Annotated in this window: 215 protein-coding genes, 1 tRNA gene and 1 pseudogene (1 of these 217 cut by a window edge); 138 read left to right on the forward strand and 79 right to left on the reverse strand. The window is 61.8% G+C overall.

Translation table 11 applies throughout. The features are described from left to right. The 5 genes from dnaA (at position 1) to ahpF (ending at position 7,903) form a co-directional block, all read left to right on the forward strand. Complete coding sequence (gene dnaA, locus K4O48_RS00005) at positions 1–1,449, forward strand: chromosomal replication initiator protein DnaA (RefSeq protein ID WP_222910173.1); 1,449 nt, start codon at positions 1–3, stop codon at positions 1,447–1,449. A 37-nt stretch (positions 1,450–1,486) separates the two neighbouring features. Then, positions 1,487–2,590 (forward strand): DNA polymerase III subunit beta, encoded by a 1,104-nt coding sequence (gene dnaN / locus K4O48_RS00010; protein WP_222910174.1) that lies wholly within the window; start codon positions 1,487–1,489, stop codon positions 2,588–2,590. An 11-nt stretch (positions 2,591–2,601) separates the two neighbouring features. Then, positions 2,602–3,714 (forward strand): DNA replication/repair protein RecF, encoded by a 1,113-nt coding sequence (gene recF / locus K4O48_RS00015; protein ID WP_222910175.1) that lies wholly within the window; start codon positions 2,602–2,604, stop codon positions 3,712–3,714. Next, positions 3,711–6,125, forward strand: coding sequence for a DNA topoisomerase (ATP-hydrolyzing) subunit B (gene gyrB / locus K4O48_RS00020; protein WP_222910176.1), 2,415 nt, complete (start codon positions 3,711–3,713; stop codon positions 6,123–6,125). Before recF ends, gyrB begins: the two co-directional genes overlap by 4 nt. A gap of 215 nt (positions 6,126–6,340) precedes the next feature. Then, entirely contained in the window at positions 6,341–7,903 is a 1,563-nt protein-coding gene (gene ahpF, locus K4O48_RS00025; protein WP_222910177.1) for an alkyl hydroperoxide reductase subunit F, read from the forward strand. A 91-nt stretch (positions 7,904–7,994) separates the two neighbouring features. Here the strand turns inward: ahpF and K4O48_RS00030 are convergent, their stop codons facing one another. The 4 genes from K4O48_RS00030 to glyQ are packed head-to-tail and all read right to left on the reverse strand — an operon-like array spanning position 7,995 to position 12,277. Further along, on the reverse strand, positions 7,995–8,735 hold the full coding sequence (locus K4O48_RS00030) for a lysophospholipid acyltransferase family protein (RefSeq protein ID WP_222910178.1): 741 nt from the start codon (positions 8,733–8,735) through the stop codon (positions 7,995–7,997). Continuing rightward, entirely contained in the window at positions 8,732–9,274 is a 543-nt protein-coding gene (gene gmhB, locus K4O48_RS00035; protein ID WP_222910179.1) for a D-glycero-beta-D-manno-heptose 1,7-bisphosphate 7-phosphatase, read from the reverse strand. The genes K4O48_RS00030 and gmhB overlap by 4 nt, the downstream gene beginning before the upstream one ends. Positions 9,275–9,278: 4 nt before the next feature. Continuing rightward, a complete protein-coding gene (glyS, locus tag K4O48_RS00040) occupies positions 9,279–11,333 on the reverse strand; it encodes a glycine--tRNA ligase subunit beta (protein WP_222910180.1) in 2,055 nt (684 codons plus the stop codon). After that, positions 11,330–12,277: a glycine--tRNA ligase subunit alpha gene (gene glyQ / locus K4O48_RS00045; protein ID WP_222910181.1), complete on the reverse strand. Its 948-nt coding sequence runs from the start codon at positions 12,275–12,277 to the stop codon at positions 11,330–11,332. The genes glyS and glyQ overlap by 4 nt, the downstream gene beginning before the upstream one ends. A 144-nt stretch (positions 12,278–12,421) precedes the next feature. Between glyQ and K4O48_RS00050 the strand changes: the two genes are divergently transcribed. The 3 genes from K4O48_RS00050 (at position 12,422) to K4O48_RS00060 (ending at position 14,247) form a co-directional block, all read left to right on the forward strand. Next, the gene (locus K4O48_RS00050; RefSeq protein ID WP_222910182.1) at positions 12,422–12,994 is read left to right on the forward strand and encodes a DNA-3-methyladenine glycosylase I; all 573 of its coding nucleotides are present in this window, start codon (positions 12,422–12,424) and stop codon (positions 12,992–12,994) included. 67 nt (positions 12,995–13,061) lie between these two features. Continuing rightward, a complete protein-coding gene (locus K4O48_RS00055; protein ID WP_222910183.1) occupies positions 13,062–13,949 on the forward strand; it encodes a lysophospholipid acyltransferase in 888 nt (295 codons plus the stop codon). Positions 13,950–13,980: 31 nt separating this feature from the next. After that, complete coding sequence (locus K4O48_RS00060; RefSeq protein ID WP_222910184.1) at positions 13,981–14,247, forward strand: PilZ domain-containing protein; 267 nt, start codon at positions 13,981–13,983, stop codon at positions 14,245–14,247. Between the two features lie 31 nt (positions 14,248–14,278). Here the strand turns inward: K4O48_RS00060 and K4O48_RS00065 are convergent, their stop codons facing one another. The 5 genes from K4O48_RS00065 to ehuB form a co-directional block, all read right to left on the reverse strand. After that, positions 14,279–14,596 carry a tetratricopeptide repeat protein gene (locus K4O48_RS00065; protein ID WP_222910185.1) on the reverse strand — a complete coding sequence of 106 codons (318 nt, stop codon included), beginning with the start codon at positions 14,594–14,596 and terminating at the stop codon, positions 14,279–14,281. 61 nt (positions 14,597–14,657) lie between these two features. Then, positions 14,658–15,491, reverse strand: a complete 834-nt coding sequence (gene ehuA, locus K4O48_RS00070) for an ectoine/hydroxyectoine ABC transporter ATP-binding protein EhuA (RefSeq protein ID WP_404439104.1) — start codon at positions 15,489–15,491, stop codon at positions 14,658–14,660. Continuing rightward, positions 15,488–16,147 carry an ectoine/hydroxyectoine ABC transporter permease subunit EhuD gene (gene ehuD, locus K4O48_RS00075; protein ID WP_222910186.1) on the reverse strand — a complete coding sequence of 220 codons (660 nt, stop codon included), beginning with the start codon at positions 16,145–16,147 and terminating at the stop codon, positions 15,488–15,490. The genes ehuA and ehuD overlap by 4 nt, the downstream gene beginning before the upstream one ends. After that, entirely contained in the window at positions 16,144–16,803 is a 660-nt protein-coding gene (gene ehuC, locus K4O48_RS00080; protein ID WP_222910187.1) for an ectoine/hydroxyectoine ABC transporter permease subunit EhuC, read from the reverse strand. The genes ehuD and ehuC overlap by 4 nt, the downstream gene beginning before the upstream one ends. 209 nt (positions 16,804–17,012) lie before the next feature. Further along, positions 17,013–17,867 carry an ectoine/hydroxyectoine ABC transporter substrate-binding protein EhuB gene (ehuB, locus tag K4O48_RS00085; RefSeq protein ID WP_392570310.1) on the reverse strand — a complete coding sequence of 285 codons (855 nt, stop codon included), beginning with the start codon at positions 17,865–17,867 and terminating at the stop codon, positions 17,013–17,015. A gap of 245 nt (positions 17,868–18,112) precedes the next feature. On the opposite strand from ehuB, the gene K4O48_RS00090 reads away from it, so the two are divergent. From K4O48_RS00090 to K4O48_RS00130, 9 genes are all read left to right on the forward strand, one after another. Next, positions 18,113–19,522: a PLP-dependent aminotransferase family protein gene (locus K4O48_RS00090; RefSeq protein WP_222910189.1), complete on the forward strand. Its 1,410-nt coding sequence runs from the start codon at positions 18,113–18,115 to the stop codon at positions 19,520–19,522. Positions 19,523–19,697: 175 nt separating this feature from the next. After that, complete coding sequence (gene eutB / locus K4O48_RS00095) at positions 19,698–20,669, forward strand: hydroxyectoine utilization dehydratase EutB (RefSeq protein ID WP_222910190.1); 972 nt, start codon at positions 19,698–19,700, stop codon at positions 20,667–20,669. A 59-nt stretch (positions 20,670–20,728) separates the two neighbouring features. Then, positions 20,729–21,712 carry a cyclodeaminase gene (locus K4O48_RS00100; protein ID WP_222910191.1) on the forward strand — a complete coding sequence of 328 codons (984 nt, stop codon included), beginning with the start codon at positions 20,729–20,731 and terminating at the stop codon, positions 21,710–21,712. Between the two features lie 105 nt (positions 21,713–21,817). Further along, entirely contained in the window at positions 21,818–23,008 is a 1,191-nt protein-coding gene (gene doeA / locus K4O48_RS00105; RefSeq protein WP_222910192.1) for an ectoine hydrolase DoeA, read from the forward strand. Positions 23,009–23,011: 3 nt separating this feature from the next. Then, positions 23,012–24,016: a N(2)-acetyl-L-2,4-diaminobutanoate deacetylase DoeB gene (doeB, locus tag K4O48_RS00110; protein ID WP_222910193.1), complete on the forward strand. Its 1,005-nt coding sequence runs from the start codon at positions 23,012–23,014 to the stop codon at positions 24,014–24,016. Between the two features lie 105 nt (positions 24,017–24,121). Then, entirely contained in the window at positions 24,122–24,628 is a 507-nt protein-coding gene (locus tag K4O48_RS00115; protein WP_222910194.1) for an Lrp/AsnC family transcriptional regulator, read from the forward strand. Positions 24,629–24,737: 109 nt separating this feature from the next. Further along, positions 24,738–25,391, forward strand: a complete 654-nt coding sequence (locus K4O48_RS00120) for a 7-cyano-7-deazaguanine/7-aminomethyl-7-deazaguanine transporter (RefSeq protein ID WP_222910195.1) — start codon at positions 24,738–24,740, stop codon at positions 25,389–25,391. A gap of 188 nt (positions 25,392–25,579) precedes the next feature. Then, positions 25,580–27,043: an NAD-dependent succinate-semialdehyde dehydrogenase gene (locus K4O48_RS00125; RefSeq protein ID WP_222910196.1), complete on the forward strand. Its 1,464-nt coding sequence runs from the start codon at positions 25,580–25,582 to the stop codon at positions 27,041–27,043. A 78-nt stretch (positions 27,044–27,121) separates the two neighbouring features. Next, complete coding sequence (locus tag K4O48_RS00130; RefSeq protein ID WP_222910197.1) at positions 27,122–28,501, forward strand: aspartate aminotransferase family protein; 1,380 nt, start codon at positions 27,122–27,124, stop codon at positions 28,499–28,501. A 5-nt stretch (positions 28,502–28,506) separates the two neighbouring features. Here the strand turns inward: K4O48_RS00130 and trkA are convergent, their stop codons facing one another. The 4 genes from trkA to def all read right to left on the reverse strand — a co-directional run bounded on the left by trkA (position 28,507) and on the right by def (position 32,943). Next, positions 28,507–29,880, reverse strand: a complete 1,374-nt coding sequence (trkA, locus tag K4O48_RS00135; protein WP_222910198.1) for a Trk system potassium transporter TrkA — start codon at positions 29,878–29,880, stop codon at positions 28,507–28,509. Positions 29,881–30,122: 242 nt separating this feature from the next. After that, positions 30,123–31,448, reverse strand: coding sequence for a 16S rRNA (cytosine(967)-C(5))-methyltransferase RsmB (gene rsmB, locus K4O48_RS00140; protein ID WP_222911899.1), 1,326 nt, complete (start codon positions 31,446–31,448; stop codon positions 30,123–30,125). A 5-nt stretch (positions 31,449–31,453) separates the two neighbouring features. Then, a complete protein-coding gene (gene fmt, locus K4O48_RS00145; RefSeq protein ID WP_222910199.1) occupies positions 31,454–32,395 on the reverse strand; it encodes a methionyl-tRNA formyltransferase in 942 nt (313 codons plus the stop codon). Between the two features lie 41 nt (positions 32,396–32,436). Then, positions 32,437–32,943 carry a peptide deformylase gene (gene def / locus K4O48_RS00150; protein WP_073303780.1) on the reverse strand — a complete coding sequence of 169 codons (507 nt, stop codon included), beginning with the start codon at positions 32,941–32,943 and terminating at the stop codon, positions 32,437–32,439. Between the two features lie 148 nt (positions 32,944–33,091). Here def and K4O48_RS00155 point away from each other — a divergent pair, with 148 nt between their 5' ends. The 3 genes from K4O48_RS00155 (at position 33,092) to K4O48_RS00165 (ending at position 35,915) form a co-directional block, all read left to right on the forward strand. After that, positions 33,092–34,117, forward strand: coding sequence for a LysM peptidoglycan-binding domain-containing protein (locus tag K4O48_RS00155; protein ID WP_222910200.1), 1,026 nt, complete (start codon positions 33,092–33,094; stop codon positions 34,115–34,117). 86 nt (positions 34,118–34,203) lie between these two features. Beyond that, positions 34,204–35,295: a DNA-processing protein DprA gene (gene dprA / locus K4O48_RS00160; protein ID WP_222910201.1), complete on the forward strand. Its 1,092-nt coding sequence runs from the start codon at positions 34,204–34,206 to the stop codon at positions 35,293–35,295. 62 nt (positions 35,296–35,357) lie between these two features. After that, positions 35,358–35,915 (forward strand): L-threonylcarbamoyladenylate synthase, encoded by a 558-nt coding sequence (locus K4O48_RS00165; RefSeq protein ID WP_222910202.1) that lies wholly within the window; start codon positions 35,358–35,360, stop codon positions 35,913–35,915. Positions 35,916–35,952: 37 nt separating this feature from the next. On the opposite strand, the gene K4O48_RS00170 is transcribed toward K4O48_RS00165, so the two are convergent. Continuing rightward, positions 35,953–36,930: a quinone oxidoreductase family protein gene (locus K4O48_RS00170; RefSeq protein ID WP_222910203.1), complete on the reverse strand. Its 978-nt coding sequence runs from the start codon at positions 36,928–36,930 to the stop codon at positions 35,953–35,955. Positions 36,931–37,082: 152 nt separating this feature from the next. Here K4O48_RS00170 and hemF point away from each other — a divergent pair, with 152 nt between their 5' ends. Both hemF and aroE read left to right on the forward strand, forming a co-directional pair. Continuing rightward, on the forward strand, positions 37,083–38,000 hold the full coding sequence (gene hemF, locus K4O48_RS00175; RefSeq protein ID WP_222910204.1) for an oxygen-dependent coproporphyrinogen oxidase: 918 nt from the start codon (positions 37,083–37,085) through the stop codon (positions 37,998–38,000). Between the two features lie 43 nt (positions 38,001–38,043). Further along, complete coding sequence (aroE, locus tag K4O48_RS00180; RefSeq protein WP_222910205.1) at positions 38,044–38,862, forward strand: shikimate dehydrogenase; 819 nt, start codon at positions 38,044–38,046, stop codon at positions 38,860–38,862. A gap of 7 nt (positions 38,863–38,869) precedes the next feature. Here aroE and K4O48_RS00185 read toward each other — a convergent pair whose 3' ends face one another. Both K4O48_RS00185 and K4O48_RS00190 read right to left on the reverse strand, forming a co-directional pair. Beyond that, complete coding sequence (locus tag K4O48_RS00185) at positions 38,870–39,481, reverse strand: NAD(P)-dependent oxidoreductase (RefSeq protein WP_222910206.1); 612 nt, start codon at positions 39,479–39,481, stop codon at positions 38,870–38,872. A gap of 12 nt (positions 39,482–39,493) precedes the next feature. Beyond that, entirely contained in the window at positions 39,494–39,805 is a 312-nt protein-coding gene (locus K4O48_RS00190) for a glycine zipper domain-containing protein (RefSeq protein ID WP_222910207.1), read from the reverse strand. A 430-nt stretch (positions 39,806–40,235) separates the two neighbouring features. On the opposite strand from K4O48_RS00190, the gene pbpG reads away from it, so the two are divergent. From pbpG to K4O48_RS00300, 22 genes are all read left to right on the forward strand, one after another. Beyond that, positions 40,236–41,180 (forward strand): D-alanyl-D-alanine endopeptidase, encoded by a 945-nt coding sequence (gene pbpG, locus K4O48_RS00195; protein WP_222910208.1) that lies wholly within the window; start codon positions 40,236–40,238, stop codon positions 41,178–41,180. 281 nt (positions 41,181–41,461) lie between these two features. Beyond that, entirely contained in the window at positions 41,462–43,531 is a 2,070-nt protein-coding gene (gene treS / locus K4O48_RS00200) for a maltose alpha-D-glucosyltransferase (protein WP_222910209.1), read from the forward strand. A gap of 207 nt (positions 43,532–43,738) precedes the next feature. Next, the gene (locus tag K4O48_RS00205; protein ID WP_222910210.1) at positions 43,739–43,951 is read left to right on the forward strand and encodes a DUF2934 domain-containing protein; all 213 of its coding nucleotides are present in this window, start codon (positions 43,739–43,741) and stop codon (positions 43,949–43,951) included. 189 nt (positions 43,952–44,140) lie between these two features. Further along, positions 44,141–45,142 carry an NAD(P)H-quinone oxidoreductase gene (locus K4O48_RS00210; RefSeq protein WP_222910211.1) on the forward strand — a complete coding sequence of 334 codons (1,002 nt, stop codon included), beginning with the start codon at positions 44,141–44,143 and terminating at the stop codon, positions 45,140–45,142. 339 nt (positions 45,143–45,481) lie between these two features. Further along, positions 45,482–47,545 (forward strand): PAS domain-containing sensor histidine kinase, encoded by a 2,064-nt coding sequence (locus K4O48_RS00215; RefSeq protein ID WP_260523677.1) that lies wholly within the window; start codon positions 45,482–45,484, stop codon positions 47,543–47,545. Between the two features lie 187 nt (positions 47,546–47,732). Continuing rightward, entirely contained in the window at positions 47,733–47,930 is a 198-nt protein-coding gene (locus K4O48_RS00220; protein ID WP_222910212.1) for a DUF2934 domain-containing protein, read from the forward strand. 166 nt (positions 47,931–48,096) lie between these two features. Continuing rightward, a complete protein-coding gene (locus K4O48_RS00225) occupies positions 48,097–50,145 on the forward strand; it encodes a PAS domain-containing sensor histidine kinase (protein ID WP_222910213.1) in 2,049 nt (682 codons plus the stop codon). Positions 50,146–50,963: 818 nt separating this feature from the next. Next, positions 50,964–51,284 (forward strand): hypothetical protein, encoded by a 321-nt coding sequence (locus K4O48_RS00230; protein WP_222910214.1) that lies wholly within the window; start codon positions 50,964–50,966, stop codon positions 51,282–51,284. 89 nt (positions 51,285–51,373) lie between these two features. Then, positions 51,374–51,943, forward strand: coding sequence for a potassium channel family protein (locus K4O48_RS00235; RefSeq protein ID WP_222910215.1), 570 nt, complete (start codon positions 51,374–51,376; stop codon positions 51,941–51,943). 131 nt (positions 51,944–52,074) lie between these two features. Continuing rightward, entirely contained in the window at positions 52,075–52,380 is a 306-nt protein-coding gene (locus K4O48_RS00240) for a hypothetical protein (RefSeq protein WP_222910216.1), read from the forward strand. Beyond that, a complete protein-coding gene (locus tag K4O48_RS00245; RefSeq protein ID WP_222910217.1) occupies positions 52,370–52,708 on the forward strand; it encodes a hypothetical protein in 339 nt (112 codons plus the stop codon). Before K4O48_RS00240 ends, K4O48_RS00245 begins: the two co-directional genes overlap by 11 nt. 154 nt (positions 52,709–52,862) lie before the next feature. Beyond that, positions 52,863–53,540: a potassium channel family protein gene (locus K4O48_RS00250; protein ID WP_260523753.1), complete on the forward strand. Its 678-nt coding sequence runs from the start codon at positions 52,863–52,865 to the stop codon at positions 53,538–53,540. 97 nt (positions 53,541–53,637) lie between these two features. After that, positions 53,638–54,576, forward strand: a complete 939-nt coding sequence (locus K4O48_RS00255; protein ID WP_222910219.1) for a toll/interleukin-1 receptor domain-containing protein — start codon at positions 53,638–53,640, stop codon at positions 54,574–54,576. A gap of 95 nt (positions 54,577–54,671) precedes the next feature. After that, positions 54,672–54,959 (forward strand): hypothetical protein, encoded by a 288-nt coding sequence (locus K4O48_RS00260; RefSeq protein WP_222910220.1) that lies wholly within the window; start codon positions 54,672–54,674, stop codon positions 54,957–54,959. A gap of 84 nt (positions 54,960–55,043) precedes the next feature. Next, on the forward strand, positions 55,044–55,460 hold the full coding sequence (locus tag K4O48_RS20610; RefSeq protein WP_222910221.1) for a DUF4279 domain-containing protein: 417 nt from the start codon (positions 55,044–55,046) through the stop codon (positions 55,458–55,460). A gap of 85 nt (positions 55,461–55,545) precedes the next feature. Then, positions 55,546–55,968, forward strand: coding sequence for a hypothetical protein (locus K4O48_RS00270; protein WP_222910222.1), 423 nt, complete (start codon positions 55,546–55,548; stop codon positions 55,966–55,968). A 98-nt stretch (positions 55,969–56,066) separates the two neighbouring features. Further along, entirely contained in the window at positions 56,067–56,582 is a 516-nt protein-coding gene (locus K4O48_RS00275; RefSeq protein WP_222910223.1) for a DUF2059 domain-containing protein, read from the forward strand. 96 nt (positions 56,583–56,678) lie between these two features. Further along, positions 56,679–57,146, forward strand: a complete 468-nt coding sequence (locus K4O48_RS00280; RefSeq protein WP_222910224.1) for a hypothetical protein — start codon at positions 56,679–56,681, stop codon at positions 57,144–57,146. A 445-nt stretch (positions 57,147–57,591) separates the two neighbouring features. Further along, positions 57,592–58,155 (forward strand): nicotinamide riboside transporter PnuC, encoded by a 564-nt coding sequence (gene pnuC, locus K4O48_RS00285; RefSeq protein ID WP_222910225.1) that lies wholly within the window; start codon positions 57,592–57,594, stop codon positions 58,153–58,155. Continuing rightward, on the forward strand, positions 58,152–58,676 hold the full coding sequence (locus K4O48_RS00290) for an AAA family ATPase (protein ID WP_222910226.1): 525 nt from the start codon (positions 58,152–58,154) through the stop codon (positions 58,674–58,676). The genes pnuC and K4O48_RS00290 overlap by 4 nt, the downstream gene beginning before the upstream one ends. An 896-nt stretch (positions 58,677–59,572) precedes the next feature. After that, a complete protein-coding gene (locus K4O48_RS00295; RefSeq protein WP_222910227.1) occupies positions 59,573–59,977 on the forward strand; it encodes a hypothetical protein in 405 nt (134 codons plus the stop codon). A gap of 147 nt (positions 59,978–60,124) precedes the next feature. Beyond that, positions 60,125–61,606 (forward strand): YdgA family protein, encoded by a 1,482-nt coding sequence (locus K4O48_RS00300; RefSeq protein WP_222910228.1) that lies wholly within the window; start codon positions 60,125–60,127, stop codon positions 61,604–61,606. Positions 61,607–61,744: 138 nt separating this feature from the next. On the opposite strand, the gene K4O48_RS00305 is transcribed toward K4O48_RS00300, so the two are convergent. Beyond that, positions 61,745–63,562: a bifunctional metallophosphatase/5'-nucleotidase gene (locus K4O48_RS00305; protein ID WP_222910229.1), complete on the reverse strand. Its 1,818-nt coding sequence runs from the start codon at positions 63,560–63,562 to the stop codon at positions 61,745–61,747. Positions 63,563–63,812: 250 nt separating this feature from the next. Between K4O48_RS00305 and K4O48_RS00310 the strand changes: the two genes are divergently transcribed. After that, positions 63,813–64,301 (forward strand): DUF4126 family protein, encoded by a 489-nt coding sequence (locus K4O48_RS00310; RefSeq protein WP_222910230.1) that lies wholly within the window; start codon positions 63,813–63,815, stop codon positions 64,299–64,301. A gap of 272 nt (positions 64,302–64,573) precedes the next feature. Here the strand turns inward: K4O48_RS00310 and K4O48_RS00315 are convergent, their stop codons facing one another. The 5 genes from K4O48_RS00315 to trpB all read right to left on the reverse strand — a co-directional run bounded on the left by K4O48_RS00315 (position 64,574) and on the right by trpB (position 70,226). Then, complete coding sequence (locus K4O48_RS00315; protein WP_222910231.1) at positions 64,574–65,359, reverse strand: hypothetical protein; 786 nt, start codon at positions 65,357–65,359, stop codon at positions 64,574–64,576. Between the two features lie 451 nt (positions 65,360–65,810). Beyond that, entirely contained in the window at positions 65,811–66,653 is an 843-nt protein-coding gene (gene yghU, locus K4O48_RS00320; RefSeq protein WP_222910232.1) for a glutathione-dependent disulfide-bond oxidoreductase, read from the reverse strand. 838 nt (positions 66,654–67,491) lie between these two features. Then, positions 67,492–68,016 (reverse strand): REP-associated tyrosine transposase, encoded by a 525-nt coding sequence (locus K4O48_RS00325; RefSeq protein ID WP_222910233.1) that lies wholly within the window; start codon positions 68,014–68,016, stop codon positions 67,492–67,494. Between the two features lie 180 nt (positions 68,017–68,196). Next, complete coding sequence (gene trpA, locus K4O48_RS00330) at positions 68,197–69,018, reverse strand: tryptophan synthase subunit alpha (RefSeq protein WP_222910234.1); 822 nt, start codon at positions 69,016–69,018, stop codon at positions 68,197–68,199. Further along, positions 69,015–70,226 carry a tryptophan synthase subunit beta gene (gene trpB / locus K4O48_RS00335; RefSeq protein WP_222910235.1) on the reverse strand — a complete coding sequence of 404 codons (1,212 nt, stop codon included), beginning with the start codon at positions 70,224–70,226 and terminating at the stop codon, positions 69,015–69,017. Before trpB ends, trpA begins: the two co-directional genes overlap by 4 nt. Positions 70,227–70,357: 131 nt before the next feature. Here trpB and K4O48_RS00340 point away from each other — a divergent pair, with 131 nt between their 5' ends. Further along, positions 70,358–71,248, forward strand: a complete 891-nt coding sequence (locus K4O48_RS00340) for a LysR family transcriptional regulator (protein WP_222910236.1) — start codon at positions 70,358–70,360, stop codon at positions 71,246–71,248. 384 nt (positions 71,249–71,632) lie between these two features. Continuing rightward, on the forward strand, positions 71,633–73,024 hold the full coding sequence (locus K4O48_RS00345; protein WP_222910237.1) for a S8 family peptidase: 1,392 nt from the start codon (positions 71,633–71,635) through the stop codon (positions 73,022–73,024). Between the two features lie 34 nt (positions 73,025–73,058). Here the strand turns inward: K4O48_RS00345 and galE are convergent, their stop codons facing one another. Next, the gene (gene galE / locus K4O48_RS00350) at positions 73,059–74,129 is read right to left on the reverse strand and encodes a UDP-glucose 4-epimerase GalE (protein WP_222910238.1); all 1,071 of its coding nucleotides are present in this window, start codon (positions 74,127–74,129) and stop codon (positions 73,059–73,061) included. A 409-nt stretch (positions 74,130–74,538) separates the two neighbouring features. On the opposite strand from galE, the gene K4O48_RS00355 reads away from it, so the two are divergent. The 6 genes from K4O48_RS00355 (at position 74,539) to K4O48_RS00380 (ending at position 81,071) form a co-directional block, all read left to right on the forward strand. Next, on the forward strand, positions 74,539–75,723 hold the full coding sequence (locus tag K4O48_RS00355; protein ID WP_222910239.1) for a glycosyltransferase family 1 protein: 1,185 nt from the start codon (positions 74,539–74,541) through the stop codon (positions 75,721–75,723). Continuing rightward, positions 75,711–76,952 carry a UDP-galactopyranose mutase gene (gene glf / locus K4O48_RS00360; RefSeq protein ID WP_222910240.1) on the forward strand — a complete coding sequence of 414 codons (1,242 nt, stop codon included), beginning with the start codon at positions 75,711–75,713 and terminating at the stop codon, positions 76,950–76,952. The genes K4O48_RS00355 and glf overlap by 13 nt, the downstream gene beginning before the upstream one ends. Before the next feature lie 13 nt (positions 76,953–76,965). Next, positions 76,966–78,120 (forward strand): beta-glucosidase, encoded by a 1,155-nt coding sequence (locus K4O48_RS00365; protein ID WP_222910241.1) that lies wholly within the window; start codon positions 76,966–76,968, stop codon positions 78,118–78,120. Continuing rightward, a complete protein-coding gene (locus K4O48_RS00370) occupies positions 78,117–79,922 on the forward strand; it encodes an ABC transporter ATP-binding protein (RefSeq protein ID WP_222910242.1) in 1,806 nt (601 codons plus the stop codon). The genes K4O48_RS00365 and K4O48_RS00370 overlap by 4 nt, the downstream gene beginning before the upstream one ends. After that, entirely contained in the window at positions 79,919–80,134 is a 216-nt protein-coding gene (locus tag K4O48_RS00375) for a KTSC domain-containing protein (RefSeq protein ID WP_222910243.1), read from the forward strand. Before K4O48_RS00370 ends, K4O48_RS00375 begins: the two co-directional genes overlap by 4 nt. Positions 80,135–80,855: 721 nt before the next feature. Then, complete coding sequence (locus tag K4O48_RS00380) at positions 80,856–81,071, forward strand: dodecin (RefSeq protein ID WP_019341430.1); 216 nt, start codon at positions 80,856–80,858, stop codon at positions 81,069–81,071. 59 nt (positions 81,072–81,130) lie between these two features. Here the strand turns inward: K4O48_RS00380 and K4O48_RS00385 are convergent, their stop codons facing one another. The 4 genes from K4O48_RS00385 to K4O48_RS00400 all read right to left on the reverse strand — a co-directional run bounded on the left by K4O48_RS00385 (position 81,131) and on the right by K4O48_RS00400 (position 84,634). Next, a complete protein-coding gene (locus K4O48_RS00385; RefSeq protein WP_222910244.1) occupies positions 81,131–82,486 on the reverse strand; it encodes a cation:proton antiporter in 1,356 nt (451 codons plus the stop codon). 156 nt (positions 82,487–82,642) lie between these two features. Then, complete coding sequence (locus K4O48_RS00390) at positions 82,643–83,638, reverse strand: LLM class flavin-dependent oxidoreductase (RefSeq protein WP_222910245.1); 996 nt, start codon at positions 83,636–83,638, stop codon at positions 82,643–82,645. Between the two features lie 41 nt (positions 83,639–83,679). Continuing rightward, a complete protein-coding gene (locus K4O48_RS00395; RefSeq protein ID WP_222910246.1) occupies positions 83,680–84,090 on the reverse strand; it encodes a hypothetical protein in 411 nt (136 codons plus the stop codon). Between the two features lie 118 nt (positions 84,091–84,208). Further along, entirely contained in the window at positions 84,209–84,634 is a 426-nt protein-coding gene (locus tag K4O48_RS00400; RefSeq protein WP_222910247.1) for a hypothetical protein, read from the reverse strand. A gap of 132 nt (positions 84,635–84,766) precedes the next feature. On the opposite strand from K4O48_RS00400, the gene K4O48_RS00405 reads away from it, so the two are divergent. From K4O48_RS00405 to K4O48_RS00420, 4 genes are all read left to right on the forward strand, one after another. Beyond that, a complete protein-coding gene (locus K4O48_RS00405; RefSeq protein ID WP_222910248.1) occupies positions 84,767–85,825 on the forward strand; it encodes an aminopeptidase in 1,059 nt (352 codons plus the stop codon). A 251-nt stretch (positions 85,826–86,076) separates the two neighbouring features. Further along, positions 86,077–87,252 (forward strand): hypothetical protein, encoded by a 1,176-nt coding sequence (locus K4O48_RS00410; RefSeq protein ID WP_222910249.1) that lies wholly within the window; start codon positions 86,077–86,079, stop codon positions 87,250–87,252. Between the two features lie 11 nt (positions 87,253–87,263). Beyond that, positions 87,264–87,986 carry a ferritin-like domain-containing protein gene (locus tag K4O48_RS00415; RefSeq protein ID WP_222910250.1) on the forward strand — a complete coding sequence of 241 codons (723 nt, stop codon included), beginning with the start codon at positions 87,264–87,266 and terminating at the stop codon, positions 87,984–87,986. A 167-nt stretch (positions 87,987–88,153) separates the two neighbouring features. Further along, the gene (locus tag K4O48_RS00420; RefSeq protein ID WP_222910251.1) at positions 88,154–90,088 is read left to right on the forward strand and encodes an alkaline phosphatase D family protein; all 1,935 of its coding nucleotides are present in this window, start codon (positions 88,154–88,156) and stop codon (positions 90,086–90,088) included. 6 nt (positions 90,089–90,094) lie between these two features. On the opposite strand, the gene K4O48_RS00425 is transcribed toward K4O48_RS00420, so the two are convergent. The 3 genes from K4O48_RS00425 to K4O48_RS00435 all read right to left on the reverse strand — a co-directional run bounded on the left by K4O48_RS00425 (position 90,095) and on the right by K4O48_RS00435 (position 92,213). Next, positions 90,095–90,739, reverse strand: a complete 645-nt coding sequence (locus K4O48_RS00425) for an HAD family hydrolase (protein WP_222910252.1) — start codon at positions 90,737–90,739, stop codon at positions 90,095–90,097. 75 nt (positions 90,740–90,814) lie between these two features. Continuing rightward, positions 90,815–91,357, reverse strand: a complete 543-nt coding sequence (locus tag K4O48_RS00430) for a gamma carbonic anhydrase family protein (RefSeq protein WP_222910253.1) — start codon at positions 91,355–91,357, stop codon at positions 90,815–90,817. 34 nt (positions 91,358–91,391) lie between these two features. Further along, complete coding sequence (locus K4O48_RS00435) at positions 91,392–92,213, reverse strand: AraC family transcriptional regulator (RefSeq protein ID WP_222910254.1); 822 nt, start codon at positions 92,211–92,213, stop codon at positions 91,392–91,394. 84 nt (positions 92,214–92,297) lie between these two features. Here K4O48_RS00435 and K4O48_RS00440 point away from each other — a divergent pair, with 84 nt between their 5' ends. From K4O48_RS00440 to K4O48_RS00490, 12 genes are all read left to right on the forward strand, one after another. Then, positions 92,298–93,290, forward strand: coding sequence for a bile acid:sodium symporter family protein (locus K4O48_RS00440; RefSeq protein WP_222910255.1), 993 nt, complete (start codon positions 92,298–92,300; stop codon positions 93,288–93,290). Positions 93,291–93,657: 367 nt separating this feature from the next. Further along, on the forward strand, positions 93,658–95,706 hold the full coding sequence (gene prlC, locus K4O48_RS00445) for an oligopeptidase A (RefSeq protein WP_222910256.1): 2,049 nt from the start codon (positions 93,658–93,660) through the stop codon (positions 95,704–95,706). Beyond that, positions 95,703–95,981: a YheV family putative zinc ribbon protein gene (locus K4O48_RS00450; RefSeq protein ID WP_222910257.1), complete on the forward strand. Its 279-nt coding sequence runs from the start codon at positions 95,703–95,705 to the stop codon at positions 95,979–95,981. The genes prlC and K4O48_RS00450 overlap by 4 nt, the downstream gene beginning before the upstream one ends. A gap of 17 nt (positions 95,982–95,998) precedes the next feature. Continuing rightward, positions 95,999–96,766: a DUF1835 domain-containing protein gene (locus K4O48_RS00455; protein WP_222910258.1), complete on the forward strand. Its 768-nt coding sequence runs from the start codon at positions 95,999–96,001 to the stop codon at positions 96,764–96,766. Positions 96,767–96,899: 133 nt separating this feature from the next. Next, the gene (locus K4O48_RS00460) at positions 96,900–97,976 is read left to right on the forward strand and encodes a hypothetical protein (protein WP_222910259.1); all 1,077 of its coding nucleotides are present in this window, start codon (positions 96,900–96,902) and stop codon (positions 97,974–97,976) included. A 115-nt stretch (positions 97,977–98,091) separates the two neighbouring features. After that, the gene (locus tag K4O48_RS00465; protein WP_222910260.1) at positions 98,092–99,162 is read left to right on the forward strand and encodes a PA0069 family radical SAM protein; all 1,071 of its coding nucleotides are present in this window, start codon (positions 98,092–98,094) and stop codon (positions 99,160–99,162) included. A gap of 100 nt (positions 99,163–99,262) precedes the next feature. Then, a complete protein-coding gene (locus K4O48_RS20420) occupies positions 99,263–99,385 on the forward strand; it encodes a hypothetical protein (protein ID WP_260523678.1) in 123 nt (40 codons plus the stop codon). A gap of 245 nt (positions 99,386–99,630) precedes the next feature. Next, positions 99,631–99,894 (forward strand): hypothetical protein, encoded by a 264-nt coding sequence (locus K4O48_RS00470; protein ID WP_222910261.1) that lies wholly within the window; start codon positions 99,631–99,633, stop codon positions 99,892–99,894. A gap of 209 nt (positions 99,895–100,103) precedes the next feature. Further along, on the forward strand, positions 100,104–101,237 hold the full coding sequence (gene coxB, locus K4O48_RS00475; RefSeq protein WP_222910262.1) for a cytochrome c oxidase subunit II: 1,134 nt from the start codon (positions 100,104–100,106) through the stop codon (positions 101,235–101,237). 12 nt (positions 101,238–101,249) lie between these two features. Then, positions 101,250–102,878 (forward strand): cytochrome c oxidase subunit I, encoded by a 1,629-nt coding sequence (gene ctaD / locus K4O48_RS00480; RefSeq protein WP_222910263.1) that lies wholly within the window; start codon positions 101,250–101,252, stop codon positions 102,876–102,878. A 204-nt stretch (positions 102,879–103,082) separates the two neighbouring features. Beyond that, positions 103,083–103,664, forward strand: a complete 582-nt coding sequence (locus K4O48_RS00485) for a cytochrome c oxidase assembly protein (RefSeq protein ID WP_222910264.1) — start codon at positions 103,083–103,085, stop codon at positions 103,662–103,664. Then, on the forward strand, positions 103,661–104,560 hold the full coding sequence (locus K4O48_RS00490; protein ID WP_222910265.1) for a cytochrome c oxidase subunit 3: 900 nt from the start codon (positions 103,661–103,663) through the stop codon (positions 104,558–104,560). The genes K4O48_RS00485 and K4O48_RS00490 overlap by 4 nt, the downstream gene beginning before the upstream one ends. A gap of 8 nt (positions 104,561–104,568) precedes the next feature. Here the strand turns inward: K4O48_RS00490 and K4O48_RS00495 are convergent, their stop codons facing one another. After that, entirely contained in the window at positions 104,569–104,772 is a 204-nt protein-coding gene (locus K4O48_RS00495; protein WP_222910266.1) for a twin transmembrane helix small protein, read from the reverse strand. 70 nt (positions 104,773–104,842) lie between these two features. Here K4O48_RS00495 and K4O48_RS00500 point away from each other — a divergent pair. The 5 genes and pseudogenes from K4O48_RS00500 to K4O48_RS00520 all read left to right on the forward strand — a co-directional run. After that, positions 104,843–105,569: pseudogene (locus K4O48_RS00500) on the forward strand (SURF1 family protein); the annotation flags it as partial. Next, on the forward strand, positions 105,556–106,137 hold the full coding sequence (locus tag K4O48_RS00505) for a hypothetical protein (RefSeq protein WP_222911901.1): 582 nt from the start codon (positions 105,556–105,558) through the stop codon (positions 106,135–106,137). The pseudogene K4O48_RS00500 and the gene K4O48_RS00505, both read left to right, overlap by 14 nt. Positions 106,138–106,194: 57 nt before the next feature. Next, entirely contained in the window at positions 106,195–107,265 is a 1,071-nt protein-coding gene (locus K4O48_RS00510) for a heme A synthase (protein ID WP_222910268.1), read from the forward strand. A 16-nt stretch (positions 107,266–107,281) separates the two neighbouring features. After that, positions 107,282–108,181, forward strand: a complete 900-nt coding sequence (gene cyoE, locus K4O48_RS00515; protein WP_222910269.1) for a heme o synthase — start codon at positions 107,282–107,284, stop codon at positions 108,179–108,181. A gap of 49 nt (positions 108,182–108,230) precedes the next feature. Beyond that, complete coding sequence (locus K4O48_RS00520) at positions 108,231–108,863, forward strand: SCO family protein (protein WP_222910270.1); 633 nt, start codon at positions 108,231–108,233, stop codon at positions 108,861–108,863. Between the two features lie 73 nt (positions 108,864–108,936). On the opposite strand, the gene K4O48_RS00525 is transcribed toward K4O48_RS00520, so the two are convergent. From K4O48_RS00525 to K4O48_RS00535, 3 genes are all read right to left on the reverse strand, one after another. After that, complete coding sequence (locus tag K4O48_RS00525; protein WP_222910271.1) at positions 108,937–109,710, reverse strand: MetQ/NlpA family ABC transporter substrate-binding protein; 774 nt, start codon at positions 109,708–109,710, stop codon at positions 108,937–108,939. Positions 109,711–109,780: 70 nt separating this feature from the next. Beyond that, positions 109,781–110,446, reverse strand: coding sequence for a methionine ABC transporter permease (locus tag K4O48_RS00530; protein ID WP_222910272.1), 666 nt, complete (start codon positions 110,444–110,446; stop codon positions 109,781–109,783). Continuing rightward, complete coding sequence (locus K4O48_RS00535; RefSeq protein WP_222910273.1) at positions 110,446–111,465, reverse strand: methionine ABC transporter ATP-binding protein; 1,020 nt, start codon at positions 111,463–111,465, stop codon at positions 110,446–110,448. The genes K4O48_RS00530 and K4O48_RS00535 overlap by 1 nt, the downstream gene beginning before the upstream one ends. A 267-nt stretch (positions 111,466–111,732) precedes the next feature. Here K4O48_RS00535 and katE point away from each other — a divergent pair, with 267 nt between their 5' ends. After that, positions 111,733–113,877: a catalase HPII gene (katE, locus tag K4O48_RS00540; RefSeq protein WP_222910274.1), complete on the forward strand. Its 2,145-nt coding sequence runs from the start codon at positions 111,733–111,735 to the stop codon at positions 113,875–113,877. Positions 113,878–113,947: 70 nt separating this feature from the next. Here katE and K4O48_RS00545 read toward each other — a convergent pair whose 3' ends face one another. Genes K4O48_RS00545 through K4O48_RS00560 form a run of 4 tightly spaced genes read right to left on the reverse strand, consistent with a single transcriptional unit; the run spans position 113,948 to position 116,487 of the window. Next, the gene (locus K4O48_RS00545) at positions 113,948–114,439 is read right to left on the reverse strand and encodes a M48 family metallopeptidase (protein ID WP_222910275.1); all 492 of its coding nucleotides are present in this window, start codon (positions 114,437–114,439) and stop codon (positions 113,948–113,950) included. A gap of 4 nt (positions 114,440–114,443) precedes the next feature. Then, complete coding sequence (gene znuB, locus K4O48_RS00550) at positions 114,444–115,229, reverse strand: zinc ABC transporter permease subunit ZnuB (RefSeq protein ID WP_222910276.1); 786 nt, start codon at positions 115,227–115,229, stop codon at positions 114,444–114,446. Between the two features lie 5 nt (positions 115,230–115,234). After that, entirely contained in the window at positions 115,235–116,005 is a 771-nt protein-coding gene (gene znuC / locus K4O48_RS00555) for a zinc ABC transporter ATP-binding protein ZnuC (RefSeq protein ID WP_222910277.1), read from the reverse strand. Next, on the reverse strand, positions 116,002–116,487 hold the full coding sequence (locus K4O48_RS00560) for a Fur family transcriptional regulator (RefSeq protein WP_222911903.1): 486 nt from the start codon (positions 116,485–116,487) through the stop codon (positions 116,002–116,004). The genes znuC and K4O48_RS00560 overlap by 4 nt, the downstream gene beginning before the upstream one ends. A gap of 32 nt (positions 116,488–116,519) precedes the next feature. Here K4O48_RS00560 and K4O48_RS00565 point away from each other — a divergent pair, with 32 nt between their 5' ends. From K4O48_RS00565 to K4O48_RS00575, 3 genes are all read left to right on the forward strand, one after another. Then, positions 116,520–117,560 (forward strand): zinc ABC transporter substrate-binding protein, encoded by a 1,041-nt coding sequence (locus K4O48_RS00565; RefSeq protein ID WP_260523679.1) that lies wholly within the window; start codon positions 116,520–116,522, stop codon positions 117,558–117,560. A 200-nt stretch (positions 117,561–117,760) separates the two neighbouring features. Further along, a complete protein-coding gene (locus K4O48_RS00570) occupies positions 117,761–119,911 on the forward strand; it encodes an adenosylcobalamin-dependent ribonucleoside-diphosphate reductase (RefSeq protein ID WP_222910278.1) in 2,151 nt (716 codons plus the stop codon). 63 nt (positions 119,912–119,974) lie between these two features. Further along, positions 119,975–120,682, forward strand: coding sequence for an NrdJb (locus tag K4O48_RS00575; RefSeq protein ID WP_222910279.1), 708 nt, complete (start codon positions 119,975–119,977; stop codon positions 120,680–120,682). 379 nt (positions 120,683–121,061) lie between these two features. On the opposite strand, the gene ppnN is transcribed toward K4O48_RS00575, so the two are convergent. The 3 genes from ppnN to K4O48_RS00590 form a co-directional block, all read right to left on the reverse strand. Next, positions 121,062–122,435, reverse strand: a complete 1,374-nt coding sequence (gene ppnN, locus K4O48_RS00580) for a nucleotide 5'-monophosphate nucleosidase PpnN (RefSeq protein ID WP_222910280.1) — start codon at positions 122,433–122,435, stop codon at positions 121,062–121,064. Positions 122,436–122,782: 347 nt separating this feature from the next. Further along, positions 122,783–123,733: a homoserine kinase gene (locus tag K4O48_RS00585; RefSeq protein ID WP_222910281.1), complete on the reverse strand. Its 951-nt coding sequence runs from the start codon at positions 123,731–123,733 to the stop codon at positions 122,783–122,785. A gap of 29 nt (positions 123,734–123,762) precedes the next feature. After that, positions 123,763–124,044, reverse strand: coding sequence for a DUF2782 domain-containing protein (locus K4O48_RS00590; protein ID WP_222910282.1), 282 nt, complete (start codon positions 124,042–124,044; stop codon positions 123,763–123,765). Between the two features lie 75 nt (positions 124,045–124,119). Here K4O48_RS00590 and polA point away from each other — a divergent pair, with 75 nt between their 5' ends. Beyond that, positions 124,120–126,864, forward strand: a complete 2,745-nt coding sequence (gene polA / locus K4O48_RS00595; protein WP_222910283.1) for a DNA polymerase I — start codon at positions 124,120–124,122, stop codon at positions 126,862–126,864. A 495-nt stretch (positions 126,865–127,359) separates the two neighbouring features. Here the strand turns inward: polA and K4O48_RS00600 are convergent, their stop codons facing one another. From K4O48_RS00600 to K4O48_RS00635, 8 genes are all read right to left on the reverse strand, one after another. After that, complete coding sequence (locus tag K4O48_RS00600) at positions 127,360–129,303, reverse strand: DUF4105 domain-containing protein (RefSeq protein WP_222910284.1); 1,944 nt, start codon at positions 129,301–129,303, stop codon at positions 127,360–127,362. A 20-nt stretch (positions 129,304–129,323) separates the two neighbouring features. Further along, positions 129,324–129,644, reverse strand: a complete 321-nt coding sequence (locus K4O48_RS00605) for a DUF2388 domain-containing protein (RefSeq protein WP_222910285.1) — start codon at positions 129,642–129,644, stop codon at positions 129,324–129,326. A 25-nt stretch (positions 129,645–129,669) separates the two neighbouring features. Continuing rightward, positions 129,670–129,963 (reverse strand): DUF2388 domain-containing protein, encoded by a 294-nt coding sequence (locus K4O48_RS00610; protein ID WP_222910286.1) that lies wholly within the window; start codon positions 129,961–129,963, stop codon positions 129,670–129,672. 93 nt (positions 129,964–130,056) lie between these two features. Continuing rightward, the gene (locus K4O48_RS00615) at positions 130,057–130,374 is read right to left on the reverse strand and encodes a DUF2388 domain-containing protein (RefSeq protein ID WP_222910287.1); all 318 of its coding nucleotides are present in this window, start codon (positions 130,372–130,374) and stop codon (positions 130,057–130,059) included. Between the two features lie 106 nt (positions 130,375–130,480). Next, positions 130,481–130,681, reverse strand: a complete 201-nt coding sequence (locus K4O48_RS00620) for a DUF1127 domain-containing protein (RefSeq protein ID WP_222910288.1) — start codon at positions 130,679–130,681, stop codon at positions 130,481–130,483. A 218-nt stretch (positions 130,682–130,899) separates the two neighbouring features. Then, positions 130,900–132,351: an NAD(P)(+) transhydrogenase (Re/Si-specific) subunit beta gene (locus K4O48_RS00625; protein ID WP_168422587.1), complete on the reverse strand. Its 1,452-nt coding sequence runs from the start codon at positions 132,349–132,351 to the stop codon at positions 130,900–130,902. Then, the gene (locus K4O48_RS00630; protein WP_021209089.1) at positions 132,348–132,668 is read right to left on the reverse strand and encodes an NAD(P) transhydrogenase subunit alpha; all 321 of its coding nucleotides are present in this window, start codon (positions 132,666–132,668) and stop codon (positions 132,348–132,350) included. The genes K4O48_RS00625 and K4O48_RS00630 overlap by 4 nt, the downstream gene beginning before the upstream one ends. 13 nt (positions 132,669–132,681) lie before the next feature. Next, positions 132,682–133,803: a Re/Si-specific NAD(P)(+) transhydrogenase subunit alpha gene (locus K4O48_RS00635; RefSeq protein ID WP_222910289.1), complete on the reverse strand. Its 1,122-nt coding sequence runs from the start codon at positions 133,801–133,803 to the stop codon at positions 132,682–132,684. A gap of 527 nt (positions 133,804–134,330) precedes the next feature. On the opposite strand from K4O48_RS00635, the gene gspE reads away from it, so the two are divergent. From gspE to K4O48_RS00685, 10 genes are read left to right on the forward strand one after another with little or no spacing between them, the layout of a single operon-like run. Further along, on the forward strand, positions 134,331–135,845 hold the full coding sequence (gspE, locus tag K4O48_RS00640; RefSeq protein ID WP_222910290.1) for a type II secretion system ATPase GspE: 1,515 nt from the start codon (positions 134,331–134,333) through the stop codon (positions 135,843–135,845). Between the two features lie 3 nt (positions 135,846–135,848). After that, complete coding sequence (locus tag K4O48_RS00645; protein WP_222910291.1) at positions 135,849–136,016, forward strand: hypothetical protein; 168 nt, start codon at positions 135,849–135,851, stop codon at positions 136,014–136,016. Further along, complete coding sequence (gene xcpS / locus K4O48_RS00650) at positions 136,016–137,230, forward strand: GspF family T2SS innner membrane protein variant XcpS (RefSeq protein WP_222910292.1); 1,215 nt, start codon at positions 136,016–136,018, stop codon at positions 137,228–137,230. The genes K4O48_RS00645 and xcpS overlap by 1 nt, the downstream gene beginning before the upstream one ends. A gap of 5 nt (positions 137,231–137,235) precedes the next feature. Then, on the forward strand, positions 137,236–137,670 hold the full coding sequence (gene gspG, locus K4O48_RS00655; protein WP_222910293.1) for a type II secretion system major pseudopilin GspG: 435 nt from the start codon (positions 137,236–137,238) through the stop codon (positions 137,668–137,670). 3 nt (positions 137,671–137,673) lie between these two features. Then, positions 137,674–138,249: a type II secretion system minor pseudopilin GspH gene (gspH, locus tag K4O48_RS00660; RefSeq protein WP_222910294.1), complete on the forward strand. Its 576-nt coding sequence runs from the start codon at positions 137,674–137,676 to the stop codon at positions 138,247–138,249. Continuing rightward, positions 138,246–138,653 (forward strand): type II secretion system minor pseudopilin GspI, encoded by a 408-nt coding sequence (gene gspI, locus K4O48_RS00665; protein WP_222910295.1) that lies wholly within the window; start codon positions 138,246–138,248, stop codon positions 138,651–138,653. The genes gspH and gspI overlap by 4 nt, the downstream gene beginning before the upstream one ends. Continuing rightward, positions 138,650–139,372 (forward strand): type II secretion system minor pseudopilin GspJ, encoded by a 723-nt coding sequence (gene gspJ, locus K4O48_RS00670; protein ID WP_222910296.1) that lies wholly within the window; start codon positions 138,650–138,652, stop codon positions 139,370–139,372. Before gspI ends, gspJ begins: the two co-directional genes overlap by 4 nt. Beyond that, positions 139,369–140,352 carry a type II secretion system minor pseudopilin GspK gene (gene gspK / locus K4O48_RS00675; RefSeq protein WP_222910297.1) on the forward strand — a complete coding sequence of 328 codons (984 nt, stop codon included), beginning with the start codon at positions 139,369–139,371 and terminating at the stop codon, positions 140,350–140,352. Before gspJ ends, gspK begins: the two co-directional genes overlap by 4 nt. Positions 140,353–140,355: 3 nt before the next feature. Continuing rightward, positions 140,356–141,498: a type II secretion system protein GspL gene (gene gspL, locus K4O48_RS00680; RefSeq protein ID WP_222910298.1), complete on the forward strand. Its 1,143-nt coding sequence runs from the start codon at positions 140,356–140,358 to the stop codon at positions 141,496–141,498. Continuing rightward, positions 141,495–142,007, forward strand: coding sequence for a type II secretion system protein M (locus K4O48_RS00685; protein ID WP_222910299.1), 513 nt, complete (start codon positions 141,495–141,497; stop codon positions 142,005–142,007). Before gspL ends, K4O48_RS00685 begins: the two co-directional genes overlap by 4 nt. A gap of 51 nt (positions 142,008–142,058) precedes the next feature. On the opposite strand, the gene K4O48_RS00690 is transcribed toward K4O48_RS00685, so the two are convergent. From K4O48_RS00690 to K4O48_RS00700, 3 genes are all read right to left on the reverse strand, one after another. Next, entirely contained in the window at positions 142,059–143,462 is a 1,404-nt protein-coding gene (locus K4O48_RS00690) for an aminoacyl-tRNA deacylase and HDOD domain-containing protein (protein ID WP_222910300.1), read from the reverse strand. 74 nt (positions 143,463–143,536) lie between these two features. Further along, positions 143,537–145,612 carry an ATP-dependent DNA helicase RecG gene (gene recG, locus K4O48_RS00695; RefSeq protein ID WP_222910301.1) on the reverse strand — a complete coding sequence of 692 codons (2,076 nt, stop codon included), beginning with the start codon at positions 145,610–145,612 and terminating at the stop codon, positions 143,537–143,539. Positions 145,613–145,616: 4 nt separating this feature from the next. Beyond that, the gene (locus tag K4O48_RS00700; RefSeq protein ID WP_025239895.1) at positions 145,617–146,537 is read right to left on the reverse strand and encodes a hydrogen peroxide-inducible genes activator; all 921 of its coding nucleotides are present in this window, start codon (positions 146,535–146,537) and stop codon (positions 145,617–145,619) included. Positions 146,538–146,702: 165 nt separating this feature from the next. Between K4O48_RS00700 and K4O48_RS00705 the strand changes: the two genes are divergently transcribed. The 4 genes from K4O48_RS00705 (at position 146,703) to K4O48_RS00720 (ending at position 151,815) form a co-directional block, all read left to right on the forward strand. Continuing rightward, positions 146,703–147,563 carry an NAD(P)H-binding protein gene (locus K4O48_RS00705; RefSeq protein WP_222910302.1) on the forward strand — a complete coding sequence of 287 codons (861 nt, stop codon included), beginning with the start codon at positions 146,703–146,705 and terminating at the stop codon, positions 147,561–147,563. Positions 147,564–148,199: 636 nt separating this feature from the next. Further along, positions 148,200–149,372 (forward strand): zinc-dependent alcohol dehydrogenase, encoded by a 1,173-nt coding sequence (locus K4O48_RS00710; protein WP_222910303.1) that lies wholly within the window; start codon positions 148,200–148,202, stop codon positions 149,370–149,372. Between the two features lie 94 nt (positions 149,373–149,466). Then, on the forward strand, positions 149,467–149,991 hold the full coding sequence (locus tag K4O48_RS00715) for a transcriptional regulator (RefSeq protein ID WP_222910304.1): 525 nt from the start codon (positions 149,467–149,469) through the stop codon (positions 149,989–149,991). 891 nt (positions 149,992–150,882) lie between these two features. After that, complete coding sequence (locus K4O48_RS00720; RefSeq protein ID WP_222910305.1) at positions 150,883–151,815, forward strand: AEC family transporter; 933 nt, start codon at positions 150,883–150,885, stop codon at positions 151,813–151,815. 56 nt (positions 151,816–151,871) lie between these two features. On the opposite strand, the gene K4O48_RS00725 is transcribed toward K4O48_RS00720, so the two are convergent. Together K4O48_RS00725 and K4O48_RS00730 are read right to left on the reverse strand one after the other, a co-directional pair. Continuing rightward, complete coding sequence (locus tag K4O48_RS00725) at positions 151,872–152,819, reverse strand: methyltransferase (RefSeq protein WP_222910306.1); 948 nt, start codon at positions 152,817–152,819, stop codon at positions 151,872–151,874. Between the two features lie 32 nt (positions 152,820–152,851). After that, a complete protein-coding gene (locus tag K4O48_RS00730) occupies positions 152,852–154,303 on the reverse strand; it encodes an iron-containing redox enzyme family protein (protein ID WP_222910307.1) in 1,452 nt (483 codons plus the stop codon). A 192-nt stretch (positions 154,304–154,495) separates the two neighbouring features. On the opposite strand from K4O48_RS00730, the gene K4O48_RS00735 reads away from it, so the two are divergent. Together K4O48_RS00735 and K4O48_RS00740 are read left to right on the forward strand one after the other, a co-directional pair. Then, the gene (locus K4O48_RS00735; RefSeq protein ID WP_222910308.1) at positions 154,496–154,714 is read left to right on the forward strand and encodes a hypothetical protein; all 219 of its coding nucleotides are present in this window, start codon (positions 154,496–154,498) and stop codon (positions 154,712–154,714) included. 162 nt (positions 154,715–154,876) lie between these two features. Further along, positions 154,877–155,209, forward strand: a complete 333-nt coding sequence (locus K4O48_RS00740) for a PilZ domain-containing protein (protein ID WP_222910309.1) — start codon at positions 154,877–154,879, stop codon at positions 155,207–155,209. 1 nt (position 155,210) lies between these two features. Here K4O48_RS00740 and K4O48_RS00745 read toward each other — a convergent pair whose 3' ends face one another. Beyond that, a complete protein-coding gene (locus tag K4O48_RS00745; protein ID WP_222910310.1) occupies positions 155,211–156,527 on the reverse strand; it encodes an MFS transporter in 1,317 nt (438 codons plus the stop codon). Between the two features lie 259 nt (positions 156,528–156,786). Here K4O48_RS00745 and K4O48_RS00750 point away from each other — a divergent pair, with 259 nt between their 5' ends. Next, a complete protein-coding gene (locus K4O48_RS00750; protein WP_222910311.1) occupies positions 156,787–157,482 on the forward strand; it encodes a dienelactone hydrolase family protein in 696 nt (231 codons plus the stop codon). Between the two features lie 354 nt (positions 157,483–157,836). Here K4O48_RS00750 and K4O48_RS00755 read toward each other — a convergent pair whose 3' ends face one another. From K4O48_RS00755 to K4O48_RS00785, 7 genes are all read right to left on the reverse strand, one after another. Next, complete coding sequence (locus tag K4O48_RS00755; protein ID WP_222910312.1) at positions 157,837–159,933, reverse strand: flagellar biosynthesis protein FlhA; 2,097 nt, start codon at positions 159,931–159,933, stop codon at positions 157,837–157,839. Continuing rightward, positions 159,930–161,069: a flagellar biosynthesis protein FlhB gene (gene flhB / locus K4O48_RS00760; protein WP_222910313.1), complete on the reverse strand. Its 1,140-nt coding sequence runs from the start codon at positions 161,067–161,069 to the stop codon at positions 159,930–159,932. Before flhB ends, K4O48_RS00755 begins: the two co-directional genes overlap by 4 nt. Then, complete coding sequence (gene fliR, locus K4O48_RS00765; protein ID WP_222910314.1) at positions 161,062–161,841, reverse strand: flagellar biosynthetic protein FliR; 780 nt, start codon at positions 161,839–161,841, stop codon at positions 161,062–161,064. Before fliR ends, flhB begins: the two co-directional genes overlap by 8 nt. A 20-nt stretch (positions 161,842–161,861) precedes the next feature. Beyond that, positions 161,862–162,134, reverse strand: a complete 273-nt coding sequence (locus K4O48_RS00770) for a flagellar biosynthetic protein FliQ (protein WP_222910315.1) — start codon at positions 162,132–162,134, stop codon at positions 161,862–161,864. 931 nt (positions 162,135–163,065) lie between these two features. Beyond that, a complete protein-coding gene (fliP, locus tag K4O48_RS00775; RefSeq protein ID WP_222910316.1) occupies positions 163,066–163,821 on the reverse strand; it encodes a flagellar type III secretion system pore protein FliP in 756 nt (251 codons plus the stop codon). Beyond that, positions 163,818–164,189, reverse strand: a complete 372-nt coding sequence (gene fliN / locus K4O48_RS00780; RefSeq protein ID WP_045422688.1) for a flagellar motor switch protein FliN — start codon at positions 164,187–164,189, stop codon at positions 163,818–163,820. The genes fliP and fliN overlap by 4 nt, the downstream gene beginning before the upstream one ends. Further along, positions 164,186–165,025, reverse strand: a complete 840-nt coding sequence (locus tag K4O48_RS00785) for a FliM/FliN family flagellar motor C-terminal domain-containing protein (protein WP_222910317.1) — start codon at positions 165,023–165,025, stop codon at positions 164,186–164,188. Before K4O48_RS00785 ends, fliN begins: the two co-directional genes overlap by 4 nt. A 435-nt stretch (positions 165,026–165,460) precedes the next feature. Here K4O48_RS00785 and K4O48_RS00790 point away from each other — a divergent pair, with 435 nt between their 5' ends. From K4O48_RS00790 to K4O48_RS00870, 17 genes are all read left to right on the forward strand, one after another. Further along, positions 165,461–166,846: a sigma-54 interaction domain-containing protein gene (locus K4O48_RS00790; protein ID WP_222911906.1), complete on the forward strand. Its 1,386-nt coding sequence runs from the start codon at positions 165,461–165,463 to the stop codon at positions 166,844–166,846. A gap of 26 nt (positions 166,847–166,872) precedes the next feature. Then, a complete protein-coding gene (gene fliE, locus K4O48_RS00795) occupies positions 166,873–167,193 on the forward strand; it encodes a flagellar hook-basal body complex protein FliE (protein ID WP_222910318.1) in 321 nt (106 codons plus the stop codon). A gap of 20 nt (positions 167,194–167,213) precedes the next feature. Continuing rightward, entirely contained in the window at positions 167,214–168,893 is a 1,680-nt protein-coding gene (fliF, locus tag K4O48_RS00800; RefSeq protein ID WP_222910319.1) for a flagellar basal-body MS-ring/collar protein FliF, read from the forward strand. Next, positions 168,865–169,932 (forward strand): FliG C-terminal domain-containing protein, encoded by a 1,068-nt coding sequence (locus K4O48_RS00805; RefSeq protein ID WP_222910320.1) that lies wholly within the window; start codon positions 168,865–168,867, stop codon positions 169,930–169,932. Before fliF ends, K4O48_RS00805 begins: the two co-directional genes overlap by 29 nt. Positions 169,933–169,938: 6 nt before the next feature. Then, complete coding sequence (gene fliH / locus K4O48_RS00810) at positions 169,939–170,637, forward strand: flagellar assembly protein FliH (RefSeq protein WP_222910321.1); 699 nt, start codon at positions 169,939–169,941, stop codon at positions 170,635–170,637. A 1-nt stretch (position 170,638) separates the two neighbouring features. Beyond that, complete coding sequence (gene fliI, locus K4O48_RS00815) at positions 170,639–171,970, forward strand: flagellar protein export ATPase FliI (RefSeq protein ID WP_019341999.1); 1,332 nt, start codon at positions 170,639–170,641, stop codon at positions 171,968–171,970. Further along, positions 171,967–172,392 carry a flagellar export protein FliJ gene (locus K4O48_RS00820; RefSeq protein ID WP_222910322.1) on the forward strand — a complete coding sequence of 142 codons (426 nt, stop codon included), beginning with the start codon at positions 171,967–171,969 and terminating at the stop codon, positions 172,390–172,392. Before fliI ends, K4O48_RS00820 begins: the two co-directional genes overlap by 4 nt. Positions 172,393–172,917: 525 nt before the next feature. Further along, the gene (gene flgM / locus K4O48_RS00825; protein ID WP_222910323.1) at positions 172,918–173,193 is read left to right on the forward strand and encodes a flagellar biosynthesis anti-sigma factor FlgM; all 276 of its coding nucleotides are present in this window, start codon (positions 172,918–172,920) and stop codon (positions 173,191–173,193) included. Then, entirely contained in the window at positions 173,190–173,630 is a 441-nt protein-coding gene (flgN, locus tag K4O48_RS00830) for a flagellar protein FlgN (RefSeq protein ID WP_222910324.1), read from the forward strand. The genes flgM and flgN overlap by 4 nt, the downstream gene beginning before the upstream one ends. A 487-nt stretch (positions 173,631–174,117) precedes the next feature. After that, positions 174,118–175,476: a flagellar filament capping protein FliD gene (gene fliD / locus K4O48_RS00835; RefSeq protein WP_222910325.1), complete on the forward strand. Its 1,359-nt coding sequence runs from the start codon at positions 174,118–174,120 to the stop codon at positions 175,474–175,476. Beyond that, positions 175,473–175,871, forward strand: coding sequence for a flagellar export chaperone FliS (gene fliS, locus K4O48_RS00840; protein ID WP_222910326.1), 399 nt, complete (start codon positions 175,473–175,475; stop codon positions 175,869–175,871). Before fliD ends, fliS begins: the two co-directional genes overlap by 4 nt. Further along, complete coding sequence (locus K4O48_RS00845; RefSeq protein WP_222910327.1) at positions 175,855–176,178, forward strand: hypothetical protein; 324 nt, start codon at positions 175,855–175,857, stop codon at positions 176,176–176,178. The genes fliS and K4O48_RS00845 overlap by 17 nt, the downstream gene beginning before the upstream one ends. Beyond that, positions 176,175–177,359 carry a flagellar hook-length control protein FliK gene (locus K4O48_RS00850; RefSeq protein WP_222910328.1) on the forward strand — a complete coding sequence of 395 codons (1,185 nt, stop codon included), beginning with the start codon at positions 176,175–176,177 and terminating at the stop codon, positions 177,357–177,359. Before K4O48_RS00845 ends, K4O48_RS00850 begins: the two co-directional genes overlap by 4 nt. A 36-nt stretch (positions 177,360–177,395) precedes the next feature. Next, positions 177,396–177,857 carry a flagellar basal body-associated protein FliL gene (gene fliL, locus K4O48_RS00855; protein WP_222910329.1) on the forward strand — a complete coding sequence of 154 codons (462 nt, stop codon included), beginning with the start codon at positions 177,396–177,398 and terminating at the stop codon, positions 177,855–177,857. Positions 177,858–177,867: 10 nt separating this feature from the next. Next, a complete protein-coding gene (locus K4O48_RS00860) occupies positions 177,868–178,602 on the forward strand; it encodes a FliA/WhiG family RNA polymerase sigma factor (RefSeq protein ID WP_222910330.1) in 735 nt (244 codons plus the stop codon). 2 nt (positions 178,603–178,604) lie between these two features. Beyond that, positions 178,605–179,477: a flagellar motor stator protein MotA gene (gene motA, locus K4O48_RS00865; protein WP_222910331.1), complete on the forward strand. Its 873-nt coding sequence runs from the start codon at positions 178,605–178,607 to the stop codon at positions 179,475–179,477. Then, positions 179,474–180,388: an OmpA family protein gene (locus tag K4O48_RS00870; protein WP_222910332.1), complete on the forward strand. Its 915-nt coding sequence runs from the start codon at positions 179,474–179,476 to the stop codon at positions 180,386–180,388. The genes motA and K4O48_RS00870 overlap by 4 nt, the downstream gene beginning before the upstream one ends. Before the next feature lie 940 nt (positions 180,389–181,328). Here K4O48_RS00870 and K4O48_RS00875 read toward each other — a convergent pair. The 4 genes from K4O48_RS00875 to flgA all read right to left on the reverse strand — a co-directional run bounded on the left by K4O48_RS00875 (position 181,329) and on the right by flgA (position 185,008). Beyond that, positions 181,329–181,811, reverse strand: a complete 483-nt coding sequence (locus K4O48_RS00875; protein ID WP_222910333.1) for a hypothetical protein — start codon at positions 181,809–181,811, stop codon at positions 181,329–181,331. Further along, positions 181,808–182,848, reverse strand: coding sequence for a transcriptional regulator (locus tag K4O48_RS00880; protein WP_260523680.1), 1,041 nt, complete (start codon positions 182,846–182,848; stop codon positions 181,808–181,810). The genes K4O48_RS00875 and K4O48_RS00880 overlap by 4 nt, the downstream gene beginning before the upstream one ends. A gap of 182 nt (positions 182,849–183,030) precedes the next feature. Next, positions 183,031–183,870, reverse strand: coding sequence for a lateral flagellin LafA (gene lafA / locus K4O48_RS00885; protein ID WP_222910334.1), 840 nt, complete (start codon positions 183,868–183,870; stop codon positions 183,031–183,033). Positions 183,871–184,213: 343 nt separating this feature from the next. After that, positions 184,214–185,008: a flagellar basal body P-ring formation chaperone FlgA gene (gene flgA / locus K4O48_RS00890; RefSeq protein ID WP_222910335.1), complete on the reverse strand. Its 795-nt coding sequence runs from the start codon at positions 185,006–185,008 to the stop codon at positions 184,214–184,216. A gap of 109 nt (positions 185,009–185,117) precedes the next feature. Between flgA and flgB the strand changes: the two genes are divergently transcribed. From flgB to K4O48_RS00950, 12 genes are all read left to right on the forward strand, one after another. Next, positions 185,118–185,483, forward strand: coding sequence for a flagellar basal body rod protein FlgB (flgB, locus tag K4O48_RS00895; RefSeq protein WP_222910336.1), 366 nt, complete (start codon positions 185,118–185,120; stop codon positions 185,481–185,483). Between the two features lie 3 nt (positions 185,484–185,486). After that, positions 185,487–185,915 carry a flagellar basal body rod protein FlgC gene (flgC, locus tag K4O48_RS00900; RefSeq protein WP_021209033.1) on the forward strand — a complete coding sequence of 143 codons (429 nt, stop codon included), beginning with the start codon at positions 185,487–185,489 and terminating at the stop codon, positions 185,913–185,915. Continuing rightward, positions 185,915–186,598, forward strand: a complete 684-nt coding sequence (locus K4O48_RS00905; RefSeq protein ID WP_260523681.1) for a flagellar hook capping FlgD N-terminal domain-containing protein — start codon at positions 185,915–185,917, stop codon at positions 186,596–186,598. Before flgC ends, K4O48_RS00905 begins: the two co-directional genes overlap by 1 nt. 50 nt (positions 186,599–186,648) lie before the next feature. Beyond that, entirely contained in the window at positions 186,649–187,839 is a 1,191-nt protein-coding gene (gene flgE / locus K4O48_RS00910) for a flagellar hook protein FlgE (RefSeq protein ID WP_222910337.1), read from the forward strand. Between the two features lie 9 nt (positions 187,840–187,848). Continuing rightward, positions 187,849–188,577, forward strand: a complete 729-nt coding sequence (flgF, locus tag K4O48_RS00915) for a flagellar basal-body rod protein FlgF (RefSeq protein ID WP_222910338.1) — start codon at positions 187,849–187,851, stop codon at positions 188,575–188,577. 14 nt (positions 188,578–188,591) lie between these two features. Continuing rightward, positions 188,592–189,377: a flagellar basal-body rod protein FlgG gene (flgG, locus tag K4O48_RS00920; protein WP_019340569.1), complete on the forward strand. Its 786-nt coding sequence runs from the start codon at positions 188,592–188,594 to the stop codon at positions 189,375–189,377. A gap of 5 nt (positions 189,378–189,382) precedes the next feature. Further along, positions 189,383–190,048: a flagellar basal body L-ring protein FlgH gene (gene flgH, locus K4O48_RS00925; protein ID WP_222910339.1), complete on the forward strand. Its 666-nt coding sequence runs from the start codon at positions 189,383–189,385 to the stop codon at positions 190,046–190,048. A gap of 25 nt (positions 190,049–190,073) precedes the next feature. Beyond that, positions 190,074–191,171 (forward strand): flagellar basal body P-ring protein FlgI, encoded by a 1,098-nt coding sequence (locus K4O48_RS00930; protein WP_222910340.1) that lies wholly within the window; start codon positions 190,074–190,076, stop codon positions 191,169–191,171. A gap of 61 nt (positions 191,172–191,232) precedes the next feature. Beyond that, entirely contained in the window at positions 191,233–192,261 is a 1,029-nt protein-coding gene (locus tag K4O48_RS00935; protein WP_222910341.1) for a transglycosylase SLT domain-containing protein, read from the forward strand. Next, entirely contained in the window at positions 192,258–193,634 is a 1,377-nt protein-coding gene (gene flgK / locus K4O48_RS00940; RefSeq protein ID WP_222910342.1) for a flagellar hook-associated protein FlgK, read from the forward strand. The genes K4O48_RS00935 and flgK overlap by 4 nt, the downstream gene beginning before the upstream one ends. Before the next feature lie 35 nt (positions 193,635–193,669). After that, entirely contained in the window at positions 193,670–194,578 is a 909-nt protein-coding gene (gene flgL / locus K4O48_RS00945; RefSeq protein WP_222910343.1) for a flagellar hook-associated protein FlgL, read from the forward strand. 14 nt (positions 194,579–194,592) lie between these two features. Next, positions 194,593–195,624: a hypothetical protein gene (locus K4O48_RS00950; RefSeq protein WP_222910344.1), complete on the forward strand. Its 1,032-nt coding sequence runs from the start codon at positions 194,593–194,595 to the stop codon at positions 195,622–195,624. Positions 195,625–195,648: 24 nt separating this feature from the next. On the opposite strand, the gene K4O48_RS00955 is transcribed toward K4O48_RS00950, so the two are convergent. Continuing rightward, a complete protein-coding gene (locus K4O48_RS00955; RefSeq protein ID WP_222911911.1) occupies positions 195,649–196,839 on the reverse strand; it encodes a lactonase family protein in 1,191 nt (396 codons plus the stop codon). Positions 196,840–197,101: 262 nt separating this feature from the next. Here K4O48_RS00955 and K4O48_RS00960 point away from each other — a divergent pair, with 262 nt between their 5' ends. Further along, on the forward strand, positions 197,102–198,265 hold the full coding sequence (locus tag K4O48_RS00960) for an acyl-CoA dehydrogenase family protein (protein ID WP_222910345.1): 1,164 nt from the start codon (positions 197,102–197,104) through the stop codon (positions 198,263–198,265). 8 nt (positions 198,266–198,273) lie between these two features. After that, positions 198,274–201,117 (forward strand): response regulator, encoded by a 2,844-nt coding sequence (locus K4O48_RS00965; RefSeq protein WP_260523682.1) that lies wholly within the window; start codon positions 198,274–198,276, stop codon positions 201,115–201,117. A gap of 62 nt (positions 201,118–201,179) precedes the next feature. Here the strand turns inward: K4O48_RS00965 and K4O48_RS00970 are convergent, their stop codons facing one another. Genes K4O48_RS00970 through K4O48_RS00980 form a run of 3 tightly spaced genes read right to left on the reverse strand, consistent with a single transcriptional unit; the run spans position 201,180 to position 204,759 of the window. Beyond that, positions 201,180–201,377, reverse strand: coding sequence for a hypothetical protein (locus K4O48_RS00970; RefSeq protein ID WP_222910347.1), 198 nt, complete (start codon positions 201,375–201,377; stop codon positions 201,180–201,182). Further along, positions 201,374–202,501 carry a PepSY-associated TM helix domain-containing protein gene (locus K4O48_RS00975; RefSeq protein WP_222910348.1) on the reverse strand — a complete coding sequence of 376 codons (1,128 nt, stop codon included), beginning with the start codon at positions 202,499–202,501 and terminating at the stop codon, positions 201,374–201,376. The genes K4O48_RS00970 and K4O48_RS00975 overlap by 4 nt, the downstream gene beginning before the upstream one ends. Beyond that, complete coding sequence (locus K4O48_RS00980) at positions 202,501–204,759, reverse strand: TonB-dependent siderophore receptor (RefSeq protein ID WP_222910349.1); 2,259 nt, start codon at positions 204,757–204,759, stop codon at positions 202,501–202,503. The genes K4O48_RS00975 and K4O48_RS00980 overlap by 1 nt, the downstream gene beginning before the upstream one ends. A gap of 251 nt (positions 204,760–205,010) precedes the next feature. Here K4O48_RS00980 and K4O48_RS00985 point away from each other — a divergent pair, with 251 nt between their 5' ends. From K4O48_RS00985 to K4O48_RS00995, 3 genes are all read left to right on the forward strand, one after another. After that, positions 205,011–205,472 (forward strand): nuclear transport factor 2 family protein, encoded by a 462-nt coding sequence (locus K4O48_RS00985; protein WP_222910350.1) that lies wholly within the window; start codon positions 205,011–205,013, stop codon positions 205,470–205,472. 84 nt (positions 205,473–205,556) lie between these two features. Then, complete coding sequence (locus K4O48_RS00990; RefSeq protein ID WP_222910351.1) at positions 205,557–205,913, forward strand: YciI family protein; 357 nt, start codon at positions 205,557–205,559, stop codon at positions 205,911–205,913. A 22-nt stretch (positions 205,914–205,935) separates the two neighbouring features. Continuing rightward, positions 205,936–207,168: an RNA polymerase sigma factor gene (locus K4O48_RS00995; protein ID WP_222911912.1), complete on the forward strand. Its 1,233-nt coding sequence runs from the start codon at positions 205,936–205,938 to the stop codon at positions 207,166–207,168. Between the two features lie 480 nt (positions 207,169–207,648). On the opposite strand, the gene K4O48_RS01000 is transcribed toward K4O48_RS00995, so the two are convergent. Next, positions 207,649–209,013, reverse strand: coding sequence for a sigma-54-dependent transcriptional regulator (locus tag K4O48_RS01000; RefSeq protein ID WP_222910352.1), 1,365 nt, complete (start codon positions 209,011–209,013; stop codon positions 207,649–207,651). Between the two features lie 27 nt (positions 209,014–209,040). Further along, entirely contained in the window at positions 209,041–210,804 is a 1,764-nt protein-coding gene (locus tag K4O48_RS01005) for an ATP-binding protein (protein ID WP_222910353.1), read from the reverse strand. Positions 210,805–211,013: 209 nt separating this feature from the next. On the opposite strand from K4O48_RS01005, the gene K4O48_RS01010 reads away from it, so the two are divergent. The 3 genes from K4O48_RS01010 to K4O48_RS01020 all read left to right on the forward strand — a co-directional run bounded on the left by K4O48_RS01010 (position 211,014) and on the right by K4O48_RS01020 (position 214,874). After that, on the forward strand, positions 211,014–212,177 hold the full coding sequence (locus K4O48_RS01010) for an HD-GYP domain-containing protein (RefSeq protein ID WP_312846491.1): 1,164 nt from the start codon (positions 211,014–211,016) through the stop codon (positions 212,175–212,177). Between the two features lie 343 nt (positions 212,178–212,520). After that, on the forward strand, positions 212,521–214,008 hold the full coding sequence (locus K4O48_RS01015; RefSeq protein ID WP_222910355.1) for a SulP family inorganic anion transporter: 1,488 nt from the start codon (positions 212,521–212,523) through the stop codon (positions 214,006–214,008). Between the two features lie 14 nt (positions 214,009–214,022). Further along, positions 214,023–214,874 (forward strand): universal stress protein, encoded by an 852-nt coding sequence (locus K4O48_RS01020; protein WP_222910356.1) that lies wholly within the window; start codon positions 214,023–214,025, stop codon positions 214,872–214,874. A gap of 53 nt (positions 214,875–214,927) precedes the next feature. Here the strand turns inward: K4O48_RS01020 and cfaB are convergent, their stop codons facing one another. Next, a complete protein-coding gene (cfaB, locus tag K4O48_RS01025; protein WP_222910357.1) occupies positions 214,928–216,109 on the reverse strand; it encodes a C17 cyclopropane fatty acid synthase CfaB in 1,182 nt (393 codons plus the stop codon). Between the two features lie 265 nt (positions 216,110–216,374). On the opposite strand from cfaB, the gene K4O48_RS01030 reads away from it, so the two are divergent. Further along, positions 216,375–216,587 carry a DUF6434 domain-containing protein gene (locus K4O48_RS01030; RefSeq protein WP_222910358.1) on the forward strand — a complete coding sequence of 71 codons (213 nt, stop codon included), beginning with the start codon at positions 216,375–216,377 and terminating at the stop codon, positions 216,585–216,587. A 34-nt stretch (positions 216,588–216,621) separates the two neighbouring features. On the opposite strand, the gene K4O48_RS01035 is transcribed toward K4O48_RS01030, so the two are convergent. After that, positions 216,622–216,717 (reverse strand) — tRNA-Sec (locus K4O48_RS01035). Between the two features lie 338 nt (positions 216,718–217,055). On the opposite strand from K4O48_RS01035, the gene K4O48_RS01040 reads away from it, so the two are divergent. From K4O48_RS01040 to K4O48_RS01050, 3 genes are read left to right on the forward strand one after another with little or no spacing between them, the layout of a single operon-like run. Continuing rightward, positions 217,056–217,622, forward strand: a complete 567-nt coding sequence (locus K4O48_RS01040) for a hypothetical protein (protein WP_222910359.1) — start codon at positions 217,056–217,058, stop codon at positions 217,620–217,622. A gap of 51 nt (positions 217,623–217,673) precedes the next feature. Continuing rightward, positions 217,674–219,665 carry an AAA family ATPase gene (locus K4O48_RS01045; protein WP_222910360.1) on the forward strand — a complete coding sequence of 664 codons (1,992 nt, stop codon included), beginning with the start codon at positions 217,674–217,676 and terminating at the stop codon, positions 219,663–219,665. Positions 219,666–219,670: 5 nt separating this feature from the next. Then, complete coding sequence (locus tag K4O48_RS01050; protein WP_260523683.1) at positions 219,671–220,093, forward strand: AAA family ATPase; 423 nt, start codon at positions 219,671–219,673, stop codon at positions 220,091–220,093. 223 nt (positions 220,094–220,316) lie between these two features. Here the strand turns inward: K4O48_RS01050 and selB are convergent, their stop codons facing one another. The 3 genes from selB to K4O48_RS01065 form a co-directional block, all read right to left on the reverse strand. After that, positions 220,317–222,233 carry a selenocysteine-specific translation elongation factor gene (selB, locus tag K4O48_RS01055; protein ID WP_222910361.1) on the reverse strand — a complete coding sequence of 639 codons (1,917 nt, stop codon included), beginning with the start codon at positions 222,231–222,233 and terminating at the stop codon, positions 220,317–220,319. Continuing rightward, a complete protein-coding gene (gene selA, locus K4O48_RS01060) occupies positions 222,230–223,639 on the reverse strand; it encodes an L-seryl-tRNA(Sec) selenium transferase (protein WP_222910362.1) in 1,410 nt (469 codons plus the stop codon). The genes selB and selA overlap by 4 nt, the downstream gene beginning before the upstream one ends. 236 nt (positions 223,640–223,875) lie before the next feature. Continuing rightward, positions 223,876–224,718 carry a Tim44 domain-containing protein gene (locus K4O48_RS01065; RefSeq protein WP_222910363.1) on the reverse strand — a complete coding sequence of 281 codons (843 nt, stop codon included), beginning with the start codon at positions 224,716–224,718 and terminating at the stop codon, positions 223,876–223,878. A 134-nt stretch (positions 224,719–224,852) separates the two neighbouring features. Between K4O48_RS01065 and K4O48_RS01070 the strand changes: the two genes are divergently transcribed. Beyond that, positions 224,853–225,485, forward strand: coding sequence for an FMN-binding negative transcriptional regulator (locus tag K4O48_RS01070; protein WP_222910364.1), 633 nt, complete (start codon positions 224,853–224,855; stop codon positions 225,483–225,485). 51 nt (positions 225,486–225,536) lie between these two features. Here the strand turns inward: K4O48_RS01070 and K4O48_RS01075 are convergent, their stop codons facing one another. Together K4O48_RS01075 and uvrD are read right to left on the reverse strand one after the other, a co-directional pair. After that, positions 225,537–226,646, reverse strand: a complete 1,110-nt coding sequence (locus K4O48_RS01075) for a TRAP transporter substrate-binding protein (protein WP_222910365.1) — start codon at positions 226,644–226,646, stop codon at positions 225,537–225,539. 55 nt (positions 226,647–226,701) lie between these two features. After that, positions 226,702–227,578, reverse strand: the 3' portion of a protein-coding gene (uvrD, locus tag K4O48_RS01080) for a DNA helicase II (protein WP_222910366.1). It continues 1,316 nt past the right edge of the window; 877 of the gene's 2,193 nt are visible here — the last part of the coding sequence; the start codon falls outside the window, past its right edge; the stop codon is at positions 226,702–226,704.

The raw sequence follows: 227,578 nt of genomic DNA on the forward strand, positions 1-227,578 counted from the left end.
GTGTCTGTGGAACTATGGCAGCAATGCATTGACCTCTTGAGAGATGAGCTGCCTGCCCAACAATTCAACACCTGGATCCGTCCGCTTCAGGTCGAAACCGAAGGGGATGAACTTCGCGTCTACGCGCCCAATCGGTTCGTGCTCGACTGGGTGAATGAAAAGTACCTGTCTCGGTTACTCGAGCTGTTGTCGGAACGCTCAACCGGCATCACGCCCTCGTTGTCCTTATTGATCGGCAGCAGACGGACCGCAGCAGCTCGTGCATCCGTCGCTGTCGCTCGTGCGCAACAGCCAACTGGATCGCCGGCTGCCTCTGCGCCGCCCCAGGCTTCACGATCCGAATCTCCTGTTGCTGTAGCCGAACCTGCTGTGACACAGCCCACCCCGCGGGCGGAACGCAACGTGCAAGTTGAGGGCGGGCTGAAGCACACCAGTTATCTTAATCGCACCTTCACGTTCGAGAACTTCGTCGAGGGCAAGTCCAACCAGTTGGCGCGTGCCGCGGCTTGGCAAGTCGCAGACAACCCGAAACATGGCTATAACCCGCTGTTCCTCTATGGTGGTGTTGGTCTCGGTAAAACGCACCTGATGCATGCTGTCGGCAATCATCTGCTAAAGAAGAATCCCAACGCGAAGGTGGTTTATCTCCATTCAGAGCGTTTCGTTGCTGACATGGTCAAGGCGTTGCAGCTCAACGCCATCAACGAGTTCAAGCGGTTCTACCGCTCTGTGGACGCGCTGCTGATCGACGATATACAGTTTTTCGCTAAAAAAGAGCGATCACAGGAAGAGTTCTTTCACACCTTTAACGCGTTGCTCGAAGGTGGCCAGCAGGTCATCCTGACCAGTGATCGTTATCCGAAGGAGATTGATGGGCTGGAGGAGAGGCTGAAGTCTCGCTTTGGTTGGGGCTTGACTGTTGCTGTCGAGCCGCCGGAGCTGGAGACGCGCGTGGCGATTCTGATGAAAAAGGCCGACCAGGCAAACGTCGACCTGCCGCACGATGCTGCGTTCTTCATCGCTCAGCGCATCCGCTCCAACGTCCGTGAGCTTGAAGGTGCGTTGAAGCGAGTGATCGCTCATGCTCACTTTATGGGACGTGATATCACGATCGAGCTCATTCGCGAATCGCTCAAGGACCTGCTAGCGCTACAGGACAAGCTGGTAAGCGTTGATAATATCCAGCGTACTGTTGCCGAATACTACAAGATCAAGATTTCTGACTTGCTTTCGAAGAGGCGTTCACGCTCAGTCGCGCGGCCTCGCCAGGTTGCGATGGCGCTGTCTAAAGAGTTGACTAACCATAGCTTACCGGAAATTGGCGATGCGTTTGGTGGGCGCGATCACACGACAGTTCTCCACGCCTGTCGTAAAATCGCCGAACTTCGTGAGTTAGATGCCGATATTCGCGAAGATTACAAGAATCTGCTGCGCACTTTGACAACCTGAAAAGACTGCGGCCAATCATTAGGCAAGGGACCAGATCATGCATTTCACTATCCAGCGCGAAGCCCTGTTAAAACCACTGCAGTTGGTTGCTGGCGTCGTTGAGCGCCGCCAGACCTTGCCAGTGTTATCTAATGTGCTACTGGTCGTTCAAGACAATCAATTGTCACTCACCGGTACCGATCTTGAGGTCGAGCTGGTTGGCCGAGTCGCGCTGGAAGATGCCTCCGAGCCGGGCGAGATCACAGTGCCGGCGCGTAAGTTGATGGATATCTGCAAGAGCCTTCAGCCTGACGCGTTAATCGACATACGTTTGGACGACCAGAAGGTCGTCATCAAATCTGGACGCAGCCGCTTTTCCCTGTCGACGCTGCCGGCCAACGATTTCCCGTCCGTTGAGGAGGGCCCTGGTTCGCTGAACTTCAGCGTCAACCAGGGCAAGATGCGTCGCCTTATTGAACGAAGCAGCTTTGCTATGGCGCAGCAGGACGTTCGTTACTACCTGAACGGTATGCTGATTGAGGTTTCCAGCGGCATGCTGCGAGCGGTCGCTACTGATGGCCACCGTTTGGCTATGTGTTCCATGCAAGCCGGCATCGACCAACCGGATCGCCATCAGGTTATCGTGCCACGCAAGGGTATTCTAGAACTGGCGCGGCTGCTGACCGATCAGGACGGCGAGGTCAGTATCGTACTCGGTCAACACCATATTCGCGCGACCACTGGTGAGTTCACTTTCACCTCTAAGTTGGTCGATGGGAAGTTTCCGGATTATGAGCGTGTTCTGCCTCGTGGCGGTGACAAGCTTGTAGTCGGGGAGCGTCAGACGCTTCGTGAAGCGTTTAGTCGAACAGCGATTCTGTCCAACGAAAAGTACCGTGGCATTCGTCTTCAGTTGGAAAGCGGCCTGCTGAAAATCCAGGCTAATAATCCAGAGCAGGAAGAAGCGGAAGAAGAGGTAGCCGTCGATTACAACGGTGGGTCGCTGGAGATCGGATTCAATGTCAGCTACCTGCTGGACGTCCTGGGTGTCATGACCACTGATCAGGTTCGTCTGATACTGTCAGACGCCAATAGCAGCGCGCTTGTTCAGGAATTTGATAATGATGACTCTGCTTACGTCGTCATGCCGATGCGTCTGTAATCTCCTTCTGAATGTCCCTTAGCCGTCTCTCTGTCACCGGCGTTCGCAATCTGCAGCCGGTGACGTTAACTCCCTCCCCTCGTATCAACATTCTTCATGGCGACAACGGTAGCGGGAAGACGAGTCTTCTCGAGGCCATCCATCTACTTGGAATGGCACGCTCGTTTCGGAGCAGCCGTTTGAACCCCGTCATAACGCATGAACAAGCTAGTTGTACGGTATTCGGCCAGGTTGAGCTGGGCGACGATCAATCGAGTGCGCTTGGGGTCTCGAGGGATCGTAGAGGAGAACTCCGGATTCGAATCAATGGCCAGAGTGTCCGTAGCGCGGCGGAGCTAGCTGAAGCGTTGCCCTTGCAGCTGATCAATCCCGATAGCTTTCGGTTACTGGAGGGTGCGCCGAAATTGCGTCGTCAATTTCTTGATTGGGGTGTGTTCCACGTGGAACCTCGTTTTTTGAAGGCTTGGCAGCGCTTGCAGCTGGCGTTGCGGCAACGAAACTCGTGGCTACGACATGGTACACTTGACACCGCTTCGCAGGCCGCTTGGAGCCGCGAACTCAGCGCAGCGAGCGATGAGATTGATGGCTACAGACGGGCTTATATCCAGACATTGAAACCTGTTTTTGAGCAGACGTTAGCCTCGCTTTTAGCACTCGATGGTTTTCAGTTGAGCTACTACCGAGGCTGGGATAAAGACCGATCCTTAGCTGACGTGCTTGAGGGTTCAATCGATCGTGACCGGGCCATGGGGCATACCCAGGCGGGACCGCAAAGAGCAGATCTCAGGTTGCGCGTAGCCAACCATAATGCCGCCGAAACCCTGTCTCGAGGTCAGCAAAAACTGGTGGTCTGTGCGCTCAGAATCGCGCAAGGACATCTGGTCAGTGAAGCGAAGCGAGGCCAGTGCATCTATCTAGTCGATGACCTGCCATCCGAACTGGATGATCAGCACCGCCTTGCATTGTGTCGGTTGTTGGAACAATTGAACTGCCAGGTCTTTATTACCTGCGTGGATTCGAATGTATTGCAAGAAGGCTGGCGTGACGATACGCCGGTCTCAATGTTTCACGTGGAACATGGTGCGATTGCCCAGGTCCACGGCCCCTCGGGAGTGAAGGCATGAGCGAAAACCACACGTACGATTCGTCGAGTATCAAAGTTCTAAAAGGGCTTGATGCCGTACGTAAGCGTCCCGGCATGTATATCGGCGACACCGACGACGGCACCGGTTTGCATCACATGGTCTTTGAAGTGGTCGACAACTCGATCGACGAAGCACTTGCAGGCCACTGCAGCGATATCAGCATCACCATCCACGTAGATGAGTCGATTAGTGTCCGCGATAACGGCCGTGGGATCCCGGTCGACATCCACGAAGAGGGCGTCTCAGCTGCTGAAGTCATCATGACCGTGCTGCATGCGGGCGGTAAGTTCGACGATAACTCCTACAAGGTATCCGGCGGGCTGCATGGCGTGGGTGTTTCGGTGGTTAACGCGCTTTCCAGGGAACTGATACTGACTATCCGTCGTGATGGCAGAGTATGGGAGCAGATCTATCACCACGGTGTGCCGCAGGCACCCCTAACCGCTGTCGGCGAAACCGAAGATTCGGGGACACAGATTCACTTCAAGCCATCAGCCGAGACCTTCCAGAATATCCACTTCAGCTGGGATATCTTGGCCAAACGATTACGGGAACTTTCGTTTCTGAACTCGGGGGTTGGGATCGTGTTGCGCGATGAGCGCAACGCCAAGGAAGAGCTGTTCAAGTACGAGGGTGGTCTCAGCGCGTTTGTCGCTTACCTCAATACGAATAAAACGCCGGTTAACGAGGTGTTTCACTTTAATGTTCAGCGGGATGACGGCGTCGGCGTAGAAGTTGCGCTGCAGTGGAATGATAGCTTCAACGAGAACCTGCTGTGCTTCACGAACAACATCCCCCAGCGTGACGGTGGTACCCACCTGGCGGGCTTCCGGTCTGCGCTAACGCGCAACCTGAACAACTATATCGAGCAGGAAGGCCTGGCGAAAAAGCACAAGGTCTCAACCACAGGCGATGATGCGCGGGAAGGCCTGACAGCCATCATTTCTGTGAAGGTTCCCGATCCTAAATTCAGCTCGCAAACAAAGGACAAGCTCGTCTCGTCCGAAGTTAAGACGGCTGTCGAGCAGGAGATGGGTAAACACTTCGCAGACTTCCTGTTGGAACACCCCAACGAGGCGAAGGCTGTTGTCGGCAAAATGATCGATGCGGCGCGTGCCCGAGAGGCAGCACGCAAGGCGCGTGAAATGACGCGTCGCAAGGGCGCTTTGGATATTGCGGGTTTGCCCGGAAAACTCGCCGATTGCCAGGAAAAAGATCCTGCGCTCTCAGAACTCTACATCGTGGAGGGTGACTCCGCGGGTGGCTCTGCAAAACAGGGCCGTAACCGCAGGACCCAGGCCATCCTGCCGTTGAAGGGCAAGATCCTCAACGTCGAGAAGGCTCGATTCGACAAGATGATTTCTTCTCAAGAGGTCGGTACGTTGATTACGGCGCTCGGCTGCGGTATCGGTCGGGATGAGTACAACATTGACAAGTTGCGTTATCACAACATCATCATCATGACGGATGCTGACGTTGACGGATCGCACATCCGTACGTTGCTGTTAACGTTCTTCTTCCGCCAGCTTCCGGAGTTAATCGAGCGAGGCTACGTCTACATCGCGCAGCCACCGCTCTACAAGGTCAAGCGTGGCAAGCAGGAGCAGTACATTAAGGACGACGAGGCGATGGACGAATACCTCACGCAATCTGCTCTTGAAGATGCCAGCCTGCACGTTAATGAGCACGCACCGGGTCTCTCAGGCGAGGCGTTGGAACGTCTCGTTAATGATTACCGTACGGTCATCAAGACCTTGCAGCGCCTGTCGCGCCTCTACCCACAAGAGCTTACCGAGCACTTTATTTATCTACCACGTGTGAGCGTCGAGCAGTTGGGCGATCACGCGGCTATGCAGGCCTGGCTGGAGCCTTACGCGGCGCTGCTCAAAGGCGTTGAGCGCTCCGGGCTGGCTTATAAAGTCAGCTTGCGTGAGGATAAAGAGCGCCATCTGTGGCTGCCGGAGGTTGAGATTCTTTCTCATGGATTGGCGAGTTACATCACCTTCAACCGCGACTTCTTTGGCAGTAATGATTACAAGACCGTCACGGTTCTAGGCGAACAACTCAACAGTCTTCTTGAGGATGGCGCTTATGTGAAGCGTGGTGAACGCAAGAAGGCGGTTACGACCTTCAAGGAGGCACTTGATTGGTTGATGACTGAAGGGACCCGTCGTCATAGCGTTCAGCGCTATAAAGGGCTCGGAGAAATGAACCCAGACCAGCTGTGGGAAACAACGATGGATCCAGCGGTTCGTCGTATGCTCAGGGTGACTATTGAGGACGCGATTGCTGCCGATCAGATCTTCAACACACTCATGGGCGATGCGGTTGAACCACGTCGCGATTTCATCGAGTCCAACGCTTTGGCGGTATCCAATCTGGACTTCTGAAACAACAATCCCACCACCCTCACCTAAACCAAGCTGTAAAACTCGAGACCCGGCGTAAGCCGGGTTTTTTGTTCCACGTGGAACACGATAGTGTGACTGCATTGCCTTGCTTGGTTTAATCAATTTTTGAATAGTGCTCGCGACTCGTATGATCTCGTCATCGACTTATAGCTTGCCGCTGCCATAGCGGCCCATCGATTAACGGAGTTTCAAACATGCTCGATAACAACCTCAAAACGCAACTGAAAACCTACCTGGAGAAGGTCACCCAGCCGTTCGAGATCGTTGCGTCCCTCGGTGACGGCGCCAAGTCCCAGGAAATGCTCAGCCTGCTGGAAGACATCACCAGCCTGAGCGACAAGATCACCCTACGCACCGACGGCGATGACGTGCGCAAACCGTCGTTTGCACTCAACCGTATCGGTGGCGACATCAGCCTGCGTTTCGCTGGCATCCCGATGGGCCACGAATTCACCTCGCTGGTGCTGGCCCTGCTGCAGGTCGGCGGGCATCCGTCCAAGACCGCACCTGAGGTCATCGAGCAGATCAAGAATCTGGACGGTGAGTACAACTTCGAAACCTACTTTTCGTTGTCCTGCCAGAACTGCCCGGACGTGGTCCAGGCGTTGAACTTGATGGCCGTGCTCAATCCGAACATCCGCCACGTCGCCATCGACGGTGCACTGTTCCAGGAAGAAGTCACCGTTCGCCAAGTCATGTCCGTACCGAGCATCTACCTCAACGGTGAACTGTTCGGTCAGGGCCGCATGGGCGAAGAAGAAATCCTCGCTAAGCTCGATACCGGCGCGTCAGCGCGCGACGCCGAGAAGCTCAGTGCGAAGGACGCCTTCGATGTGCTCGTCGTCGGTGGTGGCCCCGCCGGCGCCGCAGCGGCCATCTATGCCGCGCGCAAGGGCATCCGGACCGGTGTCGCGGCCGAACGTTTCGGCGGTCAAGTGCTCGACACCATGGCCATCGAGAACTTCATCTCGGTCAGCGAGACCGAAGGCCCGAAACTGGCCCGCGCGCTGGAGAACCATGTGCGCGAATACGACGTCGACATCATGAACCTGCAGCGCGCCGCCCAGCTGATCCCTGGCTCCGATGGCAGCCTGCACGAGATCAAACTGGAGAACGGTGGCTCGCTGAAGGCCAAAACACTGATCCTCGCCACCGGCGCCCGTTGGCGCGAAATGAACGTGCCGGGTGAGCAGGAATACCGCGGTCGTGGCGTCGCCTACTGCCCACACTGTGACGGCCCGCTGTTCAAGGGTAAGCGCGTCGCGGTCATCGGCGGCGGCAATTCGGGTGTGGAAGCGGCCATCGACCTGGCCGGAATCGTTGCCCAGGTCACGTTGCTCGAGTTCGACAGCCAGCTGCGTGCCGACGCCGTGCTGCAGAAGAAGCTGCACAGCCTGCCCAACGTCACCGTAATCACCAGTGCGCTGACCAGCGAAGTCACTGGCGACGGCAAGAAGGTGACCGGGCTGATCTACAAGGACCGCAACTCCAGCGAATTCCACGAGCTGGAACTGGAAGGCATCTTTGTGCAGATCGGCCTGCTGCCTAACTCCGATTGGCTGAAAGGCACCGTGGAGCTGACGTCGCGCGGCGAGATCATTGTCGATGCGCGTGGCGAGACCTCGCTGCCGGGTATCTTCGCCGCCGGCGACGTGACGACTGTGCCGTACAAGCAGATCGTTATCGCCGTCGGTGAAGGCGCCAAGGCCTCGCTGAGCGCCTTCGATCACCTGATCCGTAGCTCTGTCGATGACTGAGCCTGACGCTCACAACTGGCCGTAACAAAAGGGGGAGCAGATTTCGATCTGCTCCCCCTTTTGCATTGCTGGCCATGTCCCGCGGCTTCGTTTATTGGACGCTCGATTCGAGCTGGCTGACCTGCAGGTTGACCCAATCTTCAGCGCGCTGATTGAGCTCGGCGACCGCACGAGGTCCCTCGCTCTCGGCACTCATGGGAGGTCCGATCACGACACGAATGGTCCCAGGCCGCTTTCCCCATCCCGATTTCGGCCAGAACATGCCAGCGTTGTGTGCGATCGGAAGCACGGGCAGCTTGGCGTTCACCGCCAGTGCCGCCCCACTTCGTGAGAACTTGCCGGTTTGCCCAACCGGCACGCGTGTCCCCTCAGGAAAAATCAGCACCCAGGCCCCCTGATCCAGCCGCTCCTGGCCCTGTTTGGCCACTTGGCGCAACGCCGCCTTCGGATTGTTTCGGTCGATGGCGATGGGTTTCAAGAGCATGATCGCCCAGCCGAAGAATGGCACGTGGAGCAGTTCCCGCTTGAGCACCTGACTCAGCGGCTCGAAATACGCCGAGAGAAAGAAGGTCTCCCATGTACTCTGATGCTTGGACAGGATGACACAAGGCTTATCAGGGATGTTCTCCTGACCAATGACTTCATAACGCAAGCCAACAATCACTTTCGCCAGCCATACCGCGCTGCGACACCACGTCTGAACGACAAACCGGTAACGTTTGCGAAACGGCATGAAGGGGGCAAAGACGAGGCTGACCAGGCACCAGGCGAATGCCGTAAAGCCCAGCAACAGGTAGAACAGTGCGATGCGAATCGGCAGCAACGCACTCATTCTTTTGCCCCCAACAAATGATCGGTTACCGCCGCCAAGTCATCGAACACCTGCGTACCTGGTGGCAGCGTACCTTCCAAGGTCTTCATACCTTTGCCGGTGCGGACCAGATATGGCACGCCGCCTAGCCGCATTCCAGCGTGCAGATCGCGATGGCTGTCCCCGACAACCGGAACACCCTTGAGATTTTCCAGATGGAAATGCTCGGCGATTTGCTGAAACAAGCCAGGTAAGGGTTTACGGCAATCACAGCCATCGTCCGGGCCATGTGGGCAATGGACAATGAGGTCGATGCGCCCCCCCTGCTCCATCACCAAACGCTGCATCTTAAAGTGCATGTCGCCAAGGGCGATCGCGTCGAAGAGGCCGCGGGCCAGGCCAGACTGGTTAGTCGCGACCGCCACCGTCCAACCTGCTTCGCACAGGCGAGCAATGGCCTCCAGCGACCCCGGAATGGGGATCCACTCGTCCAGCGTCTTCACATAGGCGTCGGAGTCCTCATTGATGACGCCGTCGCGGTCTAGCACTATCAATTTCACTGGCTTAGCCAAGTGCGGAAATATCGGCGACGCCAAGGAACAATCCCCTCAACCGGGCAAGCAAGGCATAGCGGTTAGCGCGAACCGAAGCGTCTTCGGCATTGACCAGTACCGCCTCGAAGAAAGCATCCACCGGGCCGCGCAGATGGGCGAGACGTTCGAGCGCCTCGCGGTACTGGCGGTCCGCTGCGAGTGGCTGCACAGCCTGTTCAGCCTGTTGCAGCGCGGAATAGAGCGAGAATTCCGTGGCGTTGTCGAAATACCGAGGCTCGACCGTCTCCGGTAGTTTCGCCTCGAACTTGCTCAGCAGGTTCCAGACGCGCTTGTTTGCCGCCGCTAACGCTTCGGCTTCCGGCAAGGTACGGAATGCCTGTACGGCCTGCACGCGCTGGTCGAAGTCCAACGCAGAGCCCGGCTGGACCGCCCGTACCGACAGATAAGCCGCAACGTCCACACCTTCATCTTCATAACGCGCGCGGAGGCGATCGAAGATGAAGTCCAGCACTTGATCATCCAGGCCTTGAGCCTTGATCTGGCTGCCGAACTGGCTGATCGAGAAGCGCACCGCCTCGACAAGATCAAGATCCAGCTGCTTTTCGATCAGGATGCGCAGGATACCCAACGCTGCGCGACGAAGTGCGTACGGGTCCTTGCTGCCCGTGGGGAGCATGCCGATACCGAAAATACCGACGAGTGTGTCCAGCTTGTCGGCCACCGCGAGTACCGCACCGGTATGGGTGCTTGGCAGCTCGGCACCTGCACCACGCGGCATGTACTGTTCGTTCAACGCCCGGGCGACGTCGTCAGGTTCTCCGTCGTGCTTGGCGTAGTAATAGCCGGCGATACCCTGCATCTCGGGGAACTCGCCTACCATTTCGGTCGCCAGGTCGCACTTGCAGAGCGAGCCCGCGCGGGCGGCCCATTGTGCGTTGCCCTCGGTGCGTTCGGCGATAAAGGCTGCGAGCTGGGAAACCCGCACGGCCTTGTCGTACACGGTGCCGAGTTGGGCCTGGAAAACAACGTTTTTGAGACGCTCGTTGAACGTATCGAGCGTCTGTTTCTTGTCCTGTTTGAAGAAGAATTCAGCATCGGTCAGGCGCGGGCGCACGACCTTTTCGTTACCGGCAACGATTTGCGCTGGGTCCTTGGATTCGATATTGGCCACGGTGATGAAGCGCGGCAGCAGCGTGCCATTGGCGTCCAGCAGGCAGAAATATTTCTGATTGTCCTGCATCGTGGTAATCAGCGCTTCTTGCGGCACTTCGAGGAAGCGCTCCTCAAAGGAGCACACCAGCGGCACCGGCCATTCGACCAATGCGGTTACTTCATCCAGCAGCGCCGGAGGCACGATGGCACGACCGTTCTGCTCGCCAGCGAGCTGTTCGACACGCTTGGCGATCAGCTCGCGACGTTCGGCAAAGTCAGCAATCACGCGAGCGCCGCGCAGGTCTTCGAGGTAACTGGTCGGTTTGGATATACGAACCGGACCCGGGCTGTGGAAACGATGGCCGCGCGATTCGCGACCCGCGCGCTGGGTAAGGATGGTGCAGTCAACGACCTGATCGCCCAACAGCATCACCAGCCACTGGGTCGGCCGCACGAACTCTTCCTTACGCGCAGCCCAGCGCATGCGCTTGGGGATTGGCAGATCATTCAACGAGGTTTCGACGATGGCGGGTAGCAGCGCGGAGGTCAGCTGGCCGGGAATCGAACGGCTGTACCGCAGCTTCGGGCCACTGCGGTCGATCTCGGCGAGATCGACGCCACATTTGCGGGCAAAACCGAGGGCCGCCTGGGTTGGTTCGCCTTCAGCGTCAAAGGCGGCCTGCAGTGGCGGTCCGTCGAGGTTGATGCTGCGATCAGGTTGTTCAGTGTCGAGCTGTTCGATCAGCATCGCGAGACGCCGTGGTGCCGCGAACGCCTGCACCCGCCCATGAGCGAGACCGGCTTCTTTCAAGCCCTTCTCAATACCGGAGCGGAAGGCGTCGGATAACTTGCCCAATGCCTTGGGCGGAAGCTCCTCGGTACCGAGCTCAACCAGGAAATCCAATGCACTCATTCTGCAGCCTCCAGCTTGGCCAGTACTTCGTCACGCAGGTCAGGGGTCGCCATCGGGAAGCCCAGCTTGGCGCGCGCCTGCAGGTAACTCTGCGCGACGGAACGGGCCAGTGCGCGTACGCGCAGGATGTATTGCTGACGGGCCGTGACCGAAATGGCGCGACGGGCATCCAGCAGGTTGAACGTGTGGGAGGCCTTCAGCACCATCTCGTACGTGGGCAATGGCAGTTCGAGTTCGATCAGCCGGTTGGCTTCCGATTCGTAGAAATCGAAGAGCTCGAACAGCTTGTCGACGTTGGCGTGTTCGAAGTTGTACGTGGATTGCTCCACCTCGTTCTGGTGGAACACGTCGCCATAGGTGACGGTGCCGAAGGGCCCATCCGTCCAGATCAGGTCATAGACTGAATCGACCCCTTGCAGATACATCGCCAGACGTTCCAGGCCATAGGTAATTTCACCGGTGACCGGGTAGCACTCGATGCCGCCCACCTGCTGGAAATAGGTGAACTGGGTCACTTCCATACCGTTCAGCCACACTTCCCAACCAAGGCCCCAGGCGCCCAATGTTGGCGACTCCCAGTTATCCTCGACGAAGCGCACATCGTGCACCAGGGTGTCTACGCCGATGTGGCGAAGCGACCCGAGGTACAGCTCCTGAATATTGTCGGGATTGGGTTTGAGCACGACTTGAAACTGGTAGTAGTGCTGCAGACGGTTGGGGTTCTCACCGTAGCGGCCATCGGCCGGGCGACGCGAAGGCTGAACGTACGCGGCATTCCAGGTCTCTGGGCCGACGGCGCGAAGGAAGGTGGCGGTGTGGAACGTACCCGCGCCCATCTCCATATCGTAGGGTTGGAGAACGACGCAACCCTGCTCTGCCCAGTAACTTTGTAGGGCAAGGATCAGGTCTTGGAAGGTGCGCACGGCAGGCGTAGGCTGGGTCAAAATTTCACCTGTGCTGGCTTCGACAGAAAGCCCGGGAGTATACCCGATAACGGCTCAAACCCATGGTGGCGCGTGCCTTCCGGTTGGGCGTTGCGGTGTTTGCCCGAGCTGCTCGTCGCCTCCTCTTTTCAAGGATTGGAAACAATGCCGCGTTGCGCCTGGTGCAGTGATGATCCGCTGTACATCGACTACCACGACAACGAGTGGGGCGTGCCTACGCGCGATCCCCAGGTACTGTTCGAATTCCTGATACTTGAAGCGTTTCAGGCAGGCCTCTCCTGGATCACGGTGTTGCGCAAGCGGGAGCGCTATCGCCAGGTGTTGTTCGGTTTCGATGCCCAGCGTCTGGCGCAGATGAGCGACGCTGAAATTGATGAACGCATGCTCGACGCCGGCATTATCCGCAACCGCCGGAAACTGGAAGCGGCCCGGCGCAATGCGCAACGCTGGCTCGAACTGGAAGACCCGGTCGGCTGGTTGTGGTCGTTCGTGGGCGGCCAGCCGAAGGTCAACCATTTCGAATCGGTCAGCCAGGTGCCTGCAGTGACTCCTGAAGCTGAGGCCATGAGTCGCGCACTCAAGAAGGCGGGTTTCAGCTTCGTCGGCCCAACGATCTGCTACGCCTATATGCAGGCATGCGGAATGGTCATGGACCACACCACCGATTGCGATTGTTATGCACCGCTCGCCAGCACCACGTCCGCCACCCGCCCGTGATTGCCGGCGAGTAGCTTCGCTGGCGAAGCAGTTACACTAGCGCCTTTGATTTTTTCGGGAGAGGACCTTGGACAAGTTCAAAGGTGCGCTGGTGGTTGGCTTCCTGCGCCTGTTCGCCCTGCTGCCTTGGCGCGCGGTACAGGGGCTCGGTGGTTTTATCGGCTGGCTGATGTGGAAACTGCCCAACCGTTCCCGAGAGGTTGCCCGGACAAACCTGTCCAAATGCTTCCCTGAGCTGAATGCTGCCGAGCAGGAACGACTGCTGGAAAAAAGCCTGAAGCAGATCGGCAAGACGTTCACTGAGAGTGCCTGTGCCTGGATCTGGCCGGCGGACAAAACGCTGCGTCTGGTCAAAGAGGTCGAAGGACTCGAGGTACTTGAGCAGGCACTGGCCTCGGGCAAAGGCGTGGTCGGCATCACCAGCCATTTGGGCAACTGGGAAGTGCTCAACCATTTCTATTGCGCCCAGTGCAAACCGATCATCTTCTATCGCCCACCAAAGCTGAAAGCCGTGGATGACCTGCTCCAGCGCCAGCGCGTACAGCTGGGCAACAAAGTGGCGCCGTCGACCCGAGAAGGCATCATCAGCGTGATCAAGGAAGTACGCAAAGGCGGCGCCGTGGGTATCCCCGCCGACCCGGAACCCAGTGAAGGCTCAGGTGTGTTCGTGCCCTTTCTCGGTACCCAGGCACTGACCAGCAAGTTCGTCCCCGGCATGCTTACCGGCGGTAAGGCGGTGGGAGTGTTCCTTCACGCGTTGCGCCTGGAGGATGGTTCAGGCTACAAGGTGATTCTCGAAGCGGCACCGCCGGCGATGTACGACGAAGATGTCGAGGTCGCGGTGGCAGCCATGAGCGGTGTTATTGAGCGCTACGTTCGCACTTGGCCAACCCAGTACATGTGGACGATGAAGCGCTTCAAGAAGCGCCCGGCCGGCGAGCGTCGCTGGTACTGACAATAACTAAAAAAGACAACAGGAACGTCCGATGGCAAACCAGCGACAGTACCCCCGCGCACCCATGAAGTGCCGCATCCGCATTACCCATGAATCCTTCGGCGAGGTGTTCGCTCACACGCGGGACCTGTCCGATGGCGGTGTGTACGTCAAGCATCCTCAGCTGACCGAGCTGCAGCCAGGAATGACGGTCAGTGGTCAAGTGCAGGACCTGCCTATCCCGGCACCCGTGTTGCAAATGGAAGTGATGCGCGTCGATGCGGAAGGGGTTGGACTGCGCTTCATAGCAGACGATTGAAGCCTAGCGCGTGGCGTGGCGCAGCGATCAGCTACACGCCCGTGTGCTTATCCAACTTGCGCAGAAACACGGTCATCTCCTTCTCCGCCTGCTTGTCGCCATGCGCCTGCGCCGCGACGAGGCCTTGTTCCCAGGCGTGGCGCGCCCCGTCAAGATCACCGCTGGCTTGTAGTGCCTTGCCGAGCAGCTTCCAGGCGGCTGAATATTTGGGGTCCTGCTCAACGCAGCGCTGCAGGTGCGCGGCGGCCTGCCCTGGGTCGCCTGCGTCCAGATAACCCTTGCCGAGCCCGAAGCGCAGCATGGGATTGTCCATGCCCTTGGCCAACATCTTTTCCAACGACTCGAGCATTGTTCCCCTCCGACTGCTAATCAACACGCCCATCCGCTGGGCGAACCGCTACGACAGATGCCTAGCTTGCCTGAGTGACCGCACTGAGAAACTCCTGCGTGCGCGTCTCCTGAGGATTGCCGAACAGCGCGTCGGGTGTGCCCATCTCATGAATCCGGCCTTCGTTGAAGAAGCATACGCGGTCCGCAAATTCCCGGGCGAAGCCCATCTGGTGGGTCACCATCAGCATGGTCAGGCTGTGCTCCTCCCCTAGCCGGCGGATCACGTTGAGCACCTCGCCACAAAGTTCCGGATCCAACGCCGAAGTCACCTCATCGAACAACATCACCTTGGGACGCATTGCCATGGCACGGGCAATGGCCACCCGCTGCTGCTGGCCCCCGGAGAGCTGCGAGGGATAATGGTCGAGCTTGTCTTCCAGCCCCACCATGGCCAGCAGTTCCTCGGCGCGTTCCCGCGCGTCCTTTTTCGACATGCCAAGTACCTGCATGGGCGCTTCCATGACGTTCTGCCGGGTATTCATGTGCGGAAACAGATTGAAGCTCTGAAAGACCATGCCGACCTTGCCGCGCACCCGGCGCAGGTGTCGAGAATTGGCGCGGACCAGTTTGCCGTCAGCGCCGGGCATGTGGGTCAGCGGTTCGTCATCGACCATGATGACGCCGTCGTCGATCTCCTCGAGTGTCATCAATGCACGGAGCAGCGTGGATTTCCCAGAACCGCTGGGACCGATGATGGCGACCTTTTCGCCCGTTCGGACGTCCAGGTCGAGATGATTGAGTACGGTCAGATCACCGTAGTGTTTGCTCACGTCGCGAAACCGCACCATGAGCTCCGGATCGTTGAGGGTGCCGGCGGCGTTCGGTGTTTCATTGGCAGGCATCGATGCGCTCATCGGGCTAGCTCCATACGGTCTTCCAGACGGCGCACGAACCAGGCGAGGCCGAGACTGAGAAGGAGGAAAAACAGGCCGACCATGGTGATCGGTTCCAGATAACGGAAATGCTCTGAGCCGATGTTCTTGGCTCGCTGCATGATCTCGACCACGGTGATGGCCGACAGCACCGGGGTGTCCTTGAGCATCGAGATCAGGTAGTTGCCTAGCGCGGGCAGAATAGGACGCAGCGCTTGCGGCAGAATGACCTTGCGGTAGGCATTCAACGGCTTCATGTTCAGTGCGGTGACGGCTTCCCACTGCGCGCGCGGCACTGCGTCGAGCCCGGCGCGGTAGACCTCGGCGGTGTAGCAGGCGTAATGCAGCGCGATACCGATGATGCCCGCCTGCAGCGCCGTTAGGTTCACGCCGTAATTGGGCAGCACGAAGAAGAGGAAATACACCTGAATCAGCAGCGGCGTGCTGCGGATGAACTCGATCAACCCAGTCATCGGCCACGACAGCCAGCGAAAGCGGCTGCGTCGGCCCACCGCGAGAAACAGGCCCAGAACGATGGCGATGGAAAAGCCGGCGACCGTGATGCCGATGGTTTTCAGCGACGCATCGAGCAGCCGCGGCAGGATTTCCCAGGCGAACTGCCAGTCGAAGAAGTTCATGACAGACCTCCCCGCATGCGTCCGCGAGCCAGGCGCCGCTCAAGCGTGCGCATCGAGAAGTTGATGATCTGCGCGAGGATGAAATACATCACAAGCGCAATGCCGAAGATTTCCAACGTCATCAGCGTGGCCTGGTCCAGTTGGCGCGCACGGAAGGCCAGATCGGACAGCGTGATCAAGGACACCAGGGATGTGTTCTTCAGCAGCTCGATCAGCAGGTTGGTACCCGGCGGTATTGCCGCCAGCAGCGCCTGGGGCAGGATGACGCGTCGCAAGCGCTGCCAGGGGGTCATGTTAAGGGCCTGGCAGGCCTCGTATTGCCCTTCGTGCACCGACCGTATGGCGCCACGCAGCACCTCGGCGCCGTAGGAGCCGATGTTCAGGCCAAGCCCGATGACGGCGACGTGGAAGGCGCTCATGGCGATGTTGAACGGCGGCATCGGCAAAACGAAATAGAGCCAGAACAGCTGGACCAGCAGCGAGCTGCCGCGGAACACCTCGATATAGACAATGGCCAGCCATCGCAGCGGTGCAATGGGCGAGAGCCGACATAAGGCGCCAATCAACGCGGCCGTGATGGCCAGCAGAGAGCCCCAAAAGGTGATCTGTACGGTCACCCAAGCGCCTTCCAGCATGAGGGGGAGTAGTTCGTTCATCGTGATTTTCCGGTTGGCTCCGGGGAGGCTGGAGCGAGAATCGCGGCCTGTCCGGCAAGAGCGGCTGCGCGAGGACTGCGGGGTGCAGTCAGCCGAGGTCCGGCCCATCGCACGATGGCGATGTGGCCGGGTAGAGGCAGGGGATCAATCGAATAGCTTTTCACTGAGGGAAGCCCGACGCGGTAGCAGACCGACCGCGCCGATTCCGATCAGGCCTTGCAGAGCTCCTCGGCCGTCTTGTCGGTGATGTTGGAGCGATCGAAGCCGAAGGGTTCGACAGTCTTCAGGTGCTCATCGCTGCCAAGCCACTTTTTCAGTTCTGCATTGACGGCGTCGCGCAGGGCTTTGTCCTTGGGACGGAACGCCAACGCGCCGTAGCCGGTATTGGCAGGGTCATCCTTGAAGTCATCGGTGGCCTCGACCTGATCGCCGGCTTTCTCCGCCAGGCCTCGCATGGTCAGCTGCGTGCCCACTGCCGCATCGGCGCGGCCGGTGCGCACGGCCTGCAGTTGGGACGTCGTGTCAGGTACCTGAACGATCTGGGAGTCCTTGATGCCGGCCTTGCGTGCGTAGTTGAGGTTCACGGTGCCTGACATGATCGCAAGCTTAATCGACTCATCCTTGGCGATGTCTTCATAGCTACCCAGGTTCTTGGGGTTGCCGGCTTTGACCAGGAGCGTGTCCTGCAGCTGATAGTGCGGATCGGTGAACAGCACCTGCTTGCAGCGTTCCGGGGTGATGTACATGCCGGCGGCGATCAGGTCGAAACGGCTGGCTCGCAGGCCCGGGATCAGCGAACCCCATTCGGTCAGGACCGGTTTGATCGTTTCGATGCCCATCTGCTGGAAGATTTTTTCGACAATTTCTGGCGACTCGCCCGTGACGCTGCCGTCGGTGGCGGTATAGGCGAAGGGCGTTTCGTTGGCATAGCCGATGCGAACGCTGCTGTTTTTCTTGATGTCGTCGAGGGTATCGGCGTGGGCCAGGCCAGCGAGAGAAGCGCCGCTTATTAGGGCGCAGGCCAGCAAGTGCTTACCGAAACGGAAAGAGGGTGCGCGATTCATCATGAATTCTCCTGTGCTTTTTATGTTTGTGCAGGCGGACCTGCCAGTTCGGAGGGCAGCTTCAAGAGCATCAGGACAGGGCATTCCCTGCCTCGGCGCGTTTTTGGACTTGTGTTTTACCGAAACGTGCGCCGCTATTTAGCCACCTGAGGATACAAAAGCTGTTTTCCTCATGGGATTGCACTAGGACAATTGCAGGACATTGCGCTTCAGTTGATCCTGTCGGCTCGACTGAGGGGAACGTCATGCACAACTGGAAACAGGCCCTGCTCTCTGCTGGCAGTGGCGTGTCGAAATACAAGCTGCTGGTCACGGCAGTGGCCACCGATATCGAAAAAGGCAGCCTGCATGACGGCCAGCGCCTGCCGCCGCAGCGCCTGCTCGCCGAGCAGCTCGATGTCAGCGTGCAAACGGTGACCAACGCCTACAAGGAGCTTGAGCGTCAGGGCTGGGTGCGGTGTGAGGTCGGACGCGGCAGTTTCGTCAGCCGGCGCATCAGCGAGCGCGTCGCCAGCTCCATGCTCGACCGCGGCGAGAATTCGCTGCTCGACTTTTCCACGGCGCGCATCATTCGCACCGACATCCATGATCGCTATTGGCGACAAACCTGCGCGGAGCTGGCCGCTGAGCATGAGCAGCCGTGGATCCATGCGTGCCGGCCCATTGCGGGGTTCGAGCATCACCGCGAAGTGGGGGTGCAGTGGCTTGCCGGGTTAGGCCTGAACGTCGAGTTGCAGGACTTGCTGCTGACCAACGGCACCTCTCACTCGATATTCCTCGCGCTTGCATCGCTGGCAGGCCCGGATGACGTGGTGCTGTGCGAAAACTGCACCGATCACGGCGTTATCGGGACGGCGCAGGTGCTCGGCTTCACCCTACAGGGCGTGGAAACCGATCGCCATGGGCTCGATCCGGAGCACTTTGAGGACCTCTGCGGCAATGAGCGGGTCACCGCGTTGGTGTGCACGCCTAATCTGAATAACCCGACCAGCAGTGTGATGCCGGACATGCGCCGTCGGGAGATCGCGGAGATCGCTCGGCGCTACGGCGTCTATGTCATCGAAGACGATGTCTACGGTCCGCTGCTTGGCGACCATCGCGACGCCTTGCCGATCAGCCATTACCTGCCCGAATTGTCGTTCTACTGCACCAGCCTCACCAAGTCTGTGCTCACCGGGCTGCGTATCGGTTACCTGGCCATGCCCCGTCGACTGGCGTTGCGCACCGAGAGCATTCTGCGGGTCAACAGCTGGATGGCGGCGCCGTTGCTTGGCGAGATCGCCACGCGCTGGATCGAGCGGGGGCAGGCCGATGAACTGGTGCGGTTGCAACGTCAGTTGATCGCTGTCCGCCAGGCCGCCGTGACGGACGAGCTGGGCGACTACCTGCGCGGCAGCCATCCGATGTCGCTCAGCGCCTGGTTGAATGTCCCCGAGCACTGGGAGCTGGATGCACTGCAGCGTGAGCTGCGTCGACGTGGCGTGGCGCTGACCCTGCCGGACCCGTTTTTGCCGCCTGGTACGCCACGCCCGAGGGCGATGCGCTTGTGCATTGGCGCTGAATGCGACGACGAGCGATTACGCGCGGGGTTATCCAGCGTCCGTGAAATATTCGAACAGTACCCAGAGATTCATGAATTTCGCGGTGCGCGCTGACATAGCAGGCGGTGCCCTCAGGTGCCGTCGATCCATCGTCACCGCGGCGCTGAAAGGGTGCACGCCCTGGCCCAGCGCAGCCCAATCATGGCCCGAAAATAAAGCGTCCTAGTACATTGGGCTGGCGAAATGGCCGCTCCTACACTCGGCTCCATTCTCCATCGGAATGTACGCCATGCAGCCGATTGTTCTTGATCAGCTCTTCGAGGCCCGCGAACGCATCCGCGGGCTCATTCGTGAAACGTCTCTGGAGCGGTCGGCGTCGCTCAGTCAGCTGATTGGCGTTCCGGTGTGGTTGAAGCTGGAATCGCAACAGGCCACCGGAAGTTTCAAGTTGCGCGGCGCCAGCCATGCGGTGTCACAACTGTCGCACGCGCAGAAGCGCCTCGGCGTGGTCACTGCCTCCACCGGCAATCATGGTCGAGCGCTCGCCTTTGCCGCCGCGCAGCAGGGTGTTAAAGCCATCGTTTGCCTGTCGAAGTTGGTACCGTCGAACAAGGTTCAGTTGATCCGTGAGCTTGGCGCAGACGTGGTCATCGTCGGCCACAGCCAGGATGATGCGCAGCGCGAAGCTGAACGCATTGCTCGTGAACAGGGCGCGGTCTTCATTCCCGCCTTCGATCATGCCGACATCATTGCCGGCCAGGGCTCGCTCGGTCTGGAGATCCTTGAACAGTGCCCTGAAGTTGCCGACGTGCTGGTGCCGCTGTCCGGTGGCGGACTGTTTGCCGGCGTCGCCCTCGGTCTCAAGGGCCAGCGACCCGAGATTCGAGCCCATGGCATCAGCATGCGCTGCGGGGCGGCCATGCAGGCGAGCCTTGCGGCCGGTCATCCGGTCGAGGTGGAAGAAGGCCGAAGCCTGGCTGATTCGCTCGGCGGCGGCATCGGTCTGAACAATCGCTACACCTTCGCGATGGTCCGCGCGCTCGCCGACAGCATCGTTCTGCTCGACGAGCCCACCATCGCCGCCGGCATGCGCCACGCCTATCACCGAGAGCGGCTGGTGCTGGAAGGAGCGGCGGCCGTCGGCATCGCGGCGCTGCTTGAGGGCGCGCTCGTGCCTCGCGGGCCGGTGGTGGTGGTTATCAGTGGCCGCAACGTCGACATCGACCAGCACCTGCGCGTGCTTAACGGCGCCAACGAATAACAACCCAATCCCGGCAACCCCGCTACCGGTGCGCCCGGAGCACGTCGATGGAGATCAACATGGCCGAGACCATTCTGCTCAGCGAAACCGATCTCCGCGCCTGCCTGGCCCTTGATCCGGCCAGCCTCGACGCGGTCGAACATGCGTTTCGTTTGCTCGCGACGACGTCGGTGGCAATGCCGCCGGTCCTGCGTTTGGATATTCCCGAGTACAACGGTGAGGTCGACGTTAAGACCGCCTACCTGCCTGGGCTGCCGCGCTTTGCCATCAAGGTCAGCCCCGGGTTTTTCGATAACCCGGCAATCGGCTTGCCCAGCCTAAACGGCCTGATGATGCTGTTCTCGGCGCGTACCGGATTGCTCGACGCCCTGTTGTTGGACAACGGCTTCCTCACCGCGGTGCGGACGGCCGCGGCGGGTGCGGTGGCGGCCAAATGGCTGAGCCGGCCGGATGCCCGTCGCGTTGCGATCATGGGTGCCGGCGAACAGGCGCGCCTGCAGCTCGCTGCCCTGCGGCTGGTGCGGGATATCCGTGAGGTACGCGTCTGGGCGCGTGATCCGGCAAAGGCGGAGGCCTTTGCCGGCGAGCTGGCAGGTGTCGAGGCGCATGTTGCCGACAACCTCGACGGCGCCATGGACGGCGTTGACATTGCCATTACCACCACGCCAAGTCGCACGCCCCTGATTCAGGCGCATCATCTACAGCCGGGCCTGCATATCACCGCCATGGGCTCGGATGCCGAACACAAGAATGAGGTGGCCGCCGAGGCGCTGGCGGCCTGCGATCTTTACGTCGCCGACCGGCTCAGCCAGACCCGGGTCCTGGGCGAATTGCACCACGCCCTCGCGGCAAACGCCGTGGACGACTCGGCGCCCTTCGTCGAACTCGGTCAGGTGATCGCCGGGCATCATCCCGGACGGACGTCGGCCGGTCAGATCACGCTCTGCGACCTGACCGGTACCGGCGCGCAGGACACTGCCATCGCCAGCTTCGCCTTCGACAGGGCGCGCGCCGCAGGCAGGGGTTTCATCTTCAACCCCTGATCTTCAGACGCGAGCCTACTCGCGCTCGGGCCGCATTTTGCCCCAGCCCACGAGCCAGCTCGCCCCTGCAGACCAAGCGCGGGCCACCCACGAGGGCAAAAGAAGATGTCCGAGATCGTCGTCAATCTCCCGTTCAGCCGGGAGGAATATGCGTTACGTGTCGCCAAGGTCAGGCACGCCATGGCGGCGCGTGGTATCGAGCTGCTGATCGTTACCGATCCCTCGAACATGGCGTGGCTGACCGGCTATGACGGCTGGTCGTTTTACGTGCACCAGTGCGTGTTGCTGGCGCTCGAGGGCGACCCGCTCTGGTTCGGCCGCAGTCAGGATGCCAATGGCGCGCGCCGCACCGTCTACATGGGCGACGACGATATCGTCGGCTACCCGGACCACTACGTGCAGTCCAGCGTGAGGCACCCGATGGACTACCTGTCCTGCGAGGTGATCGCCGCGCATGGATGGGACCGCCTGGCCATCGGCGTCGAGATGGACAATTACTACTTCAGCGCGGCGGCGTTCCGCTCGCTGCAGCAGCATTTGCCGCACACCGTTTTCGTCGACGCCACGGCGCTGGTCAACTGGCAGCGGGCGGTGAAATCACCGCAGGAAATCGCCTACATGCGCGTCGCCGCCCGAATCGTCCAGCGCATGCACGAGGCGCTCTTCGAGCGCATTGAGCCGGGGCTGCGCAAGAACGAGCTGGTCGCCGATATCTACCGCGCTGGCATTCTCGGCGTTGAGGGCCACGGCGGTGACTACCCGGCAATCGTGCCGTTGCTGCCGACCGGCGCCGACGCCAGCGCCCCGCATCTGACCTGGAACGACAACCCGTTTCAGCTCGGCGCCGGTACCTATTTCGAGATCGCCGGCTGCTACAAGCGCTATCACTGTCCGCTGTCGCGAACCATTTACCTGGGCAAGCCGCCCGCGCACTTTCTTGAGGCCGAGCAGGCCGTGGTTGAGGGCATATCGGCGGGCCTCGCCGTGGCGCGTCCGGGCAATACCACCGGCGACATCGCCCGGGCGTTCTGCAAAGTGCTCGGCAAGTTCGATATGCACAAGGACAGCCGCTGCGGTTACCCGATCGGTATCAGCTATCCGCCGGACTGGGGCGAGCGGACCATGAGCCTTCGACCGAGCGATGAAAGCGTGCTCGTGGCGGGCATGACGTTTCACTTCATACCGGGCCTGTGGATGGAGGATTGGGGGCTGGAGATTACCGAAAGCATCCTGATCACCGAGACCGGCATGGAAACCTTCTGCGACTTGCCGCGCAAGCTCTACGTAAAGGACTGAGCCATGAGTGAAACGCTGTTGCGCAATCCCATCCGCCCCACCGTCGACTTCGAGCGAGACGGTGTGCAGCACGGCTATCTGCGCCTGCCCTACTCACGTGACGATTCAGCCTGGGGCGCGGTGATGATCCCCGTCACCGTGGTGAAGAACGGATCGGGGGCCACTGCGCTGTTTACCGGCGGCAACCACGGCGACGAGTACGAAGGCCCGCTGGCACTGAGCAAGCTGGCCAGCAGCCTCGATCCAAAGGTTGTCGCTGGGCGAGTGATCATCGTCCCGTTCATGAACGCTCCGGCAGTGTGGGCCGGGACTCGTACCTCGCCGATCGACCAGGGCAACCTGAACCGTAGCTTTCCGGGCCGCCCGGACGGTACGGTGACACAGAAGATTGCAGACTACTTTCAGCGCAGCCTGCTGCCGATGGCCGACCTGGTGCTGGATATCCATTCCGGCGGCAAAACCCTCGACTTCCTGCCGTTCGCCGCCTGCCATGTGCTGCCCGACAAGGCACAGCAGGCGCGTTGCGAGGCCGGCATGCGGGCGTTCTGCGCACCCTACTGCATGCGTATGCTCGAGCAAGACGCGCAGGGCCTGTACGACACGGCCGCCGAAGCGCTGGGCAAGGTGTTCGTCACGACCGAACTCGGTGGCGGTGGCTCCATCAGCGCACGAACGTTGGCCATCGCGGAGCGCGGTGTCCGTAACCTGCTGGTTCACTTCGAGTTGCTTGACGGTGAAATCGAATCGGCCGAATCAGTGATGCTGGATATGCCCGACGGCGACTGTTACGTCTGCAGCGAAAGCGATGGGCTGCTTGAGCTGTGCAAGGATCTGGGCGAGCCCGTCGAGGCCGGTGAGTTGGTGGCGCGGGTGCATGATGCCCGTGGCACCGGCGTGGGACCGGTTGATTATCACGCACGGCGTAGCGGGCTATTGGCCGCGCGGCATTTTCCCGGGCGAGTCCAAATCGGCGATACGCTGGCCGTGATTGCCGAGGTGGTGCGGTGAACAGGCTGACGGTGCGACCGGGATTCGACATTTCACCGGGCGCTTTATCCAGAGGCGCTGCAGGACGGGCCGCGCCTTGGGGTGGGTTGGCTGGGGGGCGCCACCATGCACAAGCTTGATCGCTATGACCTGAAAATCTTGCGCATCCTGTCCGAAGACGGGCGGATCACCAAATCGGCCCTGGCCGAGGCGATCAACCTCTCGGTAACCCCGGCCTGGGAGCGCGTGCGCAAGCTTGAGGCCGCGGGGCTGGTGCGCGGCTATCGGGCGCTGATCGATTGGGGCGCGCTGTTCCGTACACAGCAGGTGCTGGTGGAAATCAGCCTGGCGCGGCACACCGCGCAGGACATGCGACGATTCGAACAGCGCCTGGCCGACGCCCCGGAGGTTGCGTTCTGCTATGCCACCGGCGGCGGCGTCGACTACATCGCGATGATCCGCGCACGCGACATCGACCACTATCAGCGCTTCATCGACACTCTGTTGCTGGAAGATCTCGGCATCGAACGCTACTACACCTACATCGTCACCAAGCGTGTGAAGCACGACGAAGGGAGTGCGCCGGCGGCGTTTGACGACGCGCTTCCAGAGTCGCGAATCGAGGTGTTCTGACCAGTGCGGCTGTACCCGGGGCCGGTTTGACACTAGAATGCGCGCCGCCTCGATCATCTCGGTCGGCAAATGGGTTCCCTCACCCCATCACTTCCAAAAAGGACATGCCATGTTGCAGCTCCCTTCGTCTGCCCGTCGGATTACCCTGGCAGGCCTGATCGCCTTTCACATCCTCATCATCATTGCCAGCAACTACCTGGTGCAGCTGCCAATGACGCTGTTCGGCTGGCACACCACCTGGGGTGCGTTCAGCTTTCCGTTCATCTTTCTGGCTACCGACCTGACCGTGCGTTTGCTCGGCAAAGGCCCGGCGCGGCGGGTGATCGCTCAGGTCATGGTCCCTGCGCTGGTCGCCTCTTACGTGGTCTCGGTGCTGTTTCATCAAGGCGCGTTCAGCGGTTTCGCAGCCTTGGGTGAGTTCAACCTGTTCGTGTTCCGCATCGCGATCGCCAGTTTCCTCGCCTACGTGTTCGGCCAGATTCTCGATATCCAAGTGTTCGACCGGCTGCGGCGGTTGCGCCAGTGGTGGGTCGCACCCAGCGCCTCGACGGTATTCGGCAACCTGCTGGATACCTTTGTGTTCTTCTCCATCGCCTTCTGGCACAGCGATGATCCCTTCATGGCGGCGAACTGGGTGGAAATTGCCAGCGTCGATTATGTAATCAAGCTGGCCATCAGCCTGGCGCTGTTCGTGCCGCTGTACGGCATGCTGCTCAACGCCATCGTGCGCATGCTGCCTCAGCAGAAGCCAGCCACGGCGTAACACGCGAGGAGGCGGCCCGCGTCGGACGCCTCAAATGTCTTTTCACGATTCCACCACCAGCGCGCGCATTTCCTGTTTCACCCCCGCTGAACAGAAAATTCCGCCCGCCAATCGGGCCGCTACGAAAAAAAGACCAAGTCACCCTTCCCTAGCATGTCTCCTATGCCACCCGGCCCGGAGACATCGCTATGCCGCTCGACCATCCCGTGCTGTTCAAATCCCTCTGCTACGTGAACGGGCAGTGGGTCCACAGTCGCAGCGGCGCCAGCATCGCCGTGCAGAACCCCGCCAACCAAGCCGAGATCGCGCATGTGCCGATGCTCGAACGCGAGCAGATCGTCGCCGCGGTGGACGCTGCCGCGCGAGCTTTCACCCACTGGCGCAGGCAAAGCCTGGATCAGCGCGCCGCCCTGCTGCAGCGCTGGGCCGAGTTGATTCTGCGCCATCAGGAGGACCTGGCCGCCATCCTCTGTGAGGAACAGGGCAAGCCGCTGAACGAAGCGCGCGGTGAGATCCGCTACGCCGCCAGCTTCATCCCCTGGTTCGCCGAGGAAGCTCGGCGTCTCTATGGCCGGACCATTCCGAGCCATATCGCCGATGCCGAACTGAGCACCTTGAAAACGCCGGTCGGCGTCTGCGCCCTGCTCACGCCCTGGAACTTCCCCAGCGCAATGATTGCCCGCAAGGCTGCCGCGGCGCTCGCAGCTGGCTGCACCGTGGTGGTCAAGCCGGCACACGAGACGCCCTGTTCCGCCTTTGCCCTCGCCCAGCTCGCGGAAGAGGCCGGCCTGCCCGCCGGCGTGTTCAATGTGGTGCTCGGCGAGCCGCAGATGGTCATGGAAACCCTGGTGCAGGATTCGCGCGTGCGTTCGGTGAGCTTTACCGGCTCGACCCGCGTCGGTCGCCTGATACTCGCCGCTGCCGCGCCCGGGGTCACGAAGGTGGCGCTGGAGCTGGGCGGCAATGCCCCCCTGATTATTTGCGAGGACGCTGACCTCGATCACGCGGTGCAGGTGGCCATGGACGCCAAGTTCCAGACCTCTGGTCAGGACTGCTGCGCGGCCAACCGTATCCTGGTGCAGCGGCCGGTCTATGAGGCGTTCCTGGCGCGCTTCGCCCGCGCCGTGCGGGCGCTGCGCGTCGGACCCGGCTGCGATGAGCGCAGTCAGGTTGGTCCACTGATGCACCAGGCAGCGGTCGACGCTACCGCCGCGCGGGTGGCGGACGCCCGAGAAAAGGGCGCTCGGCTGCTGGTCGGCGGTGAGCCCCATGCGCTTGGCGGCTGGTTCTGGCAGCCCACCCTGCTGGCCGACGTCACGCCCGACATGCGCATCTACCGCGAGGAAAACTTCGCGCCGATTGCCGGCGTGCTGCCATTCGACAGCCTGGATGAAGCCGTCACCATGGCCAACGACACCGAATACGGGCTGGCCGCCTACGTGTGTTCGAACCGGCTGGACGTGGTCCATCCGCTCATTCGTCGGCTGGATCACGCGATGGTTGCGGTCAACGGCACCAAATTCACCGGGCACCCGATCCCCTTCGGCGGCATGAAGGCCTCCGGCCTTGGCCGTGAAGGCGGCAGCGAAGGCTTCGAGCCGTTCGTCGAGACCCAATACGTCTGCATCTACCCTCAGGGCCAGCGCTACTGACCCTGTCGACGTTAACCACGCCACCGCCGAACGGGCCGGATGGGCCGTACCCGCGCAACACAGCAAACGGAGAACACCATGAGCCACGACTACGACGCGCTATTCGCCCAGGACCGTGCGCATTTCATGCACCCGTCCACCCATGCTCACGACCACGCCAGTGGCGCGCTCAAGGGGCGCATCATTACCGGCGCTTCGGGTATCCGCATCCGCGATCATGAGGGCCGCGAGTTCATCGACGCCTTTGCCGGCTTGTACTGCGTCAATATCGGTTACGGGCGAACCGAGATGGCCGACGCCATCTACGCTCAGGCCAAGGAGCTGGCCTATTACCACACCTACGTCGGTCACTCGACCGAGGCGATTATCGAACTCTCGCAGCGCATCATCGACTGGGCGCCCGACGGGATGAAGAAGGTCTATTACGGGTTGTCCGGCTCGGATGCCAACGAAACGCAGATCAAGCTGGTGCGTTATTACAACAACGTGCTGGGTCGCCCGCTGAAGAAGAAAATCATCTCGCGTCAGCGTGGCTACCACGGCTCGGGAATCATGACCGGCAGCCTGACCGGCCTGCCCAGCTTCCATCAGCACTTCGATCTGCCGCATGCGGACATCAAGCACGCCGCCTGCCCACACTTCTACAAGGCGCCGGCTGGCATGGATGAGGCCGCCTTTGTTCGCCATTGTGCCGACGACCTGGAGCAGCTGATCCTGCGAGAAGGGCCGGACACCGTGGCCGCGTTCATCGGCGAACCGGTGATGGGCACCGGCGGCATCATCGTTCCGCCCAAGGGTTACTGGGAGGCAGTCCAGGCAGTGCTGTCGAAATACGACATTCTGTTGATTGCCGACGAGGTAGTTTGCGCCTTTGGCCGGCTGGGCACGCCGATGGGCAGCCAGCTGTTTGGCATGAAGCCGGATCTGATCACCACGGCTAAGGGCTTGACCAGCGCCTACGCGCCGCTATCGGCAGTCATCGTCGGCGAAAAGGTTTGGGATGTCATTGAGGAGGCTTCGGCGCGCGACGGCGCGATGGGCCATGGCTGGACCTATTCGGGGCATCCAATCTGCGCCGCCGCGGCGCTGGCCAATCTGACCATCCTGGAGCGCGAGAACATCGCCGGCAATGCCGCTGAGGTGGGGGCCTACCTTAACGCGCAGCTGCGCCAGACATTCGACGATCACCCCTTGGTGGGTGAAGTCCGCGGGGTGGGCATGCTTGCCGCGCTTGAATTCATGGCGGACCGGGGAGCACGTACACCCTTCGACCCGGCGCTCAAAGTCGGCGCACGGGTCTCGGCTGCCTGCCTGGAGCGCGGCATGATCGCCCGCGCCATGCCCCATGGCGACATCCTCGGCTTCGCCCCGCCGCTGGTCCTGACGCAGCGCGAAGCCGATCAGGTGATCGAGATCGCCAGAAGCGCCGTTGATGCGGTCGCCGCTGAGGTGCTCTGAAGGGCTTAGAAGAACGTCAGGCCGGCCTGGAACAGCCGTTCAACGTCGCGGATGTGCTTCTTGTCGACGAGGAACAGGATCACGTGATCGCCCGATTCTATGACGGTGTTGTCATGGGCGATCAGCACCTGCTCGTCGCGAATCACCGCGCCGATGGTGGTGCCCGGTGGCAGGGCGATCTTGCCAATGGCGCGGCCGACGACCTTGCTCGAGCGCGAATCACCATGGGCGATCACTTCGATGGCCTCGGCTGCACCCCGCCGCAGTGAGTGGGCGCTGACGATATCGCCGCGGCGCACGTGGGTCAGCAGCGTGCCGATCGTGGCCAGCTGCGGGCTGATGGCAATGTCGATCTCGCCACCCTGGACCAGGTCGACGTATGCCGGGTTGTTGATGATGCACATCACCTTGCGCGCGCCGAGGCGCTTGGCCAGCAGCGAGGACATGATGTTGGCCTCGTCGTCGTTGGTCAGCGCAAGAAACACGTCGGCGTCGTTGATGTTCTCCTCCACCAGCAAATCGCGGTCGGAGGCGCTGCCCTGCAGGATGATGGTGCTGTCGAGGGTGTCTGAGAGATAGCGGCAGCGTGCCGGATTCATCTCGATGATCTTGACCTGATAACGGCTTTCGATGGCTTCGGCCAGGCGCTCGCCGATGTGCCCGCCACCGGCGATGACGATGCGCTTGTAGTTGTCATCGAGCCGGCGCATCTCGCTCATGACCGCCCGAATATGGCCACGCGCCGCGATAAAGAAGACCTCGTCGTCGGCCTCGATCACGGTGTCGCCGTGAGGGAGGATCGCCTGGTTGCGGCGGAAAATGGCCGCCACGCGCGTATCGACGTTGGGCATGTGCTTGCGGATCTGACGGAGTTCCTGACCGACCAGCGGCCCCCCGTAGTAGGCACGCACCGCCACCAGCTGTGCCTTGCCGCCCGCGAAGTCGATCACCTGCAACGAACCGGGATGTTCGATCAGGCGCTTGATGTAGTTGGTCACAACCTGTTCGGGGCTGATCAGTACGTCCACCGGAATGGCCTCATTGCTGAACAGGCCGGAACGGGTCAGATACACCGACTCGCGCACACGGGCAATCTTGGTCGGTGTATGGAACAAGGTGTAGGCGACCTGACAGGCAACCATGTTGGTTTCGTCGCTGTTGGTCACCGCGACCAGCATGTCGGCATCATCCGCGCCGGCCTGGCGTAGCACGGTGGGAAACGAGCCGCGTCCGACCACGGTGCGAATGTCCAGCCGATCGCCGAGATCACGCAGGCGATCGGCATCGGTGTCCACAACGGTGATGTCGTTCGCTTCACTTGCGAGGTTTTCGGCAAGCGTGCCGCCTACCTGCCCTGCACCGAGAATGATGATCTTCACGAAGTTGCTCCTGAAAAACGGTTTTCGCCGCCTTGATTGGCCAAGCTTGTCGTCAACAAAACCCGTAGTGAATTAGCTCACCGCGACGGGATGCGGGCGCCTGTCGGTGGGCTGAAGCCCCCTTTTTCTCCGTACGCACCGGCGCTGCGAATGGAGCTTGTCAGCACGTAGGGTGGGCTTTAGCCCACCGCAACCCGGTCCGTACTGCCTCGCTGGACCCACTCACCTAAATGGATGGGGTCCTATGTCGAAATGTTCGTGGGCGATTGAGCGGCGATTTTTATCAGTTTGGCGTAGTAGAAGCCGTCGTGGCCATTCTCCTGCGGAAACAGCTGACGTCCATGAGACTGTTCGATGCCAAAACCGCTCGGCAGATCCAGCTCACGGGCGCCCGGCATGCGCGCCAGGAAGGCCTCGATCACCTCGCGATTCTCCGTTGGAAGCACCGAACAGGTGGCATACAACAGTACGCCCCCAACCGCCAGCGTCGGCCAGAGTGCGTCTAGCATCTCGCCTTGCAAGGTCGCCAGCGGTGCGATGTCGTCAGCCTGGCGGGCCAGTTTGATGTCGGGGTGGCGGCGGATCACACCGGTCGCCGAACACGGGGCGTCCAGCAGGATGCGCTGAAACGGTTGGCCGTCCCACCACTGATCCGTGGCACGGGCATCAGCGGCCACCAGCGTGGCGTTCAGCTGCAGGCGATCGAGGTTTTCCCGCACCCGCTGCAGCCGCTTGGGCTCCAGATCAAGCGCAACGACGTCAGCAAGCGCTGGCTCGCGTTCCAGGATATGGCAGGTCTTGCCGCCCGGCGCGCAGCAGGCATCCAGCACGCGTTGGCCCGGGGCCAGATCGAGCAGGCTGGCGGCCAGTTGCGCCGCTTCGTCCTGGACGCTGATGCGGCCCTCGGCAAAGCCCGGCAGCTGAGTGACGTCGCAGGCCGTAGCGAGTCGAATGCCATCTTCGCTGTGGCTACATGCGAAAGCCTCAATGCCTGCGGTTTGCAGTTCAGCCAGATAAGTGTCGCGCTCGACTTGGCGGTGATTGACCCGCAGCATCATCGGCGGATGCGCGTTGTTGGCCGTACAAATCGCTTCCCAATAATCGGGCCAGTGCGCCTTTAGCGACTTCTGCAGCCAGCGCGGGTGGGCGAAACGGATCACCGGGTCGCGCTCAAGCTCAGTAAACAGGGCCGCGCCGTCACGCTGCGCATTGCGCAGCACCGCGTTGAGCAGTCCCTTGGCCCAGGGCTTCTTCAGCTTTTCCGCACAGCCGACGGTTTCGCCGATGGCAGCATGCGGCGGTATACGGGTGTAGAACAGCTGATACAAACCAACCAGCAGCAAGGCTTCAACGTCACGGTCGGCGGCCTTGAATGGCTTCTGCAACAAACGCTCGGCCAGGCCTGCCAGGCGCGGCTGCCAGCGTGCGGTGCCGAATGCCAGCTCCTGCGTCAGGCCACGGTCGCGCGCGTCTACCTTGCTCAGCACATCGGGCAGGCTGCTGTTCAGCGAGGCCTTGCCAGACAGCACCACGCCCAATGCACGGGCCGCGGCCAAACGAGGATTCATCGACATTATTCGAACGCCTTGCCGGTGGCGAACTGCTCCCGGCGACTATTGAACAGGTCGCTGAATGCCAGGGGTTTGCCGCCCGCCAGTTGCAGGCGTGTCAGCCGCAGGGAGCCCTCACCGCAGGCGACGTCCAGCCCGTTCTTGTCGGCGTCGATGATTTGGCCTGGCACGCCGTGCCCCGTGCCCGGTTCGGCGGCATGGATTTTCACGGCCGCACCATCAAGGGTGCTGTGGCAAATCGGCCATGGATGAAACGCGCGCACCCGTCGTTCCAGCTCAACCGCGGGCTGCGTCCAGTCGATGCGCGCTTCGTCCTTGTTCAGTTTGTGCGCATAGGTCGCCAGGCTGTCATCTTGGATTTCCCCAGCAAGTGTGCCGGCTTCAAGCGCGGATACGGCCTCAACCACCGCATTCGAACCCAGTGCGGCAAGCCGGTCGTGAAGGCTTCCGCCGGTGTCGTCAGGCGCTATCGGCGTATGGACCTTGAGCAGCATCGGCCCAGTATCCAGTCCGGCTTCCATTTGCATTACCGTCACCCCGGACTCCGCATCGCCGGCTTCGATCGCGCGCTGGATGGGCGCCGCGCCTCGCCAGCGTGGCAGCAGCGAGGCGTGGCTGTTAATGCAGCCAAGGCGCGGCATGTCCAACACCGCCTGCGGCAGGATTAACCCGTAGGCGACCACGACCATCAGGTCGGCCTGCAGCGAAGCCAGTTCGGCCTGGGCTGCGGGGTCGCGCAAGGTTTGCGGCTGATGAACCGGGATGTCGTGCTGCAGGGCCAGTTGTTTAACCGGGCTGGGCATCAGCTTCTGCCCGCGGCCGGCCGGGCGGTCCGGCTGGGTGTATACCGCGATCACCTCGCGACCGGCGTCGAGCAGGGCCTGCAGATGCTGGGCGGCAAATTCCGGAGTTCCGGCAAAAACGATGCGCATGGAAGGACTCATCCAATAAAAAAGGCTTGCTGCTGCAAGCCTTTGAGGTGGGATCAAGCCTGCTGACGGTGAAGCTTTTCGAGCTTCTTTTTGATCCGGTCGCGCTTGAGATTGGACAGATAGTCGACGAACAGCTTGCCGTTGAGGTGATCGCACTCGTGCTGGATGCATACGGCCAGCAAGCCTTCAGCGATGAGTTCGTAGGGCTGGCCATCGCGGTCCAGCGCCTTGATCTTCACTTTCTGAGGGCGGTCGACGTTTTCGTAGAAGCCCGGCACCGAAAGACACCCTTCCTGGTACTGCTCCATCTCGTCGGTGAGGAATTCGAACTCGGGATTGATAAAGACCCGCGGCTCGGACTTGTCTTCGGACAGATCCATCACCACGACCCGCTTGTGCACATTGACCTGGGTGGCCGCCAGCCCGATGCCGGGAGCGTCGTACATGGTCTCGAACATGTCGTCGATGAGCTGACGAATGCCGTCGTCGACCACATCCACCGGTTTGGCGATGGTGCGCAGGCGCGGATCAGGAAATTCTAGGATGTTCAGGATTGCCATATGCGTTTGTGATGCACTTATGGAATAAAGTCAAAAGCCGCTGCTAAGATGCCGGGCAGCTTGTAAACGGCTTAACGCCGCTTTCCACAAGGGTTTCTGCGGCGCTAGGGCGCTTTACGTGAAGGCACATCATAAAGGGATTCACCACATGAGGAAATCACTACTCGCCCTGCTGCTGGTGGCGGTTGGCGGCATGGCGCAGGCCGCTGTGGAGCTGAAGGATGGCCATCCTGAGCAATACACCGTAGTGAAAGGCGACACACTCTGGGACATTTCCGGCCGCTTTCTCAGCGAGCCCTGGAAGTGGCCCGAACTCTGGCATGCAAACCCACAGGTGGAAAACCCGCATCTGATCTATCCCGGTGACAGCCTGAGCCTGGTCTACGTCGACGGCCAGCCACGGATCATGCTCAACCGGGGCGCCTCACGCGGCACCATCAAACTCTCGCCGACTGTTCGCACCACGCCCATGGCAGAAGCGATCAGCACGATCCCGCTGGAAGCCATCAACAGTTTCTTGTTGAACAACCGCATCGTGGATAGCGCTGCCGAGTTCGAGGCGGCACCCTATATTGTTGCTGGCAATGCCGAACGCGTCGTCAGTGGCACCGGTGACCGGATTTACGGGCGCGGCGAGTTCCAGGACGATATTGGCATCTACGGCATCTTCCGTCAGGGCAAAACCTACGTGGATCCTGAGACCGAAGAATTCCTGGGCATCAACGCTGACGACGTCGGTACTGCTGAACTGCTCGACATGGAAGGCGACATCGCCACGATGATGCTTACCCGGGTCACCCAGGAAGCGCGAATCGGTGATCGGATGTTCCCGAGCGAAGAGCGTGCAGTGAACTCAACGTTCATGCCGAGCGAGCCGAAAGAAGACGTCAGCGGCGTGATTCTGGACGTCCCTCGCGGCGTGACCCAGATCGGACAGTTCGACGTAGTGACGTTGAACAAGGGCGCCCGGGATGGACTGGAAATCGGTAACGTCCTGGCTGTTTACAAAACCGGCGAAACCGTCCGCGACCGCGTCACGGGCGAGAACGTGAAGATTCCGGATGAGCGCTCCGGTTTGCTGATGGTGTTCCGCACCTACGACAAGCTCAGCTATGGCCTTGTCCTGCAAGCGACCCGCTCGCTGGCGGTGATGGACAAGGTCCGCAACCCCTGAGTTACCCGAGCCCCGCACACGCGGGGCTTTTTTTCTGCTGATTGTCACCGCATGGATGCGGTGCGACGAGACAAGGACGTTCCCTGATGCCCTCGATTTCCCCTGCCGAACTGGAAGCCCGTCTGCGTCTGCATGTGTTGCCAGATCTCGGTCCACGGCGACTGCATAAACTCTTCAGTGCCTTCCCTGATGCCTCGTCCGCGCTCAGCGCACCGGCGGCTGCCTGGCGAGCGCTGGGGTTGCCGGCCAGCTGCGCTGAACATCGACGCAGCCCGGCAATACGCGAGCGAGCGGCGCTGGCACTGAGGTGGTTAGAGCAGCCCGGTCATGAACTGTTGATGTGGGACGATCCCACCTACCCAGCCCTGTTGGCAGAGCTGCCGGACGCACCACCCCTACTGTTCATCGATGGCGATTCGAGTCTGCTGGAGCGGCCACAGCTGGCGATGGTTGGCAGCCGTCGCGCCTCCCGGCCCGGGCTGGACAACGCCACCGCGTTCGCGCGCAGCCTGGCCGGTGGCGGCTTCGTGATCACCAGTGGGCTTGCCCTGGGCATCGACGGTGCCGCGCACCAGGGCGCGCTGGATGTCGGTGGCAAGACCGTTGCCGTGTTGGGGACGGGGCTGCAATGCCTTTATCCGCGCCGCCATTTGGATCTGGCCGCCCGTATCGTCGAAGGAGGCGGCGCGCTGGTCTCGGAGTTGCCGTTGGATTGTCCACCGCAGGCGGCCAACTTCCCTCGCCGTAATCGCATCATCAGCGGCCTCTCGTTGGGCGTTCTGGTCGTGGAAGCCAGTCCATCCAGCGGCTCGCTGATCACGGCTCGCCTCGCCGCCGAGCAAGGGCGAGAGGTCTATGCCATTCCTGGTTCGATTCACCATCCCGGCGCCCGTGGTTGCCATCAGCTGATTCGTCAGGGTGCGGCGCTGGTTGAAAGCGTCGAAGACGTGCTTCAGGCGCTGCGCGGATGGCAGCAGACATCAGTCCCGTCGCAGCCTCACCCAACCCGGCCAGCCCACCCATTACTCGACCAGCTGCTTGCCGCGCCGATGACCAGCGATACCCTGGCAAGCGCAGTTGCGCAGCCGTTGGCGCAGGTATTGGCAGACCTGACCGAGCTTGAGGTCGAAGGGTTGGTCGCCTGCGAAAACGGCGTCTGGACCGCACGCGCAGGCTGAGTTCAGCTAGACGGCAATGGGCGCTTGGGTACACTGCGCCGATCAATTCTGCGGAGGTCGCAATGGTCGGCAATTGGCGTATACAGCGGGCAGCCCGGGTAGTCAGGCGCGGCGGGGTGATTGCCTACCCGACCGAGGCTGTATGGGGGTTGGGGTGCGATCCTTGGGACAGCGACGCGGTGCATCGGCTGCTCGCCTTGAAGGAACGCCCCGTGGAAAAGGGACTGATTCTTGTCGCCGACAGCGCCGAACAGTTCGACTTTCTTTTGGAGGATCTGCCTGAGCGCTGGTTGGATCGCTTGGCCGGCACCTGGCCCGGCCCTAATACCTGGTTGGTGCCGCACCGGGATCGACTGCCGGACTGGATCACCGGTAGACATGACAGCGTGGCGCTCCGAGTCACCGATCATCCTCTCGTTGCCAGGCTATGCGCCCTCACCGGCCCGCTGGTCTCCACCTCCGCCAACCCGGCCGGTCGCCCCTCGGCGCGCTCGCGCTTGCGAGTCGAGCAGTACTTCCCCCGCCAGTTGGACGCGGTGCTGGGCGGCTCCCTGGGCGGACGGCGCAACCCCAGTACCATCCGCGATCTGCGCAACGGCGAGGTGATCCGCCCATCCTGAGCCGTACCGGGAAAGCACGGCGACACGGATGTATGAGTCAGGGCAGCAGGATCGTCGAGCCGGTGGTCTTGCCAGCGGAGAGCTGGCGCTGCGCCTCGGCGGCCTCCGCGAGTGGGTAGCGTTGACCGATCTCGACCTTGATCCTTCCGCTGGCGATCATCTCAAACAGCTCGGCGGCCATGGCACGCAGGCGCTCGGCGGTGTCGGCATAGCCGGCCAGCACCGGACGCGTCACGAACAGCGAGCCTTTTTGCGCCAGCACGCCAAGATTCACACCAGTGACGGCGCCTGAGGCATTGCCGAAGCTCACCAGCAGCCCGCGCGGTGCCACGCAATCCAGCGAGACTTCCCAACTGCTCTTACCCACCGAGTCATAGACCACCGGGCATTTCTTGCCATCGGTCAGCTCCAGCACACGCTGCACGATATCGTCCTGGCTGCGGTCGATGGTCGCCCAGGCGCCTAGCGATTTGGCCCGCTCGGCTTTTTCTACCGAACCCACCACGCCGATCAGCTGCGCGCCGATGGCCTTGGCCCACTGACAGGCAATCGAGCCCACACCGCCAGCGGCCGCATGGAAGAGTACGGTTTCGCCCGCTTTCAGCTGGTAGACCTGCCGCAGCAGGTACTGAGTGGTCAGGCCCTTGAGCATGACGGCCGCTGCTTGCTCGTAGCTGATGCTGTCCGGCAGTTTCACCAGGTGCCGGGCCGGCAACCTGTGGTGTTCGCCGTAGGCACCCAACGGCCCCGTGGCATAGGCGACACGATCGCCAACCTTGAACTCGCTGACACCCTCGCCCACCGCTTCGATTTCGCCGGCGCCTTCCGTACCCAGGCCTGAGGGCAGGCTAGGCGGCACATAAAGCCCCCCGCGGAAATAGGTGTCGATGAAATTCAGGCCGATCGCGTGGTTACGAACCCGCACCTCACCGGCACCCGGCGCGACGAGTGGCGCGTCGACCTGCTCGAGAACCTCGGGACCACCGTGCTGGCTGAACTGAATGCGCTGCGACATATCGACTCCTGGGCAAATGCAAAGGAGCCTATCCAACGCTTACGGGCCGCGTTCGTCAATCGGCCGGTGATATGCTTGCCGGCCCTTCTGTTCCAGCACCGCCGGCCCGGCCTCGCCGAGACGTCTGTGCAGCCACTTGCCAAGGTGAATGCGTGAACGAGCGTACCGAAGCCGTCAAAGCCTACCTGCTCGACCTGCAGGACCGTATCTGCGTCGCCTTTGAAACCGAAGACGGCGGCGCTCGCTTCGTCGAGGATGCCTGGACCCGCCCGGCAGGCGGCGGTGGCCGGACCCGGGTGATCGAGAACGGTGCACTGATCGAAAAGGGCGGCGTGAACTTCTCCCATGTCCACGGCACGGGGTTGCCGCCGTCGGCCAGTGCTCATCGCCCCGAGCTGGCAGGCCGTGGCTTCGAGGCGCTGGGTGTGTCGCTGGTGATTCACCCAGAAAACCCCTACGTGCCCACCTCCCACGCCAATGTGCGCTTCTTCATCGCTGAAAAGGAAGGCGAAGAGCCGGTCTGGTGGTTTGGCGGCGGCTTCGACCTGACGCCCTACTACGGCAACGAGGAAGACTGCATCCATTGGCATCGTGTTGCCCGTGACGCCTGTGCGCCCTTCGGGGCCGATGTCTACCCGCGCTACAAGGAGTGGTGTGACCGCTACTTCCATATCAAGCACCGCAACGAGCCGCGCGGCGTGGGCGGGTTGTTCTTCGATGACCTGAACGACTGGGATTTCGACACCAGTTTCGCCTTCATGCGGGCGGTTGGCGACGCCTACATCGAGGCCTATCTGCCGATTGTCCAGCGCCGTAAAGCGATGCCGTTCGGCGCGCGCGAGCGCGAATTCCAGGAGCTGCGCCGCGGCCGTTACGTGGAATACAACCTGGTCTACGACCGCGGCACGCTGTTTGGCTTGCAATCCGGTGGGCGCACAGAATCGATTCTGATGTCGCTGCCGCCGCTGGTGCGCTGGGGGTACGACAAGCATCCCGAGCCCGGCACGCCGGAAGCGCGACTCACCGACTATTTTCTGCAGCATCGCGACTGGCTCGGCGAGCAGCCCTGACCCGGGTCCTCTGCTGTAATCGCTACGACAATCAGGAGCATTCATGGATCGCTACGGCGTCTTCGGCAACCCCATCGGCCACAGCAAGTCACCGCAGATTCACCGTCTGTTTGCCGAGCAAACCGGCCAGGCACTCAGCTACGAGCCTCTGCTAGCGCCACTGGACGACTTCCCCGCTTTTGCTCGGGACTTCTTCCTGCATGGGTTGGGCGCCAATGTCACCGTGCCGTTCAAGGAGCAGGCCTTTCGACTGGCCGACCAGCTAAGCGAACGCGCGCAGCGGGCGGGCGCCGTGAATACCCTGAAAAAGCTGGAAGACGGCACGCTGCTGGGCGACAACACCGATGGCCTCGGCCTGGTACGGGACCTGCTGGATAACGCCGGCGTGACCTTGCAGGGCAAACGCATCCTGCTGCTGGGCGCGGGCGGCGCTGTACGTGGCGTGTTGGAGCCGCTGCTGGCGCAACACCCTGCAGACCTGGTGATCGCCAACCGCACGCTGAGCAAGGCTGAGCAGCTGGCCGGCGAATTCGCCGAACTGGGCCCGGTCAGTGCGTGCGCATTCGAAGCGCTGCACGCGCCGTTCGATGTGATCATCAACGGCACCTCAGCCAGCCTCGGCGGTGAGCTGCCGCCGCTTGCCGACAGCCTGGTGCGGTCGGGTACGACCCTTTGCTACGACATGATGTATGGCGCCGAGCCGACGCCGTTCTGCCAATGGGCCGCCAACCTGGGCGCGTTGACCCGTGACGGTTTGGGGATGCTCGTCGAGCAGGCTGCTGCAGCTTTCGAACTGTGGCGCGGCGTACGGCCGGACTCCGCGCCTGTTCTCGCCCAGTTGCGCCAACAGTTGGCTGGCTGAGGACCACTTAGATCCGAAAGTGGATTTCCTGATGCAGATGCTGCGGCGTTTCCAGTTCATCCACCATGCCGGCGGCGATGCGCCGAAGCTGCACGCGGCGATCACTATTATCCAGCCCCTCAAGGTTGCTGAAATCTTCGATCGACAGGTCCTCGCCGCCGGTCTCGACATCGACCAGCGTCCATTTCAGCGGGTGCTCGGCGATGCGTTGAAGCGCGGCGATCACCCCGGCTTCCTCGCGACGCGCACTGAATTCCGCCGCCAGCAGCAGGCGTTCAACACCGACTTTCGGCAGTCCGGACAGCAAGGCGTCGACCGCTTGATAGAAATCCTGCGGTTGCCCTGCTGCGGCCTCACCGGAAGCGGTGGGCACCGATGGGCTGTCGTACAAACAGATCACCGCATCCATGCCGGCTACGCTCTGCGACACGCTGATGGCATCGAACAGATCGCCGGTTTTTGCGCGTAGCCCAGGGCGCACGGTCATCGAGTTGAGATCGTCGACCAGCGTGACGACCTCATGCTGACGGCTCAGTAGCTCGCACAGCAACGCGTTACCCAGGCTTGAGTGCGCCCCGTAGAGCGCAAACTTGAGTCGAGGCGTTTCGGCGTTGAGCATGTGCAGCGACCCTTAGCGGCGCGTGACCAGATAGCCGATCAGCGCCACGGCGCCGGCGGCCAACGCGACCGTGCTCAGGGGATGCTCGCGCGCGCATTCCCGCGCCATCCGGCTGGCTTCGCGACCACGCTTGGACAGGTCACGGCGATGCGTGTCGAAGTCCGCGTCGTGCCATAGCGACTCAGCGCGCGCGCGCAGTGAGTTGAAACGATGGCGCGATTCGCGCGTTGCGTCGTGCTTGAGTTCGTCAAGCGCGGCCATCAGGTTCTGGATTTCGCTCTCGATCTCGTCGCGTGTCGTGGGTTTGCGAGTGAAGCGGGACATAAATGTTCTCCCCTTTGAATGTGCTGGGTTGGACTCCGTGAACGGCCGAAGGTGCAGCTACGCGACGATCCGTCACTTCGCGTCGTTAGGCAGCGGACCAGCACGAGGCCAACGGGTTCCCGTCCGTCGGGGCGGTTGCTGAGAAGCGGTCGGCCGCCGATAGCAAGGGAAACGCCTAGCGCCGTGCCATGGGAATGGCGGGCCCACCGGCGAGACAGCCAGTGTTCTTCTACACTCATGGCGTTGCGCTGCACCGCGCGCCGCCCAGCAACACGCGAAACGGCTACAGGGAGACGGCCGAGAACGGCGCGGAGTGCGTCGAAATATAGTCGGTACAGGGCCTTATCTCTGGGCCGGGGTTACCTATAATGCGCGCCGCGTCCGTCGGCTTCGGCGCGTCTCTTTCACTGCCAATTCATCGGTGTCCGTCTTGAAATTTCGTCATTCCCTCCTCGGTCTGTTTATCGCCTGTAGCAGTGTCATCGTTTCCCCTGCTGCGACTGCCGCCACGCCCCCTGCCGTCAAACAACAGGAGCTGGCCTCCACCAGCGCGCTGCTGATTGACTTGAAGACCAACGAAGTCCTGTACGCCAGTAACCCCGACGTGGTCGTGCCCATCGCGTCGGTGACCAAGCTGATGACCGCCATGGTGGCGTTGGATGCAAAGCTGCCGCTAGACCAGCGTCTGCCCATAACCATCCGCGACGCGCGGGAAATGCAGGGTGTGTTTTCGCGTGTGCGTATTGGTAGCGAAGTCAGCCGGCGCGAAATGCTCCTGATGACCCTGATGTCCTCCGAGAACCGCGCCGCCGCGAGCCTGGCGCACCATTACCCGGGCGGCTACCGCGCGTTCATCCAGGCCATGAACACCAAAGCGAAAGCGCTGGGCATGACGGACACACGCTACGTCGAGCCCACCGGCCTGTCCGCGCAGAACGTGTCCAGCGCGCATGACCTGGTGAAGCTGCTCAAGGCCAGCCAGGCCTACCCGCTGATCGAGCAGTTCAGCACCACCCCAGAAAAGACCGTCGCCTTCAGCAAGCCGAGCTACAGCCTTGGTTTCCGCAACACCAACGGCCTGGTACGCAAGCCGGACTGGAGCATCCAGGTGACCAAAACCGGTTTCACCAATGCTGCTGGTCACTGCCTGGTGATGCGCACTGTCATGGATAAGCGCGAGGTGGCCTTCGTGGTGCTGGATGCGTTCGGCAAGTACACCCATATCGCCGACGCCAGCCGCCTGAAGAAGTGGGTAGAGACCGGCAAGGTCACGCCGGTTGCGCCGGCAGCACTGGCCTACAAGCAGCAGAAGATGGCGCAGCGGCAACTGGCTGGCGCAGCGGCCGCGTCAGCGACGGTCGTCGGGACGCGCTAGATCCTGCCACGCCACTGCCCCGCCTGAACTGGAATAACCTCCGCCCGCGGTGATCGCCGCGGGGCGAGAGATTGCCAGGGCGACGGCGTCTCCGAGCCTCCCGCGCTGGATGCGCCCGGCTGCTGCGGTTGGCCAGCCACTGACGACGCCCCGCCAACCCGCGGGCCCTTCCCGGTTCGTCTCCGCATTAAGTGTTCGCTGCATTTCCAATGCAACGATGCCGGTACGTTCGACTCAAACGACTACATTTCCCCACAGCGCACCGGGAACCCAACGTCGTTATGAGCACACCAGACAACGCCTATATCGAGTGGCTGGAAAGCCAGTCCATGCTTCACATGGCCCGTGAGCGGGCGCGACTCTACGCCGGCCAGGCGAGGCTCTGGCAAAGGCCATATGCCCAGGCGCGACCGCGCGATGCCAGTGCGATTTCCTCGGTCTGGTTCACCGCCTACCCGGCGGCGATCATCACGCCTGAAGGCGGCTCGGTGCTGCAGGCGCTGGGGGATGATCGGCTCTGGAGCGCCTTGTCTGAGCTTGGCGTGCAGGGCATTCACAACGGGCCGATGAAGCGCTCCGGCGGCCTGCGTGGTCGGCAGTACACGCCCACAATCGACGGCAATTTCGACCGCATCAGCTTCGACATCGACCCCAATCTCGGCACCGAGGCGGAGATGCAGCAGCTCAGCCGCATGGCGGCGGCGCACAACGCCATCGTCATCGATGACATCGTGCCGGCGCACACCGGCAAGGGCGCAGATTTCCGCCTCGCCGAAATGGCTTACGGCGATTACCCCGGCCTCTACCACATGGTCGAGATCAATGAAGAAGACTGGCCGCTGCTGCCGGACGTGCCCAAGGGCCGGGATGCGATCAACCTGCCGCCCCCGGTGGTCGACCAGCTCAAGGACAAGCACTACATCGTCGGCCAGCTGCAGCGAGTGATCTTCTTCGAGCCGGGCATCAAGGACACCGACTGGAGCGTGACGGGCACCGTGACCGGCGTCGACGGTAAGCGCCGACGCTGGGTCTACCTGCACTACTTCAAGGAAGGCCAGCCGTCATTGAACTGGCTGGACCCGACCTTCGCCGCCCAACAGCTGATCATCGGCGATGCGCTGCATGCCATCGACGTGTCCGGCGCGCGGGTGTTGCGCCTGGATGCCAACGGCTTTCTCGGCGTCGAGCGCCGCGCCGAAGGTACGGCCTGGTCCGAGAGCCATCCGCTGTCGGTGACCGGCAACCAGCTCATCGCGGGTGCCATTCGCAAGGCCGGCGGCTTCAGCTTCCAGGAGCTGAACCTGACCATCGACGACATCGCCTCGATGTCCCACGGCGGCGCCGACCTGTCCTACGACTTCATCACCCGCCCTGCGTATCACCACGCGCTGGTCACGGGCGACACCGAGTTCCTGCGTCTGATGCTGCGCGAGGTCCACGCGTTCGGCATCGATCCGGCCTCGCTGATCCATGCGATGCAGAACCACGACGAGCTGACGCTGGAACTGGTGCATTTCTGGACGCTGCACGCCTACGACCATTACCACTACCACGGTCAAACCCTGTCCGGCGGCATCCTCCGTGAGCACATCCGTGAGGAAATGTACGAACGCCTGACCGGCGAGCATGCGCCCTACAACCTCAAGTTCGTCACCAACGGCGTGTCCTGTACCACCGTCAGCGTGATCACGGCGGCGCTGGGCATCCGTGATCTCAACACCATCAGCGCGGCCGATATCGAGCAGATCCAGCGCCTGCATATCCTGCTGGTGATGTTCAACGCTATGCAGCCCGGCGTGTTCGCCCTCTCCGGTTGGGACCTGGTCGGTGCGTTGCCGCTGGAAGCCGAGCAAGTCGAACACCTGATGACCGAAGGCGACACCCGCTGGCTGCACCGCGGCGGCTATGACCTGGCCGATATCGCACCCGAGGTGGAAACCTCCAGCGAAGGCCTGCCCAAGGCGCGCTCGCTGTACGGCAGCCTCGTCGAGCAGCTGAAGAACACCGGCTCGTTCGCCTGCCAGCTCAAGCGCATTCTTAGCGTACGCCGCGCCTACGACATCGCGGCGAGCAAGCAGATACTGATTCCGGACGTGCAGGCGCCGGGTCTGCTGGTGATGGTTCACGAGCTGCCTGCGGGCAAGGGCGTGCAGATCACTGCACTCAACTTCAGTGCCGAAACCATCAGCGAGACGGTCACCCTCCCCGGCGTTGCGCCCGGCCCGGTGGTGGACATCATTCATGAAAGCATCGAGGGCGACCTCACCGAGAACGGCGAGATGACCTTCAACCTCGACCCCTACGAGGGGCTGGCGCTTCGGGTAGTGAGTGCGGCGTCGCCGGTGCTCTGAATGACGTCGCTGGGCCAGCCACCAGCTCTGGTGCCTGGCTTGGCATCCCGGCGCAGGTGCGTTGGTCGCCTGGGGTTCGGAATATCTGAACGATCCGGGCCCCACCTCCTCTGCTGCATAGCAGGGCAGTGCCGCATGGACCGAATGCTCGAACTCGCCCGATTTGGCGCCGCCGCCCGCGTTCCGAAACCGCACAAGGAGACGCACATGGACATCGAACTACGCATACGCGAACGGGCCTACGAAATCTGGGATGCTCAAGGTCAGCCCAACGGCCAGGACGCCGAGCACTGGTTGCTGGCTCGGGAAGAGGTCGAACACTTCTACAAGAAAGAGGCGATCCGCGGGCCGGCAGTGTGGAAAAGCAAACAGAGAGTCTTGATGCCGAGACCGGACCGGCGTAACAGACGACAAGCCTGAACTGAACCCACTGTTCAATCCGCCCGTGATCGTTTTCTCGGCGGGTTGGGCACGCACCCCATCTAAGTAAGCACTCGAATCTCAGCCTCGTCATCTCTCAGGGGTTGGCGCCCGGCGCGGCGCGCACTACCGTGTGGCATCGATTTTCAAGCAGACATCACAATCCGGCTTTCGAAGGAGGAGTCATTCATGACCGCGGAAACCATGCGCCACGTCGATCATCGCCCCGGTGGAGACGCCGATTGCCTGCGGCTGGCCGAAGGCCCCGTACCGCAGCCCGGCCCGCACGATGTGCTGGTCCGCGTGGCCTATGCCGGGATCAACCGTCCGGACGTGTTTCAGCGCTCCGGCAGCTATCCGCCACCGCCGGATGCTTCGCCGCTGCTGGGCCTGGAGATCGCCGGCGAAATCGTCGCCCTCGGCGCTGAGGTCAGTGGCTGGAAGGTGGGCGATCAGGTCTGTGCGCTGACACCGGGTGGTGGCTACGCCGAATACTGCGTGGCGCCTGCCGAACACTGCCTGCCGGTCCCGACGGGTTTTTCGCTGCTGGAAGCCGCCGCGCTACCGGAAACCTATTTCACCGTGTGGAGCAATGTGTTCGACCGTGCCCACCTGAAAGCCGGCGAGACCTTCCTCGTGCATGGCGGCTCCAGCGGGATCGGTCTGACGGCGATCCAGTTGGCCAAGCAGTTCGGCGCGACGGTCTTCACCACCGTCGGCAACCGCGAGAAGATCGAGGCCTGCCAGCGCGCCGGCGCGGACCGGGTGATCAACTATCACGAGGAAGATTTCGTTGAAGTCGTGGCCCAGGCGACCGAAGGGAATGGCGTCGACGTCATCCTCGACATGGTCGGCGGCGACTACATACCGCGTAACGTCAAATCCCTCGCGGTGGAGGGGCGGCTGGTGCAGATCGCCTTCCTCAAGGGCGCTCGGGTCGAGCTCGACGCCGCGCCCATCATGCGCAAGCGCCTGACCTTCACGGGCTCGACCCTGCGCCCGCGCAGCCGAGCGGACAAAGCTGATATTGCCAAGGCGCTCCAGGCGAACGTCTGGCCGTTGCTGGAACAAGGGCTGTGCCGTCCGGTGATCCACGCCACCTTCCCGCTTGCCGACGCGGCAGAGGCGCACCGGCTGATGGAAAGCAGCCAGCATATCGGCAAGATCATGCTGAAAGTCGCCCCGAAATAGGACCGCTACGCCAGCTCCCGGGCGTCTGTCCCGTGGGGCTGGTTCATGACCGGCCCGATCCGTCTGCGGCCTCGTTGAGGATGGCGGACCCGATGGCATCTTCGGCCCCTCAGGTATACAGGCACGCAACCGCCCCGGTCCCGCCCATCAGGTGCGGGAGTAATGGCTAAGTGATTGCATTATGCTTTCACGGCTGAACGCTTTTCCCGCTTCGCCTTCTAAATCTTAGACGCCGCGACAGTGCGCACGACGTGATCGTGGTGCCTGCCGCGGCGCGCGCGATCCGCCCGATTTTTGCCGCAACGCCCAGCGCCCGGCCCCAACCTAGAACCTCAGCCTATGCCCAATACAAGCGCCAACCAGACCTTTCTCCAGGGCGGCGGTGAAATGGGCGCCTTGATGCGGGCACACGACTGGGCAGCCACACCGTTGGGCCCGACCGACCATTGGCCGCAGTCGCTGCGCTCGATGGTCAGTGCGTGCCTGAATTCGCCGCTGCTGGGCACGATTCTCTGGGGCCCGGAGCTGCGGATGCTCTACAACGATGCTTACATTCCTTCGTTGGCCGACCGTCATCCCGCAGCGCTGGGTCGCCCGGTGGCGGACGTCTGGGGGCAGGCCTGGGACATGGTTGCGCCGGCCTTTCACCATGCGATGCGCACCGGCGAAGGCTTCGCCCAGAACAAGGTCGAGTTGCCCATGGTGCGTAACGGCCAGGCCGAAATCACCTACTGGAATTTCAGCGCGGCGCCGATTCGTGGGGAGGACGGCAGCATCGTCGGCCTGCTCAACCAGGGCATCGAGTTCACCGGCCAGGTCATCGCCGAGCAGCAGCGCCTGGCTGCAAAGCAGCAACTGCGTGACATGAACGAGCAACTCGCCCACGAGGTCGCGATCCGCACGGAAGAGCGCAACCTGATGTGGGACACCTCACCGGATCTGATGGTGGTCATCGACTTCGAGGGCGTCATCCATCGCGTGAATCCAGCCTGGACCGAGCTGCTCGGCTATGCCGCCGCCGAGCTGATCGGCCATCACGTCAATGAGTTCATCGTCGAGGAAGATCACGGCTCCACTGTGGATGCCTATCTGGCGACGGCCCGCGGGAGCCAGGTGCGGATTGCCAATTGCTATCGGCACAAGGACGGAACGCAGCACTGGATATCGTGGGTTGCCGCCCCCGCAGGCGTCATGACCTACGCCACCGGCCGCGACATCACCGAGGAAAAAACGCGGCAGGCGCAGCTTGAATCGACGCACGAGCAATTGCGTCAGGCGCAGAAAATGGAAGCCGTCGGCCAGCTCACCGGCGGCCTTGCGCATGATTTCAACAACCTGCTCGCCGGTATTTCGGTCAGCCTGGAAATGATCGAAACGCGCATCAGCCAGGGCCGGCTGCGCGATATCGCCAAGTACCTGAGCGTCGCCGAAGGCGCAACCAAGCGTGCCGCTGCCCTCACCCACCGGCTGCTGGCGTTTTCCCGTCGCCAGACGCTGGCACCCAAACCGACCAACGCCGCGGCGCTGGTTAACAGCATGCTCGACATGATCCAGCGCACCGTAGGCCCGAGCATTACCGTGGAAAGCATTCCCGCACCGGATCTCTGGCCGGCGCTAGTCGACCCGTCGCAGCTGGAAAACGCCCTGCTCAACCTGTGCCTTAATGCGCGTGACGCCTTGATGGGCGGCGGCTGTATCGTGATTGAGATGGGGAACTGCGAGATCGATGCTGACCGCGCACGCCAGCAGGACGTGCCCCAAGGGCAGTACCTTGCGATGCACGTGACTGACAATGGCACCGGCATGGCACCCGAGGTGCTGGCCAAGGTGTTCGATCCGTTCTTCACCACCAAGCCGATGGGTGAAGGCACGGGGCTCGGCCTGTCCATGATTTACGGCTTTGCGCAGCAGTCCGGCGGGCAGGTCCGCATCGCCTCGCAATTGGGCGCGGGCACCACGGTCAGCCTTTACCTGCCGCGCTATGACGGCGAAGCCAGTTTCGACCCTACGGTGACCGGCGCCGCGTCGGTCGCCGCCGCGCAACGGGGTGAAACCGTGCTGGTTGTGGAGGACGAACCCGCCATTCGGCTGCTGGTCGCCGATCTTCTGCAGGATCTCGGCTATCGCGCCATCGAAGTCGCTGATGGCAACGCCGGGCTCGAGGTGCTGCAGTCCGGCGTTCACCTGGACCTGCTGATTACCGACGTTGGATTGCCTGGCGGCATGAATGGCATGCAGCTGGCCAACGCCGGACGGCTGAGCCGTCCCACCCTCCGCGTGCTGTTCATCACCGGCTATGCCGCCGACGCCCTTCCCCACCGCCTCGAAACGGGCATGGCCGTCCTGACCAAGCCCTTCTCCATCGCCAGTCTCGCTGAACAGATCCGCGGATTAATCGGCTGATCTGGCCGTATATCGCCAACGAATCGGATTTCCGAGTCCTCTGGTCGGGTATGCCCTGGCCTCCCGTCCAATGGCTGGAACCATCGCCCGCTTCATTGCCTCTGCTTATACGGGGTGCAGCAACTTCGAACCAAGACGAGGCGGCGCCCCGGAATGCATTAGGCCAGCAATCAAGAGGGCGAATCACATGAGCGATGAGCAACGAATCCGCGACCGTGCCTATGAAATCTGGGAGGCCAAAGGGCGTCCCGAAGGCCAGGAGCAAGCGCACTGGGACCAGGCTCGCGACGAGATGGAGCCCTTCTATAAAGAGGGTGATGCCACTGCCGGCAGTGTTGAGAGCAGTGTGGCGATTCCCATGCCAAAACCTGAACGCGACCGCTGATCGAATCGAGCGACCCCGCCTGGCGGTGCGCAGCGGTACGTGCATCGAGGTCTGGCGGGTCGCCCCATCGATGCGGCGTGCGGCATTGGCTCGACACCATGCGATGCACACACCGTAGCCACACCGGGTGCTGACGCACGTTGTTCCGCAATCCTAGGCGTAATCGATGAACCAACCGCTCGACTTCAAAACCATCTTCGAGGCCCTGCCCAACCTCAACCTGATTCTCTCGGCTGATCCGGAGTTCATCATGTTGGCCGCCACCGATGCGCGGCTGCGCGCCACCCTCAAGTCACGTGAAGACTGCATTGGCCGGCCGCTGTTCGAGGTGTTCGGCAACAACCCGGGGGAAACGGCCGCGTCTGGTACAGGCCTGCTGCGCGCTTCGCTGGAACGCGTACTGCAGACGCGTTCGCCTGACCGCATGGAGATCACCAAATACGATGTTCAGCGGCCGGCCAGTCAAGGTGGTGGTTTTGAGGTGCGTTACTGGAGCCCGATCAACGTTCCGGTGCTGAATGAGCAAGGTGAAATCACCTGCATCATCCATCAGACCCAGGACGTAACCGAGCAGGTGCTGAGCCAGGACGCCGCGACACTGGCCCACGCGGACGAGCGCTTCCGCGCCGCCCTGTTCGCCTCTGGTACCGGAACCTTCAATTGGTATCCGGGCGATGGCAGCCTCTATTTCGACAAGTCGCTGGAACAGATTTTCGGGCTCACGCTTGGGCAGAAGCTCGACACCTTCGAGCGCTTCATTCAGCAGATCCACGGCGAGGATCAGGTGCGCGTGCGCGCCGCCTTCGCACAACACAGCCAGGCTAGAGACTTCAGCGTGGAGTTTCGTCTCGCGCGTCCCGGGCCGGAGCAATGGCTGGCGTGCAAGGCCCGAGCCTTTCGCGACGCCAGCGGCGATCTCTCCTACGTGGCCGGCGCCTGCACCGACGTCAGCGCGCGCAGACATGCCGAGGAAGCGCTGCGCGTCAGTGAACTGCGCCTGCGCCAACTCAATGAAACGCTCGAAGCGCGGGTGGCGGCTGAAGTCGCTGAACGCAGCCGCGCCGAAAGCAACCTGCGCCAGGCGCAAAAGATGGAAGCGGTCGGCCAACTCACCGGCGGCATCGCGCACGATTTCAACAACCTGCTGACCGGCATCATCGGCAGCCTCGACCTCATGCAGCGGCGCCACCACCGGGGCGACCTGCGCGATGTCGAGCGTTACATCGGTGCGGCCGTCACCTCCGCGCAGCGTGCGGCAGCGCTGACGCAGCGTCTGCTGGCCTTCTCCCGACAGCAGACGCTCGACCTCAAACCTGTCGAGGTCAACCGCCTGGTCGCGTCTCTGGAAGACTTCCTGCGCCGTACCACCGGCGAAAACGTAACCATCGTCACCGAGCTCAAGGCCGGGTTGCCGCCCGCCTGCATGGACGTCAACCAGCTTGAAAGCGCGCTGATCAACCTCGTGATCAACGCGCGTGATGCCATGCCCCACGGCGGGCAGATCACCATATCCACAGGCCGCCATTACCAGAGCAGCATCCCGGACCCGAAAAAGCGCGGCCTGACCGAAGGCGATTACATCCTGCTGTGCGTCACCGACACCGGGACCGGCATGCCACCGGAAGTGATCGAGCGCGCCTTCGAGCCCTTCTTCACCACCAAACCCATCGGCCAGGGCACCGGCCTCGGGCTGTCGATGGTCTACGGCTACATCAAACAGGCCAAGGGCTACATCCAGATCGAATCCGAGCTTCGTCTCGGAACCAGCGTCTGCCTCTACCTCCCCGTCCACCATGGCGAGACGACCCACGCCCAGGTGGAATCGGAGCACGCCCCGCAAGGCACGGGAGAAACCATCCTCGTGGTCGAGGACGAACCGGTAGTCCGCTCCCTTGTCGTCGAAGTGCTCAACGACCTCGGCTACCAGACCCTCGAAGCCGGCGAGGCTACCGAAGCCCTCGCCATCACCGAAAGCTCGCAGCGCATCGATCTGCTGGTGACGGACGTCGGCCTGCCTGGCATGAACGGCCGCCAACTGGCCGAAATCGTTCGCCAGCAACGCCCCGGCCTGCGAATACTCTTCGCTACAGGCTATGCCGAAAGCTTCACGGCCAGCGACTTCCTCGGCCCGGACATGGCCGTGATCACCAAACCGTTTGCCATCGACGCCTTCGCCACCAAGGTCGGGGAAATGCTCGGCCCGGACGAGCGTTGAGCCGGATGATGTAGGGGTTCTGTTTCGCTAGCCGGGTTGGTCGTGCTGAGCCCGAAGCAGCGCTGCAACTAGCGTAGCCGCACAAAATCGTTGTTTCGTCAGGCACGCCGCTTTACCGGATTTACCTCGCCCGCTAACGTGACGACGCCCTGCTGCGCTTCGCACGGCACCTCTCAAACTTCCCGCCCAGGCCTGGGCTCAGCGGCACCACCACGGGCGTTGACCCGCCCACCATGGAAGGACGGATGGCCTACCTTTTCTCGGTTCACCCTGAGTGTCAGTTCGATACCGCTGGCGAGCACCGCCTTGCCGACTGGCCGCCAGTTTGGGCTCGCGGTTTAGTTGTAAAGACTGTGGTGTATAACATACCGGTTGTTTTTACAGGCCGGAAAAGGCTGGTGTTAGAGCCTTTCATTTATAGCGCGAAGAATTTTATACACCACGCCCGTTCGGCGTCTTATACACCACTTGGTGTCTAATTATAGTTATGTCCCACAAGGAAAGTGTGCCAATGCCCCAATATTCCGGCAGGCCATATCGCTTTAGAACCTGGCTCAGGGGCCACCTGCCTTGGCTTCTAATTAATTGGGGCATTGCTGCCAAAGGCCCCGACTGCGAAAGAGCGGCAGGTAGTCATGAGTGGTACAACATCAATGGGAAAGAAAGTGGGTGCTACCACTGCCAGGTCATACGTGAAGGCCAGCTTTGGAATCGAGGCAGTGAAACATAACAATTGGTTCAAATCGCTCGCTTCGCTCACTGGGACGGGCTAAAGCCCGCCCCTTAACCAAACGTTAGATTCCAGTCAAGGACATCTCATGAACCAGAGCGAGTTCCTTCAGCTCATGAGGTACCCGAAGGAGTGGGTACTCTGGGACATGCTGCCTGAGGAAGTTGTGCGCGTTCAGTTGGCAGAGTATGAGCCTGGAAGTGAGCGGGCCTCTGAGCACTATCGAAATGGGGCTTTCCACTTCTGGCTGCGGCAGGAGCCAAGCAAAGAAATTCTCATCAAACTTGCCCGGCTCAGCTTCCTGGACCCCGACCCACTCATGGCTGAGTGGTTGCGTAACGACTACATTGCGAAGGCAGAAAACGCCGATGAAGAAGTTCTTTCCCTGCCCCAGCGAGCGGGAATCTAACAAACGGTTCAAACCGTTCGCTTCGCTCACTGGGACAGCCAAACGCTACGCGTTTGCCTGCCCTTTAACCTAATCGTTAGGTAGCAAAGATGATTTTCAGTGCATTCAAAAACATCATTAGTCAACTTGCGAACCTGACACCAAACTCATTTCTGCCAAAATTAGGGGAAAAGCTAACAACAGGAAGAGTCAAGGCTCATGATTGGGCAGAGGTATACTTGCTGTTGCGTTTTATTTTTGCCTTGGCGCTTACAACCTTTCTCCCTAAATCATCAGCTCTATTATTTGTAATTTTCATCATCCAATTCTGCTCAATAATTTATTTGCTAAAAATAGTATTTCCAGTCGATGGACGAAATCTTAAAGATCCTAGCAGGTCGTTGTTCTTTGCATTCGGGCACTACATTGAAATTGGTTTATCAATGGGATATGTCTACTGGTGCTTGGATTCCTTCAATCAAAACAGCATAACAATATCCAAGAGCGTGTATTTCAGCTTTATAACAATGACCACCATTGGCTTTGGTGACATCACACCAAACACCGACATAGCACGTCTAATTGTAACAGCCCACTCAATAGTCGGCTTATTCATGCTTGTAACAGTTATCGGCATTTTCCTGTCTCTATCAACATCAGACCCGAAGAGGCAGGAATAACAATGCCCTTACTGTGCAATTGCAACCTAACTAGTGGTTCAAATCGCTCGCTTCGCTCACTGGGACGGGCTAAAGCCCGCCCCTTAACCAAACGTTATGTGCGTTTCTAGCCCCTACGCCAAGGAGGGAGAATGAATAGAATAAATAGCAATAAGAAAAAAAGAACGAACAAAGCCCCAGGGAGTAGCTACGAGAAAATTAAACGCGCCCTAGAAAATCCAAACTATAAATTCAGGACAATAAATGGCGTTGCATCTGAGGCACATGTGAGTTTTGAAGCCATCGAAAAGGCCATGAGAGAGCACTCTGACGAAATTGTTAAACTCTTCAGAAAAGGCGAAAATGGTGAAGTGCTAATAACCACTAGAGCTCATTACAAGAAAAAAGCCTCTGTAAAAGAAAAAGTCATTGGGGCGGTGATCAATAGTGTCTACTGAAGTTATTATACTTGGCCTAGCCGTATCCAAGACCACCATTTATAGCCTCTGCGGCCTGCTTGGTGGCTTTTTCCCTATATGCCACGACTTACTAAGCCGTCAAAAAATGCCGGCCCTACAAAAAACTGAATTAAATCTAGAGTTTTTTCTAATCAAAGCACTTCTGATTCCAGCACTGGCATTTATAGTAACGATTCTTGCAGTTGCCTTCGATAACATTACGACTTGGGTTGCAGCTGTATATTTTGGTGCAAGCCTTCCTGTTTTTGTAGAGAAAACAATAAGCTCTAGTAACAAAACAGTCGAAAACCTAGCCAAGGGGCAGTAATTGGCAAATCACATAACAACTGGTTCAAATCGCTCGATCTGCTCGCTGGGACGGGCTAAAGCCCGCCCCTTAACCAAACGTTAAGCACCACAGGGTCTACATGCTAAATCATGGAACGCCATGGCAAGCTGCTCTAGGAGCTGCGTTGCTTTATGTGATTATTTTTACCATTTCAATAGTTCTAAGTTTGGCAAGCGGCTTTTTTGGGTGGTATTCGATATTTACGGGTATATCTTTAGCAATTGGATTTTTTATAATTATTATAATGCTTCCGCTTCTGCTAAATCTCAGCAGGGGCTTCTTTTGGATTGCTTTCGTAATGTTTGCGATCCATATATTAGCAACCATTTTATCCTTTGCTCTGCATTACCACTCTTCGGGGCTACTCGGCCCTAACGGAGAGTTTTCCCCATCGTTTTATGAATCGGTGTATTTCAGTATCACAACATTCACAACGCTGGGATATGGCGATCTTCAACCTCTTCCAAACTACAGACTTACCACATCGCTAGAAGCATTGTCAGGCATGGTATCTATGGCTCTGGGCGCATCTGTAATCTGGCTATGGTGTCAAGAAAATATGGTTCCAAAAGAAATGGCATTTTTTGACGGTAATCGACGTCATAAAAAAGAGCTGGGCGTAACCAGAGTCCGCATAAGAACGATAACGGGCAAGGAGCGTGATCTTAAAGAGTGGTGCCTGCCTGCCAAAAATGGCGAAGCTTACTATTACGATAGCGTGCGTCAGGAATGGATTTTAGTAACCGCAGAAACCGAGCTGCCGGAAAATGCCTTAGTTATGGGCTTAGCTCCTCGCGAGGATGGCGCTTAACAAATGGTTCAAATCGTTCGCTTCGCTCACTGGGACGGGCTAAAGCCCGCCCCTTAACCAAACGTTAGACCGCAGAGTTAAAAATTCGGAGTATCTAATGTCGTGCATACCACCGAAAGTATTTATTTCTTACTCACATGACACTGACGCTCATAAGGACTGGGTACTCGCACTTGCCACCCGATTAGTTGCTAATGGCGTTGATGTGGTCTTGGATCAGTGGGACTTAACGCTAGGTAGTGACCTACCAAGGTTTATGGAGAAAGGTCTAACATCTGTTCAGCGTGTGCTCGCTGTTTGCACAGAAACTTATGTTACAAAGGCAAACGAAGGCCGTGGCGGTGTCGGGTACGAAAAGATGATTCTCACTGCACAATTGATGCAGGACATATCATCTGACCGAATAATTCCTGTAATCCGTAACAACTCAGTGGCATCCCTTGTTCCAACTTTCCTTTTATCGCGTGTTTACATCGACTTTCGTGACGACCTTGCGCATGAGGCACGATATGCTGAGCTGCTACGAGATATACATGGACAACAGATCAAGCCTCGCCCACCACTAGGCTCTAATCCATTCGAATCTTCGCCAAAATCTATATCGCCATTAATCTCATTTAGTCCCGAGCGTTACGTTTCTCCTGCGATGTCTGGAACCATAACCTTTGACTATTCCAACAACAATGGCCGATATGTTTTAGGTGCTGGCGATATGGCGTTCGAAACCGCCTGGTCCCGCGGCGGTAATGCTTCGATTCATGCCTACACAGATCCACCCAGCATTCGCTCGGTTGCACTTGCGTCCAATGCAAAAGAGATCAACGAAATCAGTGATGCTACAAGCTACGATACATCCTCTCGCGTGCGCACTCCCCATGTTGGGGAAATAATTATCTGGCAAAACACTGCAGGTTACTATCTAGCGACGAAAGTAGAAAAGTTACAGAGCAGGGGCCATGGATACCCCTCTGATGAAATTACTTTCACTTACTGCATCGCCCCCAGCAAACTGGCCAAATTCGCAAATACTGTCTAACAACTGGTTCAAACCGTTCGCTTCGCTCACTGGGACGGGCTAAAGCCCGCCCCTTAACCAAACGTTAGAGAATTTTCCCAACAAGGAAGTCAGCCATGGAAAAAATCCTGTCTGTAAGCAAATCCGAAGCAACTTTAGGGTTCGCAGCAAAGTTTTTCTTGAAGCTATTTGGCCTCACGCTTTTATTTAGCATCGTTCCGCTGATATTCGTAAACCTACCACTGAACATGTTTTTAATGAATTTCGGTAGTTTGTATATCCCACTAATTTTCATAACAAATTTTCTGGCAGTCTTGCTATCCGGTGCTTTGGCTGCAAAACTGATTTTTGCTTGGGGAGTTAATGGCTATGCATTCAACATCACAAAAGAGATCGCTGAGTAATTCTCTAACCAGGCGCTCAAGTCGCTCGCTTCAACCGCTGAGACTGGCTAAAGCCAGCCCCTTTGTTTGATCGTTAGGCACACCATGTCAGAGCCCAACCGACAGTACGCATATTTCTCACTACATGGTCAATTTGATCCTGACGAGATCACGACCGCTGTGAGCACTCTGCCAAGTGAGGCATGGTGCAGGGGTGATGTTCACCCTACTCGTAAGTTCGAGCGTAGATTTAGCCACTGGTCTCTGAGGTCAAGGCTTGCTGAGTCAGAGCCTATCGAGGCACATATCCATGACGTACTCTCTCAGCTACAAAGCAACGCAGCCGCATTCTCAGCGGTATCTAAAGAGCATTCAGGCTGCATGCAACTCGTTGGATTTTTCCATGACGGATACCCTGGACTCACATTTGAGCAAGATATTGTTTACGGTCTCGCACAATTTCACTTGGCTGTAGATTTTGATTTTTACAATCTATGGTCTGACGCACGCGAGGGAACCTAGTGCGCCTAACAACTGTTTCAAGTCACTCGCTTCGCTCGTTCGGGACTGCGTTCCGCAGTCCTTAACCAAACGTTGTATGCCTACCATGTACGAAGAATACTGCGCCAAATACTCATTTAAACCCGAATTCAAAGCTGAGTTCGTATCCCTCTGGAATGGCTGGCTTGGGAAGGACAATCTTCATAAACTGGATGAAGTGACGCCAGACGAATGGGGTAGATTCAATATTTTTCTGAGGCAGCTGTCGCAGCGCTACACGCTATTTGCCATCTCTCACGAAACCAAAAGCGCCGCTAAAGTTTTTGATATAGATTCATATCTTTCAACACATGAACAGGCGATGAATAAAGAATCTGATAAGTTTTCTACTTTCATTATTCAGGAGCTTTCATGCGCAATAAGCGAAGACTGGGATCACACGTACATTATTTGGCATAGAGCAAAAGGTGAAATCGAGTTGTTATCGCCACTTATAAAAGCTTGTGGCCTTGAGCACTTCTGTGGGTAGTCATCGAATAACTGGTTGAAACCGTTCGCTGTGCTCGCTGGGACGGGCTAAAGCCTGCCCCTTAACTAAACGTTATAAAACACAAGGAAGATCGAATTATGCGCCATCTAGTAGTGGTTCTATCAATTATATTTTCTGCTCAAACGTTCGCTGACAGCAAGAGTGAAAAAATAGAGGGCCTAATGAAAGCGCTGGGTTTGGTGGATACATGGACACAGCAAATTGAACAAGGAAAAATCTACAACAGGAAAATTAGCTCTCAAATGCTGGACCAAATTCTATCCCAGCTGAACCCAAACGAAGAGTTTCAGCAAAAATTCAAAAACGCCTCAGATACCTTCATAACAAAAACAGAATCCCCTTGGTCTCCAGAAAAAATTGTCGAAGTCTGGGCTAGTTACTATGGTCCAGAGTTTACAGAAGACGAGCTTGACCAGTTAACTGAATTCTATACTTCGCCTCTTGGCCAAAAGGATATACGTGTTACGCGAGGCTCAATGGAAAAATTCGCGAATTACTTCCAAGAGGCTGGGCAACCAATACTAGAAAAGGCCACTGCAGAATACATTCAGGATATGCAAATAATCGCTATGGAATGCAATTGCGCAAAGTAATTTTATAACAGTTTGTTTGTATCGTTCCCTGCTCTCTCTGGGGCGGAATAAGGCGCGCCTCTTAACCAAACGGTATGCGTTACAAGGAGTGAATTTGTGTATCAAAATAGACAGGCTTTAGCCTTTGGTTCAGTTTTGTTTCTTATTTTTATCTCGGTTATTTTAGTTGTCCTATCTCTGTGGGTGTGGCCTAAATACAACTTATATCGAATGGAAATGCACGGAATGGCTGCATTAAAAGAGGCCGAGTGGTCGAAGCAAATATTGATTGAGGAAGCGAGGGCAAGAGAAGCAGCATCGCTAATGCAAGCAAAAGCACGAGTCACATTGGCAGAAGCCGAAGGCAAAGCACAAGTAGTGCGTGCTAAAGCTGAAGGTCTCGCTGATATTGAGCGGGCAAAAGCAGCAGCAGAATCAAATCGCATAATAGGTGAGTCTCTCAAAGGGAATGATGAATACCTAAGATACATTTGGATTAAAGGCCTTCAAGACGGCAAGGGAGAGAGAATTTATATCCCAACCGAGGCTGGATTACCCATTCTGGAAGCCGGTAAAGCGAGGTAGCTTGGATGTAACGCGTGGAAAAGGCTTCGCCGTTTTCCACCCTACGCCGCGTCAGCCGGGCAGGGTGGTTTGGTGGCGTAGGGTGGACAACGCTTTGCTTGTCCACGCGGACGTGCACCATCTAGACACCTTGCGCTGCCAGCGGCTGCTCCGAATAGGAAATGAAAAAAGGCTTGTTGAATGCGGTGAATCTTCGCTTTCGCTAAACGGTACGCCCGCCACGATAGGAACGGCCCGCATCGTTAGATGTGTTTCGTTGGATAGGGGTTGGCCACCGAGTCGCGCGGTGGGCTGAAGCCCACCCTACGAGCGTGGTGGGGTTAGGGATCTGGAACGGGGTAAAGCTGGGCGTTCATCGTCCGTTTATCCACTCGTGCCGCGCGCGTCTTAACCTGTCGCAGGCCTGTCGTATCATGCGCGCCCGTTGCCGCTTCTGATCCTTGCCATGACTACCCTTGAACTCATCGCCTCGGCCCTCGGTGTGCTCGCCGTCTGGCTTACTGTGCGGCAGAACCCACTGTGTTGGCCCATTGGATTGGTGATGGTGTCGCTTTACGGCTGGTTCTTCTTCGAGGCGCGGTTGTATTCGCAGGTGTTGCTCAACGGTGTGTTTGCCGCCATGCAGGTGTATGGCTGGTGGCAATGGACGCGAAGTGGCGGCGGAGAAGGTGGCCGGCCAGTGGTGGGCGCGACAGGGATGGAGATCGGTGCGGGCGTTGTGGTGGCGTCGCTGGGGAGTGTCGGGCTGGGCTTGCTGATGGCGACGGCTACCGAAGCGGCGTATCCCGGGCCGGACGCGGCGCTCACGGCGTTCAGCTTGCTCGCGCAATTGTGGATGGCGCTCAAGCGTTGGCAGTGCTGGGTGTTGTGGATCGTGGTGGACGTGCTCTATGTGGGGTTCTTTGTGTACCAGAGCTACTGGCTCACCGCGGGGCTGTACGGGTTGTTCACGCTCCTCGCAGTGATGGGGCTGCGTGAGTGGCGGCGGGCGAGGGTCGCGGCGCCATGAGGGTGGTGGTACTGACCGGCGCGGAATCGACCGGCAAGAGCTGGCTTGCCGCGCGGCTGCAGCAACGTTTCGGCGGGGTGGTGGTGGGTGAGTTCGTGCGTCACTTCATCGAGCACGAGCAGCGTGACACTTGCCCGGACGACATTCCGGCCATCGCTCGCGGGCAGCTTATGTGGGAAGACGCCGTACGCGGCGTGATGCCTGAGTTGTTGATCCTCGATACCCACCTGTTGAGCAACATGGTTTGGAGCCAGACGCTGTTCGGCAGTTGCCCGGCGTGGCTGGAGGATGAGCTCCTCGCGCGTCGGTATGACCAGCATTTGCTCCTCTCGCCCGAAGGCGCCGAGTGGCATGCCGACGGTCAGCGTTGCCAACCGAATGCGGCCGAGCGTTGGCGCTTTCATGAGGCATGCCGAACCTGGCTTGAGCGTTACCAGCAGCCGTTCGTGGAGATCGCCGGGGATTGGGCCCAGCGGGAGCAGGTCGCTGTCGCGCACGTTCGGGCACTGTTGGGGCGATGATTCTCGCGAAGTAGGGTGGGGCGGCGTTGTTTTGGGCGATTGGGGACGCGTGGCCTTGGTGGGGTGAAGCCCACCCTACGCGTTGTCGTGATATCACCGATGCCATGTCCGGCCGCAGCTGTAGGGTGGGCTTTAGCCCACCGCCTACCGCCCGGAGCCAAGCGGACAACCTGGGCCATCGTGTCCGGCCGGTGGCCTTGGTGGGCTGAAGCCCACCCTACGCGTTGTTGTGATATCACCGATGCCACGCCCGGCCGCAGCTGTAGGGTGGGCTTTAGCCCACCGTATGCCGTCCGGAGCCAAGCGAGCTATCTGGGTCATCGTGTCCAGCCAGTGGTTTTGGTGGGCTGAAGCCCACCCTACGAGTTGTGGCGATATCACCGACGCCAAGTCCGGCCGCAGCTGTAGGGTGGGCTTTAGCCCACCGCATGCCGCTCGGAGCCGAGCGGACAACCTGGGCCACTGTGGCCAGCCGATGGTGTTGGTGGGCTGAAGCCCACCGTACGCGTTGTTGTGATGTCACCGATGGCATGTCCGGCCGCAGCTGTAGGGTGGGCTTTAGCCCACCGTATGCCGCCCGGAGCCAAGCGAGCTACCTGGGCCAGCGTGTCCAGCCGGTGGTCTTGGTGGGCTGAAGCCCACCCTACGCGTTGTTGTGATATCACCGACGGCATGTCCGGCCGCAGCTGTAGGGTGGGCTTCAGCCCACCGTATGCCGTCCGGAGCGAAGCGACGCGCTGAACGACCCCGATGGGACTTATCGCAAGGGCCGCGATCTGATGTGAATGGCGATAGGGCCTTTCAACCGCTTTGGTTGGGCCAGCTAAAGAACGTGCTCGCTGCATCGCCGGGCTTGGTGGGCCAGCAAGGCGCCGGCCATTCGAGAGGAACAGCGCATGGACAGTCGAGGGTTTGTTTGGGCGCATTTCAAGCTCAATGCTGAGCAGCGCCTGCGTGGGTTTAATTTCTTTGTGGTGCTGGCGATCTTTGCCGACGGCGGCGTGCTGGCGGCGCTGGAGCGGGGCTTCTCGCCAGGTTTGCTGATGTTGTTGGGTGCGTTCACGGTGCTGCTGGCGATGGTGTTCTGGCTGGTGGATGCGCGCAGCCGTCAGTTGTTGCAACTGACCATCACGGCGCTCAAGGAGATCGAGGCTGAGTTTCCCGCCAGCTACCGGATCTTTGCCAACGATGCGCTAGGGCAGAACCCGGTCATCAGTTACACCTTCGCCATCCGCGCGCTGCTGTTGGCGCAGATGGGGTTTGGCCTGGGTGTGGTGGTCTACGGGTTTTTCCGCTGGTGAGGATGGCCGCGTTTGTTGCCGCGTTCTCATGCTGTTGATCACGCTGCATCGTGCGCTGGAGGCTGGGCCGCCTCGCTGATAAAGTGCCGCCGCTCGCCAACCATTGGCTGACAGGACGTCTGACCAGCCGCCGCACAGGATGCTTTCATGAAAAAGCTCGCGCTCGCCGTTGCCATACCTCTCGCCCTCGTCGGGGCTGCTACCTACTACACCAGCACTCAGGTCGAATCGATTGCTCGCGACGCTGTCGAGCAGGCCAACGTGAAGTTGCGTCAGATGAATACCGGCGCCGATGCTGACGCCAGCCTGACGCTGCTCAGCTTCGAGCGTGGCTTCTTGTCCAGCGCCGCCCGCTACCAGATCGACATTAACGTCCGCGACGATGAAGGGGAAACCCGGCACTACGCGCTGCTCCTGCAGGACCGCCTCGAGCATGGCCCGTTTCCGGTTTCGCGCCTGGCCCACGGCCAGCTGATGCCCGTCGCCGCGCAGAGCCATTTTCAGCTCGAGCGGACCCCGCTGACGCAGAACCTATTCGACGCCGCGTCGGGTGAAGTCCCGCTGGTGGGCGACGTGACCATCGGCTACGACGGCAGCCAACGCGGTGATCTGCGCTCGGCTGCGCTCGATCTTCAGAATGAAGACGGCACCGTGCGCGTCGCGGCCGGCACCATCACCTTCGATGTGACGAAGGATGCCAACGCCGTGCGCATCGACGGTGAATTGCCTGAAGTGGATATCAACCTGCAACGCCGCGACAGCGGTAAGCCGGTGCACGTAAATCTGCGCGGCATCGGCCTGAGTGCCGACAAGCAGGACTACGCCAGTGGCATCGGCCAAGGCCCGTCTTCCTTCACCCTCGAACGAATGGAAATCCAGACTGGCGATAGCCCCGCCGTGGTCATCCAAAAGGCTTCGCTGGACGAACAGCTGAGCCGTGGCAGTCGCGGCCTCGACCAGACCATCGCCTACCGCGTCGGCGAGGTGAACCTGCAAGGGCAGACCTTCCGCAACTTCGCGCTGGCTTTCAGCCTGCGTAACCTGGAGGAGGCCAGCCTCAAGGCATTGGTCAACAGTTACGAGGCCATCCTCGAGAGCAGCCCCACCCCGCAGGATGCCGTCGCCAACATGACCGACGTTCAGCAGCAGGCATTGCAGGCGCATGCGCTGGCGCTGCTCGAACACAAGCCCACCCTGGCGCTTGACGAGTTCGGCTTCGAGAGCGCGAACGGCGCCGCCCGCCTGTCCGTCGTGCTCGACCTGCGTAGCCCAAGCGAAGACGCCTACACCCCCTTCGCGATGATGTCCGGCGCGCTCGCATCGCTCAATGCCGAAGCCGGTATCGACAAGGGTTTGATGGGTGATGTGGCGAGTCTGATCGTGCAGCGCAAGCAGCGCGGTGGCGAGCCGGATCCGGTTGCGCTGCAGAAGGAAACCGAGGCCGCGACCGCCTTGTTCAGCGGCTTGGCACTCGACACCGGCTGGTCCCGCCTGGAAGGGGAGCGACTGGTCAGCGCGCTGCACTATGCTGACGACAAGGTGACGTTCAACGGCCGTGACATGAGCGTTGAGGAGTTCATGGGGTTTGCCTTCGGGTCGGCACAGCGATCCGGTCTGCTCGGCCAGTAAGCCTCTCCCGCCTACACAAAAGGCGGCCACGAGCCGCCTTTTTCATGCCAGCCGTAGGGTGGGCTTTAGCCCACAACCGATGCGTCGGCCAACCGGCAGCTGACGCGACCAGACCCACCTTACGAACCAACGCTCCTATCAATCGACCCGCTGAATCCGCCCCTCGACACGCGCGCTAAACGGCTGCGGTAACGACTCGATGTAGCTCACCAGCGCATCCAGATCCACCGGTCCCACGACACGGTTGGTGCCTTCGGTGAGCACGGTGAAGTTGTCGCCACCACCGGCGAGGAAGGAATTGACGGTGACGCGGTAGGTCGCCGCGGGGTTGATGAGGGCACCGGCCGTATCACGCATTTCACTCACGCGGTTTCCGTTGGGGCGACTGGCGGACCAGCTGTATTGAATGCCGGCGGGCTTGAGCAGGCGAGGGTAGCTCTGGCCGATCCATTGTTGTTCCAGCAGCGTCTTGAGTTGCGCGCCGGTCAGGTCCATGGAGACCAGATCGTTGGCAAACGGCTGGATGGCGAACAGCTCACCCCAGGTTACTTCGCCGCTTTCCAGGTCCGCGCGGATGCCGCCCGGGTTCATGAAGCTGATCTGCGCGTCGGTAGCGACGCGCTGGGCATCGGCGATCAGGTTGCCCAAAGCCGATTCGCCTGCCGATGTCTCGGTGCGGGTGAGGGCGGTTTGCGCAAGCCCAACCACCCGCGCGACCAGCGGCTCGACCCGTGCGTCTGCCTGGGCCACCAGCGCGGCGACGTCCGGGTCAGGCGAAAGCCCAGCGCCCTGATCGGCCCAGGTGGTGAGGACGGCAGCGGACTTCTCGACGACATCGCGGCTGCGGCGGCTGACCACCAGATCGATATCCGCATAGGCCGTGCCGGCCGAGAAGGCTTGGGTTACGAGGATCGGCTTGCCGTTGGCGTTGGGCACCAGTGCGTTGGTGAAGCCGTGGGCGTGGCCGGAAATGACCACGTCCACTTCGTCATTCAGGCGCTCGATGATATCGACCACCGGTCCTTCGACGGTGTTCGCCTCCGGGTTGGTCGCGCCGTTGTAGCTGGTCTGCTGACCGCCCTGGTGCAGGGCGACCACGATGGCCCGCACACCCTGACGGCGCAGTTCGGCTACCGATCGGTTGATGGCATCCGCCTCGTCGATGAAGCGCAGCCCGGCGACGCCGCTCGGCGAGACGATGGACGGAGTTTCCTTCAGCACGGCGCCAATCACGCCGATGCGCACGCCGCCAGCGTAGTAGATGGAGTAGGGCGGCAACAGGGATTCGCCGGTTGCCTGGTCGATCACGTTGCTCGATACCGTGGGGTAGCGCGCGCCTTTCCATTCGTCTTCGAGGAAGGGTCCGTTGGCGTGGATGCCGCCGGTGAGCTGGCGCAGCAGTTCCGTCTTGCCGTAATCGAATTCATGGTTGCCGAGGGTGCCGATCACGTTGCAGCGCTGCTGCGCGGGGGGCTGCGCGCTGCGGGACATGTCCATCTGACGGCTGAAAGGGCGGCAATACGGGTTAGCCAGCAGGTTGAGCAGGCTGATCGAAGGCTCGTCGCGCAGCAACGCGGAATTGGGTGGCGAAGCACCGACCTGATCACCGTCATGCACGATGAGCGTGTATTCGCCGCCGGCGGATTTCAGGTACGAAGCGAGCACCGCCGCGCCACCGGCAGGCCGTCCGGCGACGGTGCGCGGGGACAGCTGGCCGTGGAAGTCGTTGATGCTCAGAAGGTTGACCGACACCACCGGCTCGGGCCGCCAGTCCGGAGCGCGCCAGCTGCGACGTTCACTGGCCCGCTGTCTGGCACTGAGGCCCTCCAGCGGCGGGTCGCGATAATCCTGCTCAATGGAGCCGTGCTCGGGCGGTATCGCTGTTTGAGCCAGCGCCGGGCCGGCGAGGCCGACCAGGCTTGCCGCAAACAGCCATTCCAGTGCGCGCATGTGCATTGTTTTGTCCTCGGGGCGTTGGGGTCGGACCGAAGCTAGAAAGCGCGCATGGCAGGTTCATGACCGCTTGTTGGCGTTTTGACGAGCGCCGACGTGCGGCAGCTGGCATCGGTCGGTCGCGCAGATGCCGTAGGCGCTCGACCTAACGGGTGTGCGGCCCGTGCCGTGTCGCCCGTCGCGACTGGCACTGCGTCCCGAACGCGGCGGCCTGGCTGTCGGTCGGTATGCATAACCACCGGGAGGGTCGACGATGACGATATCCAGCAATCTGTTTTGGGGTGCCCTGGCGCTTGGCGCGGTGACCGGCATGCGCAGCATGCTGGCGCCGACGATGGTCAGCCGCGCATTGGCCACGCGGGATGATATCGATGACGCTGACGAGCCGGCGCGCACCTTGGCGTCTCGCCGCGCGCAGCAATTCCTGCTGCCCATGGCTGCGGCTGAAATCCTGGGTGACAAGATGCCCTTCGCACCGGATCGGACGATTGTTCCATCGATGCTATTTCGCGCGCTGTCCGGTGGGGTGATGGCCGCGGCCTTGGCCAGTGCACGGCGCGAGCCGGTATGGTTACCGGCGCTGATCGGCGCATCCGCTGCACTGATTGCGTCCGAGATCGGGCTCAAGCTGCGCAAGCCTTATCAGGATCAAACACTCACCAATGCCGCGCTGGGGCTGACGGAGGATTGTGTGGCGCTAACGGTGGGGAGCGCTGGGATTCGGCGAGCGTTGGGGCGGTAGCCGAGGGCAACTGACCCAGAGGTACGGGCCGCAAAGGTGGAAAAGGCGTTGCCGTTTTCCACCCTACCCACGTGTTGGCAACGGCGAAGGTGCCGCAGCTTGCATAGGCGTCGTAGGGTGGCTGGATGACCGGATATCCATCGGGCCTGTGGCGAGCATTTCGGTTCAGCATGACCGTGATCGTCGCGCCAAGCGCTGAGAGATTCGGTGAGGATCAGCGGCCCAACCAGCACGGGCCGCAGAAGCGGCCCGTGAATACTCAGCGTTGGCGATCAGCTTGGACGCTTGATCACACAGACACGGTCGGTACAGGTTCCTGCCTGGGTCGCGTCCATGCCTTGCGTGGCGTCGCGGGTGCCGACGGTTTCGCCGGCCAGACCGCCGCCGGTTGGATGGGCCGTGGCGGCCGTTTCCGGATAGCCCGTGCCCGCTCGCTTGGCTGCGCTTCCCACACCGTAGCGGTCCGTATCGGCTGATCCTGCCGTGCTGGCAGGGCCAGTCGCTGTCGCGCCGCCGACCGGAGCACCTGCGTCGAGGTGCGCACTGCCTGCCGGCCGTGTATCGCTGGCAGTGTGGCTGGTCCCCGAGAAATGTTTGTCGAGGTGGCTGTCGCCGCCCGTCGCACCGGCATAGGGGCTGGTCGGTCCGGCATAACCCGGTGTTGCGCCGGCACCGGCACCGCTGTCGTCGATGTTGAGGGCGCCGTTGTATTCCAGTGCGTCCCGCGCACGAATCAGCTGATCTTCGTCGTACACATCCACCGCGATCACCAGCGAGCCCCGGCGCACCGCCTCGGGGTAGGCCGCGGCGTGGCGGCGGTGATCGTGCGGTTCATGGCCGAACAGCGATTTGAAGAAATGCGCGACTTTCGACTCGTGATGCTCACGGTCCACGGTGCTACCCGCGGTGGAATAGGGGGCGTCATAGGCATGGATTTCTGCGCTATCGGCGCCTACGGAATGGATCTGCTCTTTCGCGATGCCCCGCGCCATCAGGTCGCCCTGGGTGCGGTTGGCATCGGTCAGCGTTGCAAACGCTGCTACCAATGTATGTTTCATGGTTCACCTCGCGTTGTGTTGAACAACTGGGTAGGCCAAGCGCTGCGTGCGTCAGCGGATGACGCTCAGGTCGAGCAGCCATAGGCGACGCGCCTCACCCGCGTGACTGAGCAACGCTCATCAATATTGGGCGTGGCCGTACCGTCATAGTTCAGAACGAAGGGATCAACGGTCGGAGCGGCCAGCATGATGTCCTGCAGGCGTGCCGGCGGGTCGGGCGGCGATCAGCTGTTCGGTCTGGTGGGGCGATGCGGCATACCACCTGCGAGGAGCGAGCTGTACGAGGCCAGGAGAGAGGTAGTGCGGCTCACCATCTGGTGTTACGGCTGGCTGTTGGGCTGCGGTGAGGCGGCACGGGGCAGGGTGGGCTGCTTCGGTTCAGCCATCGTTCAATTGAACGATGGCTGAAGCCCACCCTACGGCAGTAGTCTCCAGGGAAGAAACGGGCGGCTTAATCCAAATCCGACGCGTCATGACGTTCCGCCGCCTGCTCGGACTCGTCGCCCCAGGTGCGGTTGACCTTGCGCCCGCGAATCACGGCACGGCGTTCGGCGATTTCGGCGGCCCAGCGCTGCACGTGCGTGTACTCGCGCACCGAGAGAAACTCACCGGCCTCATACAGCTCGCCCCGCGCCAGTACGCCGTACCAGGGCCAGATGGCCATGTCGGCAATCGTGTAGTCATCACCTGCGATATAGCGATTCTCGGCCAGCTGCCGGTCCAGCACGTCGAGCTGGCGCTTGACCTCCATCGCATAGCGGTTGGTCGGGTACTCGTACTTCTCCGGCGCGTAGGCATAGAAATGCCCAAAGCCGCCGCCGAGGAAGGGCGCCGAACCCATCTGCCAGAACAGCCAGTTCAAGGTCTCGGTGCGAGCACGGGTTTCGGTGGGCAAGAAGGCACCGAACTTTTCTGCGAGATACACCAGGATCGAGCCGGACTCGAACACCCGCAGAGGTTCGCCGTCGACGCTGTGGTCGGCCAGTGCAGGGATCTTGGAGTTCGGGTTGATCTCGACAAAGCCGCTGCCGAACTGGTCGCCGTCCCCGATCTTGATCAGCCAGGCGTCGTATTCGGCGCCGCTGTGGCCGAGGGCGAGCAGCTCTTCGAGCATGATCGTGACCTTTACACCATTCGGCGTCGCCAGCGAGTAAAGCTGCAAGGGATGCTTGCCAACGGGCAACGCCCTTTCCTCGCGCGCGCCGGCGGTGGGCGCATTGATGCTGGCGAACTTGCCGCCGGAGGGTGCGTCGTGGGTCCAGACCTTTGGCGGTACGTAAGCGGTGTCAGACATGGCGTTCTCCTCAACTGGTGACTGGGACGTGCAGCGCATGCTACGCGCTCGCACGATGCGGTCGAAATCAAGCCGGTCGATATTGGTCATCGATGGGGAGTGGTTTGTTCTGCGCAGGTTCCGACGACCAACTCCGAAGGCCAGTAGCAAGCCATGTAACCCTGATTCCCCGACAGAATCGTAAAGTGGGACGTGGTATCGGTGGCATCACGCCAACTCGTAGGGTGGGCTTCAGCCCACCAAGGCCATCGGCCGGCGACGACGGGTCAGGTTGTTCGCTTGGCTCCGAGCGGTAAGCGGTGGGCTAAAGCCCACCCTACGGCTGCGCCCGGGCGCGGCATCGGTGACATCGCGACACTCGTAGGGTGGGCTTCAGCCCACCAAGGCCATCGGCCGGCGACGACGGGTCAGGTTGTTCGCTTGGCTCCGAGCGGTAAGCGGTGGGCTAAAGCCCACCCTACGGCTGCGGCCGGGCGTGGCGTCGGTGATATCACGACAACTCGTAGGGTGGGCTTCAGCCCACCAAGGCCACCGGCCGGCTATGACGGATCAGGCTGCTCGCTTGGCTCCGAGCGGCAGGCGTTGGGCTAAAGCCCACCCTACTGCTGCGCCCGGACTTGGAATCGGTGACATCGCGACCCTCGTAGGGTGGGCTTCAGCCCACCAAGGCCACCGGCCGGCTATGACGGGTCAGGCTGCTCGCTTGGCTCCGAGTAGTAAGCGGTGGGCTAAAGCCCACCCTACGGCTGCGGCCGGACTTAGCATCGGTGACATCGCGACAACTCGTAGGGTGGGCTTCAGCCCACCGATCCCCCGTGAGGGCAGAAATGAAGGGCGATTACTCACCAAAGCCGCCATCCGCCACCGTGCTACATGCCCAGTCGCCTCGCACTAGCCCGTTATTCACGTATCGGTCGAAGCTCGAATAGGGCCAGTCGGCAACCCGCTCGACCAGCCCATGCTTGACCGGGTTGAAGTGAATGTAATCAACGTGGCGCTGCAAGTCGGATGCGTCCCGAATCTGGTGCTCCCAGTACCGGCGCTGCCAGATGCCTTTCTCGCGTTTGCGGAGCTTGCTTTGGGTTCGAGTGTGTGCGGGTAACTGTCGGGAAAAGGTGCTTTTCAGCAGGCTCCAGCGGCCTGCAAAGTCGGAGTCGCCGTCCGGCAGCGTCCAGATGGCATGCAGATGATCGGGCAGGACGCAGATGGCCAGGGTACGGAAGGGGCGGGCTTGCTGCGTCTGGCCGTAAGCATGACGAAGATGATCTATCTCTTCGACGAGTAGCCGGGATCGACGGTCAGCTAATGTCACGGTGAAAAACCAGGTGCCGCCGGGCATCTGGCTTCGGCGGTAGTCGGACATGGAGGCCTCCTTGCCTTCATGAATATAGCGAACAGGGTATAGCGGAAAAGGTGGGCTTAGCGGGAATGAAAATTGGGGTTCGACGTACGTCGGCGCACTTTGGTGGGCTGAAGCCCACCCTACAGTGGAAGTTCATCACTTAAGCGTTCCGGTAGGGTGGGCTTTAGCCCACCAAAGCCCTTAGCCTCGCGCGCGGCGTACGCCTCCGGACAGCGCTCGGCAAAGGCCAAGAACGCCGTTGACGGCTTCGTCAGAGCTTCCAGCATTGGCGATCTGGTCGATCAACGCTGAGCCCACCACCACGCCATCAGCCAGTCGGGCGATGGCCGCCGCCTGGTCCGGGGTGCGGATGCCGAAGCCGATGCACAGCGGCAGGTCGGTGTGGCGCTTGAGGCGCGCCACGGCTTCTTCGACGTGTTCCAGGGTGGCGGAACCTGCACCGGTCACGCCGGCCACCGAGACGTAGTAGACGAAGCCCGAGCTGCCGTTGAGCACGGTCGGCAGGCGCTGGTCGTCGGTGGTCGGGGTGGTCAGGCGGATGAAGTCGATGCCGGCGCTCTGGGCGGGGTCGCAGAGTTCGTCGTTATGCTCCGGCGGCAGGTCGACGACGATCAGGCCGTCGACACCGGCTTCCTTCGCATCGCTGACGAAGCGCTCGACGCCATAGGCGAAGATCGGGTTGTAGTAGCCCATCAGTACCAGCGGGGTGCTGCTGTTGGTTTCGCGGAATTCGCGGACCATCTGCAGCGTCTTCGGCAGATTCTGCTTCGCTGCCAGGGCGCGGATGTTGGCCAGCTGGATCGCCGGGCCGTCGGCCATCGGGTCGGTGAACGGCATGCCCAGCTCGATGACATCGGCGCCAGCGTCCGGCAGGCCCTTGAGGATGGCGAGCGAGGTGGCGTAGTCCGGGTCACCGGCGGTCACGAAGGTCACCAGCGCGGCGCGGTTTTCCTGCTTCAGCTGTGCGAAGCGCGTCTGCAGACGGGAGTTCACCGAGCTCATATGTGTTCTTCCTGTTCGTCGTAGTGGTGCATGACGGTTTGCATGTCTTTGTCGCCACGGCCGGAGAGGTTGACCACCATCAGGTGCTCCTTGGGCAGCTTCGCGGCGCGCTTGAAGGCTTCGGCCAGGGCGTGGGCCGATTCCAGCGCGGGGATGATGCCTTCCAGGCGGCAGCACTGGTGGAACGCGGCCAGGGCTTCGTCATCGGTGCAGGGCACGTACTCGACGCGCTTGATCTCGTGCAACCAGGCGTGCTCGGGGCCGACGCCGGGGTAGTCGAGGCCGGCCGAGATGGAATGCGCGTCGGTGATCTGGCCGTCGGCGTCCTGGAGCAGGAAGGTGCGGTTGCCGTGCAGTACACCCGGCGCGCCACCGGCCATGCTGGCGGCGTGCTTGCCGGTGTCGATGCCGTGGCCAGCCGCTTCCACGCCGACGATCTGTACGCCCTCATCATCGAGGAACGGGTGGAACAGGCCGATAGCGTTGGAGCCGCCACCGATGCAGGCGACCAGCGAGTCGGGCAGGCGGCCTTCCTTCTGCATGATCTGCTCGCGCACTTCGTTGCCGATCACCGACTGGAAGTCGCGCACCATCGCCGGGTAGGGGTGCGGGCCGGCGGCAGTGCCGATCAGGTAGAAGGTGTTGTGGACGTTGGTCACCCAGTCGCGCAGGGCCTCGTTCATCGCGTCCTTCAGCGTGCCGGTGCCGGCGGTGACCGGGATCACCTCGGCGCCCAGCAAATTCATGCGGAAGACGTTGGCCTGCTGACGCTCGATGTCGGTGGTGCCCATGTAGACCACGCACTGCATGCCAAAACGCGCGGCCACGGTGGCAGTGGCCACACCGTGCATGCCGGCGCCGGTCTCGGCGATGATGCGCTGCTTGCCCATGCGCTTGGCCAACAGGATCTGGCCGATGCAGTTGTTTATCTTGTGCGCGCCGGTGTGGTTCAGGTCTTCGCGCTTGAGGTAGATCTTCGCGCCGCCGAACTGCTCGGTCAGACGCTCGGCGTAGTACAGCGGGCTGGCGCGGCCGATGTAGTCACGCTGGAAATAGGCCAGCTCCTCGAGGAAGGCCGGATCGCTCTTGGCCTTCTCGTACTCAGCAGCCAGCTGGTTGATCAGTGGCATCAGGGTTTCGGCGACGAACTGGCCGCCGAAGCGGCCGAACAGGCCCCTGGCGTCAGGGCCGCTGCGGAATGAAGTCATGGTCATCTCCTGCGGGAATGGGTGGCAGCAGCCCTGGATAAGCCGGGCATGCGCGATGAAGAGGAAATTACCCCAGTCACGTCGGTATAAAAAGCGATAAGATCGCCCGCATCTGTCAGGAAATCTCACTTATGAGTCAGATGCTTCCTCCCCTCAATGCGCTGCGCGCTTTCGAAGCGGCTGCTCGATTGCAGAGCGTAAGCCAAGCGGCAGCGGAGCTAAGTGTGACCCACGGAGCGGTCAGCCGGCAGATCCGGTTGCTGGAAGACGACCTTGGCGTAGCCTTGTTCAGCAAGGAAGGGCGCGGCATAAAACTCACCGATGCAGGGCTGCGATTACGCGATGCGGCAGGCGAGGCATTCGAGCGCGTGCGCAGCACCTGTGCCGAGCTGCGCCAACAGACGGCGGATGCGCCGTTCGTGTTGGGTTGTCCGGGTAGCCTGCTGGCGCGCTGGTTCATTCCGCGGCTTGATCGCCTCAACCGTGAGCTGCCGGATCTGCATCTGCAATTGTCCGCCAGCGAGGGCGAACTGGACCCACGCCGGCAGGGGCTCGATGCCACCTTGTTATACGCCGAGCCGCCGTGGCCGGCCGATATGCGGGTGTTTGAGTTGGCTACCGAGTGCATCGGCCCGGTGCTGAGCCCGCATCATCCAGACTGCGCGGCGTTGCGTCAGGCGCCGCCGTCAGTGCTGTTCAACGAGGCGCTGCTGTTCACGGCGTCACGGCCGCAGGCGTGGCCCGCCTGGGCTCAGGGCAATGGGCTTGATGCAAATGCGTTGCGCATGGGGCAGGGCTTCGAGCATCTGTACTTTTTGTTAGAAGCGGCGCTCGCCGGGCTGGGTGTCGCGATCGCGCCGCAACAGCTGGTGGCCGATGACCTGCGTCAGGGCCGCTTGCTGGCGCCGTGGGGCTTTGTCGAAACCAAGGCGCGGCTTTCGTTATGGGTGCCAGCACGGCGTGCGGATCGACGCGCTGAGCGATTGGCTGACTGGTTGCGACAGCAGCTGGCTGAGGCGTGATGTGATCACTGGGTGTGTAAGTTTTATTGGGCTTCGTTCACGGTGGGCTGAAGCCCACCCTACGGGGGATCGAGGCACTGCGCGATTGAACGATTGGCTGCGGTAACGGCTGTCTGTCGGGTGATGCGACCGTTAGGTGTGTGGGCCTATCCGTTTTCGGCTTCGCTCACGGTGGGCTGAAGCCCAACCTACGGTGTGATCGTGCATCCGTTAGCTTGAGCGGACTGGAGAGCCGCCGCGAGCGTATGACCATGGCCGACGAAAGGCTGCGCCACTCGTCCGGCGCCACCAAATCGACACCATCATTGCCGATACAGTCATGCACCCACCGAGACGCCATCCTGTCTGTCCGTGGGCTGTCTGAAGTCGTTCGGGAGAACAGTGATGGTCTATAAGAAGCGTGTCGGTTTTTTCATGTTTGCGCTGCTCGCGACTGGGGCGGAGCAGCTATCAGCCAAGCCCAACCCGGCGGTGGATGCTTCGCTCAAAGCGGGTCGGCCTTTTGTCGAAGGCGAGTTGTTGGTGCAGTTCAAATCCGGTGCGTCCGAGGCTGCGAAAAGCGCTGCGCTGACCAAGCGCGGCGCTAAGGCTGCCCAGAAGTTGCTCGACAAGGCAGCTCGCAAAGATGCCAAGGGTGATCTGATTCAGGCGAAGCTGGGTAAAGGCAGGAAGGTCGACGCCGCGTTGATCGCGCAGCTGGCGGCTGACCCTGCGGTGGAATATGTCGAGCCAAACTGGATCTACAGCACGCAGCTTGCCAACCCCAACGATCCTGGCATTGGCATGCTTTGGGGCATGCAGGGTGCAACCACGTCGCCTGCTTCCCCGTATGGCAGCGGTGCGCTGGCCAGCTGGAACGTCGGGGCGCTGTGCTCCAACAAAGTTCACGTGGGTATCATCGACGAAGGCGTGATGACCACCCATGGTGATCTGCGCGCCAACGTCTGGGCCAACCCAGGCGAGGGAACGCGTGCCGACCGCAAGGACAATGACCGCAACGGTTTCGTCGATGACATCTATGGCTGGGATTTCGCCGCCAATAACGGCAGCGTTTATGACGGCCCAGCGGACGACCACGGAACGCATGTTGCCGGTACGGTAGCCGCCGTGGCGAACAATGGCGTCGGTGTTTTCGGCGTGTGCCCGAGCGCCAAGGTGATTTCCGCCAAGTTTCTCGGGGCAACCGGTGGCACCACCGCCGGCGCGGTAAAAGCCATCAACTACCTGACGCAATTGAAGCTGGCGAAGAAGATCAACCTGGTCGCCACGAACAACTCGTGGGGCGGTGGCGGTTATTCCCAGGCGCTGTATGACGCCATTCAAGCCGCCGGCAACGCGAACATCCTGTTCATTGCGGCCGCGGGCAACAGCGGGCTCAATATCGATAGCACGCCGAGTTACCCAGCGAGCTACAAGCTGCCCAACGTGATTTCGGTGGGCGCGATCGACCAGAACGGCCGTCGCGCGGGCTTCTCGAACTATGGCGTGAACAACGTGCACATCGCCGCGCCGGGTGTCGATATCGTCTCGACGGTACCGACCGCCAAGGGCGCTGCCGGTTATGCCTACATGAGCGGCACGTCCATGGCGGCACCCCATGTCACCGGCGCTGCCGCGCTCTACGCCTCGCTGAATCCGTGCGCGACCAGCGCGCAGATTCGAGAGGCACTGCTGAGAACAGCGGTGATTGACCCTCAGCTCACCGGGGCGGTCCAACAGAGCCGCCGGCTCGATGCCTCGAAAATCCGCGCTGAGCTCAAGTGCAGCGCCCCCTAAGCGGGACGTGGTTGAGCATTCGCAACGCGGATGCTCAGCTGGCCAAGGCGGTGTTGTTGTGCACCGCCACCTGCGGCTTCGCTACCGGCTTTCCGCTTGCATAACCGTGAGGATTGCGGCTCTGCCAGCGCCAGGCATCGGTGAGCATCGTCAGCATATCCCGTTCCGCTACCCAGCCCAGGTCGTCTCGGGCCTTGCTCGGGTCGGACCAGCACTGAGCGATATCGCCCGGTCGACGAGCCTTGAACACGTGCGGCAACGGCCGGCCGATGACCTCCTCGAATGCTGTCACCATCTGCCGCACCGAATACCCGCGGCCGGTGCCGAGGTTCCACGTGGAAACACCGTGCACAAGATTAAGCCGCTCGAGGGCTTTCAGGTGCCCCTTGGCCAAGTCGACCACATGGATGTAATCCCGCACACCGGTGCCGTCCGGGGTCGGATAGTCGGCGCCGTAGATGTTCAACTGTTTACGCCGGCCAACCGCCACCTGAAGCATGTACGGCAGCAGGTTGTTGGGAATGCCGTTGGGGTCTTCACCGATCAGCCCGGACTCATGCGCCCCGATCGGGTTGAAATAGCGCAACAGGGCGATCGACCAGCGCGGGTCGGAATCGGCCAGGCCCATGAGCACGTTTTCCGCCATCAACTTGGACTGGCCGTAAGGGTTGGTGGGAACGCCGGTGGGGCAGTTCTCGGTAATCGGCATCCGGGGGGAATCGCCATAGACCGTAGCTGACGAACTGAAAACGAGTTTGAAGATGCCCGCTTCGGCCATCGCCTGGCACAGCGCAATGCTGCCGCTGACGTTGGTTTCGTAGTAACGCAGCGGCTCGCGCACGCTTTCGCCGACCGCCTTCAGCCCGGCGAAGTGCAGCACGGCGGTGACGGGGTACGAGGCGAACAGCGCATTGAGCAGCGAGCGGTTGCGCACGTCCCCCTTCACAAACTGGACCTTGCGGCCGGCCAGCGCCTCGACCCGGTCCAGCGCGACCTTCGAACTGTTGCAGAGATTGTCCAGCACCAGCACCTCATGGCCTGCCAAGAGCAGCTCCAGCACTGCATGGGACCCGATATAACCAGCGCCTCCCGTTACTAGGATCATGTGTCTAACCTCGCATAGCAAAAAATCGACGCGCACGGGGAATACGCGGCTGGCCGTATGAGCGCGGCCGCTGCATGTATCTCCAACGTAGGGTTCGGCGAAACGGCTTGTGCTGACTGCTGGAGCACACGGCGCCGGTGCCGGGGTAATTCAGGCGTCCTGTGATACGGACGAGGAAGCGGCATGCAAGTTCCAACGAAACGGCGGCGAGGCGATGACCGACCTCTGAACTCGGGTAAAGGGAACCTTGGATCAATCGCCGTCGTCCATAAGCGGCGGACAGCGCTGGCGTGTTGGTTTTTTTCTGCTACCGAAGGCGCCATCTGATTTTGCCTTGCGCGGACGGTGCGGGCTTATGCGATGCGGCAGAACGGACTCTGGAGGGCATCGCCACCCTTACGAGGTTTCCATGAGCTGGGCCGGTCCCTACCAATACGAAATTGGCAAATCACCCGATAAACAAGCGACGCCACCCGAGGTTGTCTTCGACGAGCTGGTGCCGACCTTGTTGTGCCTGTCGCATCTGCGCTGGAGCTTTGTCTACCAACGCCCGCAGCACCTGATGTCGCGGTTCGCACGCGATTTCAACGTGCTCTTCTTCGAGGAGCCAATACCCGCCGAGGACGCTCAGCCCTGGCTGGAAGTGCGGCCCGAGGAGAACGGCGTACAGGTGCTGATCCCGCGCTTGCCTCAGGGTTGCGAAGGCGAAACGGCCTTGCGGGTTCAGCGCGACGTGCTCGATGGCTACCTCAGGAAGCTCGGCGTCAATGACCTGCTGCTCTGGTATTACACGCCGATGGCGTTGGGTTATGCCGGCCACCTGAAGCCCAGGCTCACCGTCTACGACTGCATGGACGAACTCTCGGCATTCCGTGGCGCACCGCCGGAGCTGGTGCAGCGCGAGCGTGAGTTGCTGCAGCGTGCCGACCTCGTCTTCACCGGCGGCTACAGCATCTGGGAAGCCAAGCGCGAACTGCACGACAACGCCTTTGCGTTTCCCAGCAGCGTCGACGTGGCGCACTTCGCTGAGGCCCGGCGGACCCAGGCCGATCCCGACGATCAGGCCGAGATTCCCCACCCGCGATTGGGCTTCTACGGTGTGATCGACGAGCGCTTCGATATCGAACTGGTCGCCGACATGGCGGAAAAACGCCCTGACTGGCAATTCGTGCTGGTCGGCCCGGTGGTCAAGATCGACCCGGCGGACCTGCCTCAGCGCGACAACATTCACTACCTGGGCGGCAAAACGTACGACGAGCTGCCGCGCTACCTGTCCGGCTGGGACGTGGCCATCATGCCCTTCGCGATGAACGAGTCGACCCGTTTCATCAGCCCGACCAAAACCCCGGAATACCTCGCGGGCGGTTGCCCGGTGGTGTCCACGCCGATCAAGGACGTGGTGCGCACCTACGGCGACACCGAGATCGTCTATATCGCCGACACGCCCGATGCGTTCATCGATGCCGTGGAAAAGGCGCTGGCCGATGCCGAAGACCGCGACCGCTTGTTGAAAACCGCCGACGAGATTCTCGGTGACATGTCCTGGGACCACACCTGGGCGCTGATGAAGGAGAAGATGCAATGCGCGATGTGAGCCTGCAAGACAGCAATACCGAGCATGCAGGCGGCGGCGCCAGCAATGGCTCGTCCAGCAGTCGCCGTGGCTTCGACTACCTGATCGTCGGTGCCGGTTTTGCCGGCAGCGTGCTCGCCGAGCGCCTGGCCGCCGGGCTGAACAAGCGTGTGCTGGTGGTCGACCGCCGGCCGCATATCGGCGGCAATGCCTACGATCATTACGACGAAGCCGGTGTGTTGATCCACCGCTACGGCCCGCACATCTTCCACACCAACGCCCAGCGCATCGTCGACTACCTGTCGCGCTTCACCGAATGGCGCCCCTACGAACATCGCGTGCTGGCGCAGGTGGACGGGCAGGAGGTGCCGATCCCGATCAACATGACCACGCTGAACAAACTGTACGGCCTGAACATGACCACCGAACAGGAAGCGGCGGACTTCCTCGCCAGCCGCGCCGAGCCGGTCGAAGACATCCAGACCAGCGAAGACGTGGTGATCAACGGCATCGGCCGTGAGCTGTATCAGAAGTTTTTTCGCGGCTACACACGCAAACAGTGGGGGCTCGATCCGTCGCAGCTGGACAAGTCGGTCACTTCTCGCATCCCGACGCGCACCAACACCGATGACCGCTACTTCACCGACACCTTTCAGCAGATGCCCAAGCACGGCTACACCAAGATGTTCGAGAAGATGCTCGCGCACCCGAACATCAAGGTGATGATCAACACCGACTACCGGGAAATCCGCGACGAGGTGCAGTTCGACCATCTGATCTTCTGCGGGCCGATCGACGAATACTTCGACTACCGCTTCGGCAAGCTGCCGTACCGCTCGCTGAAGTTCGAGCACAAGCAGCTCGATCAGGAACAATTTCAGGCGGTCGGCACGGTCAACTACCCAAGCGAAGACGTGCCCTACACGCGCATCAGCGAGTACAAGCACCTCACCGGGCAAGTCCACCCGAAAACCAGCATCACCTATGAATACCCCTCGGCCGAGGGCGACCCCTACTACCCGATTCCGCGTCCGGAAAACGCCGAGCTGTACAAGCGCTACCAGAAGCTGGCGGACGAGACGCCGGGGGTCACCTTTGTCGGCCGGCTCGGCACGTACAAGTACTACAACATGGATCAGGTGGTGGGTCAGGCGCTGGCGCTGTACAAGCGCATCGAAGAAGCCGAGGTCGGCGTTGCAGCCGGCGAAAGCGCCGAACACCGTCAATCGCTGGCCGTACAGGCCCCCTGAACCGAGAGCGAAGATGCATCAGCCCACGCTGTTTAAAAGTTTTTTCATGGGCGGGTTCGAATGCTCGAACCACCGCCGCAGCGATGGTCGCCGTCTCGATCTGCTGGCGGCCACCGGCCATGACCGCTGGGCCGCGCATGACTACGGCGTGTTGCACCGCCACGGTCTGCACAGCGTGCGCGACGGCTTGCGCTGGCACTTGATCGAGCGCGAGCCGGGCCGGTATGACTGGTCGAGCTTCCTGCCCATGCTGCAGGCGGCACAGCGCCAAGGCACCCAAGTGGTCTGGGATCTGTGTCATTACGGCTGGCCGGACGACATCGACATCTGGCGGCCGCAGTTCGTTGAGCGTTTCGCCCGGTATGCGGCGGCGGCGGCGCAGTTGATCAAGGACGAAACCGACACAGTGCCGTTCTACGCGCCACTCAACGAGATTTCGTTCTGGGCCTGGGCGGGTGGCGATGAGGCGTACTTCAACCCGATGGCTCGCGGTCGCGGCTTCGAACTCAAGCATCAGCTGGTCCGCGCGACCATCGCGGCGATGGAGGCCATTCGCGACGTAGAACCGCGGGCACGCTTCGTTCAGGTCGATCCGGCGATCCACGTCGTCGCACCCAACGACCGGCCAGGGCCGCAGCGTGAGGCGGAGCGCTTTCGTCAGTCGCAGTTCGAGGCCTGGGACATGCTCTGTGGCGAGCAGTGGCCGGGCCTCGGCGGGGCGCCGGAGTACCTCGACGTATTGGGCGTGAATTACTACTCCGACAACCAGTGGTACCACGGTGACGGCCGCACCATCGACCGCGACAATCCGGACTATCGGCCCTTCAAGGGGATTCTCAGCGAAATCTGGCAGCGCTATCAGCGGCCCTTGCTGATCGCCGAAACTGGCGCCGAGGGTGATGTGCGTGGCGACTGGCTGCGCTATGTCAGCGAACAGGCCGGGCTGGCGATGCAGCGCGGGGTTCCGGTGGAGGGCATCTGCCTGTATCCCGTGCTGGATTACCCCGGCTGGACCGACGAGCGGCATTGTCCGGTGGGGCTCCTCGGTTTCCCCGACGAGAATGGCAACCGCTGCGTCCACGAAGGGCTCGCCGACGAGTTGCGCCTGCAGCAAATGCGCTTCAGCCAGTTCAACCACGCTGTGCAGCTCGCCGACGCCCTGTCATGAACGCCCCGGAGAAGGCGCCCCAGGCGAAACCGCAGCCGGTGCCGCTGCCGAGCCGACCGGTCCCCTTTCTCTGGCATTACATTTGTGCGCGGCCCTGGCACTTCGGCGGCTTGCTGGCGCTGATCATCGGCGCGGCCAGCTGCGCGGTGGCCGTGCAGTACGGCATGAAGCTGCTGGTCGACGCCATGGCGCAAGGCACCGCGGACCGCGGCTCGGCCAAGGTGTGGTGGCCACTGGGCCTGTTCATCAGCCTGATCGTCATCGAAAACGTGTTCTGGCGCCTTGGGGGCTGGCTCGGCTGCCGCACGGTGGTCGCCAGTGTCGTGGACCTGCGTGTCGACCTGTTCAAACACCTGACCGGCCACCCGATGCGCTACTTCACCGAGCATTTTGCTGGCTCGCTGGGCAATCGGATCTCCGCCCTTGGCCAGGCGGCGGGCGCGATCTATGGGGGCTTGGCGTGGAAGATCGTCCCGCCAATTATCGATTTCATCGGCGCGGTGGTGGTGCTGTTGACCGTGGACGTGCGCATGGCCGTGGCGCTGATTCTGTTCGTTGCCATCGTCGCCGCGCTGATTACCGGCTTTGGCATTCGTGGCCGGGCCAAGCACCAGCGCTTCGCGGCCCAGTCGGCGCGCGTCGGGGGTGAGCTGGTGGATGCGGTTTCCAACGTGTGGACCATCAAGGCGTTCTCCGCCCGCGACCGCGAGGCCGAGCGGCTGGCGCAGGAAATCGGCTACGAAGCCCGCGCGCAGCGGCGCAGTTGGATGTACCTGGAAAAGGCCCGGGTGATGCATGACATCTGCCTGTCGGTGATGGCCGGCGGCATGCTGATCTGGGCCATCAGCCTGTGGGTGGGCGGTGAAGTGACGGCCGGTGACGTGGTGCTGGTCAGCGCGCTGACCTTCCGCATTCTGCATGGCTCGCGGGATCTGGCGCTGGCGCTGGTGGATGCGACCCAGCAGATCGGTGCCATCGATGACACCTTGCGCATCATCGTCCAGCCGCATGGTCTGGAAGACAGTGACAACCAGTTACTGCTGGGGGAGGGCGACATCACCTTCGAGCGCGTCAGCTTCAGTTACCCGGGCCGCGGCGCGGTGTTCGAGGCGCTGGACCTGCACATACCGGCGGGGCAAAAGGTCGGTGTGGTGGGCTCGTCAGGCGCTGGCAAGTCGACGCTGATCCATCTCATCCAGCGCCTCGACGACGTCCAGGACGGCCGCATTCTCATCGACGGTCAGGACATCCGCAGCGTCAGCCAGGACAGCCTGCGCGAGAAGATTGCGGTGGTGCCGCAGGAGACGGCGCTGTTCAACCGCAGCATTCGCGAGAACATTCGCTATGGCCGCCCCGGCGCGACCGACGACGAGGTGGTGGAAGCCGCACGCAGCGCGTTCTGCGATGCCTTCATCCGTCAGCTGCCGCAGGGCTACGACACCCTGGTCGGCGAGCGTGGCGTGATGCTCTCCGGCGGGCAGCGCCAGCGCCTGGGCATCGCACGGGCCTTTCTCAAGAACGCGCCGATCCTGATCCTCGACGAGGCGACGTCGGCGCTGGATACCCAGTCCGAAGCCGAGATCCAGGTCGCGCTCAACGATCTGGTGCACAACCGCACGGTGGTGGCGGTGGCGCATCGGCTCTCGACCTTGGCGAGTTTCGATCGCATCGTCGTGCTGCGTGACGGGCGCATCGTCGAGGACGGCCCGCCCCATGAGCTGCGCAACCGTGGCGGCGCGTTCGACGCGCTGTGGCGAATGCAGGCCGAAGGTTTCAAGGCGCAGCCCGATCCGGCCGCATGAAGCGCGTCGCGGTCAATTCCCGCAGCCTTCAGGCGTTGGGGTACGACCCCGAAGGGCATGTCCTGGAGGTGCTGTTTCACAACGGCTCGCTGTACCGCTACGAACAGGTGCCAGCCGACGTGGTGCAGGCGCTGCTGGAAGCCGATTCCCTGGGACGCTATTTCAATCAGGTATTCAAGGCGCAGCATTACCCCTACCGGCGCCTCGAATGATCCGGTTGGTTTAAGTGGCGGGCGTGACGGCCTCGAGCCCGTAGGGTGGGCTTCAACCCACCAGAGTGGTTGAGCTTATCGGTGGGCTAAAGCCCACCCTACGGTCCGAGAGGTTTCCAGGCGCGAGGGGGTTTTGAACGTCTCCGCACCAAAGCATAGTCGTCGAAGAAAAAGACGAACCTCCAGCCATGTAGGGTGGGCTTCAGCCCACCAGAGGGGGTTGAGCGTACTGGTGGGCTAAAGCCCACCCTACGGTCCGAGGGACGTTAGACGCGAGGGTGTTCTTAAGCGTCTCCGCACCAAAGCGCAGTCCTCGGAGAAAAAGATGAAACACCACCTCGTAGGGTGGGCTTCAGCCCACCAGAGGGAATTGAGCGTACCGGTGGGCTAAAGCCCACCCTACGGTCCGAGGGGCTTCCAGCGCGAGGGTGTTCTTAAGCGTCTCCGCACCAAAGCGCAGTCGTCGGAGAAAAAGACAAAACACCAGCCATGTAGGGTGGGCTTCAGCCCACCAGAGAGGGTTGAGCGTACCGGTGGGCTAAAGCCCACCCTACGGTCCGAGGCGTTTGCCACTGCTTCATACGCATCCCCCCGTCTAATCACCTTATCGGTAGTTCATTTGGGCCGCTGCGCTGAACTTCCGGCGGGCTGAACGGGCCTCAATGAGACAGGACGCGTCATTTCCGAGCGGAGGCTCCTCAGACCAGAAGGGGATTTATTCATGTCGGATCATCACACCTACAAGAAGATCGAAATCGTCGGTTCTTCCCGTAACAGCGTCGATGAAGCCATTCAGAACGGCATTGCCGAAGCCAGCAGCAAACTGCAGAACGTCGAGTGGTTCGAAGTGGGGGAGATCCGCGGCCATGTCGAGAACGGCAAAGTGGGTCATTTCCAGGTCACGATGAAGGTCGGCTTCCGCCTGGCCAACAGCTGACCGGTTGTTCAAGCGACCCCGCAGCGGCTGTACGACCGCTGCCCGGGGATGCGGCAGCCTTACGACGGCCGCTGCCCGCGGAGCCTTTCGTAGCGTTGCAGCAAGGGTTGAGTGCTGAGCCCGTGAATGACGATGCTCAGCGCCACGACCGACAGCACCAACGAAATGATCGTTTCGGTTTCCTCGGGAAGCAGGCCATGCGTGACGGCATAGCTCAGGTAGTAAAGACTGCCGATCCCGCGAATGCCGAACCAGCCGACCGTCAGGCGCTGGGTGCGGTCGAGGCAGCGGCGTGGCATCAGCACCCAGACGGCCAAGGGCCGGATGAGCAGAAACAGCGCCAGCGCCAGCGGGATGGCCCGCCAATCCCAATGCACCGATACCAGCACGCCCAACAGGGTCACCAGGAGCACCTCCAGGCTGCGTTCCAGCTGCCCGCCGAACGTCAGGATATCGCCCATCATCACCCCGGCAGCGACTTTGGGTTCGGTGATCTGCTCGCTTTCCAAGGGCAAGACGCGGGGGGTCAAGCCGCCTTCGGCCAGGTGCGGTACCGCATCGGCGATCAGTTCTTCGGACGGCGTTTCGGATTCGTCTGCGGCATCCTTTTCCGCATGGCGTAGCCCGATGCCCGCGGCAAACACCGCCAGGAAACCCCAGGCGCCGATCAGCTCCGCGCCGACATAGGCCAGCGCGATCAAGGCCAAGGCGAGCGAATCGTTGGGCGACATGGACGTGTCCGCGTGCCGGGCGCGCAGGTAAATCGCCAGCTTGCCGATCAGCCGGCCCATCAGATAACCCAGCAGCAGACCGGCCGGAATCGCCCAGACCACGCGATGCAAAGCCCATTCACCCACCCAACCTGGCGCGAGCGTACCCTGCTCGACGAGCAGCAGGCCAAACACCACAAAAGGGAACGCGGTGCCGTCGTTGAGACCCGCTTCACCGGACAGGCCGTAGCGGACAGGGTCGCTGTCGCGTGAGTTGTTGACCTGAACCAGGCTGGCAAGCACCGGATCGGTGGGTGCGAGGATCGCGCCGATCAGAACGGCGATGCCCCAGCTCAGCCCCAACAGGTAGTGGCAGAACAGCGCCACCCCGGCGATGCAGGCCAGCATGATCGGTCCCGCAAGGAAGTACGCGCTGGTCCAGGCCCGATGACGCAGCGGCATTCGCAACTTCAGCCCGCTGACGAACAGCGATACCAGCACCACAATTTCGGTGAGGTGCACCATCCAGCTGGCTATGTGGAGGAAATCCATCTCCCACAGCCCGACACCGAGCTCGCCGATCAGTACGCCAAAGCCCAGGTAAATCAACGAGGTCGTAATGGGCAGCCAGCGCAGATACGCCGACGCCAGCGCGAGGATCAACAGCAGGACGCCGAGCACCGCCATCCATTCGAGAAAATTCATAGGGTGTTCCGAGGCGAGACAGGACCGCCACTGAGGCGATGTCGTTTCCTGTTCGAACGGCGGTACAGATCGAGGTTCAGACCGTCCACCGGACGGCAGGGCGCCGTCCGGTAGTGGTGGTCATGGGTCTAGCGGAACACTGCTAGGCGGGTGGGCTCAGCGCAGCCCGGCGACGATCTCGAAGGCGCGGTGCCGATCGGCCGCTTCGTAGAAGTCGCAGGTAAAAATCAGCTCGTCGGCTTGCGTCTGTTCCAGCAAGATCTCCATTCGCGCGCGGATCTTTTCCGGTCCGCCGATCAATGCCATGCCGAGGAAATTGCCCACCGCGTCCTGCTCGTGCGGCAACCACTTGCCCTGCATGCTCTGCACCGGCGGTACCAGCACCAGACTCTGGCCACGGATCAGGGCGAGGATGCGCTGGTAAGCGGTCGTGGCCAGGTACTCGGCCTGCTCGTCGGTATCGGCGGTCATCAATGGCACGCCCAGCATGACGTAGGGTTTGTCGAGTACGTCGGACGGGCGGAAATTCTCGCGATACAGGCGAATCGCGTCATGCACGTAGCGCGGTGCGAAATGCGAGGCGAAGGCATAGGGCAGGCCTTTGGCCGCGGCCAGCTGAGCGCTGAACAGGCTGGAGCCGAGCAGCCAGATCGGCACGTTGCTGCCGACGCCGGGCATGGCGATCACGCGCTGGTTGCGCTGGCGCGGGCCAAGCAGCATCTGCAGCTCTTCCACATCAGCGGGGAAGTCATCGGCGCTGCCCATGCGATCGCGGCGCAAGGCATGCGCGGTGAACTGGTCGGCGCCCGGCGCACGGCCCAGGCCCAAGTCGATGCGGCCGGGATAGAGCGCTTCGAGCGTGCCGAACTGTTCGGCCACCACCAAGGGCGCGTGGTTGGGCAGCATCACCCCGCCGGCGCCGAGGCGAATGCGCGAGGTGCCGGCGGCCAGATAACCGATCAATACCGACGTCGCGGCACTGGCGATCCCATCCATGTTGTGGTGTTCGGCTACCCAGAAACGCTCGAACCCCAGCGCTTCGACGTGTTGCGCCAGCGCCAGCGAGTTGCGCAGCGCGAGGCCGGCGTCGCCGTCATCGCGGATGGGCGCAAGGTCCAGGGTGGAAAAGCGGGTGTGTTCGATACGGGACATCGTTGATCTCTCTGCTGGCGAGGGAAGCGGCTGCGAACGACTCAATGGCAGTGCTCGGCCTCGGCACGCGCCAATACGTTGCGTTGTTCATCATACAGCCAGCCTTGTGGCGTAAAGCCCAGCGAGCGCGCCTGGAATAGATAGCGTCGCCCGGGCTGGAAATCGTCATAGCGGATGACCATGGTACAGCGCAGATACTGGGTATCGCCGAAGTCGCCAAATCCGCCACTGCTGATTTCGAATTCGTAACGGGCTTTGAGTTCATGCGCGCCGGGGCTCACTTCGAAATAGCGGCCATCCGGTGTGCGTTCGTCGTCCAGCTGATCGGACATGAAAATGTCGCTGGGCTGGGCACGCATATCGACCCAGGCCATGCCTGGATCGGGGGTGGGCATCGGGCCGGCACAGCCGGTCAGGCCGGCGGTAAGGAGCAGGGCGAGTAACGGACGCATGACAGACTCCTCAAGGGCCGCATTCAGCCCCAGTGCTGTCGCGGTCGCTAGTGAGACTGAGCCAGCTGCGGCGCTGTTGCAACAGCCCCGACCGGCGGCATCAACGCGGCGCAGCGCCTCAGCGGGTCGCGACCCCGCCGCAGCCGCGTTCGGTGGCCTTGGCCAGCAGCTGATCGTGCTGGTCGTAGAGCCGCGCCCACGGGCGGAAGCCATAACCGCCGGCGACCAGACGATAACGCGCGCCGGCATCGAAGCCGTCGTATTCAAGCGTCAGGCGGCAATCGCGCTCCAACGCTTCGCTACCGCGACCCACATCGGCTGCGCCCACTTCAAAACGGTATTGCATGCCCAGCTGGTGGCTGCCCGGACTCACTTGAAAATACCGGTGGTCGTCCAGCGGCTGCTGGTCTACCGCAATGGCTTTGAGCACGGTTTCGTCACGCGGGGCCAGCTCAATCCAGGCCTGGTTCGGGTCCGGTTGGGGCATCCACAGGGCGCATCCGCCGAGGGTGGACAGCGCAACAGCGAGCGTCAGGATTCGCATGGAATAGATCTCCGACCGCGGCTAAGCGGCCTGGCGGTTGGCACAGGTGCCTTCATGGTTGGGTGAGCTTCGATGTCGTTGTAGGCTCAGCGCACCGACCCGGTGGGTCCTGTAGTGGGCAAGCGTTTGATCATGTCGAAGCTGAAAACCGCCCTTGTCGACAACCGCAGCGTGTGGTGGGTTCCGCTGTTGCTGGCCATTGGTCTGAATGGTTGCAGCACCTATTACGGGCAATTGGCGGTCGGCCAGCTGGAATTGCTGCGCCAGAGAGAACCCATCACGGCGATCATCGAGAACCCGCGAACCGACGCGCAGATGCGCCAGCAACTTGCCCTCGTGCTGCGGGCCAGACGCTTCGCCAGCGATGCGCTCGGTCTGCCCGATAACCAGAGCTACAGGGTGTTTGCCGATCTCAAGCGGCCTTATGTGGTGTGGAATGTCTTTGCCACGCATGAATTTTCCGTGGCACCGCTAAACCATTGTTTTCCGATAGCCGGTTGTGTCGCGTATCGGGGTTACTTTGAACCGGGGCGCGCTCGCGGCGCGGCGGCGCGCCTGAAGGTCGAGGGCTACGACACGCTCGTCGCTGGCGTGCAGGCCTACTCGACGCTGGGCTGGTTCGATGACCCGCTACTCGGCGCCATGCTGCGCTGGGATGATGATCGGCTGATCGGCCTGATCTTCCATGAGCTGGCGCACCAACAGCTGTACATAGCGGGCGACACGGCCTTCAACGAGTCCTACGCCTCCTTCGTCGAGCGGGAGGGGCTGCGCCAGTGGCGCGAGCGGCAGGGCCTGTCGTCACCTGGCGAAACGGCGCGGCGGCGTTATGCACAGTTCAGCCAGCTGATGTTGGACACACGGGCGCGCCTCTCCGCGTTGTACGCCTCCGATCTCGATGAGCCTTCCATGCGGGCGAGCAAGCGAGCCGAGTTCATGCGGTTGCGCCAGCGCTATCGCCAGTTGCGCGACGGCGCGTGGGATGGCGACGGCCGTTTCGACCGCTGGATGGCGCAGCCACTGAACAACGCCAGCCTGTTGCCGTTTGGTCTGTACGACGGCTGGGTGCCTGCATTCGCGGCGCTGTTCCAAAAGGTTGGCGGCGATTGGCAGGATTTTCATGCGCGCGTCGAAACCATCGGGCGTCTGTCATCCGACGAGCGGAAACGCCTGCTCGACTCACTTTTCTAAACCACTCGCCGCTTCGTTTAAGAGCACCTACGGCACGTATTTCGCGGCTATTTCCCGTTGCGTGTTAGCGACGCGTTCGAAGAGGTTGAACGCCACCGCTTGTCGTCTACTAGCGTGTTTGACGCGTCATCCACGGAATTCTTTTCCGCCTGCCTCCGTCCATTTTTTAGGCCGTCAGTCGTCGCTGACCCGTGATTCAGCCGTGCGTGCAAGCACGACTACCTAGAAAAAGCCGTTTAAACGGAGGCTCCATGGACAACCTAACCGGCATCCTCGACAACAAGGGCACGCCGCTCGACAAGCAGAAGTTCACCTGGAAGGAGATGGCGGGCAAGCCGATCAGCAAGCTCGACGACGACGCCTTTACGCGGGTGCGGATCATCCTGATGAACGGGATCGAAACCGACGCGCTGCGCCTGAAGCACGGCATCGCCCGGATCACCGGCCAGTTGCGGGGCCCGCTCGCGGAGATCCGCCGTGTCGAGCAACACCAGGCCACCATGGTCAACTGGCTGATCTCGGCTGACCATTCGCCACTGGAAACCACTGTCGCCTATGAGCAGGTTGCAATCGAAGTCACCGCCGCCGTCGCGCAGAACGAGCCCGATCCCTACCAGGCGCAAACCTACCGTTTCGGCCTGCTGGAAGATTTCGACCACCTGTACCGCTACTCGGCGATGCTCGACCGTCTCGAAGGCAAGGACGCGAATAACATCCTGCAGGGCTACACCGATATCGTGCCGGGCCGGCAGACCTCCGAGCATCACCGCCACCCTGACAATGACCTGCGCGACAGCTACGCAAAGGAGCAGGCGGACCTGATCACCAAGATTCACTGCGCGATGATCACCGCGGCCGAATTCCAGACGCACGACTACTACCAGAACATCGGCCCGCTGTTTGCCGACCCGCTGGCACGACAGCTGTATGCGGAGATCGCCTCGGTCGAAGAACAGCACGTGACCCAGTACGGCTCGCTGGCCGACCCGCAAGAGTCGTTCATGGAGAAGTGGCTGGTGCACGAGGCGATGGAGGTTTACGCCTACGCCAGCTGTGCCGAGCAGGAAACCAACCCGCGCATCAAGGCGATGTGGGAGCGCTTCCTTGATTACGAGCTGGGTCATCTGGCGGTCGCCTGCGAACACTTCAAGAACATCGAACGCCGCGATCCGGCTGAAATTCTCGGAGGGCCGTTGCCCAAGATGATCGAGTTCAAGAGTCAGCGCGAATTCGTCCGCCAGGTCCTGGCTGCCGAAGTCAACCTGCGCACCAGCGGCACCCAGTACGTCGACAAGCGTGAAGAGCCGCAAAACTCCCTGGATTACCGTGCCCAGCTCAACTCGGAAGGCATCGCCTCGAACATCGTTTCGGCGGGCTATCAATGGGCGCCCGGTGGTGAACTCATGGGTAAGCGCAAGATTTCTTGAGGAGAACTGACATGGCGACTTCAGCGAAACTAGGTCACAACGTCACCGGCGTGCAGATGTCCCCCAAGGACACCAAGAGCCTGCTCGAGGCGGTTGAACAGATCAAACCCGACGTACCGGGCGATTCCAAAGGCATCATGCTCGAACGCGTCAAGCGCGCCGAAGAGGCCGATCGCATCGGATCTGTGCCGGTTCCCGGTTCGGCCAAGGGCATGCTCAAGTCAACCTTCGACATGGCGTTGGGCAAAAGCCCGGAGCTGCTGGTGGACAAGCTGGGTGAGCGGCTGGCCTTCGAGCGCAGCGGCGTGCGTCTGTACGATGCGATGATCGCGAAAGCCAAGGCGTTGGGCCCGGCCGACTCGGACCTTATCCAAGTGCTACAGCACATTCGGGACGAAGAGTTCGAACACATGAATATGGTCGCCGAGGCGATCGAGACGCTGGGCGCGGACCCTACAGCGCAGACGCCGTGCGCGGATGTGGCGGGGGTGAAAGCCATGGGGCCGATGCAGGTGCTGACCGACCCTCGGACCAATCTCGCCCAAGGCATGGGTGCCCTGCTGACCCTCGAGCTTGAGGATAACGCCGCTTGGGAACTGCTGATCGAACTGGCCGAAGCCGGAGGGCATCCGAACATCGCCAAGGGCTTCCAAAAGGCCAAAGAGCAAGAAGACGACCATCTGGTCAAGGTCAAAACCCTGATCCGTCGTGATCTGCTCGTCCAGATGAAATAGATACGCGTGCGCTACAAACCTTTACGCGCCTTCGGGCGCGTTTTTTTTTGGCCGGCGCGCCCTGACCCGGCAAACCGGATCCGGTAGTCGGCGACGCGGGGAACTCCGACGTAGATGCGGGTCCGATACACTTCCTCCCCGTTCCTGCTGCCAATCGAGCCGTCTGCATGCCCAACCCCGCTCCGTCCGACGCGCTTTCCGCCCTGCCGCCCGTATTGGCCGGCCCGCTGCTGCGGCGGTTAGAGGCGGGGCGGCTGGTGCTCTGGCTAGTGACAAGCGAGCCTTTACCGTTGCGTTTGCTGTTACAGCCCGAGGGCGAGCCGCTGCGCTCGATGGCGCTGGATGGAGAGGCCTGCCGACCGTTGCGTATCGGCAGCTCCGCCTGGTTGCAGCTGATCGACGTGCATCTCGACCCGCCACTTCCGGTCGATCGGTTGATCGAATACGACCTGCTGATCGTGCGTGACGGCGCTGAGCTGGGCATGGCCAGTTGGGCGCCGCACCTGATCCATGACGGTGAGCGCCGGCCGGCTTTTGTCGTGCGGTCCCGTCACGATGATCTGCTGCACGGGTCTTGCCGCAAGCCGCACCACTCCGCGGCGGATGGGCTGGTGAGGGTCGATGCGCTGATCAAGGATGCCCGCCACACGCCTGAGCGTTGGCCGGCGGCGCTGCTGATGACGGGCGACCAGGTCTATGCCGACGATGTGGCCGGACCGATGCTGGTGGCCATCCACGCGCTGATCCGCCGGCTCGGGCTCTACGGCGAATGCCTCGAAGGTGCGACCGTGGCCAACAGCGATGAGCTGATGGAGCATCCGGCCACTTACTACCGGCGCGAACAGCTGCTGCCTGCGTTCAAATCCAACGAAGCACTGCGCGAGCGATTCTTCGGCGGCGTCGAGAAGCCCGTGTTCACCACCTCCAATGCGCACAACCATCTGGTCTCGCTGGGCGAGGTCCTGGCCATGTACCTGCTGGTCTGGTCGCCGGTGCCCTGGACCCTGATCGAGCTGCAGACACCGCCGCTGGACAAGGACATGGCCCAGCGCTACGCCCGCGAAGCCGCTTGCATCGACGCGTTCCGCCAGGGGTTGCCGCAGGTTGCGCGCGGGCTGGCGCATCTGCCGTCGCTGATGATCTTCGACGACCACGACATTACCGATGACTGGAACCTCAGCGCGCGTTGGGAGGAGACAGCCTATGGGCATCCCTTCTCGCGGCGCATTATCGGCAATGCGTTGCTCGGCTATCTGCTGTGCCAGGCGTGGGGAAATGACCCCGGCAATTGCGCGACGCCGTTACAGGCAGTCGAGGCGCTGCTGGCCAGCGGCGAGGACGGCCGGCTCGATTGCGCGCTGCATGATCAGGTGGTGGATGAGCTGTTGCAGCACGGCAGCTGGGGTTATGTCCTGCCCAGCGAGCCGGCACTGGTGGTGCTCGATACCCGCACCCGCCGCTGGCGCAGCGAGCGCAACCTGAGCCGGCCCTCGGGGCTGATGGATTGGGAGGCGCTCACCGAGTTTCAGCAGGCGCTGCTCGATCATCCCTCGGTGATCATCGTCTCGCCCGCGCCGATGTTCGGGGTGAAGCTGATCGAGACCGTGCAGCGTGTGTTCAGCTGGGCCGGCCTGTCACTGCTGGTTGACGCTGAAAACTGGATGGCCCATCGCGGTGCGGCGCAGGTCATGCTGAATATTTTTCGCCATACCCGGACACCCGGTAACTACGTGATTCTCTCCGGCGACGTGCATTACTCGTTCGCCTATGAAGTGCATGTGCGGGGTCGAGCGGCGGGGCCGAAGATCTGGCAGATCACCAGCAGCGGCGTAAAAAACGAATTTCCGAGACGGCTGCTGGATCTGTTCGATCGGCTCAACCGCTGGCTGTATTCGCCGCGTTCACCGCTTAACTGGTTTACCAAGCGCCGCCGCGTGCGGGTCCAGCCGTGGCTGCCGAGCCGCAGCCAGTCGGGTGAGCGACTCTGGAACGGCTCGGGCATCGGTCGCGTCCGGCTCGACGCTGAGGGCCGGCCAATGCGCGTCGAGCAGATCAACGCAGATAGTTCGCCGCCGGTGACCTTCGCGCCCGAACGCGACTAGCGTGCGTCAGCCGAACGCCGCCCGCAGCGCCGGGAGCGTCGCGAAATAGTACGCCGGCGATTCGGCCATCAGCTCGTCATGGCTGCCAAAGCCATACCCCACGCCGACCGCCTGGAGTCCATTGCGATGCGCGCCGATCAGGTCGTGCTTGCGGTCGCCGATCATGAGCGTGTGTTCGGGCTCCAGCGCTTCCTCAGCGATCAGATGGGCAATCAGCTCGACCTTGTTTGTGCGGGTGCCGTCCAACTCGCTGCCATAGATCACCTTGAAGTGATGATCGAAGGCGAAATGCCGGGCAATCTCGCGGGCGAAGACCGAGGGTTTCGAGGTCGCCACATAAAGCGTCCGGCCCTGACCGCGAAGGTGTTCGAGCATTTCCAGCACGCCGTCGAACAGCAGGTTTTCGTACAGGCCGACGGTCTTGAACCGCTCGCGGTAATGGCCGACCGCCTCCCACGCGCGCGGCTCGTCGAAGCCATAGAACTCCATGAACGCCTGCAGCAGCGGCGGCCCGATGAAGGGCTCAAGCTTGGCCAGATCCGGCTCGTCGATGCCGAGCTTGGCCAGCGCATGCTGGATCGAGCGGGTAATACCTTCGCGCGGGTCGGTGAGGGTGCCGTCGAGGTCGAAAAGAATCGTGGAATGCTGCATCAAAGGGGCTCGGTAAATTCTGGTTGGGCGCGCATCTGACAAGCGGGTCGTGCGCACGATGTGTGGCGTCAGGCGTCAGGCGTCAGGCGTGTCCGTCAGATGCTGATCCTTCAGCTTCACGTAGTTGCCCGCGGTATAGCTGAAGAAGCTGCGCTCCTTGTCCGTCAGCGGCCGGGCTTGTTTCGCCGGACTGCCCACATAGAGATAACCGCTTTCGAGCGTTTTGCCCGGCGGCACCAGGCTGCCGGCGCCGATGATCACTTCATCCTCGACCACCGCACCGTCCATCACGATCGAACCCATGCCTACCAGGATGCGGCTGCCGAGGGTGCAGCCGTGCAAGGTGACCTTGTGGCCGACCGTCACCTCGTCACCGATCGTCAGCGGGAAGCCGTCCGGGTTGTAGGGCCCGGCGTGGGTGATGTGCAGGACGCTGCCGTCCTGAATGCTGGTGCGTTGGCCGATGCGGATGCGGTGCATGTCGCCGCGAATCACCGTGAGCGGCCAGACCGAGCTGTCCGCGCCGATCTGGATGTCGCCGATCAGCACCGCGCTGGGGTCGACGAAGACGCGCTCGCCCAAGGAGGGCGTGTGGCCCTGGTAGGTTCGGATGCTCATGAGTTGCTCCTTAGCTCGAAAAAATGGGCGGTTTTCAATGGACAGGGCCAACGGCGGAACTGCTGCCGGGCCGAAAGAACTCGCCCGGCGTGGCGCCAAACTGTTCGCGAAACGCCGCAATGAAGGCCGACAGCGATTCATAGCCGCAGCCCAGCGCGACGTCGGTGACCCGCTCGCCGCGCTCCAGCGCCGGCAGGGCGCTGAGCAGCCGCAAGCGTTGCCGCCAGGCGCGGAAGGTCAACCCGGTTTCGCGGAGAAACAAGCGGCTCAGGGTGCGCTCCGAGACCCCCAGGATTCGGCTCCAGTCAGCCAGCCCCTCCTGCGACTCCGGCTGCGCCTGCAGACTCCTGCATAGCCGATGCAGGCGCGGCTCGGTCGGCAGCGGCAGGACCAGCTCGACTTCCGGGGCGGAACCCAGCTGGTCCAGCAGCACCTGTACCAGTCGGCCCTCGGCGCCGTCTTCGGCATAGGCTTCGGGCAGCGTGCTGAAGTGACGGATCAGCTCGCGCAACAACGGGCTTACCTGCAGCACGCGGCAATGCTCCGGCGCATGGCGGATCACGCTGCGGTCGATGTACAGGCTGCGGATGCAGGTGTCCGGTGCGCAGAACACTTGGTGGGTGATGCCCGCGGGAATCCATACGGCGCGCAGCGGCGGCGCAATGAAGCGGCCGCTGTCGGTGCGCACCTCCAACACACCCTCGACCGCATGGGACAGCTGCACCCAGGGGTGGCTGTGACGGTAGCCGAGCTTGAGGTTGGGCGGCGAGTCGAGCTGGCCGTAGACGGGTCGTGGAAGCGCTTTGAGTTCGCCGAGGCGGGTGATCAACGCGGCTTCTTGTCCGATTGGCGACATTTCGTGCCTGCTTGGCGTTAGTCGGAAGGTGGCGCCCACGTTAAGGTCGATTCCAGTCACCTGCAAGCCCAAGGAATACTGTTCATGGTCAAGCTCCGCATCCTCTTCGACAACTTCACGCTCGCTCTGCTGGCAGTGGTGGCCATCGCCACGGTGTTTCCCTGCGAAGGCCGAGGCGCGGTGTTCTTCGAGTGGCTGACGGCAGCCGCCATTGCGCTGTTGTTCTTCATGCACGGCGCCAAACTGTCCCGTGAAGCCATCCTCGCTGGCGCCGGCCACTGGCGCCTGCACCTGCTGGTCTTCGCCTGCACCTTCGTGATGTTTCCGCTGCTGGGGCTGGCGCTCAAGCCGGTGTTGACCCCGATGGTCGGCGACGAACTGTATTTGGGCATGCTCTACCTCTGCGCGCTGCCGGCTACCGTGCAGTCGGCCATTGCGTTTACCTCACTGGCGCGCGGCAACGTGCCGGCGGCGATCTGCAGCGCGGCGGCGTCGAGCCTGATCGGTATCTTTCTCACGCCGTTGCTGGTGTTGCTGCTGATGGGCGTCGAAGGCGAGAGCGGCTCGACGCTGGATTCCATCGGCAAGATCGTCCTGCAACTGCTGGTGCCCTTCATTGCGGGGCAGATCGCCCGGCGCTGGATTGGTGCCTGGGTTGCCCGCAACAAGACCTGGCTCAAGACCGTCGATCAGAGCTCGATCCTATTGGTGGTCTACACCGCCTTCAGCGGCGCGGTGGTCGATGGCCTGTGGCAGATCGTGCCGCTCGGTCATTTAGTGGGGCTGACCGTGGCTTGCTGCCTGTTGCTGGCCATCGTCCTGTGGCTGACCAGCGTGCTGGCCAAAGTGTTTGGCTTCAACCTAGAAGACCGCATTACCATCCTCTTCGCCGGTTCGAAGAAGAGTCTGGCCACTGGCGTGCCCATGGCGCAGGTGCTGTTTGCGACCAGCGCAGTGGGCATGATCATTCTGCCGCTGATGCTCTTTCATCAGATCCAGCTGATGGTCTGTACGGTATTGGCCCAGCGTTATGCGCGTCGACCCGAGCTGCCCGTAGAGTCGACTGCGACTTCATAGGAGGTTGCCAGCCCGAGTGATCGTAGCAACCTGTAGGAGCCAGGGCGACGCACAGTCCTTGCAGGCGAGCCGGGGTAGCGGAAAACAAACGCTGCTAACAGGCAGAACATGCTTCGCGAGCAAGCTCGCACCTACGGGAGCTTGCCTCTTGGGAACCCGCGCTGCAGGAAGCCGTCGCAATTAAACAACTACTCGGCCGAGCGAGGCGGGTTCGATGAGGCACCGTGGCGAGCGCTTTCTGCATCGCGTAGATCCTGCGGGGTTCAGCGATCTATAGCGCCACGCTATCGCGCCGTTTGCTGGCTGCGCAGTCGGGCAATTGGCTTTAACATGCCTGGCTGATCACTTATTCAAAGGGGCAACTGCCGTGACCGATACCAACCCGCTGCTTCGGGAATTCGACCTGCCGCCTTATTCCGAAATCCGCCCCGAGCATGTCGAGCCGGCGGTGGATGCCATCCTCGGTGACAACCGTGTCGCCTTGCAGGAGCTGCTCAGCCGTCCCGCCGAAAGCCTCGACTGGTCCACCTTGGTGGTGGGCCTGGACGAGATGAACGAGCGCCTCAGCCGCGCCTGGGGGCCGGTCAGCCACCTCAACGCGGTGCGCAACAACGCCGAACTGCGCAGCGCCTACGAGGCCTGCCTGCCGAAGCTGTCGGCCTACGCCACTGAACTGGGCCAGAACGCTGACCTGTTCGCCGCTTATCAAGCGCTGTCGCTGAGCCCGGAAGCCGACGGCTTCGATGTCGCGCAGAAGACCATCCTCGAACACGCGCTGCGCGACTTCCGCCTGTCCGGCATCGATCTGCCGCCCGCCGAGCAGCAGCGCTTCGGCGCGATCCGCATGAAGCTCGCCGAGCTGGGCAGCACCTTTTCCAACCAGCTGCTCGACGCCACCCAGGCCTGGACCAAGCACGTCACCGATGAAAGCCTGCTGGCCGGCATCACCGAGTCGTCCAAGGCGCAGATGGCCGAGGCCGCCAAGGCCAAAGAGCTGGACGGCTGGCTGATCAGCCTGGAGTTCCCCAGCTACTTCGCCGTGATGACCTACGCTGACAACCGTGCGCTGCGCGAAGAAGTCTATGTTGCCTATTCCACCCGTGCCTCCGATCAGGGACCGAACGCCGGCCAGTTCGATAACGGTCCGGTTATGGAGCAGATCCTCGATCTGCGTCAGGAACTGGCCAAGCTGCTGGGTTTCGGCAACTACGCCGAGCTGTCGCTGGCGACCAAGATGGCGGAAAGCACCGATCAGGTGCTGGGCTTCCTGCGTGATCTTGCCCAGCGCAGCAAGCCGTTCGCCGAGCGCGACCTCAAGGAACTGCGCGCTTTCGCCGCCGAGCACGGCATCACCGATATGCAGAGCTGGGACGTCAACTACTTCGGCGAGAAGTTGCGTCAGGCGCGCTACAGCCTGAGCCAGGAAGAGCTGCGTGCTTACTTCCCGGTGGACAAGGTGCTGTCCGGCCTGTTCACCATCGTTAAGCGCCTATACGACATTGAGATTCACGAGCTGGAAGACTTCGACAGCTGGCATCCGGACGTGCGGCTGTTTGAGATCCGGGAGAAGGGCGAGCACGTCGGGCGCTTCTTCTTCGACCTTTATGCGCGGCCGAACAAGCGCGGCGGTGCCTGGATGGACGGCGCGCGCGACAAGCGCCGTACTTGCCTGGGCACGCTGCAGACGCCTGTGGCTAACCTGGTTTGCAACTTCACGCCGCCAGTGGGCGAGCGCCCGGCGCTGCTGACGCACGATGAAGTGACCACCCTGTTCCACGAGTTCGGCCATGGCCTGCATCACCTACTGACTCAGGTCGAGCATGCCGGCGCGTCCGGCATCAACGGCGTGGCTTGGGACGCGGTCGAGCTGCCGAGCCAGTTCATGGAGAACTGGTGCTGGGAGCCAGAAGGCCTGGCGCTGATTTCCGGTCATTACCAGACCGGCGAGCGCCTGCCGCAGGACAAGCTGGACCAGATGTTGGCGGCAAAGAACTTCCAGTCCGGCCTGGTGATGGTGCGCCAGCTGGAGTTTTCGCTGTTCGACTTCGAACTCCACGCCACCCACGGCGACGGCCGTAGCGTGCTCGATGTGCTGGAAAGCATCCGTGACGAAGTCTCGGTGATGCGCCCGCCAGCCAGCAACCGCTTCCCCAACAGCTTTGCGCACATCTTCTCCGGTGGTTATGCGGCCGGTTACTACAGCTACAAGTGGGCGGAGGTGCTGTCCTCCGATGCGTTCTCGCGGTTCGAGGAAGAGGGCGTATTCAACGCCGATACCGGCCGTGCCTTCCGCGACGCCATTCTGGCGCGCGGCGGTTCGCAGGAACCCATGGTGCTGTTCGTTGACTTCCGAGGCCGCGAGCCGTCTACCGACGCGCTGCTACGCCACCTCGGCCTGACCGAGGAAGTGGCATGAGCGACGATCCTAAGGTAACCACCAAGCGCTTTATCGCCGGCGCCGTGTGCCCGGCGTGTAGCGCTTCTGACAGCATCAAGATGTGGGACGTCGACGGCGTACCCCATCGCGAATGCGTGGAATGCGGCTACGCCGATACGCTCAACGCCCAGGGGCAATCGGTGCCGTCCGAACTCGGCACGCGCGTTAACAAGGCGCAGCCGAAAGCGGCCGACCCGCAGGTGCAGGCGGTGCAGTTTTTCCCCAACCCGAAGCTGAAGAAAAAACCTGACTGACAGACCGGAGCATCGCCATGTGGCATATCACCTGTGGCGATCTCGCCGCCGACAGCGTCCGGCAACTGCTGGCCGAGGGCAACGAAGTCCGTATTCTGCGCGACGACTTGGCGGTCGGGCCGCTCGCGGATATCGAATCCGCGCCATGCGAGACGCGTATGGCGTTCTGGGAGGGGGTTTGGCCTGCCGGATTGGCGCCTCGCCCGGATTTCTCGGGCATTGCCAGCGATGCAGAGTGGCTGGCACGGCTGTCTGACCAATCGCGGCAAATTACCGTCTGGCATGGCGACAGCGCTTCCGAGCAGCTGTTGTTGGCGCGGGTGGCGGCGGCTCTGGAAGGCTCATCGGTTCCGCTGCATGAGGTCGCTTGCGGCACCGGTGACAGCCGCGTCGGCGCGCGTATGGCGGTGTCCATGCGTGCGCCCGATGCCCTGGCAGCGCTTTATCAGCCGCGCCTCGTCGAGCCCGCCCGCATCGCCGAGCTCGCCAAGCAATGGCGGGGTGCCGTTGAAGAGAACGCCGCGATACGTCGCTGGGTCGACGGGCGTTTCGTCGGTGAAGACCACTCGCGGATCGATAGCGAGCTGCTGACGGCCTGCGGCAATGACTGGATGCCGCTCGCCCGCGCCATGGCCGAGGTGATGGGCCATTGTGACGGCTTTTTCGCGACTGATTTGTTTCTCTACTGGCGCGCCCGCGAGGTGGCGAAGCGCGGCGAGATTCTGCTCCGCGATGTAGCGGGAGGGGAGTACAGCAAGGCCCAGGTGCGCCGTTGTCCAACCTGAGCGAGCAGGGTGGGCAAGTTGGTCAGACACGCGCAGCGTTCGGCCTCCGATGCCTAGCAGCGAGCGTAGGTCTATTCTCAGGCATCACGCTGTCGTCTCTTAGCGGCGAATACCGGCTCAGAAGGTCCCGTTCATGACGCGCCATATGCGATTGCTGTCGTTTTGTCTCGCCGCCCTCGCCCCCATCTCCTCGCTTGCCGATTCGAGCATCAGCACCCTGGAAGCCACACGGAGCGAATGGTCGACTTATCGCTTCCCGTTGTTTGAAGGCGAATCGGCTGCGCTGGAACGGATCAATACCTACCTGCACGCCTTCGAACTCGACGGGTTGCCCGGCCGCTTCGAGCAGTCGCCGTTCGAGCGAGTTTGGCCCAAAGAAGGCGAGGGACTCGGGGTGGTCAGCCTGGATTATGAAATCCACGCCAAGACGCCTGGCTTCCTTTCGCTCGATATCATCGGTGAATATTACGGCGCCTATCTCAGCCTGGGCCGCAACAGCTATGCGTTTGCCCTGGCCGACGGTTCGCCGCTCTCATTGTCCGAATTATTTAGCGAGCCGGGACTGCAACAGCTGCGTGCCCAGATAAGCCGGGCCCGGGTCGACCGCATCGAAACATTTATCGCCGCAATTCCAGCGAACGGCGCCAGTGAAGACGAGGCCGAGATGGCCACGATACAGCGCGAAATTTATGAAGATTGCTTACCGCGCCATCGCAACACCACTCTCGACCATGACCGGCTCGTGCTCGGGCAAACGCAACTGACGTTGATTGCCGAACGGTGCTCGGCACATGCGGTTCGCGCGCTGGATGATCTGGGTGAGTTTTCGAACAGCTTCGCTTATACCGAACTCGCGGAGGCGCTGAGCCCGTATGGCCGATGCCTTCTGCTGGAGCAGCGTAGCGATTGCCGGGACCTGTCGAGGCCGCAAATAAGCGGCGTCTACCGCGGCGCAGTGGACGGGCGCCAGCGGATCACTCTGGTTATCGCGCCATACGCCAGTGGTGTTTCCAGGGCTGTCTATTTTCGCGATGAAGACTCCACCAAGGTCGACCTCAGCGCGAGGCCACAGCCAGACGCGGGTCGCGTCCAACTTCAAGAGCAAGGCGCTACGCCCGCCATGTTCGAACTTTGGCTAGAGCGCGACGGTGAGCTCAGCGGTACGTGGCAGCAAAAAGACGGGCCTCGATTGCCGGTCGAGTTACGTTGATCCGCCTTACACGACGCTGCACGTCATTGAGGTTGGGTAACGCTTATCGGAAGGCAAGGCACGCGCTGAATATCCTCGTATACTGTATGCATGCACAGTATCTGAGCGCAACTTTATGTCTCATCACACACTTCTCACCACGCCGCGCGGCCGCGGCACGGCAATCAACCCCGACAACCGCTTCGCCCCGACTCGCAGCGAGGCGTATGACGATGGCTGGGAACAGGACGTACCGGCGACGCGCGCCACCGAAGTACGGTTCGAGACGGCCAAGACCGTGCTCACCCGCAACCAGTCGCCGGACGTGGGCTTCGACCGTTCAGTCAATCCCTATCGGGGCTGTGAGCACGGTTGCATCTACTGTTTTGCGCGGCCTAGCCACGCGTACTGGGATATGTCACCGGGGATCGATTTCGAGACGCGGTTGATCGCCAAGACCAACCTCGCCGAGCGCCTGGAGCAGGAGCTGTCCAAACCCGGCTACGTGCCGCAGCCCATCGCGCTCGGCGTGAACACCGATGCCTATCAGCCGCTTGAGCGCGAACAGCGGCTGACGCGCCAGGCGCTCGAAATTCTGCTGCGCTTCAAGCACCCGGTGCACATCATCACCAAGGGGTCGTTGGTGCTGCGCGACCTGGATCTGCTGGTGCCGCTGGCCGAGCAGCGCTTAGTCAGCGTCTCGGTCAGCCTGACCACGCTGGACGATGAGCTCAAACGCATCATGGAGCCACGCGCGGCGTCGCCTTCGGCGCGGTTGCGCGTGTTGCGCACGCTGCACGAAGCCGGCGTGCCGGTCAGTGTGATGTGTGCGCCGATGATTCCGATGATCAACGACATGGAGCTGGAGCGCATGCTCGAAGCCGCGCGGGAAGCCGGAGCGCACTCGGCCGGCTATGTTCTGCTGAGGTTGCCGCACGAAGTGGCCACGCTGTTCGATGAGTGGCTGCAAGAGCATTTCCCGCAACGTGCGGCGCATGTCATGAGCCTGGTGCGGCAATCGCGTGGCGGAAAGGATTACGACAGCCGCTTCGGCAGCCGAATGCGCGGTGAAGGGCAGTTCGCGCAATTGCTCGCGCAGCGCTTTCAGTTGGCCTGCAGACGCTTGGGGTGCAACCGGCGCGATCAGAATTACGGCCTCGATTGCACTCGCTTCGCACCGCCCGGACAGCAGATGAGCCTGATCTGAGCCTGTCGTGGGTTTGCTTATTGGTAGTTCAATGTCTTTGGTGGGCTGAAGCCCACCCTACGAGCTGAGATTGCCGCGGCAGTTATGGATGGCGACCTGCATGCCCATCGCCTCCGCCAGCCAGATCGCCGCAGTGGACCGCGCGGCTTCGGCTTGGGACCACCAAACGGGCGCCGGGTTGGTCAACTGGCTAGAACAGAATGCCTTCAAGCCCGTGCCGTAGGACTCCGCTCATCGGTAACTCAACATCTTTGGTGGGCTGAAGCCCGCCCTACTGAGGGCGCCGCTTCGAGCTGGCTGGGCAGCCGAGGGCTGGGCTGGCGCAGAACAGCACGGCAGCATCTCGTGGCGACCGCGAGCCAGCGTTGCCGCAGGGCGGCTTTCCGGAACTATACGTCGCGCAAGATGCACCAATCCGAGTATCGCTGCGGCGTCGGTGGCCGACGCGCATTCGCACTCGGAGGCAACGTGGATTGGATTGATCTTCTGCAATGGCCAGCCATGGTGGTCACGGTACTGGCCGCCTGGTTGATTGGCTCGCTGAGGCCGGGGCGACGTACGGTCGGCTTCTGGTGCTTTCTGTTGAGCAACCTGCTCTGGGTAATCTGGGGCTGGCACGCCGAAGCCTGGGCGCTGATTACTCTGCAGGTGTGCCTGGCAGTGATGAATATTCGTGGCGTAAAGAAGAATGACCACGACGCCGCGGGGGCAGAAGCGAGCCCAAACACCTGACGAAATTGCCAGTCCGGGATCGCTGTCTATACTCCGATCGAAGCGTACCGTTTGTAATCCGACTGCGCGTGCAAAGCGAGAGATGGCAACCAGGCATTGGGGGGAGCCAGATCGGAGCGTAGTCAGGCTGTCGTAGGGAGCGTTTTGCTCTGCTCTGCGGCCGGACAGGCAGTCGGCGGGATAACAAGAACCATAAGGGGAACCCGCTAATGTCGCGACATCCACGAGTCTGGATGGGGATTGGGCTGTGGTCGCTATTCAGTCAGGCCCAAGCGGCCTGGGACGTGAATATGCGCTCCGGTGCTACGGACGTCAGCCGATCCGTATTCGATTTGCATATGACCATCTTCTGGATCTGCGTGATCATCGGCGTGCTGGTGTTCGCCGTGATGTTCTGGTCGATGTTCGCTCACCGTCGCTCCAAGCGGCTCGAATCGGCGCACTTCCATGAGAACACCAAGGTCGAGGTGCTCTGGACCATCATTCCGCTGTTAATCCTGATCGGCATGGCCGTGCCGGCCACCCGCACGCTGATCCACATCTACGACGCGTCCGAATCCGACGTGGATATCCAGATCACCGGCTATCAGTGGAAGTGGCACTACAAGTATCTGGGTGAGGATGTCGAATTCTTCAGCAACCTCACTACCCCGCGCGATCAGATCAACAACGAGGCCCCCAAGGGTGAGCACTACCTCCTGGAGGTGGACGAGCCGCTGGTGATCCCACAGGGCGCCAAGGTGCGCTTTCTTATCACCGCGGCGGACGTGATCCACTCCTGGTGGGTGCCGGATCTGGCGGTGAAAAAAGACGCGATCCCGGGCTTCATCAACGAATCCTGGACCCGAGTCGAAGAGCCCGGCATCTACCGTGGGCAATGCACCGAACTGTGCGGCAAGGATCATGGCTTCATGCCGGTGGTGGTGGAGGTCAAGTCCCAGGAGGACTACGCCGCCTGGCTGGGCGAGAAGAAAGCAGAAGCGGCCAAGCTCGCCGAGTTGACGAGCAAGGAATGGACGCTCGAAGAGCTCACCGCGCGCGGCGAGCAGGTTTACCAGACCAATTGCGCCTCCTGTCACCAGCCCACGGGCGAAGGCCTGCCGCCGATGTTCCCAGCCCTGAAAGGCTCGCCGATCGCCACCGGCGAAGCCGAAGACCACATCAGCATCGTCGTCAAGGGCGCGCCAGGCACCTCGATGCCTGCGTTCGGCCCGCAATTGTCCGAGGTCGACCTTGCCGCCGTGATTACCTACGAGCGCAACGCGTGGGGCAACGACAAGGGCGACATGGTCACGCCGAAAGACGTGCTCGTCTTCAAACAGGCCGAAGAAGCCACCCAGTAAGAGGATCAGGTGATGAGTGCAGTGATCGACGATCATGGTCATGCCGAGCATGACCATCACCACGGCCCGGCCAAGGGCCTCTCACGCTGGCTGCTGACCACCAACCACAAGGACATCGGCTCGATGTACCTGTGGTTCAGCTTCTGCGCGTTCCTGCTGGGCGGCTCGATGGCGATGGTGATCCGCGCCGAACTGTTCCAGCCGGGCCTGCAGATCGTGCAGCCGGAATTCTTCAACCAGATGACCACCATGCACGGCCTGATCATGGTCTTCGGCGCGGTGATGCCGGCCTTCGTCGGCCTGGCCAACTGGATGATTCCGTTGATGATCGGCGCGCCGGACATGGCCCTGCCGCGGATGAACAACTTCAGCTTCTGGCTGTTGCCTGCCGCGTTCGGGCTGTTGGTCAGCACCTTGTTCATGGAGGGCGGAGGGCCGAACTTCGGTTGGACCTTCTACGCACCGCTGTCGACGACGTACGCGCCGGAGTCGGTGACCTTCTTCATCTTCGCCATTCACCTGATGGGCATCAGTTCGATCATGGGCGCGATCAACGTGGTCGCCACCGTGCTCAACCTGCGTGCGCCGGGCATGACGCTGATGAAGATGCCACTGTTCGTCTGGACCTGGCTGATCACCGCCTTCCTGCTGATCGCAGTGATGCCGGTGCTGGCCGGTGTGGTGACCATGATGTTGATGGACATCCACTTCGGCACCAGCTTCTTCAGCGCGGCCGGTGGCGGCGACCCGGTGTTGTTCCAGCACGTGTTCTGGTTCTTCGGCCATCCCGAGGTGTACATCATGATCCTGCCGGCGTTCGGCGCGGTCAGCTCGATCATTCCGGCGTTCAGCCGCAAGCCGCTGTTCGGCTACACCTCGATGGTCTACGCCACCGGGGCGATTGCGTTCCTTTCGTTCATCGTCTGGGCGCACCACATGTTCACGGTCGGCATCCCGCTGACCGGCGAGCTGTTCTTCATGTACGCGACCATGCTGATCGCCGTGCCGACGGGGGTGAAGGTGTTCAACTGGGTGAGCACGATGTGGCGCGGCTCGCTGACCTTCGAGGCGCCGATGCTGTTCGCCGTGGCCTTCGTCATCCTCTTCACCATTGGCGGGTTCTCCGGGCTGATGCTGGCTATCGCGCCGGCGGACTTCCAGTACCACGACACCTACTTCGTGGTGGCGCACTTCCACTACGTGCTGGTGCCCGGCGCGATCTTCGGCATCTTCGCTTCGGCTTACTACTGGCTGCCCAAGTGGACCGGGCACATGTACGACGAGACGCTGGCCAAGCTGCATTTCTGGATGAGCTTCATCGGCATGAACCTGGCGTTCTTCCCGATGCACTTCGTGGGTTTGGCGGGCATGCCGCGGCGAATCCCGGACTACAACATGATGTTCGCCAACTTCAACATGGTCTCAAGCATCGGCGCCTTCATGTTCGGCGCGACGCAGTTGCTATTCCTGTACATCGTCATCAAATGCATCAAGGGCGGGCCGATCGCGGCGGCCAAACCTTGGGATGGCGCCGAAGGGTTGGAGTGGAGCGTGCCATCGCCGGCGCCTTACCACACCTTCAGCGTGCCGCCGAGCATGGAGGACCTGCACGAACATCGCACGGGGCCCAAGCATGATTAGCGGTGAAGCCGCCGCGGCCTTGCAGCGGCTAGGTAGACGAGGGGCAGCCTCGCCAGCGAATTGGGTACCGGCTGATGGTGATGCTGGTGGGCCAAAGCGGAGCGCCGCCCGGCCCAACGCCGTAGGGTGGGCTTCAGCCTGCGGCTGCGAAAAAAGTCCGTCAGGTCCGACGCGTATTGGACAGCCCTGCGCGAGGAGGACGCGATGAGCGATTCCCTGTCGATCCCCCGTTTGGTCCGCCGGTTACTGCTGGTGGTCGTGGCAATGTTTGCCTTTGGCTTCGCGCTGGTGCCGATCTACGACGTCATGTGCCAGGCCTTCGGTATCAATGGCAAAACCGCGGGCGCTTACCAGGGCGCACAGATTGTGGATGAGGGCCGTGAGGTACGGGTTCAATTCCTCGCCACCAATGCCTCAGGGATGGTCTGGGAATTCCAGCCGGTTGCCGATCAGCTCAGCGTTAACCCGGGTGCAAGCCGCGAGATGCGCTTCGTTGCCTATAACCCCACCGACAAGCCGATGACCGCCCAGGCGGTGCCGAGCGTTTCGCCATCCAAGGCGGCGGCGTATTTCCACAAGACCGAGTGCTTCTGCTTTACCCAGCAGGTGCTGCAGCCCGGTGAGCGCATCGAGATGCCGGTGCGTTTCATTGTTGATCGTGATTTGCCCGCAGACGTGCGTCACCTGACGCTCGCCTACACCCTGTTCGATATCACGTCTCGCCAACCTCCCGTCGCCGTCGTTGATCAGGCGTCCATGGTGGCGGCCAAGGAGAGTCTGCAATGAGCCAACAGACCACCACGCACGAGAACTACTACGTTCCCGCCCAGAGCAAATGGCCCATCGTCGGAACGCTGGCGTTGCTGACCACGGTTTACGGATTGGGCAGCTGGTTCAACGACCTCAAGGCCGGCCGTGACGAGATCAGCGGGCCGGTCATCTTCTTTGTCGGCGCACTGCTGATCGCGTACATGATGTTCGGCTGGTTCGGCGCCGTCGTCCGTGAAGGGCGGGCAGGGCTGTACAGCGCGCAGATGGATCGCTCGTTCCGCTGGGGCATGAGCTGGTTCATCTTTTCGGAAGTGATGTTCTTTCTCGCCTTCTTCGGCGTGCTGTTCTACATCCGCTACTGGGTCGGGCCTTGGCTCGATGGCGACGGCGATAAGGGCGTCAGCGCCATGCTCTGGCCGAACTTCGAGTACAGCTGGCCGCTGCTGAACAACCCAGACCCCAAGGTCTATCCCGCCCCGGAAGGCACCATCAGCCCTTGGGGCCTTCCGCTGATCAACACCATCCTGCTGGTCACCTCCAGCTTCACCCTGACCTGGGCGCACCACGCGCTACGCAAGGGCAACCGCAAGCAGCTCAAGCTAGGGCTGGGGCTGACGGTGTTGCTAGGCGCCGTTTTCCTGATCCTGCAGATCGAGGAGTACATCCATGCCTATACAGAGCTTGGTTTGACGCTGGGATCAGGCATCTATGGTGCGACCTTTTTCATGCTCACGGGCTTTCACGGCGCGCACGTGACCATGGGCGCGATCATCTTGACGGTGATGCTGGTGCGCAGCTTCCGCGGGCACTTCACGCCTGAGCAGCACTTCGGGTTCGAGGCGGCAGCCTGGTATTGGCACTTCGTGGACGTGGTGTGGATCGGTCTGTTCGTCTTCGTCTACGTGTTGTAGCGCGACTATCAGGCACCGAAACCGGGTTGTAGCTGACCCGAATAGAAGCCCCAGGCGATCAGGGCGACCGTAATAGCAGTGAGGGAGACGCGGACGAAGAGGGCGGTGAGCACACGGGATGTTTGGCCCTCGTCCTTGACCAAAAAGAAAAGGCCACTGAACAGACTGACTAGCGTGGCTACTAATAACAGAACAATCGCCGCCTTGAGCATGAGCGAGTCCGCAACAGGGGTATCGGGGGTGCAGTATAGCCAGTCATTTCGACACGCCGCGGGGCAGGGTATGAGCGGGTTCAAACCCGGCCTCGTGCCTACCCTGGTGGTCTTTCTCTTGTTGCCTCTATTGGTCTGGCTGGGCCTCTGGCAGCTGGAGCGCGGCGAGCAGAAGCGCGACATGCTGGCGCGTCAGGACGCGCGTCAACAGGCTGCACCGGTAGGCCCTGAGCGGATCGAGCACATGGACGATCCGGCTTACGCCCGCATCCATCTGCAAGGTAGTTTCGATGCCGAGCACAGCTTTCTGCTGGACAGCCGAACCCGTGATGGCCGGGTTGGCGTCGAGTTGTTGCAGCCTTTTCAGGACGAGCCGAGCGGTCGCTGGGTACTGGTGAACCGTGGCTGGATCCCATGGCCGGATCGCCGCATTCCCCCGAAATTCGACACGCCGGAGCGTCCACTGAAGCTGGCTGCCTGGGTGTACGCGCCGTCTGGCAAGCCCTTTGTGCTTAACCGACGTATGGCGGAGGGTTGGCCGCGGCTGCTCAATCATGTCGATGTCGAGACGATCTGGCAGCTGCTCGACCGTGATGGCATCGGCTACGAGCTGCGGCTGGAGCCGGGTCCTACGGCTTACCGAGCGGACTGGCCGATCACCAGCATGAAGCCGCAGCAGCATCTGGGCTATGCGGTGCAATGGTTTGCGCTGGCAGCGGCGCTGCTGGCGCTGTTCATCTACTTCGGCGTGCATCAGGCACGGGGGAGCAAGCAGTGACCGCGATGAATCCGACCCTCAATCCAGTACCTACTCAGCGGCGACGCGGCCGGCTTCAATTGCTGCTGATCCTGGCCGTGGTCATCGGCCCGATGCTGTTGGCCTCTGCGATGTACCGCTTCGGTTTCTGGCTACCGGACACCCGTAGCTACGATGGGGCGCTGGTTGCGGATGGTCAGGGCCGTGATGCGCTCGGCGTGACGGTTCCGGCCACGGCCGAGCCGCGCTGGGAACTGCTGGTGACCGCACCGGACGGCTGCGCCGAGGCGTGCCAGGAGCTGGTCTACCTGGCACGGCAGATCAATATTGGCCTGGCACGCGAAGCCGGGCGCGCCAGCCATGCCTTGGCGAGCGGGCAGGCACTTTCTGCCGACTATGACCAACGCCTGAAACAGGAATATCCGCAGTTGCAACGGTACGCGCTGGACCCCGTGGTGTATGCCCGCAATCCAGCGGCGCCGGGAGGCCCCCAGCTATGGATCATCGACCCGCACGGCAATCTGGTCTTGCGCTACGACGCGACTGCTAAGGGCAAAGCAATCCTTGATGACCTGAAATACCTGCTGAAGATTTCTCAGATCGGTTGACCCAAGGCACTCGGCCGCCTCGCTGGAGTCCCAGAAAGGCTGCCCAAGGAGAACCAGATGGCTAAACCCGGTTACCGCCTCGCCCTTGTCGCCACGCTGCTGGCCGTTGTGGTGGTATTGCTTGGCGCCTATACCCGACTGACGCATGCCGGGCTCGGCTGCCCGGACTGGCCCGGTTGCTATGGTTTTCTCAGTGTGCCGATGAGCGAAGACAAGCAAAGCCTGGCCGCGATGCGCTTTCCCGATGCGCCGCTGGAGGTGGGCAAGGGTTGGAACGAAATGGTGCATCGCTACTTCGCGGGTGCGCTGGGGCTGGTGATCCTCGGGCTCGCGGTGCAGGCGCTGCGCCGTCGCGCCGAGCCGGGACAACCCGTGACGCTTCCGCTTTTGCTGCTGGTGGTCGTCATCGCTCAGGCGGCGTTCGGCATGTGGACCGTCACCCTGCAACTCTGGCCGCAGGTGGTCACCGCGCACCTGTTAGGCGGCTTCACGACCTTGAGCCTGCTGTTCCTGCTGACGCTGCGTTTGTCGGGGCGGCGGCCAGCGAGCGCGTCGATACCGGCCCGGGTCCGGACGCTCGCATTAGTCAGCCTGCTGGCAGTGATTGCGCAGGTGGCGCTGGGCGGCTGGGTCAGCAGTAATTACGCCGCGGTGGCGTGCACCGATTTTCCCACCTGCCACGGGCGCTGGTGGCCAGCGATGGATTTCGCCAACGCATTCAACCTGACTCATCACGACATCGGGCCGAACTACCTGGGCGGCATGCTCTACGGGGAGGCGCGCACGGCCATTCATGTCACCCATCGCATTGGCGCGATGCTCGTGACGCTGGTGTTATTGACCCTGGGCTGGCAGCTCTGGCGCAACGGATTAACGCGACTGGCCGCGCTGCTGCTGGCCGCGTTGGCCCTGCAGCTTGGGCTGGGTATCAGCAACGTGCTGCTCAACCTTCCGCTGGCGGTGGCCGTTGCCCATAACGGCGGTGGAGCATTGCTGCTGCTCGTGACCGTATTGATCAATTACCGCCTCTACCTGAGTTACCACGACAGGGTCGCAGTACGCGACGCCGCGACGGCGAGGCAACCGGATTCGAACACGATGGGCGGGCTCGATCTGCCCCGCGCTTGACCATAAGGAGAACCCCATGGCGACTCTACTCAGCGAACGCGGCGCCCAGGCGAGCTGGCGTGACTACCTTGAGCTGACCAAGCCGAAGGTGGTGCTACTGATGCTCATCACCTCGCTGGTGGGTATGTTTCTCGCCACCCGAGCCGGCGTCCCCTGGACCGTGCTGGTGTTCGGCAATCTCGGTATTGCGCTCTGCGCTGGTGGCGCTGCGGCGGTCAATCACGTGGTGGATCGACGCATCGATTCGGTGATGGCGCGTACTCACAAGCGACCGCTGGCGGAGGGCCGTGTGTCACCGGTTGCGGCACTGTTGTTCGCGCTGTTGCTGAGCATCGCCGGCATGGGGCTTCTTCTAACCTTCACCAACGCCCTGGCCGCCTGGCTTACGCTGGCCTCGCTGGTTGGATATGCGGTGATCTACACAGGCTTCCTCAAGCGTGCCACACCGCAGAACATCGTGATCGGCGGGTTGGCAGGCGCTGCACCGCCGCTGCTCGGCTGGGTTGCGGTAACCGGCCAGGTCACCGCCGAGCCGTTGCTGCTGGTGCTGATCATCTTCGCCTGGACGCCGCCGCACTTCTGGGCGTTGGCAATTCACCGCAAGGACGAATACGCGAAGGTCAACGTACCGATGCTCCCGGTGACCCATGGCGAGCACTACACCAAGGTGCACATCCTGCTCTATACCGTGATGCTGCTGGCGGTGAGCGTCATGCCGTTCGCCATTCACATGAGCGGGCCGTTGTACCTGGCGGCGGCGGTGCTGCTGGGCGCACGCTTTCTGTTCTGGGCCGTTGTGCTCTACCGGAACAGCCGCCCTCATGCGGCGATCAAGACGTTCAAGTTCAGCATCTGGTACCTGTTCGCGCTGTTCATCGCGTTGCTGGTTGATCATTATCTGCTGCTGAACATCTAGGGCTCAGTGCGAAGACGCTCGTAGCCCGGCCGAACCTCACAGGAATCTCATGACCCGCATTCAGAAAACCGTCTTCATCCTCGTAGCGCTGGTTGCGCTGGTCATTGGCCTGACGGTTTACAAGGTGCTCAACACCGAGCAGCAACTCGATCCCGCCGAGCTGCTGGACGCCGGTATCGTCCTGCTCCCGCAGGGGCGCGACGTGCCAGACCTGACGTTGACCAACCAGAACGGCGAAGCGGTTTCGATGACGCAACTGGAGGGGAAATGGAACCTGCTGTTCTTCGGCTACACCTTCTGCCCTGACATCTGCCCGGCGACCCTGGCCGAATTACGGCAGCTGCGCGGGATGCTGCCGGAAGCGGCGCAACAGCGGATGCAGCCAATCCTGGTCAGCGTCGACCCCGAGCGTGACACGCCAGACCAGCTGAAGAAATACCTGGATTATTTCGGTGCTGGCTTCATTGGCTTGACCGGCCCACTCGAGCAGATCCAAGCCCTGGCGAACGCAGTCGGGGTGCCGTTTATTCCGGCCGATACCTCTAAGGAGGACTACACCGTTGACCACGGTGGCAACCTCGCGCTGATTGGCCCTGACGGCCGGCTGCGTGGCTTCATTCGTGCGCCCATGCGTACCGAAAAGCTGGCCGAGCAGTTGCCGTCGGTGCTGGCACTGGAATAGCCGACCCTAGCTACCGACCCCACGAAAAAGGCCCGCATTAGCGGGCCTTCTCTCGCGACACCTAACCCTGTACTTAGAACGCCGGAACAACCGCGCCCTGGTACTTCTCGTTGATGAACTGCTTCACCTCGTCGCTGTGCAGCGCTTCGATCAGCTTCTGCATGGCGGCGCTGTCCTTGTTGTCCGGACGGGCGACCAGAATGTTCACGTACGGCGAGTCGCTGCCTTCGATGTACAGGGCGTCTTCGGTAGGGTTGAGCTTGGCTTCCAACGCATAGTTGGTGTTGATCAGCGCCAGATCGACCTGCGTCAGTACGCGCGGCAGGGTCGCGGCTTCCAGCTCACGGATCTTGATGTTCTTCGGGTTCGCGGCGATGTCCTTCGGCGTGGCGGTGATGCCCGCGCCGTCTTTCAAGGAGATCACTCCGGCTTTCTGCAACAGCAGCAGCGCGCGGCCGCCGTTGGTGGCGTCGTTGGGGATGACCACCGTGGCGCCATTAGGCAGCTCGTCCAGCGACTTCAGCTTGCTGGCATAGGCACCGAAGGGTTCGATGTGTACGCCCGCGACGCTGACCAGCTCGGTGCCCTTGCCCTTGTTGAATTCATCCAGGTACGGCTGATGCTGGAAGAAGTTGGCGTCCAGACGCTTCTCGGACACCTGGATGTTCGGTTGCACGTAGTCGGTGAAGACCTTCACCTTCAGGTCAACGCCCTGTTCGGCCAGCTGGGGTTTGACGAACTCGAGGATCTCGGCGTGCGGAACGGCGGTCGCGGCGACGTTCAGCTCATCGGCAGCCTGGGCGGAGAACGCCGCGACAGCGGCAATGGCGGCAAGCATTTTTTTCATGGAAAGCTCCTGTCTGACTCGACGAACCGGTCGCCGATCATCTGTTGTTGGAAAGGCCTGAATTGGGCATTTATTTACGGGAAAAATGCGTAACCAGCTTGTCGCCAACGCTTTGCAGTACCTGCACCAGCACCAGCAACAGGACGACCGTGACCACCATGACATCGGTCTGGAAACGCTGATAGCCGAAACGGATGGCCAGATCGCCAAGGCCGCCGGCTCCCACAACGCCCGCCATGGCGGTGTAGGAGACCAGCGTAATGGCGGTGACGGTAACTGCAGCGATGATGCCCGGGCGCGCCTCGGGCAGCAATGCGTTGAAGATGATCTGCCGGGTGGTCGCACCCATCGCCTGAGTCGCCTCGATGATGCCGCGGTCGACCTCGCGCAGCGCGGTTTCCACCAGTCGCGCGAAGAACGGCGCCGCACCCACCACCAGCGGCGGAATAGCACCCGCCACGCCCAGCGAGGTGCCGGTGATCAGTACCGTGAAGGGAATCATCACGATCAGCAGGATGATGAACGGCAGCGAACGCAGCACGTTCACCACGAACGAGAGAAAGGCGTACAGAGGGCCGTTCTCGAACAGCTGCCGTGGCCCGGTGAGAAACAGCAGAACGCCCAGCGGCAGGCCCAGCAGGATGGTGAACAGCAGCGAACCGCCGAGCATCAGCAGGGTGTCCAGCGTGGCCAGCCAGATCTCATACCAGTCGACGTTTGCCAATAGGGCTTCCATCAGCGCAGTACCTCCACGTGTACGTCAGCGGCATCCAGGCGAGCCAGCGCGGCGGCCATGTCGCCGCCGACCAGCGCCAGGGTCAGCTGGCCATAAGGTGTGTCCTTGATACGGTCGATGCGGCCCGACAGGATGCTGAAATCGACGCCCGTTTCCCGCGCGACGGTGCCCAACAGCGGTTTGTAGGTCGATTCGCCCTGGAACGTAAGGCGCAAGATCCGACCCGGGACATGGGCAAAGTCATCACGCTGCTCGCCTTCATCAACCGCCTCGTCTTCCAGCACGAAGCGCTGGGTGGTGGGATGCTTCGGATGCAGGAATACGTCGGTCACCAGCCCCTGTTCGACGATGGCTCCTGCATCCATTACCGCGACGCGATCGCAGACGCGGCGGATCACGTCCATTTCGTGAGTGATCAGCACGATGGTCAGGTTCAGTTCGCGGTTGATTTCGGCGAGCAACTGCAGCACCGAGGCGGTTGTCTGCGGATCGAGAGCGCTGGTGGCTTCGTCGCAGAGCAGGATGTCCGGCTCGGTCGCCAGCGCGCGGGCGATACCGACGCGCTGTTTCTGGCCGCCCGACAATTGCGCCGGGTACTTGCGCGCCTGATCTTTCAGGCCGACGCGTTCGAGCAGCGCGGCGACCCGGCTGTCGATCTCGCTGCGTGAGTGGTTACCCGCCAGACGCAGTGGCATGGCAACGTTGTCGGCCACGGTCTTGGACATCAGCAGATTGAAGTGCTGGAAGATCATCCCGACCCGCTGACGGAAGCGGCGCAGGCCGTTGGCGTCGAGCGCCGTGACGTCTTCACCGTTGACCAGGATGCGTCCGCCGGAGGGTTCTTCCAGGCGGTTGATCAGGCGCAGCAGGGTGCTCTTGCCGGCGCCGGAATGACCGATCAGGCCAAACACTTCGCCGGCACCGACGGTCAGTTCGGTCGGCTTGAGTGCGGGCACTTCACGAGCAGTGCCCCGGCCGGTAACCCGATAGGTTTTGTGGACTTGCTGAAATTCAATCACGGGCGAACCTTGTGGGTGCGGTCGTATGTGCCTGGATGGTGGCGAAAGGCGTGCATTCTACGCGTTTACGGCGGGCGGGCGTAGCGAACGGCGGTTATTGAGGCAAGCCATTGCGTCCATAGGCTGTGTATATCGTCGCTGCGCGCAACCTTGAGCGGCATTGTTGGGTCACTTACCGGTACGCCGTGAAATGATCAAGCATCGGCCCCCCAGATGAGGCCCGGTCCCTTCGCGGTTTAGCGCACCCATGCTCAACCGAGGCCCAAGATGACGGACAAAACAGATCCAAAGCACAGCGAACTCGCCGGTACTGACACCGTCGACCGCAAGAATCACAGCGCCAAGCTCGACCACCTCGAGACCTTCCGCAGCGACGCCACCGGCGAAGCGCTGACCACCAATCAGGGCGTGAAGATCGCCGACAACCAGAATAGCCTGCGCGCTGGCGAGCGCGGTCCCTCGCTGCTCGAAGACTTCATCATGCGCGAGAAGCTGACCCACTTCGATCACGAGCGCATCCCAGAGCGCATCGTCCACGCCCGCGGTTCGGCGGCCCATGGCGTGTTTGTCAGTTACGACGACCACAGTGCGCTGACCAAGGCTTCATTCCTCGCGGGCAAGGGCAAGGAAACGCCGGTGTTCGTGCGCTTTTCCACCGTGCAAGGTTCCCGTGGTTCGGCCGATACCGTGCGTGACGTGCGCGGTTTCGCCACCAAGTTCTACACCGACGAAGGCATCTTCGACCTGGTCGGCAATAACATGCCGGTGTTCTTCATTCAGGATGCGATCAAGTTTCCCGACTTCGTGCATGCGGTCAAACCCGAGCCGCACAACGAGATCCCGCAGGGCCAGTCTGCCCACGACAGCTTCTGGGATTTCGTCTCGCTGACGCCGGAGTCGGCGCACATGGTCATCTGGGCCATGTCCGACCGCGGTATTCCGCGCAGCCTGCGAGCCATGGAAGGCTTCGGCGTACACACCTTCCGCCTGATCAATGCCGAAGGCGTGAGCCGTTTCGTCAAATTTCATTGGAAGCCGGTCGCCGGGGCCTTTTCACTGGTCTGGGATGAGACCCTGAAGCTGGCGGGCAAGGACCCGGACTTCAACCGCCGCGACCTGTGGGAGTCCATCGAGATGGGCGACTACTTCGAGTGGGAGCTGGGCGTGCAGGTGGTGGAAGAGGCCGACGAGCACAAATTCGATTTCGACCTGCTCGACCCGACCAAGATCATTCCGGAAGAGCTGGTGCCGGTGCAGAAGCTCGGCAAGATGACCCTCAACCGCAACCCGGACAACTTCTTCGCCGAAACCGAGCAGGCCGCCTTCCACATCGGCCACATCGTGCCCGGCATCGACTTCACCAATGACCCGTTGCTGCAGGGCCGGCTGTTTTCCTACACCGACACCCAGCTGCTGCGTCTCGGTGGGCCGAACTTCCACGAGATTCCTATCAACCGCTCGATTGCGCCGGTACACAACAACCAGCGTGATGCCTTTCACCGGCAGACCATCAACAAGGGTCGCGCCAACTACGAGCCCAACTCCATCGACAGCGGCTGGCCGAAGGAAACGCCACCTGCGGCCAGCGGTGGCGGCTTCGAGAGCTACCCCGAGCGCATGGAAGGCCATAAGGTGCGCGCACGCAGCCCTTCGTTCGGCGATCACTTCTCCCAGGCGACCTTGTTCTGGAACAGCATGAGCGCCCCGGAGAAGGAGCACATCATCGGCGCCTACAGCTTCGAGCTGGGCAAGGTGGAGCGGGTGTTCATTCGTGAGCGCCAGGTCAACGAGATCCTCGCCAATATCGATCTCGAACTCGCGCGCCGCGTTGCGGAAAACATCGGCGTGACGCCACCGACAGCGCCAACCCTCAGCCTCAAGCAGCCGAACCCGGCCAGCTCGCCGGCGCTGAGCCTGATGAATCATCTATCGGGCAATATCAAGTCGCGCAAGGTCGCGATCCTCATCGCCAACGGCGTGGACGGTAAGGCTATCGAGGCGTTCAAGCAGAAACTGGCAGACGAGGGTGCAACCGCCAAACTGATCGGTCCGTCACCGGCTCCGGTCAAGGCGGCTGACGGCACGATGCTCACGCCTGATGCAGCGATGGATGGCATGCCCTCGATCGCTTTCGATGCGGTATTCGTACCGGGTGGCGCGCAAAGTGTGCAAGCGATGGCTAAGTTGGGCGTGGCGAAGCATTACCTGCTCGAAGCCTATAAGCACCTCAAGCCAATCGCCGTGCTAGGCGACGCCCGGCAACTGCTCACGGCGCTCAACCTGCCGGAAGATGCCGGTCTGGTGAGCGGTGAGGATAGCGATGTGGCGACGGTGTTCACGGCGTTTGCGCAGGCACTGGCGCAGCACCGCATCTGGGTGCGCGAGGCGGCGGCGGAGCAGGTTCCGGCCTGATCGTAGCGGCATGACAAGAGGCGGCTCGGTTGATTCCGGGCCGCTTTTTTTTGTGTCTGGCGAGCTTGGGTTAAGCGAGTTCGCGCCAGTGCAGGTAGCAGCGCAGGTCGAATTCGGTCTGCGCGTAACCCGGCATCATGTGCTCGCAGAGCTTGTAGAAGGCGCGGTTGTGGTCGCTTTCGCGTAGGTGCGCCAGTTCGTGCACTACGATCATCTGCAGAAACTCCGGCGCCGCCTCCTTGAACAGGGCAGCGACGCGGATCTCCTTCTTTGCCTTGAGCTTGCCGCCTTGCACGCGGGATACGGCAATGTGCAGACCCAGCGCGCGGTGGGTGAGGTCGAGGCGGTTGTCATAGAGCACCTTGTCGATGTTCGGTGCGCTTTTCAGATGGTTCTGGCGCAGCTGTTGAACGTAGCCGTACAGCGCCTTGTCGCTCTGCACCTGGTGGCGTTGCGGATAGCGGCGCTCGAGGTAATCACCCAAGCGTCCTTCGGCGATCAACTGGCGGATCTGCTGCTGCAGCGACTCGGGGTAGCCGCTCAGGTATTTCAGCGTGGTCATCGGACTAAGCCCTGCGCCGCCAGGCAAAGCTGAGCAGGAACAATGCCGCGGCTGACACCACGATCGACGGGCCGGCCGGGGTGTCTTCGTACCAGGACAATGACAAGCCCATGCACACGGCGAGCAGGCCGATCAGGCTGGCACCCAGGGCCATCTGCTCCGGCGTGCGAGCATGGCGCTGGGCCGCCGCGGCGGGAATGATCAGCAGCGAGGTGATCAACAGCACGCCGACTATCTTCATCGCCACCGCGATCACCATGGCGATCAGCAGCATCAGCGTCAGGCGTATCGCTGCCACCGGCAGGCCTTCCACCTTGGCCAGCTCCTCGTGCACGGTCACCGCCAGCAAAGGTCGCCACAGCGGGATCAGCGCCAGAAGTACCAGCGCGCTGCCGCCAACGATCCAGGCCAGGTCGGTCGGGCTTACCGCCAGCAGATCGCCGAACAGGTAGCCCATCAGGTCGATGCGCACGTCCTGCATAAAGCTCAGCGAGACGAGGCCCAGCGATAAGGTGCTGTGCGCCAGAATGCCGAGCAAGGTGTCCGAGGCCAGTGGCTGGCGCTGCTGCAAGGTCACCAGCAGCACCGCCAGCAGCACGCAGCAGACGACGACGGCCAGGGTCAGGTTGACCTCCAGCATCAAGCCCAGCGCCACACCAAGCAGGGCGGAATGGGACAGCGTGTCGCCAAAATAGGCCATGCGTCGCCAGACCACGAAGGAGCCGAGCGGGCCGGCCACCAGCGCCAGCGCGAGGCCGGCGAGAAGGGCGTTCAAGAGAAAGTCGGGCATATCGATCAGTGCTTGCAATTCGGGCCGTGAACGTGAGGTTTGCCGGTCACCACGCTGCCATGCAGATCATGGCTGTGGTCGTGCTGGTGGTGATAAACGGCGAGGCTGCGCGCATCGTGGCCGAACAGCTCGACAAAGGCGGGGTCCGTGCTGACCTGTTCTGGATGGCCGGAGCAGCACACGTGGCGATTCAGACAGACCACCTGATCGGTCGCGCTCATCACCAGATGCAAATCATGGGAGACCATCAGTACGCCGCAGCCATAGCGCTCGCGCAATCGCCCGATCAGCCGGTACAGCTCGGCCTGGCCCGCAACATCGACGCCTTGAACGGGCTCGTCGAGCACCAACAGTTCCGGTTGGCGCAGCAGCGCCCTGGCCAGCAGTACGCGCTGCATTTCGCCGCCGGAGACCGATTGCAGCGGGCTGTCGATGACGTGCTCGGCGCCGACTTCTTTCAGTGCGGCCAGCGCGCCGGTGCGGTCCACCCCAGGCACCAGGCGCAGAAAGCGCAGTACCGAGAGCGGCAGCGTCGGGTCGATGTGAAGCTTCTGCGGCATGTAGCCGACGCGCAGCTTAGGCTTGCGCCAGACGGTGCCGCTGTCGGGTTTCAGCAAGCCGAGCACCGCGCGGACCAGGGTGGTTTTGCCGGCGCCGTTGGGGCCGATCAGTGTAACGATCTCGCCGCGGTGCACGCGCAATTCGGCGCCTTCAAGCACCGCCTGCCTGGCGAAGCGCACGTGGATATCCTCCAGGCGGATCAACGCCTCGCTCATGCGGCGCTCCGGCAAGGCTGGCAAAGACCGACAACTTCCACCGTCTGGCCCTCGACCTGGAAATTCACGCCGCGCGCCGCGTGCTCGATGGCCTCGCTGATGCTGGGCTGTTCCAGCTCGATCGCGGTATGGCAGTTGCGGCAGATCAGGAACTGACCCTGATGCGGGTGTTCAGGGTGATTGCAGCCAATGAACGCGTTGAGCGACGCGATGCGGTGCACGAGGCCGTTTTCCAGCAGGAAATCCAGTGCCCGATAGACCGTCGGCGGCGCAGCACGTCGGCCGTCCTGAGCGGTCAGCTCAGCGAGAATGTCATAGGCGCCCAGCGGCTTGTGACTCTGCCAGACCAGTTCCAGTACGCGTTTACGCAGGGCGGTCAGACGCACACCTGAGCGCTCACAGAGCGTATCGGCTTCAGCCAGCGCGCTGCTGACGCAGTGATCGTGGTTGTGGGTGGTGTAGGCCAGCGGGGTGTTGGGCATGGGCAGAGACGACATGATGGAGAGACGTTATTATGTTACCCATTCAGTCCAAGCGAGTGTTGCCTGTGTTTCGTCTTTTTTCGTTGCCGTTGCTTGTGGTCCTAACTCTCCTCGGCAGCACAGCGGCCCGCGCCGAGGTGACGGTGCTGACCAGTATTAAACCGCTACAGCTGATCGCAGCGGCCGTTCAGGATGGCGTCGGGGAGCCGCAAGTGCTGCTCCCCGCCGGTGCCTCGGCTCACCACTACGCGCTGCGGCCATCCGACGTGCGGCAGATTCGTAGCGCGGACCTGTTCTATTGGATCGGCCCGGATATGGAGAGTTTTCTCGAGCCGGTGCTGAAGGCTCGCAAGGGGCCTAGCGTGGCGGTGCAGTCGCTGCCGGGACTGACGCTGCGCCATTTCGGCGACACTCATGCCGAGGCCCACCACGGCGACGACGACCATGAAGAGCACGACGCGCACGCGCACGAGTCCCACGACCTGCACGCTCACGACGACCATGGTGATCAGGCGGCTGCACACGACGAGCACGACCATGCTCACCGCCCTGGCAGTCTCGATGCGCACCTCTGGCTGCTGCCGGCCAACGCACGGGTTATCGCAACTCGGATGGCCGGCGAGTTGGCGGCGATCGATCCGGCCAACGCGTTGCGCTACCAGGCGAATCTCGAGGCGTTCGCGCAGCGTCTGGATGCGCTTGATCAGCGCCTGCAAAAGCGCCTGAGCGATACGCGCAACAAGCCCTTCTTCGTCTTCCATGAAGCCTATGATTATTTCGAAGCGGCGTATGGCCTCCAGCACGCGGGTGTCTTCAGTTCAGGGGGCGAGGCTCAGCCCGGCGCGCGTCACGTCGCGGAGATGCGTCAGCGTCTGGAGCAGGCCGGCCCCAGCTGTGTGTTCCATGAGCCCCCGGCCCGCCCCCGGCTGGCCGACAGTCTGGTTCGGGGCTTACCGGCGAACGTGGCCGAACTGGACGCCATGGGCCATGGCCTCGACGTCACTGCCGGTGGCTACGAGCGGCTGATCGAGAACCTCGGCACCTCGCTCGCGGAGTGCCTGGAGTCACTCTAGCGAGCCGATCAGATCGGGCCTGTTGCGTTGCGGTAAGGCGGTTCAACCCCGCTCTGATGGCTTCCGCTGAGCCGCCTTTGCCGTCGATCCGCAAAGTGGTCATCCGTCGAGTGGCTTGATGCTAATCAGGTGTGCTTTGCCGTCACCTGGCTTAAGCTTCGCGCTTATTTTTTATCCATCGACACGAGGATGCGCAGCGCATGGCGAAGACGGATGGGCCCATCGTGGCAGCGAGCAATACCACTTCCAGCATCGCCTTGCAGGCGGCCTCTGAGGACATCTGGGCGCAGAAATACCGCCTGACGAACAAGGACGGCGCACCCATCGATGACAGCGTCGATGCGACCTGGCAGCGGGTTGCGCGAGCCCTCGCCGACGTCGAGCCAGTGAAGCAGCGCGAACACTGGTACGAACGTTTTCTATGGGCGTTGCGCAATGGCGCGATTCCGGCCGGGCGGATCATTTCCAACGCCGGCGCGCAGGACTACAAGCCTGCCACCTCGACCATCAACTGCACCGTCTCGGGCAGCATCAGCGATTCGATGGACGACATCCTCGGCAAGGTGCATGAGGCCGGCCTGACGCTGAAGGCCGGTTGCGGCATTGGCTATGAGTTCAGCACGCTGCGTCCGCGTGGCTCATTCGTCTCGGGCGCCGGTGCGCACACCAGCGGGCCGCTGTCGTTCATGGATATCTTCGACAAGATGTGCTTCACCGTCAGCTCGGCCGGAGGCCGCCGCGGCGCGCAGATGGGCACCTTCGATGTGGGTCATCCCGATGTGCGCGAGTTCATCCGTGCCAAGCGCGAAGATGGCCGGCTGCGTCAGTTCAACCTGAGCCTGCTCATCACCGATGAGTTCATGCAGGCGGTGGAGGCGGACGCCGACTGGCCACTGATCTTCCCGCTGCACTTGAAGGAAAAAGCTGAGCTGGATCTGGAGGACCCGGAACAGGTGGTCTGGCGCGAATGGCCGACCCATGACGGCTACATCGTTCGCGAAGACGGTCTGGTGGCCTGCAAGATCTACGGTCGGGTCAAGGCGCGGCATCTGTGGGACATGATCATGGTCTCGACGTACGACTACGCGGAGCCGGGCTTCATCCTCATCGACCGGGTCAACCAGTTGAACAACAACTGGTGGTGCGAAGCGATCCGCGCCACCAACCCCTGCGGCGAGCAGCCGCTGCCACCGTATGGCTCCTGCCTGTTGGGCTCGATCAACCTGACCAGCTTTGTGGTCGATCCGTTCGGCGTCGACGCACGATTCGACTGGGACAAGTACCGCGAAGTGGTGCGCCTGTTCACCCGCATGCTCGACAACGTCGTCGAGATCAACGGCCTGCCGCTCGAACAGCAGCGCCACGAGATCGAAAGCAAGCGTCGCCACGGCATGGGTTTCCTTGGTCTTGGTTCGGCGCTGACATTGCTCAAGTTGCGTTATGGCAGCCCAGAAGCCTGCGTGTTCACCGAAGAAGTCGCGCGCGAAATGGCGCTGGTTGGCTGGGAAGTGGCGCTGGAACTGTCCAAGGAAAAAGGCCCCGCGCCGCTGCTGACCGAGACTTTCGAAGTCACTGCCGAAATGCTGCGCAAACGCCCGGAAATGAAAAAGGACGGTTACCAGATCGGCGATCAGGTGCCGGGGCGCGTGCTGCACGCCAAATACTCGCGCTACATGCAGCGAATCGCCGAATACGCCCCTGAACTGATCGAACAGCTGGCCGAGCAGGGCGCTCGCTTCACGCACCACAGCTCTATCGCGCCGACCGGCACCATCAGCCTGAGCCTGGCGAACAACGCCTCCAATGGCATCGAGCCAAGCTTCGCGCATCACTACTCACGCAACCTGATCCGCGCCGGACGCAAGGCCAAGGAAAAGATCGAAGTCTTCAGCTACGAGTTGCTGGCCTACCGCACCCTGGTCAATTCCAAGGCGCAGCCAGGCTCCACTGATCCGTCACAACAGCTGCCGGACTATTTCATCACCGCGGACGACATCACCCCGACGCAGCACGTCGATATCCAAGCCGCGGCACAGAAATGGGTCGACTCGTCGATCTCCAAGACGGCAAACGTGCCCACCGACTACCCGTTCGAGGCGTTCAAGGACATTTACCGTTACGCCTGGCGCCAGGGTCTCAAGGGCTGCACCACCTTCCGCTTCAATCCGGCGGCCTTCCAGGGTGTGCTGGTCAAGGAAGCCGACCTGGAGAAGACCTTGTACCGCTTCATCCTTGAAGATGGCAGCGTGGTCGAGTTGAAAGGCAATGAGGAAGTCGAATACGACGGCGAGGTCAATTCCGCCGCCAACCTGTTCGATGCCCTCAAAGAAGGCTACTACGGCAAATACTGAGCCGGACCGCCAACCGTATTTAGCGCCGGGCCGCGTCTGCCGCCCGGCAGGAGAGATTGCACAATGACTGTAAAGATCAACCAGCGCATCAAGGGCTTCAAGGTGGTCGACGAGACCATCGAGCGCTCCGTCGCGGCGGCCAATAGCACCGACAGCAAAGCGGGCAAACCCGTTCAGGTGGTGGAGATGGACGAAAGTCTGCAGCGCCCGGAGACCCTGATCGGCATGACCTACAAGATCAAATCACCGCTGTTCGAGCACGCGCTCTATGTCACCGTTAACGACGTGGTGCTGAACGCCGGCACGCCGCACGAGCAGCGCCGGCCGTTCGAAATCTTCATCAACTCGAAGAACATGGACCACTTCCAGTGGATTGTCGCGCTGACTCGCATCATGTCGGCAGTGTTCCGCAAGGGCGGCGACTGCACCTTCCTCGTGGAAGAGCTGAAGGCCGTGTTTGATCCGCGCGGCGGCTATCTGAAGAAAGGCGGCGTCTACATGCCGTCCATCGTCGCTGAGATCGGCGGCGTGCTGGAGCGCCATTTGATCGCGATCGGCATGCTCGAAGGCCATGCGCTGGACGAAACCCAGCTCAAGTACCTGGCCGAGAAGCGTGCCGCATACGAAGCCAGCCAAGGCGCTGCCACGGTAGAGCCGGGCGAGGGCTTCCCCGCCGGCGCGCAGCTATGCAGCAAGTGCAACACCCAGGCGGTTGTACAGATGGATGGCTGCGCGACGTGCCTCAATTGCGGCAATTCCAAGTGCGGCTAAGAGCCTGACCTGCGATTGGCTGCGCTAAGAGCAGGCAAGGTGCTGCCTCCAAGAAAGATGCTTGCGACTGAAGCGCGTTAGCTTGCGGCGAGGCTGCAAGCTGCAGTTCTGTAGGGTGGGCTTTAGCCCACCGACGGTGTTTAGCTACGGATTGGGAAATCCTACGGCACTGGACCGAAGCATCTAACTCTGGCCCATAGACCCGTCCGGATGTCTGTTTCGGTGGGCTAAGCCACCCTACGATTGGCTGCGCACGTCAGCGCCCTTGCCTGTCTTTGTCTACAGAGCGAGCCTAGCCCGCGAGACCGTGCACAGCATCTTGCGATGCGCGCGATTGGCGGCACCGGGCTGCGCTGCCGCTGTCACGCGCTTGCAATCTTCAAGTCACCACGCGATAGCACGGCTCGTATGGCCGCCCGCCCGGCAACTTCATACGATGCTGAAGCACAAAGGCCTGAAGAAGCTCGTCCAGCGGCTTCATGATGGCTGGGTCACCGTGGATCTCGTAGCGCCCGAACTTTTCGATGCGGCGTATGCCTTTGTCCTTGACGTTACCGGCCACGATGCCGGAAAACGCTCTGCGCAGATTCGCTGCCAGTAGATGGGGCGGCACATCCCGCGTCAGCGGCAGGTTGGCCATGTTTTCATGTGTCGGATCGAAGGGGTGCTGGAAGCCTTCCTCGATTTTCAGCAGCCAGTTGAAGTGAAACGCATCGTTGCGCTCGCGCCGGAACTGCTTGACCGCTTTCAATCCCTCGACCATCTGCCGCGCGACCTCAGCCGGGTCGTCGATAACGATCTGGTACAGGCGCTGGGCTGCCTCGCCAAGGGTGGCGCCGACGAAATCCCTCAATTGCTGCAGGTAAGGCGCGGCACTTTCCGGGCCGGTGAGGATGACCGGGAAGGGCACGTCGCGGTTGTCCGGATGCAGCAAGATGCCCAACAGATAAAGAAATTCCTCGGCCGTGCCGACCCCGCCGGGGAAGATGATGATGCCGTGGCCGACGCGGACGAAGGCCTCCAGGCGCTTTTCGATATCCGGGAGGATCACCAGTTCATTGACGATCGGGTTAGGCGCCTCGGCGGCGATGATGCCCGGCTCCGTCAGGCCCAGATAGCGGCCGCCAGCGATACGCTGCTTGGCATGGGCGATGGTTGCGCCCTTCATCGGACCCTTCATTACGCCAGGTCCGCAACCGGTGCAGATGTTCAGATTGCGCAGGCCCAGCTCATGGCCGACCCGCTTGCTGTACTTGTATTCCTCGGTGCTGATCGAGTGTCCGCCCCAGCACACCACCATGTTCGGCTCGGCACCCGGACGCAGGGTGCGGGCGTTGCGCAGCAGATGGAACACGTAGTCGGTGATGCCTTGGGAGCTGGTCAAGTCGATCCGCGGGCTGCCCAGCTCGCTTTCGGTGTAGACGATGTCGCGCAGCGCGCTGAAGAGCATTTCGCGTGTGCTGGCGATCATCTCTCCATCGACGAAAGCATCGGCCGGTGCATTCAGCAGTTGAAGCCGCACGCCGCGATCCTGCTGGTGGATGCGTACTTCGAAGTCGTCATAAGCCTCGAGCACGGTCTTGGCATTGTCGATGCGTGCACCGGTGTTGAGAATCGCCAGCGCGCACTGGCGGAACAGCGCATAAGTACTGCCTGAACCGGCTTCGCTCAGGTGTTGAACTTCGCGCTGAGACAGCGTTTCCAGGCTGCCTTTTGGGCTAACCGAGGCATTGATTACATAGCGTGAGGTCATTCGTTCGTTTCCCTGAAAACAATGCCACCGAGCCAGGCAGGTCAGGTGCATCAGGATGGTATGTGCCCGGTTTGCCCGGGTCGCATGGTTGCAAAAAAGTAGGCGGGCAGCGCCGTCGTCAGCGATCGGGGAACCTGGACCGCGGCGTGTGACTGGCCGGCCATCTTACCCCAGCATCAACAACTCGCTAGGGAAGGGCTTCATTGACGCCGGGCAGGCTTAAACGTTCCTCGGTACGCTGCCTAAGGGTTCGACCGCAAACGGCGCCGATTGTGCATCACAGGCCGGCACGACTGGGCCGGGCCGGTTGCCAATGGCTGGCTGGGTGTACAGATGGTGGCGTGCCGTCAGAACGCGAACGGCAATGCGCTTTGGCTATGTTGGCGTGCCGCGAGCAGGTGACGACACTCATCCGGGTTTTTAATCAGAACAGGTTGGCCCGCAAAGTTCTGCGCCGCGATCAGGCGCGACAGCCAGAAACGCACGCAGGCCACGCGCAGCATCGGCCTCCATAGCTCGGCCTCGGCGGGCGTGAAGCGGCGCAGACTGGAGTACGCGGCGAGCAATGCCTGGCTACGGTCGTCGTCGAGCTCGCCGTTGGGGTGTGAGCACCAGTCATTGACGGCGATGGCAATGTCATAAAGCATCGGGCCGGAGCAGGCGTTGTAGAAGTCAATGACGCCGGTCAGGTGGTTGCCCTCGAACAGCACGTTGTCGCGGAACAGGTCGGCGTGGAGGTTGGCGCGAGGCAACGCGAGAATCTTGGGTTTGAGCTCGGCGATTTCAGCAAGGCCGTCGCGCAGCAGTGGGAGTTGATCCTCGGGCAACGCCATCGCGAGGCTGGGGCCTTCTTCCTGCATCCAGTCCAGGCCACGGTCGCTGCGGCGCTCGATGATCTGTTCGCGGGTGGCCAGATGCAGCCGTGCCAGCAGTCGACCGACTTCGGCGCAGTGATGCGTGTTAGGCGCGCTGACGTGCTTGCCGGGCAGCCGCGGTTGCAACATCGCCGGCTTCTCGGCCAGGTTGCGTAACGCTTCGCCACGTGTGGTGCGCAACGCATACGGCACGGGCAGGCGCGCCTGATGCAGCACGTCGAGCAGCTCGATGAAGAACGGCAAATCCTGAGTCGGGCCGCGCTCGACCAGCGTCAGGACGTACTCGCCCTGCTCCAGGCTGACGAAGAAGTTGCTGTTCTCACTGCCGGCCGCGATGCCTTCGAAGTGCCGCAGACGGCCCAGTTCGTAGGGCGCCAGAAAGACTTCGAGATCTTCGCGTTGCAGCGGAGTGAATACCGACATGATGGCCTTCCGTTAACGTCGACGCTGCGTTACCAGCTGAAGATTTCCCACGCCGGGATCAGCATGTCCGGCTTGTCGGCCCGGATGAAGTTGCTGTCGCCATCGGCGCGCACCAGGAAGTACGGTTTGCCGTTCTTGGGGATGACCTTGACAGCATAGAGGAAGCCATTGACCCGGTATTCCTCGACGGTCCGCTCGCCTTCCTGGCGTATGGTGACGTCGGGTTCGCCATCGACCGACTCCTGGGCGAAACCGCTCAGCGGCACGAGCGTTAGCAGGCTGGCCAGCACCAGAGGTTTGATCGCACGCATGATAACCTTGTCCCTTTGTCGTCAAGTGGTCCCTGCATTCTAGCTGCGGGCCCGCCGAAAAGGTTGATCCTGCTCATGAGCCAAGCGCCTCTCGTTCTGGTGGACGGTTCGTCCTACCTCTATCGCGCCTTTCACGCCCTGCCTCCGCTGACCACTTCCACCGGCAAGCCTACCGGTGCGGTGAAGGGTGTGCTGAATATGCTGTTGGCGCTCCGCCGGCAATACCCGGACAGCCCCTTCGCCGTGGTCTTCGATGCGAAGGGCCCGACTTTCCGTGACACCCTGTTTGCCGAGTACAAGTCCCACCGCCCGCCGATGCCGGATGACCTGCGCAGTCAGGTCGAGCCGCTGCACGCCAGCGTGCGCGCACTGGGCATGCCGCTGCTCTGCGTCGATGGGGTGGAAGCCGATGATGTGATCGGCACCCTGGCGCGCCAATGTGCGGCCCTCAAGCGCGACGTGATCATCTCCACCGGTGACAAGGACATGGCGCAGCTGGTCTGCCCGCATGTCACCCTGGTTAACACCATGAGCGGCAGCGTCTATGACATCGAGGGCGTGAGGACCAAGTTTGGCGTCGGCCCCGAGCTGATCATCGATTTTCTCGCGCTGATGGGCGACAAGGTCGATAACATCCCCGGCGTGCCCGGCGTCGGCGAGAAAACTGCCTGTGGCCTGCTGAACGGCATTCCCGGCGGCATCAAGGGGTTGTATGAGAACCTCGACAAGGTCTGCGATCTGCCGATCCGCGGGGCCAAGTCGCTGGCCGCCAAGCTCGAGGAACACCGCACCGCTGCGTTCATGTCCTACGAGCTGGCGACAATCAAAATCGACGTGCCGTTGGATGTACAGGTCGGGGATCTGATGCCCGGCGAGCCGCACCGGGAGGCCTTGATCGCCCTTTACCGCGAGCTGGAATTCAAGAACTGGCTCGACGAGCTGCTGCGCGAGGCAAAGGCCGCCGGGGAGAACTGCGAGGTGCAGCCCGAAGGCTGCTCGATCCAGGCCGAGGCCGAATACACAACGATCTTCGAGCAGGCCGAGTTCGATGCTTGGCTTGAACGCCTGAAGAACGCCGAGTGTTTCGCCTTCGATACGGAGACCACCAGCCTCGATGCACAGAAGGCGCAGTTGGTTGGCGTCTCGTTTGCCATCGAGGCGGGCAGGGCGGCCTATGTACCGCTGGCCCACAGCTACATGGGCGTGCCACAGCAGCTCGATCGCGACGCCGTGCTCGCGGCGCTCAAGCCGCTGCTGGAGGACGCCGGCAAGCGCAAGATCTGCCAGCACGGCAAGTACGACATGAACGTGCTGATGCACTACGGCATCGAGATGCGCGGCATGACCTTCGACACCATGCTCGAATCCTACGTGCTGGACGCGACCGCGACCCGCCATGACATGGACAGCCTGGCGCTCAAGTACCTTGGCCGCGGCACCATCCGTTTCGAGGACATCGCCGGCAAGGGCGCCAAACAGCTGACCTTCGACCAGATCGCCGTGGAGCAGGCCGGACCCTACGCTGCCGAGGATGCCGACGTGACCTTGCGTCTGCACCAGACCCTGATGAGCAGGCTCGAAGCCACGCCGTCGCTGCTCAAGGTGCTCAACGAAATCGAGATGCCGCTGGTGCCGGTGCTGGCGCGCATCGAGCGCAACGGCGCCTTGGTAGACGCCAACCTGCTTGGCTTGCAAAGCGTTGAACTGGGCAACAAGCTCATCGAACTGGAGCGCGAGGCTTACGAGATCGCGGGTGAGGAGTTCAACCTTGGCTCTCCGAAGCAGCTCTGCGCGATTCTCTACGACAAGCTGGGGTGCCCGGTGTTGTCGAAAACCGCCGGTGGCCAACCATCGACGGCTGAAAGCGTCTTGGCCGAGCTGGCTGAACGTGACTATCCGCTGCCCAAGGTGATCACACAGCACCGCTCCTTGAGCAAGCTCAAAGGCACTTATACCGACAAGTTGCCGCAGCAGATCAACCCACGGACCGGGCGCATCCACACCAGTTATCACCAGGCGGTAACGGCGACCGGGCGGCTGTCTTCGAGCGATCCGAACCTGCAGAACATCCCGATCCGTACCGCCGAGGGCCGACGCATCCGCCAGGCGTTCGTCGCCGCACCGGGCTATAAGCTGTTGGCCGCCGACTACTCACAGATCGAGCTTCGGATCATGGCGCATCTGGCTCAGGACGAGGGCCTGCTGTATGCCTTCCAAAACGACCTGGACGTGCACCGCGCTACCGCTGCAGAAGTCTTCGGCGTCGAACTGGAGCAGGTCAGCAACGACCAGCGACGCAGCGCCAAGGCGATCAACTTCGGCCTGATCTACGGCATGAGCGCGTTCGGCCTGGCCAAGCAGATCGACGTCAGCCGCGGCGAAGCCCAGGCCTATATCGATCGGTATTTTGCCCGCTACCCCGGTGTGCTCGCCTACATGGAGCGCACCCGCATGCAAGCCGCCGAGCAGGGCTACGTGGAAACGTTGTTCGGCCGTCGGTTGTACCTGCCGGAGATCAATTCGAAGAACGGCGCCATGCGCAAAGGCGCAGAACGCACTGCGATCAACGCGCCGATGCAGGGCACAGCGGCCGATATCATCAAGCGCGCCATGATCAGCGTGGACAGGTGGTTGCTGGAGAGCGGGCTCGATGCGCGCGTCATTTTGCAGGTACACGACGAACTGGTGGTCGAAGTGCGCGAAGATCTGGTCGAACAGGTTCGCAAGCAGATCTGTCCGTTGATGAGTCAGGCCGCCGAACTGGATGTGCCTCTGCTGGTCGAGGCTGGCGTTGGCAACAACTGGGACGAGGCGCACTGAAACCACGTGGCGGGCGGTGGATTGCGGTGCGCCATCGCGGCGCGCTCAATGCGCTTCTTGCCTCGAAAAGGCGCATCATCGGCTGTTGTTAGGACGCTGAATGCCCCGGTGTAGAGCGGTTTGGCTTCTTTCAGAAAAATATTTTGCGTTTCGCATGGAACTGATGGATCGAAACGCCAGTCATAGGCTACGAAGGGTGTAAAAGCTCTTCGATGCTCCTTGTTGTGTTAAGTGTTGGCAGATCTCTGGAAACGCTAAGGCGTTCCGGACTTGGACCTCGAACTTCCCCCTCCCCCAACGAAGTTCGAGGTTTTTTTTGCCTTGAAGAAAGCCAACGCCGAGTGGCCTACCGTGCTTGGCGCATGCGTGATGCATCCGCCGCAGCGTCGTTAGCACTGCCTTCACTCATCCGTAAGCGCGCCGCCCATCGACGCGTAACCTGCGCTACAGAAAGCATGCACAACACCAGCTTTGACGCCCGACGCAACCGCTCTATCAGGGCAGCTGCAATCCGCCACCGGCTTTATGCAGGCTGCGCAGATGCGCTCCGATTTGGGTGAGGTTGGCTTCGACGCTCTCCAGTTCAAGCCGGCGCTCTTCGCCCAGCAACAGCCGCACTTCCTCGTTCAATGCTTCAGTCAGCTGACTCAGCGTTGCCTGGCGTTGGCCGCTTTCATCCTCTAGGCGCTGACGTTCGCTGGCCTGCGGGAGGCCGTAACCGTGCCCGTCGAGCAGTTCAGCTGGACGGCTGAGATAACCGCTGTTGGCGAGGATGCCCTGCAGGGCCTCGTCTGCCTTGGCCAAGCCGCTGTCGCCGCGCGTGCGACCGCTCAGGTAACGGTTTTTCAATTCTTCCTGTGCCAGCAGCAGATGTCGACGCAGCGCAGCCTGTTCCACCAGCAACAAGGCGGCGCTGGCCCGCAGGTCAGCCTTCTCTATCCAGGGGCGGCGCTGGTCGGCACTGAGGTCCAGCCACTGCTCGACATCGGAGTGCGGCAACCCGAGGCGTTCCCGGAGCACAGTGAACATGGCCTCGTAGCGATCGCGATAGGAGTCGAAGCGGTACCCCAGGCGCAGCGCCTCGCGCGGGTTGTCCAGCACGCTGGCGTCGGCCACGCCGCGGTTGATCAGAATCTCGAGCAATCCGCTGGGCAAAATGCTGTCCAGGGCCGTCAGTTCAGGTCGCGCGGTGCCGCTGCGCAGCAACTTGAGGGTTTCCACCGCGCAGTTGTTGGACAGGAAGTAATAGTCGCCGTCGTAGCTCCAATGCACCTCGGCGCTGCGTGTCACCAGTGTTTCGATCTCTTCGCGCCGCAGGTTCAGCGGAATCGATGCGAGGCTGCGCAGTTCGACCTTGGTGTACTCGTCGATCACCTGGCCCAGGGGCAACACGAACAGGCGCGACGGATAGACCCCGGTGAGCCCGTCCCAGCTCGACAGCTGGACATCACCGACAAACGCACGGAAGGAGAGCACCAGATGATGATCGAGATCCAGCCGACAATCTGCCCCGCGCGGGCGACCCGGGGCGCAGATTACCAGGCGCAGCATGCTGTGGCCCCAGCGACTGACCCAGGCGTCGTTGGCTTCGGCGAACAGGTAGTCCACCTCATAGACCCGCTCGGGGTCCAACGCTACCAATGGATTGCGGCCGAAATCGTGCCCCGCATTGAGGATTGGCAAGCCGGAGGCGCACGCCTGCACATGGGTCGGCTGCCAGCCGAAATGTTCACGGAAATAGCGATGCAGCAAGGGGCGGCGGCATGCGTAGCTGGGGTCGAGGAGGAAGTACTCCAGGTTCACGGCAATGAATTCCAGAGGGCTGGTGAGCTCGTAGGCGTCAGGGCTTCGCGCCTCCTGCGCGTTCGCTAATACTCGCTCGCCGCGTTGACCGACTCGCTGGGGCCAGCCCGCCAGGTCGAGCAGACGCGGGTCATCGCTCAGCGTAAAACGGCGCTCGGTCTGGCCGCGGCACCGGTCCGGCAGGCCCACCAGGCCGAGGCTGCTGGCGCGCTGGCTGCAAAAGGCAAGCTGTCGGTGATCAACGACTGACCAGAGCCGCGCGCGGTCATAGAGGTGTGCGATCTCGTGAACCAGTGTCGCCAGCATTTCCTTACGGACCGTACCGTGCGGCCGCTCGGTGCGCTGTTCTGCGGCGCTACCATCGGCCAACGCGGGCAGCAGGCGCCGGTTGAGCAGCAGCAGATTGCCGCCGGCGCTGCCATACACATCATGGGTCAGCCCGTCATGCCAGCGCACGCGAACGTCGCGGTCGAGCCGCTGGAGCATCCGGGGTGGTAGCGCAGCTATCGCTTCGTCCAGCAGCTCTTGGCTGGCGGCGCGCTCCACTGCGTGCAGGTCGCGGTCATCCAGCGTCAGACGTAGCTCGGCCTGACAGAGCATCGAAAACGAGGTGAGTGCGGCGAGCGCGATGGCCATCCGCCAGACGCGCAAGCATCTCACTGGGCGAGAATGGCTTCGGCAAGCGCGACATCGCTGGCTTGCTGCGCTTCCGGGAACGCGCTTCGCAAACTACCCAAAGCGGCTTCCAGCCGCGCGCCACGGATGTTGCCGCCGCTGGCCACGAAGCTGGCGGCCTCGTCGCGCGCTTCGCTGACGACTTTCATGTCGCTGATCCGACTGGTCACGTCGGAGGTGAAATTAATGCTGCGATCCAGTGCGTTGACGACGATGTTACTGGTAGCCACCAGCGTCTGCGCATGAGCGCTACTCGCAAGGAGCGCCAGAGTGAACGGCACGACGATCAGGTTGAGTTTCATAAGACTGCTCGCTATACGAAGTGGGTCATTGGACGAGGATCGCCTCGGCCAGTTCAAGGTCGCTGGCCGCGATTTCCGGGTACTGCCCACGCAACCAAATCAGCGCGGCCTCCAGCCGGGCGCCACGATACTCGCCGTGACTGGCGACAAAGCCTGCCGCGTCAGCGTGAGCGTCGAGGATGAGCTTGTTATCGAACGGGGCGCTGGTTACCTGACTGGCAACATAGCTGAAGGCGACTGTGCCCGCGAGGGTGGTATCGAATGCCTGGGCGCCGCCGCAGAAGCAGCAGCCCACCAGTGTTAGGTAGAGCGAACGCATGCAAATCCTGGAGCCAAACAAAACAGCCGCCAAGGCTAGCGAAACGCCAGCGCCAGCGCCAGAGCCAGCGTCCTGCCTGCTGCGTGACGCGTATCAGAGCGCCAGGATCGCGCTGGCCAGTTGCAGGTCGCTTGCCTCCAGACGTGGTGCCTGGGTGCGGATGTGCTGAAGAGCGGCCTCCAGCTGAGCGCCGCGTGCCTCACCGTTGCTGGCAACGAAGCGGGCGGCATCGTCCTTTGCGTCGACCACGAGCTTGTCGTCGCCCAGATTCGAAGTGATATCGGAGGTACCCTCAACGGTATTGACCAGCGAGGCGCCGATGGCATCGATGGTACCGGTGATGCTTCCGGCCGAGGCGGTCCCCGCCACCAGACAGGCAGCGGTGGCAACTGACAGTAGATACTTGTTCATGGTGTTCTCCAGGCTAGACGCGATTTCCCGCCGATAGCCGCTATGACCTTCGGACAGGCGTGCCGTTCAGCTTATGGCGCGACGTCCATGCCTGGAAAGCGCCACGTCAGCGCCAGAACGGCTTCTCGAGCTCCGCCAGCCGCTCACTTCGACTGATGCCAATGTCCGCCAGCTGGTGATCGTCTAGTCCGGCCAGTTGGTGTCGAGTACGCACCCGCTGCTGCCAAAGCCGCAGCAACCGGATGATGCGGCGCAGCGGTGGCAGGCCGAATGCGGGTGTGATTGTCCGAGCAAGTACGCGCTCCATGAGCCGCTCCTTCCCGCGTCGACGGGAATGGGTTATGGGCTGATAGCATCGCGTGACGGGCTGTGGCGTAACAGCCACAGCGGATTTCAATTGTGCCGGTTCAGTTGCAGCGACTGCACGACTGTACCGTGACTTCCGCTGCCGAAGTGTTCGGTTGATGAGGAAAAACAAAACCCCTCGCGGCGGGGCCGGGAGGGGTTTCGGTGTAGCAGTGTCGCTTATTCCACCGCTTTGACCATGTCCTCAACGACCTTCTTGGCATCGCCGAAGACCATCATGGTCTTGTCCATGTAGAACAGCTCGTTGTCCAGACCGGCATAGCCGCTGGCCATGGAGCGCTTGTTGACGATGACTGTCTTGGCCTTGTACGCCTCGAGGATCGGCATGCCGGCGATGGGCGACTTGGGATCGTTCTTCGCCGCTGGGTTGACCACGTCGTTAGCGCCCAGGACCAGCACCACGTCGGCCTGACCGAACTCGGAGTTGATGTCGTCCATCTCGAACACCATTTCGTACGGCACTTCAGCTTCCGCCAGTAACACGTTCATGTGGCCTGGCATCCGACCGGCTACCGGGTGAATCGCGTATTTCACGGTCACGCCCATGTGGGTCAGCTTCTCGGCCAGCTCCATCAGCGCGTGCTGCGCGCGGGCCACCGCCAGGCCGTAACCAGGAACGATGATCACGGTGTCGGCGTTCGACAGCAGGAAGGCGGCGTCATCGCTGGAGCCGGATTTGACCGGGCGCTGTTCCTTGCTGCCGGTCGCCGGGCCGGCATCGGCGTCGCCACCGAAACCGCCGAGGATGACGTTGAAGAACGAACGGTTCATCGCCTTGCACATGATGTAGGAGAGGATCGCGCCGGAAGAGCCTACCAGTGAGCCGGCGATGATCAGCATCGAGTTGTTCAGCGAAAAGCCGATACCGGCCGCCGCCCAGCCCGAGTAGCTGTTGAGCATCGAGACCACCACCGGCATGTCGGCGCCGCCAATGGGGATGATGATCAGCACGCCGATGACGAAGGCCAGCGCCACCAGAATCATGAACGCGGTGAAGTTGCCGCTGAAGGTGTAGATCAGGCCCAGCACCAGAATCGCGACGCCAACGGCGAGGTTGATCTTGTGCTGGTTGGGGAACGACACCGGCGCGCCCTGGAACAGGCGGAACTTGTATTTGCCAGATAGCTTGCCAAACGCGATCACCGAACCGGAGAAGGTGATGGCGCCGATGGCTGCACCGAGGAACAGCTCAAGCCGGTTACCGGCCGGGATCGGATAACCGATGGCCTGGACGATGCCCAGCGACTGCGGCTCGAGCACCGCGGCGATAGCGATGAATACCGCGGCCAGGCCGATCATGCTGTGCATGAAGGCGACCAGTTCGGGCATCTTGGTCATCTCGACGCGCTTGGCCATCAGCGTGCCGATGGTGCCGCCGATCAGCAGGCCGAGGACGATGAAGCCCAGGCCGCTCCAGGGGCTGGCGCTCTCGGCCAGCTGTGAGCCGAGTTTGAACACCAAAAACACCGTGGTGACCACGGCGATGCCCATGCCGATCATGCCGAACAGGTTGCCGCGGCGCGAGGTGGTGGGGTGCGACAGGCCTTTGAGGGCCTGGATGAAGCTCACCGAAGCGATGAGATACAGCAGGGTGATCAGGTTCATGCTCATGGCTTGGACTCCGCCTTGGCGCCAGCGCGCTCCTTCTTCTTGAACATTTCCAGCATGCGCCGGGTAACCAGGAAGCCACCGAAGACGTTAACGGCGGCCAGGGTCACCGCCAGGGTGCCCATCAGCTTGCCCATCGGGGTGACGGTCAGGGCGGCGGCCAGCATGGCGCCGACGATGACGATCGCCGAGATGGCGTTGGTGACCGCCATCAGCGGGGTGTGCAGCGCGGGGGTAACGTTCCAGACCACGTGGTAGCCGACGTAGATCGCCAGCACGAAGATGATCAGGTTGTAGATGCCATCAGAAATCATGTCCATGTTCAGGGCTCCCTTAACCGTTGGTGCGTACGACCTGGCCGTCACGGCACATCAGGCACGCAGCGACGATGTCGTCTTCAAGATTGAGCTGGAACTTGGCTTCGCCATCGATCACCAGCTTGAGGAAGTCCAGCAGGTTGCGGGCGTATAGCGCCGACGCATCCGCTGGCACGAGGGTCGCCAGGTTGGTGTAGCCAACCAGGGTCACGCCGTGCTTGACCACCACCTGATCGGCTTCGGTCAATGGACAGTTACCGCCCTGGGAGGCGGCGAGGTCGATCACCACCGAACCGGGCTTCATCTGCTGCACGGTTTCTTCCTGCAGCAGCGTCGGCGCCTTGCGGCCTGGAATCAGCGCAGTGGTGATGATGATGTCGGCCTGCTTGGCACGCTCGTGCACGGCCTGCGCCTGACGCGCCATCCAGCTGGCTGGCATCGGTCGGGCGTAGCCACCGACACCTTCGGCGCATTCGCGCTCTTCGTCGGTCTCGCAGGGCACGTCGACGAACTTGGCGCCGAGCGATTCGATCTGCTCCTTCACCGCCGGACGCACGTCCGAGGCTTCGATCACCGCGCCCAGACGCTTGGCCGTCGCAATGGCCTGCAGGCCGGCAACACCGGCGCCGAGAATCAGCACGCGTGCGGCTTTCACCGTACCGGCGGCAGTCATCAGCATCGGCATGAAGCGTGGGTACTGGTTGGCGGCGACCATCACCGCCTTGTATCCGGCAATGTTGGCCTGGGAGGAGAGCACGTCGAGGCTCTGCGCGCGCGAGGTGCGCGGCGCCGCTTCCAGGGCGAAGGCGGTGATGCCGCGTTCGGCCATGCGTGCGATGTTGTCGTTGTCGAAGGGATTGAGCATGCCGATCAATACCGTGCCTGGCTGCATCTGCGCCAGTTCGGTTTCGCTCGGTGCGTTCACCTTCAGCAGGATCTCTGCTGCGAACGCCGCAGCGGCATCGGCGATGGTTGCGCCTGCCGCTTCGAAGGCACTGTCCGGAACACTGGCCTGTACGCCAGCTCCGCTCTGCACCGTCACCCGATGCCCTTGCCCGATCAGCTTTTTGATGGTTTCCGGTGTCGCGGCAACGCGCGTCTCACCGGGCCTGGTTTCGAGAGGAACACCAATGTGCATTGTTCTTGTTCTCCTGCTTGATCGTAACCAGCGGGCCGCTCGGTAATCCGGCTATGCACCGCTGGTGTTACTTTTCGCCCGACCACTGCGGATGGCGGCTGGGTGTGGATCGGCTAACGGGCCCCTGCACTGCTGGTCGAGCTCGCTATGGCGCGGCATTCTGCAAGGACTGAAAAAATCAAACAACTGTTTTAATGAGAACGGCAAAGTGGCGCTTCGTTCACGTTGTGACCGTTAGGTTGCTTGGCATCGCTACAGCCAGCGCCGATATTGGCTTCGACCTTCGTCTAAGGTTCCGAGCCAGGATGTGCGCGGCGAACTCATGAATGACGGGCTATAGGCGCGGTATTCGTCCGAAAGCCTTGGCTATATTTGACCTGGGTGCTGATTTGAGACGGTTCTGTCCGTTGCGGCGAAAAAACTGCCAAAGGTTTGCAATGTCATGCATTCCTTGTAGTCCAAAGCTGTTGGTCGCGCTGGCTTCAAGCCGACCTACTTGAATTGCAATGTCTGCGGGAAGATTCAGCATGGCCGAACTGGACGTGAACGAGATAACCACTCTGCTGGAGGAACCGGCTCCGCGTCGGCTGCCTTTCGCCTTTGCTCGTCGTCATGGCGTGCTCCTGCAGGAGCGGCCGGAAGGCCTGCGTTTGTGCGCGCGCGAGGGCGCGCCGTTGACCGCACTGCAGGAAGCGCAGCGCATTGCCGGAGGGCCGCTGGCCATGCAATGGCTGGCGCAGGATGCGTTCGAACAGGCACTGAGCGCTGCCTACCAGCACGATTCTTCCGCGGCGATGCTGATGGTCGAAGGGCTGGGCGATGAGATGGATTTGCATAGCCTGGCCGACCAGATACAGGAAACCGAAGACCTGCTGGAGCAGGAAGACGACGCGCCGATCATCCGCCTGATCAACGCCATTCTCGGTGAGGCGATCAAGGAGAACGCGTCCGATATACACGTCGAAACCTTTGAGAAACGCCTGGTGATCCGCTTCCGCATCGACGGCATCCTGCGTGAAGTGGTGCAGCCCAAGCGCGAGCTGGCGGCGCTGCTGGTGTCGCGGATCAAGGTCATGGCGAGGCTGGACATCGCCGAGAAGCGCATCCCTCAGGACGGCCGAATTTCTCTGCGAGTTGGCGGGCGCGAAGTGGACATTCGGGTTTCGACCCTGCCGTCGGCCAACGGCGAACGTGTGGTGCTGCGTCTGCTCGACAAGCAGGCCGGGCGCCTGACCTTGCGCCACCTGGGCATGAGCGATCGCGACCGCAAGGTGATGGAACAGGCGGTCCAGAAGCCGCACGGGATCATTCTTGTCACCGGGCCGACCGGGTCGGGTAAGACCACCACGCTGTACGCCAGTCTCGTCACGCTCAACGACCGTACGCGCAACATCCTTACTGTCGAGGACCCGATCGAGTACAACCTCGAAGGCATCGGCCAGACGCAGGTCAACACCAAGGTCGACATGACCTTTGCCCGTGGTCTGCGCGCCATTTTGCGTCAGGACCCGGACGTGGTGATGGTCGGCGAGATCCGCGACCAGGAAACCGCGGACATGGCGGTGCAGGCCTCGCTCACCGGTCACCTGGTGCTCTCGACGCTGCACACCAACAGCGCCATCGGCGCGGTCACGCGCCTGGTGGATATGGGCGTCGAGCCATTCTTGATCTCATCTTCGCTGCTTGGGGTGCTGGCCCAACGCCTCGTCCGCGTACTGTGTAATGACTGCAAACGTGCCTATGTCGCCGACGAAGCCGAATGTGCGCTGTTCGGCCTCGACCCGAGCGAGGCGCCGACCCTGTACCACGCCGAGGGCTGCGATGTGTGCCGGCAGCTGGGTTACCGCGGCCGGACGGGCATCTATGAGCTGGTGATGTTCGATGACACCCTGCGCAGCATGATTCACACCCGGGCACCCGAGCAGGACATGCTTCGCCATGCGCGCCGGCTGGGCCCAAGCATTCGCGAAGACGGCCTGCGTAAGGTGCGTGAGGGCGTGACCACCATCGAAGAAGTGTTGCGCGTGACCCGCGAGGAATAAGCAATGAGTTGTACCGCTACAGGGACCGTTAGGGCGCTGCGTGCCCGCGAGCACGATGTGCAGCGATTGGGCGCGCTGAAGGCTGCCGGCATGGGGCTGCGGTGCGGCAGTAGCGGTCGTCTGCCGGTCGCGAATGGCTGCGCCGATCCGCGCGGCGGAGTGATTGCCTGATGGCGGCGTTCGAATACATCGCGCTCGACCCACGTGGCCGCGAGCAGAAAGGCCTGATCGAGGCGGACAGTCCCCGACAGGCGCGCCAGCTGCTGCGCGAGAAGCAATGGTCGCCGCTGGAGGTCAAACAGGCCAAATCCAAGGAAGATACCGGCGGCGGCGGGTTTGCCTTCGGCCGTGGTCTGTCGGCGCGCGACCTGGCGTTGGTGACCCGCCAGTTAGCAACCCTCGTGCAGGCTGCGCTGCCCATTGAGGAAGCCCTGCGTGCCGCCGCCGCGCAGTCGACCTCGCAGAAGATCAAATCGATGCTGCTGGCCGTGCGCGCACGCGTGATGGAAGGCCATAGCCTGGCGGGATCGCTGCGTGACTATCCGTCGGCGTTTCCCGAGCTGTATCGGGCTACCGTCGCCGCGGGTGAGCACGCCGGGCATCTTGGGCTGGTGCTGGATCAGCTGGCCGACTACACCGATCAGCGTCAGCAGTCGCGGCAGAAGATCCAACTGGCGCTGCTGTATCCGGTGATCCTGCTGGTGGCCTCACTGGCCATCGTGGTGTTGCTGCTGGGTTACGTGGTGCCGGATGTGGTCAAGGTTTTCGTCAATACCGGGCAGCAGCTCCCGGCGTTGACCACCGGTTTGATTGCGGTCAGCGAGCTTGTTCAACGCTGGGGTTGGCTGATGTTCGTGGGTCTCGTGGCAGCAGCCTTTGCCATGCGCCAGGCGCTGCGTGACGACAAGATCAAGCGCCGCTGGCATGCCTTCATCTTGCGAATCCCACTGGTGGGGCGTCTGGCGCGAGCGACCAACACCGCACGCTTTGCCTCGACGCTGGCGATCCTGACCCGCAGTGGCGTGCCCTTGGTGGATGCGCTGGGCATCGCGGCGGCGGTGATCGCCAATCTGCGCATCCGCGACAAGGTGATCGAGGCGGCTCAGCGGGTGCGCGAAGGCGGTAGCCTGACCCGCGCGCTGGATGCCACCGGCGAGTTTCCGCCGATGATGCTGCACATGATTGCCAGCGGCGAGAAATCCGGCGAGCTCGATCAGATGCTGGCCCGCACCGCGCGCAATCAGGAAAACGACCTGGCTGCGCAGATCTCGCTGTTGGTGGGTCTTTTCGAGCCCTTCATGCTGGTGTTCATGGGGGCTGTGGTATTGGTGATCGTCCTGGCGATCCTGCTGCCGATTCTTTCTCTCAATCAACTGGTGGGCTAGTGAGCATGACCTTGAACGAACGTAAGCAGAGGGGTTTTACCCTAATCGAAATCATGGTGGTGGTGGTGATCCTCGGGATTCTCGCCGCGCTGGTGGTGCCTCAGGTGATGAACCGTCCGGATCAGGCCAAGGTGACGGTGGCCAAGGGTGACATCAAGGCCATTGGCGCCGCCCTCGACATGTACAAGCTGGACAACTATTCCTACCCCAGCACTCAGCAGGGGCTGGACGCGCTGGTGGAAAAGCCCGGTGGCAATCCGCAGCCAAAGAACTGGAACCGCGACGGTTACCTCAAGCGTGTTCCCAAGGATCCGTGGGGCAACGAGTACCAATACCTGTCGCCGGGTACCCAAGGTCAGTTCGATCTGTACTCCTATGGCGCTGACGGCAAGCAGGGCGGGTCTGACCTGAACGCGGATATCGGTAACTGGGACCTCTGATCGATGCCTCGGGCGCGCCGAGAGGGCGGCTTCACGCTGATCGAACTGCTGGTGGTGATCGTCATCCTCGGCAGTCTGGTGGGCCTGGCGGTGCTCTCGATGGGCAGCTCCAGTTCGTCCCGTGAGGTGCGGGACGAAGCGCAGCGACTAGCGACGCTGATCGGCCTGATGGTCGATGAAGCGGTACTTGATAGCCGGGAGTATGGCTTGCTGATCAGCAAGGACGGCTACCGGGTGATGCACTACGACGAGGCCGATGCGCGCTGGCGCGATGCCGGAGACGGGAAGGCACATCAGGCGCCGGAATGGATGCAGCTGGAGCTGGAGCTCGATGGTTCGCCGCTAAAACTGGTGGCGCCGGTCAAGCGCGAGGACGACCCCATCGGGCTCTCCGACGACGAGGATCGCGAGCGACGGCGCGCGCCTCGCGTGCAGCCGCAGCTGCTGATCCTGTCCAGCGGTGAGCTTTCACCGTTCACGCTGACGTTCTCCGATAATCGCCCGGGCGGTACTGGCTGGGTGGTTTCCAGCGATGGTTTCAGCATGCCTCGTGCTGTACCTGAGGAAACGCGTCGATGAGCCATGGACAGGCCCGTTCTCAGGGATTCACTCTGCTGGAAGTGCTGGTGGCTCTGGCGATCTTCGCCATCGTCGCCGCGGTGGTGTTGACCGCGGCCGGCCGCAGCGTAAACAACGCCGGGCGACTGGAAGCGCTGATCCTCGCCGGCTGGATTGCTGATAACCGGCTCACCGAGCTGCAGTTGCAGCAGCCGGCCCCGAGCGTCGGGCGGGAAGATCTGGAGCTGGAGTTTGGAGGCCGCCAGTGGCAGACACTCAGCGACGTGCAAACCAGCGGAACGCCTGGGCTGCTGCGTATTCGGGTCTGGGTGGCGGCTGTCGAACCGCGTCGCGGCAACAATGAAGGCTCGATAGAGCAGCGCGCCGTAACCAGCCTGACGGGCTTCGTCGGGGTTGACCCATGATCGGCCGACCCGGGACATATCGCGTCGCGGCGGGCTTTACCTTGCTGGAGTTGCTGATCGCCATCGCGCTGTTTGCACTGTTGGGGCTGGCGACCTACCGCATGCTTGAGGCTGTGTTGCGCAGTGATGAAGTGATACGGGCCCAGGAAACCCAGTTACGTGAGCTCGGCCGCGCCGTGTGGCGGCTGGAGCAAGACCTTGTCCAGGCCGTGCCGCGCCCGGTACGTGATGGTTACGGTGATGAACAGAACGCCTTCGTCGGCCAGCTCGCTGGCTTCGAGGGCGGTGCCGCGGTGGAGTTGACCCGCAGTGGCTGGCGTAACCCCACCGGAATGCGCCGGGCCAACCTGCAGCGGGTGCGTTGGCGTCTCGCCGGTGACAGCCTGGAGCGGCTCTATTGGATCGTGCTCGACCGCGATATCGACAGCGAACCGCGTGTGCAGCGGGTGCTGGACGACGTGATCGAGTTGCGCCTGCGCTATCTGGACGCGGAAAACAGCTGGCACGAAGAATGGCCGCCCTTCGAGTTCGGCCGTGGCGATCCGGAGGAACAGGCGCGGCGGCTACCGGTTGCCGTGGAGGTCTCGTTCGATCACCAGCGCTACGGCACCATTACCCGTCTGGTGCGCCTGCCTGACGGCCCCGCACCCGCGCCGCAATTCGTCCAGCCGGACGCTCAGGGCGTACCCGAGCCAGTTTCAGAGGGCGAGCTGCAATGAAGGCGCAGCGCGGTGTCGCGCTGATTACCGTGTTGCTGGTCGTGGCCATTGTCACCGTGGTCTGCGCTGGGATGATCGCCCGTCAGCAGTTATCGATCCGCGGCACGGCGAATCAGGCGCAGGCGCGCCAAGCCTGGCACTACGCACTGGGCGGAGAAGCCTTGGCACAATCCATATTGCGCCGCGATCTGCGGGCGTCTGGTACCGGCGCCGGGCAACCGCCTGTCGATCACCTGCTCGAGCCCTGGGCATTGCCGCAGCCGGCGTATGACCTCGACGAAGGCCAAGGGCAGGTTCAGGTCCGCATTGAAGACCTGGCTGGGCGCTTCAACCTCAACAGCCTGGTGCAGCAACAACAACCCAACGCAGCGGCACTCGCGCAGTTTCGGCGGCTGCTGCTACGTTTGCAGATCAGCGAACCCTATGCCGAGCGTCTGGTCGATTGGCTGGACACTGACCAGCAACCCAGTGGCGAGCAGGGTGCCGAAGACAATGCCTATCTGCTGCTCGATCCGCCCTACCGAACAGGCGGACGTCGTATCGAGGATCTCTCTGAACTGCGATTGCTGCTGGACATGCGAGACGAGGACTTCCAGCGTCTCGCGCCTTTTGTCACGGCGCTGCCAGCGGACACCCCGTTGAACGTCAATACCGCCAGCGCCATGGTGCTGTCGAGCCTCGCTGACAGCCTCAGCCTGAGCACTGCCGAGGCGCTGGTGCAGGCGCGGCAGGCGGGACCCTTTCGCGATGCTGCAAACTTCATGGCGCAACCGGCGCTTGGCGGTGTCCAACTGCAGGGCACCAGCGTGGCGGTCACGAGTCAGTTCTTTCAGGCCACCAGCGAGGTGCGTCTCGCTGACCGCCGCCTCGCGCTGGTAAGCCGGCTGCGACGTGAGGAAGACGGCGAAGTCCGCGTTCTTCAGCGAAACCTGGGGCAACCGCCACGGCTGCCTCGCCAAACCAACGATGGAGAGCGATAGCTCATGGACTGCCTGTTTCTGCCCGCCGATTGCAGCCCCCGGCTAGACGCCGACACTCAGGTTTACTGGTTGCCAGGCGAGGGCAAGGGTGGCTGGATGTCGCTGGAGAACTGTATCGAACAGGCACCCGCGGCGGTGACGCTGGTGCTGCCGGCCGAGGTGTGCAGTGCGTTCGCGGTCAACCTGCCGACCCGCAAGGCTCGCTGGGTCAACCAGGCGTTGGCGTATGCGGTCGAGGAGCTGCTCGCCGAAAACGTCGATGACCTGCACTTGACCCACGGTGACGCGCTGGACGACGGCCGCCGTCGGGTCATCGCGATCCGCCGGCAGCTACTCGCGGATTGGCTGGAAGATTTGCAGGCGCTGGGACTGACAATTGTCGCTATTCACGTCGATGCCGATTTGCTCCCTCGGGACGGCACGCAGCTGCTGGTCATCGACGGCCGCGCGCTGCTCGGAGGCGCCGCGGAAGCGCGACTGGCCTTCGACAGCCAGCAATGGCCGCACCTGGCCGCTCAGTGCGCGTCACCCCGCCACGGTCACGGCACGCTAGATGAGTCGCCAGCACTGCTGGATGACTACCAGAGGGTCGACGACCCCTACCGTTTCCTCGCCGCGGGACGCGCCGCTTCGTTGAATCTGGCCCAAGGTGACTTCGCCGTGAAGGCCGCCGGCAGTGGGCTCGGCCAGTGGAAACCGGTCTTGCTGGTGCTTGCGCTGGTGCTGGCCGTGCAATTGATCTTCAACCTGGTCCAGGCCTGGTCGCTGGAACGCCAGGCCGATCACTATGCCGAAGCCAGTCGCGCGCTCTACAGCGAGCTGTTCCCGGAGGACCGGCGCATCGTCAACCTGCGCGCGCAGTTCGACGAACACATCGGTCAGAGCGCCGGGGGCTCGGCCGGCTTTATGCGCTTGCTCGACGAGGTAGCGCTTGTCATGGCCGAGGGGGTTCCGGTGTCGATCAGCCAGCTGGACTACAACCAGGCGCGCGGCGACCTCGCGCTGCAGGTTCGGGCCAGTGATTTCGCAGCGCTGGAACAACTGCGTCAGCGTCTGGGCGAGACCGGTGAAAGTGTCCAGCTGGGCTCAGCCAGCCGTGACGGTGACGCCGTCAGTGCCCGCGTGGTGATTGGAGGTCGAGGATGAACCTGACACAACAGATGCGCGTTCGCCTGGCCGAATCCCCGCTGTGGTTACGCTGGCAGCGCTTACAGCCGCGCGAACGGCTTTCGCTGACGCTGCTCGGCGCCTTCCTGCTGGTGGTGCTGTTCTATGTGCTGCTGTGGCAGCCGGCTCAGCAGCGTGTGCGTGACGCACAGGCCTATTTCCAGCAGGAACGGGAGCTGCATGCCTACATGGAACAGAACACCGAGCTGGCGCGGCAGATGTCGCGCAGCAATCCGGTGTCGCTGGCGCCCGAGCAACTGCAGGGACTGGTGACGCAGAGCGCCCAGCAGAGCGGCTTGACCATCGAGAGTTTCGACATTGGCAATGACGGCACCGTGCAGGTGACCTTGCCGGGCGCGTCCTACGCGACGCTGCTGCGCTGGTTCGATGAACTGCAGGCGGCCGGTGCCAGCCTGGCGGAGGTCAGCATTACACAGGTTGGAGAAGGTCAGGTGGATGCGCGGGTGAGCTTTCGCGCGGACGGGTAACAGACGTGCCGCCAGTTCAGCACCGCGCTCGGCGCTGAACTGGCGGGCCGATCAGTGCGGCGGCTGGATTTGCATTGCCAGGGCACGGAGTGCCGCTTCGGCCTCTAGGACCTTGTTGACGACATCGTTGGCTTTCTCACGGCTAAGCCCGAGGCGGTCGAACAGCTCCTGCGGGATGTCGCTGTACGAGCCCGAGCCGATGCCGCGGTTGCGCAGCAGGCGTACCGCCAGGCAAACGAGATTGGCGTGACCCGCGTGCTCGCCCTGATAGCTCGGGTCATGCTGGAAGCGCAGCGCCGTCGACAGCTCGTCAGGCATTCCCCAGTAACGCATCAGCCAGGCGCCAATCTGCTCGCGTGTGATGCCCAGTAAATGCTGCTCGACAACGCTGTGGTTCAGGTGCGGGTTGACCTCAAGATGCCGGCAGATCAGCGAAAAATGCGGCGGGAATACATGCGCCAGCACCAGGTAGCCGAAGTTGTGCAGCAGGCCCGCCAGATAACTGATACCGGCTTCCGGCCGTTGCGTGCGCGGGATGGCTCGGTTCAGCCCCTCGATCACTGCCGCCGTGTAGATGGACTGCTGCCAGTACGGCGTCGCTTGCTGCGGCTGATCCTTGGGGAGGCTCAGCGTCTTGCCCAGCGCCAGACCCAGCGCCAGGTTGATGACCAGGTCGAAGCCCAGCACGCGCACGATCGCGTCCTCTACCGAACGAATCTTGCCCGGTGCGGCGTAATAGGGTGAGGCGGCCCAGCTGACCACCTGCGCGGCCAGCGCGGGGTCGGTTTCGACGACGCCGGTGATGTCGTCCACCGTGGCGTCCGGATCGACGCGCAGCTTGATGATTTTCTGCGCCGTCTGGGCCAACGGCGGAATTTCAATGGTTTCTTCCAACCGCTTCTGAATTCGCCGTGCAGTGAAGCTTTCCACCGCGTGGCTGATTTCCGCGCGGTCTTCTTCGGGGCGGTCGAGGTTGGGTCGGATGGTGCTCAGGGGTACGGCGAACTGCCCGGCGCTAGCCTTGCTGAGCAGCTGTTTGAAATCATGGCTGGCCAGCACCAACAACAAACCGGGCTGCCCGGATTCGACCAGCAGCTCGGGCTGTTGCAACAGCCGCTCCTCGTACAGGCAGGGCGAGCTGGTCAATGGCGGCAGGCCGGGCAGTATCTTCAGCTCATGCTTGGACAGCATGCGCGTGAGCCGCTCGGGTTTGACCGCCACCAGCTGGCGCCCGGTCAGTTCGACCAGACGTGGCAAGTCGAGCAGATGATCACGCGGATACAGCACCAGCAGCGCGCCGATGGCATCGTCGACCAGAATGGCCTGCACCCGTCGGGCCGGATCGAGGTCCGATCGATCCTCGCAGGTGCGGTACGGCAGTGCCAGCTTGTCCAGCAGCTGCACGATCATGGGTGGGAGCGTGATGTTGTTTTTAGTTTCAGCAGCCGAATTCATGGAAAGCCCGTCTTTATTCCCGATCGGCGCAGTATAGCCTTAGCGTTAGTGCGGTTTGAGTTTACCGACGAGCGTCAAACCTGCCCGTACTGCTGCCCGTGGCGCAGCCAGCGTTCCAGCAGCGGACTGACATGCTGCGGCCAGCGTGTCAGCAACGCCTGCGCTGCGTCGCGCACGGCCGGCAGCAGATCGGCGTCGCGCATCAGATCGGCGACCTTGAACTGCAGCAAGCCGGTCTGACGGGTGCCGAGCATTTCCCCCGGGCCGCGCAGTTCCAGGTCCTTTTCCGCGATGATGAAGCCGTCGCAAGTCTCGCGCATGATCGCCAGTCGCTCACGGCCGATCTGCGAAAGCGGCGGGTGATAGAGCAGCACGCAGTGACTGGCCGCGCTGCCGCGCCCGACTCGACCGCGCAGCTGGTGCAGCTGGGCGAGACCCAGGCGCTCGGGGTTTTCGATGATCATCAGGCTGGCATTGGGAACATCGACGCCGACTTCGATGACGGTGGTGGCGACCAGCAGCTGCAGGCGACCTTCCTTGAAGTCGGCCATTACCGCCGCTTTCTCCGCTGGTTTCATGCGTCCATGGATCAGCCCGACATTGAGCCCGCCGAGCGCGGCGGAGAGGTCTTCGAACGTGGTTTCGGCCGCCTGGCAGGTCAACTCTTCAGATTCTTCGATCAGCGTGCAGACCCAATAGGCCTGGCGCCCTTCGTTGCAGGCCGAACGCACACGCTCGATGACTTCCAGGCGGCGGCTGTCGGCCACCAACACGGTGTTGACCGGAGTACGGCCAGGCGGCAGTTCATCGAGAATTGAGGTGTCCAGATCGGCGTAGGCGCTCATGGCGAGCGTTCGCGGGATGGGTGTGGCGGTCATGATCAGCTGATGCGGGCAGAGTCGCCCTTCGACGCCCTTGCGCCGCAGCGCCAGCCGCTGTTGCACGCCGAACCGGTGCTGTTCGTCGATGATCACCAGGGCGAGCCTGCTGAACCGCACTTCATCCTGGAACAGCGCGTGGGTGCCGACCACCATCGGGCAGCCGGCGGCAATGCGTTCCAGCGATGCGGCTCGCGCTTTGCCCTTGAGCTTGCCGGCCAGCCAGGCGACCTCGATGCCCAGCGGTTCGAGCCATTTGCAGAAGGTGATGAAGTGCTGCTCGGCGAGTATCTCGGTCGGTGCCATTAAGGCCACCTGATAGCTGGCTTCCAGCGCCTGCAGCGCGGCAAGCGCCGCGACCACGGTCTTGCCGGCGCCAACGTCGCCCTGCACCAGGCGCAGCATCGGCTCGTCCTGGGCGAGGTCGTAGGCGATCTCCGCACCGACTCGTTGCTGAGCGCCAGTGGGCTGGAAGCCGAGATTCTGCAGGTAGCGCGATGGCAGCTCCCGCGCCGCAGGCAGGGGCGGTGCGTGTTGGGCGCGGCTGCTCTCGCGCAGGCGCTGCATGGAAAGCTGGTGAGTCAGCAGTTCTTCAAACGCCAGACGGTGCTGCGCCCAGTGGCGGCCTTCGGCGAGTTCTTCCAGATCGGCATCTGGCGGCGGCCGGTGCAGGTAGCGAATTGCTTCGTCCAGCTTGGCCAATCGGTAGTCGCGGGTCAGCTCATCAGGCAGCCAGTCGGGCAGGCTGTGCGGGCCAAGCCGCGCCAGCGCTTGCTGGGTCAGCTGGCGCAGGCGTTGCTGCGTCAGGCCTTCGGTGGTCGGGTAGATCGGTGTCAGGGTCTGCTCGACGGGCGCCGGCTCGTTGTCGGTCAGCGCGCGATATTCGGGGTGGTAAATCTCCAGGCCTGAGGCGCCTGGGCGAGCTTCGCCGTAGCAGCGCACCTGGGTGCCGCGCTTGAGGGCTTCTTTCTGCGCCTGGCTGAAATGGTAAAAGCGCAGGCTTAGGCTACCGCTGCCGTCATGCAGGCGCACCAGCAGACTGCGGCGTCGGCCCATCACCACGTCGGCGCCCGTAACGGTGCCTTCGATTACCGCATCCTGGCCCGGTCGCAGGGCGCCGATCGGTACGATGCGGGTGCGGTCCTGATAGCGCAGGGGCAAGTGAAACAGCAGGTCTTGCAGGGATTCCAGCCCGACCTTGGCGAGCTTTTCGGCTAGCGCCGCACCGACGCCCTTTATCGCGGTCACCGGGACCGCCGACAGCTCGCTCATGGCGTCAGGCTTTGTCGGCCGGGGGTTTCGCCACCGAGCACAGGCGGATGGAGTCGGCCAGCACTTCGATGGCTCTCGGACGCGGGAAACTGGCGCGCCAGGCAATCGCCACGGTGCGGAACGGCACGGGCGGCGTCAGAGGGCGGATGTCGAGCACGCCGGCGGAGTAGTGATGGCTGTCCACCGCGGAGAGCGGCAGGATGGATACGCCCAGCCCCGACGCAACCATGTGGCGGATGGTTTCCAGCGACGAAGATTCCACGGTGGTGTGGCTCGGCGCCTCACCCTTGCGGGTGGTCGGGCAGGCTTCGAGGACCTGATCGCGAAAGCAATGACCTTCACCCAACAGCAGCAGGCTCTTGTCGTTGAGCATCTCGCTGTCGATGGTTTCCTTCTTCGTCCATGGATGCCCGGCGGGCATGAGCACGTAGAAGGGCTCGTCATACAGCGGCAACGTGAGCACATCGGCTTCCTGGAACGGCAGCGCGATGATGATGGCGTCCAGCTCGCCAGTGCGCAGCTTGTCGCGCAGGATGTGGGTGAAGTTCTCTTCGATGTACAGCGGCATGTCCGGCGCCACGCGGTGCAGCTGCGGAATCAGATGGGGGAACATGTAGGGGCCGACGGTGTAGATGGCGCCAACCTTGAGCGGCGCGGCCAGCTGATTCTTGCCGGCCTGGGCCAGCTCACGGATGCTCTGCGCCTGCTCCAGCACTTTCTGCGCCTGGGTAACGATGCCTTCACCGACCGGCGTCAGCCGCACCGCGCTTTTGGTCCGCTCGAAGATCAGCACGCCGAGCTCGTCCTCCAGCTTCTTCACGCCCACCGACAGCGTGGGCTGGCTGACATGGCAGCGTTCGGCGGCACGGCCGAAATGTGATTCCTGGGCGAGCGTGACGATGTAGCGCAGTTCGGTCAGTGTCATAGCGGTTTTCCATCAGAGTGCTGGTTAGCATAGCCTTTGCTCGTGTTCGAACCAACTGGCCAGTAGCCGTTCCTTATAAGGTGACAAGCGGAAACGTTGCAGGCAGCAGTACACTCACTAAGGCGGGCCGAATGGGTGGCCTGCATCGGTTATGGAGCAACCGTCATGGCAATTCGTCCTTCTTTAATGATCGCCGGCTGCGGCGATGTCGGTATTCGCCTCGGCCTCCAGATGAGTCGCGCGGGGTGGACTGTTTACGGCTTGCGCCGCCAGGCGGCGAGCCTTCCTGTGCCGATCCTGCCGGTCAAAGGTGACTTGTCCGCGAGCGCTGTGCCGCGCAGCTGGCCAAACGGCGCGCTGGATTATCTTGTCTACGCGGCGTCGGCCAACCAGCATGACGAAGCGGGTTACCGCAGCGCTTATGTTGATGGGTTGCGTAATGCGCTTGGTTGGCTGGAGCAGCGCGGTCAGCGGCCCAAGCGGCTGGTCTTCGTCTCCAGTACCGGCGTGTATGCGCAGAACGGCGGAGAGTGGATCGACGAGACCTCTCCCACCGAACCCCGCGGCTATACCGGCCAGGTCATGCTCGAAGCCGAGCAGTTAGCGCTGGACAGCGGCATTCCTGCCACGCGGGTGCGCATGGCAGGGCTTTACGATCCGGCACGCCCCTGGATGCAGAACCAGGTCCGTGCGGGCCTGCGCGTAGACCGCGAGCCGCCGCAGTACAGCAATCGCGTGCATCGTGACGATGCCGCCGCGTTGTTGGCGTGTCTGCTGCAAACCGATCTGAACGGGGGCGCTCTGGACGATTGTTATCTCGGGGTCGATGACGACCCGGCACCCCTCCATGAGGTGATCGACTGGCTGCGTGAGCGCCTCGGCGTGACTCATTGGGCGGATCAGACCATGACCCGCCGTGCGGGTAGCAAACGCTGTAGCAACGCTCGCGCCCGCGCGTTGGGATGGACGCCACAATACCCGAGCTACCGCAACGGCTACGCCTCCATCCGCCCCGGCAAGGGCTGATCGCAACGGGCCCGCCGGGAGATGTGAGCAGGTGGTCCGTGATCATCTCCGCGTGCCTGTAGAAGCCAGCCTGGCGATCCGTGCTCAACCCTTGTTCCGAGCCGACGCCAGCGCCGGATCGCGAGCGAGCTCGCTCCTACGAAAAGCGTGACGTGCCAATAATTCACCTCCGCGATTTCTCCGCGGTAGGAACCAGCTTGCTGGCGATTCGTGCTCAACCACTGCTCCGAGATGATGCCAGCGCCGGATCGCGAGCGAGCTCGCTCCTACGAAAAGCGTGACGTGCCGATAATTCACCTCCGTGATTTCTCCGCGTAGGAACCAGCTTGCTGGCGATTCGTGCTCAACCACTGCTCCGAGATGATGCCAGCGCCGTTTCGTGAGCGAGCTCGCTCCTCAGATATAACGTCTCAATCCAGCGCCATTTATCGCAGTCCGTCGGCGATCCCTGCGATTCGCCGTCATTTCCCGCAACTCTGCCGGCAACGTGCTTACTAAAACTCTGATAGCACGCGCGCCGTACACCCTGCCGCATGGCAGCAGACGGGTCAGGAGCAGTTGCCGCACCGCGGCGAAGACATCAGGAAGAAGCACCACGGCGGCGTTTTCGAACACCGAACCAGGAGAATTTTTCCAATGAGAGCTCTTCGCTGGCATGGCAAGCACGACATTCGCTGCGACAGTCACGTACCCGACCCTTCGATCGAAGACCCGCGCGACGCCATCATCAAGGTGTCGTCCTGCGCCATCTGCGGCTCCGACCTGCACCTGTACGACGGCTTCATGCCCGGCATGCAGCACGGCGACATCATGGGCCACGAGTTCATGGGCGAGGTGATGGAAGTCGGCTCGGCGAACAAGAAACTTAAGGTCGGCGACCGCGTGGTGGTGCCGTTCACCATCGTCTGCGGGGAATGCGACCAGTGCCGGCGTGGCAACTTCTCGGTGTGCGAGCGCACCAACCGCAACAAGGATGTGGCCGACAAGGTCTTCGGCCATACCACCGCCGGGCTCTATGGCTACACCCACCTCACCGGCGGTTATGCCGGCGGCCAGGCCGAGTTCGTCCGCGTGCCCTACGCCGATGTTGGCCCGGTGGTAGTGCCCGACGGCATGACCGATGAGCAGGTGCTGTTCCTCGGTGACATCCTGCCCACCGGCTGGCAGGCCGCGGCCCAATGCGATATTCAGCCCACCGATACCGTCGCCGTCTGGGGCGCAGGCCCGGTCGGCCAGTTCGCCGTCCGTAGCGCGATCATGATGGGCGCCGAGCAGGTGATCTGCATCGACAACGTGCCCGAGCGACTCTCCATGGCGCGCGCAGGCGGCGCCATCACCATCAACTTCGATGAAGAAAGTGTGCTTGAGCGGCTCAAGGAATTGACCCGCGGCAAGGGGCCAGAGAAGTGCATCGACTCGGTGGGCATGGAGGCGCACGCCGCGCGTTCCATCGACTCCATGTACGACCGCGCCAAGCAGGCGCTGATGCTCGAGACCGATCGACCCCACGTGCTGCGCGAGATGATCTACGTCTGCCGCCCGGCCGGCATCATCTCCATTCCTGGCGTTTACGGCGGGCTGATCGACAAGATTCCGTTCGGCGCGGCGATGAACAAGGGCCTGACCTTCCGCATGGGCCAGACCCACGTCAATCGCTGGACTGACGACCTGCTGCGGCGCATCCAGGAAGGCGAAATCGATCCTAGCTTCGTCATCACCCACAGCGTCAGCCTTGAGCAGGGTCCTGAGATGTACAAGACCTTCCGCGACAAGCATGACGGCTGCATCAAGGTGGTTCTCAAGCCGTGAGGGCCGGTGGCGATTCCCGGCTTCCCTAACGCCACATCCCTAAAGTAGGGAATCGCCTGTCTGCTTTTCCCAGCCCCGAAGGAGGGACAGATTCATGAGCGTTCCACATCGAGTCACCCGTACCAACCATTCCGCCCGCACGCTGGCCCGTGGCCTTGGCTGGTTCAGCATCGGCCTGGGTGTTGCGCAACTCGTCATGCCGGGCAAGCTGGCCCGTTTTCTCGGCGTGCCGGGTAACGAAGGCCTGATCCGTGCGTGCGGCGCCCGGGAGATTGCCACCGGCGTCGGCCTGTTGTTGAGTGACGATCCCAAGCCCTGGATCTATGGCCGCATCGGCGGTGACGTGCTGGACCTGGCGGGGCTTGGTATGAGCATTGAGCGGGGCACTGAGCAGGTCAACGCGGCGATCGCGGCGGGTGCGGTCGCCGGCATCACGGCGCTGGACCTATCGTGTGCCAAGGGCCTGTCCGCTGAAAGCCAACTGGTGACGGAATGGGACTACAGCGACCGTAGCGGCTTTCCGCGAGCGCCCGATGCCATGCGTGGGCGGGTCGAGGCGGAGTTTGCAGCCGCGCGGGCGGAGCCGAATGGGTATAGCCCGTCCGCATTGCTGCACTGAGGTTGGTAACCGGGCGGCGAAGGGCAGCGTCGGAGTTACCCGGACACGGCGCTTTCCTAGGCTTGGAAGCGCCGCGAACTTTGGGTTTGAGAGCGGACCGGCAGGTTGGAAGGTTTTGCTTCAACCGAACATCGAGCCGTTTGATGGTACGGTTTCGCCCTGCTGGGCGAGTCACTTTTTCTTGTTTGGCCAAGAAAAAGTAACCAAAAAGAAGCACCCCAACATCCGGACTAGGCGTCCCCGGCTTGCTACACAAAACTCCCTCGCTCCGGCGCCGCTCCGGCGCCGCTCCGGCGCCGCTCCGGGCGTCGGACTAGGCGTCCCCTCACGAAGGGACGTCCATGCCGATGGCGGCCCCGACCCATCGCTCCTCGCTCGGCATCCATGCCTCGCGTCCCCCTGTGCAGCGCCTACGCTCGGCCTTCTGAAGGGGATTTGGGACTGAGTCGTTCCAAACAGCGACGTAGACACAGCGTTTCGCTTTTTTTGCACGAGTCATCAGGCGACGCGAAACACCCCGTCAGGGTGAGCGGAATCGTTGCGCAAGGGTTGAGCCGCAGGGATGCGGCGAAAGGCTTAGAGACGTAGGGTGGGTAACGCGAAGCTTACCCACAATTTTTACGGCGATAGGTAGCAGACGAGTCTCTTGCCGATATCGGTGGAAAATGCTTCGCAGTTTTCCACCCTACGAGTTTTTCGCTTGTGTTCGGGACGTAAACACAGCGTCGTTGGGTCGAGGCGCTTTTTCGGTTTTTCCGCACACGACCTTCAAGCGGCAGCTCCGATAGCCCGCGAAGAACCCTTTCTTTGCTAAGGTTTGCCGCCGGCTCGTTCCGGCCCCTACCGTCCCGCGCCGCCAGTTGCTGTCGGCGAACCTGCTGATGAGAGTCCATGTCCGCCGTCGTCAATGTCGTCCTGCCTGTCTTTGCATTGATCTTTCTGGGCTTTCTTTGCCGCCGCACCGGCCGTATGGGGCCGACAGGCGCCTCCGAACTCAACCGATTCGTCGTCTGGCTGGGCCTTCCCGCGCTGTTGTTCAGCGTGGTGGCGACCTCCACCTGGCAGCAGCTCTGGCAGCCGGGCTTTATCATCGCCTTCGCTGCGGGCTGCCTCGGGGTGTTCGGCTTTACCTTGGTCTATCGCCTGATGCAGAAGCAGCCGCTGGTCGACGCCAGCCTCGACGCCTTGGGTGCGTCCTACGCCAATACCGGCTACATCGGCATTCCGTTGTGCATGCTGGTGCTCGGCGACGAGGCGCTGCAGCCGGCCATGGTGGCCTCGATCATCGTCGTCTGCGTGCTGTTCGCCATCGCCTTGGCCTGCGTCGAAACCGGCTTGCACGCAGGCCAGGGCTTCAACCGTACCTTGGGCAAGGTCAGCAGTGCCTTGCTGCGCAACCCGCTGGTGGTGGCGCCGCTGCTGGGGGGGCTCTGGGCCGCGAGCGGGTTGACCCTGCCCGTGCCGCTCGCGACGCTGCTAAAACTGCTCGGCGCCGCCGCCGCGCCCTGCGCACTGGTGTCGCTGGGACTGTTTCTTGCGCAGCCGCAGCCTGGCGGCACCGTTACGGGCGTCTGGCCGCTGGTGGGATTGAAGTTGGTAATCCAGCCGTTGATCACGGGATACCTGGCCCTGCAGGTGTTCGAGCTGCCAACCCTATGGGCGTATTCCGCGATATTGCTGAGCGCGCTGCCTACCGGCACCGGGCCGTACATGCTGGCGGAATTCTACGGTCGAGAGGCCTCACGGGTGTCCCGCGTGGTGCTGTATTCCACGTTGGGCTCGTTGCTCACCCTGTCGGCGTGCCTCGTGCTGCTGCCGGTGTAGGGTGGAAAACCGCGAAGCGTTTTCCACGCGGCGTCTGGTATGCGCCGCACGCCACTTCAATCAGCCGGCCGGGTCACTTCCAGCACCACGGCTGCGATGCGATCGCACTCGGTGTACGCGCCCTCCAGCAGCTCTTCGCCAAACACATCGGGGTCGACTTCGCGGTAGGTCCACTGCAGGTGACGGCTTTCCAGGCGCTGAGTGACTTCCTTAAGGAAGGGATCCCCGTTGCCAACCATCGCCACGCCGGTATAGAGCAGTAGCGTGCCGCACGGGGCCAGGCGCTCCAGCGCGCTGTCGAAGATGGCCAATGACAAGCCGGCACCCAGCGGACCGCCGCCATGGCGATAGGCGCGCTCGCCGGGATCGATCAGGTACGGCGGATTGGCCAGGATCAGATCGAATTCACCTTCGACATCGTTGAGCAGATCGCTATGCCGGGCCGTCAGGTTGTCAGCGCCGGCCAGCGCGGCGTTGATGCGGGTCAGGCGCAGCGCGGCGGGGTTGATGTCCACCGCAAGCACCTCCGCCTGCGGCCGCGCCAATGCCGCGAGAATGCCACCCGCGCCTGAGCCGCAGCCGATGTCCACCACGCGACCGATGTGGCCCTTGTGGTTGTTCAGATGCGCCTGGATCGAGTTGGCAAATCGGTACGTGTCCGGGCCGAAGAACACGGCATCGGGTTCATCGGTAGGGTAGGCCGAATGCACAAATAGCTGACCGTCGAGGGTTGAGAGTCGTACCCGGCTGCGCCAGCGCGTGTCGCAGGGCGCCAGTACGCCAGCCTGATCCATCAGGCTGAACAGGGCTGGTGGCAACAGCTCATGCTGAAAGGGCCGGCTCCAGCCGAAGACACCCGTGAGGTCCTTGGCCAAGGCGTTTTCGATGCGGCTGTTGACGCGTTCATGGGTCAGCGGCGTAGGCGTGATGAAGTGATAGCCGCGCTCGCGCAGCGCCTGAGCCAAGTGCAGCAGGGCGCGATCCTGTGCTGTTTCGGTGGTCATTGTGTTTCGTTCCCTGGCGAGCGTTCGCCTTCTCAGTTGAAGAGTCCGGTGAAGAGTCGGGTGGCCAGCAGGCCGGCCGCGCTGTGGTGACGGGATGGGGACAGCAAGGGCACCAGGTGCCGCATGCGCGCCTCGCGTGAGGGCAGTTGCGCCAGTTGCTGCTCAAGAACCTGTGCTTCCTGGTCGAAATCGCTGACTGCTTGCCCCTGGTTCTGCACCAAGGCCGGCTTGCTTGGCCGCTCGTTCGGTACGCGCCGGCGACCGCTGAATTGACCCTGACGCTGCGCCAGCGACGGGTGCGGCTTGCCGCGAGTTGGCGCCTGCTCAGCCAGCCAGTCCCCGGCGATCCAGTCGTGAATCAACTGCTGCTCATGGGCACTGAATACGCCGAACATGGGTGCCTGTTCGCCGGTGATCATCTGCCAGAAACGGCTGTGCTGCGGGTCTTCGTGGCGCTTGATCCAGCCACGTTGCTGCAACGTATCGAGAAATTGCGGAATCAGCTCAGGTTCCGCCAGCCATTGATTCACCGTGCGCCCATCAAAGCGGCAATAGTCCGAATGCACGAACTGCCCGACCCCGGCCTTCTTTTCCAGGACACGCAGCACTTCCGCTTCCGGCTCGAAACCGGCGATGACGGATAGGGTGCTGGCCCCCAGGTCATTCAGCCGGTAGCCGTTGATCACGCGACGGTAAAAGGCGTCGCTGTCACCGACCTGCGGCCAGGCCGCCAGCAATCCCTGTATCGCTTTTTTTGCATGACCGTTGTCGGCGTTGTCGACCGTCACGTGCAGCGTGAAATAGTAGGGGTCGATGCCCAGTTCGGTGAGCTCATATGAGCTGATCAACAGATGCAGCGGCAGCTGTTCATAGCCCAGGTTGAACCCGATCACTTCCGGAAGAAACTGCTCGGCGTGCTCGGCCAGCGCCAGCTGAATCGCGCCCTGAACGAAATAGTCGTCCTCCAAGCTCTGCCAGTCGTCGCAGCCCTGGCTCGCGAGCAACTTGCGGTACAACACCACGTGGTTCTTTTCCGGCGAGCCTTCGCCCAGTTCTTCCAGGTAAGTCTGGATCAGCGCGGTAAAGCGATCATCATCCCAGCGCTGCAGGAGCCCATAGAGCCAGGCGCCGTCGACCAGCTTGGTCGGTGCCACCCCGCGCAGGAAATGCAGCGCATGGGCCTTGCTGGAAAAATAGCGACGGGGCGCGCCGGCCCGCCGTTCGTCGAGGTAGGCCTGGTACTCACCGCCGATCTTCGCGGTGTGGTTTTCCAGCCAGGCCCCCAGGCCCGAGGGGTCCGGCGGCAGATCACAGGGCAGCGCAGCGGCGGCGTCCAGCTGATTGTTGAGGTACTCCGCCGCTGTGGCACGAATGCTATCGCTGGCTGGGGCGTCGTGCAGGGCGAAATATAGGGCCTTCGAGGGCGCCGCGGTCTCGGGAGCAACGGGAGTGACATCTACGGGCAGGCTTCGAGTCAATTGCATAGGTTCACACGGAGGCAGGTGGGGAAGTCCCCAGATGATTTTTTGGCCGTTGCCTACCGGGTAAGTTCAGCGCGGCTGCCGAATGGCCGGTCATCCTGCAGGGCGGTTTGCGTGCAACTTCCCGCGGACAATGTCTTCCTAATTACAGAGGCACCACGGGTGCTTGATGATGATCAACATGACGGAGGCCACATGAATCCATCCGAGCGCGGTAAGGAAAATCTCGAGAACATCAATGACCGCAACGATGAGCGCGTTGACCGGGCAAGCGGTACCAGCAATGGCGAGGCCGCGGGTGGCGATCGCAATGATGTGCCGGGCGGCGCCTACAACGTGCCGTCGGGCATGGCCGACGAGGTCAGCGAAGAGGATGCGCTGAAGCGGCGCAAGCCGCAGAACCCCGAACGTTGATGCCGCGAAGACGGCCTCGGGGGCGCTGAAAAAAAGTGTCACCGGGGCTTAAGTGTTGGCCCAATCCGGTCGCCTGCTGCCTTTAAGTGCACCGCCAGCTACGGTGAGGAGGACGCTCCCGTCGCGCGCTGCGGTTGAACAAAGGACTGCCAGAGCTTCGACATGCGCCAACACAGCCGCCTTACCTTCCGTCACCTCAGCCGCATCCAGGTGACCAATCGCCTTAGCGGCGACCCCATGGGCTATGTCGGCGATCTGTCGTTAGGCGGGCTAAGGCTCGTGGCCAAACAGCCCCTGTCCATCGGCGGCTGTTATGACATGTGCCTGCATGTCCCGGATCACGGCGAGCGACTGCGGGAGATTGACGTGGTGGTGATCTGCCAATGGGTGCGTAAGGACTCGCGCCGCGATTCGTTCGAAATGGGCTTCGCCCTAGACCGCCCGTGCCCCGCCTTCGTCGAAATGGTCGCGCAGCTGCTACCCAGGCGGCGTTGAGCTAGCGGTTGACCACCTTCGGCGGTAGCGCGATCACCAACATCGAGCCGAGTACCAGGCACGCCGCGAAAAACCACAGGGCGGCACCGCTCTCACCGGTGAGGTCCAGCGTCACGCCGATCAGCGTGTTGCTCACCAGCCCGGCGATATTCGCCAGCGAACAGGCGAGGGCGAAGCCGGTAGCCGCTGCGGTGCCGGTGAGAAAGGTCGCCGGCAGGCTGAAGAACACCGGCACCGCACCGATGATCGTTGCCTGGGCGATGGAGAACAGCAGCACCGTCATGATCACGCTGTCGGTGAATGCCGTGCTTGCTGCCATGGCCGCGGCGCCAATCCAGAACGGCAAGATGATGTGCCAGCGGCGTTCGCGAAAACGATCCGAGCTGGCACCCAGCGCGAGCATGCCGAACACCGCGGCGATGCTGGGGAGCGCAGTCAGCAGGCCGATGTGCGATACATCGCTGACGCCGGCGTTGCGAATGAACGTCGGCAGCCAGAAGCCCATCGCATAGGCGCTGAGTAAAATCGCGAAATCGATGCCGCCGAGCATCCAGACTTTCAGATTGAAAAAGCCCTGGCGAAAGGTTTCGCCGCTGGCTGGGCTCTGTACCTCATCGACCGTCAGGTCACGCAGCACCCGACCCTGCTCGGTGAGGTCCAGCCAGTCGGCCTGCTTCGGCCCTTCCGGCAGCAGGCGCAGCGCCAAGAGCCCGAGCAGCACGCTGGGAATCCCTTCGAGCAGGAACAGCCATTGCCAGCCACGCAGGCCCTGCACCTGATCGAACGCATCCAGAATCCAGCCCGACAGCGGCGCGCCGATCACGCTCGACAGCGGCAGGCCGATCATGAACAGCGCGATAACGCGCCCGCGCCGATACGTTGGAAACCAAAGGGTCAGGTAATAGAGCACGCCCGGCAGGAACCCCGCCTCGGCGATCCCCAGTAAAAAACGCACCAGGTAGAACTGCCCGGGCGTGGTGACCAGCATCGTGCAGGCCGAGAGCACCCCCCAGGTAATCATGATCCGCGCGATCCAGACCCGCGCGCCGACGCGTTTGAGGATCAGGTTGCTCGGTACTTCGAAGAGGATATAACCGACGAAGAACAACCCCGCGCCCAGGCCGAACGCCGCTTCGCTGAGCTGCAGCTGTTCTGCCATCTGCAGCTTGGCGAAGCCGACGTTGATGCGGTCCAGGTAGGCCGCCAGGTAGCAGAAACACAGAAACGGAATCAGCCGCCAGGCGATCTTGCGGTACAGGCGCTGGCTGTCCGCTTCATCGCTCGGATCATGGGCGTCTGCTGAGGGCGCCTTCGGCATCGGTGATCTCCGTAGTATTCGAAATAGGCGATGGTGTCGGGACAGGCATGGTAGCGGACAGGTTCCGGGTCTGGCCTACGCTGCGGCAGGAAGGACGTGCCCGAGGCGTGCGGGGTCTGGTGTTAGCTCATCGCCGCCACCGCCTGCGCGGGTCCATCGCGCGAACTCCGTCAGCGCTGACCTGTCGCACCTGTTCCAGCCGTGCTCGCAGCGCGCCGCGCCGTGATCGGCATAATCCCGCAAACCAACGGAGACCGGCATGACTTCACAGTGGATCGATATCCCCGCGCAAGACGGCAAGACGTTCAAAGGTTATCTCGCGCTGCCGCCGGCCGGGCATGGCCCAGGCATCGTGCTGATTCAGGAGATCTTTGGCGTGAACGAGCACATCCAGTCGGTCGCCGATCAGTACGCGTCCGATGGCTACGTGGTGTTGGCGCCGGACCTGTTCTGGCGCAGCGAACCGGGTGTCCAGCTCGGTTATGGCGAGGAGGACTGGGAGCAGGCCTTCTCACTGATGCAGGCGCTGGATTTTGACCTGGCGCTTGACGATCTACGGCGCAGCGCCGAGCTGCTGCGCGGGCGCGATGACTGCAACGGCCGCGTAGCGTCGGTGGGTTACTGCATGGGCGGCGTGCTGTCGTTTCTGAGCGCGGCCAATGCGGGCGTCGATGCCGCGGTCTGCTATTACCCCGGCAGCATCGAGAAGCGTCTGGATCAGGCTGAGAAGATCAAGTGCCCGACCCTGTTTCACTTCGCTGAAGAAGACGATCACATTGATTCCGACGCGGTAGCCGCCGTGCAGGAAAAGATGGCCCAGATCGGTCAGGCCCAGATCGAGAGCTATCCGGGCGTCGACCACGGCTTCAACTGCTGGGCACGGCCCATGTACAACCAGAACGCTGCGGCACTGGCTCATGGGCGGTCATTGGTGTTCCTGGCTGAGAGTCTTTAAGCAGTCCAGTCGCTCGTGTTTGGCCTGTAGGCGCTGCAGGAGAGAGCCGAGCTTTGCGATCTGCGCTAGAAAGGGCGCATGTTCGCGAGCAAGCTCGCTCCTACAAAAAAAGCGCGCTCGGGGCGAACTCCGCACCCGTAGGAGCCAGCTTGCTGGCGAACCGGGAACCCTCTGGGTCGAGCGACTGCAACGGGCGCGACTGCGGCATCCTCCTGATGATTTTTCGCGAGCAAGCTCGCTCCTACATAAACAGCCCGCTCGGGGGCAAGCTCAGCACCTGTAGGAGCCAGCTTGCTGGCGATTCCCGGTCTCCCGAGTCGCGGGGCTCGTTTGCAGCCGGCCAGGGCCAGCCGGTTAACCCAGCGTGCCGAGAATGTTCACCCCGACCCGATCTGGAATCTCGTTCTGCGACAGCACGTGCAGGCCCGGGCTGAAGACCCGTGCGTAGCGCGAAAGCAACGGGCGCAGCTGCGGCATCACGGTAAGGATCGGCGGATGGCCGTCCTTGCGCAGCTTTTCCTTCACCACCGGCATGCTGTTCTGCAGCTGGTTGAGCAGGCTTGGCTCCACTGGAATGTTGTCCAGGCTCACCTGGCCGGCTTGTTGAGCAATTGCCAATGCGTTGAGCAGCGTATTTTCCAGCGCGTTTTCCAGCACGAAGACCGCCAGCTCGCGACGATCACCGGCAATCATCGAAACGATGCTGCGACGCAGCGCATAGCGCACATCGGCCGCCAGCAGCACCGGGTCCTTGGTGGTCTCGCTGCATTCGAGCAGGGTGCTGGCGATGGTCTCGATATCGCGCAGCGGCACTTCTTCCAGCAGCAACTGACGGTAGACGCGCATCTGCTGCGTATAGCTCAGCGCGTTCTTCAGGCTTTCAGCGAGCTTCGGTGCCTGCAGCGTCAGGCGCTGCATCAGGTGCTCGACGTCGTCGTGTTTGAACAGGTCCGGCAGATGCTCGCGCACCACCTTGTTCAGGTGTGTGGCGACCACGCTGGCACAGTCGATGACCTGGTAGCCGAGGTTCAGCGCGCGTGACTTATCCGACGGCTGAATCCACACCACCTGCATGCGATAGGCCGGGTCGGTACCGAGGATGCCGTCGATCTCGCCGTACAGCTCCGGCGACGGAATCGCCATCAGGCGGTCGGCATGCAGCTCGGCGCCGTCAATCTTCTCGCCATTGATGTAGATGTCGTACTGGGAAGCCTTGAGCCGCAGGCTGTCGCGAATCTGCACTTCCGGGAGCAGGAAGCCCAGATGCTCGGACAGTGTCTGACGCACACCACGCACGCGCGCCGGCAAGGGCGCGCCGGAGGCTTCGTTAACCAGCCCGACCAGCTTGTAACCCAGCGAAATCGACAGCCGCTCGACCAGCGGGATGTCTTCCCAGACCAGCGATTGGGCCTTTTCCTTGTCCATCGCCTGACCGATGGCCTGGATTTCCTTCAGATCGGCCCCAGCGGCAGGCGGCTCGTGCAGCGACACCCGCCAGCCAATGAAGCCGATCAGCGCGGCAAAGCCGATGAACGCCAGGTGCGGCATACCCGGCACCAGACCGAGCACGAAGAGGATGCCCGCCACGGTGTACAGCGAAGCCGGGTTGGCCAGCAGCTGGCGCTGAACCTGGCTGGTGATGTCGCTGGATTCGTTGATGCGGGTGACGATGATCGCCGCGGCGGTGGACAGCAGCAGCGCCGGGATCTGCGCGACCAGGCCATCACCGATGGTCAGCAGGGCGTACTGCTTGAAGGCTTCGCCGGCAGCCAGGTCGTGAACGAACACGCCAATGGCAAAGCCGCCGAAGAGGTTGATCAACAGGATCAGGATGCCAGCGATGGCGTCACCGCGAACGAACTTCGAGGCACCGTCCATTGCGCCGTAGAAGTCGGCTTCCTTGGCCACTTCCTGACGGCGCGCCTTGGCTTCCTCGTTGCTCAGCAGGCCGGCGTTGAGGTCGGCGTCGATGGCCATCTGCTTGCCCGGCAGGGCGTCCAGGGTGAAGCGCGCGGTCACTTCCGAGATCCGTTCGCCGCCCTTGGTGATCACGATGAAGTTGATGATCATCAGAATGATGAACACCACCAGGCCGACGATGAAATTGCCGCCGATGACCACCTCACCGAAGGCTTCGATCACCTTACCCGCGGCGCCGGTGCCCGTGTGACCTTCAAGCAGCACCACCCGTGTGGAGGCGACGTTCAGCGTCAGGCGCATCAACGTGGTGATCAGGATCACCGTCGGGAACAGCGAGAAATCCAGCGGACTCTTCGACGACACGCTGACCAGCAACACCAGAATCGACATGGCGATGTTGAAGGTGAACAGCACGTCCAGCAGCTGCGGCGGCAGCGGCAGGATGATCATCGCCAGGATCGACAGGATGATCAGCGGAATCCCAATCCGTCCGCTGCTGAAGGTCGGCGTCAGTTTCTGAATCAGGCTCATGATCGGGCTCGGTTGAACAGTTCTTCGGGAATATGGATGTCACTGGCCAGCTTGGGCTTGGTGCGGCGACCCTGCTTCCAGGCCTTGAGCTGGAGGATGTAGGTCAGCACGTGGGCCACCGCGGTGTAGAGTGGCGCCGGGATCTGCTGGTTGACCTGGGTACTGAAGTAGATCGCCCGCGCCAGCGGCGGCAGCTCGACCACTTCCAGGTTGTTGGCCTGGGCCAGCTTGCGGATGTACAGCGCCGTTTCATCGACGCCACGGGCGATGACAAAAGGTGTTTCGGCCTTCTTCGGGTCGTACTTGAGCGCCACGGCGTAATGCGTCGGGTTGACGATCACCACGTCGGCATCCTTGATCACCCGGCTGATCTGCCGCTGCGCCAGCTGTCGCTGCAGCTGCTTGATGCGCGCCTTCACCTCGGGGCGGCCTTCCTGGTTCTTGTGCTCTTCCTTGCGTTCCTGCTTGGTCATGCGCATTTTTTTCAGGAAGAAGAAGCGCTGCAGCGGGATATCGATGAACGAGAACAGCACGAACACCAGCAGCAGCGAGATCGCCAGATCGAAGGTCAGCGAAAAGGCGCTGCCGATGGCGTTGCTGATGTCGCTGCGCTGCAAGGCAATCAGCTTGGGCGCGGCGTAATACAGCTGGCCGACAGCGATGCCCAGCAGCGCGCTGATCTTCAACAGCGACTTGAGCAACTCGGTCCAGTTCTGCGCGCCGACCATCCGCCCGAGGCCGGTGATGGGGTTGAGCTTGCTGAACTTGGGCGCGAAGTTCTTCGAGGCAAACACCCAACCGCCCGGCACCAGGGCGAAGGCGATCACCAGAATCGGCGTGATCAATAACGGCAGCAGCACGCTGATGAACACCAGCAGGTTGTGGGTGAGGATCAGCTGGAGGTCATCGATACTCATCTCGCTTTCATGGAAGTTGATATACGAGTAGCTGAACGCCTGCTGCATGCCATCGAAGAAGAAGCCGATGCTGAACTTCAACACCAGCAGCGTCGCCAGCAGCGAGACCGTGGTGGCGACATCCTTGGAGCGGGTGACCTGGCCATCGTCGCGACTCTTCTTGAGTTTCTGCTCGGAGGCCTCTTCGGTTTTTTCCTGGCTGCTGTTCTGCTCAGACATCGCGCCCGCTCCGCAGGATCTCGCCAATGTTGCCCAGCAGCTCGCGGGTCAGGTGCAGATAGGCTTCCGAGAGGTTGGGCAGGGTCAGGTAGATCAGCACCAGCCCGGCGATAATCGCCATGGGAAAGCCTAGCGAAAACAGGTTCATCGCCGGCGAGATGCGGTTGAGCAGGCCGAAGCAGAACTGCACCAGGGTCATGCAGAAGACGATCGGCAGGGCGATCAACAGCGCCGCGGAAATCACCCAGCTCAGCGACATCGCGATGGTCTGCAGGCCATCGAAGTGAATGCCGCTGCCGACCGGCCAGAGCACGAAGCTCTGGTAGATGATAGTGACGATCACCAGATGCCCATCGGTGGCGAAGAACAGCAGCGCCAGCAGGATGAAATACAGCTGATAGATGATCGAGGCCGACGAGACGCCGTTCATGGGGTCGTTGAACACCGCCATGGACAGCCCCAGCTGGGTCGAAACGATATCGCCGATCAGGGTGAATACGGTGAACACCAGCATCAGCGCCACGCCCAGCAGCAGGCCCATGGCGATCTGCTCGAAGGCCGTGAGCAGACCTTTGAGCGACAGCGGGTCGATGGGTGCCGTCGCTGGCAGCGCGGCGGTGAGCACCACGGTCAGGGCAATGGCCAGGAGCACGCGAACCCGCACGCTGAGCGACTTGTGGCTGAACATCGGCGCAAGGCTGAACACGGCCATGATCCGGCAGAACGGCCACCAGTAGCCCAGCAACGATTGCAGGTATTGACCGACCTGCATGATGGGTTCATTGCCCACGGCTAACCGACCAGCCGCCCGGCTTGGGTGAAGGTTTCGATGAACAGGTCGCTGAAGGTGCCCAGGATCCAGTGTCCGGCGAACACCAGCATGCCAAGAGTGATCAGCAGGCGTGGCAGGAAGCTGAGCATCTGTTCGTTGATCTGAGTGGCCGCCTGGAAAATGCTGACGAGCAGGCCGCCGAGCAGGCTCGGTACCACCAATACACAGACCACGAGCACGATGACGTGGATGGCGTTGGAGATGATATTGACGGCGGTGTCTGGGGTCAGCATGGGAGCACCTGGGAGGCGTGGTCGCCAATGAATGTTGACTGCTGTCGTAGGAGCGAGCTTGCTCGCGAAGCTTTTCTTCGTGAGGTACGGCCTACTAGCGGAGTTGCCCTAGGCATTGGTTTCGCCCTGCTGGGCGACTCACTTTTTTCAAACGCGAAAAAAGTAAGCAAAAACGCTTGCCCCTGCATCCGGCCCCGGCTGCGCCGGGGTTCCCTCGCTCCGGTGACATTCCAGGGGCCCGCCGCGAAGGGCCATCCCTGGCCCATCACGGCTCTCGCGGCATCCATGCCGCTCAACCCCTTACACGCCACCTGCGCTCGGCCTTCTGAAAGGGGCGATTCGGTGGTGTCTGATGGCCTGTGCAACGAAGCAGAAGTAGGAGCTAAACGTAGGGTGGGTAACGCGAAGCTTACCCACCGGTTTTCGAAGGCAAAGTTCGATATCCATCGCAGCGACAATTGCGGTGGAAAATGCTTCGCAGTTTTCCACCCTACGGAGCAAGCAGACGGGCGAAGCGCTTTGTTGCTGTCGCCGTTCAAAAACTTCCAGACGACTCGGTCTCGAGTCCCCTTCAGGAGGCCGAGCGTAGGCGTTGCGCAGGGGGGCGCGAGGCATGGATGCCGAGCGAGGAGCGATGGGCCAGGGATGGCCCTTCGCGACGACCCCCGAAGCGGCGCCGGAGGGAAGGAAGTTTTGCGCAGCAAAACCCGGATGTAGGGGTGGCCTTCTTTTTGGTTACTTTTTCTTGGCCACACAAGAAAAAGTGACGCGCCGTGCAAGGTGCAACCTGTAGTCCCAGCCGAGGAAAGCGCGGCGTCGTACGCAAATACATGCGCCAGCACAGCTTCGCGAGCAAGCTCGCTCCTACGAAAAGCGATAGAGCGTTCAGCAACTGACACATAGGGTGAGCAATGACTCATCACGGCGTCCCCTAAAACGGCTGAATACTGGTGGTCAGCGTACCCATCAACAACGCCCACCCATCCACCAACACAAACACCATCAACTTGAACGGCAGCGAGATCATCATTGGCGACAGCATCATCATGCCCATCGCCATCAACACGCTGGCCACCACCAGGTCGATCACCAGAAACGGCACGAAAATCATGAAGCCCAGCTGGAAGGCAGTCTTCAGCTCACTCAACACGAACGCCGGCAGCAGCAACGAGAAATCCAGATCCTCAAGGTTCTCCGGCACTTCCTCGCCCGCCAGCGCGACCATCGTCTCCAGCGACGTCTTGTTGGTCTGCGCCAGCATGAAACCGGACAGGCTGCCCTTGGAGACGTCCAGCGCCTGCTCCAGGCTTATCTCATCGTTCTGGAACGGCTCGAAGGCGGCGGTGTGAATCTCCTGCCAGACCGGGCGCATCACCAGCAGGGTGACGATCAGCGCGATACCGATCAGCACCTGGTTCGGCGGGCTTTGCTGCAGGCCGATGGCCTGGCGCAGGATGGCCAGCACGATGATGAAGCGGGTAAAGCAGGTCATCATCATCAGCATCGCCGGCAGGAAGCCGAGCAGCGTCATGATGATCAGGATCTGCAGCTTGACGCTGAATTCCTGGCCGTTCTCGGTATCGTTCAGGTTGAACAGGGTAATCTCGCCACCGGCGGCCTGCGCCACCAATGGAAACAGGCTGGCCAGCACAAGACCCAGCAGCAACAGCCCGCGGCGCAGCTTCATTGCGTCAGCGCATCCAGGCTGGTGCCGGACAGCTCGACAATACGCAGACCGTAGCTGCCATTCATCACGACTACTTCGGCCTTGGCGAACAGGGTGCCGTTGACCTTCACGTCCAGTGGCTCGCCGGCCACCTTGTCGAGCACGATGACGCTGCTGGTGTCGCACTCCATCAGTTCCTTCAGCGAGATTTCCGCCGAGGCCACTTCCAGAGTGACGTTGACCGGGATCTTGCCGAAGAAGCTCAGGTCCTGGCGCGGGGCCTGGGGCTGAGGCGTGGGCGCGGCGGCTGGCTCGTCGGTTGCGTCGAGGCTCAGGTCGCCTTCGTTGATGAGGTTCTCGAATTCGTTGTCGGACAGTTGGCCGGTCATTTGGATTTCACGCTTTCAAGTGAAGTGAGGAACAAGGCGCCGTCTTCTTCGAAGACAGTCCCCCGAAATAGCTTTTGCTGGTTGATGCGCACCTCGTAACGGTCAAGCGGGCGCACCATCAGGATGTCGTTCAGCTGCAGGCCGAGCACTTGCGACAGCGGCATCTGCACCGAGGCGACCACGCAGTCCAGGCGTACCGGAAGATGCTTGATGTGGTCGACCGGGTTACCACTCAGTCGAGACGGCAGCGGGCCGGCCAGGCGACTGGTGAGTTCATCGACCAGATCGGTATCCATATGAATGAAAACCGATGAGCGGCTGTTGGTCAGATGGCTGATGTATTCAAACTCGGCCACGTATTCCCAGCTGGTCTCTTCATAATCATTTTCATAGCGCTCGAGTTCACCGAACGTCTCGCCGGACAATATCGAGCGCGCAAAGATATATGTCAGATCCAGCCCTAGCCGATTGCGCATCCGTTGTTCGGAGGTGCTGATCGGCGGTGTTTCCTGGCTGGGCACAATAGTGCCGCCGTAATAACACTCGAGTGCTTCGGTCAGCAGGGCGCGATCAATGGAAAACCCCACTTTTCCCATCGGCGAGCGATAAATGCAGTCGGGTGCTTTTCCCGTGGGTTCCTGTACCTCGACCTTGCTGAGTTCCAGGCTGATCCGATAATTACGCAGGAAGTAATCACCAATCAAACGTGGATTCTTATTGGTGGTTTCTTTTATGAACTGCGGAATCTTGTGGTGATGCCGGCCAAGCTTCTGCGGTTTTAAAACAGTCAGGCTTTGGGCGGGCACGCCATGATGGACTTTGGAATTGCCAGACATGTGTGAGCGGTATGTCCTGGTTCTTGCGCGGTCGGTCAACGCCTGCAGCGCGGGTATAAGCAGAAGAATGTTTGGCCAGGGCGGGTTTGCATGGCCTGAGATTGCAGGCACGGCTCTAGCGTGCCGCCAGTCTAGGCTTGGGCGCGAGGGAGAATTAAATCAATAGGTATCAAATGATCTTTTTTGAGATCACGTGATAGACGCTGATTTAATTTTAGCGGAACTGATTGGGCGGTTACGGGCGGGCTTGCTAACGTGCGCGCAATTGTTTCGGGGCGGGCAGCTGTCGATACTCTTCTCGTTCGGCGAGTTGGACAGACAGGGCGACAGAAGTTCCGAAAGACTTAAATAAATTTTTCATCAGCGAAATCCGGCGTTGTGTTCGAGCGGCGTATCAGCGCCAAGGTGGTCCCATTGAAAAGTGTCAGTCATGCAATGAACTACTCATGCGAAGAGCTATTTGCTCCGGCGCCGGCGCGCAAGAAAATTATCATTGTCGGCAATGCCGCTGAGGCGGGTTGTGAGTTCCTCACTGCAGGTTTGCGGAAAGAGCGTTGTGCGGTCTTCTCGTATACCAGCCTGAATGACCTGGATAATGCCGCGCTGAAAGATGCAGCACTGGTTTTCTTCTTTATAGGCGGAATTGAAGAGCACGCGTTGTACGCGCAAGTGGATTCGCTGATGCGGCGCGGCCGCCATGCCAGTGTTATTCCGGTTGTGCAGTATGCCGATCAGCAGAAAGCCGCCGCGTTACTTGAACTTGGGTGCGTCGATTACTTGCTGTCTCCGTTCAGTGAGAGCCAGCTCAGCGCACTGTTGCGCCGCCAGGAATGTGCCGATGCGGCTCAGGAAAGTTTCGTGTCCTGCTCTCAGGCTGGCCGCCGGTTGTTGGCGATGGCACAGCGTGTATCGCTGACCCGTGCGCCGATTTTGATCACCGGCGAGACCGGCACCGGCAAGGAGCTGATGGCGCGCTACATTCACCGCTTTTCGGCCAGCGCCGACGCACCCTTTATTGCCGTTAACTGCGCAGCCATCCCGGAACAGATGCTCGAATCGATCCTGTTCGGGCATGAGAAAGGCGCGTTCACCGGGGCCGTAGCCGCTCAGCCGGGCAAGTTCGAGCTGGCCAACGGCGGCACGCTGCTGCTCGATGAAATAGGCGAACTGCCGCTGGGCCTGCAGGCCAAGCTGCTACGCGTATTGCAGGAGCAGCGCGTCGAGCGTCTCGGTGGCCGAAAGGAGATTGAGCTCAACGTGCGCATCATCGCGGCGACCAACCGCGACCTGCAGCGTGAAGTGGCAGAAGGGCGCTTCCGTTCCGATCTGATGTTCCGTCTCGACGTGTTGCCGCTGCACATCAGCCCACTGCGCGAGCGCAAGGATGACGTGCTGCCGCTGGCGCGCCGCTTTGTCGCCAAGTACGCACCGCAGGAGGCGGGTGAAGAGCTGTTTACCGCCGAGGCCTGCCGCGCGCTGTTGCAGCACGACTGGCCGGGCAACGCCCGTGAGCTGGAGAACACCGTGCAGCGTGCGCTGGTGCTGCGCAACGGCTTGTTCATTCAGCCCCAGGACCTGGGCCTCGCAGCGCCGGCACAGGCCGAAGTCCGGATGGATAAACCGCAGGCACTGTTCGCCGAAACCGGCAAGGCCGCACTTCGCGCCAGCGGCAAGTGGGCGGAGTACCAACACGTGATCGACACCATTCGCAAGTTTGACGGGCACAAGACCAAGGCCGCCGCCAGCCTCGGCATGACCTCGCGCGCCTTGCGCTATCGCCTCAATGCCATGCGTGAGCAGGGCATCGAGCTGAATTTCTGATTTCGGACACCTAGGGAGAACCCGCGATGAGTTCAATCATGCAGGTACAGCAGGATCTGCTGGGCCGGATGCAACAGCTTCAGGAGGCCGCCGGAAGCCCGGCGATCAAACCTGCGGCCGAGGCGGCCCCCGATGCGGGTGGTCTGTTCATGTCGGCGATGCGCTCGGTCGATGCCCAACAGCATCAGGCCAGCGCGGCCGCCGCTGCCGTCGACAGTGGCAAGAGCGACGACCTGGTCGGCGCGATGATCGACAGCCAGAAGGCCAGCGTGTCCTTTTCCGCGTTGCTGCAGGTGCGCAACAAACTGACCACGGCGTTTGACGACGTCATGAGAATGCCGCTTTGACCGGGCGTGAGAGCTAAGACGTGCTTGAAAAACTGAAAAGCAGGCTGCCTGCCGGTGGCCTTCAGCTTGATCCGCGGGTCACGCTCGCCGGCATGGCGGTGATCGCTGCCGCACTGGCAGTCGCCGTAGCCTTCTACCTATGGCGCGACAACGGCTCGTTCCGCCCGCTCCATGGTGCCGGCGAAGCCTTCCCGGTTGCCGAGGTCATGCAGGTGCTGGACGCTGAAGTCGTGCAGTACCGCATTCACCCGCAAAGCGGGCAGATTCTGGTGCGTGAGGATCAACTGTCCCGCGCGCGCATGCTGCTCGCCGCCAAGGGCGTGAAGGTCGCGCTGCCGGCCGGCTATGAGCTGTTCGACAAGGAAGAGCCGCTGGGCACCAGCCAGTTCGTGCAGGACGTACGCCTCAAGCGCAGCCTGGAAGGCGAGCTGGCACGTACGGTGATGTCGCTCAAGGGCGTGCAACATGCCCGCGTGCATCTGGCACAGGAAGAGAACAGCTCCTTCGTGGTCAGCAAGCGTGCCCCGACCAAGGCCTCGGTGATGCTGCAGCTGGAGCCCGGCTACAAGCTGGGTGCCGAGCAGGTCGGCGCCATCGTCAATCTGGTGGCCGGCAGCGTGCCCAACCTCAAGCCTGAAGACGTCGGCGTGGTCGATCAGTACGGCGCACTGCTGTCGCGCGGCCTCAACGTTGGCGGTGGACCGGCGCAGAACTGGGGCGCGGTCGAGGACTACCAGCAGAAAGCCGTGGCCAATATCGAGGAAGTGCTGGCGCCGGTGCTGGGCAGCGGTAACTACCGCATCAGCGTCGCCGCCGATATCGATTTCAGCCAGAAGGAAGAGACCCTTCAGTCGTTCGGCGAGACGCCGCGCCTGCGCCGCGAGGTGCTGAGCAACGAGAGCGCGCTGGATCAGCTGGCGTTGGGTATTCCCGGCTCGCTGGCCAACCGTCCCGTGGCGCCGCCAAAAGAAGGTGAAGCGCCCGCAGCGGCCAAGGGTGAGACCAAAGGGGCCACTTCGCTGCGCGAGGAGTCGACGCGGCAGATGGACTATGACCAGAGCGTGATTCACGTGAAACACGCCGGCTTCACCTTGCGTCAGCAAAGTGTTGCGGTGGTGCTGAACGCAGGCGCCGCCCCCGAGGGCGGCTGGAACGACGAAGCGCGTGCCGAGCTCGAGGCCATGGTGCGCAGTGCCGTAGGCTTCAAGCAGGCGCGCGGTGATCTGTTGACCTTGAGCGTGCTGCCGTTCGCGGCCGTGGAAACGCCCTCCGAGCAAGTGCCCTGGTGGGAAAACAGCCAGGTGCACGCCCTGGCCAAACTCGGCGTTGCCGGTCTGATCGCCCTGCTGCTGTTGCTGATCGTGGTTCGGCCTGCGGTGCGCAGCCTGACCCAGCGCAGCGCACCGGTTGAGACCGATCCGGCTGCGTTGGAAGGGGCCCTTGCGCCCATGCCGGGCGTGCTGCCCATCGAGGCCGAGACGCGTGCAGCGCTGGCCAGCCCGCGCGCGAGCGGCGATGGCATCCACATATTCGGCGAGTTGAACCCGCTGTCCGAAATTCGCCTGCCAGCGCCCGGATCGGGGCTGGAGCTGCAGATCGAGCACCTGCAAATGCTCGCCAAGAACGACCCGGAACGCGTTTCGGAAGTCATCAAGCATTGGATAGGCCGCAATGAAAGAGAACTCAACCCAGCCAGCTGAGCCGGCGTCCGGCTCGAGCAAGGAAATCAAGGCGCGTCCGGTACAGCTGCGCTCGGTGAGCTCACTGGACCAGGCGGCCATCCTCATGCTGAGCATGGGCGATGACATTTCGGCCGGCATCCTGCGCAACTTTTCCCGTGAGGAAATCATCAGCATCAGCCAGGCGATGGCGCGTCTGTCCAACGTCAAGCAGCCGATGGTGTCCGATGTGATCAGCCGCTTCTTCGATGACTACAAGGAGCAGAGCAGCATCAAGGGCGCGTCCCGCACCTACCTGTCGGGCATGCTCGGCAAGGCGCTGGGCGGCGACATCACGCGCTCGCTGCTGGATTCCATCTATGGCGAGGAGATCCGCGCCAAGATGGCCAAGATGGAGTGGCTCGATCCGAAGCAGTTCGCTGCCCTGATCACCAAGGAACACGCGCAGATGCAGGCCGTGTTCCTCGCCTTCCTGCCGCCGGGCATGGCCACCGACGTGCTCGAATGCATGCCGGCCGAGCGTCAGGACGAATTGCTCTACCGCATCGCTAACCTCAACGAGGTCAACAGCGATGTCATCGCCGAGCTGGAACAGCTTATCGATCGCAGCCTCCAGGTGCTCTCGAACCAGGGCTCGCAGGTGCGTGGCGTGAAGCAGGCAGCGGACATCATGAACCGCTTCAAGGGCAACCGTGACCAGATGTTCGAACTGTTGCGCGCCCACAACGAAGAGCTGGTGAGCAAGATCGAGGATGAAATGTATGACTTCTTCATCCTCTCGCGGCAGAACCAGGACGTGCTGCAGACGCTGCTGGAAGTGATCCCGCTGGAAGAGTGGGTGGTGGCGCTCAAAGGCGCCGAGCCCGAGCTGGTGCGTGCCATTCAGGGCGCGATGCCCAAGCGCCAGGCGCAGCAGATGGAATCGATCAATCGTCGTCAGGGCCCGGTGCCCTTGTCGCGTGTAGAGCAGGTGCGCAAGGACATCATGGCGGTGGTCCGCGAGATGTCCGCTGACGGTGACCTGCAGGTTCAGTTGTTCCGCGAACAGACGGTCGAGTAAGCGCCGATGAGCATCAAGATCATCAAGGGTGAAGGCCGGTCCTGGCGTCCGTTTCGGTTTCCGCCGCGGGTCAGAACCGCGGCGGAGCTGACCGACAGCGTGGCGGGCGATCCGGCGGCGCTGCAGCGTGCCGTCGCCGACGGTTTCCAGGAAGGCATCGACAAAGGCTACGAACAGGGTCTGGAGCAGGGCCGCGAGGCGGGTCATCGCGAGGGCTTCGAGCGCGGCGTTGAAGACGGCAAGGCCGTTGGCCGAGAAGAAGGGCGCGTCCAGGGCCGTCGCGCGTTCGAGGAAGCGGCCCGGCCGATGGATGAGCTGGTCGAGCGCTTCGAGCGCTTCCGTCAGGAATTCGAACAGGCGCGGCGTGAACAACTGCTGGAGCTGGTGCAGAAAGTCTCCAAGCAGGTGATCCGCTGCGAGCTCACCCTGCATCCGACGCAACTGCTCTCGTTGGCTGAAGAAGCGTTGGCCGCTATGCCGGGTGACCAGGAGGACGTACGTATCCTGCTCAATCCCGAGGAATGCACCCGGATCAAGGAACTGGCGCCCGAGCGTGCCGCGGCTTGGCGTCTGGTGCCGGACGACAAGCTGGCGCTCGGCGAGTGCCGGGTGATCACCGCCGAGTCGGAAGCCGACATCGGCTGTCAGCAGCGCCTGGATTCATGCATGGACACGCTGGGCGAACACATCAGGGCGGAAGCCTGAGATGTCCCTGCGCGAGAGCTTCCGGCTCGACGAGGCGCTGCGCTCGCTGGACACCGTGCAGCTGGCGAAAGTCAGCGGCCGGCTGGTGCGCGTCTCCGGCATGCTGCTGGAAAGCCTCGGCTGCCAGCGCATGACCGGCCAGCGCTGCTTCGTCGAACAGGGCGATGGCAGCATGCTCGAAGCGCAGGTGGTGGGCTTCAATCGCGATATCACTTATCTGATGCCATTCAAGAAGCCGGTTGGGCTGACCTCCGGTTCGCGTGTTTTCCCCGCACCGGACGATGCCAAGCTGCATATCGATGAATCCTGGCTGGGCCGGGTGGTCAACGGCCTCGGTGAGCCGCTGGATGAAATGGGCAAGCTCAGCGGGCGCGATCCACTGCCCACCGAGCTGCCCTCCGTCAACCCGCTCAAACGCAAGCCGGTCAGCGAACCGCTGGACGTCGGCGTGCGCGCGATCAACGCCATGCTGACCCTCGGCAAGGGCCAACGCGTCGGGTTGTTCGCCGGCTCTGGTGTCGGCAAAAGCGTGCTGTTGGGGATGATTACCCGGCAGACCAAGGCTGACGTCGTGGTGGTCGGGCTGATCGGCGAACGTGGGCGCGAGGTGCAGGAGTTTCTGCTGCATTCGCTGGGTGAGGAAGGGCTGAAGAAGGCCGTGGTGGTGGTCGCGCCCGCCAACGAATCGCCGTTGATGCGCCTGAAGGCCACCGAGCTGTGTCACAGCATCGCCGCCTACTTTCGCGACCAGGGCAACGATGTATTGCTGCTGGTGGATTCGCTGACTCGCTACGCCATGGCCCAGCGCGAAATCGCCTTGGCCCTGGGCGAACCGCCGGCCACCAAAGGCTATCCGCCGTCGGTGTTCGGCATGTTGCCGGAACTGGTGGAAAGCGCCGGTAACGGCGCCAATGACAACGGCAGCCTCAGCGCGCTGTACACCGTACTAGCCGAAGGCGATGACCAGCAGGACCCGATCGTCGACTGCGCGCGGGCGATTCTGGATGGGCACATCGTCCTGTCGCGCCGCCTGGCCGATGCCGGGCACTACCCGGCCATCGACGTCTGCGCCTCGGTCAGCCGCTGCATGAGCCAGGTCGGCCAGCCGCCGCACCTCGGCGCGGCGCGTCAGCTCAAGGAGTTCTATAGCACCTACGAGAAGATCAAGGAGCTGATCCCGCTGGGCGGCTACAGCCCGGGCGCGGATCTCAAAACCGATCGTGCGGTGAAGCTGGCGCCCACCATCGAGCGATTTCTGCGCCAGGAAGTGGGCGAGGCCGCGGAGCTGGAAACCAGCCTTGCCATCCTGCAGAGCATCATTAAACAACCATGAAACAGCAGATCGAAACGCTCACGCGCCTGGCGAGCCTGCGCGGCAACCGGGTCAAGCAGATGCTCGGGCAGGTTCAGTATCAGCAGAACCTTTGCCAGCGCTATCGCAACAACATCACCGGCCTCAGCCGCCTGTGCGGTTTCTCTGTGCCGATGAGTACGCCGCTGCAGCGCGACAACCAGCAGCGCTACAAGGCGACGCTGTACAAGATGGTCGAACTGCAGCGCCGCGAACTGGCGGTGGCCGAGCAGGCGCTGGCGCGGATTCAGCAGGAGCTGTTGCAGGCCATGCGCAGCGAGAAGGTGGTCGAGCATGTGATCGACGCCAAGATGCTGCAGTGGCAGCAACTGCTGCTGGCGCAGGAGCAGAAAATTCAGGATGGTTTGGCGGCTCAGACCTGGTGGCGCAATCAGACTGCCTAACGAATGGGTGGTGGGTGTGGCGTTTACGTGTTCGCTCGGCCCCGGCCCCTCACCCCAACCCTCTCCCCGGAGGGGCGAGGGGGCGTGTACGGCGTGATAGCGGAGTGGGTGAGGGGCGTGGAGGCCAGACCGGAGTTGCTGCCCAAGGTAAGGCAGGCAAGATCTGGTCGAGGCCGCTCGCGCCTCGCTGGCGGGAGCTGCCAGAAGCACTGACCCGTTGGCGCAGTTTGCGGCGCCAGAATCCCTGCAAGCGATCGTCAACTTAGGTGTCACCACTGGACGCCGCCGTCGTGGGACAGTCGAAACAGGCAAGGCGTCGTGTTGATCACGCCGTCGATAACCCGCACGGCCAGCCCCCTCTCCCCGCTTGCGGGGAGAGGGTTGGGGTGAGGGGTGGTGGCCAAGCCAGCCGCCGATGTGAGGATCAATAAGGGTCCCGTCCGTCACCCCCGGCAAAAAAACATTTAAGGTTTCCGCCCGAGCGGTCGCTTGTTAGGCAGTAACCACCGAGTTGGAACGAAAATCATGGAAATCAGCCGGCACTTCAAGCCCGCCTCCGTCACACCTACCGAGCTTTCAACGGCCCGTCAGGTCGCCGCTCGCCCGGCTGCTCAGCCAGCCGCACGTCAAGCCGAGAGCCTGCCGTTGGAACAGATGCACGACGCCCTGCGCGCCATGCCCGAGGTCGATCTCGACCGCGTCGCCGCGATCAAGCAAGCCCTGCAGCGCGGTGAAATCTCAACCGACGTGGGCGAGCTGGCGAGCAGCATGCTCAGCTATCACCGCGGAAGCGATGCGTGAGCCAGCGCGAGAAACTGCTTGCCGTCGTCGATGACGATTTGCAGCAGGATTGCGGGGATTACCTCGCCCTGCGCGAGCTGATGCAGGCGCTTTACGGCCGCCTGCTGGAACGCGATGTGCCTGAGATCGACCGTATCAATCTGCAGATCACCGTTCGCGTCGAAGCCATTGCCGCGCGCGCCCAGCGCCGCAGCAAGGTCCTGGCTGCCTTCCGGCTGGAGCCGACGGGTGTCGGCATGCGCCGCCTGCTCTCCAGCTGTTCGGGCGGGCGCGGTGAGTCGCTGCAGCAGCACTGGCAGCAGGTCGGTGATCTCGCTGTGCAGTGTCAGCAATTCAACGAGCACAACGGCAAGCTGCTCGCCATGCACCACGACATCCTTCAGCAGCTGCTCGCCGGTGGGCAAGACGCCCGGCTCTATTCGCCTCAAGCGTACTGACGCTCAGTCCTTCGACGTTCCCTCTTCACCCTGAACAACGCACGTCGCGCTGGCCTTGTGATGCGGGGCAGCGTGTAGGGCCTCACGGGCGGAGCGGTGGATGTGAAAAGCGACATCCATCCTACGTGACGGGCTCCAAGCGTCAGCATTCCCAACGTCAATCCCGAATCTCGACCTGCCGCAGCCAGCATTGCCACATCGCGCCGCTTCGCGGACCCGACTTGCGCCGGCGCGGGCGCTACTTATTCAGTTGCTTGGAAAAGAATTAATCCTTTTCCTTCTCCGCTTTAACTCCCTCGCCTCTGACGTCGCCTTTACAGAGAGATGTTCCGCCCGTCGCGCAGGCGGAAACGGCGTTTCCCCGTTTCCTTGTCGCGTCGCGTAGCGGAAGCCTTTTTTCTGCATGCTGCTGGCTGAAGTGCCCGTAATACGGGGCTTTCAGAACTGGCATCCAACTTGCTGTACAAGAATCCAAGAGGGGATGGTCATGGCTATAAATTCCGATTACGTACAACAGATGTCGACGCAGTTGGCCACTTACGAAGTCCAGGGTTCGCTGGATCGGCTTAACCGTAACGAATCACGCTACAAGGCTCAGCGCGACGCGCTGAGTTCGCTGCGCACGTCGTTGACTACGTTCAAGTCGGCCATCACCAAGCTCAACAGCAGCACGACGAGCATGCTGACCAATAGCGCGACCTCCAGCCAGGAGGGTTACGCCACTGCCACCGTTGGCATGACGGCGCAGCCGGGCAGCTACGACTTCTTTACCGAGCAACTGGCCAGCGCCCATCAAGTCGCGCTAAATGGGCTCACCTCGGCCGACATCGGCGCCGGGAAGCTCACCATAGGCCAGGCTGGCGCTTCATTCGATATCGACCTGAGCACCATCGACAGCGACGGTGATGGTAGTAAGTCGCTGGAAGAACTGGCGGCGGCCATTAACAATCATGCAGCCAACACTGGTACGCAAGCGACCCTGGTGCGCAGCAACGGGGAGGTCTCGTTGGTGTTGTCCAGTGAAGCGACCGGCGCGTCCAATGCGATTACGCTGACTACCGCTGGCACCAGTGCCGGGTTGGACGCCTCCATTACCAGTAAGCTCGAACTGACCAAAGCTCAGGACGCCAAGGTTCGTCTCGGTGGCGAGACGGGCATGCTACTGACTAATTCCAGTAACACCTTCGATAACGTGATCGAGGGCGTCAGCGTGACGTTCACTAAGACCCACACAGCCGGCGAGCAGGCTTTGAACATGGTGATCGCCCAGGACAAAGCCGGCACCAAGGCCAAGGCGCAGACCTTTATCGATGCCTTCAATGCCTTGATGACCAGCTTCGACTCGCTGACCGCCAGCGGCGGCGAGAGCGCCAAGCGTGGCGCGCTGGCCGGTGATTCCAGCATTCGCTCCATCGAGAGCCGGCTGAACGGCCTGCTGCGCACCGACTTTGGCGGCAAGAGCCTGATCGAATTTGGCATCAGCGCTGACCGCACCGGCAAATTGACCATCGACGCGACGCGTTTTGAGGCCGCCGTGGCCAACGATCCGGAAGGTTTCGAGGCGCTGTTCACCGGCAAGGACAACCTGCTCGACAGCATCGACAAGACGGTCGCCAGCTACACCAGCAGCACCAACGGCATGCTGAAGAACCGCATGGACACGCTGGACATGAGCCTGCGCCGCATCGACGAACAGTTCGAAAACCTTCAGCAGCAGTACGACACCCATTACAGCCGCTACCTCCGGCAGTTCACCACCATGATGCAAACCATGCAGAGCATGGAGCAGACCAGCGGAATGTTCTCGATGCCAACCCCATCGCAAGCTAACGGATTGTTCTCATGAACAGCTATCACCCCAACGACAGTTATGACAGCTACCGCTCCGTAGACCTTGAGGCGCGTGCCGCCTCCGCGTCGCCTTATGAGCTGGTGCTGGTGCTGATGGACGGCCTGCTCGACGAGCTAGCCCGCGCACGGGGCCACATCGAGCACAAGCGCTATCAGCAGAAAGGCGCTTCGCTGGAAAAGTGCATGAACATCCTCAATGGCCTCAACGGCGCACTCGATGAAGAGGGCGGTGGCGAGGTCGTGCAGGGGCTGGCACGCCTTTACGAATACTGCATTTACCGCCTCTCCGACGTCAGCGTCTCGCTGTCGCTCGAAGGCCTGGATGAAGTGATCAACCTGCTCGGCATTCTCCGGGAAGGCTGGGAGGGCGTCAGTGCCGCCCGTAAGTGACAGCGAACGCCTGACCGCGCTGCATGAGCAGCTGCGTCATGCGTTGCAGATCAAGGATTGGCACGCCGTCGAGAAGGTGGACGGCGATATCCGCCGCTGCCTTGAGGCGCTGCCTGCGCACCACGCGCTCGATGAGCCAACGCTTGCTGCCAAGCAGCAGCTCAAGCAACTGCATGGCGAAGGCCTGCAAGCCTGCGCCGATGAATGTGAGCGCCTGCGCCTGCTGCTGTTGAACCACCTCGAGTACGCCGAAGGGCGTGCCGCCTATCAGCGCGTTGACATGTTCCAAGCCGGAGACAGGGGATGATCCAGTCGATTTCAGCCACGCGTGCCGCTGCTGCCAGCGCTGAGCCAACGCTGCCGGCGCCTGCACACCCAGCCCAGGGCAGCCAGCCTGCCGGTGGACGGCCGCTGGCAGGCGACGCCATCCGTGGTTTCGGCGAGCGCATGCGGCTGGCCTCCAGCGAGCGCGAGGCCTTGCCGGTCGAACTTTCCGCGGCCTTGCTGCAAGGCACGTTGCCAACGCCGGCAGCCGAGCAGGGACAAGTGATGCAGCCGGGCGGCACCGCCCTGCAGGGCACTGAAGCCGGGCAGGAGCTGACGCCCGAACAATGGCTGCTGGGCATGATCGATCAGCAGCTGGCCGAGATTCAGGCGCGCGATGCGGCGCCGCTGGGCGGTGTGCCTGCACCGGCTACGCCGGCTTTGCCAGACGTTGTTCCACCGACGCAAGCACTGAGCGGCTGGTTGCCGGGGCAGGACGCGCGGGGTGAGCAGCGGCTTGACGCCGCTCCGACCGATCCGCTGGACCGGCTCATGGCCGGTGGCTTTCAGCGCCAGGTGGCTGAGACGAACCCGGTGATGCCGGCGATGCCGAGGCCCGCCGCGCCCGCCGAGATGAATCTGGTACTGCCTGCGGTTGCGCCGGCACTGGCCGAGACCCAGCCGACGGTGGCGCTGGAGCCGCTGCTGAGCGCAGCCGAGCCGTTGGAAGCCGGCGAGCCACTGACCAGTACCGTCGAACGCGGACAGACGACGCCGGCCCAGGCGGCTGATCGAGCGCTGAAGCTGCAGGCGCCGGACACCAAGTGGGGCGAGCAGATGCTGCACGCGCTGCGTGAAAACGTCGATCTGCAGATCCAGCAAAAGATCCAGAGCGCCACCATCCGTCTCGACCCGCCGGAGCTGGGCAGCATGGAAATCATGCTCAGCCATGAGTCGGGTCGGTTGAACGTTCAGCTGACCGCCGCCAACGCTGACGTGGCGCGCCTGCTGCAGCAGACCAGCGATCGCCTGCGCCAGGAACTGGTCGGCCAGCACTTCGTACAGGTCAACGTGCAGGTCGGCGCCGACGGCGGTGGCCAGCAAGGACAGCAGCGTCAGCGCGCGGCGCTGCCCGGTGAGGAGCTGCCCATGGCGGCCCGAACGCACGAGCAGGAACAAAGCCGGGAGAGCGGTCGCGCCCGGGATGTATTGATCACGGTTTGACCCGATTCAACCTAATTAGCCAATTGTGAGTGTGTTATGTCGACGCCCCGTCTTGTCCTGCTGATGCTACTGCTCAACGTCCTGACCGTTGCCGGTGGCGTTGGTGTCAGTTACTGGCTGCTCAAGCCCGGCCTGGAAGGCGCCGCCTCTGAAGAGGTCGCGGCGGCTGAACCGACCGAACCCTCGGAGTACGAGTTCTTCCCGGTGGAGAAGGTCATCGTCAGCGTGCGCGGCGACGGTCGTGAGCATTACTTCGTGCTGGACCTCGCCTTGCAGGCTGACGCGTCTGATGAGCCGAAGAAATTCGAGCAGGTCGAACCCATCGTGCGTAACTCGGTGGTGGGCTACCTGTCGTCTCTGACATTCGAAGAATTGCGTGGGTTGAAGATCAGCGATCTGCAGGAACGGCTCGAAACCGTCCTGTTCGCCGACTTTGCCAGCAAGAACGCAGCGGTGCCGTTCAAGCACGTGCTGGTCAACAAGCTGATCGTGCAATAAAGGCCCTGCCATGAGCGCCACTTGCCCCATTGACTACTACGGCGCCACGCCCGCCGGCCCCTCGGTGTTCGCACCGGCGGTCGAGCAGCGTTGGCTGATGCAGTATCTGCCGCTGGTCAAGCGCATCGTCCGGCAACTCTCGTTGCAGGCCAATCAGGTGCTCGACCGCGAGGACATGGAGCAGATCGGCATGATGGGCCTGCTCGAAGGGCTGCGCCGCTATGGTGAGCCCGACGAGCAGTTCGGCAAGTTCGCCTCGCTGCGTATCCGCGGCGCGATCCTCGATGAACTGCGCCGCCAGGACTGGCGCCCGCGTCAGGTCCGCCAACAGGCGCACAAGGTGCGTGACGCGATTCGTGACCTGTCGCGCCAGCTGGGACACGAACCCAGCGACGAAGAAATCAAGGCGCACACCGGCCTGTGCGACAAGGATTACCAGGACTTTCTCTGCGCGGATTCGTCGGAGGCGATCGAAAGCCTCGATGAATTGCTGCAGAGCGGTCACGAGCATTTTCCCGATACCACCGAGCTGTTCGAGGAGCGCCTGATCAAGGAGCGCGTGCTGGCGCAGGCGCTGGCGCGACTGGACGAGCGCGAGCGGCTGGTGCTGACGCTGTATTACCAGCACGAATTGAGTTTGAAAGAGATTGCCCTGGTGCTGGAAGTCAGCGATGCCCGGGTCTGTCAGCTAAGCAAACAGGCGATCGGCAAGGCTTGCCGATTCCTCACCGAGAGAAGTCAGTAGTCATGCAGAAAGTATTAGGCGCCTTCATCATCATCGGCTGCGTGCTGGGCGGCTACGCCATGGCGAATGGCGACATGCGGATGCTCTGGCAACCGGCTGAGGTCGTCATCATCCTGGGTGCGGCGCTCGGCAGTCTGGTCGTGGGCAACCCCAAGGAAGTCCTGATCGAGATGCTGCACCAGATCAAGGGCGTGTTTGCCTACCAGCGTCGCGGCGAAGAGTTTCAGCGTCAGCTGCTCATGCTGCTCTATGAATTGCTGGAAATGGTCGATGTTGGCGGCCTCAAGGTTCTTGATTCGCACATCGAGGAACCTGAGCAGAGCGACCTGTTCGTCCGTTACCCGCTGATTCTTCAAGAACGTAACCTGATGGCGTTCATTGCCGACAACTTCCGCCTGATGGCCATGGGCAAGATTACCGCGCACGAACTGGAAGGCTTTCTCGAGCAGGAGCTCGAAGCCATGGAGCATGCGCTGCTGCAGCCGGCGCGCTCGCTGCACAAGATCGGTGAGGCCATGCCCGGCTTCGGCATTCTCGCTGCGATCATGGGCATCATCATCACCATGGGCAGCATCGGCGGCAGTGTTGCGGAAATCGGCGCCCATGTGGCGGCGGCGCTGGTCGGCACCTTCCTCGGCATCTTCTTCTGCTATTGCCTGATGGACCCACTCTCCAACGCTATGAGCCAGCGGATCAAGACCGAGCTGTCAGCGCTGGAATGCGTGCGCACAACCTTGGTGGCGCATGTTGCCGGCAAGCCTACGCTGCTGGCGGTGGACGCCGGTCGCAAGCTGATCGAGCAGGACGTCAAACCGGCCTTCCGTCAGCTGGAAAACTGGGTCACCCAGTATGAGGAAGAAAGGGACGCCGCATGAGAAGCAGAGGCAAGGGCGGCGTCGGCGGCGAGCACGAGATCATCATCAAGCGCCGCAGCAAGAAGGGCCACGGCGACGAGCATGGCGGTGCCTGGAAGGTGGCCTTTGCCGACTTCACCCTGGCAATGATGGCGCTGTTCATGGTGCTGTGGATCATCCAGCCGCAGATGGAAAAGTCCAACCCGTCGTACGGCGAGATGGAAAGCAATCCGCTGGTCGATGGCGGCGCGGGGATCTTCGATGGCACCAGCCGGTCACCGCTGGAACTCGACGGCATGCCGGTGCGCCCACCGCAGGCGGAGACGACGAACGACAGCGAGTCGGCAGCTGAGGCGGACGGCAGTCACAATTACGGTTCGACCGAGGAGCTGAAGAAGCTCGCCGAGTTGATGCGACAGGTCGCCAGCGAAGTGGACGCCCTGGCCAACCTGGAGGTGGACGTGGTCCCGCAGGGGCTGCGCATTCTGATCAAGGATGACCAGCAACGCTTCATGTTTCAGCGCGGCAGTGCCACCTTGAATCCGCACTTCCAGAAACTCCTCGGCGTGCTGGCGGGTGTGTTGGTCAAAGTGGACAACAAGCTGATCATCAGCGGGCACACCGATGCCACACCGTATCGGCAGAAAAACGGTTACAACAACTGGAACCTGTCCGGTGATCGCGCGCTGCGTGCCCGCCACGCACTGGTCGAAGCCGGCCTTGGCGAGCGCTCGGTGCTGCAAGTGACGGCGCAAGCCGACGTCATGCCGCTGCACCCCGAGGACCCGCAGAACGGTGCCAATCGGCGCGTGGAAATTCTGCTGCTGACCGCCTCGGCCGAGGCGCTGTATAAAGAGCTGTTCGGCGACAGCTATGGGCAGGTGCGTTTTACCGAAAGCGGTGCGAGCTTTAGCGGAGCGTCCGCGGAATAATCAACTCATCGGGCCCCCTGTCGCCGCGGATGACCCTCCGCTTGATCGCGAGCAAGCCCGCTCCTGCAGAATAGACCGATGCCTGCCCCGGCATCCGGAATATCAGCTGGCGATTGGATCAGCAGCTATGCCATTCGTAGGAGCCAGCTTGCTGGCGAATGGACATTTGCACCGGCCGCCTCCTAGGAGTGCGCTGCACCTCGTTCGCGAGCAAGCTCGCTCCTACAGATTCGGCCGATGGCTAGGCTGGCATCCGGAATATCCTCTCGCGATTGGATCAGCAGCTATGCCATTCGTAGGTGCCAGCTTGCTGGCGAATGGACATTTGCACCGGCCGCCTCCTAGGAGTGCGCCGCACCTCGTTCGCGAGCAAGCTCGCTCCTACAGAACTGGCCGATGGCTGGCCTGGCACACGGAACAATCGTTCGGATTGAATCTAGCAGATAGGCCGTTCGTAGGAGCCAGCTTGCTGGCGAATGGGCATTTGCGCAGACCGCCTCCTAGGAGTGCGCTGCACCTCGTTCGCGAGCAAGCTCGCTCCTACAGATTCGGCCGATGGCTGGCCTGGCATGCGGAACAATTTTTCGGATTGAATCCAGCAGATAGGCCGTTCGTAGGAGCCAGCTTGCTGGCGAATGGGCATTTGCGCAGACCGGCTCCTTGGAGTTCGCTGCACCTCGTTCGCGAGCAAGCTCGCTCCTACAGAATTGGCCGATGGCTGGCCTGGCATACGGAGCAATCTTTCGGATTGGATCGATAGGCCGTTTGTAGGAGCCAGCTTGCTGGCGAAGTGGCGGCGCGGGGACTGGATCATGCGAGCGCCGTTACGGGTTCATGCACTGATGTTCACGGCTAGGCATGGGAGGGGTTGCAGCGCCTATATCGCGATTCCGATCGGCGCCGCTATCTGGCACATCGCAACCGCTGGCAGCGGTGTGCTTCACCCGCGGCTAGGGTGGTCGTCGGCGCAGTAAATCTGCTGGGTCTCGACGCCATAGAGGCACGCGCCGACCTGCTCGAGACTGATTCGGGCGCCCTTGTGGGAGCCATAGAAGAGGTTGAACATCAGTTCATCGTCCAGCTGATCCTGCGGGCCCAGGCCATGAACCTGGCCTTCTTCCACCACCAGCGACGCCCGTCCCAGCAGATCCGTTTCCAGGCGGCCGGACGCCTCGACGATCGCCGGTGCGTTGCGGGTCATTGAATAGAAGCGACCCTTGTTGAAAACCAGACTCTGACTGACCTTGAGCGTCGTGCCGTCGCTCAGCAACACCTGGCCACTGGAACTGTAGCGCCCGTCGAGTTTGGACGAGGCATTACCGCTGGTACCCATCGCCACGAACGCCCACAGCAGCAGCGCGGCGGGCAGTACCACTCGCAACATGCGCTTGCCTACCGCACCGGTTTCATTCTGGCTGTTCATTGCAGGCACCCTTGTAGATGGTCGCTGGGAATCGTCTGGATCTGGCTCTTGTGAACCTTCAACCAGTTGACCCGGCCGTCGCCCTGCAGGCAACGGATCTCATAAAAGCCCGGGGACATATTGACGATCAGTCGGGCCGGCTCGGCACTCATGTCGCTCATCGTATCGACCAGCAGCCGCGTTTCCTTAATCAGCGAATCGAGCAGGTGCTGGCTCTCCTCCACATAGAGCACCTCGAGTTCGCCCATATCAACCGTCTGGGTGAAGGAGGGCGTGGGCGTACTGGCCAGGCGGAAACCGAGCGTCGCCACACCCAGCAACAGCATCATGCCCGAGCCCGCGAGCGCGGCGGTGTGCCAGGAACGACCGCGGCGCGCGGGCTTGGCTGGGTTCTGCACCTTCGTCACGTCGGGCGCGGGCAGCTGCATCAAGACGGTCGTCGCCGGCTCGGGCGCTGCGACCGTGGCTTCCGGCGCGCTTTCGACGGTCAGGGGCGCGTCGTCGACGATCAGATAGTGCGGATTGAACAGGTAGCCCCGCCGCGGCAGGGTCTGGATGATCTGGTTTCGACTGTCGAACAATGCCTGACGCAGCGTGTAGATCTGCTGGTTGAGACTGCCCTGGCCGACCACCCGGCCTTCCCACGCGTACTCCATCAGCTCGTCCCGGGAGACCACTTCACCAGGCGCCTGTAACAGACGCTCCAGTACACGGCTACCGGAAAAGCCGAGATCCAATTGTTCTTCGCCTTCTGCTTGAATGCGCACGAGCTGGTAACGCGCGCGATCAAATCGGGCCGTGCAGCCTTCTCGACCGGTGTTCAACGGGGGGCAGACGAAGGCATCGGTGGCCGAAGGGGTCAGAGATGAGGTCATGTGCGCCTGTTCGAAGGAAGAGAGATTTCCGGTGTGAGGAAGTTGGCAAACCGGACGGCGGCATATTGGCGTCGTTTTTTTGTTCAGACAAGCCGCTTCAATCAAGAAATCGCCGAACGGACAGGCGTGTAAAGGAACACCAAGATCGCCGGTGATTGGCATATATACCGCGTGAAGCGGCATATGGAGGGGTTAAACAGGCCTATCTTGTGTCTGGCCGATTTTATTGAGAGGTCCGCCGTTGGTCGGAAGCGAGCCTTCCCCGTGCGGAAAAACAGAAAAGCCCCGAACCAGTCGGGGCTTTTGAGGTGCCGGTCGTTGCGACCGGCAATGCTGCGTGCAGCTTAGCCCAGCAGGCCCATGACCATGCCTGGCATCTGACCGGCTTGCTTGAGCATGGAGATGCCCGACTGCATAAGCATGGAGTTCTTGCTCATGTTGGCGCTTTCGATGGCGAAGTCGGCGTCCATGATTCGGCCCTTAGCCATGTCGGTGTTGTCCTTCATGTTGGCCAGGTTGTTGATGGTATGGTTAAGGCGATTGATATTTGCACCGAATTGGCCGCGCGCCTCGCCCACGTTAGTCAACAGCGTATTAAGTGCGCCAATCTCTGTTACGGAGTTTGCCTGGGTAGTCAGATCACCTAGAGCGGTCAAATCGATATCGGCTACCGCTGCGATGCTAACAGTCATCTTATCGGTAGACCCAGCGCCGATCTGAAAGTCAATGCCGTCCGCGTTTGTGTCAGTATCGAACTTACCGCCAGTTAGCAACTTGGTACCGTCACCATAAGAAGTATTTCCCATGATGTTCGTGAGCTCGGCGCTTAGAGCCGTGTATTCGGCATCGAGCGCGGCGTATTCGTTGGTATCGTTGGTACCGTTCGCGCCTTGGGTTGCCAAATCCTTCATGCGAAGCACGATATCGGTAACCTCGGACAGCGCCCCTTCGGCAGCCTGCATCATGGAAATTGCGTCTTGAGAGTTGCGCGATGCTACGGCCATTCCGCGGCTCTGTGCGTTCAAGCGAGTAGCGATCTGCAGGCCGGCGGCGTCGTCGGCGGCGGAGTTGATGCGCAGGCCAGTGCCCAGACGCTGCTGGTTGGTGGCCAGAGCGTTGTTCGACTTGTTCAGCGCGGTGTTGGTGGTCAGAGCGGAATAGTTAGTGTGAATGGACAGAGCCATGATGATCATCCTTCGTGCGATTGGGCTGTTAGGAGCTGGCTTGACTGCCTGCTGAAAAGGTAAGGCGACAGCACCAAGCGAAGGATTAAATCCTGACGTCAAATTTTTTTGTTTGGCCTCGGAAGTCCCGAGATATACGGTCGGGCTTGTTTGTCCTTGCCGAAGCGCCGGACAGGAGCCAGCTTTTGTAGGAGCCAGCTTGCTGGCGAATAGGACTGCACGGACGATATATTCGCGAGCCGGCTCGCTCCTACAGGGCGCGCGCCGAAGCGTCGAGATGGCTCCGGCTTATGGGCGTTAACCCGGGCGCGCTCCATGAGCGCCCCGTCTCCAGCATTCCGTACTAGAACGTACTCGTAACAACCCCTTCCTCTATCACCTTCGCATCGATCACCTTGCCGCTGCGTGTATTGCGCACGCGGATGACGTCGCCGGGCTGGCCGTCGCCCAGGGCTTCGCCGGACGTCGAGGCTTCGATGCCGTCGTTGCTGGCGACAATCTTCACCGGTTCCCCGCGCTTGACCGCCATGGCCTGCTCCAGCAGCGATGGCGTAATGGTCTGGCCGGCGCGGATACGGCGTTTGGCGGCCATGCCGATGACCTCATCCAGACGGTTGTAATAACCGCGCCGGGCCTTGGCGATGTTGATGCGCTCCAGCCGGATATCGCTTTCACGGATCGTCTGCCCGCGATCGATGATGCCCTCGGCATGCACCGCGGGCAGGAACACATGCGCCTGCGCGTTGGCGTTCAGCGACCAGCCGGGTGTGTCCGGGCAATTGATCGCCAATTGCTGGCGCTCCATGGCCGAGGGCGCATCGCCGGTGGCGCGTATTTGCAGGACGCCCGCGCAGGGCGGCAGGTTGGCGGCGCTCGCCGGCAGGTGGGTTTCGTAGCGCAGTTGCATGCCCTGCCAGCCCTGGCGCTCCGCCTGCCGCTCGAGCATGCCGCGAAGATGATTTTCCAGCGCCTGTTGCACCTGCGCCGTGGCGTCCGCGTGTGCTTGGGCCGCACCGATCAGCATGAGCAGGGCTGTGACGCACCAGGCGGAAACGGCTTTTCCGCTTCGCGTGTGCAAGGCCCATCGATGCGGAAGGAAGGGCTCTTGCGGCGTGCTGAGAGTCAGGAAATTAATCATGTAAAACAGCTATTTACCTTGATTCAGTGGTTCGGCACGGATACTGCAAACACTCCCGCAAAGCTGCGGGCTGTCGTTCGGTCCGCTCGGGCTGCAAAGGTATCGGTGAATGAGTATACGGATTGATGATGCCCTCGGCGTTCACGAACGCGCCCTGGGTTTGCGCATGCAACGCAGCGAGATTCTCGCGGCGAACCTGGCTAACGAAGACACCCCCGGCTTCCAGGCTCGGGACATTGATTTCGGCAAGGAAATGCAGCGGCTGGACAGCTCCACCTCGCCGCGCATGAGCCTGGCCGGCACCGATCCGCGCTTGCTGTTCCGCGTGCCGAGCCAGGCTTCGCAGGATGGCAACACCGTCGAGCTGTCGACCGAGCAGGCGCAGTTCTCGCGCAACTCCATGGATTTCCAGACCAGCCTGACCTTCATCACGATGAAATTTCGTGGCTTGAAGCAAGCCATCGAGGGCCGTTAAGCCATGTCATTCGATTCCATCTATCGCATCGCCGGCTCGGCGATGAACGCCCAGACCGTGCGGCTCAATACCGTAGCGAGCAACCTGGCCAACACCGACTCGGCGGCCAACAACGCCGCCGACGTCTACCAGGCGCGCAAGCCAATGTTTGCGGCGGTGTACGAAAACAACTCGCTGACCCGCGGCGTCGGCCTCGGCGGCGCCCATGTGCAGGTGCTCGACGTGGTCACCTCCGGCGCCGAGCCCAAGCGTCGCTACGAGCCGGGCAATCCACTGGCCGATGGCGATGGCTACGTCTATTACCCGGACATCAACGAGATCGAAGAGATGACCGACATGATGTCGGCCACGCGCAGTTTCGAGACCGGCGTCGAGGTGCTCAACCGCGTGAAAAGCATGCAGCAGAGCCTGCTGCGGCTGGGAGAATCCTGATGGCGGTGACCAATAACCTGCAGGGCAGCGGCCTGTCCGGCACTGCGGCGAGCGATCTGCCCAAGCAGGCGGTGAACATCAGCGACGCCACGCAGATGGAGAACAACTTCATCAGCCTGATGGTTGCTCAGATCAAATACCAGGACCCGACCAAGCCGGTCGACAGCACCGAATTCCTCAACCAGTTCTCGGCCATGTCCCAGGTCAAGAGCATGGAGAACCTGGCCACCCTGGCGCAGAACAATCTGGTGCTGACCGACAACCTGCAGACCTTGACCGCGGCTGGTCTGGTTGGCCAGCAGGTGAGCGTCGCCGTTGAGTCGCTGGATCTCAGTGGGCAGGCCGTCAGCGGTGGCTTCGATTTAAGCCATGCCTCGACCCGCACCGCTGTGCTGCTGACCGATTCCAACGGCACCCAGACCCGCATCGAGTTGGGCGCGCAGTCCGCCGGCAAGGTGCCCTTCGTGATCGATCCGGCCAAACACGGCCTGCGCGATGGCCAATACAGCGTGAGCATCGAATCGGAGAACGGCGAATTCCCACAGGTGGAAGTCGCCGGTCAGGTCTCGAACGTGCGCGTCAGTGCCGAAGGTCCGGTGCTCCAGGTCAACGGCGTCGGTGCGGTGCCTTTCTACAACATCCTTGAATTTGCCCAGGCCGATGCCGGGCTGCTCGGCGGCTGAGCCCCAGGGCTCGCCAGTTTTCTTTTCCTTTTACATATCGAGATCAGCCCATGAGCTTCAACATCGCCCTGACCGGCCTCTCCGCCGTCAACGAACAACTCAACACCATCGGCAACAACATCGCCAACTCCGGCACCGTCGGCTTCAAGTCTTCGCGGACCAACTTCGGCAGCCTTTATGCCGAGAGCCAGGCCATGGGCGTTGAAGTCACCGGCACCAGCCAGAGCATCAGCCAGGGCGGCGCCCTGACCACCACCAACCGTAACCTCGACCTGGCCATTTCCGGCGGCGGCTTCTTCGTCACCCGCGCGAGCAATGGCGACGTGGCCTACACCCGCGCAGGCGTGTTCGGCACGGACAAGGACAGCTACCTGACCAACAGTCTCGGTCAACGCCTGCAGGGCTATCCGGCCGATGCCACCGGCAATTTGCAGACCGGCGTGGTCGGTGATCTGCAGATGAAGGCCGGCGGTCTGCCCGCCAAGGCCACCGACGCGCTGAGCTTTGTTGCCAACCTCGACGCCAATCAGGAAGTCCCGGCGGTCGCGTTCGATCCGCTGGTGGCGGACAGCTACAACTCCACCTACACCACCAAGCTGTACGACTCCCAGGGCAAGGAACACACCCTGACCCAGTATTTCGTGAAGGACGCCGTCCCGGATAACAGCTGGACCGCTCACTACTTTGTTGACGGAAAAAACTTGGGAAGCTCGGCGAAGCTGGAATTCGATACGAGTGGCTCCCTGACCACGCCAGTTGGCCCGGCCCTGACCGCGACCCTCGGCGGCGGTGTGGCGGATTTGAACATCCAGCTCGATTACAGCGGCACCAGCCAGTACGGCTCCGAATTCAGCGTGACCAGCAACCGCGCCACCGGGTATTCCGCTGGCGAACAGACCGGCATGAGCGTCGAGAAGGATGGCAAGGTCTACGCCAGCTATTCCAACGGTGAGCGGCTGCTTCAGGGCCAGGTCGTTCTAGCCAACTTCGTCAACGCCGAAGGCCTGAAGAACATCAGCGGCACTGCCTGGACCGAGACCGCTGCCTCTGGCGCGGCCATGCTCGGTGCTCCGGGTGTCGGCCAGTACGGCAACCTGGCCAGCGGCGCGCTGGAAAGCTCCAACGTGGACCTCACCCAGCAGCTGGTGGGCCTGATGGAAGGCCAGCGTAACTACCAGGCCAACACCCAGGTGATCTCCACCAACAAAGAACTGACCCAGGTCCTGTTCAACGCGCTCTGAGGCTGATCCATGGATCGTTTGGGATACACGGCGATGACCGCAGCCAGCCGCACGATGATGTCGCTGCAGGTGCGCTCCAACAACCTCGCCAACGTCAACACACCGGGCTTTCGTGCCGACCTCGAACGTGCTCAGGCGGTGGCGGTGGAAGGTCACGGCTACGACAGCCGGCATATGGCGGTGGTCGAGAACAACGGGGTCAGCCTGGCCGCCGGCCCGATGGTCGCCACCGGTCGCGAGCTGGATTTCGCCGTCAAGGGCACCGGCCTGATCGTCCTGCAGGATGGCGACGGCGAAGCCTATACGCGCCAAGGCAGCATGCAGATCGACGCCGAAGGTCGGCTCACACTCAACGGTCGCGCCGTGATGGGCGAGGGCGGGCCGATCGAGCTGCCCGAGCATGATCGTGTCGAGATCGGCAACGACGGCACCGTGTCGATCATGGCGCCGGGCGACTGGATGATGGCCGAAGTGGACCGCATCCGCCTGGTCGACGTCGCGGCGGCGGACCTGATGAAGAACGAAGCCGGCCTGCTGGTTACCCGCAACGGCGAGCCCGCCGCGCCGAGCGAAGACGTGCGCCTGGCCAGCGGCTTTCTCGAGTCGAGCAACGTCTCGGCCATCGACGAGCTGGCCTCGACCATGAGCCTCAACCGCCTGTTCGAAACCCAGGTAAAGATGATGAAAGCCGCCGAGGACCTTTCCGACGCCGGCAACCGAATGATCCGCGGCAGCTGATCGGGAGATAACGCATGAATTCCGCACTTTGGGTCAGCAAGACCGGCCTGGCTGCACAAGATACCGCCATGGCGACCGTTGCCAACAACCTGGCCAACGTCAACACCAATGGCTTCAAGGCTGATCGCGCAGTCTTCGAAGATCTGTTCTACAGCATCGAAAAGCAGCCCGGCGCGCAGGCGGATGAGATCAACACCGTGCCGTCCGGCATTCAGCTGGGCAGCGGCGTGCGCGTCGCTGGTACGCAGAAGGTGTTCACCGAAGGCAGCATCCAGACTACTGGCCAGCCGATGGACCTGGCGATCGTCGGCCGCGGCTTCTTTCAGGTCGAGTCGCCCAACGGTGACATTCTCTACACCGAGAACGGTCAGTTTCAGCTCAACGCCGAAGGCGTGATGGTCAACGCACAGGGCCTGCCGTTGACGCCAGCCATCGAAGTGCCGCAAGGCAGCACCGGCTTTACCGTCGGCGCTGATGGCATCGTTACGGCGGTACTGCCGGGTGACACCCTGCCGTCCGAGCTGGGCCAGATCACGCTGGTCAACTTCACCAATCCGGGCGGCCTGGAAGCGCTGGGCGGCAACCTGTATCGCGAAAGCGTTGCCAGTGGCGAAGCCGTTGAAGGCGTGCCGGGCGAAGAGGGCCTGGGCCAGCTCAAGCAGGGCGTGCTCGAAGGCTCCAACGTGCAGGTGGTCGAGGCCATGGTGGCGATGATCGCCATCCAGCGTGCCTACGAGGCCAACGCCAAGGTGCTCGATGCCGCCAGCGGCATGCAGCAGTTCCTCAACCAGACCGTCTGAGACCGATGATGCGTACGCCGATTCTGCTTGTCGCACTGGCCCTGTTAACCGGCTGCGCCAGCTTCAACGAGATGCTGCCGGAAGAGCCCTCGACCGAGTACGAGCCGCTGGAGCTGGACTACAGCCTGCCGCCGACCACCGGTGGCGGTCTGTTTCGCTCCGGTTACAGCGGCTCGCTGATCAGCGACAAGCGCGCGGTGCGGGTCGGCGACATCCTCACCGTGGTGCTGGACGAATCCACCCAGTCGAGCAAGAGCGCCGGTACCAGCTTCGGCAAGGAATCGAGCGTAGGCATCGGCGTGCCGACCATTCTCGGCAAGACCTACCCGGACGTTGAAACCTCAGCCTCCGGCGAGCGCGATTTCAAGGGCTCGGCCAAGAGCTCGCAGCAGAACACCCTGCGCGGCTCCATTGCCGTCAGCGTGCATCGTGTGCTGCCCAACGGCACCTTGCAGATCAAGGGCGAAAAAGCCCTGCGTCTGAACCAGGGTGATGAATACATTCGCCTGACCGGGCTGGTGCGCATCGACGACATCAACCGCTACAACCAGGTGTCCTCGCAGAGCGTGGCCAACGCCAAGATTTCTTACGCGGGTCGTGGTGTGCTCAACGACAGCAACTCGGCCGGCTGGCTGACGCGGTTCTTCGCGTCGCCGCTGTTCCCCCTTTAAGTGAAGCCTTGAAATGACTAGCCCGATGCGATCCCTGAAGCTGTTCCTCGCCGCTCTCGCGCTGTGGCAACTGCCGGCCCAGGCCGTGCCGCTGATGGACCTGGTGGATGTCGAGGGCATTCGCGGCAACCAGCTGATCGGTTACGGTCTGGTCGTGGGCCTCGACGGCACGGGTGACAAGAACCAGGTCAAGTTCACCAGCCAGTCGGTGACCAACATGATCAAGCAGTTCGGCGTGAATCTGCCGCCGAACGTCGATCCGAAGCTGAAAAACGTCGCTGCGGTGACCATCACCGCCACCGTGCCGCCGTCCTACAGCGCCGGCCAATCGGTCGACGTCACCGTCTCCTCGCTGGGCGACGCCAAGAGCCTGCGCGGCGGTCAGCTGCTGATGACCCCGCTGCAAGGCGTGGACGGCGAAATCTATGCGCTGGCCCAGGGCGCGGTGATCGTCGGCGGCGTCAATGCCGAAGGTGCCAGCGGTTCGAAGGTGGCAATCAACACCTCCAACAGCGGGCTGATTCCCAACGGCGCCACCATCGAGCGGATGATCCCCAGCGACTTCACCGAGCGCCCGGACGTCATGCTCAATGTGCGTCAGCCAAGCTTCCAGACCGTCACCCGCGTGGTAGACGCGGTGGATGCCTACTTCGGTCCGGGCACCGCCACGGCACTGAACGCCACCAAGATTTCCATTCGCGCGCCAGTCACCAGCACCCAGCGCATGAGCTTTATGGCCATGCTCGAACGCCTGGAAGTGGAAGAGGGGCGTACCCGGCCGAAGGTGGTGTTCAACAGCCGCACCGGCACCGTGGTGGTGGGCGAGGGCGTACGGGTTAAGGCTGCGGCGGTTGCCCATGGCAGCCTGACCGTGACCATCAGCGAGCGCCCGCAGGTTAGCCAGCCGAACGCCTTTGCCGGCGGCGAAACCGTGGTCACGCCGCAGTCGGACGTCGCCATCGAGCAGGACCGCAAGGCAATGTTCAAGTGGCCGGAAGGCGCCAGTCTGGAAAGCATCATCAGCACCATCAACAGCCTCGGCGCCACGCCTGACGACGTGATGAGCATCCTGCAATCGCTGGAACGCGCCGGCGCGCTAAACGCTGAACTGATTGTGATGTAACAAGCGTCTGCTTCTGATGAAGCAGGCCTGACGCGCAGCAGATTGAATAGGTTTTTGTCGGATGAGCATCGTATCCCTCCCCCAGCATCTCAACACCCTGCGCAACCGCCAGGACGGCCCGACCGCGGCCCGGCGCCAGCAGCTGGAAGTCGTCGCCGAACAGTTCGAGGCGATGTTCCTGCAGCAGATCCTCAAGCAGATGCGCAAGGCCGGCGACGTGCTCGGTGCCGGCAACCCGATGCGCAGCCGCGAGCTGGATACCATGCGCGACTTATATGACGAAGTGCTTGCCGACACCCTGGCCGGCAAGCGTCAGACTGGGATCGCCGACATGCTGGTGCAGCAGCTAAGTGGTGAAGCCGGCAGCGCGCCGGTGCCCACGGCGCTGGCCGGACACTCGGGCAGCGGCATCCAGGGTGGCGGTTTGCACGCGCTGCGTGGCACCTGGCAGCGTGGCGTCGATGCGCTGGACAGCGCCTGGGAAAGCGGCAAAGCCGGCTTCAAGTCGCTGGTCGACAGCGTCATCAAGCACGAATCCAGCGGCAACATCGCGGCCGTTTCACCCAAGGGCGCGCGCGGCCTGATGCAGTTGATGCCCGGCACCGCGCGGGACATGGCCGCCGAGCTGGGTTTGCCGTTCAGTGAAGCGCGGTTGACCACCGATGCCGAGTACAACAAGCGCCTCGGCAGTGCTTACCTGAACAAGATGCTCGATCGCTATGACGGCCACCAGGCGCTGGCGCTCGCCGCCTACAACGCCGGCCCCGGTCGAGTAGACGAGTGGCTTAAAAGCCATGGTGATCCGCGCACCGGCGAGATCGGCACCGGCGCCTGGGTGCAGAAAATCCCCTACGCGGAAACCCGCAACTACACCCGTAACATTCTCAATGACCTGCGTGCCGCGGCACCGGCCCCCGTCGAGCCGCGCGCGCAAATCCAGCCGGCACCCAGTCCCGTCCAGGCTTCGCTTAATTCCAGCGCCGATGTGGTCGCTCTATCCACTCAGCAGCATCGTGTTGTTGGCGGCGGCCACCTGTCCGTGGCGTTCGCACAACCGATCCGGATCGAGTCGAAGGAAGTCCAGTCGTGAGTATTTTGGGTCAAATTGGCTACAGCGGCGTTCGCGCCTCGCAGATCGCCCTGTCAGCGACGGGGCAGAACATCGCCAACGTCAACACGCCGGGCTTCAGCCGCCTCGCGCCGGACCTGCACTCGCTCGGCGGGCAGACGTCGGTCAGCATTGGCGGAGGCGTACAGGTCAGCAGCATTCGTCGGCTGTCCAACGACTTTCAGAATCAGCAGCTCTGGCGCGCCAGTACCGACAAGAACTACTTCAACACCAATCAGCAGTACCTGACTGCGCTCGAAGGCCTGATCGACAGCGAAGGTTCTAGCGTCAGTGTTGGCCTGGACAACTTCTTCGCCGCGCTCAGCGAAGCCAGCTCGACCCCCGAATCCATCGCCTTGCGCCAGCAGATCATTGGCGAGGCCAAGCAGCTGGCACAGCGCTTCAACGGTCTGAACAGCAACATCGGCATTCAGCTCAACGCGCTGCAGGGCCAGCGCGTGGCGATGACCAGCGAGATCAACGGGCTGTCCGGCAACATTGCCGAGCTCAACGCGCAGATTCGCGAGATGGAATCCTCCGGCCGTGACACCGCGACCCTGCGCGACTATCGGGAGAATTTGGTCAAGGATCTCAGCCAGTACGCCGGTATTCGCGTGCAGGAAGCGCCGGACGGCACCCTCAGCGTGTCGCTCGCCAATGGCCAGCCGCTGGTGGCCGGTGCCACCGCTGGGCAGCTGAAGGTCAACGAGAACCTGGCCGGCGAGCAGGAAATGTCGCTGGTCTTCGCCAAGACCACGTTCCCGCTCAATCAGCAGGGGCTTGGGGGCTCGCTCGGTAGCCTCTATGACATGGAATACGGCGCGCTGCGCCCGGCTCAGCAAGACCTGCACGACATGGCCAAGGCGCTGAGCGAGAGGGTCAATGACACCCTCGCGGGCGGCTTCGACCTCAAAGGCGATCCTGGGCAGCCATTGTTCGTATACAACGCCAGCAGCACCAGCGGCATGCTTGAAGTCGGGCCGCTGGCGGCTTCGGAGCTGGCGTTTTCCTCGGTGGGCGGCGCGGATGTCGAGGTAGGCAACAACAAGAATCTGCTTCAGCTGCTCGACTTGAAGTCGAAAGGCATCGATGTCGCCGGTAACACCGTACCGCTCAACGACGCTTATGCCGGTCTGGTTGGCCGCGTCGCCAGTGCCAGCCGACAGAACCAGGCGGACCTGAGCGCCGCGACCACTGTGGCGGAGCAGGCCCAGGCCCAGCGCGACAGCGTCAGCGCGGTCAACCTGGACGAAGAAGCGGTCAATCTGATGGCCTACGAGCAGGCCTACCAGGCCAACATGAAGGTCATCAGCACTTCCAACGATCTGTTCAACGCCGTACTGGCGATGTTCTGAGTCGGCACGGCCGATTCGACTGACGAGTAAAGACCATGCGCATCTCCAACGCCCAGCTCACCGCCATGATGCACGGCTCGATGAACACCAGCTCCGAAAAGCTCGGCAAGCTGATGCAGCAGATGGCCACAGGCGAGCGCATGCTGCTGCCGTCTGATGACCCGATTTCCGCCGTGCGCGTGCTGCGGATTCAGCGTGAGGAAGCGACGCTGACCCAGTACCGCACCAACATCGCCAACGTCTCCGGCAACCTGTCCAAGCAGGAGGCCAACCTCAAGGCCGCCTCCGACACCATGCTCAGCGTGCGCGACATGCTGTTGTGGGCGGCGAACGGCAGTAATACCCCCGAAGACCTCGCCGCCATCGCCAATGAATTGGAGACGCTGGAGAGCACCATTCTCAGCTTCGCCAACGTGCGCGATGAGGAAGGTCGTTATCTGTTCTCGGGCACGCTCAGCGACCGTCCAGCGATCACATTCGATGCCCCAACCGAAACCTACAAGCTGACCGGCAATGATCAGTACCGCCAGGCGGCAGTCGCCAATGGTGTGCTGGTCGAAGAGAATGTCACCGCTACGCAAATTTTCGGCACGGGTACTGACGATGCCGAGATGCTCAGTCAATTGCATGCGTTGGTGAAGAACCTGGCCAACCCGGCAATCGATGCCGGCGCTCTGATCAGCGCAACCTTGGCCAGTCTGGACGACACCCATGGTCGCCTGCTGGGGGCTGTCACCGAGCTGGGCGGGCGGCAGAACACCCTGACCCTGCTGTCGAGCAGCAACGAGGACGTCTCGCTGGTCAACCAGAAGATCGAAGGCGAGTTGTCCCAGCTGGACTACGCCACCGCCAGCATCGACCTGAACAACTACCAGCTGTCGCTGCAGGCGACGCAGAAAACCTATTTGAAGATCAACGGGCTGTCGCTGTTCGGCATGCTCTGACCGAGGTAGCGTGAATGAAGATTGGCAAGCAGCTCCCCGCTGTTTCCGCAATCAACCCGCAGGAACGCCGCGAGGCATTACTGCGGGATGCGCCTGCGCCGCTGCGTGCCGGTACGCCCGGCGACACCCTGCCCGTCGAAACCACGACCAGCAAGACCACCAGTTTCAGCCTGCAGCTCAACCAGCAACTGTCTTCGATGCAATCGGCCGACAGCTACCTGGGCGATCTGCAGACGCGTCTGTCGCAGCTCAAACTCAACCTGAGTCGCCAGATCAGCTCACCGCAGCCCGATGGCGAGGACGCCATTCAACAGTCGGTTCATCAGCTCAACGAGCTGCTCAAGGCGCGCAGCAAGCGCTCCGGCAATTCGCTGGATGCCAACCTCAAGCTGCGCCTGACCGAGCCGGTACGCAGCCGCTTCAGCCTGCAGGGGCTGGAGTCGCTGGACACGATTCGTCAGTCCGGCCGCGAAACCCTGCTGTTCAGCGGCGGCCGCCAGCTGGCCGAGCCGGTCGCGGTGGTGCTCGACGACGGGATGACCGATGAGCAGATCCTGCGTCGCTTCAATGGCAGCCTCGGGCAGGCCGGGATTCGTGCCGAACTGGACCAGAACGGCGAGCTGAAATTTTCCGCGCGTGAAGGCGACTGGCAGAAGCTCAAGGGACAGCTCGCGGTGCAGGGCGAGGGCAAGTTGTTCGACAAGGGCAACTATGTTCGCGTGCAGAGCCAGGAAGAGCAGTTGCTGAACTTCCCCGAGGAGTTGCAGCTGGATTCGTTCCGCGAACTGCGGCGCTTGCTTGACTCGGTCGTGGCTGGGCTCGACAAGGTCACCGCGCTGCGTGAGCAGCTGAGTAACCGCCAACAGGAGATCCGTGAGTTTCTCGCCCGTCAGGCCCATGCCGACGAGAAACAGTGGGCGATGGATTTCTCGCGTTCGGTGTTCAACCTGATGCAGCGCAGCCCGTCCAGCTACGCCGCCGTCACCCAGACCGTGGTGGCGCAGGCCACCATCAGCCGCTTCGCGGTGGTCAGTCTGCTGTCTTGATCGATCCTGCGCCGGGCGGCGTGCTCATCGCCCGGTGCGATCGATGAACTTCACATCCGAAGGCCGACCCATTGGCAGGGTCTGCACGGTGTCGCCTAGCAGGCCGCTGTCGGGGTCGCGCTGCAGCACCACCAGCGCATCGCTTTTCTGGTTGGCGATGAGCATGAAACGCCCGCTCGGATCGATGGTGAACTCCCGCGGCTCGCGGCCCTCGCTGTCGCGCTGCTGAATTTCACGCAGGTTGGCGTTCTCCTCGATGGCGTAGACCATGATGCGGTTCTTTTCGGCGCGGTCGCTGACGTAGAGGAAACGGCCGTCGGCGGACGGATGAATAGCGCCCGGTGAATGCTGGCTGACATCGCCGCCGGCCGCCATGTCCACCAATTGCCGCTGTACCAGGCCGCCGTCGACATGGTCGAAACGGGCCACCTGAGCGCTGAGTTCAAGCGTCGCGTACGCCTGGAGTCCGTCCGGGCTGAAGACCAGATGGCGTGGGCCGCTGCCGTCCGGCAGGGCGATGAAGGCAGGGTCCGCAGGCGAGAGCGGGCGCTCGGCGTTGGCCGGGTCATACGCGTAGATGAAAATCTTGTCCGCGCCCAGGTCGCTGACGAAGAGCGTCTTTCCGTCCGGAGACATCACCGCCGAGTGCACATGGGCCGACTGTTGGCGTTCCGGGTGCACCTCGCTGGCCTTGTGAGTGGCGATCTGAGTCACGGGCGAGAGCGTCCCGTCGCTGGCCGTCGGCATGACCGCCAGGCTGCCGCCCGGATTGGCATGGACGCCATAGTTCGAAACGAACAGGTAGCGTCCGTCACGGCTCTGGCTCAGGTGGGTGGGCTCGTCACCCAGGGTGATCTGCTGCGCCAACGGTGACAGCTGACCGCTGTTCGGCGCCATGATGAACGCGCTCACGCGGCCCACGGCGTCGGGCTGCCCAGGACCGTTCTCGTTCGCGGCGTAGAGCCGGTTGCGGTTCAGGTCCAGCGTCAGCCAGGACGGATTGTGCGTGCGTACCACTTGCAGCGGCTGGGGCTGAATCTGGCCGTTTTCGGCGTCGAACTGCATGCGATAGATCCCTTCGCTGCCGCCTTCGCCGCTGCGCACGCTGGTGTAGGTGCCGACCAATAGTTGATACATGGGTGCTGCCGCTCCCGAGGTGCTGAGTGCCAAGAGGGCCGCGGCGATGCCGAGGCGTATGTGCAAAGGGCCGAACATAAGTGAATATCCCGTATCGGTGTAGGCGGGGAGGCCGTAGCTTGTTGAACACAGCAAGGCGTCAGGGTTCTCTACAGTTATAGTCATGGCTGCGCAGCGTATTGATGGCGATGGGCCCGCTTACGCCTGCGAACTCGATAGACCGCTGCACGGTCTATCAGGAACGGGTCATGTGAAACCGCCCGGTCATCCCTCCGATGTGCCACTGTCCGCCGTACCGTCGTAATTTCAATTTTGCCTATCAGAGTGGCTCTGCTTTCTTATGGAATATCTGTTACCCGCTCGGCTCAGCGAGCTGCAAGGCATCGCGGCCTTGCTGGTGGAATCACACATCGCCCCGCATGCAGCCCAGGTCGATGAGCACTGCCAATGGCCCGAGCATTCGATGAGCGCGCTGGCAGAAGCCGGGCTGCTCGGGCTGCAAGTGCCGACCGCGCTTGGGGGTCATGGCCAGGGCCTGCTTGGCCTGAGCGTAATCACCGAAACGATCGGCAGGGCATGCCCGTCGTCGGCACTCTGCTTCGGCATGCACTGTGTCGGCACCGCGGTGATTGCCGCCAAGGCCACTCGTTACCAGCAGGACCACTATCTACGGGCCATTGCCGAAGGCCGGCACATCACCACGCTGGCACTTTCCGAACATGGTACGGGCGCGCACTTCTACCTGCCGGAGACGCGTATCCAGTCGGACGGGGAGCGCTTCGTGGTCAACGGCACCAAGCAATTCGTGACCAACGGTGGTCATGCCGACTCCTATGTGGTGTCGACGGTAGCCAGCGGCGATGGTAATGACGCCGGCGACTTCAGTTGCCTGATCGTCGACCGCGACAGTGCAGGTATGAGCTGGCTGGATGCCTGGAAAGGCTTCGGCATGCGGGGCAATTCCTCTCGGCCGTTGCGCCTGGATCAGGTTCGCGTGCCGACGGCGAATCTGCTGGGTGAAGAAGGTGATCAGGTCTGGTACGTGTTTGAGGTGGTCGCTCCCTTTTTCCTGATGGCCATGGCCGGCACCTATCTCGGTATTGCCCAGTCAGCACTGGACGCTGCTGGCGAGCACTTGCGCGCTCGGCGTTATTCGCATTCGGGCGAGGCGTTGCGCGATGTCGAGGCATTGCAGATTCGCTATGCCGAGATGTGGATGGATCTGGAGAAAACCCGTGCGCTGATTCGCGAAGCCGCGCGGCGTGGAGACATGGGGGATCCCGAGGCGCTGCCCTTCATTCTTTCCTGCAAGGCGGCGGCCGGTGAAACCGCGGTCTCACTCGCTAATGAGGCGATGACCATTTGTGGTGGTGCTGCGTACCGTGACAACAGCCGGGTCGCGCAGATAATGCGTGATGCCCGAGCCGCACATGTGATGACGCCGACCACCGATCTGCTGAAGCTATGGGCAGGCCGCAGTTTGCTCGGCCTGCCGCTGCTTTGAGTGCCAGTGTGGGAACCCAGTCGATAATTCTGATCATCGCCCGAGACGCAGACGGCGCGACGCAACGGCTGATTGGAGAGATCGCCGTCGCGCAACAGTTGCAGCTAACCGCCATCGACCAGGCAGCGCTCACTGCTGATTCCGCTGCGACGTTGGCGGCGCACGCAGAGCCTGCGCTGCTGCTGCTGGCACCGGGACTTAGCCGCCCACTGGCGCTGGCGCGGACCATACGCGGTCACTGGCGGCATTGCGAATTCATATTTCTCTGTCCGGTCGGCGGTATTGAGCCCTTGCGCCGTGAGTTTGGCGTGGCCCCGCTGATTGGTCCGCATTGGTCCATCATCGAGACCAGCCCATCCGTGCTGGCCCGGCAGATCAGCCAGACGCTCGCGGCGACTCAGCGCCGCCGTCAATTGCGAACCACGCTTGACCGGGCAAACGCGACGCTCAATTCACCTCAGGCTTCAACAGAGGGCAGCCATCGACGACGGCTGAACGCCAGCTACTACCTGCACACGTTCATCGATGCCGCGCGTGACGCCATTATCGGGCTCGATGAGACGTTGGACGTGCTGTACTGGAGCGCGGGTGCCGAAGAGCTGTTCCGGCTGCCAGTCAGGGACGCCGTGCAGCTGAACGTTGAACAATTGCCGTTCTGGTCGCCTGCGCTGCATTCGACTGCGCAGCAGGTGCTTGGCGGCACCGTTGCGCGCCCTCTGGAATGCTCGTGCACGCTGGACGGGGTCGATAGCACGCTGGAAGTTTTTCCCTCGGCGGTGCGGGACGGGGATCGGCAAATCATCGGTGTATCCCTGACCGTACGCGACATCACGGCCCTGGCCGCGGAGCGTCGGGTCAATGAGCAACGCGGGCGGGAGTTGACCGAGGAGAGTCAACATCTCCACCGCCTGTTCGATCAGGCGCCTGGCTTCATTGCAATTACTCGAGGGCCGCTGCACGTGCTGGCCATCGCCAACCGGGCCTTTCACCAGCTAGTGGGGCAGCGCGATGTGATCGGTCAACCGGCATCCGCAGCGTTCCCGCAAACCGAGGGGCGCGACGTCGGCGAGCTGTTGGAACAAATCTATGCGACCAAGCGGCCCTACCTCGGCCGTGCGACACCGGTGTTGGTCAACCGTGGCAGCGGTGGCGGGGCGGAGCGACGGTTTGTCGATTTCATATTCCAGCCCGTGCTGACTGAGCAGGACGAGGTGAGCGGCATTTTCTGCCAGGGCCACGACGTGACGCAGCAGGTCCTCGCACAGCAAGCCCTGCAGCAATCCCAAGACAGCCTGCTGGAACTGGTGAGTGAGCGCACCCGCGAGCTGGAGCAAAGTCGCCAGGCGCTGCATCAATCGCAGAAGCTGGAGGCGATCGGCAAGCTGACCGGTGGCGTGGCGCATGATTTCAACAATGTGCTGCAGGTAATCGGCGGCAACCTGCAGTTGATACGGCCCATGCTTGCAAGCGCCGGGTTGGGCTCGGAGCGGCTTGATGCCGCGGCGCAGGCGGTTGAACGAGGGGCCAAACTGGCGGCCGAGCTGTTGGCCTTTGCCCGCAGGCAGCCGTTGCGGCCGATGCCCACCAATCTGAGTCGTTTGCTACGCAACATGGATGAGTTGCTGCGCCAGGCGCTGGGCGAGAGAGTTGAGATCGAAACCGTTGTTTCCGGCGGGCTGTGGACGACCATGGTCGATCCGAACCAGCTCGAGAATGTGCTACTGAATCTGGCGATCAACGCGCGCGATGCCATGCTCGACGGGGGCAAGCTGACCCTTGAGCTCAGCAATGCCATGCTCGACGAGCATTATGCGCAAACACAGATTGACGTCGCGCCAGGTCAGTACGTGCTGCTGGCGGTCTCCGACACGGGTGTCGGCATGTCCGAGCACACCATCGAGCAGGCGTTCGAGCCTTTCTACACCACCAAGCCGGAGGGTGAGGGCACGGGGCTCGGGCTAAGCATGGCCTATGGTTTTGCCAAACAGAGCGGCGGCCACATCCGCATTTACAGCGAACTGGGCAGCGGCACCACGGTCAAGCTGTACCTGCCCCGTACCGAGCAGCCGGAAGTGGTTGCCGTTCCGCTACCGGTCGGGCCCACCGTAGGCGGTAACGAGACGATTCTGGTCGTGGAGGATGATCTTGCGGTACAGGCTACCGTCATCGAACTGCTGTCCGGCCTTGGCTACCGGGTGCTGCGCGCCAATGATGCGCAGAGCGCCCTGAGCATTCTTCAGAGCGGCATCGCAATCGATCTGTTGTTCACCGACGTGGTTATGCCGGGCAAACTCAGCAGCACCGAACTGGCACGACAGGCGAAACTGCTGCTGCCGGATATTGCCGTACTGTTCACCTCGGGCTACACCCGCAACGCGATTGTTCACGGTGGCAAGCTGGATGCCGGCGTCGAGTTGCTGAGCAAGCCGTATCGCCAGGAAGATCTGGCGCGCAAGATCCGTCAGCTCCTCGGGTCGCGTGAGCATGATCAGACGTCTGCAGCTGCAAAACAGCAGAATTTGCGTCGTTGTGTACTCGTCGTCGAGGACCAACTGCCGCTGCTTGAGCTGACCTGCGAAATGCTCGACGAGTTAGGGTTCGCATCGGTGGGATGCCTTTGCGCGGAAAAGGCGTCGCAAGCATTGGCCGAACGGCACTTCGATTTCCTGCTGGTGGACGTCAACCTGCCGGGAATGTCCGGCACCGAGTTCGCCGCGCTGGCGCTTGAGGCGCAGCCGCGGCTGCGGGTGGTGTTCATGTCCGGCGATGGCGTGATCGAAACCGAGCTGCCCGCTAGCTCCTTGCCCAAGCCCTTCTCATTCGAGCAGCTCGAAGCGATTCTCAACGCCTGACTGACTGGCAGGCGGTTAGGGTCTAGGGTCCGGTCGTCGTGCGGCTCTGCGACCCCGCGCGGCTAATGCTGAGCACGCACGCTCAGGTCGCGCTGCCGCTGAGGCTTACGGCGACGAAAACCGTGGACGGAGAGCACCACCGGTACGCTCAGCGCGAGCCAGTTCAGCCAGTCGCCCGCGCCTTCAGACACCAGACCGGCTACCAGCCCCACCGCGGACAACGCCGCGATCAGCACTGGCCAGAGCCATATGCGCATCATGCCCGGGCCTCCGTGGCGCCGCGCTTGAGCCACAGGTACAGCCCGCTGACCACGACGATGATGGTGAGGATATCCAACAGACCCCAGAGGATTTTCAGCGGCAAGCCGCCGTAATCACCGAAGTGCAGTGGCTCGGAGAGTTGCAGCGCGGTGACATACCAGGGGCGGGCACCGGCTTCCAGCACCTCGCCGTTGGCGGGGTCAATCAGCAAGGCCTGGGTCAGGCGCGAAGTCAGCGGCGTATCACCCCGCAAGATCACCGCGACGTGTTCGGGTGTCGCGCGCAGCGTGCCGGGGTACGCGATCATCGAGATCGCCATGCCCGGTGCGGCGGCCAGCACGCGATCGACCGAGGCTTGCAACGTGCCGTCGACTGCGGGTACGTCCTGTGCGTCGGCGGGTAGCAGAACGCGGGTTTCACCGGCCTGCAGCGCGCTGACCTGATCCGCTTGCCAGCCTTTGAATATCAGGTCTGCCCAGGTATTGATCACTCCCGTGAAGCCCACGGCCAGGGCCCACACCAGGGTCACGACACCAAGCAGGTTGTGGAGGTCGAGCCAGCGCGTCCTTGGCGCGCGCGCATGGCGGACCTCACCGAAGCGCAGTTTGCGCATGAAGGGCGCGTAGAGCACCACGCCAGAGATGATCGCCACGACCAGCAACAGGCCCATCAGACCGAGGAACAGCTTGCCGGGGAGCCCTGCATACAGGTCCACGTGCAAGCGGTACATCACGCTCATGAAGCCTTCATCGAAGTTGGGCGCGCCGAGCACCTCGGCGGTTCGGGCATCGGAAAGGATCAGGGTCGACTCGCTCTCGTCCGTATCGACGCGCGTATCGAGCTTGACGTACCAGACATCCGGCTCGTCTTCTTCGGCGAAAAAGTACAGCGGCACCAGGCCGGGGTAAGCCTTTACCGCCTCGGCAGCAACCTGGTCGACCGGAGCACGCGATGCGCCTTCCGGCATCGCCGGCGCTTCGATTTCGTTGCCGGTGAGATGGTCGATCTCATGCGAAAACACCAGCGGCAAGCCGGTCAGGCACAGCATCAGGATGAACAGGGTGGAGACGAGGCTGGACCACTTATGAACCCAGCCCCAGCGCCGCAGCGTGACTGCCTGCATCAGAAGTCGACCGTCGCGCTGACCGACAGCGTGCGAGGGGCGCCGAGGACGAGGTAGTTCTGTCCAGGATAGCCTCCGGTGGAGGCCCAATAGTCACGGCCGGTGACGTTGTCTACGCGCGCGCGAAGTGTCACGTCACGGTCCTCGATGATCATACGGTAGCGGGCGCCAAGGTCCAGACGGGTCCAGGATGGGATCTCCAGATCATTATCAATACTTGCGTACTGGCTGCTTGTGTAGAGCACGCGGCTGGTCAGGGTCAGACCTGGCACGCCGGACAGGTCCCATTCGCCGCCAATGTTGGCCTGCGTTCGGGGAACGCCGATGGCGCGATTGCCTTCGTTTTCACCGTTTTCCGTCTTGGTCAGCTCGGCATCGAGCAACGTCAGCCCGCCAAGCAGCCGCACGCCATAGGCAGGCTCACCGAAGACCGACAGCTCTATACCTCGATTACGCTGCTCGCCGCCGTCGCTGAATACGCCATTGTCGATGATGCTGAACGGCCGGTCGGTGGTGAACACGGCCAGGCTGCCGCCAATGGCACCACCGTCGTATTTCATGCCAACTTCCATCTGCTCGGCCACGTAGGGGTCCAGCACTTCGCCAGCGTTGACGACTGGCGCGCTGCCGCTTTCGGCGGGGGCGATATCGCCTTTGACCAGACCTTCAATGTAACTGGCGTAAACCGACACCTGGTCGTTGAGCTGGTACACCACGCCGGCCACCGGCGTGTTCTCGTAGCGCTTGTAGGCCGAGCCGCGCTCGCCGGTATTGTAGTCATAAGCGCGAACGTCGATGCCCTGGCGTCGCGCGCCGAGGGTGATCAGCAAGCGGTCATCCATGAGGCCCAGGGTATCGGCGATTGCCAGGCTCTGTGTATGGGTTCGGCCAACGATACCTGGGTTGGAGAGCGAGCCGCCGCTCGTGGATGGCCCGGTTGCGTAGGGAGGGCGAAGCACATCCACCGGTGAGTAGAGGTTTCCGTCAAACGTTGCCGAGGTGGCGTAGGCGTTGCGCTCCTCCGAATCGAAGATTGCCGCTGAAGTCACCCACTGATGGCTGACGGAACCCGTCTGAAACCTGCCCCGCAAGCCGGTCTCTCCTGTCCAGACATCGTCTTCGCGAACGTTCTCGAAAAGCGACGTACTGGTGAGGCCACCACCGTTGTAGGTTGGCACAGCCAGGCGATTGTCCTCCTCTCCCTTACGCACGCCAGCGGCGAGCCAGCCGGTGACCGAGTCGGAGAAATCGTATTCAGCGCGGAAGGTACCGAACGTCTGCTTTTCCTTCGAAAAAGTCCATGGCTGGGCGAAGTTGTCGTTTGCATCCGGCGTGCTGGGAACGATCGGAGCGGTTCTACGCAGGTAGACGCTGGGGCGCGGTTGGTCGAGGAAGTGGTACTGATGGCCGACGTCCGCAGAGATACGGAAGTTGTCGCCCTGGTAATCCAGTCCCAGAGCAAACATATCCAGAGTACGTTTTTCATCGTCGACGTTAGTTTCGCCGTCGCGCTTGGCGGCGTTGAGGCGCACGCCGAATCGCTCCTCTTCGCCGAAGCGACGAGCGATGTCCGCGGCGACCATACCCTGTCCGCCGTCTTCGGCACCCAGCGTCAGGCGCGTCAGTGGCTCGTTCGGTGCGCGCTTGGGCAGAATGTTGATCGCTCCGCCGATGCCACTGCCACCCGGTGCCGCGCCATTTAGGAAAGTGTTCGCGCCTCGGAACACTTCCACGCGCTCAATGAACTCGGCCGCCACATACTGGCGCGGCAGTAGGCCGTAGAGGCCGTTATAAGAAATGTCATCGGAATACACGGGGAAGCCGCGTACTACGTATAGCTCCTGAAAGTTGCCGTAGCCCCGTGCTACACGTACCGACGGGTCGTTCTGCACGATATCCGACACACTACGCGCCTGCTGATCCTGGATCAGCATGGAGGTGTAGGCTGTCGAGGTAAACGGCGTCTCCATATAGTCCTGATTTCCCAGAATCCCCACACGGCCGCCACGCGCGACTTGCTCGCCGGCGTAGGGCTGGGTCAGGCCGTCGGCCGAGGCGTCGGCACTCGCCGTGATTTCAACTGACTCCAGTTCCACCGGCTCCGCGGCGCGGCCCGACGTCGGCGCGTTCTGAGCGAGCCGGCTTTCATCGGCTTGTGTGCCAATCATCTCCTGAGCCATCAAGGGCGAGCCGACAACGCTCGCGGCGAGGCAAACAGGGATCAGTGCATGAGTGCGCGAAAAGCGAAGAGTGGGCATTGGACGACCTGAAGGCGGTGGCGGTGGATGGACACGCGTGTGAGCGGGGTGCCATTTGAGGGCCATTATCATATTTCAATGATAGTAATTCGCAATACTGTTCTGTTTATTAGATTGCCCGGCGGTCGGGCTGGTACTGCCGCGGTTCGCTGCGAATTTGGTGAATCATTCCTGCGCCCTGTCGATTCCCGGAGCCACCGGACGACCAGTTCATGTAGCACTCACTATCAGCCCGATGACAGGAGAACGACATGCACGACATCCATCCTGAGGAAGCCCGTATTCGCGCGTTGCACGACGAGTTCGAAGCGGCCATCAAGATCAAGGATCTGGACCGGATCATGGCGCAGTACGCCCCGGATGTGGTCGCCTTCGGCGCGATCGGCGCGCTGCAGTTCGTTGGGGTTCCCGACTACCACGCGCACTGGCAACGGTGTTTCGAGTTCTGCGAGGGCGAAGGTTTTTTTGAAACCCACGATCTGCACGTTGAGGTGGGGGGTGAACTGGCCTACAGCCGTATGCTCAGCCACTGCGGAGGACCCAACAAGGAAGGACAGATGCAGACGTGCTGGATGCGCGGCAGCAGGGTCTGGGGCAATCGCGATGGCCAATGGCGTGTGGTTCATGAGCACTTCTCCATGCCGTTCGATATGGAAACTGGCCAGGTGGACATGTCGCACGGCCCAACGCCGCTGCAGGAGCAGGCGGGTTGACCCGCCGAGCGTTCGTCGTCCTGGAGAGCAGGTTCTGCTGGCGGCTGCTAGCGTTGCTGGGTTACCGGCAGACGGAGCCCTGCGATGAAATACCTGTGCTTGATCTATTACGACGAACAACGAGTGGATGAGATGACCGACGAGCAGTGGCAGGCATTGGTCGCCCGCTGCCTGGCCAGCGGTGAACGGCTGCGTGCCAGCGGCCACATGCTTGCCGGCGAGCCGTTGCAATCGGTACGGACGGCCCGCACGGTGAGGGTGCGTGACGGTGAGACCTCGGTGGTCGACGGCCCCTTCGCCGAGACGCGCGAGCAGTTAGCCGGCTTCTATCTGATCGAAGCCGCCGACCAGGACGAAGCCGAGGCCATTGCCGCGACGATTCCACCGGCGACCCTCGGCAGCATCGAGGTACGGCCTCTGCGACAGCTGCCGCAGCGCTAGCGTGCCTGGTTGCGCAAGCGTCCTGGCTGGACGTATCGAGGCGATCTACCGCAACGAATCGCGTCGTGTTCTGGCGACCCTGATCCGCTTGCTCGGCGATTTCGATCGAGCGGAGGAAGCGTTGCACGACGCCTTCGCGGCGGCGGTACAGCAATGGCCGCGTGACGGCGTGCCTGACAACCCGCGAGCCTGGCTGGTGTCAGCCGGGCGCTTCAAGGCCATTGATGCGCTGCGCCGGCGCGCACGTTTCGATGCGTCCTTGCATCTGCTGGCCGCTGAACTTGAGGAGGCCCCAGCAGCGGAGGTCGACGAGATGGAAGACGATCGACTGCGGCTGATCTTCACCTGCTGCCACCCGGCGCTGCAGCCTGATGCGCGCGTGGCGCTGACGCTGCGTGAAGTCTGCGACCTCACGACCGAGCAAATCGCGCGGGCGTTTCTCGCTGCGCCGGCGACAATTGCGCAGCGCATCGTGCGCGCCAAGGCGAAGATCCGCGACGCGCAGCTGCCCTATCGCGTGCCAGAGCGAGACGAGCTTCCCGAGCGGCTGGACAGCGTGTTGCGGGTCATCTATCTGGTGTTCAACGAAGGGTATTCGGCTTCAAGTGGTAGCGAACTGACCCGTGCTGATCTGAGTGCAGAAGCGATCCGCCTGGGTAGGTTGCTGCTCGAACTGCTGCCCGACCCTGAAGTGGCAGGCCTGCTGGCACTGATGCTGTTGCACGATTCGCGACGTGCTGCGCGCACCGATAACGCCGGCGAGCTGGTGCGCCTCGACGAGCAGGACCGCGGCCTGTGGGACCGCACGCAGATCGCAGAAGGCTCAACCTTGATACAGCACGCATTGGCCTCGCACCGAGTTGGGCCTTATACCTTGCAGGCGGCGATTGTCGCCGTGCATGCAGAAGCACCCAGTGCGGCGCAGACCGATTGGACAGAGATCATCGGGCTCTACACCTTGCTGCTGCAGATCAGCCCTTCGCCCGTCATCGAGCTGAACCGCGCCGTGGCGGTCGCCATGCGCGACGGGCCTGAAGCGGGTCTGGGGCTGATCGACGATCTATTGGCCCGAGGCCTGCTACACGACCACCATTTGCTGCATTCGGCCCGTGCCGACTTATGCCGACGCCTTGGCCTTGTGGACGAAGCCCGAACCGCCTACCGATGCGCGCTAGAGCTGGTGCAGCTGGTGCCGGAGCGTCGGTTTCTGCAGCAACGGTTGGATGAGCTGGATGGCTGGACGGTGGAAACGTGAGCGAGCGCTGCCAGCACCAGTGATAGACACCGCGATCGCATGGTGAAAGACACCACCCCCCGTAGGGTGGGCTTTAGCCCACCAATGGCCCGGGCCCCAACGTCATTGGCGTGTTCTCCATGCCGCGTCACCGAGCTCCGGTGGGCTGAAGCCCACCCTACAAAAAATGGCGAGGCGACTGATGTTCAGTGTTCGACCATTCCGCCGAACAACACCAACCCCGTAGGGTGGGCTTTAGCCCACCAATGGCCCGGGCCCCACGTCATTGGCGTTTTCTCCATGCCGCGTCACCAAGCTCCGGTGGGCTGAAGCCCACCCTACAAAAATGGCGAGGCGAACCGATGTTCAGCGTTCGACCATCCCGCCAACAGCGCTAACCCTCCCGTAGGGTGGGCTTTAGCCCACCAATTGCCTGGGCCGCATCCTCATTGGCGTTTCGTCTATTCCGCGGGCAGGCGGGCCTTCACCATCAAACCGAGACTAACCGTCGCCACTCCCCGCTGGCAGGTAATCGCTGCGACTCAACCCGTGCCGCTGCATCTTCTCGTTCAGGGTACGGCGCGGCAGCTGCAGCTGGTTCATCACTTCGGTGATATTGCCTTTGTGCTGTTGCAGCACGCTGTGCAGGCATTGCGCCTCGAAGGCTTCCATCTGTTCCGCCAGCGAGGCGCCACAGGCTGCGCTGGTTGTAACGTTCAGGTTCGCGGACGGCGGGGGAGTCAGGCCCAGCGCATGGCGTTCGGCCGCGTTGATCAGCTCACGGACGTTGCCTGGCCAGTCATGGCTAAGCAGTTGCGCCAGCTCGGCGGGGCTGGCGGGTACGGGATTGCGGCCATGGCGCTGCGCGGCCTGACTGGCGAAGTGGTCGAACAATAACGGTATGTCTTCGCGGCGATCACGCAGGGGCGGAATACGCAGCTCGGCGACGTTCAGGCGATACAGCAGATCCTCGCGGAAACGCCCGCCACGCACTTCTTCGAGCAGATCCGGCTTGGCCGCGCTGATGACCCGCAAATCGACCTCGATGCTGCGATTAGAGCCCAGCCGTTCCAGCGTCTTTTCCTGCAGCACGCGCAGCAGCTTGACCTGCTGGGCCAGCGGCATGCTCTCGATCTCGTCGAGGAACAGCGTGCCACCGTGGGCATGCTCGATGCGGCCGATGCGCTTGGTCTGGGCGCCGGTGAACGCGCCGCTTTCGTGGCCGAACAGCTCGCTCTCGAAGATGGTTTCCGGAATGGCGGCACAGTTCAGCGCGACAAAGGGATTGCGCGCCCGCGGGCTGAAGTCGTGCAGACAGCGCGCGACCTGTTCCTTGCCGCTGCCGGTGTCGCCGCGGATCAATACGTTGACGTTGGTGCCGGCCAGCTCCAGCACTTGCCGGCGCAGATGCTCCATGCCGCGCGAGACGCCCAGCAGCATCGATTCGATACGGCCCTTGCGGGTGAACTGTTCACGGAGTTGGCGGTTCTCGCAGACCAGGCGACGTTTGTCCTGGGCGCGGCGCACGCTGTCGAGCAGCCGTTCGGGAGTGAAGGGTTTCTCGATGAAATCGTAAGCGCCCTGGCGCAACGCCTGCACGGCCATCGGTACATCACCGTGTCCGGTCACCATGATCACTGGAAGCTCAGGGTCCAGCGCCACCAGCCGTTCAAGCAGGCTGAGGCCATCCAGATCGGGCATGCGCACATCGCTGATCAGCACGCCGGCGAAGTCGCGGTCGATCAACGCCAGTGCCTGCTGCGCGCTGGCGCAGGTGCGCACGCTGAAGCCGGACAGCTCCAACCACTGCTGCACGGCCTGACGGATCGCCGCTTCGTCGTCAATAAAGATGACCTGACCGCTCATGACTCGCTCCTTTCGCCTGCCGCCAGTCTACTCGCCGTCGTGCGATTCGGCTGCCGGCAGCGTTAGCACGAACACCGCACCGACGGCATCGTTGTGCACCTCGAGGTTGCCACCCAGGTCGCGCACGATGCCGTAGGAAACCGCCAAGCCCAACCCCAGACCCTGGCCCACCGGTTTGGTGGTGAAAAACGGTTCGAAGACCTGATCAAGATGCTCGCTGGCGATGCCGCCGCCGGTGTCGGCGACGTCGAGCCTCCAGGTGTGCCGGTCGCGACGGCAGTCGATGCGCAGTTGGCGGGGCTGGCTACCTTGCATGGCATCGAGGGCGTTGGTCAGCAGGTTGATCAGCACCTGCTCCAGGCGGATGGCGTCGCCGCTGACCCAGGCATCAGCCGGCACCTGCCGCAAGACCTCGACGCCATCGTTGCGGATCCTCAGGCCGAGTAGCTGCAGTGCCTGTTCGAGCACGTCGGCCAGGCGTAACCGTTGGCGCAAACCGGCTGGGCTCTTGCGTGCGAAGGTTTTCAGATGGCTGGTCAGCGCCGCCATGCGCTCGAGCAAGCCTTCGACCTGGCCGATGCCTTCACGCACGGCCTCGGTGCGGCCGTTATCGAGCAGCAGGCGCTGGCTGGCGAGCTGCATGCGCAGGGCGGTCAGCGGCTGGTTGATCTCATGAGCCAGTGCGGCGGACATCTGCCCCAATGCCGCCATGCGCGCCGCGTGTACCAGTTCGTCCTGAGCGGTGTGCAATTCGCGGGTACGCGCTTCCACCAGGCGTTCCAGTTCGCTGCGATTACGCTGCTCGGCACGACGCGTCTTGCGGCGCTGGGCCAGGTACAGCAACAGAAACGCCAGGGTCATCCATACACCGGCAGCGGCCAGCCGGTAACTGCGCACATTGGCGGCGATCAATTGCGGTTCCTGCAGCAGATGCAGCGTCCAGTTTTCTTCCGGCAGTTGCAGCCGTTGCCAGAGGTAGTTGCGCTGCCCATCCGGGCCATTCACCTGGCGTCGCTCGCTGTCGCTGGCAATGCGCTGCAGGCTGTGATTCGGCAGTGGTTGCAGGTTCTGCTCGGCATAGCGGCGGGCGGCCACCAGCTGGCTGCGCACCTGTTCGCTCAGCGGGCGCAGGTAGCGGAAGCGCCAGGCGGGACGGTTGGTGAGAATGACGATATCCAGTGAGTCGGCAACCAGCAGAATCCCCGTTTGCCCGACCCACTCACGCTGCATGTCCTCCAGTTCGAGTTTGACGACGAGCACACCGATTACCTCACCGGCGCGGTTCTTCACCGAGCTGGAGAGGAAGTAGCCAGGGATGCCGGTGGTCACGCCTACGGCGAAGTAGCGCCCGGAGTCGTCCTTCAGCGCGTCGAGAAAGTACGGGCGGAAGGCGTAGTTATTGCCGACGAAGCTTGTCCAGTCGCGCCAGTTACTCGCGGCCAGGGTTTCGCCGTTGCGATCGAGCAAGTAAAGGACGGATGAACCTGCCGCCTGATTTTGCTGCTCCAGCCGCTGGTTCAAATGCTCGCGCAAGGCCTGGTCGTCAGGCCTGCTCAGCAGGGCCTGTATGTCGCTGTCCAACGCCAGCAACGCCGGCACGGAGCGAAAGCGTTCAACCTGGGTATGGATCGCCTGGGCGTACAGCTCCAGCTGCCCGCGTGCTTCCTGGCTGCGCTCGGCCCAGGCGCGTTGCTCGGCGATGCGGCCGGCCCAATACATACTCAGCAGCAGCCCGGCCAGTATCAGCAGGACGATGAGAACGACGCGGAGGCGGCTGGAAGGGGCAGGCATGAGCGGCTCTTCTGTAGGGTGGGCCATGTTAAGCCACGGCCGCGATCCTGGGCATCCCGCGAGGGAATGTGCAAAGATGAAACCGGTGTCCCGTTTTCGCGCCGAGCGCGTAGATTCGGCACATGGCCGACCGATATCATGCCGGTCCGCAGTCGCTGCAGAGGTGTCGGGTGCTCAGGAAAGTTTCGACTGATCAGCTTCGGTTCGGTATGTACATTCAATCCCTCGAAGGGGGTTGGTTTTCGCACCCGTTCTGGCGCACCCGCTTTCTGCTCAGCGAGCCGTCCGACCTGCAAGCCCTGCGCAACAGCGGCGTCGAGGGCGTGTGGATCGATACGGCAAAAGGCGTGGATGTCGCCGATGAGCCGAATGTGGCGGCCGAGCCACACGACCCGGTCAGCCTGGCGCCAGCGGCTGAAATGCCCCAGCGCGCGGCGACCTGCAGTGCACGCGACGAACTTCAGCGCGCATCCCGCACCCTCAACCGCTCCAAGCAGGCGGTCGCGTCCCTGTTCAACGAGGCGCGCCTGGGCAACGCGGTGGATGTCCAGACCTGCCTGCCGCTGGTCGAGGAAATCAGCGAATCGTTGTCGCGTAACGCGTCGGCGTTGATCGGGTTGGCCCGGTTGAAAGCCCGTGATGAATACACCTACATGCACTCCGTCAGCGTCTGCGCGCTGATGGTGGCGCTCGCTCGGCAACTCGGGCTGGGTGAAGCTCAGGTACGCGAAGCGGGACTGGCCGGCCTGCTGCACGACGTCGGCAAAATGGTCATGCCCCCCGAAGTGCTCAACAAGCCAGGGAAACTCACCGATTCGGAATTCGACATCATGCGCACCCATCCCGAGCGAGGCCACGCGATGCTCGTGCAGGGCAACGCGATGCCCGAAGCCGTGCTGGATGTCTGCCTTCATCACCACGAAAAGATCGACGGGAGCGGTTATCCCAAGAAATTGAAAGGCGAACAGATCAGCCTGTTGGCGCGGATGGGGGCGATCTGTGACGTGTATGACGCGATCACCTCGAAGCGGCCCTACAAGGACGCCTGGGATGCGGCGAGTTCGCTGTCGCAGATGGCGCAATGGGAGGGGCATTTCGACGTCAAGGTCTTCCATGCGTTCGTCAAGTCGGTGGGTATTTACCCGCTTGGCACGCTGGTTCGGCTCGAATCGGGGCGGCTGGGTGTGGTGGTCGACCAGAACCCCGGCAAGCTGACGGAGCCGGTGCTACGGGTCTTCTACTCGACCAAGACACGGATGCCGATCACCCAGCAAGATCTGGACCTCACCCACAAGCCCGGCGCGGATCGCATCGTCAGCCGTGAGGACCCGGCGTCCTGGGGGTTCGCCAATCTGGATGAGTTCTGGCAGTAGGTCCCCAGGTGGACAGCATTTCAATCGTGACGGCCTGCGCAATCGGACAGGGGCGGCGGGTCGCGGCGAACATGATGTTTCGGTATCCTTGCCGCCTTCTACCGGCGAGCCCGACGCCGTCGAGGCTTCTATGTGAGACAAATCCATGACCTGGCAGCCTAGTCCGCTATAGCGCAACGCCCCCCTCTGCTACGACCGCTCGTCATGGGCGCGGTTGTTTCTGCCGTGCGCCACGCTGCAAATTGCCTATACGGCATCCATCCTCAAATTTGAAACGGGCCTCGTGTCAGCCTGCTTACCGTGCTCCGGTCTGGCGGCGGTGTCTTTGCTTTTGGAAATCTCGATGCTTCATACGATCAAACAAAACTGGTTCTGCAACATCCGGGGCGACGTGCTCGCTGGTCTCGTCGTCGCCTTGGCGCTGATTCCGGAAGCGATCGCGTTCTCGATCATTGCCGGCGTCGATCCGCGGGTGGGTCTCTACGCGTCCTTCTGTATCGCGGTGGTGATTGCCTTCGTCGGCGGCCGTCCGGGCATGATTTCCGCCGCGACCGGTGCCATGGCGTTGCTGATGGTGACGCTGGTACGCGAGCACGGCTTGCAGTATCTGCTGGCCGCCACGCTGCTCTGTGGTGTGTTGCAGATCGGCGCCGGCTACCTGCGCCTTGGCTCGCTGATGCGCTTTGTCTCCCGCTCAGTGGTGACTGGCTTCGTCAACGCGCTGGCGATTCTGATCTTCATGGCGCAGCTGCCGGAGCTGACGAACGTGACCTGGCACGTCTACGCCATGACGGCCGCCGGGCTCGGCATCATCTACCTGTTCCCCTATGTGCCCAAGATTGGCCGGGTGATCCCATCGCCGCTGGTCTGCATCCTGACGTTGACCGCCGTGGCGCTCTATCTTGGGCTGGATATTCGCACCGTCGCTGACATGGGCGACCTGCCCGACACGCTTCCAGTCTTCCTCTGGCCCGAAGTGCCGCTGAACCTCGAAACCCTGGCGATCATCTTCCCGTACTCCGCTGCGCTGGCGGTGGTGGGCCTGCTGGAGTCGCTGATGACGGCGACCATCGTTGATGATCTGACCGACACCGGCAGCGACAAGAACCGCGAGTGCAAGGGCCAGGGTGTGGCCAACATCGTCTCCGGCCTGTTCGGCGGCATGGCCGGTTGCGCGATGATCGGTCAGTCGGTGATCAACGTGAAATCCGGTGGTCGTACGCGCCTGTCGACCCTGATCGCCGGTGTCGTGCTGCTGCTGATGGTGGTGTTCTTGAGCGACTGGGTCGGCCAGATCCCCATGGCCGCGCTGGTAGCCGTGATGATCATGGTGTCCATCGGTACCTTCAGCTGGGACTCGATCCGCAATCTCAAGCGTTACCCGCTGTCCACCAACATCGTCATGGTCGTGACCGTGGTGGTGGTGGTCTTTACCCACAACCTGGCCTACGGCGTGCTGGCCGGTGTGTTGCTGGCCGCCATGTTCTTCGCCAACAAGGTCGGGCACTACCTGCATATCGCCTCGGAACTGGACGATGAAGGCAACCAGCGCACTTACCGCGTGGTTGGGCAGGTGTTCTTCAGCTCCTCCGACAAATTCACCGCGGCGTTTGATTTCAAGGAAGCGATCGCCAGGATCACCATCGATCTGACTGATGCCCATTTCTGGGACATCACAGCCGTGGCGGCGCTGGACAAAGTGGTCGTCAAGCTCCGCCGTGAAGGCACCGACGTAGAGGTGCTAGGGTTAAACGAAGCCAGCGCGACCATCGTCGACCGCTTCGGTGTGCACGACAAACCCGACGCCATCGACAAGCTGATGAGCCACTGATCAGGAGAATGACAATGAACAATGTATTGGCTTGTATCGATGGCTCCCCACAGGCCGGGGCCGTTTGCGATTGCGCGGCCTGGGCCAGCCTGCGACTGGACGCGCCACTGACCCTGCTGCATGTGCTCGATCAGCAGCAATATCCGGCGACGGGCAACCTCAGCGGCATCATCGGGCTCGGCAGCCGCGAATACCTGCTGGAAGAGCTTGCCGCGCTGGATGAAAAACGCAGCAAGCTGGCGCTGGAAGAAGGCCGCATGATGCTCGACGCGGCAAAGCAGCGCGTGACCTCTGCCGGCGTGGCGCAGCCCGACGTGCGCCAGCGCCACGGCGACCTGGTAGAAAGTCTGCGCGACTTGGAATCCGACATCCGACTGCTGGTCATTGGTAAGCAGGGCGAAGACAGCAGCAGCGACCTGCAGCACATTGGCAGCCAGCTGGAAAGCGTGATCCGGACCATGCACCGGCCAATCCTGGTGACGCCGTCCAATTTCAACGCGCCGACCAGCGTCATGCTGGCGTTCGATGGCAGTGCCACGTCGCGCAAAGGCGTCGAGATGCTCGCCTCAAGCCCACTGTTCAAGGGCATACCCATCCATCTGGTGATGGTCGGTGCCGACACCACCGACAGCCGCGTGCCGCTGGAATCCGCGCGTGATGCACTTAAGGCCGCAGGGTTCGACGTGCATATCGCGATCCGCGCCGGCGAGGTTGAGCCCGCGCTGCACGCCTACCAGGCCGAGCACGGCATCGGGCTATTGGTGATGGGCGCTTACGGGCATTCGCGGATTCGCCAATTTTTGGTCGGCAGCACCACCACCAGCATGATCCGCTCGACCACCACGCCGTTGCTGCTGCTGCGCTGATATCACCGCTGAGCGGGCGGCCGTTAGGCGCGCCCGCGTCCGCTCATAATGGGCTACTGATACAGATCGGCCCGCGACCAGGGCAGTTCGTGTGAGCCATCCGGCAACGGCTTGCTCGCCAGAATCTGGTGCAGGTTGATCCAGTTACGGCGAAAGCCATACGCACAGCCCGCCAGATACACCCGCCAAATCCGCAGCGCCCGTTCGGGGACCATCTGCTGCGCCTCGTCCAGCCGAGCCTCCAACCGCTCGCTCCAGAACTGCAGCGTGCGGGCGTAGTGCAGCCGCAAACTTTCCACGTCGACGATTTCCAATCCTGATTCGCTGATGCAGGCGCCGATCTTGACCAGATGCGGAAGCTCGCCGTGGGGGAAGACGTAGCGGTCAATGAACTCACCGGCGCCGTGCGCGACGGGTCGGCCGTCGATATAGCGCGAGGTGATGCCGTGGTTCAGCACCAGACCGCCCGGCCGCACCACCTCCGACAGCTTCTGGCAGTACAGCGGCATGTTGGCGTGCCCGACATGCTCGAACATCCCCACACTGACCACCTTGTCGAACTGACCATCAGCAGGCAGATCCCGGTAGTCCAGCAGCTCCAGTTGGACCTGACCTTCAAGCCCCTCCGCAGCGACCCGCTCCCGAGCGAGCTTCAACTGCTCCTGGCTGAGCGTGATACCAAACACCTTGGCGCCGTACTCACGTGCCGCAAAGCGCGCCAGCCCCCCCCAGCCGCAACCGACATCCAGCAGGCGATCGCCGGACTTGAGCCGCAATTTGCGACACAGATGGCGCAGCTTGGCCTGCTGCGCCTGATCGAGGTCTTCCGTCCCGGTCTCGAAATACCCGCAGGAATAGACCATGTCCCGATCCAGCCAGAGCTGATAGAAGGCGTTGGACAGGTCGTAGTGATAGGAAATGGCTTCGGCATCGGTCGTCTTGTCGTGAGCTTCACGCACGGGCAGCGCCGAATGCGCTTCGCCCAACGCACGGCTGATCTCGTCGCCAATACGGATCACTTCTTCAAGCGGGCCGTGAAGATCAACCTTGCCCTCGACATAGGCGCCGCCCAGCAAGGCCAGGCTGGGATGGGCCAGCTGCGGAACCAGACCGGGGTCACGAATCTCCAGCGTCACACTGGGCGAGGGGCCGATGTCGATCTCCTTGCCGTCCCATAGGCGTAGGCGCAACGGTAATTCCAAGTCTCGAAGGGCTGGAAGCAATGTGGCCAACATGCTCGTTCTCCTATCGTCCGCGTGCCTGAAATCCTAGACCAGCTTTTTTCCGCTTGCGCTCAATCGGCCGATGGTTTTTGGCTATGGAGATGATGGACCGAAATGATTCGGACGCTGTTAAGGGTCACGGTTGTTGGAAATGGCGCGGAGTCGGATGCAGTGGGGTTGCAGCCTGTAACGAGAGCGCCAGCGTTAACGGGTTTCGTGTACACCTGTCGCACCCCCACGGCCTGTTTGCCGCGCGAGCAATAAAGAAGGCATAGCGATGACCCATTTCGACTGGCATAGCGATCTGATAACGAACGAAACAGTGGTGACCGCCAGCTATGGAAACACCCAAAACGTACGCCGGTTTATGACCGAGGCGTGCGGGCCCGGTTTCAAGTTCGACCGTGAGTTCATGGGCTGGATAAAGGATGGAACATCCAAAACCATGGGGCAGGTGGCTTGCGAGTGGCTGCGACGTCATGAGCGCTGACGCGCTGCTCGGTTAGTCGATGCTGCGTCGAGGATGGCGGAAGGCAGTGGGAGTCGAACCCACCCGGGAACGGCTGCCGCCCCCAACCGGGTTTGAAGCCCGGCCGCACCACCGGGTGCGATTGCCTTCCTCTAAAACGAGATTAATTCACCAACTTTGTGGAAAGTTTTGGCAAGTGCCGAGATGCTGTGGCCTAGGCTAGTAAAGAATCATCTGCTAGGCGGACCGAGGGTAACAAATTGTCCTAGCGGTGACGAACAGAGGCGCTTAAATGACTCGGATTAGAGCGATCTCACCACTAAAACCTTAAGGTGCTCTACCTGAACGGCTCCGAGCAGAAGGGTTGAAACGCCCAATCTTAACCCCCTGAAGTCTGTGTGATTCTTACCACGGGAGGGAGTAGGATCGAACGCGGATAGTTAAGAACGTGCCCGGTACTGGACGCCCGAACGACAGGGAAAGGACGAGATGAAGGCTGATTGGAACGACGCCCCGGAATACATCACGAGGCACCGACGCAAACGCCGCAGGCTAGCGAAGCTGATCCCTGGACTGATCGGCACACTGATTACGCTCGCGGTTCTCCATACGGCAGGTTCAGCGTTCCTAAAGGGAACGGCACAAAACATTGCCGAAAAGCGCATTCACCCGAAACCAACCGCTGTCGCTGAAATCAGCAGAGCAGAACCTGCCCCTGTCAGGGATTGGGACAAAGTGGTCGAAGAGGTGGCAGCTAGAGGTGCAACGCCTCAGCCGCAACCGGGCCAGCCCCGATCCGACACGGCAGAGACCGTAGTCAGCAAACAGAAGGTCTTTAACGACAGCAACTACACGCCACAGGGCGCGCACAACGTAGTACCTGCTGTTTCAACTTATCAACCCAAAGAGACCCAAGCGCCTCGAAAGAAGCAAGAAATCGTTGTGGTTGGAAAGGAAACTCGGATACGAGATTTTTGCCCCTTCCGTGAAGGGAGCATTGAGCGAAGAAACTGCAAGATGAGTGTGGATCTAAATAGAGCCGATAGAGTTAGATGATTTAAACGTGTGACTAAAAACCGGCGAGTTTATCCTTATTTTGGGGGAGTCATGGACGGATACATCGAGAAGATCGAAAAAATAAAAAACATAGCGGTTTTCAAAGACTTCTCGTGGAATGATGTTGTTAGGGATGGGGGTAACAACATTGCTGAATTTAAGAAGATAAATATAATATACGGGCGAAACTACACTGGTAAAACTACACTTTCCCGTATTGTTAGATCTCTTGAAACAGGGTTGCTGTCTGAAAAATACCCATGGCCGCTTTATAATGTTAAGTTCAATAAGTGTCCGAGTGTCACGCAGAATAATCCCTTAGATCACGGGCAGGTGATTAGGGTTTTCAATGAGGATTTTGTAAGAGAGAATCTGAAATTCATTGTAGATTATTCAAAGAGTATTAATTCGTTCGCAATTTTAGGTGAAGATAACGCCAAGATAGAAAGTGAAATCGCAGATCTAGAATTGACGCTTGGGTCAGCCGATAACCCCGCCTCGCTAGTTGGGAAGGCTTTAAAAGCTGAACTTGATCACACGAAAGCCGTAAGAGATTTTGGCTCTAAACTGGAAACGCTAGAAGCGAAGCTCAAAGATAAATCGAACAAGCCAGGCTTAGGTATAAAACACAATAAGTTTTTCGGTGATGCTAATTACAATGTTGGCAAGATCAGGGAAGATATAAAGGTAGTTGGGTCTGAAAATTATTCTCCAATTAGCCAAGAAAAAATTGGCAGCCACCATAAGCTACTAAGAGAAGACCTTAAGGCTGAGATACGGAGCTTGCCACGGTTCGAGCTTCAATACACTTCAATCGCTACCGCCGCAAAACAGCTATTGGAGCGGGAGATAAAGGCATCAGCGCCATTGGCAGATCTGCTCAGCGATGCCGTTCTAGAGGTTTGGGTAAGAGAGGGTCGAGACCTCCATCAGGACAAAAGGAACACATGCGGTTTCTGTGGCGGAGCGCTACCCCAGGAACTGTGGGAAAAGCTCGACAAGCATTTCAATCAAGAGTCTGAAGAGCTACGCGAAGCGATTAACAAGCTGTTGGCAAAGATAGCAAATGAAAAACAGCGAGCCCCAAGTTTGCTAAGGGTTAGAACGTCTGACTTCTATACCGCATTCCACGGGGAGCTAGATAAGCTTCAAGAGGATTTTGAAAGATATTCGCAAGAATATATCGAGGCTTTAGCTGAAGTTGAAAAGTTGCTTGTAAGTAGGCTGGCCGATATCTACACAAAAATAAGTTTTTCACATGATCTTAAGCCTAGCAATCTTAGCGCGGTGTACTGGTCCTATGAGACATTAGCAGAACGCTCCAATGCTTTCGCTAAGGCATTGAGCAATGAACAAGCTAATGCTCGAAGTGAATTAAGATTGCATGAGGTATATACGTTCACCAAGGACATTAAATATAGTGAAGAGTGTAAGGAGATTGATGCGCTTCGCGATGCGACTGCCATTGCTTTGGCTAGTAAAGAAAGCGCAATAGCAGAGCGGGACCTAATTGTCGGGCAAGTAAAAAAACTCAAGGCTGAGCTAAAAGACGAAAGTAAAGGTGCTGAAAAAGTAAATAATTACTTAAACGACTTTTTCGGTCATAACTCGCTTACCCTGGAAGCCGTTGAGCAGAGGTTTAACGAGTCAGCAACCCACAGGTTCGAAGTCATAAGAAACAAAGAGCGCGCATTTCATCTCAGTGAAGGTGAGTGCAGCCTAATAGCTTTCTGCTATTTTATGGCGAAACTTGATGATTATGAAACTCGAGGGAGTCAGCCTATTATTTGGATTGACGACCCAATTTGTAGCTTAGACTCTAATCATATATTCTTTATATATAGTTTGATACATTCAGATATAGCTAGTCCTGAAAAATACTTGCATGGGGATGAAGTAAAGCAAAGAGATAAATTCAAGCAATTGTTTATATCTACCCATAACCTGGACTTCCTTAAGTATTTGAAGCGCCTTCCTGGCGCAGGTGGTAAAAAACTAGTCAGTATTTTGTTATTGATCGGCTTGGGGAAGAGAGTCGATTAAAGTTAATGCCGAATTATCTAAAAGAATATGTTACGGAATTTAATTACCTTTTTAGTCAGATCCAGGTATGTGCTTCAATAAAGCAAGTCGACGATAAAAACTATACTTCATTCTATAATTTCGGTAACAATGCCCGTAAGTTTTTTGAAATATATCTTTATTACAAATATCCTAACGAGGGCATGACAGACGACACGTTAGTTAAGTTTTTTGGTGATGAAGCTATACCGGCTTCTCTCACAAGCAGGATAAATAATGAATATTCCCATCTTGCGGGAGTGTTTGAGCGAGGTGCTGCACCGACCGAAGTTCCAGAGATGCAGAAAGCAGCATGCGCGATCTTAGCGCGGATCAAATTGAAAGATCCTGAGCAATACTATGCACTAATGGACAGCATCGGAGCCGACGTAGAAGAGGACGTTGTTTAACAACCTAGCGTTCAGGCGTCATGTCGAAAAAGTGTCGAAATCACTATTCAGTAATAGCCAGGTCTAAAACTGCAGGTCGGAAACGCCCAAAATGGGATATAGGCCTAAATAAGCCAATAATTACGGAAGCTGAAACAGGATTTGAAGCCCGGCCGCACCACCGGGTGCGATTGCCTTCCAGCGAGGCCTCGAATGAGGCCTGGACTGGAAATTGATGAGCAGCCTACCTGACCTCCTGCTCCGAGGCCAAGGCGCTGTCGGGTCGCACCTTGCGCTCGTTGCCGAAGCGGCGGGTGAGGCCGATGCGGTCGAAGTGCTCAAGCAACTGAATGCTGCGTTTTCGACCCAGCTGAATCTGGTCGCGAAAGGCGGCGGCGCGGATCACGCCGGATTGGCGTTCCATGTCCAGCACCTGGCTGGCGAGCTGGCGAATGGTCGAGTCGGTGTAGAACAGGTCCTTGACGACCTGTTGCAGCTCGCCGATGCGCGACAGTTTGCGTAACAGGTGCCGGACGCGGTCTTCCTCGACATCCAGCTCCCTGGCCAGGTCGCGTACCCAGGGCGGATCGAAGCGTGCCGCTTCGAGCAGCGGCCAGAGCCGGGCTTTCAGCGCTTCTTCTTCTTCGCTCAGGCGAACACAGTGGCCGGGCAGGTGCAGCCAGGGGCCGCTGGCTTCTATGGTGCCGGCGGCCAGCACGGCTTCCAGCAGCGCCAGGTAGACCGGCCGCTCCAGCTGAGGCAATGCGTAGCGGCGCAGGCGGTCGCGGTCCGGGCCGAGTTCGTCTGGTTGCGTTTCATGGAAGCGCTGCAGGGCGGCAATCAGGCTCTGTTCGAGGTAGTCCCAGGTGCCGCGCTCGAATAGCCGTGGGCCGAGGCGGGTGTTGATCTCCAGTGCCTCGTCCGGCAGTTGCCAGGTATGCCGTGGTCGGTTGAATTGTCGTTCCAGCAAGGCCGGCCCCAAGCCGTTGATGGCGCTCGGTAGCAGTCCTGGCAGGACGTCCTCCAATGTTTCGCCCGCTAATGCGCGCAGCACCGCAAGCCGTGCCTGACGGTGCCGGTTGCGCGGTGGGGCGAAGGGATCGAGTACACGCCCGCCACCGAGGGTGCGTTGGGCCGATTGATCGCGCAGCACGACCCGGTCGCCGTGGACGGCATGTGCCGGCGCGTTCAACAGCAACTGTGCGTGTACATGACCGCCCGGGGCCAGGCATTCGCCTTCCAGCAGGGCGATCCGCCCAGTGACATCCTGGGCGCCGAGGTGGATGTGCACCGGCGTCCAGTGCCGCAGCTCACGGGCTTCGCTGGGCAACAGAGTAAATTCGATATCGATACGTCGGGTGGCGGCTTGCAGTTCTGGTTTTACCAACCAGTCGCCGCGGCTTATGTGGTCCACCGAAAGGCGTTCGCCACTGAGGTTGAGGGCAACGCGCTGGCCAGCATGCGCGTGCTCGGCCTTTTGGTTCTGAGCGTGCAGCCCGCGTACGCGAACGTTTCGTCCGGACGGGCTCAGCGCCAGCTCATCGCCGACCTGAACCTGGCCGGCAAAGGCGGTGCCGGTCACCACGACGCCGGCTCCGGTCACGCTGAAGGCGCGGTCGATGGCGAGACGAAAATGCCCCTCTTGGCGACGTGCCTTGACCTGGGCCGCCTGTTCGATCAGCAGGGCGCGAAGGGCGTCGATGCCCTCGCCGGACACGCTGGACACCGGCAGGATCGGTGCGCCGGCCAGCGGTCCGCCCGCGATCAGCCCTTCGACTTGCAGATGCACCTCGGCGATCCGGCTGCGCTCGACCCTGTCGATCTTGGTCAGTGCCACGAGCGCGTGGCGGATGCCCAGCAGCTCGATGATAGCCAGATGTTCCCGCGTCTGCGGCATGACGCCGTCATCCGCAGCAACAACCAGCAGGACGCAGTCGATACCGCAGGCGCCCGCGAGCATGTTGTGCACGAATTTTTCGTGGCCGGGTACGTCGATGAAGCCGGTGAGATCCGATTCGCCGAGCGAGGCGTAAAGATAGCCGAGGTCAATGGTAATGCCGCGCAGCCGCTCTTCGCGGCGGCGGTCACCTTCCTGCCCGGTGAGGGCTTTGAGCAGGGCGGTCTTGCCGTGGTCGATGTGGCCGGCGGTGCCAATGATCATGACGCCAGATCCTGTTGCAGGTGCGGCAGCTGCTCCAGCAATGCCGGTTCGTCGTCCAGCTGGCGCAGGTCGAGCCAGAGGGCATCGTCGGCGATCCGGCCGAGAATCGGTATCGGCAGGCAGCGCAGCGCTTCTTCCAGTTGCCGCAAACTGCGCCCGCGCAGACGTCGGGATTGCAGCGGACGAATGCAGAGCGCGGCGCTGGGCAGGCGTGCGACCGGCTGAGCGCCGCTGCCGATCATCCCCAGCGCGTCCGCGACGACCACCTGCCAACTTTCGCCGAGGGCAGTAGCAACGGCTGGTGCGATACGTTCGGCCTGGGCGCGAATGTCATGCTGGGGGCGGCTGAGCAGGCGCAGGCTGGTCAGCCGCTCGCCGAGACGGTCGGGATCACGATAAAGATTGAGCACGGCTTCGAGTGCGGCCAGGGTCAGTTTGTCTACCCGGAGCGCGCGTTTGAGCGGGTTTTTTTTGATCTTCTGGATCAGCTCACGACGACCGACGATCAGCCCTGCCTGCGGTCCGCCGAGCAGCTTGTCGCCGCTGAACGTGACGATGTCCGCACCGTCGCGCAGCGCTTCCTGCACGGTTGGCTCTCGTGGCAGGCCCCAGCGAGACAGGTCAACCAGGCTGCCGCTGCCGAGGTCTTCCAACAGTGGCAGGCCATGCGCGCAGGCGATGGCCGCCAGCTCAGTGGTGGCGACGCTGGCGGTAAAGCCTTGCACGCTGTAGTTGCTGGTATGCACGCGCATCAACAAACCGCTGCGCGGGTTGATCGCGGCTTCGTAATCCTTGGCGTGGGTGCGATTGGTGGTGCCGACTTCGTGCAGCTTCACGCCGGCGCGGGCCATGATGTCCGGGATGCGGAAGGCGCCGCCAATCTCGATCAGCTCGCCGCGAGAGATGATCCCTTCCTTGCGCGCGCCGAGGCTGTTCAGCGCCAGCAATACCGCAGCGGCGTTGTTGTTCACCACCGTGACGGCTTCAGCGCCGGTCAGCTCGCGGATCAGGCCTTCGATGAGGTCATCGCGGTCGCCGCGCTTGCCACTGGCGAGGTCGAACTCGAGGTTCATCGGGTAACGCGCGGCGAGCGTGATGGCTTCGATCGCTTCATCCGGCAGCAGCGCGCGGCCGAGGTTGGTATGCAGCACGGTGCCGGTCAGGTTGAACACACGGCGCACGCGACTGCGATGCTGACTGGCGAGACGTTCGCCGGCGCGGCCAGCGAGCACGGCCTCGGACAACTCCAAGGCGGCCAACTGACCGTGGCGAGCAGGCTCGCGCAGTTCGTCGAGCAAGTCGCGCAGCGTGCCGAGCAGCGCTGCTCGGCCGTAGCGCTGTTGCAGTGGCTCGCACGCAGGCGCACGCAACAGGCGGTCGACCGAAGGCAGGCGAACGCTGCTCATGGTCGGCGATCCGGATTGCTGTGCGCGAGGTAAGCGGCGATGCCGGCGCCAGTGGTATGGCCCGCGCAGCGCCCGGTGTCGAGGTTGCCTGACACGCAGGACTCCATTTGTTTTTAGTCTTTTGCGAGGAGCAATAGACGCTTATATCTGCGCGGGGTTCAGTACGGCCGTTGCGCCTCCTGCCGCTGAAACGAAAGAACCCGGGCAAGCCCGGGTTCTTTTTGTGCCTGTGCGTATCAGGCGTTCTGGCGGATACCCGCGACCAGCCATGGCTGGTTTTCGCCCTGCGCACGCTCCATGCGCCAGCTTTCGCTGAAGGCCTCGCCCTGGTCGAAGCGCGAGCTCTTCGACGTGCCGACGAAGGTAAGGGTGGCGATGGTCTTGTCTGCCTGATCGTCCACACCGTCGAGCTGAACTTGCAGGTCGTCGACGTACGTGGATTGATAGGCGTCGCCGATCTCGGCCCGCTCGCGCTTGAGGAAATCAAGCAATTGCGGCGTGACGAACTCGGCGATCTTGTCCATCTCGTTCGCGTCCCAATGCTGTTGCAGGGACATGAAGTGCTCACGGGCAGCCGCCACGAAGTTCTGTTCGTTGAACCAGGCGGGTGCATTGATCACCGGCGCGGCCGCTACGGGTGCCGCACTGCCACCGAAAATCGACGACTGGGCCGGCTGCGCAGGCATCTCGCGCTGCATCGGTGCATGCCCGGCCATGGCCGGTTGCTGCTGGCGACGGCGCGCGGCGAGGAAGCGGAACAGCAGGAACGCGATACCACCGAAGATCAGGATATCCATGAACTGGATACCTTCGAAGCCGTCACCCATGAACATCGAGGCGAGCAGGCCACCGGCCGCGAGACCGGCCAACGGGCCGAGCCAGCGCGATGCACCGCTTGCGGCGGCAGGGGTCTTGCCTGCTTGAGTGGGAGCCGCCTGGTTTTGCTGGGGCGCCTGGCGGGTCTGATGGCTCGGTGCCGAACCAAAGCTCTTGCCGCCACCGAAGCGCTTGGCGTGGACGTCGAGGCTAAGGGTCAGGCCGATACACAGCGCCATGAAAATGCTGAGCACACGTTGCATTTAGTATTCCCGCTTTTGAGAGGTGGATTCACGAGTTGCATCCTGCCGAGCTGGGCAAGCCTTGACCAGCGGCAGTATGTTACCGACTTTTGCATCGCGCCGTGGCCATGGCCGCGACAGCGCAGGAGCTCGCTATGTACACGCCGTCCGCTTTTCGTCAGAACGATCTTCCAACCTTGCATGCGCTGATTGATCAGGTCCGGCTGGCTGTGCTGGTCAGCCACGGCGAGAGCGGCATCCAGGCGAGCCATCTGCCGCTGCTCTTGATTCCCGAAGAGGGTGAGTTCGGCACGCTGTATGGTCACTTCGCGCGAGGGAATGAGCATTGGCGAACCTTGACGGGAGGCGCCGAGGCGCTGGCGATCTTTCAGGGCGTCGATGCGTATGTCAGCCCGAGCTATTACCCAAGCAAGGCCGAGCACGGAAAAGTCGTACCCACCTGGAACTACACGGCGGTACATGCAAGCGGATGCGTTGAAGTATTCGACGACGCGGATCGGCTGCTGACCTTGGTCAGTCGACTCAGCGACCGGCAGGAAGCTTCGCGTAGCCAACCGTGGGCGGTCAGTGATGCGCCCCGGGACTACATTGACGGATTGCTCAAAGCCATCATCGGCTTCGCGATGCCGATCCAAAAACTCGACGGTCAATGGAAGCTCAGCCAGAACCGCTCGAACGCCGACAGCGAAGGCGTGCGGGAAGGGCTCGCGGCAGCGGATCGCTTGGGCGACAGGCAGACATCTGAAGTCATGAAGCGGCCCGGCTGACTTTCCGGCAAAAAAAACGGAGCCGCCCGGCTCCGTTTTCTCAGGCCTGGCTTACCGCCAGTTATAAAGCTCTTTCTCCGAAATCTCGTGCATCGGCTTGACCTGAGCCTGGAAGGCTTTCATCGATGCCCAGATACGCCCGTTAAGCTCGCTCTGAGCAGCCAGTTCACCGAGCACGGCGTCGGACTGCTCGCGCATCGCGGCCAGTACCTCGTCCGGGAAGCGCTTCAGCTCGGTGCCCTGTTGCTTGAGCTGATCAAGTGCGATGGCGTTGTTGTAGACATAGTCGTCGATCATGTCGCGGCTGGCGGCACCGGCGGCCTCCGTGAGGATTGCGCGCAAGTCCTCGGGCAGGCTGTCGAGGGCCTTCTGGTTGACCAGCAGCTCCAGTACGGCCTGAGGCTCCTGCCAACCGGGGTAGTAGTAGTACTTCGCCGCTTTGTGCAGGCCGAAGGCGAGGTCGTTGTAAGGGCTGACCCAGTCAGTGGCGTCGATCGCGCCCGTCTGCAGCGCGGTGAAGACTTCGCCACCGGGCATGTTGACGGTCGTCGCACCGAGACGGCTCAGCACTTCACCGCCGAGGCCGGGCGTGCGGATCTTCAGGCCCTGGAGGTCCTGTAGCGAGTTGATCTCCTTGTTGAACCAGCCGCCCATCTGCATACCGGTGTTGCCGACGACCATCGGCTTGACGCCGTAAGGCGCGTACGCCTCGTCCCAGAATGCCTGGCCGCCGCCACGGGTCAGCCAGGCGTTCATTTCGCTGGTCGACAGGCCGAACGGCACTGAGGTGAAGAACTGTGCGGTCGGCACCTTGCCCTTCCAGTAATACGCCGCGCCGTGGCCCAGTTCGGCGGTGCCGCGCGAGACGGCGTCGAACACCTCGAGGGCCGGCACCAGCTCGCCGCCAGCATAGACCTTGATGGTCAGGCGGCCGTCGCTCATGGTGTTGACCCGGTCGGCGAGGCGCTGCGCGGCCGTGCCCAGGCCGGGATAGTTCTTCGGCCAGGCGGTGACCATTTTCCAGTTATAGGTTTGCGGCGCTTCGCTGGCCGCAGCCTCTGGCTCCGAGGTGGGTTCAACTTTCTTTTCGTCGTTGCAGCCTGCAAGGCTAAGGGAGGCAAGCAGGGCAGCGGCGGCACCAAACAAGTGACGGCGTTTCATGAATGGCTGTTCCTTTGGCGAATTTTATTAGTATGGGTATAGGTTGACGTATACGTCATAGCGCTTCCAGTTTGGCATAACTGAGCATCAACCACTTGCTCCCTTCATCCTCGAAGTTCACCTGAACGCGCGCTTGAGCTCCGGAACCCTCGAAATTGAGGATGGTGCCTTCGCCGAACAGGGAATGACGCACACGCTGGCCGAGGTTGAATGGGGTTTCTGGCACGTTGGCGCCGTCGAACAGCGAGCCGCCGCTCATGCCCCGGCTGTTGAAGCTGCGGCTGACGGTGTTGCTCAGGCGCACTTCATTGACCAGGGCCGGCGGCAACTCGCGGACGAAGCGCGAGATCTTGTTATAGGTCTCGCTGCCGTACAGGCGCCGGGTTTCAGCGTAGGTGATGATCAGCTGTTGCATGGCCCGCGTGATGCCGACATAGGCCAGGCGGCGTTCTTCTTCAAGTCGGCCGGGCTCTTCGAGGCTCATCTTGTGCGGGAAGAGGCCTTCTTCCATGCCGACCAGGAACACCAGCGGAAACTCCAGGCCCTTGGCGCTGTGCAGGGTCATCAGCTGCACGCTGTCCTCGTGATCGCCGGCTTGTTGCTCGCCGGCCTCCAGCGAGGCGTGATCAAGGAACGCAGCCAGCGGTGTCTGCTCGTCTTCTTCACCTTCGCTGTAGTTGTCGAAGGCGCGCGCAGCGGAAACCAGTTCCTCGAGGTTTTCCACCCGTGCCTGGGCCTTCTCGCCTTTTTCGTCACGGTGATAGGCCAGCAGGCCGGATTGCTCGATAACCAGCTGCGCCATGTTGTGCAGCTGCATGCCTTCGACTTTCAGGGCGAGTGTGTCGATCAGCTCAACGAAGCCGTTCAGCGCGCTGGCGGCACGGCCGGAAACCACCTTGGTGCCAACGGCCTGGTGCAGCGCGGCCCACATC

This window comes from Pseudomonas sp. DNDY-54 (assembly GCF_019880365.1).
GTDB classification, from domain to species: domain Bacteria; phylum Pseudomonadota; class Gammaproteobacteria; order Pseudomonadales; family Pseudomonadaceae; genus Stutzerimonas; species Stutzerimonas stutzeri_P.

Coding starts and splice junctions, on each gene's coding strand:
- fliN (WP_045422688.1), bottom strand. CDS start 164,189: ATGACCGGCCAACTGTCCGACAACGAATTCGAGAACCTCATCAACGAA.
- K4O48_RS00375 (WP_222910243.1), top strand. CDS start 79,919: ATGAAGCGCGTCGCGGTCAATTCCCGCAGCCTTCAGGCGTTGGGGTAC.
- K4O48_RS00405 (WP_222910248.1), top strand. CDS start 84,767: ATGTCGAAGCTGAAAACCGCCCTTGTCGACAACCGCAGCGTGTGGTGG.
- flgA (WP_222910335.1), bottom strand. CDS start 185,008: ATGATTAATTTCCTGACTCTCAGCACGCCGCAAGAGCCCTTCCTTCCG.
- K4O48_RS01065 (WP_222910363.1), bottom strand. CDS start 224,718: ATGCAACGTGTGCTCAGCATTTTCATGGCGCTGTGTATCGGCCTGACC.
- fliE (WP_222910318.1), top strand. CDS start 166,873: ATGAGTTCAATCATGCAGGTACAGCAGGATCTGCTGGGCCGGATGCAA.
- K4O48_RS00970 (WP_222910347.1), bottom strand. CDS start 201,377: ATGATGCGCATATGGCTCTGGCCAGTGCTGATCGCGGCGTTGTCCGCG.
- K4O48_RS00155 (WP_222910200.1), top strand. CDS start 33,092: ATGAGGAAATCACTACTCGCCCTGCTGCTGGTGGCGGTTGGCGGCATG.
- ehuA (WP_404439104.1), bottom strand. CDS start 15,491: ATGAGCGCATCGATGCCTGCCAATGAAACACCGAACGCCGCCGGCACC.
- K4O48_RS00400 (WP_222910247.1), bottom strand. CDS start 84,634: ATGCGAATCCTGACGCTCGCTGTTGCGCTGTCCACCCTCGGCGGATGC.
- gspE (WP_222910290.1), top strand. CDS start 134,331: ATGGCCGAACTGGACGTGAACGAGATAACCACTCTGCTGGAGGAACCG.
- K4O48_RS00980 (WP_222910349.1), bottom strand. CDS start 204,759: ATGCCCACTCTTCGCTTTTCGCGCACTCATGCACTGATCCCTGTTTGC.
- gspG (WP_222910293.1), top strand. CDS start 137,236: ATGACCTTGAACGAACGTAAGCAGAGGGGTTTTACCCTAATCGAAATC.
- K4O48_RS01005 (WP_222910353.1), bottom strand. CDS start 210,804: ATGCCTGCCCCTTCCAGCCGCCTCCGCGTCGTTCTCATCGTCCTGCTG.
- fliL (WP_222910329.1), top strand. CDS start 177,396: ATGTCGACGCCCCGTCTTGTCCTGCTGATGCTACTGCTCAACGTCCTG.
- K4O48_RS00525 (WP_222910271.1), bottom strand. CDS start 109,710: ATGAAAAAAATGCTTGCCGCCATTGCCGCTGTCGCGGCGTTCTCCGCC.
- recF (WP_222910175.1), top strand. CDS start 2,602: ATGTCCCTTAGCCGTCTCTCTGTCACCGGCGTTCGCAATCTGCAGCCG.
- K4O48_RS00625 (WP_168422587.1), bottom strand. CDS start 132,351: ATGAGCATGAACCTGATCACCCTGCTGTATCTCATCGCTTCGGTGAGC.
- K4O48_RS01040 (WP_222910359.1), top strand. CDS start 217,056: ATGAAGGCTGATTGGAACGACGCCCCGGAATACATCACGAGGCACCGA.
- K4O48_RS00385 (WP_222910244.1), bottom strand. CDS start 82,486: ATGAATTTTCTCGAATGGATGGCGGTGCTCGGCGTCCTGCTGTTGATC.
- K4O48_RS00455 (WP_222910258.1), top strand. CDS start 95,999: ATGTGGCATATCACCTGTGGCGATCTCGCCGCCGACAGCGTCCGGCAA.
- K4O48_RS00545 (WP_222910275.1), bottom strand. CDS start 114,439: ATGACCACGCTGAAATACCTGAGCGGCTACCCCGAGTCGCTGCAGCAG.
- znuB (WP_222910276.1), bottom strand. CDS start 115,229: ATGCCCGACTTTCTCTTGAACGCCCTTCTCGCCGGCCTCGCGCTGGCG.
- fliP (WP_222910316.1), bottom strand. CDS start 163,821: ATGAAGCTGCGCCGCGGGCTGTTGCTGCTGGGTCTTGTGCTGGCCAGC.
- K4O48_RS00050 (WP_222910182.1), top strand. CDS start 12,422: ATGCCGCGTTGCGCCTGGTGCAGTGATGATCCGCTGTACATCGACTAC.
- K4O48_RS00190 (WP_222910207.1), bottom strand. CDS start 39,805: ATGTCCCGCTTCACTCGCAAACCCACGACACGCGACGAGATCGAGAGC.
- K4O48_RS01030 (WP_222910358.1), top strand. CDS start 216,375: ATGACCCATTTCGACTGGCATAGCGATCTGATAACGAACGAAACAGTG.
- K4O48_RS00430 (WP_222910253.1), bottom strand. CDS start 91,357: ATGAGCATCCGAACCTACCAGGGCCACACGCCCTCCTTGGGCGAGCGC.
- motA (WP_222910331.1), top strand. CDS start 178,605: ATGCAGAAAGTATTAGGCGCCTTCATCATCATCGGCTGCGTGCTGGGC.
- K4O48_RS00690 (WP_222910300.1), bottom strand. CDS start 143,462: ATGAATTCGGCTGCTGAAACTAAAAACAACATCACGCTCCCACCCATG.
- K4O48_RS00565 (WP_260523679.1), top strand. CDS start 116,520: ATGTTACCCATTCAGTCCAAGCGAGTGTTGCCTGTGTTTCGTCTTTTT.
- fliI (WP_019341999.1), top strand. CDS start 170,639: ATGTCCCTGCGCGAGAGCTTCCGGCTCGACGAGGCGCTGCGCTCGCTG.
- K4O48_RS00185 (WP_222910206.1), bottom strand. CDS start 39,481: ATGCTCAACGCCGAAACGCCTCGACTCAAGTTTGCGCTCTACGGGGCG.
- trpA (WP_222910234.1), bottom strand. CDS start 69,018: ATGAGCTCGGTGAACTCCCGTCTGCAGACGCGCTTCGCACAGCTGAAG.
- K4O48_RS00620 (WP_222910288.1), bottom strand. CDS start 130,681: ATGGAGCGCGTACTTGCTCGGACAATCACACCCGCATTCGGCCTGCCA.
- ppnN (WP_222910280.1), bottom strand. CDS start 122,435: ATGACCTCACGCTATGTAATCAATGCCTCGGTTAGCCCAAAAGGCAGC.
- K4O48_RS00955 (WP_222911911.1), bottom strand. CDS start 196,839: ATGTTCGGCCCTTTGCACATACGCCTCGGCATCGCCGCGGCCCTCTTG.
- K4O48_RS00310 (WP_222910230.1), top strand. CDS start 63,813: ATGACGATATCCAGCAATCTGTTTTGGGGTGCCCTGGCGCTTGGCGCG.
- K4O48_RS00315 (WP_222910231.1), bottom strand. CDS start 65,359: ATGAAACATACATTGGTAGCAGCGTTTGCAACGCTGACCGATGCCAAC.
- K4O48_RS00255 (WP_222910219.1), top strand. CDS start 53,638: ATGTCGTGCATACCACCGAAAGTATTTATTTCTTACTCACATGACACT.
- doeA (WP_222910192.1), top strand. CDS start 21,818: ATGTCCGAGATCGTCGTCAATCTCCCGTTCAGCCGGGAGGAATATGCG.
- K4O48_RS01020 (WP_222910356.1), top strand. CDS start 214,023: ATGAACAATGTATTGGCTTGTATCGATGGCTCCCCACAGGCCGGGGCC.
- K4O48_RS00260 (WP_222910220.1), top strand. CDS start 54,672: ATGGAAAAAATCCTGTCTGTAAGCAAATCCGAAGCAACTTTAGGGTTC.
- K4O48_RS00705 (WP_222910302.1), top strand. CDS start 146,703: ATGGCAATTCGTCCTTCTTTAATGATCGCCGGCTGCGGCGATGTCGGT.
- def (WP_073303780.1), bottom strand. CDS start 32,943: ATGGCAATCCTGAACATCCTAGAATTTCCTGATCCGCGCCTGCGCACC.
- K4O48_RS00125 (WP_222910196.1), top strand. CDS start 25,580: ATGCCGCTCGACCATCCCGTGCTGTTCAAATCCCTCTGCTACGTGAAC.
- K4O48_RS00115 (WP_222910194.1), top strand. CDS start 24,122: ATGCACAAGCTTGATCGCTATGACCTGAAAATCTTGCGCATCCTGTCC.
- K4O48_RS00875 (WP_222910333.1), bottom strand. CDS start 181,811: ATGAACAGCCAGAATGAAACCGGTGCGGTAGGCAAGCGCATGTTGCGA.
- fliH (WP_222910321.1), top strand. CDS start 169,939: ATGAGCATCAAGATCATCAAGGGTGAAGGCCGGTCCTGGCGTCCGTTT.
- K4O48_RS00950 (WP_222910344.1), top strand. CDS start 194,593: ATGAAGATTGGCAAGCAGCTCCCCGCTGTTTCCGCAATCAACCCGCAG.
- K4O48_RS00770 (WP_222910315.1), bottom strand. CDS start 162,134: ATGCTGACCCCAGACACCGCCGTCAATATCATCTCCAACGCCATCCAC.
- K4O48_RS00460 (WP_222910259.1), top strand. CDS start 96,900: ATGACGCGCCATATGCGATTGCTGTCGTTTTGTCTCGCCGCCCTCGCC.
- gspH (WP_222910294.1), top strand. CDS start 137,674: ATGCCTCGGGCGCGCCGAGAGGGCGGCTTCACGCTGATCGAACTGCTG.
- K4O48_RS20420 (WP_260523678.1), top strand. CDS start 99,263: ATGCCCATCGCCTCCGCCAGCCAGATCGCCGCAGTGGACCGCGCGGCT.
- K4O48_RS00305 (WP_222910229.1), bottom strand. CDS start 63,562: ATGCACATGCGCGCACTGGAATGGCTGTTTGCGGCAAGCCTGGTCGGC.
- K4O48_RS00685 (WP_222910299.1), top strand. CDS start 141,495: ATGAACCTGACACAACAGATGCGCGTTCGCCTGGCCGAATCCCCGCTG.
- K4O48_RS00215 (WP_260523677.1), top strand. CDS start 45,482: ATGCCCAATACAAGCGCCAACCAGACCTTTCTCCAGGGCGGCGGTGAA.
- doeB (WP_222910193.1), top strand. CDS start 23,012: ATGAGTGAAACGCTGTTGCGCAATCCCATCCGCCCCACCGTCGACTTC.
- gspJ (WP_222910296.1), top strand. CDS start 138,650: ATGATCGGCCGACCCGGGACATATCGCGTCGCGGCGGGCTTTACCTTG.
- K4O48_RS00700 (WP_025239895.1), bottom strand. CDS start 146,537: ATGACACTGACCGAACTGCGCTACATCGTCACGCTCGCCCAGGAATCA.
- K4O48_RS00905 (WP_260523681.1), top strand. CDS start 185,915: ATGGCGGTGACCAATAACCTGCAGGGCAGCGGCCTGTCCGGCACTGCG.
- K4O48_RS00120 (WP_222910195.1), top strand. CDS start 24,738: ATGTTGCAGCTCCCTTCGTCTGCCCGTCGGATTACCCTGGCAGGCCTG.
- K4O48_RS00275 (WP_222910223.1), top strand. CDS start 56,067: ATGCGCCATCTAGTAGTGGTTCTATCAATTATATTTTCTGCTCAAACG.
- dprA (WP_222910201.1), top strand. CDS start 34,204: ATGCCCTCGATTTCCCCTGCCGAACTGGAAGCCCGTCTGCGTCTGCAT.
- selB (WP_222910361.1), bottom strand. CDS start 222,233: ATGATCATTGGCACCGCCGGCCACATCGACCACGGCAAGACCGCCCTG.
- K4O48_RS00060 (WP_222910184.1), top strand. CDS start 13,981: ATGGCAAACCAGCGACAGTACCCCCGCGCACCCATGAAGTGCCGCATC.
- aroE (WP_222910205.1), top strand. CDS start 38,044: ATGGATCGCTACGGCGTCTTCGGCAACCCCATCGGCCACAGCAAGTCA.
- lafA (WP_222910334.1), bottom strand. CDS start 183,870: ATGGCTCTGTCCATTCACACTAACTATTCCGCTCTGACCACCAACACC.
- K4O48_RS00530 (WP_222910272.1), bottom strand. CDS start 110,446: ATGGAAGCCCTATTGGCAAACGTCGACTGGTATGAGATCTGGCTGGCC.
- trpB (WP_222910235.1), bottom strand. CDS start 70,226: ATGACTTCATTCCGCAGCGGCCCTGACGCCAGGGGCCTGTTCGGCCGC.
- ctaD (WP_222910263.1), top strand. CDS start 101,250: ATGAGTGCAGTGATCGACGATCATGGTCATGCCGAGCATGACCATCAC.
- K4O48_RS00735 (WP_222910308.1), top strand. CDS start 154,496: ATGAATCCATCCGAGCGCGGTAAGGAAAATCTCGAGAACATCAATGAC.
- K4O48_RS00850 (WP_222910328.1), top strand. CDS start 176,175: ATGATCCAGTCGATTTCAGCCACGCGTGCCGCTGCTGCCAGCGCTGAG.
- K4O48_RS00295 (WP_222910227.1), top strand. CDS start 59,573: ATGGACAGTCGAGGGTTTGTTTGGGCGCATTTCAAGCTCAATGCTGAG.
- K4O48_RS00365 (WP_222910241.1), top strand. CDS start 76,966: ATGCATCAGCCCACGCTGTTTAAAAGTTTTTTCATGGGCGGGTTCGAA.
- K4O48_RS00225 (WP_222910213.1), top strand. CDS start 48,097: ATGAACCAACCGCTCGACTTCAAAACCATCTTCGAGGCCCTGCCCAAC.
- K4O48_RS00435 (WP_222910254.1), bottom strand. CDS start 92,213: ATGTCGCCAATCGGACAAGAAGCCGCGTTGATCACCCGCCTCGGCGAA.
- flgF (WP_222910338.1), top strand. CDS start 187,849: ATGGATCGTTTGGGATACACGGCGATGACCGCAGCCAGCCGCACGATG.
- xcpS (WP_222910292.1), top strand. CDS start 136,016: ATGGCGGCGTTCGAATACATCGCGCTCGACCCACGTGGCCGCGAGCAG.
- znuC (WP_222910277.1), bottom strand. CDS start 116,005: ATGAGCGAGGCGTTGATCCGCCTGGAGGATATCCACGTGCGCTTCGCC.
- flgM (WP_222910323.1), top strand. CDS start 172,918: ATGGAAATCAGCCGGCACTTCAAGCCCGCCTCCGTCACACCTACCGAG.
- cfaB (WP_222910357.1), bottom strand. CDS start 216,109: ATGTTGGCCACATTGCTTCCAGCCCTTCGAGACTTGGAATTACCGTTG.
- K4O48_RS00065 (WP_222910185.1), bottom strand. CDS start 14,596: ATGCTCGAGTCGTTGGAAAAGATGTTGGCCAAGGGCATGGACAATCCC.
- fliD (WP_222910325.1), top strand. CDS start 174,118: ATGGCTATAAATTCCGATTACGTACAACAGATGTCGACGCAGTTGGCC.
- K4O48_RS00755 (WP_222910312.1), bottom strand. CDS start 159,933: ATGAGCCTGATTCAGAAACTGACGCCGACCTTCAGCAGCGGACGGATT.
- K4O48_RS01050 (WP_260523683.1), top strand. CDS start 219,671: ATGCCGAATTATCTAAAAGAATATGTTACGGAATTTAATTACCTTTTT.
- K4O48_RS00380 (WP_019341430.1), top strand. CDS start 80,856: ATGTCGGATCATCACACCTACAAGAAGATCGAAATCGTCGGTTCTTCC.
- katE (WP_222910274.1), top strand. CDS start 111,733: ATGACGGACAAAACAGATCCAAAGCACAGCGAACTCGCCGGTACTGAC.
- K4O48_RS01045 (WP_222910360.1), top strand. CDS start 217,674: ATGGACGGATACATCGAGAAGATCGAAAAAATAAAAAACATAGCGGTT.
- fmt (WP_222910199.1), bottom strand. CDS start 32,395: ATGAGTCCTTCCATGCGCATCGTTTTTGCCGGAACTCCGGAATTTGCC.
- K4O48_RS00235 (WP_222910215.1), top strand. CDS start 51,374: ATGATTTTCAGTGCATTCAAAAACATCATTAGTCAACTTGCGAACCTG.
- gspI (WP_222910295.1), top strand. CDS start 138,246: ATGAGCCATGGACAGGCCCGTTCTCAGGGATTCACTCTGCTGGAAGTG.
- K4O48_RS00570 (WP_222910278.1), top strand. CDS start 117,761: ATGGCGAAGACGGATGGGCCCATCGTGGCAGCGAGCAATACCACTTCC.
- K4O48_RS00975 (WP_222910348.1), bottom strand. CDS start 202,501: ATGCAGGCAGTCACGCTGCGGCGCTGGGGCTGGGTTCATAAGTGGTCC.
- K4O48_RS00610 (WP_222910286.1), bottom strand. CDS start 129,963: ATGCGTTCGCTCTACCTAACACTGGTGGGCTGCTGCTTCTGCGGCGGC.
- K4O48_RS00130 (WP_222910197.1), top strand. CDS start 27,122: ATGAGCCACGACTACGACGCGCTATTCGCCCAGGACCGTGCGCATTTC.
- K4O48_RS00425 (WP_222910252.1), bottom strand. CDS start 90,739: ATGCAGCATTCCACGATTCTTTTCGACCTCGACGGCACCCTCACCGAC.
- K4O48_RS00170 (WP_222910203.1), bottom strand. CDS start 36,930: ATGTCGCAGCGCATTCAGTTCAGCCAGCACGGTGGTCCCGAGGTTCTC.
- rsmB (WP_222911899.1), bottom strand. CDS start 31,448: ATGAATCCTCGTTTGGCCGCGGCCCGTGCATTGGGCGTGGTGCTGTCT.
- K4O48_RS00600 (WP_222910284.1), bottom strand. CDS start 129,303: ATGGCCATCGCGCTCGCCGCACTCACCTCGTTTTCGATGCTCTGTCAG.
- K4O48_RS00420 (WP_222910251.1), top strand. CDS start 88,154: ATGCCCAACCCCGCTCCGTCCGACGCGCTTTCCGCCCTGCCGCCCGTA.
- K4O48_RS00495 (WP_222910266.1), bottom strand. CDS start 104,772: ATGCTCAAGGCGGCGATTGTTCTGTTATTAGTAGCCACGCTAGTCAGT.
- K4O48_RS00710 (WP_222910303.1), top strand. CDS start 148,200: ATGAGAGCTCTTCGCTGGCATGGCAAGCACGACATTCGCTGCGACAGT.
- K4O48_RS00985 (WP_222910350.1), top strand. CDS start 205,011: ATGCACGACATCCATCCTGAGGAAGCCCGTATTCGCGCGTTGCACGAC.
- K4O48_RS00725 (WP_222910306.1), bottom strand. CDS start 152,819: ATGACCACCGAAACAGCACAGGATCGCGCCCTGCTGCACTTGGCTCAG.
- K4O48_RS00505 (WP_222911901.1), top strand. CDS start 105,556: ATGAATCCGACCCTCAATCCAGTACCTACTCAGCGGCGACGCGGCCGG.
- K4O48_RS00860 (WP_222910330.1), top strand. CDS start 177,868: ATGAGCGCCACTTGCCCCATTGACTACTACGGCGCCACGCCCGCCGGC.
- flhB (WP_222910313.1), bottom strand. CDS start 161,069: ATGTCTGAGCAGAACAGCAGCCAGGAAAAAACCGAAGAGGCCTCCGAG.
- flgB (WP_222910336.1), top strand. CDS start 185,118: ATGAGTATACGGATTGATGATGCCCTCGGCGTTCACGAACGCGCCCTG.
- K4O48_RS00490 (WP_222910265.1), top strand. CDS start 103,661: ATGAGCCAACAGACCACCACGCACGAGAACTACTACGTTCCCGCCCAG.
- K4O48_RS00440 (WP_222910255.1), top strand. CDS start 92,298: ATGGTCAAGCTCCGCATCCTCTTCGACAACTTCACGCTCGCTCTGCTG.
- K4O48_RS00740 (WP_222910309.1), top strand. CDS start 154,877: ATGCGCCAACACAGCCGCCTTACCTTCCGTCACCTCAGCCGCATCCAG.
- K4O48_RS00730 (WP_222910307.1), bottom strand. CDS start 154,303: ATGCAATTGACTCGAAGCCTGCCCGTAGATGTCACTCCCGTTGCTCCC.
- recG (WP_222910301.1), bottom strand. CDS start 145,612: ATGAGCGAGCTGTCGGCGGTCCCGGTGACCGCGATAAAGGGCGTCGGT.
- K4O48_RS00325 (WP_222910233.1), bottom strand. CDS start 68,016: ATGTCCGACTACCGCCGAAGCCAGATGCCCGGCGGCACCTGGTTTTTC.
- cyoE (WP_222910269.1), top strand. CDS start 107,282: ATGGCGACTCTACTCAGCGAACGCGGCGCCCAGGCGAGCTGGCGTGAC.
- K4O48_RS00935 (WP_222910341.1), top strand. CDS start 191,233: ATGAGCATCGTATCCCTCCCCCAGCATCTCAACACCCTGCGCAACCGC.
- K4O48_RS00465 (WP_222910260.1), top strand. CDS start 98,092: ATGTCTCATCACACACTTCTCACCACGCCGCGCGGCCGCGGCACGGCA.
- K4O48_RS00960 (WP_222910345.1), top strand. CDS start 197,102: ATGGAATATCTGTTACCCGCTCGGCTCAGCGAGCTGCAAGGCATCGCG.
- flgG (WP_019340569.1), top strand. CDS start 188,592: ATGAATTCCGCACTTTGGGTCAGCAAGACCGGCCTGGCTGCACAAGAT.
- eutB (WP_222910190.1), top strand. CDS start 19,698: ATGCAGCCGATTGTTCTTGATCAGCTCTTCGAGGCCCGCGAACGCATC.
- flgL (WP_222910343.1), top strand. CDS start 193,670: ATGCGCATCTCCAACGCCCAGCTCACCGCCATGATGCACGGCTCGATG.
- K4O48_RS00345 (WP_222910237.1), top strand. CDS start 71,633: ATGGTCTATAAGAAGCGTGTCGGTTTTTTCATGTTTGCGCTGCTCGCG.
- K4O48_RS00720 (WP_222910305.1), top strand. CDS start 150,883: ATGTCCGCCGTCGTCAATGTCGTCCTGCCTGTCTTTGCATTGATCTTT.
- K4O48_RS00390 (WP_222910245.1), bottom strand. CDS start 83,638: ATGTCCCGTATCGAACACACCCGCTTTTCCACCCTGGACCTTGCGCCC.
- gyrB (WP_222910176.1), top strand. CDS start 3,711: ATGAGCGAAAACCACACGTACGATTCGTCGAGTATCAAAGTTCTAAAA.
- K4O48_RS00880 (WP_260523680.1), bottom strand. CDS start 182,848: ATGCCAATCACCGGCGATCTTGGTGTTCCTTTACACGCCTGTCCGTTC.
- K4O48_RS00410 (WP_222910249.1), top strand. CDS start 86,077: ATGGACAACCTAACCGGCATCCTCGACAACAAGGGCACGCCGCTCGAC.
- K4O48_RS00415 (WP_222910250.1), top strand. CDS start 87,264: ATGGCGACTTCAGCGAAACTAGGTCACAACGTCACCGGCGTGCAGATG.
- ehuD (WP_222910186.1), bottom strand. CDS start 16,147: ATGAACTTCTTCGACTGGCAGTTCGCCTGGGAAATCCTGCCGCGGCTG.
- polA (WP_222910283.1), top strand. CDS start 124,120: ATGAGCCAAGCGCCTCTCGTTCTGGTGGACGGTTCGTCCTACCTCTAT.
- K4O48_RS00355 (WP_222910239.1), top strand. CDS start 74,539: ATGAGCTGGGCCGGTCCCTACCAATACGAAATTGGCAAATCACCCGAT.
- K4O48_RS00715 (WP_222910304.1), top strand. CDS start 149,467: ATGAGCGTTCCACATCGAGTCACCCGTACCAACCATTCCGCCCGCACG.
- gspK (WP_222910297.1), top strand. CDS start 139,369: ATGAAGGCGCAGCGCGGTGTCGCGCTGATTACCGTGTTGCTGGTCGTG.
- K4O48_RS00605 (WP_222910285.1), bottom strand. CDS start 129,644: ATGAAACTCAACCTGATCGTCGTGCCGTTCACTCTGGCGCTCCTTGCG.
- K4O48_RS00630 (WP_021209089.1), bottom strand. CDS start 132,668: ATGGACATGATTTCTGATGGCATCTACAACCTGATCATCTTCGTGCTG.
- ehuC (WP_222910187.1), bottom strand. CDS start 16,803: ATGAACGAACTACTCCCCCTCATGCTGGAAGGCGCTTGGGTGACCGTA.
- K4O48_RS00485 (WP_222910264.1), top strand. CDS start 103,083: ATGAGCGATTCCCTGTCGATCCCCCGTTTGGTCCGCCGGTTACTGCTG.
- fliS (WP_222910326.1), top strand. CDS start 175,473: ATGAACAGCTATCACCCCAACGACAGTTATGACAGCTACCGCTCCGTA.
- fliR (WP_222910314.1), bottom strand. CDS start 161,841: ATGCAGGTCGGTCAATACCTGCAATCGTTGCTGGGCTACTGGTGGCCG.
- treS (WP_222910209.1), top strand. CDS start 41,462: ATGAGCACACCAGACAACGCCTATATCGAGTGGCTGGAAAGCCAGTCC.
- K4O48_RS00510 (WP_222910268.1), top strand. CDS start 106,195: ATGGCTAAACCCGGTTACCGCCTCGCCCTTGTCGCCACGCTGCTGGCC.
- K4O48_RS00560 (WP_222911903.1), bottom strand. CDS start 116,487: ATGCCCAACACCCCGCTGGCCTACACCACCCACAACCACGATCACTGC.
- K4O48_RS01070 (WP_222910364.1), top strand. CDS start 224,853: ATGTACACGCCGTCCGCTTTTCGTCAGAACGATCTTCCAACCTTGCAT.
- K4O48_RS00165 (WP_222910202.1), top strand. CDS start 35,358: ATGGTCGGCAATTGGCGTATACAGCGGGCAGCCCGGGTAGTCAGGCGC.
- K4O48_RS00520 (WP_222910270.1), top strand. CDS start 108,231: ATGACCCGCATTCAGAAAACCGTCTTCATCCTCGTAGCGCTGGTTGCG.
- flgE (WP_222910337.1), top strand. CDS start 186,649: ATGAGCTTCAACATCGCCCTGACCGGCCTCTCCGCCGTCAACGAACAA.
- K4O48_RS00100 (WP_222910191.1), top strand. CDS start 20,729: ATGGCCGAGACCATTCTGCTCAGCGAAACCGATCTCCGCGCCTGCCTG.
- K4O48_RS00090 (WP_222910189.1), top strand. CDS start 18,113: ATGCACAACTGGAAACAGGCCCTGCTCTCTGCTGGCAGTGGCGTGTCG.
- K4O48_RS00450 (WP_222910257.1), top strand. CDS start 95,703: ATGAGCGACGATCCTAAGGTAACCACCAAGCGCTTTATCGCCGGCGCC.
- K4O48_RS00230 (WP_222910214.1), top strand. CDS start 50,964: ATGAACCAGAGCGAGTTCCTTCAGCTCATGAGGTACCCGAAGGAGTGG.
- pnuC (WP_222910225.1), top strand. CDS start 57,592: ATGACTACCCTTGAACTCATCGCCTCGGCCCTCGGTGTGCTCGCCGTC.
- K4O48_RS00750 (WP_222910311.1), top strand. CDS start 156,787: ATGACTTCACAGTGGATCGATATCCCCGCGCAAGACGGCAAGACGTTC.
- glyS (WP_222910180.1), bottom strand. CDS start 11,333: ATGAGTGCATTGGATTTCCTGGTTGAGCTCGGTACCGAGGAGCTTCCG.
- K4O48_RS00030 (WP_222910178.1), bottom strand. CDS start 8,735: ATGAGTGCGTTGCTGCCGATTCGCATCGCACTGTTCTACCTGTTGCTG.
- K4O48_RS01010 (WP_312846491.1), top strand. CDS start 211,014: ATGTACATTCAATCCCTCGAAGGGGGTTGGTTTTCGCACCCGTTCTGG.
- K4O48_RS00395 (WP_222910246.1), bottom strand. CDS start 84,090: ATGCGTCCGTTACTCGCCCTGCTCCTTACCGCCGGCCTGACCGGCTGT.
- K4O48_RS00590 (WP_222910282.1), bottom strand. CDS start 124,044: ATGCGTGCGATCAAACCTCTGGTGCTGGCCAGCCTGCTAACGCTCGTG.
- K4O48_RS00870 (WP_222910332.1), top strand. CDS start 179,474: ATGAGAAGCAGAGGCAAGGGCGGCGTCGGCGGCGAGCACGAGATCATC.
- yghU (WP_222910232.1), bottom strand. CDS start 66,653: ATGTCTGACACCGCTTACGTACCGCCAAAGGTCTGGACCCACGACGCA.
- flgC (WP_021209033.1), top strand. CDS start 185,487: ATGTCATTCGATTCCATCTATCGCATCGCCGGCTCGGCGATGAACGCC.
- K4O48_RS00790 (WP_222911906.1), top strand. CDS start 165,461: ATGAACTACTCATGCGAAGAGCTATTTGCTCCGGCGCCGGCGCGCAAG.
- K4O48_RS00785 (WP_222910317.1), bottom strand. CDS start 165,025: ATGTCTGGCAATTCCAAAGTCCATCATGGCGTGCCCGCCCAAAGCCTG.
- K4O48_RS00820 (WP_222910322.1), top strand. CDS start 171,967: ATGAAACAGCAGATCGAAACGCTCACGCGCCTGGCGAGCCTGCGCGGC.
- ahpF (WP_222910177.1), top strand. CDS start 6,341: ATGCTCGATAACAACCTCAAAACGCAACTGAAAACCTACCTGGAGAAG.
- K4O48_RS00370 (WP_222910242.1), top strand. CDS start 78,117: ATGAACGCCCCGGAGAAGGCGCCCCAGGCGAAACCGCAGCCGGTGCCG.
- K4O48_RS00340 (WP_222910236.1), top strand. CDS start 70,358: ATGAGTCAGATGCTTCCTCCCCTCAATGCGCTGCGCGCTTTCGAAGCG.
- K4O48_RS00220 (WP_222910212.1), top strand. CDS start 47,733: ATGAGCGATGAGCAACGAATCCGCGACCGTGCCTATGAAATCTGGGAG.
- galE (WP_222910238.1), bottom strand. CDS start 74,129: ATGATCCTAGTAACGGGAGGCGCTGGTTATATCGGGTCCCATGCAGTG.
- K4O48_RS20610 (WP_222910221.1), top strand. CDS start 55,044: ATGTCAGAGCCCAACCGACAGTACGCATATTTCTCACTACATGGTCAA.
- K4O48_RS00635 (WP_222910289.1), bottom strand. CDS start 133,803: ATGCACATTGGTGTTCCTCTCGAAACCAGGCCCGGTGAGACGCGCGTT.
- K4O48_RS00270 (WP_222910222.1), top strand. CDS start 55,546: ATGTACGAAGAATACTGCGCCAAATACTCATTTAAACCCGAATTCAAA.
- K4O48_RS01000 (WP_222910352.1), bottom strand. CDS start 209,013: ATGAGCGGTCAGGTCATCTTTATTGACGACGAAGCGGCGATCCGTCAG.
- K4O48_RS01015 (WP_222910355.1), top strand. CDS start 212,521: ATGCTTCATACGATCAAACAAAACTGGTTCTGCAACATCCGGGGCGAC.
- K4O48_RS00930 (WP_222910340.1), top strand. CDS start 190,074: ATGCGATCCCTGAAGCTGTTCCTCGCCGCTCTCGCGCTGTGGCAACTG.
- coxB (WP_222910262.1), top strand. CDS start 100,104: ATGTCGCGACATCCACGAGTCTGGATGGGGATTGGGCTGTGGTCGCTA.
- dnaN (WP_222910174.1), top strand. CDS start 1,487: ATGCATTTCACTATCCAGCGCGAAGCCCTGTTAAAACCACTGCAGTTG.
- K4O48_RS00745 (WP_222910310.1), bottom strand. CDS start 156,527: ATGCCGAAGGCGCCCTCAGCAGACGCCCATGATCCGAGCGATGAAGCG.
- flgH (WP_222910339.1), top strand. CDS start 189,383: ATGATGCGTACGCCGATTCTGCTTGTCGCACTGGCCCTGTTAACCGGC.
- K4O48_RS00575 (WP_222910279.1), top strand. CDS start 119,975: ATGACTGTAAAGATCAACCAGCGCATCAAGGGCTTCAAGGTGGTCGAC.
- K4O48_RS00210 (WP_222910211.1), top strand. CDS start 44,141: ATGACCGCGGAAACCATGCGCCACGTCGATCATCGCCCCGGTGGAGAC.
- K4O48_RS00645 (WP_222910291.1), top strand. CDS start 135,849: ATGAGTTGTACCGCTACAGGGACCGTTAGGGCGCTGCGTGCCCGCGAG.
- K4O48_RS00805 (WP_222910320.1), top strand. CDS start 168,865: ATGAAAGAGAACTCAACCCAGCCAGCTGAGCCGGCGTCCGGCTCGAGC.
- glf (WP_222910240.1), top strand. CDS start 75,711: ATGCGCGATGTGAGCCTGCAAGACAGCAATACCGAGCATGCAGGCGGC.
- K4O48_RS00300 (WP_222910228.1), top strand. CDS start 60,125: ATGAAAAAGCTCGCGCTCGCCGTTGCCATACCTCTCGCCCTCGTCGGG.
- selA (WP_222910362.1), bottom strand. CDS start 223,639: ATGAGCAGCGTTCGCCTGCCTTCGGTCGACCGCCTGTTGCGTGCGCCT.
- K4O48_RS00585 (WP_222910281.1), bottom strand. CDS start 123,733: ATGTCGGTATTCACTCCGCTGCAACGCGAAGATCTCGAAGTCTTTCTG.
- K4O48_RS00290 (WP_222910226.1), top strand. CDS start 58,152: ATGAGGGTGGTGGTACTGACCGGCGCGGAATCGACCGGCAAGAGCTGG.
- K4O48_RS00615 (WP_222910287.1), bottom strand. CDS start 130,374: ATGAACAAGTATCTACTGTCAGTTGCCACCGCTGCCTGTCTGGTGGCG.
- K4O48_RS00240 (WP_222910216.1), top strand. CDS start 52,075: ATGAATAGAATAAATAGCAATAAGAAAAAAAGAACGAACAAAGCCCCA.
- gspL (WP_222910298.1), top strand. CDS start 140,356: ATGGACTGCCTGTTTCTGCCCGCCGATTGCAGCCCCCGGCTAGACGCC.
- ehuB (WP_392570310.1), bottom strand. CDS start 17,867: ATGAATCGCGCACCCTCTTTCCGTTTCGGTAAGCACTTGCTGGCCTGC.
- K4O48_RS00205 (WP_222910210.1), top strand. CDS start 43,739: ATGGACATCGAACTACGCATACGCGAACGGGCCTACGAAATCTGGGAT.
- K4O48_RS01075 (WP_222910365.1), bottom strand. CDS start 226,646: ATGAAACGCCGTCACTTGTTTGGTGCCGCCGCTGCCCTGCTTGCCTCC.
- K4O48_RS00990 (WP_222910351.1), top strand. CDS start 205,557: ATGAAATACCTGTGCTTGATCTATTACGACGAACAACGAGTGGATGAG.